Raw genomic sequence first — 230,686 nt, 5'->3', positions numbered from 1 at the left:
GACAAACCCATGTAGCTAATGTTCACCACCCCGTAGATCTTACTCAATACCCACTGAATACCCATGATGATTTTGAGTGCTCCCCGTACAAAAGGAACAAAGTAGCCACTGACGCTGGCCCAACTTTGGATGAGACCGTCGTAGGACTCGTTATCGTAAAGCATATTATAAATCACCTGGTTGACATTGTACGCATAGCTACCAACCTTCATTGTCCGTTGAGAAAAATGACCAAACTCATGGGCCAGCACCCCCCGGAGTTCATCAAGTGTTAATGTATTTATCAGTGCCAGGCCAATCTGGAGGTTCTTCTTCACTGGAAAAAACATACTCCAGAAACTAGAATCGTAAAACACCGATGCGTTTACCTCTCCAGAGAGATACACTTTTTTGGGAAAGCTGGTGCCCACTTGATCGACAATTTGCTGGATCATGTTGAAAAGCTCTGGCTCGTCAGCTTTAGTGATTTCTGTCAAATGGGACCGGTCCGCCTTGTGAGATTTGGTTATGAATTTAACCATGAAAATCAGCACCAGAATCCCAAGACTGGCGAGGCCTGCGCCAAGAAGAATAGTAATGAGCCTGGGGTAGGTGATAATGAGCATGATGCCGCCATACACACAAAGGGCAGTCAACCCCAGGGCCAGAATAACCATTACCACGTAGGTGAAAATAAACAAGATGATAGATAAGACTGCCCTGGTAGCCTGGCTTTTAAATTCGCTAGACAGTGTGACGGTGTTTTGAATCATGGTGAAAGTTGGCTTTGAATTTAGGGGGAGAAAATAGGTATAGAGCTGGTATTTTCAAAGCTAAATCTTTTAGCGTAGCGAACAATTGAGGACGCATTGAAGCATGTAGGTAAAATCACTCCAAATTTGAATGAGTAGAGTCGAGGATCATACAGGAGTAATATTCTATATTCCGATATAGAATATACCAGCACCATACCGTTTTTTCCTTACTCAAGGGCGACATCCAAAGGTTGGGAGGTGGTATTTCTGCTGGCTACTATTTGTTCGTAGTAAAAGGGTTCACATCCGGCAAGGCTATCTTTTTCGAGCAGATATCCGAAGGAAACCTCGAACAGCGATGAACTGAGTCTTTCAGCTGGTGCAGTGAAAATAAAGTCACCTTCTTTTTTATCATACGAGTAAACTTGGTTGTTGGCAATCATAATCATCGCCTTTACCAGGCTATCAGAGTGCTGTAGTACGTCGTAGGCCATGATAAAACTCCCGTCGTCCAGAAAGATAGGGCCCCTATAGAAGCTGTGTTTGGCATTATCTTCAAAGACAAAACAATTAGAGTTTTTATCTTCCGGGCTGGGGTCTTCCATTGGCCCGGACCATGAAATAGTCTCGCCCTGTCGGCTATGCAAATCCATCCAATAGGGATCCGCATTGAACAGGCTGAAGCCCCTAAAAAAGCTACTGGCCATATCATAGTAGCCTGCTGTTTTTGCTGTATCGCCGTCGTGATCCAGCGTAAGCTTGTATCGGAAGTCGTTGTTCTGCGTCCAGAGGTGGTGATGGGTTTCATTGGAACTGCTGTCGTACGCTACGAACCGGTAGGCCGGGAAGCCATTTATTGACTCTAATGTTGCTACCCTTATTACAAGTGAGTCGCCGTCGTAATAGTTTTTTTTAAGAGTGTCAATATTAAGGCTATCTATTCCAAAAGGCTGTTGAAATAGGCTAATTGCCAAGGATACATCGTATTTATCCAACTGGAAGATTCTGTAGGCAACGTTGGCACTATTGATTCCCCCGAAAAAATGAGGTAAAGAAGGGAAGAAAATTTTGGCGCCAGCATAGTAGTCAATAGTGATGCCACTGTCTCCTGCGTAAGCTTGCAACATAGAATCAATTTTGTATTCCCACCGTGCCTGCCAGTCAGAAATAAGATTGTGACCACCTTCGGTATCGTAATCGTCCTGCATGGCGTTTTTTTCGGAGCGAAGGGCAGACAACTTTAACTTGTAATCATGTTCCGATTGCTCGGGGTTTTTGGCGATGTAGTCATTTAGCATACGTGAATGCACTTCGGAAATATTGAAATGGTATTGTTCATGAAGGAGCAGGTCGTTGGAATTTTTATTTCTTTCTGCCACCCATGAATACAGGTTGTTCATGGCGGCGTAGGCGTGCCAGCTTTGTTTGGCTGAATCGTACTCGAGGTATATTTCGCTGGAAATACCCGCAGCCCAGCCTGTAAAAGGCTTCGCCCAGCCATGAAAATGCTCCCAGCCCACCTGGGTCCAACGTGTATAAGTGGCAATTGTATTGAATTGACTCTCATGAAGGTGCATGAAAACCAACGTGAATATCGAAAAGGCGACAATTCCGAGTTTAACTTTTACAAGATGTGCCATTTGAAAGATCTAGAAATACTTTTGACCAAACCCACGCATGTTTCGAAAAAGAATGCCAGCCACGCCATTGCGAAGACGACTCCAAAAAAGCTGGCCGCTCCCTTTGGAAAGACGCCTGAGGTTTCTCCAGTTAATAAGCCATGCAAGTCTTCAAGGATCGTAAAGAAGAAGCTCAGGATTGTGTCGCTAAATACTCTTCCGATGAAATTGTTGGAAAAACCGTGATCAAGTCTGTAAAGCAGGTGGGAGAAAAGTACCGCCACAAGCACAAAAATGGATTGTAGCTTGCCAGAATTGTCCGACATGAAATCCTCATTGGCATACCATTCAACTATTTCTGTCAGAGAAAGAAGAAATAGTGCCGCTACTAGAGGATTGATCAGGTCGTTGACTTTGAACGACCTCATGTATAATCTTAAATTGAAGCACAAGTACAGCCAGTCAAAATCACTTATGCGCTCCCTACGCCTCACCACTTCCTGTTGGCTCAAAAGCGGCCTGACACCTCCATCACGCTCATTGAGAATGCGAATGGCTGCATTTACAGCCTCTGCCCTGTATTTGTCTTTGTTTCGAATAAGTTGCTTGAGCTGTTGGCTGGACTTTTCCTTAAGTTTTGAAACGTAGATATCCTCCATACGCATTTTGATTTATTGAAGAACACAATAAATCAAAAGTTTTTAAACAAAAATGACTTAAATGGCATTAAACGGCTTGTGAGAGAAGTTTTTATACTGCATCTGCGGCGCCTACTCTTTTTCGAACTTTTGTGGCGTTGTCATCATGTCGTCCAAAACAAGGCTGGTGGCGCTACGGCGAATGCTCAGATAAAAGCCCTGAAGGGGGCCGGACGGAGTGGAATACCCATGCGAAGGGTGCCAGCCCTTCGCACCAAACCGAAGCACCATCACCCCAAAACCCCACCTGCCATTCTTTGCACTACTTTCTTCCTTAAAAACCAACCCCTATTTGCAAATAAAAAATAAGTACGTATTTTGATATCTGATTATATTATTTCAGCCTATTACCTATTTTTAGCCAGATGGAGTCATTTTTGCAAGGGGTTTCATGTAAATCATTTTTTAAAATAGCGGAATACCATCTATTAATTTCATCTCCGCTGGCATGATATCGAAGATAGATAGCCCTGCATTTTACTTGATTTTATGGATGCTTCTGCTGGCAATTGTGCCTCAAAGCCATGCCCAGCAGCCTTCTGTTCCTCCACAGGAGGGTGACACCCTCGACAATATCACCATATCGGAGGCCGAAGCCCGTAACATCATGAAGGGCCTTTTTGACCTGCCCCGGCTCACCCACTCCCTGGCACTGGGCCGCATTGCCAAAGACGAGCGCCTCACGGCCTTTACTGATGGCTTCATGCAGCGCAACAATATCCAGGTGCTCACCATCGGCTATATCGACAGCGATGAGTTCTGGCCCCGTATTTTCCGCCAGCAGCGCCTCGGCAAAATCAACAAGGCCGACAACGACAACCTGCTGGCCGCCAAAATCATCTTTGTGCCAGTAGCCACCGAAGGGCCGCCCACTGGCTATACCACCCGGCTGGAGCTCACGGGCAAAACATCCCAGGTCTACGAGCTGCTCAGTATCAGCCAGGCCGAAGTAGATTCCATTGCTGCCTCCACCAGCCAACAGCAACTGGGTTCCACCACCTTCTCCACACCCAACGAGGCGAAGGAAACAGTGGTGAGTGCACTGATAGCAGCGCTGCAGCGGGTGGAACTCAAAGCCTCTCCGCAGGATGCCCTGGCCCTGGTTACCTTTCAGGCAGCGCCAGCAGATGATGACGGCCTGCCAACCTACGGCTTCGACCAAATGGTGTACGAACAGCTGGCAGCTGATTACCCCACGGCAACGATTGCCGGTCAAACGGTGCGTACCGCCTGGAAGTCGCTGAAAAGCAATGCACCCGATAAGGTGACAGCCGTTGCCGCAGGCGACGTCACACCTGTCTTCCAAATGGACGGCGTAACCATCACCGCCACCCCAGGCAATGCCAATACCTACAAAGTGTCCCTGATGGGCGCAAGCGACGGCACCGCCAGCGAAGTGCTGGCCCTCACCTCGGCCGACAACGGGCTAACCATGGGCTTGCTCAACACCATCAGCTACGATGAAGAGCACACAAGTGTAAAGATTGTGCCGGTAAATGGGGCTGGTGGTGGTATTACACAAGCTGTCCTACGGGATGCATTGAACGAGATCTATGCCTCAGCCATTGCCACCTGGGATGTGGAGGTGCTTCCCGGCGTGCAGCTTGGCATGGCTTGGGATGAAGACGGCGACGGCAAGCTGAACGACGGGGAAACCGGCATGCTCTCCAACTACACTGGCGAGATGAATGCCCTGATCGCTGAGTTTCGGAAAAACCACGACAGGCAAAAGGACGCCTATTATATTTTCCTGGTAGATAAACCCAAAACACCAAATAAGCTGGGCTACATGCCCCGCAAGAAGCAGTGGGGATTCGTGTTTGCTGGCAACCACAACAACACCGAAGCCCTCATCAAAACCATTGCCCACGAGCTGGGCCACGGCGTGTTCCACCTCGAGCACACCTTCAGCGAGAAGGGCCTGCCCCAAAACCAGACCACCAATCTGATGGACTACACCCCCACTGGCACTACCCTCTATAAATACCAGTGGGACTACGTGCACGATCCGGTGAATGTGGTGACGTTGTTTGATGATGATGAGGAGGGAGCTTTGGTTGATGATTTTGAGTCACCCAACTGTTTAGTTTTGTTAGATGATTCGAACTACCTAATTGGGATAAAGCAACTCACTTTGTCATATAAGTTAAACAAATGGGAGCAAGCAATCAACTCCAATAGCCTGAATCCTAGCAACTTCAATATTGTGTTGTTTGTAATGCGAAATGGCCAAGTGGTGTATGCAACAAGTCAGCCTCTCAGCGCAAAAGGTGCTATAAATTGGCACGGCCTTGTTTTTCAGGGGGATTCAATCTTAACGAGTAAGAATAAAGATCAGTACAAGTTGTTTCTAGGGATTGCGCAACAAAACAGAATAAGCGAAACCTACAAACATTGGGTAATAGATTTCGGAGCAAGGCCCATGAGTACTGTACTCAAGTCTCCTTCCGACGTAAATGGTTTTATAACTTTTGTAGACCTGATACGAGAAATCCCTTTCGAAGTGGAAACAGCTTGGGAAGATTGGAAGGAAGTGTCTGATGATGTAAAGAAGTTAACCGACGGGTATGGGGATTATAAGAAAGTAGAAGGTTTGCTACGGAGCGAATCGGATGGGATTGGAGAGGTTTTTTCGGAAATAGAAAACCCTTTACAATTTTTGTATGACAACTCCGAGGAGGTGGAATTCCTCGGCAACAACATTCGAGTTCACTGGACATTTGCAAAAAAGCTTAGGTCAATTGAAAAAAACATAGCAGACATTAAATCCAGTGGCCGCTATGTCAGCGGAGATATCTATGGGATAGGGATAAGACCTCAATATGGGGCAAATAAAAATACTGTAAGCAATCACAGTTACGGACTAGTTGTAGATATAAAATCAAATCACAACCACTACATTAAAAATGACCAGACTGAGTTATTATTTTTAATAAAGCACATAACTAATTTAGATCTTTTTGATAGAAATGCACGCTCCCCAAAAACTATAAATGAGGCAAGCGTGCTTTTCAAACAGTCGACAGAGGGGTTTAGGTTTGATAGCTTAGAAAATATATATTCTCGAGTAGATGGCTACTTAGGGATATCAAATTCGTATAAAATACAGAACTTAGTTGAAAGGAATCCATTTGAGGATTTCATGAAAATAAAAGCTAGAGTTGACCTTGGCATAATTGACAAAACTGAAATCAGCAATTATTATGTATTACTAGAAGGTTTGGAAAAAATCATCTATTCTGAAACCGGAATGCCAGATTTTGGCTACTTGCTGTTTGATGAGATCGCTCAACAAGAATTTGCTGAGTTTTCGGAAAGGGTACATTTTTTGAAGGATCATTTATCTCCTATGGAGAGCAGCTTTGCAGATGAAACAATTACTTCGGTATTTTCATCGATTGACAATATTAGGATGCCAGTTGTCGCATCGATGTTAGAGGATTATGAAGAATTTAGAGAGGGAATCGTAATGAATTTTGTTCCAAACGGTGACCTTTCAAACTCAGTTTTTAAAACATTTGCTGGTCAACTAAAATCGAAGGCTGCCGATAAAGACTTTATTAAATATATTTTTGTTAACGGCTTTTGCGAAGTTCCGGTGGAATTGATTGAGTCATTCATTTCAGAGGAAGATGTCCAATGGGGTGGATTGTGGGATTCGGCTAATGTTGACTACATGCATTTCGAGATAAAAAAGGATGCAGTTTCAAAGTATCTCAATCAAAAAAAGGTAGACTAGATGACTAAAAAACAGATTGTATATTTATTTCTTGTCTTTCTAAAATTACCTCTTGATGCAAATGCGCAAGAAAGACCGAAAAACCTCCGAGATTCACTTCTTCAGCAATTTACAATCGAGGAATTAAAGAAGATGAGTACTGATGAAATGTGGGAAGAGGTTAGGAGAATAAGAGGGCTTCCTCCAAAAGAAACCTCAGAAGTAGGTGCTTCAAAATTAGATGAAAATGGAGTTCCTGTAATTAGGGACTTCCCAAGGCTAAATTTAGTGCCCCAAATAGAAAAGATAGTTCAGGAAATTGACCAGGAAAAAAACAGCTACTCTCAGGAGATTTACCCTAATAGCTGGGTGGACATTATTAGCACTAACTTCCAACAGTTTTACCAGGATTGGCGGAAGAGAGAAATAAAGGAAGAGTTTAAAAATCTTCTGAGCATAAATAACGATACAACTATTTATAGTAATATTTCTAAGAGGGTGTACTATTTTAGTGAGCAAGGTGACCTAAGATTAATCTCTATTGTATATGGTTTCAATATTAACACTGGTGGTAAATGGGACTGGGAGGACAAGGTTCCCTACCAATATGACGAAAGGCACTACTACGTTTGGAATGACTCATTGATTTATTTTAAGCAAATTGAGGCAAAGCAATACTACGATACTGAGCCATCTATGTATAACTTGGTGACAATTGACACAGCAGATGTCCACGTCACTAGGAGAATTTCCTATTTCTACAGAAACCAAGGCTTTGATTTGTATTTTAATAGAGGGCAGTTCAAAAGGTGGAATTGGAGGGATGAATTAGCTGAGTTGCCCACCGACTATAAGGAAGTTGGCAATAGTTATCAAGCTATAGTATTCCGTAATTTACTCCACGAACGGGAGGAATATTTGAGGAAGGAAAACGAGTACCTTCATCCTGTCCCAACATCTTTTCTTAAGCCATATATAGTTAATCCTAATTAGAAGGAATGATTTTCGCCAATCCGAGTAACTTGCTGATTAAACAAGATATCGATCAAAGTGTCCTTAAAATAAGCAGCAGAGTCAAGTGATATGACTTCTACAAATAGCGATTAAGGTTAGAACGAAAATCCTCTTCACTCTTTGTTAACTTCACCTATCGTAAGGCAGGTGCATTTGAAACCTGGCACACCAACAAAACATGGTCATGAAGTTTTTTAATGTCTCAATTATCTCTACCTAAAACAAGTAAAGAAATAGACGATATGAGGCTGTGTTTTTTAGTTGTAATAATTTCTTTATTGCTTTCATTCCGCTCCTTTGGCCAGCAATCCAGCCCTATGAGTTTGAGAGATTCCTTGCTCATGTATTATTCAGATACCGAAATCAAGGCGATGTCAACATATGAAAGATACAATGCTGTTAGAAAGATGAGAGGGCTTGAGCCAGTGCCAACTCCTAAGTCTAGCGCTGAAGAACTTTACGAACAGTTGGGCATAACAAAAATAGAGTCTATTAATATCGACTCAGCAATCTCTGTTATTAAAATGAGGGTAAATGATGTAAATCAACGGAAAAACAACTACATACAAAAGGTCTTTCCGAATACTCATGTCGACGTGTTTGATGGATTTTTTGGAGGGTTTTATACAAATATACTAAGCCGAAAGCCAGCACATGAAAATTTTAGTACGTATTCATTTGATGATTCGTGGGGCGGAAAAGATGTTCGAACCTTTAGCAATAATACACGACGAATTTACTATTTCGACGATGCGGAGAACTTAAAACTCATAACTGTTGAGTATGGCTATAATATCAACAAAGGGCCAAAAGAAGAATCTTATGAGCTTCAAAACTTAACTTACGAGATTAAGTCTTTCTATGTTTGGAACGACACGCTGCAATTTGTAGAGCAGATTTCAGCCCACCAGCCCACACCTCTTGACCTAAGTTATACCCAACCCAACATTAGCAAAGAAGAAATGTCCAGATCTCCAGTGTCAAGTCAGTTGGAATCCTATTATTATGTTAAAAATAACTGCGTCCGCCACGAGTTGAAATCCGGAGAATTGAGCAAAGATGAATGGGCCACAGAATTAAAACAGCTACCCACGACAATTACTCAAAGATGTGATCCAAAGAATGTTTTAGTATTTAACAACTATATGCTTGAACTAAAAGAGCAAAAACTTAATGACTATTTGAAACCTGTTGAATCTTCCTTTCTGCAGCCTTATATTGTTGATGGTGGAAGTAACTAGCCCCCTCTTTGCCACAGGTTTAACGGCAGTGTATTCCGGCCGGGCAGGTTTTTGGAGTTCTTTTTGAAGCCTGCTTCCTTCCATGATTTCGCTTCAGCTAACCTCAACAAAAGCGGCGATGCAATCATCAGTCTCATACACCCCGTTTCTGCTATCGCTCAAACGAGGGCGTTCCTTTGATGGGCAGCTTGGGTTTATCAATCGCCATTATTCTATATGCCGTGCCTACGGCACTTGCACTGCTTTACTACCCAGCTTTTGGCGTTACCGCCATATCGTCCCTACCGGGACTGGAGATGTCGTTGCGGCTAGCCACCGTCAAGCACTATCCCTGAAAGGGCCCGGACAGAGCGTCATATCCATGCGACGGGTTTGCACCCTTTGCACCAAAGCAGCAATGCCCACCCCATCACCACACCAGTTTGTTACAAATGACATCTCAAGGTTCCATCTATTAGTGGTAAATTGAACCTCTCAAACACCCTCAATAATTGAAGATGAATCGAAGAACATTTGTTAAGTCCGCCGGTGTGTTGTCGGCAGCAACGCTGGTGCCACTCACTGGCTCTTCGAAAGCGAAGAAGCCAAAATACAAAATGGGCTTGCAGCTCTTTACCATCAGAGATGCCATGGCCAAAGACCCTGTTGCCACCCTAAAGCAGGTGAAGGCTCTCGGCTATGAGGATACGGAGATCTTCGGATACGACGGTGCCAAGGGCACCTACTACGGCATGAAGGCCGCCGACTTTAAAAAGCTTTTGAACGACTTGCAACTCACCGCCACCAGCGGCCACTACGATTTTTCTTCCTATTTCAATCAGCCCATGGACAAGCTGCTCAGCTACCTCGATCAATGCATTGAGGGCGCCAAAGCCATCGATGCCAAATACATTACCTGGCCCTGGCTGACACCGGAGTACCGCACACCAGACAATTTCAAAGCGCTGGCCGACAAGCTCAACCAAATGGGCGAGCGGGCGCAGGCAGCAGGCCACGGCTTTGCCTACCACAACCACGATTTCGAGTTTACTTCTCACAACGGCACCACTGGCTACGACATCATCCTTGGTGAAACCGATCCTACTCTCGTTAAATTACAAATGGACATGTATTGGGTAGTGCGTTCTTCCAACTCAACTCCCGCTGAACTGATTGCTGCCAACCCCGGGCGCTACGTGATGTGGCACATCAAAGACATGGACAAGGTGACCCAGGACTACTCCGAGCTGGGCAACGGCTCCATCGACTACATCAAAATGTTGTCGACCATCGACACGGATGCGCTGGAGTATTACTACCTGGAGCAGGGCGGCAACTTTGCCACTAGCTCCATGCAGAGCATTACCGACAGCGCTAAGTATTTCAAGAAACATTTGCGGAAATACCTGTAATTCTCCCCGTGTGATTTACTCCCCTTGCGGCGTCCTCCAGGAACTCTATGGGAGTCCATTACGATAAACCCTTTCAGCGTCCTCTTCGAGAGACACCAAAAGGATAATCAAAATAGTAGTCGGTGCGCCCTTTAGAAGGGTTTGGGGTGAAAATCACCTCCCCCTGGGGTCTCCGCCAGGGACCCTGAGGGAGGTGCGGTTGGTGCTGAGCCACATTAACTATTATGAGGCCCTTCTTCAAGCAGTAGGCTACCAATGATAAACCCTTTCAGCGTCCTCTTCGAGAGACACCAAAAGGATAATCAATCCTGTTTCACCTCCCCTTGGGGTCTCCGCCAGGGACCCTGAGGGAGGTGCGATTGGTGTTGAGCCACATTAACTATATGAGGCCCTTCTTCAAGCAGTAGGCTACCAGCTGCGTGGTATTTCTGCAATGAGATTTGTTGAGCACGTTTCGCTTATGCGTGCTGACCGTGGTGTCGGCAATAAAAAGTTTTGAGGCGATTTCTTTTACCGTCAATCCTTCACCAAGCAACCGAACGATCTCGAGCTCTCTTTTGGTAAAAACAGGCTTTGCTGAACGCAAGGCCAAAGTCTCTCTTTCAAAAACGTCAATACCCAGGTAAGAGGGCTCCCCGTTGAGGCCGATGAGCGACAGCCGGTAATTGTTGGTGGACGTGATGTGAGAGATATCGGTGTGCACGCCCATCACCTTCAATAGCGCCCCATCTGTGGTGGTGGCCAGAGTAATGGTTTGCATATTGAACAGCTTGTAAGTACCGTCTTTTACCCTTTCTCTGAAGCAATAGCTGACTTTGTAGTTCACCATTTTCTCAGGGGCAACTTTGTTTTTGAGGAAATGCGCCACATAATCCTCGCACTTCAAAAGAAAATCTAAATCGTCAGGGTGCACAATGTTTACCAGGTCGCTTATGGGCTTACCTGTTACGTCTATACCCAGAATGGCTGGGAGGGTGCTGCTGGCCTTTTCGAAAGTGAGCGTAGGTGAATCTAAAATATAATAGTAAAAAGGCCCGGGGCAGAAAAAGGAAGCGACGAGTTCTTCTACAGGTACTTTTTGCAGGGATGCTGACTCTTTAGCCAGGTAATTGTCGTGCGACTGAAAAATCTGATGAAGTATCTGGTTTTTGTCCATTCGTTTTGCTCATTCTCAAGGGCTCAACCAGAACCCTGCTCCTTTGTCAGCATTGTTCAATACCCGGATCAACGCAATGGTAACCTCGCCTCAGGGATCAGGAGCCAGAATGTTGGCACTACTTCACCTCAAACTCATCCGCCTCTTTGTAAAACGGATACCTGTTTCTGAAAGCAGCCATTTCCTCGTAGTTGAGAGTTGCCTCCAGTATGCAGGACTTTCCTTCGTTGAAGACCAACTCATCACCTTTATGATTGTATGCAGCCGAATGTCCGAGGTACTCTGCATCTACACCGTCCACCCCGATACGGTTGACCCCTATACAGTAGGACAAGTTTTCAATGGCCCTGGCCTGAAGTAGCGTGTCCCATGCATTGGTTCTCGGTGCTGGCCAGTTGGCCATGTACACCAGCAGGTCAAATGCTGCTGTATCGCCGTCCCATTTGTTGCGGGCCCACACAGGGAAGCGCAGGTCGTAGCAGATCATAGGGCATATTTTCCAGCCCTTCCATTCAAAAATCAGCCGTTCTGTGCCTGGGGTGAATCCATCGGCTTCGCCAGCGAGGGCAAACAGGTGGCGCTTGTCGTACTGATGGTGGGTACCATCGGGCAGCATGGCTATACAGCGATTGTAGTATTGGCCCTTTTCGGTCACTATGTAGCTGCCAAGTATTGCTGCCTGGGTTTGCGCCGCCTGCTGCCTCATCCAGCGGAAGGTCTTGCTGTTCATAGGCTCAGCCAGCTCTTTGGCTTTCATGCTGAAGCCGGTGGTGAACATCTCAGGCAGCACAATAATGTCTGGCTTGCTTTTGACCTTCCATATTGTTTCTTCAAACATGTGGAGGTTGGCTTCAATGCTTTCCCAGTGAAGATCGGCTTGTATAAGGGCTACTTTAAGATCCTGCATAGTTTTTCGGCTCCTTGAATGATGGTTTCGTCCTGCTTGGCAAAGCAGAACCGCAATACTTTGTGGTCGGTTCGGTTGTGATAAAACACTGACACCGGTATGCTGGCCACTTTCATTTCTTTGGTCATGCGTATGGCCAGGGCGTAGTCATTCTCTTTCGTTATTTCTTCATACGACACCACCTGAAAATAGGTGCCGTGGCTGGCCAGTGGTTTCCAGTCGGTGCCCTTGATGCAATCGAGAAACAGGTCTCGCTTTTTCTGAAACATGGGGCCAATGCCCGAGTAATGATCGCCCGAGCTCAGGTAAGCGGCAATGCCAGCCTGCATAGGCGTGCTAACACTGAACGTGAGGAACTGATGCACCTTTTTCATTTCTACCATCAGCTCCGGGTGGGTAACCATGTAGCCTATTTTCCAGCCCGTCACATGAAAGGTTTTTCCGAAGGAGAACACCGCAATGGCCCAGGGTTTCAGGTTGGGGCGTGAAAGCAGGCTGTGGTGTTTTTTCCCCTCAAAAATGATGTGCTCGTAGGCCTCATCACCCAGGATATAAATGCCGTGCTTATGAGCCAAACGCTCCAAATGTTCCAGGTCATTCTCAGCCAAAATAGCGCCGCTGGGGTTGTGCGGTGTGTTCACCACAATCATGCGGGTGCGTGGCGTAATGCTGTCTTCCACCTGATCCCACGGGATGCCATAATCAGGAAAATTGAGCGGAATGGGTACCATAGTGCCGCCGGCCAGGGCAATGCAGGGTTGGTACGAATCGTAAGCCGGCTCAAACACGATCACCTCGTCGCCTTCCTTTACCAGGGTAAGGATGGCACACACGATCGACTCGGTAGCACCGGCCGTTACCATCACTTCGGTTGCCGGGTTGGGTGTCCAGCCGAAGGTATGCTGCACTTTTTCTGAAATGGCTTTCAACAGCGGCGGGTAGCCAGGCATGGGAGCGTACTGATTCAGACCGGCCTTCATGGCCTTCATCACTTCCTCTGCCAGCTCTTCCGAAATAGGGAAATCCGGAAATCCTTGCGAAAGGTTAACGGCCCCCTCATCCAGCGCCAGCTTCGACATCACTGTGAAAATACTGGTACCTACGTCTGGCAGCTTCGAGGAAATGGGCGTCATGCAGTTATCTTTTCACAGGAATTTTTAAACGGTAGTCAGCAGACACTTTGCCCCTGCTGATATTCACAAGTTTGTTCTTGATGATCCTCTTTTTGAACGCAGTGAGGTGGTCAGTAAACAGCACGCCTTCAATGTGGTCATATTCATGCTGAATGATGCGGGCCTTCATGCCTTCGTACGTCTCGGTGAACTCTTTCCAGTGCTCGTCGTAGTAGTTCACTGTGATGCTGTTCGGCCGTTGCACATCATCTCTCACACCAGGGATGCTCAGGCAGCCTTCCTCCATCACGATGGGCTTACCATCCCTTTCCACAATCTTCGCATTGATGAACACCTTCCTGAAACCTGAAACCTCAGGTTCTTCAAGCGGCGATCCGTCCACCACAAACAGCCTGATAGACATGCCAATTTGCGGGGCCGCCAACCCAATGCCACTGGCGCTCCGCATGGTTTCAAACATATCCAATACTAGCTGCTTTACATCGGATCCCTTTTCTATATCAGCCGCCCTCTTCCTCAAAACGGGATCACCGTATACTACTATAGGGTAAATCATAATCTATTACTCTCCATGTACGACTGCAGTATAATCACTGCACTTATTTTATCTACGTTTCCTTTTACTCTCCTGTCTTTTTTCTTCATACCCCCGGCAATCATGGTGTCCATGGCCATTTTGGAGGTGAAGCGCTCATCAATCAAATGAACGGGCATTTCCGCAAACTCTTTTTTGAGCTGCACCAGAAATCTGTTTACCAGCAGGGTTCCGTTGGTATCTGTATTGTCAAGCTTTTTTGGCATCCCCACTACAAAAGCGTCCACAGTTTCCTTTTGCAAATATTGCTTTAAAAAGGCGATAAGTTCATGCGACCGAACCATTTCGAGTGACGTGGCAATCAATTGTAAGGGGTCGGTGACGGCTATACCAGTTCTTTTGCCTCCGTAGTCAATGGCAAGAATACGCCCCATGTGCTAGTTCCAGCGGATTTTTCTGTTGATCAGCTCCTGCACACTCTTTTCGAGCATCAAAGCTTTAGGGAAAAGCACTTCATCCTCGATAGAAGCATGCTGTATCAACTCTTTGTCAAATGCCTTGAATTCCTCATAAATAACCTTCAGGTGAAGGTCATTGTTCGGGTTATGCTGGTAATCACCAGTTATTTCTCTGATGCCTTTCAATTCATCTTCCGTATGGTCGTGATCGAGCGCCGCCTCCTGAATAGAGTACGACTCCAGCATGTAGAACAACTTACTTGAAGGCATAGTGCCCTGCTGCACTTTATACAATGAATTCACATAGGCAAAAAGCGTGTCTTCTTCCTCGTACACGTGGTGTATGAAGTCTTCCAGAAACAGGGGAAAAACAAACTTGAGGTCATCGGCCAATGTTTTGCTCACGGCAGATCGCTGATCCAACCCATTGATAAGGCGGGCCAGGTAGGGCAGTTTTTGCTTGATGAATATGTGGTGCGAATGCTTCAGATACTCAATGATCAGATCAACCGGGTAGGTGGAAATGGTGTTTTTGTCAAACTGACTTTGCGGTTTGTAGCGCTCCATATTGCGAAGCACCTTATCCAAAGGAAGGTTCTTTTCTTCGCAAAGAGCCTCTAAAGTATGCCCGGAGTATTTGTAGAAAGCCACTCCAAAGTAGTCGAGCACTTTAGCGAACACGAAGTTCTCGTCGATGATAGAATTAATGGTTCTTTGGGCAAGCTTCACGCTACTGATTCTGATTAAGAAGCAAATATACACATTATGGTTGATGGTGTAAACGCTGAATATTAAAAACTTACCATTGCCATTGACCAACTAATCGCATAAATTTCAAGGCTATTAATAACCGAACGCTATTAAGTTGCGTTTGAACCTAAACTGTTATTAGTACACAATGTATGTGTTATTGAGTATTGACCGGAAAGAAAATAGAAGTCTCGATCAAAGAAAAAATTATGAATAACTCAAAGTGGGCCATCCGTTTGCCAATCATTATTACCTCAGCTGTCGCCATTGGTGTACTTCTGGGAGCTAACTTCACCACCAGCGACACTCCGTCGGGCGATATGAACAAGAGCCTGTTCAAGTTCAGAGAAGTGCTGGGTTATATCGACAGAAATTATGTGGACGATGTAGACTCAGAAGAACTGGTGGAGACCGCCATTGTGAAGATGCTGGAGAAACTGGATCCACACACGGTATACATTCCTAAAGAAGAGGCTGTGCTTGCTCAATCGCAACTACAGGGCAACTTCGAAGGCATTGGTATCGAATTCAATATTTTCAAAGACACGCTGTATGTTGTTACCCCACTCAGCGGCGGCCCATCTGAAAAAGTTGGACTCCAGGCCGGTGATAAAATTGTGAAGGTAGACGGGGAAAACATTGCAGGCATAGGCCTGAACAACAGAAAAGTGTTTGAAAAGCTGCGTGGGCCAAAAGGATCGGAAGCGAAATTGCAGATCATCAGAGACTCCAAGAAAGCACCGCTTGACTTCACGATCATCAGAGATAAAATACCTCAGTCATCGGTGGACGTGTCATACATGGTGAATAAAGAGGTAGGTTATGTGAAGGTGAGTCGCTTCACTGCTACTACCTACGATGAGTTTTATGCGGCCATGGAAAAATTGATTGACCAGGGCATGAAGAAGCTGGTGCTTGACCTGACAGGAAACCCTGGCGGCTATCTGGACAAGGCGGTGAACATGGCCGACGAGTTGCTGGCCGATGATGATATGATCGTGTATACCAAAGGAAAAGAAACCCGCTACAACGACGAATACAGGGCTGTGAGAAAAGGGATTTTTGAGAAGGGGCCGGTAGTAGTAATGATTGACCAGGGAAGTGCTTCGGCCTCAGAAATTGTGGCCGGTGCGCTGCAAGACAATGACCGGGCACTTATTGTGGGCCGGAGGTCGTTTGGCAAAGGCCTGGTGCAAATGCCGATCAACCTGAGCGACGGCGCTGAATTGCGACTAACCATCTCGAGATACTATACGCCAAGCGGGCGCTCTATTCAGAAGCCCTATGACGGAAAAGACGCCGCCTATTCGCATGACCTGGCCGACAGGTACGAAAACGGCGAGCTTTTTGTGGCCGACAGCATTCATGTGAACGACACACTGGAGTACGCCACAGGTAAGGGAAGAAAAGTGTATGGCGGCGGTGGCATAGTGCCCGACTTCTTTGTGGCCATAGATACTACGGAAACGTCGAGTTACCTGACCAAGATGTACACCAGCAACTCGCTGAGGGAGTATACATTCAAATACTATGAGGCCAATAAGCAGAAGTTTGAGAAAATGGGCTTTGACGAGTTTTTCAACGACTTTAACGTGACCGACAAAATGCTGGAAGACCTCAACAAGGTGGCAAAAGAAAATGGTGTGAAGTATAACGCTGTGGATTTTGCCAAGTCGAAGGAGCTTGTGCGTATTCACATGAAGGCGCAGATAGCCCGAAGCAACTGGGGAGAAGAAGGCTTCTTCCCCGTCTTCAACCAGGCCGACGAGATTTTCATCAAAGCACTTACACTCTTTGACCAGGCCGAGCAGTTGGCAGAAAGGAATTAAAGGATAGAAGGTTAGAAATTCCGGACAACGGATTCCGAATTCAAAAGGCTGAATCTGACAAGTGTCGGTTCAGCTTTTTTATTATGCTCTGGAAATTATCTATTAGATGGCTTCGGTTTAAAGGTATTTTAATTTGAGTAGCGCCCTTCTGGGAGGGAGGGCGAAAAATGGCGGCAGGCTGAGGGTAGTTGGGCTGTGCGTTAATTTTTCGATGATTTTTGGTTACTTTTCATCCCGGCGGGGAACCGCAAGGAAAAGTAACAGCCCGTCCGGCTTTGAGGACATATTTACCTGTTAGCAGATTCTGGCATAATTTTTTAGCGGCGTCTAGACACGTCCCAATCTAAAAGCGCTTTTGCTCTTTAAAGCCTTTATCATTATGTAAATTTGACTATTAACCCTACATGAGATGGCTTACTATTATAAACTGGGCGAAATACCCCCCAAACGACACACCCAATTCCGCCAACCCGATGGCAGCCTCTACAAAGAAGAGCTGGTAAGCTCCAAAGGCTTTTCGGGCATTTACTCTAACCTTTACCATATCAACGCCCCCACCCGGGTAAAGTCTGTCGGCAAACCTGTCCGGTACGGGTCAAAAATTGCCGAGGACAATCCGCTGCTGCAAACCCATTTAAAAACAACCGGCGTCGGCACTACTGGCGGCGACTGGCTGGAGGCCCGCAAAGTGCTGCTCAAGAACAAAGACGTGTCGATGGCCCTTTGCAACCCCAGCAGCCGAAGCATGGACTATTTTTACAAAAATGCCGAAGCCGATGAGGTCATTTTCATTCACGATGGCAGCGGCTGGCTGTTGTCTCAGTTTGGCAAGCTCAGGATCAAGTCGGGCGACTATGTAGTCATTCCCCGCACCACCATTTATAAGCTTCAATGGGACGAAGGGCCCCTGAGAACACTCGTCATCGAGTCGGCTGGGCCAGTCGAAACCGTGAAGCGTTACCGCAATGAGCTGGGGCAGCTCTTAGAGCATTCGCCCTACTGCGAAAGGGACATCAGGCCACCATCGGAGCCAGCCACCGATTCAGCAAAAGGGGAGTTTCTGATGAAGATCAAAAAGGGCGGCTATCTGCACCAGTATGTGTACGACTACAGCCCTTTTGACGTGGTGGGCTGGGACGGCTTCCTGTATCCCTATGCCCTTAGCATTCATGATTTTGAGCCGATCACCGGGCGCATCCACCAGCCGCCGCCAGTGCACCAGACCTTCCAGGCGCATGGCTTTGTTATCTGCAGCTTCGTTCCCCGCCTGTTCGACTATCACCCGCTATCAATTCCCGCTCCCTACAACCACAGTAATATAGATTCCGATGAAGTGCTGTACTATGTGGAAGGCAATTTCATGAGTCGCAAAGGAATTGAAAGAGGTTCGTTTACGCTACACCCCGGCGGCTTGCCACATGGGCCACACCCAGGCACGGTAGAAAAAAGTATTGGTGCTAAAGAAACAGAAGAGTTGGCCGTAATGCTCGACACTTTCGGGCCGCTGTACTTAACGGAGGAGGCACTGGAGTTCGTCGATCCTAACTACCCGATGAGCTGGACGGAGTAAAGAAGCCGAAAAACCGGAGCCGGGCGTCGGTACGGCGGGGATGGCGTTTGCGTGGGTGCCGTCAGCCGCCCGAAAAAGGTCGGATCCGGGAGATGATAGGCGTTGGTACAGCCAGCAGGTCAGCAGCGTTGGAGCCGTCAGCCGCCGGGATCCGATTCGGGTCTCCGGTTAACAGTATTGCGAAAAGACAGCAGCTGGAAGCCCTCTCCTCTGCTGACTTTCTCGCCCGGCACTTTCGTACTCACCCACTCGTCATTACCTTTGACCTCAAACAATTTGTGAATGGACAACAACTTCATCGAATTTCTTTATAGCCGTTTTCTTCTATCGAGCGGAGTAAGCACCGACACCCGCACCGTGGCTGAAGGCAATCTATTCTTTGCACTGAAAGGCCCCAACTTCAATGCCAATGCCTACGCAGCAGAAGCGCTGGCGAAGGGGGCGAGCTACGCCGTAATCGACGATGTGGCATACAAAAAGGGAGACAAATACATCCTGGCTGAGGATGGCCTAAAGGCTTTACAAGACCTCGCCACTTTCCACCGCAGCAGGTTCCACAGAAAGGTGCTTGGGCTCACCGGCTCCAACGGCAAAACCACCACCAAAGAGCTGATCAATGCCGTGCTCAGCAAGCAATACATCACCCACGCCACCACCGGCAACCTCAACAACCATATCGGCGTGCCGTTAACCGTGCTGGGCATCCACCCGCAGGTAGAGGTCGCCATCATCGAAATGGGCGCCAATAAGATAGGCGATATCCGTGAGCTTTGCGACATCGCCGATCCCAACCATGCCCTGATCACCAATATCGGTAAGGCACATCTGGAGGGCTTTGGTAGTATCGAAGGGGTGCTCCGGGGGAAAAGTGAGTTGTTTGACCATATCCGGAAAAACGAAGGCACCGTCTTCATCAACAGCCGCCAGCCCATGCTGCAAAACATGGCGAAGCGGTTTGAGTCTGCCGTTACCTTCCCCCAACCTGGCGACACATACGAAGTGAAGTTCATCGAAGCCAACCCGTTCGTAGTTTTTCAGGTAGGTGACAGGGCACCAGTTACCAGCCAGTTGATTGGCAGCTACAACTTCGACAATATTGCCGCCGCCATGGCTGTGGGGCAGTACTTTGAAGTGCCGCTGGAAAAGGCCGAGGCCGCCATTGCAGGCTACCAGCCAAAAAACAATCGCTCTCAGTTGCTCAAAGTCGGCAGCAACGATATCATCCTCGACGCCTACAACGCCAATCCCGATTCTATGAAGGTGGCCATAGAGAACCTCAAGACCATGAAGGTCGACAACAAAGTGGCCATCCTGGGCGATATGCTGGAATTGGGAACCGACTCAGACAAGGAGCATGCCGCTATCGGTAAAGCAGCTTGTGAGGCAGGCTTCCATCAGGTGATTTTCTGCGGGCCTAAAATGAAACAGGCGAAAGAATCGTGTCCTTCTGCGCTGCATTTTGAAACGAGAGATGCACTACTGGATCATGTGAAGACATCGGGCTTCTCTAGCTGCACAATTTTGATCAAAGCCAGCAGAGGAATAGGGTTGGAGAAAGTGGTGAATGCTTTGGAATAAAGAATTCAACTTTGCTTCTCCAGCTCCCCTCTTTTCACCCTGCCAAAGTAATCGTTGGCAGCAGCCTTCACCTTAGGCGCCAGCAAAATGGCCCCGACCATCGTAGGGATGGCCATTAGTCCAAACATCACATTGATGAAGTCGACCACCATAGTGAGCGTGGTGATGGATCCCACGATAATGATGGACACATACCAATAGTTAAAGTAGTGGGCGTATTTGGCTCCAGCCAGAAAGCTGACACATTTGGTGCCATAGTAGCTGTAAGAGAACAGGGTCGTAAACCCGAATATCAGCACGCAGAGGAATAACAGGAATGGCCCTACCGTTGGCATGGCCGCCTCAAATGCTTTGCCTGTCAGGGTAATGCCGTTTGTGTCGGTGGTTTGCCACACGTTGGTAGCGAGAATGGCAAAACCCGTCAGCGTGCAAACCAGCAAAGTATCAATGGCCGGCCCCATCATGGCGACCAACCCTTCTCTCACCGGCTCCTTGGTTTTAGAGGCGCCGTGCATCAACGGAGCGGTACCAATACCCGCCTCATTGGAGAAAGAAGCTCTCTTCGCTCCCTCTATGATCAGCGCCCCAATGGCTCCTCCCATGGCGGCTTTGGCGGTAAATGCATCACTCAGAATCATGCTGAAAATGTGTGGAATATCAAGGAAGTGAATGCCCAAGATGTATAGCACACACGCCATGTACAGCACCACCATGAACGGTACCATGCGGCTGGCCACCAGGCCAATTCTCTTGATACCACCAAAGATAACCAGACATGTAAGCAGCGTAATAACCAAGCCCATTACCAAATTGGAGGTGAAAGAACCTGCCCAACCAAATCCAGCCGGAATAAGAAGTACGTCATTTGTAACTTGAATGACCTGATTGGCTTGAAAAATAGGTGTGGCTCCAAAAAAACAGAATACGCTGAAGAACACGGCCAACGGCTTCCACTTCTTGCCAAGACCTTCTGTAATCACATACATCGGGCCGCCCTGCACATCGCCGTTGGTGTCTTTTCCCCGGTACATCACGGCCAGTGTGCAGGTGAAAAACTTGGTGGCCATTCCAAAGAACGCACTTACCCACATCCAGAAGATAACGCCCGGCCCACCCATTACAATGGCAATGGCCACGCCACTTACATTACCCATTCCGATAGTAGCCGCCAAGGCACCGGAAAGCGCCTGAAAATGGCTGACATCACCCGGAGCATCCGGATCGTCGTATTTGCCCCTCAAGACATCGAGGGCGTGTTTAAAATAACTGAAAGGCGCAAAGCCTGAATAGAACATGAAGAAAATGCCGCCACCCATGACAAGCACCAGCAAAGGCACTCCCCACACGAAGTTGGCCGCAGCCGAAATGAAACTTTCTATTTTGTCCACAGATCAAATATTGTCTTCGTCAATGATAGGTTTGAGTACAGCCCACACATTGTCCGCCAACATCTTGTGTCCTTCCGGCGTGGGATGGATACCATCCGGAAGATTCAACTCTGGAATTCCCCCCACCCCCTCCAAAATGAAAGGAATAAGTGCAGTGTTGTGATTTTCGGCAAGCATTGGGAAGATGTCCTTGAACCTGTCGGTGTACTCCTGCCCCATATTAGGTGGAATCTGCATACCAGCCACAATAATTTTTACCTGCGGGTTCGATTGCTTTACTTTTTCAATGATTTCTGAAAGATTCTTCTCGGTTTCATCCAGGCTAATGCCTCTGAGTCCGTCGTTGCCCCCCAGCTCCAATGCAAAAATATCGACAGGAGTTTTCAGCACCCAATCAATCCTGGAAAGCCCACCGGCACTGGTTTCGCCACTCAGACCTGCATTGATGACATTATAATCGTAGCCAAGCGAGTCGAGCCGCTCCTGAATGATGGCCGGAAAAGCCTCGGATATGTCAAGCCCGTAACCTGCGGTAATGCTGTTGCCATAGAAAAGAATGACTTTTCGTTTGTCTTCAGCAGGTTCGCTGGCAACATCCGCTTCACTTACCTTCTCTTTTGAAGTCGTTTGTTTACTGCTATCGATGCTGTCACAGGCAAATACCCCAACAAGCAGCAGCACTCCCAAAATACTTTTTATCATAAGCACCTTCTTTTGTGTTACAAGTATACTAATTCATGAACGAAATATGCCCGAATGCCTTTAAGTTGATGAACGGCGAAAATGCCTTCAGGGTCAAGGCATTTAAGGCAGGGCTTTCCTGGAAACAGCATTTAAGTACCTGTTTTTAAACCAGTTTGTGCTGAAATTCCGCCGATAACATTATGCAATAAGAAAATCTTGGTTAACTTAACCTAACATTTACATTTGCAACGAACATGCAAGTGACAATGCGGTTTTTTGAATTTAATTGTTAGCCAAACTACCTATGGAAACGGTGAAAGTTCTCATTGTTGAGGACAAGTCTGTGGTCGCAGAAGACTTGAAATTGTGTCTTCAGGACTACGGATATGTGACACTGGGCATTTGCAGCAACGGGCACGATGCCATAACGATGGCCGACGAACTGTCGCCGGATATTTTATTGATGGACATCAACATCAATGGATCAATCGATGGTGTGGAAACAGTGCGGCAGATTACTTCCAAAAATACAATGCCGGTTATTTATCTAACAGCCTATAGTGATTCAGTTACTGTGGATCGGGCCAAAGCCACTCACCCAGCGGCCTACCTCGTCAAACCTTTCGATCCGATTGACCTGAAGATTGCGATTGACATTGCCATAGAGAACTTCCAGGAATACCGAAACGGCGAAGAAGTGTCAGGCGTGCCCCATTCTATACCCATCATAAACGACTCTTTTTTTATTAAGCAAGGGGAGTCTTATCACAAAGTACCATTTAGCAACATATTATATGTTGAAGCTGATGGAAGCTATACCAAAATCCACACCACGCAGGGCACTATGACTTTGTCGATGAATATGAAAGGTGTTTTGTCGAACCTTCCGCCTATTTTCTTGAAGGTGCATAGGTCATTCATTGTAAACCTTCGCATGGTTGACAAGTTTGACAGGAATAATCTGTATGTGGGAGAAGTCGCCATACCTGTAAGCAATTCTAATAAAGATATTTTGACTGAAAAGTTTTTGAAAATCTCCTAGGCCATTCTGAACTTAATTTCGACTTCGGCACCCCCTCCTGCTCCATTGGAAAATTGCACCGTACCACCCAACTCAGCAACCAGCATCTTCATGAGGTTAAGCCCAAAGTGAGCCCGACTCCTCACGAACCCGAGATCAAAACCAGGCCCATTGTCTGATATTTTTATCAGCACCTCATTACTCACCCTGGCACCTTCACATTTTACTATAAGCTTTTTTCCAGACTGATAAGCGTGCTTAAAGATATTTGAGAAAATTTCATTGACAATCAACCCAAACGTAACTGCCGTGTCCACATCTAATTCTATCTCTTCACAAAAGTTCACCCGATCCACCTCAGATTCACCCAAATGATGAACCCTCAACAGATGGTCAAAAATATCCTCAGCATACTGCTTTAGCTCGACCGACTCATGATTGCCCTGCTGATATAACCGCTGATGTAGCAACGACATTGACTGCACTCTGTTCTGCCCCTCAAAAATTGCCTTTCTCGCATTAACATCTTCAATACCCCTTTGCTGAAGCCTGAGAAGGCTGGAAATAATTTGGAGGTTGTTCTTTACTCTGTGATGGATTTCTCCAATAAGAATTTCCCTTTCTCTGGCCTTTTTCTCCAGTCTTTTGTTTTGCTCCCCAATCTGATTTTTTTGATCCTCGACATTTGACTTAAGAGACCTTATCCTGCCCAGGCGGTTACTTACAAAAACAAGAAGAATCAAAATCGTCAATAAACCCCCGCTTAGAAGGGTAATCAACTGCCTCTGAAGGCCAAGCACACTTGCATCAAGGCTGGATATTCTGTTCAGTTGATCGATCTCTTTTTGTTTCTCTTCAGTCTCATACTCTATTTGAAGCTTGGCAATTTCTCTGTGGGCAAGCGCATCGTTGATTAGCTGGTTGAGCCTGGTCGATTCCTCAAGAAAAAAAAGCGCCTTTTCAAATTGGCCGCTTCCGGAATGCGCTTGAAACAAAAGGTGGGCGGCATCACGTTTAAGTTTTTTTATCTCCAACTGTGAGGCCAGCTCATACGCATAGTTCGCCTTTTCGACCGCCATCACTCCGTTACTAGCCTCCAAATAAATTTCCCCAAGCTCGATATTCAATCTTATCAATGACAATCGATGCCCTAAGCTGTCGTTGAGGTTGACAGAAGCATTTAAATACTCAATCGCTTTGTCGAAGTCTCCACCACTCCTTTCTATTTTGGCAAGCTCAGAGAAAGTATAATCCAGTTGAATCAAGTATCCATTTTTAAGATAGATTTCATGCGACTTCAAAAAATAGTCTCTTGCTTCATCCTTATTACCAAAATCAGAGGCCACCTTTGCCAGCTTTCGGTAGCAGTCGGCCAGGAGCAGAGACTCTCCCAATTCTTTGTAGATGATTTCCGACTTGAGAAAGTACTCCCTGGCTTTCTCATTTTCTGTCAGAAGGTCGTACAGGTTGGCGATCTCAAAAAGTTTTGACACAAGGGTCAGTGAAGGTAGGCCCTGATCAACCCCTTTTAGCTCATGAAGCCTCTTCTGCAAAAGCCTTCGTTTGACAAAGCTTGCTTCACCTCCAGGCTCCTGATCATACCGTTTGCTCGATTGCTCGTAGATATTGCGAAAGTTGAGATCCAGTTTCATTGCCTCAACAAAATATTGCTCAGATTGCAGGTAATCTCCCCTCGAATCGAAAATAAGACCCAGGTTATTCAAAATACGTGAAAGGTTGACCGTGTCCTTTGATTTCCGAAACGCTTGCTCCGATTTATTCAGGTATTCGATTGCCCTGGGGTAATCTGCTGTGTAGTAGTAGACAAGTCCAATTTTATTGTACACCTCCCCGTACTCAGCTTCCATGTTATTTCTTTCGAAGATGTTCATGGCTTTTGCGTGGTAAAAAAGAGCACTGTCATATCTGCCATGGGCCCAGTAGGCGATTGCCTTGTTTTGATAAGCTTTTGCTTCCCCTTTTTCATAAGCCAATTTGAGGCTTAGCTCCAGCGCTTGCTCAGCATAGCTCATTGCCATGTCGAAATTACTTAGGTGCCTGTAGGCCGAAATGGAATTGTATACCCTCACTCGCAAAGTATCGTCCAAATCTTTTTTCAATATTCTATTGAGGCTATCTATTTGTGACAAAAAAGGCTGGCACCTCAGTTCTTGCAAAAAGAAGAAAGAAAAAAAGAACACCACAAAAGAGACCTGCTTACATGTCATGACCTCCAAAGACTTTATGGTAATATTTCATTCACAAAAAAAACAAGATGACTCAAGCACCAAATCTTATCACCTGCAAAGATTCCCAAATCGCTGTTTTAATTTCAGCATAATTTACAAGGCTTAACTGACTGTAAATAAAGCGATAACAGTTCACGTAAGTACCCTATTTTTTTGACAAAAACAATTTAGGCAAACCTGATCGCCTGTGACCACAGTCTTTTCTACCACTCAAAAACACCAATATGAAAAGGTCATTTTTTTCGATGTTGTCACTTGCTGCTCAACGACGTCTTCGGACTTTTGACCATGACGGCAAAATGCGGCTTTTAACGCTGCTTGTTTTACTCGCTCCTAATTCTTTCGCCGTTGCGCAATTCTCAGGATCCGGGACTGGAACCGAGTTGGGCGTGTAGAGGATAGCAAATCTGTTAGGAGCTTTATTGGTAATAACTTTGACTTTGAAGGGATGTCAGGAGGATATGTGGGCAATTGAAACTCATCGGTGGCTGTTTCTGCGCCTTCAGAAACAGGGGCGGTCACCATCAGTCGACATGAGCTTCGTCAATTCGTATTGTGACAGTCAATCCTTTTGTCGCCCCGCCTGCAAATGTAGCCTCACCACCCAGCTCAGTGGCAAGCATTTCAACAAGTTTCAGACCAAACCCACCTTCTTCGAAGTCTACCTTTTCAGGGAAACCGGGGCCATTGTCTGTAATTCGGATGGTCAATCCATTTTCTCTTTTTATTTCCGAGTGAAGTCTCAGCACATCCACAAAAGGATAGGCATGTTTAAAAATATTCGAATACACCTCATTGGCCATCAACCCTATCGTAACCGCAGTGTCTATTTCGAGGCTGACATTATCAGCTTCAAAGCTGCAGTCCATCTTTTGCTTGTCCAAATTGTAGACCTTTGCCAGATGCTTGCATACGTCCGATACATAGTCGGCGATAGGGATTTTACCATACGACCCGTGCTGGTATAGTCGCTGGTGAAGTAGAGACATAGCCTGCACCCTGTTTTGGCCTGCAAAAAGAGCCTCTTTGGCAACAACATTTTTCACTTTCCGCTGCTGAAGTCTCAGCATGCTGGAAACAACCTGCAGGTTGTTTTTTACCCGGTGGTGAATTTCTCCAATTAAAAGCTCACGCTCTCTGCCTCTTTTTTCGAGCTTAAAGTTTTGCGCTTCGATAAACGCATTCTTTTCTTCTATCCCCGATTTAAGCTCTCTGATTTTGATCAGTCTATTTCTCATCACAACGAGGATAACCGCAAAGGCAGCAAAACCTCCTCCCATAAGCATCAACAACTGCTTCTGCAAAACCACGACGTTGCTTTGCAGCTGGGACACCTCATTTAGTTGATCAATTGCCTTCTGCTTTTCTTCACTCTCGTACTGTATTTGTAGCTCGGCTATTTCCCGGTGGGTAAGCTCATCCCCAAATTTCTGCTTTAGAGAGGTGCTTTCCTCCAGATAACTCAAAGCAGTGCCCATCAGTCCGATTGCCTTGTAGCACTCATAAAGCTGCCTTGCACTCGTCTCCACCCTGGTAAGTGACCCAATTTCCCTTGCTATTTCATAGCCTGACTGGGCATAAGATAGTGCCTCCTGCTTCCTGCCTTGCTCCAATAGTGTCCCTGCCAGTGCTACCTTAGTCTTTGACAAAGCTGCCCTGTGGCCAAGGCTATCGTCGAGGGTAATTAGTCTTTTATAATGAAGAATGGCGTCCTCAATATTGCCCAGCTTATAATTTGTTTCCCCAAGCTGCGCCACAACCGCAGCTAGTCTTATGTAATTTCCCTGACTAATATAAATTGATTCCGATTGACGAAAAACTTCCAGAGCAGACCCGAAGTCGGCGAGCTCGACATAACATTCCGCCTGGTCACGGAGGCAGTGCGCCAACAACACCTGCTCATCCAGCTCAGCGTATATTTCTGAGGCTCTTCTGTAATAGCTCAGGGCTGAGTTGTACTCCTTCAAAACAAAGTAAATTTCCGCAGCCTCAACGCAAAGATTAGCAAGCTGCTCGGCGCTTCCGCTCTCGCCCACCCGCTCAATTCTCTCCAACCTTTGTTCCAGAATCGGCCTGTTAATGAACTCATTCTCATGTATCATTCCCTTGCCATAGGTGCGGTTTTGCTGATCACGCAACTGTCTAAAGCTCTGGCTCAGCTGCAGACTTTCGATAATGTAATGAGTGGAAGTTGCATAGTCACCTTTGGAATCATGCACAAGGCCCATATTGTTCAGTACTCTGGCCAGATTGGCGGTATCATTTCTCGCCCTGTAATCCTCAATTGACCTACTCAGGTAGCCAATTGCTTTGTCATATTCGGCGATATAGAAGTATACAAGACCAATTTTGTTGTAGGCCTCCGCCAGCTCATTCGTCATTCCACCGGTGCGAAACATCTCAATAGACTTCTTATGATTCTCGAGTGACTGATCATACCTGCCATTGGCCCATGAGGTTAAAGCAATATTCTGATACCCTTTGCTTGTTCCATACCCATAATCAATTTCTTCCGCTCTTCGTATGGCCAGATTGGCATAGCGAATGGCCTCCCTAAAGTTTCTCCCGTGGAGTTCGTTCGAAATTCTATTGAGTGTGTTTACATAGGCTGTGTCGGGAATTTCCCGGGAAAGTACATACTGAAGACTATCGATCTTTTTTTTAAATGGCTGGCTATAGCTAACCACCGCATGAAGCAACAGTAACATCGAAATCAGTAAAATGTTTGCACCCAGCTTTTTCATTCACAAAAGACTTTGAGCGATTCAGAAAGTAAACCTTGCTGCTCGCAAATATTTCCAGTCTGGCACCTTTTTGCCGCTTAACTTATTGACAATTAGTTCCCTTGAAGCATGCTGTCAACTTGCTATCGAAGTACTTTTTATTTTTTGACAAAAACAATTTGGTCTTAGAAGATGCCTACTACGTCGGGATTCAAATGGTTCAGGCTTGCACCTTACTTAATTACTTTGATGAAACGATACCTACATTTTTTGCGCTCAGGCATAACCCATAAATCGCCAGTTGGCACCAGCACATGCCTCAGGCTGTTTACGGCATTGGTTTTCTGCCTGTCACTTCAGCCTTCTTTTTCTCATGCACAATTCTCAGGCCTGGGAGCGGGAACAGAGGGCGAGCCATATCAAATTACTACGGCGACGCATTTGAATGAAATCAGAAACGATCTCAACGCCCACTATGTACTCCTCAATGATATCGATCTCACGTTCGACACGAGTGACCCAAGCGGACAGTTTTGGAACGGAGGGCTCGGGTGGGAGCCTATTGGAACAGTCGACGATCAATTTACAGGGGTAATAGACGGAAATGGGTTCAGCATTATTGGGTTACATATAAATAGACCAGCGGGAAATTTCGTTGCCTTCCTGGGCTATGTGGCCTCGCCGGCCGAAATAAGCAACCTGGGAATAGCAGCTACAGAAATTACAGGCTTTTTCTACACCGGGAGTCTTCTGGCGTTTGGTAACGGGGCCACCGTGTCGAACTGCTTTGCAACCGGATCCGTGACCGGAACTGATTTTACCGGTGGGCTTTCAGGAGGACTGACCTCAAATTTGACTGAGTGTTATACAAACGTGAGTGTTGTGGCCACAGGAGGCAGTACCGGGGGGTTCTCAGGTATCGCAACAGGTGCTACTATTGACAACTGCTACGCCACTGGCAACGTGAATGGCAACAACCACGTAGGCGGCTTTACCGGCTACGTGTTTACTTCGGGCGGTGAGGGAGGAGGCTCAATCACCAACTGTTTTTCATCGGGGCTGGTCACAGGCAACAGCAATGCAGGCGGGTTTGCTGGCTTTGCAGAAGGTGATGACGTTACTTCTGTCTATTGGAATACCACTTCAAGCGGCCAGGCCACCTCTGCGGTTGGCAGCGGACTGAACCTGGGCGACATGAGAACCGAGGCGTCTTTTTCCGGTTGGGATTTTACAAGCATCTGGAGCATCAATGAAAACAGCTCCTTCCCTTTTTTGACCAACAACGAACAAAGCCCGGCCCCGGGGCATATCATTACCATGACAAGCGGAACGATTACCGCCTGTGGCATGGATTTTACCGACTCTGGTGGCTTCGGAGCCAGCCATGCTTCGTCCGAAGATTATACACTCACCTTTGAGCCGGAGAATGAAAATGAAAAGGTAAAAGTGTCGTTTTCCGCCTTCAAGCTTGAAACCGACTACGATGAGCTGGAGGTGTTTGATGGCCCGTCCACTTCGTCGCCCCTCATTGTTACACTGTCGGGGTTGGCCATCCCTGCCGATATTATAGCCAGCTCATCCGGCGGAGAGCTCACATTCAGGTTTACGTCGGATGGCTCCTTCGAATTTGATGGCTGGGAGGCGTTTGTTACCTGTGCTACAGTTCCACCTGACAAGCCAGCCCCGGTTACCTTCACGTCCATCGCCAGCACTTCATTAGTTGTCAACTGGGCGGCCCCCGACGACAATGGTATTGAAATTACCAGCTACACGCTAGCCCAAAAAGAAGGCGCCGCCGGAAGCTACTCCGATGTGTACACCGGCACTGACCTAACCTTCACTGCCACCGGCCTCACAAAGGGGGAAACATACTACTACCAGGTAAAGGCTACTAATGCGGCAGGAGACTCCGAGTTTTCGGATGCTGCTCAGGTAGTACCGGTAAGCATTATCACTATGGCTAATGGAACAGCCTCTGGCTGCGATGCCATATTTCTCGATCCCGGCGGAGCCGGCAACTACACCAGCAGCCTGGACATTGTGCTGACGGTAGAGCCCGAATTACCCAATACAAGAGCCTCCATTTCATTCTCCTCTTTTCAGCTTGAAAACAACTACGACTACCTGTACATTTACGACGGCTCCTCCACCACCTCCCCACTCCTGGCAACGCTTACCGGCAGTTCCATTCCCGCCGACTATGCAGCTTCAGGCGTCGATGGTACACTTACCTTTCGCTTCACATCGGACGGAAGCGCTGAGTATGCCGGCTGGGAGGCGCAAATAACATGCCTCGCCGCCACAGCACCATCTCAACCGGCCGGGGTTACCTTCGAAAACACATCCTCAAGTTCAACGACTGCTAAATGGACGGCGCCAGCAAATGGCGGCTCACCCATTACGGGCTATATGCTCCAGATGAAACAAGGAGTGGGTGGGGAATACACTACGGTATACACAGGTGAAAACCTCGCCTATACTGCCACTGGCCTCCAGGCGGGGGAGTCATACTATTTTAAGGTTGTAGCCACAAATACCATTGGCGACTCACCTGCAAGCGTTGAGACATCAGTTACCCCGCCTGCGACTGTGCCGGGCTCACCGCTGAGTGTGGAAGCAACTTCAGCCTCAGCCAGCGCAGTTGATGTCACGTGGGAAGCACCCGAGGAAACTGGCGGCTTTCCTATTTTAGGGTACAGAGTAATACGAAGGGTAAAGGGCACATCTGTATTTGAATTTGAAGACGTGGGGCTTGTTACCAACCATACTATTTCCGGGCTCTCAGCAGGTGTAACCTACGAGGTACAAGTAATGGCCAGGAATCAACTGGGGCTCTCAACGTACGGCATCCTCGTGGAAGTAGATGTCCTAAAGCTGGCTCAAACCATCACCTTTGAAGACGTTCCGGCTCAAACCTTCCTTGGTGAAAAAGTTTCTATGTTGACGTATGTCAGCAGCAGCTCCGGACTGCACGTTACTACGCAAATCGTGTCGGGGCCAGCCACGATTGACGCCGGAATAGTCAGCTTTACAGGCGCCGGTGAAGTGGTGGTAAAAGCCACCCAGGCAGGATCCAGCACGTATGCTGCAGCGGAGCCGGTGCAAAAGACGATAGTCGTTCAAAAAGCTTCTCAAAGCATCCAGACACAAAACCTCATCGCCACGTTCGGTGACGATCCATTGGAGGTATCGGCCTCGGCCACCTCCGGGCTGGCCGTTTCCCTCTCGCTTGCGTCAGGGCCGGGAGCGCTGGAAGGAAATACGTTGACCATTACCGGAGCAGGGTCGATAGTCATTCACGCTAACCAGGCAGGCAGTGACAACTACCTGCCTGCCGATCAGGCTACCATAACCACAACCGTAGCCAAGGGAGTACAGCTGCTCAGCGCTGTCGGTGCATCTGGTGCGGGATCCAACGGCACTCTTATCTATTCTCCTGCCGGCTTCCCTCTGGAGGCGACCTCCAATACCAACAACGCCATTTCATTTTCAGTGGTCGCCGGAAGCGGGCAAATAGACGGTCAAACCTTTATTCCGTTGCAGGCCGGTTCTTTCACCATAGCCGCCAGCCAGGAGGAAACCGACAACTGGACTGCAGCAAGCAAGACATTTGAGCTTTTTGTGCAAAAAGCCCAGCAAGAAATTATCGCTGACCAGGTTGCCGACAAGCTGAAGAGCGAAACACCCTTTACCCTCAACGCCACCTCGTCCGTAGAAGCTGAGGTAACCGCCAACTCCGGCACTGGCAAAACATCCTTCGAAGGCCTGACGGCGACCATCGACCCAGGTGCAGCTGCAGGGGTGGAGGTAATAAGCTTAACCGGTGCCGAAACTACCTTCTACGAGAGCAAGACCATCGACGTGGTATTTTGTATAATCGCCGATACTCCCACCATAGCGGCTGCCAAAAATAGCAGCGGGGGTTTTCTCCTCTCAAGCGATAACCTGGTAGACAGTCACCAGTGGCATTTAAACAGCGAGAGTGTCGGACTAACGGGCCCGGGAGAGACCTTCGCCATTGAACAAGCTGGAAACTACCATGCGTTGGCGCTGGCAACGAATGGGTGCCCTTCGAGTGGCTCATCCAATGTGCTTGAAATTGTGCTCGAAGAAGTGACGGGAATTGGATCAGCTGATCTGACAAACCTCCTGCTATATCCCAACCCTGCTCAGCAAACCGCTTCACTCTCAATGGACAACGCCTTTAATGGAACTGTAGCCGTTACCCTGCGATCCATCGCAGGTTCAGTACACGACAGACTGACTTTTGAAAAAACCAGCGGCAAATGGCAGGCTTCTCTGGACATAAGCCGGTTACCTTCTGGCATTTTCTTCATAGTAATACAACAGGGTGATGCGCTTATCACTAAAAAAATGATAAAACAATAGACTTAATCTATAACAACAAAGATTACACTTCGGTGTAGTTGGCTAACACGGGATCGAATAGAGCCGACAGGATTGTCGGCTTTATTTTTTTATGATTCCATAATTATAGAGACAGCAACATATCCCAGTTCTGTTTTTCTCACCAAGAGATGGGATTTACCCGCTTTCATTTCATAATTACCTCAAAATCACTATATTAATAGTCTTTTCAAATTTCTTAAATGTTTAAAAAGGTCTTCCGAAATGACTTTCAGTACCTGGATTTTCTTCGGCTTTTTATTAAACATTCTACAGAGTGGGGGCCAGCCGTTGGTACGACTACCCCAGCATCAACGGACGTTGGATTCAGAAGTGACGAGTCAGCTACTTGTATTCGAAGACACAAGTCGGTATCTCAGTGTCGATGATTTACTCACCCAGTCAAATCAATATCAATTCACTGATCTTGGTGAAAGGCTCTACCAGCCAAAAAAAACAAGCAACTATTGGTCAAAACTTCAAATTAAGGGAGCCTCTGTGCCACATGACAGTCTGGCTCTGTGCATCGGAGACATCAAATCGCCAGATTTTCTTGAAGCGTATGTGATAAGGCAGAATAAAGTGGACTACAAGGTAATTGGCGGAGTATTGACTCCCTACTCACTGCTCAGCGTAAAGACCAGATATGCTTCTGTAATTCCACTTTCAATCGATTCATCTGAACAAGTAACCGTGTTTTTGCGAATACAGAGTACGTCAGGCAGGGATATCAATCTTTGCACAAAACTGCAAGCCTACGAAAAGATAATGGCAAGCCACAACACCTGGCTATACTTTCAGCTCTTCTATCAGGGTGCGCTCATGACTCTGGTGCTTTACAATTTGATTGTTTTTTTAATTACAAGAGACAAAACCTACTTTCTCTATTCAGTGTATTTATTTTTGACAAGCTGGCTGTATTTCAGCGTACTTGGACTGGCGGATATCACGCTCTTTAGGGAAACTCCCTCAAAAACAATTCACTTTGGCATTTTCAGCCATGACTTGAATTTTATTTTCTACTTCCTTTTCACGCAATCGTTTCTTAACGCTAAGGTACTTTTTCCAACCATTTACAAGTGGATCAATAGGCTTGTCTTTATAAACATTGCTTTTCTGTGTGGCGACCTGATTAGTCTCAGCCTGTTCGACAACTATACGTTTATCAGCTTTTCTGCGGCCACTCTCTTTTTGATTGAACTTACGATCGGTTTTGTAATTGTGACAAAGGTGATCAAATCCCAGGTGACTGCTGCCTATTACTATTCTGCTGGAATCAGTATTCTAATTGTCGGTTCAATTATTGGCCTGACACTCTTCTTCAGTGGGAATAAGCTTGGCATGATAGTCCCCCAGGTAGCATCACTTATTGAGTTCATGTCTTTTTCAATTGCCCTGGCGTTCTTGTCCAATCAAAATGAGCGAGAAAAGCGACTCGCCAAGGAGGAAGTAATTGAAAAGTTAAAAGAAAATGAGCGGCTCCAGCAAAGGTATGCCTACGACCTGGAACTACAGGTGATCACCAGAACAGAAGAGATTAACCAACAAAAAGAAGTGATTCTTGCCAAGAATATTCTCCTGGAAAAGAACAACAAAGAGAAGGAAATTATGCTCGCTGAAATACACCATCGTGTGAAAAATAATCTTCAGTTTATTTCCAGTATGCTCAATATGCAAGCGAGAAGGTTGATTGACAGAACGGCAAGAATATCAGTTCGGGAGGGTCGGGACAGGGTAAAAGCAATGGCACTTGTGCATCAGAAACTTTATGAAGAAGAAACATTTGACGCAGTTCTGATGAAAAACTACATAAATACGCTGGTAAGAAATATACTAAGCTCCTATAGCGACGAGTACCTACCTTTAAATACCAGTTTGACCGTAAATGACGTCAAGATGGACTTTGAAAGGGCGGTATTGATAGGCTTGATAATAAATGAACTGGTGAGCAATGCGATAAAATACGCCTTTGTCAACAGCCCCAATCCGGTGCTCAGAATAAGCATGAAGCAAAAAAATGGACACATCGTGCTGGACATAGCGGACAACGGCAGGGGGCTGCCTGCGGGCTTTGAACTAGACAAAAACTCAAGCTTTGGACTAAAACTTGTGCGGTCGTGTGTAGCCGACCTTGACGCAACCTTTACCATAAAAAGTGCTCAAGGCGCTCGATTTGTTGTTCGTATACCTTACCCGGAAAATTATGAATAACCTCAGAATACTTGTAGTAGAAGACAAAGACATGGTGGCGCAGGATATAAAAGAAACGCTGAAAGAAATAGGCTATGGGCATGTTGACACGGCCAATACCGGAGAAATGGCGATCAGGATGTTTGAAGCCTCCAACTATGGGTTAGTCCTCATGGATATTAACCTCAAAGGGGGTCTTGATGGAATTTCAACATCAGAAAAAATCCACAAGGTCAGGGCAGTGCCTGTGATCTATCTAACAGCGTATTCGGACAAAGCCACCGTTTCACGAGCTGTTAAGACAGCCCCTGCTGGCTACCTGGTCAAGCCCTTTGACTCCAAAGACATTGAGATAGCCATTGAGCTGGCTGTTGCGAATAACGTCAACGTCTTTCCTTTGAATGAAACTGGCTCCAGAACAAAACTTCTGAAAACCGGCAACTCGAACAAAAACATTTTGAACGAAGAAATAATATACGCCAGGGCAGCAGGGAGTTACACAGATTTGTTCACAGCTAGCGGTCGGCACACACTTTCAATGAACCTCAGTAGTTTCATGAAAAAGACTGTGGCCAAAAATTTTATAAGAGTTCATCGATCATACTCCATCAATATCAATTTCGTAAAGGGGATGAAATCCAACAGGTTGATCGTCGGGAACCTTGAGATTCCGATTGGGAGAAGCCACAGGAGGTCGTTGAAAGAGTTTCTGGACACGAATTAAGTAGCTAAAACACAACCGGTAGCTTAGGGGTGCTTTGCATAACTTCGTTATTCGCCAGGGTATGTTATGTTCGTTGGCAAACAATAACAGTCACTCGCAAAAATATTTTGGACGACTGAATTTTATAAGCAATGATTACTCGCATAATTAACAGCTACTTGCACATGAGTAATTTTTTCAAACGAGCCGCCCTACTTAATTTAGTCATTTTATTGCACTATGCAGCCACGGGCCTGGAACCAGTACCTACTACCGATAAGTTGGCGCTAAACAGCTATCGGGTTGACCTTTTAAAAATCTCCGCTTTTGCAGCAATGCGTGCTTTCGCCGGAGGTGACGGTTCGCCAGAGGATCCCTACCAGGTATCAACACCTGCGCAGCTTGACGAAGTTAGAAATGATCTAGCCGCCAACTACATACTCCTCAATGACATCGACTTGACTTTTGATACCAGCGACCCAAGTGGGTTGTTTTGGAACGATGGCGAAGGGTGGGATCCTATTGCGGACGAAATTAACGGGTTTACTGGCGCTCTCGATGGCGATGATTTTACCATCTCCGGATTATTTATCAATCGCCCCACCTCAAACTATGTTGGAGTTTTCGCTTCAACAGGAGATGGAGGTGAAATAAAAAATCTGCACGTCCTGAGTGTTAGCATCGTTGGGCAAGACCACGTCGGGGCACTAGTCGGGGCATCCGGCGGTCTTATCAGCTACTGCACCTCTAGTGGCAGCATACAAGGAGCTGCCCAATATGGCGGAGGTATTGCAGGTACAAATTATAGCACGATTATCAGCAGTTCCTCCGAAGTAGACCTCACAGGGACTACAACCCTGGGAGGGCTCGCTGGCCTGAACTTTGGCACCGTTTCCAAATGCTTTGCAACCGGAAATATCGAAGCCAGCGGTGAATATTCTGGCGGCTTGATTGGCTGGAATGCTGGCACAAGCAGTATCGTCAACAGCTTTGCAACAGGTAATGTTGCCGGTAGCATTAAAGTTGGAGGGCTAGTCGGATCAAATCAATCAACTATTGACTACGGCTATGCCACCGGATCTGTCACTGGAACCCAGGCAGTTGGAGGTCTGTTAGGTCACAACAACAATGGAAGCACATCAGACTGCTATGCCACCGGCCAAGTCACCGGTGACTCCGAAACCGGCGGGTTCGTTGGTGATTGGCTTAGTGGCACAATGGGTCCTTGCTTTTGGAACAGCGAAACAAGCGGGCAGGAGGCCGGGGGTTTTTTTAGCGAAGGTCTCACCAGCTCACAAATGCGGCAGCAATCGTCTTTCGAAGAGACTATCCCATGGGACTTTACCAACGACTGGGACATTAACGAAGGCACCAGCTTTCCCTGGCTGAGAGCTAATATTCAGGATCCGCCTCCAGGCGAGGTTAAGCCGCCTTCTACCCCCGAACCTGTCACCTTTGGCGAAGCCACCAGCAGTTCCGTGATAATCAACTGGACGGTGCCAAACAACAACGGCGCTGAAATTTCGGCCTACACACTTACTCAAAAAGAGGGCGCTGCTGGCAGCTACTCCGATGTGTACACAGGCCCCAACCTTACCCACAACGCTGCCGAACTCACGCCGGGAGAAACATACCATTACAAGGTAAAAGCCACCAATGTCGCAGGCGACTCAGAGTTTTCAGATGAATCAAGCATCCTGATTGTGGATGTACCTGCTAAACCAGCACCTGTGACATTTGGCTCTAAAACACCTTCGTCGGTTGTTGTAAACTGGACTGCCCCGGCAAACAATGGCTCGGTAATAACCGGCTATGTTCTGGAGCAAAAGACAGGTAGTAGTGGTGATTTTTCGGTCATTTTTTCCGCCAATTCCCTATCTCATGCCGTTACTGGTCTTACCACCAGCGAAGTCGTTTACTTCAGAGTAAAGGCCACCAACGCCATAGGTGAATCTGTATTCTCTAACGAAGCCGAGCTGGTTCTTCCGCCTGGCATTGTGTCCTTTTCTCCTACTTCAGGCCCTATCGGCACTCGGGTAACTATCACAGGGCTTAATTTCAGCGCTACGGCTGACAACAATGCTGTGACGTTTAATGAAGCGACAGCCGGGGTATCTCAAAGCACCACGACCACCATCGTGGCCTTCGTTCTCTCCTCGGGGAGCACCGGATTCATCGGCGTGACAGTAAACGGACAAACAGCTGAAAGCACAAGTAGCTTCACGGTTGTTCCAGTCCCCTCTATTTCATCTTTTGAACCATCTACAGGACCAGTTGGGGCTAGTGTGACAGTTTCAGGATCGAATTTTGGCGATGACATTTCTAAAACCCACGTGTTCTTTGGAAATGTGAAGGGAGAAGTTACTACCGTTAGTGCCAATGAACTAACGGTGAAAGTTCCGGCGGGAGCAACATATGATCCCATTTCCGTAACGGTAAATGGCTTGACGGCCCAGTCTTCCATCGCTTTCAGCACTTCCTTTAGCGGTGAAGGAGTCCTCAATTTGAACTCCTTTGATAATGTTACATTTGATGCGAACTCATCGTCTCATCAAGCTAAAATCGCAGATTTAGACAACGACGGTTGGCCGGATGTGGTTTTACTTAACAAGGACAATTCGTCTATTTCTATCTACCGCAACAACTCTTCAGCTAATGAAAACGGCGAAGTCACATTTGATCCTGAATTAGCTCTTTCAGGGTTTAGCGGCCCAACAGACATGACCATCGGGGATCTCGACGGGGATGGCAGGTTGGATATGGTGGTTACAAATTATATAAGTCATACTTTCTCCGTTGTAAAGAATTTAAGCAGTCCAGGAACGCTGGGGCAATCTAGTTTCACGTCGTTCACCATTTCTTCAGTCGCCGCTTCATTAAATAAACCATCCGGAGTTGCTGTTGGAGACCTAAACGGAGATGGCAAACCCGAAATCATCGTTGGTGGAGAGGAAAATGCAAAGCTTGCTGTGTTCAGAAACAGAAGTACTTTCAATCAGCTTAATGCACAGTCCTTTGAATTCGTGCATGGCTCGACTGCCAGCCTCCCTTATCATATAGCAGTTGCCGATATTGACCAAGATGGATTGGCCGACATACTGGTATCAAATTCATCGTCTGGTATTTCTGTACTAAGAAACCTGGGCACGGCTGGTGAGGTCACATCTGTCTTGCTGGCCGACAAAATTGATCTCGCAATCGGAAATGTCGAGGACATTGAAATTGCCGACGTGGATGGTGATGGCAAGCCTGACATAGTAACTACGGAAAAAGTATTTCGAAATTCCAGTACACCTGGCAATGTTACCTTCGCAGCAGGAGTTATTTTGAACACCGGTCAGACCAATCGAAAGCGAATTGACACAGGGGATCTTGATGGTGACGGAAGTCCTGAGATTATCATTGGTTCAAACTACATCGCAGTGGTGAAAAACCTAACTGAGCCGGGGGTGATCATCGAAAACTCATTTGAATACTTCAACCTGAGTTTAGGAAACCAAAGCTTGACAACCGGGCTGTTCCTCGGAGACCTCAATCGTGATGGCAAATCGGACATGGTGATTTCATCGGCTGGCAAAATCCTCGTGGCAATAAACCTTCTCCAGGATCCACCGTCAATCACATCGGTTACTCCGACCGCAGCGGAGATCGGGGCTGAAGTTGTTATTCAAGGGGCCAATTTCAGCAGTAGCCCAGACAAGAACCTGGTAACGTTCAATGGCAAACAAGCTACTGTGGTCACTGCCAACTCAACCAGCTTAACAGCCGTTGTACCGGAGCTGGCCAGCTCTGGTACAATATCGGTTACATATGCCGGGCAAACTGCCACAGGGACAGTTGACTTTGTGGTACTCAGGCCTCCTGTAATTACTTCTCTTTCGCCGACCACTGGAATTGTTGGCACGGCTGTCACCATCAACGGAGATAACTTCAGTGGCACCCGGTCAGAAAATCTTGTTACGTTCAATGGAATGGAAGCCACGGTTGAAACGAGTTCGGCCAAGTCAATTTTAGTGATTGTGCCTGCTGGAGCCACAACAGGCCCTGTCACCGTAAAGGTAGGGGTTTTGACCGCTACCAGTGAGACCAATTTCGTAGTTATCCCGCCTCCAATCATCACCTCAGTTAACCCGTCCACCGGGCGCTATGCAACAGAAGTCACGATTACGGGGGCTAATTTTGGCTCCGCAACCTCCGACAATGCGGTAACATTCAATGGTGAACCTGCCTTGGTCTCGTCCAGCTCCTCTTCGGTAATAATGGCATTAGTGCCCTACCCAGCTACAAGCGGGCCTGTAAAAGTAAAAGTACATGATCAAATAGCCACCTCTGCCAATGACTTTATCATCATCCCCCCTCCTAAAATAACTTCTGTTTCGCCAGGGGTGGGACGGGTAGGAACTTCCGTTACCATTGGCGGTACCAATTTCAGCGCTGTAGCGACGGAGAATGTGGTGACCTTCAACGAAACTCCTGCGACAGTGATATCAAGCACTGAGAATGAAATAGTAACGAGCGTCCCAGAGGGTGCCTCAACTGGCCCGGTGAAGGTCACCATTGGTGGCTACCATACAGCCACCGAGTTTGCATTTAACTTCTCGGTTCTTCCCCCCCGGGCAACGCAAACAATAGTGTTCGATGCCATCGACGATATTGTATTTGGGAATGCCGCTATTTCTTTAAATGCAGTGGCTAGCTCTGGCTTGTCTGTTGTCTACGCTGTTTCAGGCCCAGCCACCCTTGATGGCGTCGAACTCAGCTTCTCCGCTCCCGGTCTGGTGACGGTCACAGCCAGCCAGCCGGGCAACGAAGATTTTCTAGAGGCATCTTCAGTTACCCAAACCTTTTGTCTGCTTCCGCCTGCCGTAGTTATAAACCCTGCTCTACAGAACGTTCCTCCTTTGCTGGTGGCGGGCACAGATTTCCAGGGAGCCACTTACAAATGGTTCCTGAATGGAGAGTTCCTTAAGGACGACGACGCCTCACTGGAAGTAGATGTAGATGGAGGCTATCAAGTGCAGGTCGTCGCCGATGGCTGCGAGGGCGAATTGTCAAATAAACTCGACGTAATGCTTGCCCCGGAGGTGGAAACAGGCATCAAATTGACCGCATTCGGCACTTTGGTAATATACCCTAACCCTGCCAGTTACTCGGTTTCGCTTTCGATGGACAACCCCTCTCAAATAGAGACAATAGTTACTCTTCAATCGGTTACAGGTGCCATTTACGGCAGACAAACTTTCGAAAAATCCACAAAAAAATGGGAGACATCCCTGGACATCAGCCGGTTACCGTCCGGCTTATTCTTCATAATAATTCAGCAGGGTGATGCGCAGGATATTAAAAGAATGATAAAACAATAGACTCAGTCCATAGCAACAAGGACCACACTCCGGTTAGTTGGCTAACACGGGATCGAATAGAGCCGACAGGATTGTCGGCTTTATTTTTTGCCCCACTGGTATAATACACGGAACAACACCCCTCCTTTTCCGTTGTTAAAGCAAATCATCTGTTGAAATTATTTTAGCTTTGGCTATTATGTCATCTATTCTTAAAGTAACCAACCTCTCCAAGTCTTATTCAAGCGCCACAGGCTCACTCACCGTTCTCGATGATGTTTCCTTCGATCTGGCAAAAGGCGAAACATTCTCCATCGTCGGCCCTTCAGGTAGTGGCAAAACAACGCTGCTCGGTCTTTGCGCCGGTCTCGACAGAGCCTCGTCAGGCAGCGTTGAGGTGTGTGGTATCAAGCTCGATGCACTGGATGAAGATGACCGGGCAAGGGTACGCAACCAACACGTCGGTTTTATCTTCCAAAACTTTCAACTACTCCCCACGCTCACAGCATTGGAAAATGTGATGGTGCCGCTTGAGTTGAGAGGTGAAAAAGGCGTAGCAGCCAAAAGCATTGAGCTACTCGAAAGAGTTGGGCTCGGCAGCAGGCTTCACCATTACCCTACTCAGCTATCGGGTGGCGAACAGCAGCGGGTGGCGTTGGCCAGAGCCTTCTCCAACGACCCTGAAATCCTCTTTGCCGATGAACCCACTGGCAACCTGGATGAAGAAACGGGTATCAAGGTGGAGGAGCTTCTCTTCCAAATTAACAAGGAGCAAGGCACTACCCTGGTGCTGGTTACCCACAACATGGAACTGGCTAGAAAAACCGGCCGCATCCTCCGGCTGAAAGGGGGAAAAGTAATTGAACTCACCGAATCGGCACTGGCAGCGCAAGCGTAATGGATAGCAAAATCAGCATCAACCGACCTGAGTACAGCAAAAGTTGGCTTTGGAAAATGGCGTGGAGAGACAGCCGAAGAAGCCGCTCCCGGCTTTTTCTTTTCACCTCTTCTATCATCCTTGGCATCACCGCCCTGGTAGCTATCAATTCTTTCAAAGCTTCTCTTTTCTCTGCCATCAACGGCCAGGCGAAGGGGCTATTAGGGGCGGATTTGGTCGTGAGATCGAGCCAGCCATTTACAGAAGACTACCAGCCCCTGCTAGACTCTATTGGCACCGAGCGTTCCAGCGAATGCTACTTTGCCTCCATGATCTACTTCCCCAGGAGCCAGGGCACAAGGCTGGTGCAAGTGCGGGCTTTGGAGGGTGATTTCCCCTACTATGGAGCCATCGAAACCGATCCGGTGGAAGCCTCAAGGTCTTTCCGGGGCAAGAAGCAGGCCTTAGTTGACCAAACACTTATGCTGCAATTCGGCGTAGAAGTGGGAGACGAAGTAAAAGTGGGTACCGAGTCGTTTGAGATCGTCGGTCGGTTGCAAAAAATTCCCGGGCAAACAGGAATTACCACCAGCGTCGCTCCGGTGGTGTATATCCCTTACGAATACGTGGAGCAAACTGGTCTGCTGCAAAAAGGCAGCCGCATCAACTACATGGAGTACTTCAGGTTCGAAGACGAAGCCTACGTAAAAACCGTCGAAGAAACGTATGAAAAAAGGTTTGACCAATTAGGTTGGAGATACGATACCGTTGAAGAACAGAAGGAAGATACAGGCCGGGCATTCAAAGACCTGACGGGCTTTCTGAACCTGGTGGCCTTTGTTGCGCTATTACTAGGCTGCATTGGTGTTGCAAGTGCCGTCCACATTTATATAAAAGAAAAAATTACATCCGTAGCGGTGATTCGCTGCCTCGGCGGCACGTCTATCCAGGCCTTTTTTATTTTCCTTATCCAAATTGCATCAATCGGCTTGCTGGGTGGTATCATTGGAAGCGTGCTGGGATCAGTCCTGCAAATGTACCTGCCAGGTGTGCTCAAAGACTTCCTTCCAGTCACTGTCGATTTTGCCCTTTCGTGGTCAGCCATTCTGCAGGGCATTGCGCTGGGTTTGTCAATCTCTGTGCTATTTGCGCTTCCTCCGCTTCTTCGCATCCGAAAGGTAGCTCCTCTGCAGGCAATAAGGGCGGGAATTGATGGAGCTGTTCCTGATTCTACTCGTGGCATCTACCCTGTTTATGCGGCAATCCTTGCTTTCATTCTTGGCTTTGCGTGGTGGCAGATAGGCTCTATTCTCGATGCCTTGTCGTTCACAGGAGGCCTGATCGCAGCTTTTCTTTTGCTTGCCGGAGTTGCCAAACTGATCACCTGGTCAGTGAAAAAGTTTTTTCCTATCACCTGGAGCTATGTGTGGCGGCAAGGCCTGGCCAATCTTTTCCGGCCTCAGAACCAAACTATGATCTTGATTATTACAGTTGGCCTTGGCACAGCCCTCATCTCTACGCTTTACCTTGTTCAGCAATCTCTCATCAGTCAGGTAAGCATCACCGGTGCTGGCGACCGGCCCAATATGGTGCTTTTCGATATACAGTCTGATCAGAAAGAGGCCATCAAAACGATGACCCTTGACTACGAGCTCCCGGTTATACAAGACGTGCCCGTGGTGACCATGCGGCTGGAAGAACTAAAAGGTTATACTAAAAAAGAAGCAGAAGCGGACACCACGTTGGGCCTGCCTGACTGGGCCTACAATCGGGAGTATAGAATCACTTATCGAGATTCACTCATCGACTCAGAAGAGATCATTGCGGGCAAATGGCTTGGCAAAATAGAGAACCCCAACGACACCATTTTTATATCCATGAGCGACGGCTACGCCGAAAACCTTGGAGTGAAAGTGGGTGATGAAATGTTGTTCAACGTGCAGGGCGCTCTCATCAAAACCTACGTGGGAAGCCTGCGGCGCATTGACTGGAACAGGGTGCAAACCAATTTCCTGGTCATTTTCCCTGAGGGAGTGCTGGAAAAAGCACCTCAGTTTCATGTACTGATCACAAGAGTTGAAAACAACGAGCTTTCAGCCAGGTTTCAGCAGGCAGTGGTAAGGAATTACCCCAACGTTTCCATCATCGATCTTCAGCTGATCCTGTCAACACTCGACGATATTTTGGGAAAGGTGTCTTTCGTTATTCAGTTCATGGCACTTTTGAGTATTTCAACTGGCATTTTGGTTCTAATTGCCTCTGTTGTCATTAGTAAGTTCCAGCGAATACAGGAGGGTGTTCTTCTCCGAACGCTGGGTGCAAGCCGAAGACAGGTGCTAACAATAGCAGGCCTTGAATACTTGTTTCTGGGGGTTTTTGCCTCCTGTTCCGGCATATTATTGTCATTGGCCGGATCCTGGGCCCTGTCCTACTTCGTCTTCGAGTCTACTTTCAGCCCTGTGTGGTTGCCTCTTCTTGCAATAATTGGAGGCATTACAACGCTTACAGTAGCTATAGGGGTAACTAACAGCCGAGAAGTAGTGAACAACCCTCCACTGGAAGTTTTAAGACGTGAAATCTAATTTGACCCGAGTATGAATCGTTTTTTGGTAATCGTAGCATTGATATTGTGTGCAGCCAGCTCGGCAACGGCCCAAAAAAAAACCAAATGGTCAGCCGATCAGAAAGAGGTGCTCTCAGTAGTTTTCAACATGTTTGAAGGCATGAGGAGGGCTGACACCACCGGCTACCACAAAATGTTTACACCCAATGCACAGCTTCATACCGTAATGGACAGAGAGGCTGGAAAAGAAAGTCTCAGGTCAGATGATATGACCAAATTTTTTGAGGCCATGGCTAAACCCAGGGAAATCATGTACGATGAACCACTTTGGGATATCAGGGTAGAAATAGATGGCAGGCTGGCCCAGGTTTGGACTAAGTACGCCTTCTTCGCTGGCGACAAATTTTCCCATTGTGGAGTCGACGCTTTTCTTCTATTCAAAGACAAAGATGGCAACTGGAAGATTTTCGAGCTGGTGGACACAAGGCACTTTGGCGAGGAGAATTGCAACCTTCCGAAGAAGCTTCTGAGAGCACTTTCAGACCTGTAACATTTATCAAAATCGTTTTTTTTGCAAAAAAGAACCCTGCTGAAAGATTCAACAGGGTCCCTGAAATTGATAAGCACAAAACAGAAAAGTTATGTCCAGATGACAGTATTCTCTGTTGCGTACCAAGTTTGCAAATTTTCTTCGTATTTCCCTTCTAAAACATTTCTTTTTATGCTCATTTTGGGCGTCAATATGCCATTTTCCATTGTCCAGGGCTCCTTCATCACAATCACCTTCCTCACTCTTTCGTAGTCTACCAAATCCTTGTTCACCATGTTCATGGTATCCGCAAGCGATTTTTCTATTTCAGCTCTATTCTTTTTAAGCGCCTTGTCTGAAATCACCACCAATGCCACTGGCTGCGGGAGCCCCCTGCCCAAAACACATATTTGTTCTATGAATCCATTGAGCGAGTAACCCCATTCAATAGGCCCCGGCACTATGTATTCGCCTTTGGCTGTTTTAAAAGTGTCTTTCACCCGACCCGTAATTTTCAGGAAACCATCACTGTCAATCTCTCCCATGTCACCTGTATGCAGCCAACCATTTTTAAGCACCGAAGCTGTCATTGCAGGTTCTTTATAGTATCCCTGCATCAACCATGGAGCCTTCATAAGAATCTCACCAGTTTCAGCCTCTATTTTGAGTTCAGAACCACGATAAGGCAGGCCAACAGTACCCATTTTAACATTGTCAGGGTGCATCAGCGTGCAGGCACCAACGTTTTCCGTCATACCGTACAGCTCAAGCAACTGAATGTCCAGCGCATTGTACCACTTGTGGAGTGACGGTGGACAGGGAGCGGCGGCAGTAAGGCAATACTCTGCCTCATTGAGACCAAGGCCCGTCCGAATTTTCTTTTTCACAATTCCTGAAATAATTGGCAGCTTCAATAGAAAATCCAGCCTCGACTGTGGCATTTTTTCCCAAACGCCCATTTGAAATTTGGTCCAGATACGAGGCACGGCAAAAAACATGGTAGGCTGTGCATTTGAAAGGTTCTGCATGAACGTATCCAACGATTCAGCAAATGAAATAACTCCGCCACAATGGAGGGCACCCAACTCAATAATCATTCGCTCTGCCACATGGCACAATGGAAGGTAGGAGAAATAACGATGACGCTTATCTCCAAAATTTATCACATACTTTGCGGCAGCGGCAGTGAACTTCAGTTGCTTGTGGTTATACATGACACCTTTCGGCGAACCGGTCGTTCCCGATGTGTAAATAATGGTGCACAAATCCAGCTCATCCGGAATATTGCTTTCTGTCAAAGGATCATTCTTTGCAATAATGTCCTGCCACTTGTCGTAGTCGTCTACATGGCTTTCAGGTAAAGTCAGGCAAGGCAGTGTTTCAGGAATACCCTTCTTCATACTGTCCCACTCATCTACTTTTCCAACAAAAAGCAGCTTCACTTCGCTGTGTTCCAGCACCTGGTTCAGCTGCTCGCCTACCAGATTTGGGTATAGGGGAACTGAGATATAACCGCCCATCATGATCGCCAGGTCGGCAATAATCCAGTGGGAGCAGTTTTTGGAAATCAACCCAACATGGTCTCCCTTTACAAGGCCCCGGCTCTTTAAATAAGAAGTCATTCTGCGGGCTTCGGCCCCCACTTGTTTCCAGGTGTATTCGATCCATTGATCCCCATTGGGTTGTCGTAAAAAAACACGATCAGGTGTCTCTTTTTCCCAATGAAAAAACCATTCTACGAGTGATCTTGGATCATACTTAGACCTGATGTTTTCAGGAATTTCAATTGCTTCAGTCGAGATCATACGGATGTTGTTTCCTGAATTTATGAAAATTGATCTAAAACTTGGAGAATTTTCCATGAAAGTAAGTCCCAAGTAATTTCCCGGCTACGGATTCACAGGCTATAGCCGGTTTGCTGGTCAGCTAAAACTACAAGTTTAACAACAAAGCTGTACACTCCTGAAAGAAAAGTGTTACAAAAACGGACACAGACAGTTCGCTATAAATATTCAAATAACTGATTACCAAGTATTTGCAATTTTTGGCATAGCAATTGGCTAACATGTTACAGGTCAACAACTCAAAATAATCAGGACATCAAATTTTAAATGAAATGTTACGGCAAATGTTACTCAGTAAAAATGTGTGGGCTAGTCTGGCAATTATGCTAGGCCTAACAATACTGTGGGAGGCTAGCCAGGATCAACCATCAGCTAGTGCCATGCACAACTTAAACCATCAAGTTGCCAAAAGATAATGACGAAATGGCGGTCGTTAAAGCGACCTAAAAAAGAAAAACTCAAAAATAAATTCTGACTAAGGACTAATCAATCTCTAAACAACCGGGCAGACTACTGTCCGGTTTGTTTTTTGTAGCCAAACATAAAAAATAACAAGGTTAATAGACCCGAAAGTGTTTATTTTGAGGCAAAATCCTAGCACACAGGATACATGTACATTAGAGATATCTCACATTATATTCCCAGCCAGCGAGTTACTAATCAATACTTCGCCGATCTAAACGGCCTTACAAACGAGTGGATCGTTGAAAGGACTGGCATTTCTGAAAGGCGAAAGGCCGGTGTGGAAGAAAACACGGCAACAATGGCTCTTGAGGCCGTCAAAGCGCTCGAAAAACAAATAGATTTTCCTCTTCAGCAAGTCGATCTGATCGTAGGCGCTTCTTACACTCCTTACGACACCATCGTTACACTTGCCCACAAGACACAGCATTACCTCAATGCAACGAATGCAGCAGTGGTCTACATTTCATCTGCCTGCTCTTCGTTCCTCAACGCCATGGAGATTGTGGAGGGTTATATGGCAATGGGAAAGTCAAAAAATGCGCTTGTTGTCCTTTCCGAGCATAACACGGCCTACCACAACGAACATGACCACAAAGCCGGCCATCTTTGGGGTGATGGTGCCAGTGCCTTGCTGGTGACCAAAGACAAGCCAACTACTCCAAGTTTGGCTGTAAAAGAAATTTTCACCAGAGGTGCCGCCCATGTGGGAAGGGGCCTGGAGGGAGTTACTTTGAGACCTCTCCATGGTGGTATTGAAATGCCCTATGGAAAAGACGTGTTTCTAAACGCCTGTTCTTATATGGCATCGGCCACCAGAGACATCATTGAAAGAAATAACTACACACTTGATGATCTTTCTTACCTGATACCTCACCAGGCCAACCACAGGATAACAAAGAATGTGGCGGAAAACCTGAAGCTATCACCTGAGAAAGCGATTTCAAATGTACAGTACCTGGGCAACACCGGGTGCGCAGGTGCTGCGATTGGCATATCCGAGCACTGGCAGGAGTTCAAAAACGAAGACAAAATAGTGGTAACCGTTTTTGGTGGTGGCTATAGCTACGGAGCCATGCTTCTCGTGAAAGAGTAGCGGTACGTAAAACCATTTTTAATTGTTGCACTGTACATCACCGGCCTATGGCTGTATCATTTTCGGACAGTCTGCCAAGGAAGCATTTCCAACGATACCCACAAACACTTGTATTTCAGCACCTTACAAAAGTTGGCACGTCGTTTGGCTATTAACAGGTGTCTGCAATCAGGCAGGCAAAAAGGTCAAGAACTCAAAATAGAAAATAACAATACGCAAAGTGGATGCTGAACGACAACAACGGAAAAATCTACTCTGCCTCGAATCTCAAGGTTAAAATATACTCCTGAGTCCTGGGGTTTTAAGTGGTTACTTAACACCCAAATACTGGAAAAAGGATATAGTTTTTAGTTTACGGTTGGTTGATGGAAAAGGGAGGGCACAAGCCCTTCTTTTTTTTATTCCACTGCCTCAAGCATTTCCTCTTCCACTTCGCTATCGACATAAACCTCCTCTTTTCTTGGACGCCCCTTAAAGGTGGTGTCTGGCTTAAATCCATTTTTATAGCGTCGCTTCCTGATCTTCCAAACCTTATAGTTGTCTTTGTTTCCGTTTTCAAACTGGAAAGCCATATGTTCAGAAGAACTTACCCATTCCAGGTTGGTCGAGTCATTATTGCGTGGGTTATTGTCAAGATGAATAATCATATTGTATTCATCCGGAAGAACATTGATACAATAAGCCTTTGCAACTTCCTTGTGCGGATAAACAGTTCTCCTCTTCCCGTCATCATTGAGAAGGTCCAGGAAAAAGCACTTGCACGATTTGTTCCACCTTTGCTTCATCACCTTGCCCTTCACCTTCATCATCGTTTGGCTTCCCCTGTGAAAAGTCTCACGGTCTTTGCTTCTGATACGACCCCTATTGGATACTTCGTAGTTCGAAAATTCATCAATGGGCTTCCACACCTCTTCTATACGTTCAATTCTTTGAATGCTCATAGCGTGTGTTAGTAAAATCTTAAACTAATGTTGTCTATTTTATAAATACTTCAATAACGACGGTCAATTACCCCCGTTTGAAGAGAATATTTCAAATATAGCATTTTGTTGGTAGGAGAAAATCAAAATGGGGAGAGGGCAAAAAAATATTTTTGCTGTCAACAAAAATTAATACGTACATAGATGTTATATAAAATAACAGGCCATGATAAAAAATACTATATGGAGGACAAAGAAAATATATTCATAAAAGATTACATAAAAATTTACACATATCGGCTCTATATAAAAATATAAAATTTGTAGCGCAAACGATTGCAAAATTTGTTGATCGGGCAGACATGGTGGCAACACCGGTCAAAACAATCAGCCAGTCGGCGCTGAACGCAAAACTCACTCCCAAGTGAAAAACCCTTTCATATGAGCACTACTTAAAATAGCTCCTAATGAAGAAATATGGAAACAATTTTTCCTATTGATGATTTTACCACTCAATACTGGCTCAGTAATTTCTTCCTTAAAAAAATAGTTATAATTTACCTAGCGCATTGGAGACCCTACATATATACCTACTAAGCACCCTACTATGAGCACGACCAAAGGCCAGGAAGCAAAAGCTGTAAAAGCATTAAAGAGAATTAGCAAAAAGGAAATGAAAGACACCCTTCTTGTGGAGATAGCCTGGGAGGTTCTTAATCAGGTGGGTGGCATATATACAGTAATACGCTCCAAGGTGCCGGCCACGATGCCCAAATGGGGGGACAACTACTGCCTGCTGGGCCCCTACTTTAAACACCAGGTATCAGCTGAATTCGACCCAATTGACGATTTCTCTGATCCTTTTGGTAAAGCCGTTCTTAAAATGCGGGAAAAGGGATTTGAAGTACACTATGGACATTGGCTTGTGACAGGGCGCCCAAAAGCTGTTCTATTTAACCTTGGCAGCATTTGGAACAAGCTTGGTGAAATCAAATACTTACTGTGGGAACACCATGGCATCACCACGCCTGCCGAGGATCACCTGATTGACCAGGTGGTTGCCTTTGGAGAGTGTGTTAAAATCTTCCTGGAAGAACTGTCGCTGGGTGCCGCCAAAAAGAAAAAAATCATAGCGCACTTTCACGAATGGATGGCTGCGTCATGCATTCCGGACATCAGAAGGCAGAAGATGCCAATATCAACGGTGTTTACAACTCACGCCACCTTACTGGGCCGCTACCTTGCCATGAACAGTGCCGACTTCTACCAGCACCTCCCATTCATGGACTGGTCCAAGGAGGCAACCAATTTCAACGTCGAGGCCATTGCCAATCTGGAGAGAGCCGCCGCTCACGGAGCACAGGTGTTCACCACGGTTTCTGACGTGACAGCCCAGGAGTGTAAGTACCTGCTTGGCAGAACGCCTGATGTGATCCTACCAAACGGCATCAACAATCAACGGTTTGAGGCACTGCACGAATTCCAGAACCTTCACCGGGAGTACAAAGAAAAAATACACCAGTTTGCTATGGCTCACTTCTTCAAGAGCTACACTTTTGACCTGGACAATACACTGTATTTCTTTACATCAGGGCGGTATGAATACAAAAACAAAGGGTTCGACCTGGCACTTGAGGCGCTGGCTCGCCTCAACTGGAGGCTGAAAAATGAAGGCAGCGAAATGACGGTTGTGATGTTCTTTATTACCAAACAACCGTTCCATAGCATCAATCCGGATATTCTGCACAGCCGGGCTGTGCTCGAAGAGTTGCGCCAAACAACAGATGCTATCAAGAAACAGGTAGGTGAAAGATTGTTCTACTCAGCCGCCTCCAGCAGCGACCACCGTCTACCCATGCTCAACGACTTTGTTGATGATTATTGGAGATTGCGCTACAGAAGACTTCTGCAAAGCTGGAAGACGGATCAATTACCACCGGTGGTCACTCACAACCTGGTAGACGATGGCGGCGACGATATCCTTAACTTCCTTAGAACATCCAGCCTTCTCAATCACGAGGATGACAGAGTGAAAATTGTGTATCACCCCGACTTTGTAAACTCCACCAACCCGCTGTTTGGCATGGAGTATGGCCAGTTTGTCCGTGGCTGCCACATGGGTGTTTTTCCAAGCTACTACGAGCCCTGGGGCTACACTCCGCTTGAATGTATTGCCAGTGGGGTGCCTGCCATCACAAGCGACCTGGCTGGGTTTGGCGACTACGTATTGCACAATATGAAAGACCACGCCAGCAACGGAATCTATGTAGTAAACCGTCAAAAACGAAACTACAACCAGTCGGCCGACCAACTTGCTTACCAAATGTACAAGTTCATCAATATGAACCGGAGGGAAAGAATCACCTTGCGAAACAAGGTAGAGAGCACGTCGGTGTATTTTGACTGGACTACCCTAACGAAGTATTATGATCAAGCCTATCAGTTGGCGCTTGACAGGTTGAAGGCTTGACAATAAAAAAGCGTCCTCAAATGAGGGCGCTTTTCCTATCTATTAATGATAATATAAACTTTAACCGATTGAAATTCTCTTAAACGAAGTGACAGTCAATCCCTTTTGAACACTATCAAGGTATTGAGCAATCGTTTTGGAGTTGTCTTTCACAAAAGCCTGGCTAAGCAATGTGCTTTCTTTGAAGAACTTGTTCAGCTTGCCAAGAGCAATTTTCTCTACCATTTCCTCTGGCTTACCCTCCTGACGAGCGATGTCTTTTCCAATCTCGATTTCCTTCTCAATAACGGCTTTGTCAACGCTGTTTTGATCCACTGCAATTGGGTTCATGGCTGCAATCTGCATACCCACGTCACGACCAGCGTCAATCACATCGGCGCTGTTCCCGCCTTTTAGGGCTACCAAAACGCCAAGTTTGCTGCCTGCGTGGATATAAGAAACTACTGTTTCGGCTTCCATCACTTCGTAAGCAGAAATTTCAAGCTTCTCACCAATCTTACCAACAAGCTCGATGATCTTCTCGTCGACTGTAAGATCGCCAGCCTTAAGTGCCTTCAAATCTTCTACCGAAGCTGGAGACTTAGCAAATGCAAGGTCGATTATCGTATTGCCAAGCTTAACGAACTCTTCGTTTTTAGCAACAAAATCTGTTTCGCAAGTGAGGGAGATGAGAACTGCTTTTGTATTGCTGTCGTTAGTGCGCACAAAAACGGATCCTTCTGTAGTTTCACGATCAGAGCGGGAAGCAGAAACCTTCTGTCCCTTTTTCCGCAAAATCTCTATTGCTTTTTCGAAGTCACCATCCGATTCTGTAAGTGCTTTCTTACAATCCATCATGCCGGCGCCGGTCATTTGCCGTAACTTGTTTACGTCTTGTGCAGTGATTGCCATTGTTATTTATCCTTTAATGTTTTTTGAAATGCTTTAAACAAAAATTGAACACCGAAGAATCTCCGATGTTCAATTTTTAAAATCTATCCGTTGCCGGATACACTATTTATAAATTAATCTTTTGATTCTTCTACTGCCTCTACTTCATCTACCCGACGCTTCTCATCTTCGTCTTCTTTAGACTTTGCATCGTCTTTTTCTCTCTTGCGCTCGTTGAGACCTTCCTCAATTACTTCAGAGATGTAAGATAAAATTAGTTTCACAGACTTGTAAGCATCATCGTTACCTGGGATAGGGAAATCAACCTCGTTAGGGTTTGAGTTCGTATCCACGATAGCAAACACAGGGATGTTCAGCTTTTGAGCTTCCTTCACCGCTATGTGCTCACGCTTGATATCCACGATGAAAAGAGCTGCAGGAAGACGAGTAAGGTCAGCGATACCGCCAAGTACTCTTTCCAGTTTCTCCTTTTCACGAGTCACCATCAAACGCTCTCTCTTGGCAAGTCCGGTGAAGCTTTCTTCCTTCATCAACTTGTCAATACCCTGCATTTTCTTCAATGACTTGCGGATAGTAGCAAAGTTTGTAAGCATACCGCCCAACCAGCGCTCAGTAGCATAAGGCATCTTCAGCCTTCTTGCTTCATCAGCCACCAGGTCTTTGGCCTGCTTCTTCGTAGCCACGAACATCACCTTACGGCCTGAACGTACTACTTGCTTGAGTGCTTTAGACGCTTCTTCGAGGCACACAAGCGTTTTGTTAAGATCGATAATATGGATTCCATTCTTCTCCATGAAAATGTATGGAGCCATTTGGGGATCCCACTTTCTCGTTAAGTGTCCGAAATGAACACCAGCGTCTAGTAAGTCCTTGTATTCTAGATTAGCCATTAATTATATATAAAGTATATGAAATACTGATTAACGCTTACTGAACTGGAATCTTCTACGAGCCTTAGCACGGCCGTATTTCTTACGTTCAACCATACGAGGGTCTCTGGTAAGGAAGCCTTCCTTTTTCAATGCCGGACGGAACTCCTCGCTGATTTCGCAAAGCGCCCTGGAAATGGCCAAACGAATCGCTTCAGCCTGACCTTTGATCCCACCGCCGTCAACATTGATTTTGATATCATACTTGCCCGACTCGCTGGTAAGTTCAAGAGGCTGCTGAACAATCAGACGAAGAATTTCTGAAGGGAAGTATTCTTCAAGGCTTCTTTCGTTTACGTTGAAAGTACCTTTTCCGCTCTGAAGATATAGTCTCGCTACGGAGGTCTTTCTTCTGCCTATGGTATTGATTACGTCCATTAACTAAATACTAATATGTTACCTTGATTTCTTTTGGTTGTTGTGCAGCATGAGGGTGCTCAGTGCCTGCATAAACATAAAGGTTACGGAATTGCTCTCTGCCCAAGCTATTCTTTGGAAGCATTCCTCTTACTGCCATCTCCACAAGTCTTCTTGGGTCTTTTTCCAACACCATTCTAGGTGAAGCAAAACGCTGACCACCAGGATAACCTGTGTGACGGATGTATGTTTTGTTGTTCATTTTCTTACCAGTAAGGCGAACCTTCTCGGCATTCAAAATGATCACGTTATCTCCACAGTCCGCATTCGGAGTGTAGCTAGCTTTTGTCTTCCCACGAAGAATATTAGCCACCCGGCTTGAAAAACGACCAAGAATCTGATCAGTAGCATCAATCACTACCCAGTTCTTCTCAATTTTCGCCTTGCTTAGAGACTGTGTTTTGTAGCTTATCGTATCCATTTATCGAAACAGCTTTAATTTCTTTATTGTGTACAGAATATACCTTGCCCTCAAAAAGGGACACAAAGATAGAAGTATAAAAATTGAATTACAATAATGCCCTGAAAATATTTAAGTTAGCTCCGACCGCTTGCCAAAATCAACTTCCGCCGGATCAGCTATTCTTCTCCAACTGCTTGATCAGTACCTCAAAATCCTTTGGGTAAGGAGCCACAGCCCCTACTTTCTTACCATCAAGGTCTTTGAAGGCCAACTCATGGGCATGCAACGCATAGCGCTTGATCAACGGTTGCTCTTCTTCAAACTTGCCAATGTTAAACTTGCGCTTAAGGCTGGACAAGTAAAGCCACTTACCACCGTATAGCTCGTCGCCGGCAATAGGCGCCCCCGCATAAGCGCAATGCACTCTCACCTGGTGCATACGGCCCGTCAGCGGCTTGCAGCTCAACAGGGTGTGATTGGAAAACGCTTTTACAGAATTCAGTATAGTCTCCGATGCCTTTCCTTTCCGGCTAGGCTTTACCTCACCCTTTCCGGTTGTAAGCAAGGGAACAGCCACTTTGTGATCCTCAAACTTGTGGATGCCATCCGTCAGCGCATGGTATATTTTATACACCTTCCTTTTTTCAAACTGAATTGCCAGGCTCCTGTAAGCCTCCGGATTTTTAGCGATGGCAATCACTCCCGATGTGTTTTTGTCGAGCCGATGCGCTACCTGAGCATCGGCTACATAGCCCCTGGCCAAATCGAGTATGTTTCGCTCGCTCTGTCTGTCCATGAGGGTAGAAAGAAAAGGAGGCTTGTTTATCAGCAGGTAGTTCTCATTTTCAAACAAAATCCAGTCCTCAAATTTTTCTTTCTTCATGAAGCAAAACTAATTCCGACCACAAAGCTATCACACAAAAAGCAAAAAGCCTTCAATGGTTAAATTAAGGTTGCCAATAGATGATATTTATCCTTCCTTGTTGAAAAGAACCCAATATGAAAAGATCAACCTTCCTGTTTCTTACCGCATTGCTCTGCCAGCAGGCTTTCGGCCAGCAAAATGAGTTTTTAACAAAAGTGGAAGCAGCCTATGACGACTTCGCTGAGAAAAGCATCTCAGTAAGGCGGTTCAAACACGGCGACGTGGAGCCACTTCTTTTGAACCTCAAAACAAAACAAGGCTTCTCTGTTACCAAAGCAGGTGAGAGCATAGAGGGGCGGAGCATTTATTTGGTGAAAGCCGGTACAGGCCCGGTAAAGGTGCTGCTTTGGTCGCAAATGCACGGCGACGAAACAACTGCCACCAGGGTGCTGCTCGATATGTTCAACTTCCTTTCTGATAAAAGCCAGTTTGCCAAAGAAAAGGAAGCCCTTTTAAAAGGCGTCACTTTGTACTTCATTCCCATGCTGAATCCCGACGGAGCGGAGCAGTTTCAAAGAAGAAATGCCCTGGGTATTGACATCAACAGAGATGCTGTAAGGCTACAGTCGCCGGAAGCACAGTTATTGAAGCATGTCAGAGACAGCCTGAATCCTGATTTCGGTTTCAACCTGCACGACCAGAATTCGGCAACCAGTGCTGGCAGCACCGGAAAGCCAGCGTCTCTGTCTTTTTTGGCACCCGCCTATAACGAAGCAAAAGACATTAATGAATCAAGAAAGGCCGCCCTGCAAGTCGTGGTCAAACTTAACAACCTGGTGCAAAACTACATGCCCGGCCACACCGCCAGGTACGACGACACCTTTGAGCCGAGGGCGTTTGGTGACAACATTCAGAAGTGGGGAACCGGCACAATACTAATCGAATGCGGTGCCTACGCTGACGACCCTGAAAAGCAAGTAATCAGAAAGGTGCATTTTCTTGCTCTGTTGGGCACTCTGCAAAGCATAGCTGATGGGAGTTATAAAAAGCTTGATAGCAACGACTATTTCAAAATACCTGAAAATGGAAGGTACTATGTAGATCTGCTGGTTAAAAATGGGCAGCTAGCGCTTGAAAACAGCTGGTACACTATGGACTTGGCAATAAGACTCAGGGAGAACACCCGTGAAGACCTTAGAACCTATGACGTGGCAGGTTATATTGAAGACTTTGGCGACATGTCGGTCTATTTTGGCTACGACGAAATTGATGCGACCGGAATGACGATCGTGCCAGGGAAAGTTTACCCGGACATTTTCGAAACAATGGAGGCCATTCCAGCAGACAAAATCAACAACTGGCTACAGGAAGGGTACACTTATGTGAAGGTGAGAAAGCTGGTTGGGAGATATGTTGACTTGCCGATCAATATTATCGGCGCTTACCAAACACCTGATGGAAGCATCTCATTCGGTGATCCTGCCACATTTATCATCACCAAAGATGGAAGGGTTATGTTCACTGTGGTGAATGGAATGGTTTATAATCCGGCTACAAGCAACAAAGGAGTTAAGAACGGAGTGGTGGTCAGGTAAAACATCCTCTGTCGAGCCCTTGCGTAATTGATGGAAGGCCATGCAGCCTCATGCACTCCATTGAATAATTTAAATTTATTTCATAAATATTATGAAGATTTCATAATATTTCGCAACGAGCACTAATCTCCTCTCTACTCACATAGCCTTTCCATTAAGAATCACTATTTTTGGAAGCCCTAATTTACACCCAGTCGGCTCAAGCCAACCAAAGGCTATGCCGACATAAAAATTATAGCTTTATGACAGACGTGCTGGAACAGGTAAGGATTGAACTTGGCAAGCCTTACGAAGACCTGACCTTTTTGCTGGAAGCCCTTAAGGATTCGCTATCCGAAAACGGAGAAGAAGCCATTGCTTCCAAGATTCCCTGGATCAACAAAATAAATTTTAGCAATACTGATCAACTCACTGAAAAGGAGATTCAGCTATACTCTCTGGTTTTTCAAATAGTAAACATGGTTGAGGTGAATGCCGCTGTGCAGAGTCGCAGACATTTGGAAGACCAGTCTCTACCAAGCATCAGTGGTTTGTGGGCCAAAAATTTGCAGTCGCTCAAAGAAGCTGGGGTCAGTCCAAAAGACATTGCCAGTAAACTTGCCGAAATTTCAATAGAGCCCGTGCTCACAGCGCATCCCACAGAGGCCAAACGGGCGTCGGTGCTTGAGCACCACAGGGAGCTTTACCTCCTCATTGTGCAGCGAGAAAACCAGATGTACACGAAAAAGGAGAAGGACAATATCAGACATAATATCAAGCTGGTATTGTATCGCCTTTGGAAAACAGGAGAGATTTATGTTGAGAAACCAGACGTAGCCTCGGAATTAAGGAATATACTTCACTATCTCGTAAATGTGTTTCCTGACGTGATACCAGTGCTTGACCGTCGAATGATACAAGCGTGGGACGACGCAGGGTTCGATAGATCTATTCTCCTCAATAGCACTAGTTTTCCAAAGATCAGCTTTGGTGACTGGGTGGGTGGAGACAGAGACGGCCACCCGTTGGTAACGGCTCAGGTGACCGCCGAAACGCTGCAAACCTTAAGACTCAATGCCATCGTGGTAGTTCGCCGCCGGTTGCTTATGCTCGTAAAGCACCTTAGTCTGGCCTGCGATATTGATAAAGTGTACCCCCCACTAAGAGAGAGGGCTTACCACCTTATGCATGAGTTGGGTGAGAAAGGAATTGAAGCTTTGCAACGCAATAAAGGTGAAGCATTTCGCCAATTCGTCAATATTCTGATGGCTCGCCTGCCCATTGACACTAAAAGAGGGCATGCCACTGAGCTACAAGACTTCAAAGGCGCCTATGCGGGTTCAAAAGAGCTCATAGACGATCTCACCATTTTAAAAGACGCCTTGATAGACTATGGTGCCAAATCTATTGCCTTTGATGAGGTGATAGGGGCCATTAGGATCGTAGAAACGTTTGGTCTACACCTGGCCCGCCTCGACATTCGGCAAAACAGCGCATTTCACGACAAGGCTATTTCTCAGCTGATGGACGCCGCCGGGCTGAAAGGAGCAGAGTACCTACAGTGGAACGAAGAAGAGAGACTGGCGTTTCTCAACAAAGAGCTAGCCTCCAACCGGCCGTTTGCCAACAAGAATATTCCGTTGGGTGAAAACGCCCAGGCGGTGGTGGACTGCCTCAAGGTGGTGGAGCAACATATTTCAAAGTACGGTGCAGAAGGCATTGGTTCACTCATTGTCAGCATGACCAGGAGTGTTTCCGATTTGCTAGCCGTTTATCTGCTGGCGAGAGAAGCAGGACTAACAACCCAGTCGGAAGAAGGGCTCGTTTGTATTTTGCCTGTGGTTCCATTGCTTGAAACGATCGAAGACCTTGAAAACGGTGGCCAAATTTTACAAGGCTTTTTGGAGCATCCTTTCACCAAAAGAAGCATTAAATACATAAAAACTAAGAATCAGGCCAGCTCGCTCTTCCAGCAAGTAATGGTAGGATATAGCGACAGCAACAAAGATGGTGGCATCATGGCCAGCCAGTGGAACCTGTACAAAGCACAGTCTCGGCTGAGCCAAATTGGACGTGATCTGGGTGTGAAAATTGTTTTCTTCCACGGCAAAGGCGGATCTATCAGCCGGGGCGCTGGCCCGACGCACTATTTCGTTAACGCCCTTCCTCATTCTTCCCTGCAGGGTGCTATCCGATTGACGGAGCAAGGCGAAACCATAGCGCAAAAATACGCCAATAAGGTAAACGCCGAATACAACCTGGAACTGCTGGTTGCAAGCACTGCGGCCAGAACTATTTTGGACGGAGTGACTGAAAGAAAGTATCACCCAATGGCTGAAATTCTTGAAAAGCTTGCCAACGAAAGCAAAGGCTACTACGAGAACTTAATGCATGAAGAAGGCTTCATACAGTTTTTTAGGGAAGCTACCCCCATCGATGCTATTGAATCTAGTAAAATTGGCTCACGACCTGCGAGAAGGTCCGGTGCCAAATCGCTTGAGGATTTGAGAGCCATTCCGTGGGTATTTAGCTGGAGCCAGTCGAGGTACAATATGACTAGCTGGTTCGGCGTTGGTTCTACCCTGCAGAATTTGAGAGATAATCAGCCCGAAATCTATGCGGAGTTCAAGAAGGCTATCAAGTTTGATCCCCTCATCCGTTATGTTTTCACCAACATCGACACCAGCCTTGCTTCCACCGATGAATTGATCATGAAGGAGTATGCTTCGCTGGTAACTGATGACAAAGTGAGAGACAAATTCCTCAACATCTTTATTTCAGAGTTAAAGAAAACAAGTGAAGCACTTGAAGGCCTTTTGGGAAGACCAATGAAGGAAAGGCGTAGAAACCACTACTACTCCAGTCTTTTGAGAGCTTCGCTAATGGACAACCTTCACAAAACACAGGTGAGCTTGCTTAAAAAGTGGCGCAAAGAGAAAGAGGAAGGATCAGACAAGACGGAGGTAACCCTCACTCACTTGCTCATTACCATCAATGCCATAGCAAGCGCCATGCGAAATACCGGTTGATGAATGATTTGAAATGCGCCTGAAAAGTGTCATATTTCTTAATATTTCGCTTTCAGGCTATGAATCATCTTAAACTCTCTATACTTGTCTCAGCATTTATCGCCACGACGCTGTCTGGTTGCTATATGCAAAACGCTCCAGTCCATTTGGGGCAAAAGATAAGCGGCGTGTCTTTGGTGGCCGGCAGAGAGGTAAGTCCGGAGGAAGAGCTTGAGCACTTAGACAGCGTGGGTGCCAAATGGGTAGCCATTATTCCTTTTGCTTTTGCTCCCGGTCATTCTTCAGAGCTGCACTTCAATCATTCCCGTCAGTGGGGAGGGGAAACGGCCAATGGCGTTGGCCAACAGATTGTGGCTGCCCATAGCAAAGGCCTGAAGGTAATGGTAAAGCCGCATGTGTGGGTGCGGGGAGACGGCTGGGCAGGTGATTTCGTGCTGGAAACAGAGGAAGAATGGGCGGCATGGGAAGAAAACTACCTGAGCTACATCATGACCTACCTGAAAGTGGCCGACTCCTTGAATGCGGAGATTTTTTGCATTGGCACTGAATTCAATCAGGCCATCATACACCGCCCTGATTTTTGGGTGAAACTTGCTACCACATGCCGGGCGAACTTCAAGGGTAAACTAACGTATGCTGCCAACTGGGACAATTATATGGAGGTGAGCTGCTGGGAACAGGTGGACTACATCGGCATTGATGCATACTTCCCTATTAGCGACGAAAAAACGCCTTCAGTAAAACAGCTAAAGAAAAATTGGGCAGAGCCGAAAAAGTCGCTGGAAAAACTTTCACAAAAATTTAACCGCCCCATTCTGTTCACTGAATATGGCTACCGTAGCGCAGACTATGCAGCAGCTAAGCATTGGGAATTGAACGAGAAAGAACAGCCACTAAACCTGCAGGCCCAAAGCAATACGTATGAAGCGCTCTTCCAGTCTTTCTGGGACGAGCCATGGTTTTCTGGTGGGTTTCTTTGGAAATGGTATCCTGATCATCCTAAGGCTGGCGGAATGGAGAACAACGACTACACGCCACAAAACAAGCCGACAGAAGTTGTGATCAAAAAGTGGTACACCAGAGAAGCTAATATCCCTCAGGCAGGAAATTAGTCCAGTGCTTTCGCTTTGGGGCTCGCCATGGCCAACACCTTGAACATCCACTTGGCCAACGGCTTGTTTCCCTTTCGCTTCGTAAGATCCAAAAACCAACCATATTTCTTCATGATCGGGATTTTGTGAGTTTCCACCAACTCTATCAGGGCCCCGTCAGGGTCTTCCACATAGGCGAACCGGCCTCCGGCTTCTCCCATGGCAAAAGTTCCTTTGCTGTCAATGGTAAATTTGTGGCCAGCTTTGTTCAGCACGTTCTGAAGAGGCTCCATATCCAGCACGTCGAAGCAAAGGTGAATGAATCCGCAGTCGCCCCAATATCTGGTATCGTCAAAAATTCTTTTTCCTGCTTTGTCTTTCCGTTCAACAAGCTCAAGCTCTATCCCGCCCAGCAGCTGACTAAATGCCCCAACTTGACCGGGAATTTTGCTTAACACCAGTCGTCGGACGGCCGGTGAGTCAGCATCGACGAACTTATCCCCATTGGCCTCTTCATCGAATACTACGCCTGAAGTGCCAAGCAAAGTCTGGTAAAATGGCAGCGATTTGTCCACTGACGAAACCCCAACAACGGCTCCGAAAATACCCCCGGTTAGGTTACCATTCTCCCCGAACCAGCCTTCTGAAATCTCAACAACCTGGAATATATTGCCCATCGGATCCTTTACCCACGCATACCCTCTTCCTTTAGCGTCGGTCAGAATCTCTGACACCTCCGCTTTGGCACTTTGAGCCAGTGCTACAAACGATTTAATGTTTCGGGTTTTGATCTTTAGGGCAAAAAGGCCCAGGTCGCCATACACCGGGTTAAAAGAGCAACTGCCGGGCGTTCTGCTTGTAAACTGCCAAATTTCCGCACCGCCACCGCCTGCCATGTTCAAGGCCAGCACGGCCCTTCTGGAATGCACCTCTCCGCCGGTGTAGGGCGTCATAAGTGCCGCTTCAGCCCTATCGTCGAAGATGGCAACAGACAGCCCAAACATTTTACTATACCAGGGCCAGTATTTATCGATATCCGGCACACCTATGCCTGCTTGCTGAACTCCAGTGATGTAACTTTCCATAGAACCTATTGATCAGTCTTGAGTAGTTTTTTATAAAGGCTTGTCAGCCTATGCTGAGAAGAGCCCCAAAAATACATGCTAAAAACTAAAAAGTTAGCAAATTGAACCCGAAGGTAGCTATTGGCGTCATATTTTCTTGCTGACACTACTATCTCCCTGGGTATGATCCGGAAGCTGCTTCTTTTCTTTATCCGTTCTATGATGTCATAGTCCTCCATGATCAGATAGTCCTCCTGAAAGCCGCCCAAATTCCAAAAAAGCTCTTTTGTGATAAAAAGCGTTTGATCACCGCCCCGACACCAAAGAAATGGGAACCTCGTGAAAAAAGCATTGATTCTAAGCGATGCCTTGTTCGAGTTAAAGCGATAGCGATAACAGCCGCTTTCGTAATCCAGAGAGAGTGATTCAGAAATATCGGCAACATAATCCGGCTCAACAACAACATCGGCGTGCACAAAGTAGAGCACATCGCCGCTGGCTTTTTCAGCGCCCAGATTCATTTGCACTGATCGCCGTCTTGTGGCAGTTTTAACCACAACCGCCCCGGCAGCCGCCGCTAATCGGGCAGTGGCATCATCGCTCCCTCCATCCACAACGATTATTTCCCTACTTCTGTCATCACCGTGCCGTTTCAGGCTTTCAATCAGACGAACGATATTCTGCTCTTCATTATAGGTTGGAATGATTACACTGATTGTCATTGATGGGTTAGGTTGTTCAGGTCTGCTTGTCCATTTGAAACTTGCCTAGTCGGTATTTGTTCACGCCGCTTGAATGCTATTTCCGTCCAGCAGGTGTCCTCAGACTTGCGGCAGTATAGCTGCTTCAAAAGCATCACCCAAAATTTAGCTAATTATTTTTTCGTAGCGGCAGTTACTACTCGTCCTCGTCTGGTGAGTCGTCACGGAGTACTTCAATTTCCTCCACGTCGCTCTTACGGAGTTTAAAAAAGAAAGTGGAGCCTTTGCCTACTGTGCTGGTAACGCTGACTTTGCTGCCATGGGCTTCGATAATGTGCTTGACGATGGCAAGCCCCAGACCAGTCCCCCCCTTCTCTTTCGACCGGCTCTTCTCCACCCTATAGAAGCGTTCAAAAACCCTCTTCAAGTCTTCAGGGGGTATTCCACGCCCGGTGTCTTTGACGAATACCGTTACATCATGCTTTCCCTCTTCAAAATCGATCTCCACCATACCTTCATCCTTGGTATACTTGATACCATTCGAAATGAGGTTAGTCAGCACCTGATAGATTCTCTGAAAATCAGCGTGAACATAAATCGGGGCCTTCCCCAACTTCGTATAACTAAGCTTGATGTTTTTCTTCTCTGCTTTGTCTTCAAACTGTTCGAATATTTCCTCGGTAAGCTCCCGAACGTCAAAGTCCTCAAAGTGCATTTTTATTTCACCGGTCTCCATTTGGGAGATGGTTAACAGGTCGTGCACCAGAATATCCAGGCCATCCAGGCTCTTGGCGGCCTTCTTCAGGAACTTGATTCGAACAGACTTGTCTTCTACCGCCCCATCCAAAAGTGTGTGCACAAATCCCTGAGCGGCAAAAATGGGTGTCTTCAGCTCGTGGGAAACATCAGCAAGAAACTCCCTTCTGAAAGCCTCCATCTTTTTCAACTCGTCAATTTCCCTCTGCTTGATTTTTGCGTAGGAATAAATCTCTTCGTTGATTCTATTAAGTGGACTAAAGGGATTCGAAGAGGGATCATCTACTTCCGTGAAATCTTTTTTCCTTATGTTTTCAAATGCTTCGTTAATGCCATTGATTTCCTTAAAAAAAAGAAATTCGAGCACGAGGCTAATCAAGAGATAGGAGGATGAAAACGAAAGCCCAAATGCCACAAAAAGGGCTGTGACGGTTACCTGAGGCACCAGGTACAAAAAAGCGGTAGTAATAACGGATATAGAAACAGATAGCAGCAGCGCAAGAGCCCGGGAGTTAAGCAACATAAAAGCCTAGTTAGCCTCAAACTTATATCCAACGCCTTTTACGGTAGATATATATCCTTCTCCTATTTTCTCTCTGACTTTTCTGATATGCACATCTACTGTGCGTGCCAACACATAAACGTCGGTGCCCCAAATGTTCTGCAACAGATCATCCCGGCTAAATACTTTTCCGGGGTTTTGGGCGAGAAAGTACAGCAGCTCAAATTCCTTTTTTGGGAGGTTGATCTTATCCTCTCCAATTGTAGCAGTGTAGCTTGTCCGATCAATACTCAAATCACCGGCCGATACCTGATTGTTGTCCTTCTTCTTTTTAGAATCTCTTCTGAACAAGGCGTTTATCCTGCTCATTAAAGCCCTCGGCTTTATCGGCTTTGTAATATAATCGTCGGCTCCGATATCAAAAGCTGCTACCTCCGAGTACTCTTCAGACCGTGCCGTTAGGAAAATAACGAATGAGTTATTGAGCTCTGGTATTTCTCTTAGCTGCCTGCATGTCTCCACACCATCCTGATGAGGCATCATTATGTCCAGCAGAATGAGGTCAGGATGGTAGGTTTTGGCAATTTCAACAGCCTTTCTACCATCGAGTGACGTCTTTACGTCATAACCTTCTTTGGCCAGATTGTACTTTAGCAGCTCTAATATGTCAGCTTCATCGTCTACTACCAGTACCTTTTGCGATTGCTTATTTCCCATTGTTCAAAGGGGATTACGATAATTTAAAACCAGGTCTTAGTGCTGTTTTTCTATAACTCAACTGAAAAATACCAGCTACGAATACTAAAGACGGGTTAAAAGTAGACAATAAAGAACTGAATGTAAAAGCGGTAACAATTTGTTAATACTACTCTTCAACGACCGCCAGCTTAGACTTAATATTCTTTGCGTCGGTGATATCAATATCAACCGAACCCACTAAAAACATCTTAGCTCTCACTTTTAATGGAATCTTGTTGGCGTCGTCAGACATCCATAGCAAGATTGCATCTTCCCCCTCGAAAATACTGTTTTCGGGCATGACCGGGGCGAATACCAAGGTTTTGATCTTGCCGAGTTTAGTCTTCAGCACTTCACGCCTTACAAACCTGATTTTCATATCGAAAAGCTCTTTGTCGAAAAAGGCTTTTACATGAAGAGTATCGTTAGGCTGAGTTTTTGAAAAATCAAGCGTCCGGATGTAGTAGTAACCGCTTACCAGATCCTGAATATTGGACGGTATGTCATACATTTTTGTGTCCTTGGGCTTAAAGGTATGCTTGTCCAGCGTGGTCACCTTGGCCTTTTCATTCTGGTGATCAAAATCAACCACTTCGTATTTTCTGTACCTTCCTTCCTGAATATTCCTGTAAAACTGATGGGGCACAAGTGAGGCGGTGTCATAGTAAGTGCCCCAGTTGTCCTTTACACTGTACAAGAAATCGGCCAGGCCTGTAGTCTTTCCGTAGACATCGATGCGGTAGCAAGGCCTCCCGTTGCGCCTTTCGATATCCGGCAGAATGCTCATGGTAGCTTCACCGGCGGTCAGCATGCCAATGTGCAGCCTGTACTCCAAAAGCTCACCCTTTTTGAAACTTCGGTTACTAAGGGTTCTAAATGCACGATCACCAGCGTACTGACCGAACGCTGAAAAAATTCCTGCGAGTGCTATTAACCCACCTATTTTTGTCAGTATATTTTTCATAACGAAGGATATACTCCTTTTAAATAAGTCACATATGCCCTAAGGTCACCCCCAAACCTCTCTTGCAATTCGTTTTCGAAACTGGTCATCTTCCCACGGTACCTCAGGTATGACATAAAGAAGGTATTGTTGGGCAACCTGTTCTCAGCTTTCCACTGAAACGGCTTTCTTTCTTCGAAGCGCAGGGTGTCCAGGTTTTTCATAATGTCATAAATCATGTCCTTTTTTTGCTCACTTTTCATGGCAACAGACATTGATTCGTCCATAGTTTTATATAAGCTATCCAATTTTCGTGCCCCATTCAAATAGTGGCGGTAGATCTTTTCGTAATCGACCTCTGAATTTACATACGATGTAAGTTCAGCTGAGTTTTGCCCAAACCGGTTCTTTAAGAACTGAATGGCACCCACTCTTCCCACAAAGCTGGCCAGGTTCTCATTAAACTCCACACTGTCTTTAACGTAAAGCGTGCCGTGTGTAAGCTCATGGATGATCAATTCAGCCAAATCACCCTCAGACCTCTCCAGCATTTTACTCAAAATTGGATCCTTAAACCAGCCGAGTGTGGACCAACCGCTTACCATGCCGATATGCGTGTCGTAGCCAGCTGAGTCCAGCCTCTCCCTTTCAAGCTTCGCCTTTTCCAGGTCAAAATACCCCTTGTAGGGAAACGACCCCAGAAACGGAAACTTCCAGCGATAAGGCACCAGGGCGAATGGCTCTGCAGCAGTTACGTTCCAGAGTAAATTTTCGCCCTTCTGATTATACATCGTCGTGTAGTTGTCAGAAGGGGAAATACCCAGAGAGTCGACGGCAAAAGACCTTATCTGCTGAATGAGCCTTAGCTTGGCCTTTAAAGAATCCGGGAAGTCGGGCGACTCTAGAAATTCCCCAATCGGTTGAGCTTCCCACAAGATCTCAAACTGCCCTTTGCCCTGCATCCACCCATAGCTGATCAAATCTCTATAATAGACCAATGCCGCTACCAAAAGCAGAGCGATCGTTAAAACAATCTTTTTCTTCACGATTCCAATTTAGCTCTTCAACACCTAACGACGAAAAATATTGTATAGGAAGCAAATCGCCCAACCATTTAGAGTGTCAAGCGTATAATACCTTGTAAAACATAGTACTAATCATTACCTTGTCTATATGAAGTCTCCTGAACAATTTCAAAGGCACAATAAGATCATCGGAAAAATTCTGATTGTCGTATCACTTCTGCACCTGGTGTTCTCAGCTTTTATGTACAACGCTGTCTATTTTTTCGATAGCTGGGAAATATTTAGTGATATCCATATAGGTGGGCTTACGCTCAGGCATCCTGCTGCCCTTATGTATGCCTTCCCGTTTTTCTATGTTGGGCTGGCCCTTATTGAGTTTGTGTTGGCTGCCGGCATTCTGGCTAACCAGAAATGGGCACAAAAAGCGTCGATGGCTCCTGCCGTTTTCTACTTCTTCAATTTTCCGCTGGGCACAGCATTTTGTATTTATATCTTCCTCACTTTCTGGGAAACACCCACAGCCGCTGAGATGGAAGTCAGTCAAAAGGCGGAAGAGAATAGCTGAAGGCTATTGTTGTGTGACAGGGTAAATCTGCCCCTGATAGCGTTGGTATTTGAGGCGAATCATAGTAAATTCACAGCCCCAATACTCAAATTTTTAATCACACATCATGAGCGATAAAACTGAAAAACTGAAGGCGCTGGCGCTGACCATCGACAAACTTGAAAAAACTTACGGCAAAGGCACCATCATGAAGCTGAGCGATGAGCGAGTGGTTGATATCCCGGCCATTTCTACGGGCTCTTTAGGGCTTGACATTGCTCTTGGTGTTGGTGGAATTCCAAGAGGCCGGGTAATTGAAATTTACGGACCGGAATCATCAGGTAAAACCACCCTTTCGATGCACTGCATTGCGGAGGCACAAAAAAAGGGAGGTCTTGCTGCTTTCATTGATGCAGAGCATGCCTTTGACAAATCCTATGCAGAAAAGCTTGGTATAGACACCGAGAACCTACTCATCTCTCAGCCAGATAATGGAGAGCAGGCACTGGAAATTACGGAGCACCTGATCCGTTCAGGCGCTATTGACATCATTGTGATTGACTCCGTAGCTGCCCTTGTACCCAAAGGAGAACTTGAGGGAGAAATGGGTGACAGCAAAATGGGCTTGCAAGCCAGGCTGATGTCGCAGGCATTGAGAAAGCTGACAGGTACTATCAACAAAACAGGCTGTTCCTGCATATTCATCAACCAGTTGAGAGAGAAAATAGGCGTGATGTTCGGAAATCCTGAAACGACCACTGGTGGTAATGCGCTAAAGTTTTACGCTTCGGTTAGGCTTGACATTCGTCGTGTGGGTCAAATAAAAGAAGGTGCAGACAATGTGACTGGCAACCGCACCCGGGTGAAGGTGGTAAAGAACAAAGTGGCGCCGCCATTCAAAATTGTTGAGTTCGACATCATGTACGGCAAGGGCATCTCCAAAGTGGGCGAGATCATCGACATTGGCGTTGACCTGGACATTGTGAAAAAGTCAGGCTCGTGGTTCTCGTACCAGGAAACCAAGCTGGGCCAGGGAAGAGATTCAGTAAAGGAATTGCTGCTTGACAACCCTGAACTGATGGAAGAAATAGAAAAGAAAATCAAAGAAAAAATAGCTGGTGTTGCTGCTCCGGCTCCTGTAGTGGCAGAAAAAGAATAGACAAACAAAAAGCCTTTAGTTTTTCGACCCTCAACGGGCTTAAAACTAAAGGCTTACTTTTTTTAACAGAATACCGGTCTACTTGGCGTAGGCAATTGATCTCATCTCACGAATTACAGTCACCTTTATCTGTCCCGGGTACTGCATATCTCTCTCGATCTTCTGGCTAATCTCAAACGACATGTCCCCAGCTCTCTGGTCAGACACCGAATCAGCGTCCACAATCACCCTGAGCTCACGACCAGCCTGAATGGCGTAGCACTTGTTCACACCGTCAAACTCCAGCGCCAAAGCTTCCAGCTCCTTCAGTCGGCGGATATACGACTCCATCACCTCACGGCGGGCACCCGGCCTTGAACCTGAAATAGCGTCACATGCCTGAATGATAGGTGAAATCATCGCTGTCATTTCCACTTCATCGTGGTGAGCGCCAATGGCGTTGCACACATCAGGATGCTCTTTGTATTTTTTGGCCAACTCCATACCCAAAATAGCATGTGGCTGCTCTGGCTCCTCGGGCCACACCTTGCCAATATCATGCAGAAGACCTGCTCTCTTAGCCATCTTGGCATTGAGCCCAAGCTCGGCCGCAAGCGTAGCGCAGAGCTTCGCAACCTCTCTTGAGTGCTGCAGCAGGTTTTGTCCGTAAGATGAACGGAACCTCATCCGGCCAACCATTTTGATCAATTCAGGGTGCACCCCATGAATGCCCAACTCAATCACAGTTTTCTCACCAATTTCTACAATTTCGTCGTCGATGTTCTTGGCAGTTTTGGCTACAATCTCTTCAATACGGGCCGGATGAATCCTGCCGTCCTGCACCAGGCGGTGCAAAGACAATCTGGCTACTTCACGGCGCACTGGATCAAAGCCCGAGATGATGATGGCTTCTGGTGTATCGTCAACAATGATCTCCACTCCTGTGGCTGCTTCCAATGCCCGGATGTTTCTACCCTCTCGGCCAATGATCTTGCCTTTGATGTCGTCACTTTCAATATTGAAAATAGAAACACAGTTTTCTATGGCATGCTCCGTAGCAGTCCGCTGAATTGTCTGGAGAACGATCTTCTTTGCCTCCTTGGTAGCAGTCAGCTTCGACTCTTCAATAATCTCTTTAATATGAGACGACGCCTTGGAACGAGCTTCGTCTTTCAGCGTTTCCACCAGCTGCTCTCTTGCTTCGTCGGCAGTGAGGCTTGAAATTTTTTCGAGGATCTCCACTTGCTGCTGTCTGATTTTATCCAGCTCTTCCTTCCTCTTTTTCATTATCTCCATTTGTGCGTTCAGATTCTCCTTGACAGAGTCCAACTCCGCCTCGGTTCTCTTGTTCTGCTCAAACTGCTTCGACAGCGCCTGCTCTCTTTGCTTGATCTTGTTTTCGTTGGAGATGATGATGGCCTTTTTCTTATTAGACTCCTCCTCAAATTCCTCCCTTAGCTTCAGGAATCTTTCTTTGGCTTCAAGAATTTTATTCTTCTTGATGTTCTCAGCTTCAATCTCAGCTTCCTTTACAAGTAGCTTACTCTTTTCTGCAATGTCCGATTCCTTAGACGCATAGGATTTCTTAAGAGCCATTCTCCCCACGAGAAAGCCAGCCACAATCCCCACAAAGGCAAATAGGATGATATATACGGTTGTGTCCATAACATTTAATATAAGGTGTATACTATTACTAGTTAGCACCAGCAGAAATTGCTACAGAAGCACAGTGTAAAAAATGATATGCAGGTTTATAAGGCCTGGGTGATCAGATGATTTAGGTGAGTAATCTTTTCTAGTGTTACCTGATCATTGTCTACAACAGTCTCGTCGACTTTCAGTTTTTCAATAAGCAAGTCGAAGGACACCATTGCCAGCAAGTCTTGTGGATCGTCGATGCCAAATTGTTCCTTATACGACTTCATCCTTTCATTCAATTGCTTGCCTGCCTGACGTACCATGCCCTCTTCATGAGCCGATACCTTCATTGGGTATTCTCTGTTGCCTATTTTTATCCGTATCGAAAGCTGTTCCCCCATCACTTATCCTTACAGGTTATTGACTCAAATGAGCAATGCACCTATCTATCTCCTTAATATATTCATTTAATACTTGTTTGAGTTCTGTCGAGTCGTCTCCGCTCAATGCCAAACTATCAGCAATCTTACTAATTTTAAATTTATTTTGGAAGTCGCTTATCTGATGTTCCTTCGAACTCAAAACACTACGGAGCTCGTCATTCTCCGTTTTCGTATGATCTAACTCCTTTTTCAGGTTTTTATATTCATTTAAAAGAAGAGAAATCTTTCTTTCCAATGAGTTTAATTCCGAGTTGAGTTGGTTTGAGTTCATAGTAATCACTTCCTTATTATTGCGCCAAGCTGACTTTCAAAAGCAGCTATCAACGCATTCATTGTTTTGTCAATTTGCTTGTCCTTCAGCGTTTCCTTCTCATCCTGAAGAGTGAAACTGATGGCGTAAGACTTTTTGCCGGCCTCCAGTTTATCTCCCTCATACACGCTAAAAACATTCAACCCTTTAATAAGCCGACGCTCCGCTTGCCTCGCTACTCTCTCCACCTGCGAAAAACTCACTGACTTATCCAGCACTATTGACAAGTCACGACGCACTTCCGGAAACTTGGGCACCTCAGTATAATCAATTGTGCCTTTGTACCACTTCAGCAATTGCTTCCAGTCGATGTCAGCATAAAAAACCGGCTGTCTCACCTCTGCCAGCTTTAGCGCCTTCTTGTTTACCTGCCCAATGCTTGCAAACACTTTCCCATTCAACAAAAAATCAAGACCCGACTCAAATGTCTTGTCTGAGGTGGGTTGAGTCTCGTATCCTGAGATGTTCAATTTATTTAAAATTTGCTGCAAAGCAGCGGACAAATCGTAGAATTCTATCGCCTTGGTTGGCTGTCTCCAGGTTTCCTCATGAGAGGCACCTGTTGCAAACAATGCAAGCCTATTTTGCTCCCGGTATTTTCCACTGTCCTTCTTATGATAGGTCTTTCCAAACTCAAAAAACTTCAAGTTGGCTTGGCGGTGGTTGTTGTTGTAAGCCACAACCTCCAGCCCACTGAAAAGCATCGATTGGCGCATGACACCCAGTTCCTCACTCAGGCGATTTAGGATAACGACATTCTGCTCTTCCTCGTACAATCCTGACTTGATGCCGTACTCAGCATTGGTCAGAGAGTTTGTAATAATCTCATAGTAAGATCTTGCGGCCAGGAACTCCGAAATTTTAAGCTGAAGCTTGTTGTCATCCACCGCCGGAAACTCAGACAAAGTTGCGGCACCAATAGTCGCCGATAATTCAATATTATCGATGCCATATACTCTTAACACCTCTTCGACGACGTCAATTTCTCGCTGCACGTCGACACGGTAAGGCGGCACAACAGCTGTGAAGTCATCGCTGGTTAAGTCTTCTACACCAATCTGCAGATTTTTAAGAATGGCCAGAATGGCCTCCCTTCCAATATCCTTGCCTATAAGCATATTGACTCTGGCAAAGCGAACTTTGAACCTGAAGTCAGCAATGGGCTGAGGGTAAATATCTACTATATCGGAGCTAATGCTTCCTCCTGCCACTTCTTTAATAAGGAGCGCAGCATGTTTCAAAGCATTTACAGCTCCATTCGGATCAATACCCCGTTCGAACCTGAAAGAGGCATCGGTTTTCAGACCATGCAAGATGGCAGTTCTTCTCACGTAGTCAGGAGAGAAGTAGGCAGACTCAAGAAAAATACTAGTCGTGGTATCGGAAACCCCAGAATGTGTGCCGCCGAAAACGCCTGCTATACACATCCCTTCCTCTGCATCGCAGATCATCAGATCGTTAGCTGAGAGTTTTCTTTCCTTTTCATCCAATGTGGTAAACTTAGTCCCCTCAGGAAGAGTCTTGACAACCACTTTCCCTCCTTTAATTTTCGCCGCATCGAAAGCATGCAAAGGCTGTCCTACACCGTGACAGATATAATTGGTGGCGTCAACGATGTTATTGATGGGAGTGAGCCCTATGGCCTCCAGGCGTGCTTTGAGCCATGATGGCGACGGCCCAACTGTTAAACCGGTTAATGTAACACCAGCATACCTTGGACAGGCCTCAGTATTCTCGACAGAGACATCTATTGAAAGCGACTTATTGTCTGCTTTGAATGTGTCAATAGTGGGGAATTTCAAAAGCCTTCCGTAAAAAGCTGCCAGATCTCTGGCTGTGCCGTAGTGCGAAGTGGCATCGGCCCTGTTGGGTGTCAGGCCAATTTCAAACACGTAATCTGTGGTTGGCTTAAAGTAATCTGCAGCCGGAGTACCATTAGGTAGCTGCGTATCCAGCACAATCACGCCACCGTGGTCGCTGCTCAGGCCTATTTCGTCCTCTGCGCAGATCATCCCGTTCGATTCTTCGCCTCTTATTTTTGCTTTCTTGATTTGAAAAGGCTCACCTGCCTTAGGGTGTATGGTGGTGCCGTTGGTGGCTACCACAACCCTTTGTCCTTTTGCTACATTGGGAGCACCGCAGACAATGCCTAACAGTTCGGGCCCACCCACATCAACTTTGGTCAGTTTCAGCTTGTCAGCATTGGGGTGGGGTTCGCATGCCACCACTTCGCCCAGCACCAGGCCATTCATACTTCCGGGAATCTCCTCATGAAATTCCAACCCTTCCACTTCCAGCCCCAGCCCGGTAAGCACCTTTGAGACCTCCTCGGGCTTCTCTGTCAGATCAATATATTCCTTCAGCCAATTATATGAAATCTTCATTCCTTGCTTCTGTTCTTCCTTATTTAACTCGTTTCAAAAAAAACGAAGGGGTAAAATTAACCAAATAGCGTCAAGTAGTAGGCGAGCTAGTAGTTTTTTTCGCCTGCCTCTATAGCGATGTCCAAAACATTCTCTTTCAAAGGAAGGGGGCATGAATAACTGCTGTTGTACTCACAGTATGGATTGTAGGCCAAATTGAAATCCAGCAGAATTTGCCTGGCATTTTTTACCGACACGTCGAGGTAGCGACCCCCGCCATACGTTGACTCTCCACTGGTAGCGTCGGCAAAAGCCAGGAAGGTCACATTTTGCATGCCTGGCCCCGCTTGCCTCAGCAAGGTCAACTTTTTCCGCTGACCTTTGATCTCAAACTCAACGAAAGCAAATTTTTGGTATTGCTGAGTTTTCCCGTCGCTGGTGCCCAACGTTACCAGCTCTTTCGTCTCCAGTTGATTGACATTAGCCATGACTTTGTAGGATGGGTCAGCAGGAAAATATTTTAGCTCGGTAAACTCTTTCCCTTTGAATGGAGAGTCGGACGAACTCCGCATAAATTCGTTCTTCTCCTGACGCTCCTTTTCAATAGAAGCTATGTATTCTTCGGGTGATTCGTCGCCGGAGTTGGCTAAAAAAATAGCGACACCAACAACCACTGCAAGAATACTGATAATCAACTTAGGACCTTTCATCTTATCTATAATGTTGCTTCGTCTGCAAAACTATAATATCCCTCGTCACAAAAAATCAAATGGTCAAGTACATGTATCTGAAGCAGCTCACCGGCGGCCTTCATAGACTTGGTGAGCCTGATATCTTCCTGACTTGGTCTGGAGTTTCCTGACGGGTGATTATGTGCCAGAATTATGCCCGTGCAGCCAGGCAACTCCAGTGCCTTTTTATAGATAACCCTGGGATCGGCTACGGTGCCATTGATCCCGCCCAAACTCACTTGTTGCACGGAAATTAATTTGCCTCCACGGCCCAGGAAAATAACCCAAAACTCCTCATGGGCGAGGTCAAGCAAATAAGGTCTCATGAGAATATAGGCCTCTTTACTGGTGATAACTACAGGCTTTACTTCGGTGGCTTGCTCCTTTCTTCGCCGACCCAATTCAAGTGCGCTCATGATAGTAATGGCTCTGGCTTCACCAATACCTTCAAAAATGGTGAAATCGGCCATGCTAAACTTGCCCAGCGCATTCAGGTCGTTGTTTGCCTTCTGGAGGATCATTTTAGCGAGGTCGACGGCAGAGTGTTTTTTTGTGCCGGAGTTGATGAGAATGGCAAGCAGTTCGGCATCTGACAAAACCGATTTGCCTTTCAATATGAGTTTTTCTCTCGGCCGGTCATCTTCCGACCAGCTTTTTATTGAAAGCCGTTGCACGTAGTTACCTTCTGACATACTTGATTGATTTGCTTCTTAAGGTAACCAAAAACAATAAATCAACCACCAATAAAAACGAAAAGCCCCTTCAAATTGAAGAGGCTCTTTAAATCTTCTGCTAAATCGGCGCTTAGTCTAGGGCATTAACCAGCTTAGCCAATTTTGACTTTTTGTTAGAAGCATTATTTTTATGAATAATGTTTCTCTTAGCAAGCTTGTCGATCATGCCTGCTACTTTTTTGTAAAGCTCAGTGGCTTCTGCTTTATCAGTCGCTCCAACAAGCTTTTTGATAAAGGTACGAGTCGTTTTGTGCTGATAACGATTTCTCAACCTTTTTGCTTCTGTAGAACGAATTCTTTTTAACGAGGATTTATGATTAGCCATACTATTTTAGTACTTGCGGTAAACAGTTCATTTTTAGAGAGCGCAAAGATAAAAGTATTGTTTGAATTTACAAAACCCTCTCGGAATATAATCTCCAGTTAAGCAACTGAAAGCCTATGCGCCCCAACAGTAAAGTGATAACATGCTCAGCTTCATTTAAAGCTACTTGGCTATTAGTCGTTTTAGGGACGTTAATCGCAAATATATCATTTTCGAACCCGGGCAGCAGCCGATGGGGATTTTTTGCTCACCAAAAAATAAACCACCTGGCCGTTTACACATTACCTCCGGAGTTAGGGGTTTTCTTTAAATACCATATTCAATATGTGGAGGAAAATGCTGTTAACCCTGACAGACGCAGGTATGCGATTCCGGAAGAAGCCGCCAGGCACTATATAGATATCGACATTTATGGAGACAGCGCCGTTTACAAGATGCCGAGGTATTGGAATGAGGCCGTTGAAAAATATAGTGAAGACACGCTCCATGCATACGGCATCGTTCCCTGGCACATTGCAACGATGAAGAACTTCCTGACAAAAGCTTTTCGGGAAAAAGACATTGATCGCATTCTTCGCTATGCTACAGACATAGGCCACTATATAGGCGACGCCAACGTGCCTCTGCACACTACGGAGAACTATAACGGCCAGCTCACCAATCAATATGGCATACATGGCTTCTGGGAATCGAGGCTACCAGAACTCTTCTTTGAGGATTACGATTTTTTTGTTGGCAAAGCCGAATACATAAAAAATCCCCAGATGGAGGCATGGAAGGCGGTTACCAATGCGCACTTAGCCCTCGATTCGGTGCTGCGGTTTGAGAAGCAGCTAAATGCTCAATTTGCGGAAGACAAAAAATATACGTTTGAAGAAAGGGGCGGCAGTATGACTCAAACCTATTCACGTGAATATGCGGCAGCTTTTCACCAAATGCTGGGAGCACAAGTCGAAAACAGAATGCGGGCCTCGATAAAGATGGTTGGTGATTTTTGGTTTACGTGTTGGGTAGATGCCGGTCAACCTGATATGTATGAACTTGTCAAAATACAGCTCACCGAAAGGCAAAAGAAGGAGCTTGACGCTGAATTGGAGGCCTGGAGAGTAAGGAAAGTGAGTGCTAGAGAACATGAAGATGGCGGCAATTGAAGAAGGTTTCTGTCCTAAAATAATTCATCTCCCACATTGACAACATGAACAGTTAACCACTTGTCGGCCAAACGACAAGTAATTCATTGCCGATCCTATTCCTTTATAAAAAATTGCACTATGAAGAGATTATATATTGCTTTAATTATCTCGTCTGCTTTGGTAAATCAGCTCTCAGCTCAGGTAGCAGACAATAATATCGATATTGGGCTAGGCATCGGGGGCTCAGAAGGAAGCTTGAGTACTTCGTATGTACACAATTGGCAGCTAGGTAAGAAAAAAAAGTGGTCTCTGGGAGTGGGGGGCAGGCTAACGAACTACCTTGGCAAAAACCAATACTATTTGACAGCACCGGCTTCAATCACATCAGGAGAGACAGGGCCACAGGTATTCTTTATCGAAAACATTATCGAAAATATCGACTCTGTTCAGTTTGCATCCGCTCAAGCGAATTCCCTAAACGCATCCTTTAACGTCGGCTATCAGGTTCATCCAAAGGTCTTTGTTGGATTTAACATCGACCTTTTTGGTGTTTCCTTTGGTGCGAAACAGGATGGTAGGTATTTCGAAGGAAACTCCGGCAATACCACTTCGGGAAAGCCCACATCGCTAAATGTGCTGCTTATTTCTGACAATGATATAGGAAGCCTGAACTCGGAACTGTTTGCCAGATACAGCCTGAATGCTACCTGGGGAATAAAGGCTGGTTTCCAGTTCCTTTTTACTGAATACTCCACGGACACGGAAGTTCAACAATCGCCTGAGCCAAATGATCGGTTCAGAAACAAATCGGCTATGTTCACGGCTGGAGTTACATACTTTATTACCAAAAAGTAATTTAAATGAAAACATTCAAATACTTAAGACCTTTAGCACTGCTTGTATTGTTCGCTTGTGGTGGGGAAGAAGAGACTCCCACTGAGCCGATTGAGGACGATTTCAATCCATCTGAAGCTGCGATTGTTTTAAAAGAGGGATCATTTGTTGATGTGGTTCACAAAGTGTCGGGTAGTGCAAAAATTTACTCAAGCAACGGCACAAGAACTTTAGTGCTTGATCCCTTTAGCACTGAGAATGGGCCCGATTTGTACGTCTATTTAACCAATGATGCAAAAGCTACAAAATTTGTTAGTCTGGGAAAACTCAAGTCTACCACTGGCAAACAATCATATGAAATTGAAGAAGCTGTTGTGCTCGACGACTTTTCTTACGTCATCATTTGGTGTCAGGACTTCTCCGTAAATTTTGGTCATGCTGAATTAAAATAAAAATGTCGGTACTAAAAACTGTGTTAGCATTTCTCGCTGTAGCGCTGTCACTTTCGGTTTTTGGACAAGGTTACGTTCCGGCATCAAACGGAACTGCCATCACCTTTTCCATAAAGAACTTTGGCATCAATGTGGAGGGCGCCATGAACGAAATAGCTGGTCAAATTACATTTGACCCAACCAATTTAACGAAATCAATGTTCGACGTGACACTTCAAACGAGCTCTCTCAATACGGGTATTGACCTGAGAGACTCGCACCTGAAGAAAGAAGAGTACTTCGATGTTGAAAATTACCCTTCTATTCGATTCATTTCATCAACTATCGTCAAACTAAGCGATAGTGGCTACCGTGTGACCGGTCTGCTCAAGATCAAAGAGACAGAGAAGGAAGTCATTTTCCCATTTACTGTTCAAAAGTCGACAAAGAACGGCGATACTGTTATTGTCTTCTCAGGTAGCTTCGCCATAAACCGCAGAGACTTTGGGGTTGGGGGGAGAAGCTTTAGCATGGCCGACGAGGTTCAAATCGACTTGAAAGTGAATACCATGCCATCGGGTAGTTAAAACTGTATGATCAGGTGTTTCGCCGCCATTATTCTTAATATTTCGATCTGCTTTATATCAGATGCCCAGGAGGTTATCGAAAGCATCGAAATCAAAGGAATTAAAAGAACGGAGGAGCAATATCTAAGGCAGTTCATCTACTCCCGGCAAGGCGAAACCTATGACTCCTTAAAGGTTGAAAACGACAGACAACGACTTGCTAATCTTCCTACAATCGGTGAGGTGAGTGTTACATACATACTGGAAACCGGGGCGTATCGGCTAACCTTTACTTGCAGCGAACTTCTTAGTGTGGAACCAATTTTTGGTTTAGGTAAGTCCTATAAAAACTTTTGGTGCAGAGTAGGTGTGCAAGACTCAAACATTAGCGGCAAGGGGCATGAGCTCATTGCCTACTACCAGTACTACGATAGACACTCCGCAGTGCTGAAGTATCGTTTGAATAGAATCCATGGTACTCCCTGGAGTTTTACAAGCAGCCTGACAAAGTGGTCCACCATTGAGCCAATTACAATCGATGGATCTGATGGCACATATGACTATGACAATTTGAATTTGGGCATCTCTTCGATTAGGCACTTTTCGTTTCAACAGAGCCTTGAAGTGGGGGTTTCAGGGCTGGATGAAAAGTATATGGAAAGGGATGATAATGGAAACAAAAAAGCCCTGATGTTTCGCAGAGCTGGTCTACAGGCAAAAGCAGCCTTCACAAGCAATTACCTCAACTACAACCTCTTCTATATAAAAGGATGGTTTAATCAACTAAATGTCCAGACCATCGACCGATTTGCCAGCACAGAAAGGTTTGACCTATTTTTTAACGACCTAAAGTTCTTTTCAAAGCCTTACAAAAGTGCCAACATAGCCGTGAGGCTAAGGATAGGGCTGTCCACCAACGTGAACCGCCCTTTCGCTCCGTTCGTGCTCGACAATTTCGTAAATATCAGGGGCGTGGGTAACAGGGTAGACCGAGGGACAGGCTCGGTGGTACTAAACGCAGAATTCCGACAGACCATCTTCGATGGCAACAAGATAGCAGGCCAGGGGGTAGTGTTTACAGATCTGGGGACATGGCGCCTGCCCGGTGGCAATTTCAAGGATTTTACTATGAGTAAAAACATGAAGAGTTTCAGCGGAGCTGGCCTGCGACTAATTTACAAGCATGGATTTGATACAGTGTTGAGAATTGATTACGGTCATGACTTTAGAGAAAGTGGTGACTTTGTGTTTGGGATAGGTCAATACTTTTGATCACTCTTCCATCCTCCTCTTGAGTCTGACAGGATTTCTGGCTTTTCGCATCCTCATATTAATGACTTCTACAACCAGGGCGAAGAACACCGCAAAGTAGATGTACCCTTTCGGCACGTGGTAATGCCAGCCTTCGATGAATAACATAAATCCGATTAAGATGAGGAAGGAAAGTGCCAGTACTTCCAGTGTGGGGTGATTATGAATAAAGTTGCTGATAGACCCAGCGAACACCATCATTACTCCCATGGAAATAACAACGGCTATGATCATCAGCAACAAGTGCTCAGTAAGTCCAACGGCTGTGAGGATCGAATCGAAAGAGAAAATCATATCCAGCAACACAATTTGGACAATAACGTTGAGCAAACTAGCTGACTTGGATGTCTTCTCTGAGTCCTCTCCCTCCATTTTTTGGTGCACTTCCATCACGGACTTAAACACGAGAAACATCCCGCCAGCCATCAGCACTAAGTCTCGGCCGCTCAGGTCGGCACCGAAAAGCGAAAAAAGTGGGTTCGTAAGCCTTGTGATGTAGTTGATGCCAAATAGCAGACCGATTCGCATCACCAGCGCCAGACTAAGCCCAACGGTTCTGGCTCTCTTTTGCTGAAGTTCAGGCAGCCCTTTTGAGACAATGGAAATAAAGAGGATATTATCTATCCCTAGAACAATCTCAAGAAAAGTGAGGGTAAGAAGGGCAATCCACGAAGATAGTTGAAGGAAAATATCAAAGCTCATAAGAAATAACTGGTTTCTATCTACTACAAAAGTAATAAGCAGATCAGTGAAGCTCCGATATTTTCCAACTAATTAAGTCAATGTTTCAATAATCCAAAACCTTAAACAACCGGTGCCCAGCCCTTCTGGTATTCTCTGCTCCAGTTTTTAAGTGCTTCTTTGTCATTCAAAATCTGCCCTTTAGCAGGATCAATGTTCAGGGTTCTTCCTGTTTCCTGAGAAATATTTCCAAAATGACAAAGCTGAGTGCTAATGGAAGCATCAGCAATTGGGGCGTTCAGCGTTTTACCTTCACGAATGGCATCGGCAAAATTATTGAAGTGATACACATCCAAAATGCCTTCGCCCATTGTGTTGGTCGTAGCACTTTCAGCGCCTTCCTTCACTTCTTTCACCAGCTTGCCTGACATGTCAAATAGCTGGTAGGAGTTTCTATCGAGCAAAATCGTTCCTTCTGTGCCATGGATCGTTACTCCTCGGCCTCTGTTGTAAACGTCAAACCCATTACAGCTTCTTCCTTCCCATGTGATCATTTTACCACCTTCAAACTCGTAGTTGACCATCTGAGTATCATAGTATTCCCAATCATCCTGAAACGCATAGCGCCCGCCTGAAGAGGAAACTTTTGTTGGATAATCGACACCCAGTGCCCAGCGGCTTATGTCTATTTCGTGCGTGCCGTTATTGTGCAGCTCGCCGGTGCCCCAGTGCTTGAACCAATGCCAGTTATAGTGCACTACGTTGTCCTTGTATTCCTTCCGGGGTGCTGGTCCTTGCCAAAGCTCCCAGTCCAGCCACTCTGGCACGGGTGCAGATTTACCCACACCTATCGACTTCCTGTTGTTGGCATACCACGCTTTACAAGCATAGGCTTTGCCGATAATTCCATTTCTGATGTCACTTATCGCTTCCTTTGATGCGGATCCAGAGCGCTGCTGGTTGCCCATTTGCATCACAATTTTATTTTTCTTTTGGGACGCAACGAGCATGCCCGTTTCGTTCGGATTGTGACTGCAAGGCTTTTCTATGTAGACATGCTTGCCTGCATTAGCACCCATAATTCCCATCGGTGCATGCCAGTGCTCAGGCGTGGCAATCGTGATGGCATCGATGTCTTTGTTTTCCAGTAGCTTACGAAAATCCTTTTCCGTTTTGGCCTTTTTGCCCATCGCCTTTTCAATATGAGCGCCGGCTGAGTCAAACACTCTGGAGTCAACATCGCATAAGTAACCCAGGCTGGCATTGTTCACTTTCGAAATGGCTGAAATATGAGCCCTGCCTCTGCTGTTGGCTCCCACCACAGCAAAGTTCACACGATCATTAGCTCCAAGAATGGAACCATAACTTCTGGCTGACATGGCAAATGAAAGGCCGACGGTCCCCAAAGCTGTTTTCTTGATGAATTCTCTTCTTTCGTTATTAGTAGGCATCGCTTTGAAATTTTATAATTCTCTGATTCTAATATTCTTATAACTCACTTCGTTTCCGTGATCTTGAAGCAGGATGTGACCGACTGGCCACCTGCCAAACTCCGGCCACTTGCTGTACTTGCTGTAAGCGACCAGGGCTCTAAACATTTGCGAGAAGCGCTCGTATTCCACCACCTTGGTGCCGTTCAGCCAGTGTTCCACATGGCCATCCTTTGAAACTACTTTTGCGGTATTCCAGGTGCCCACACCATTGAACGGCACTGGCTGCCCTGGATCAGACAAATTCTCTGCTGTAATCAAATCGTACAATGACGATAATGTACGGTTTCCGTTCACACCCATTTTAGCATCGGGATGCAGCTCGTCGTCAAGCACCTGAAACTCGCAGCCAATAGCCGAACCTGAGCCTTTGTTCATTTCAGGGTCCACAAAATACTTGATGCCGCTGTTGGCTCCGGGAGTAATTTTGAATTCAAGTTGCAACTCGAAATTTCCATACGTTTTGTCAGTAACAATGTCGCCGGGGCCAGCTGCTTCGGCACCGTCGGTTGCCAATATCGTCAGCACGCCGTCTTTCATTTGCCAGCCCTTGGCAGGAAACTTATCAAGCTTGGCTCCTCTCCATCCTTCAGTGGTTTTCCCATCCCAGAGAAGTTTCCACCCATCGCTGACTTCCTGATCGGTCAGTTTGACGGTTTGATTTTGGGCACATGACTGCGTAAAGCCAAAAATTATTAATACAAAGAGTGTTGTTAGTGTCGTGTTTTTCATTTTATAACCGATTGAATCTATGAAGGTAGTAAAATATAAGGCTACGGAGAATACCGCTCATCCTTTCCCGTTGTTCGCAATAAAAAAAGCTGCGAAAAAACTCGCAGCTTCAAAATAACTCTTGAAAAAACATTATCCAATTCTCACCCGCTACTTAGTCATTTTTCTGTATTTGATTCTGGTAGGGATAATATCACCCCCAAGGCGAGCTTTTCTGTTTTCCTCGTAGTCAGTGTAGTTGCCTTCAAACCAATAAACCTGACTATCTCCTTCAAATGCCAGTATGTGCGTGCAAATTCTATCCAGGAACCACCTGTCGTGAGAAATAATGACAGCGCAGCCAGCAAAATCTTCAAGTGCATCTTCAAGCGCTCGTAGGGTATTGACGTCCAGGTCGTTGGTAGGCTCATCGAGCAGCAGCAAGTTGGCTCCCATTTTTAGCGTTAATGCCAGATGTACCCGGTTTCTTTCACCACCGGAAAGTATGCCAACCTTTTTCTCCTGATCGTTGCCTGCAAAATTGAACTTGCTTACGTAGGCCCTTGAATTAAGCTGCTTACCACCCAACTCCATCAATTCATTTCCTTCGGAAATTGTCTGCCATACCGTTTTGTTAGGATCAAGGTTATCGTGCTCCTGATCGACGTAGCCAGTTACCACTGTGGAGCCCACTTCAAATGACCCGGCGTCGGGCTGAACCTTCCCGGTTATTAATTTGAAGAGTGTCGTTTTACCGGCACCGTTAGGCCCAATAATGCCGACGATGCCAGCCGGCGGCAATGCGAACGACAGGTTCTCGAAAAGCAGCTTGTCGCCAAAGGCCTTGGAAAGCCCGTTTGCCTCGATGACTTTATTCCCCAGCCTTGGCCCATTGGGAATAAAAAGATCCAGCTTGGCTTCTTTTTCTTTGACTTCCTCTCCGGCCATTTTATCGTAGGCATTCAAACGAGCCTTTCCTTTCGCCTGCCGAGCCTTAGGCGACATCCTGATCCATTCCAACTCACGCTGTAAAGTCTTCTGACGCTTCGATTCTGTCTTTTCCTCCTTGGCCATTCTCTGCTGCTTTTGCTCCAACCAGGACGAATAATTGCCTTTCCACGGTATGCCTTCGCCACGATCAAGCTCCAGTATCCATCCTGCTACATTATCAAGGAAATAACGATCATGGGTTACAGCGATGACCGTGCCTTTGTAGTTTTGCAAATGCTGCTCCAGCCAATGCACCGATTCAGCATCAAGGTGGTTGGTAGGCTCATCCAGCAACAGCACATCCGGCTCCTTCAAAAGCAGCCGACACAACGCTACTCTTCTTTTTTCCCCACCAGAAAGGTTCTTGATTAGTGCGTCGCCCGGAGGTGTTCGCAAGGCATCCATGGCAATCTCTAGTTTGCTGTCCAGCTCCCAGGCATTCACATGGTCGAGTTTCTCCTGCACCTCTCCCTGGCGCTGGATAAGCTTATCCATTGCATCGGGGTTGTCAAGCACCTCAGGGTCAGCAAATTTTTCATTGATCTGTTCAAACTCCTTCAGCAAATCCACAATCTCCTGAGCCCCTTCTTCCACAATATCTTTCACCGTTTTATTCGGATCAAACTGCGGCTCCTGTTCCAGCATTCCCACGGTATATCCCGGCGAGAAAACTACCTCGCCCTGAAACTCCTTATCTATGCCTGCTACAATTTTAAGCAACGAAGACTTTCCTGAGCCGTTCAAACCAAGGACACCTATCTTTGCGCCGTAGAAAAATGAAAGGTAAATGTTCTTTAAAACCTGTTTTTTCGGGGGGTGAATTTTGTTCACACCCGCCATTGAAAAGATTATTTTTTCTGCACTCATCGTATAGGGTATTATTGATTCAAAGATGGTAAAAATTATTACCAATGATTCATCTTTGATTTATATTAGTTATTTTGCACCAAATGCTCATTTATCCGCAACATTATAATTATTTAGGAACTTGGAAAGACGAGACATACCCTTTGGGTATATAGCAGACGAAAAAGTTTACCTGTCGGCCTACATGGAATTTTCTGACAGGCAAATTGGCGAAGTAAAAGAAAGTGAAGAGAAAACCATCCAATACTTTTTGGATCGCTTTCAACACCTCGTACAGAAGATTGATGAGCTCGAAAAAGCCATCAACGAAAGCGAAAATAAGGGCTCGTACCTTATGAAGCTCCTTCACATGAAGGAATCCCTTGGCAACTACGATGGACTGGGAGACTACCACCCGCTCTTTGAAAGGCTTACAGTGCTGGAAGAAGATTTGAATGTAGCCATTGCCAAAAACAGGGAAAGAAATAGCGAAATAAAAACAGCATTACTGGAGGAATTGGATCAGGCGCTGGCCGAAAGCGATTGGCGGGAAGCCACTGATAAAGTGCTTGACGTGAAGGATCGCTGGATCAAAACAGGAAATGCCAAAAAGGAAATAAACGCTGAACTGGATTTAAGTTTTCAAACGAAACTTACTGACTTTTTTGACAGAAAGCAGGTTTATTTTGAAGACAGAAGAAAAGCATTTGATGTTCGCATTCAAAAGTGCGAAGACTATATCAACGAATTGAAATCGTTGAAACCGAAGAAAGCCGAGCCAGGCACTATTGACCGGGTTCGTGAGATTCAAAGGGAGTGGAGAAACGTGGGTGAGCTGCCAGCCAGAGAAAAGCGTAGACTAGACAAAGATTTGCGCTATCACACCAACTATTTCTTCCGCAGACCAGACGCACCTAGCGGAAGCTTCCAAAGCAGAGGTGGCTTTCAGGGGCGGAGCGGGCCTCCGGCAAGAACAATGTACGGCGGTGGTGGCAGGCCCCAGGACGGAGCCCGACCAGCCTATAGCGCCCGGCCCAATGTGATGCCATCTCCAGAGGAGCTTGAGAGTAATTTGGTAAGAAAAGTTGCTCTTATTCAAGAGGCGGAAACCCTGGCTGACTTAGGCACCCGTGAAAGTGTAGACGAGCTTAGAAAACTGCAGCAGATATGGAAGGGCATTGGCATGGTGCCAAAAGAAAGAGCCAAAGAAGTAACAGAGCACTTCCTGATTCTCTGTGATCGGGGCCAGGAGAGAATCTTCCTCGAAAACCTGGCGGCCAACAAAGACCCTGAATACACCAAGAAGAACAATCGGGAGAAGACACGATTCAAGATGAAGCTTATTCGTGACCTTCTGGTAAGAGACGAGCAGGATTTGCAGACCTATCAGGAAAATCTTGACAGGCTCAATGCCACCAAACAGGCATTCGACAAGATGCTTCACAATAAATACCTCAACCAGAAGCGCAAAGTGATCGTGAAAAGGCAGCTGTTACAAGAGCTAAAAGTATCGCTGGATCAAATTTGAAGCTTTTTGAAACTTTTATTGGATAATTTTGTATTTATCCATAAAATGAAGCCATCAGCGCTGTGATTGGGCATGCCTATTTTGCCCGTTTGCAGCGATTCAGAGCCGATTTAACTTATTGTGTATGAGAAATTTAATAAAGGCCTTTGATTACAAAAACTGATGACTAATTTTGCGCACTATTTGAAAAACAGAACAAAATTGGAGGTATAGATCATGTATTGGACACTTGAACTGGCTTCGTATCTTGAAGACGCCCCATGGCCCGCCACCAAGGACGAATTAATTGACTACTCCATTAGATCAGGAGCACCACTAGAAGTAGTAGAAAACCTGCAAGAGCTAGAAGATGATGGTCAACCGTACGAAAGCATTGAAGAAATATGGCCGGACTACCCGACCAAAGAAGATTTCTTTTTCAACGAAGACGAGTATTAATACCCGTCGTCAATAGGAATAATGGCTAAAATTATGGCCCGATAGCTTATATCGGGCTTTTTTTGTTTTTCAGGAATGCGTCCGCAATCAGCAAATCGGCAGGATGGGTAATTTTTATGTTTTCCTCGTTGCCCTCTATAAGCACTATTGATTCCCCAGCCGACTCCACCACACTGGCATCGTCGGTAAACAGGGCACTTTCGGGCTGCATGTAAGCCTTCTTGATCAAGCCAATGTCGAATGTCTGAGGAGTTTGGACCAATTTGTATTTGGATCGATCACGTGCTGCCGACTTATTACCAGAGCCAGACACCTCACGAATCGACTCCTTCAGTGACAAGGAAACTATCGCATTGCCTTGCTTTGATGCTACTTTAAAACCCTGAGCAATAACCTCGGCCGACACAAATGGACGAACTCCATCGTGAATGGCCACCAGTCCTTTGTCTGGCAAGTGCTCTAAACCATTTCTCACTGATTGAAACCTGGAAGCACCACCCGCCACTGTTTGATGTGCGGGCAAAAAACGATGCTCTTCGCAGAGCTCCTTCCAAAGAGCCATGTTGCTTTGAGGCAACACCAGGATGACGGCAATGGAAGGATCGAAGGAGAAAAACACTTCTATTGTACGCATGAGTATCGGGCGGCCGTTTACCTCCAGAAACTGCTTGGGCAGTGCACTGCCCATTCTGCTTCCGGAGCCCCCAGCTACTATGATCACGTACTTTTCAGGCATAAAAAAGCTCCTGTTTGTTAAACCTTCGAAAGATAACGCCGAAGTTTTGTAAACAGGAGCTTCTTAAAAGAAATCTGCTTCGTTACAGAATCAGCATGGCATCGCCATAGCTGAAGAAACGATATTTTTCTTTGATTGCCACACGGTAAGCTTCCATCACTAGGTCATAGCCTCCGAAAGCGCTCGCCATCATCAACAGGGTTGATTCAGGCATGTGGAAGTTAGAAATCAAAGCATTGCAAATCTTGAATTCGTAGGGAGGGAAAATAAATTTATCCGTCCAGCCTTCATTGGGCTTTAAGCGGTTGCTGGCAGACACCGAAGACTCCAATGATCTCATCACCGTAGTGCCTACTGCCACCACTCTTTTCTTCTCATCGATAGCTTTGTTGACCATGTCCACTGTTGGCTGGCGGACGAAGAAGTTCTCTGAATCCATTTTATGCTTGGTCAGGTCTTCAACATCTACAGGACGGAAAGTGCCCAAGCCGATGTGCAGCGTAATTGGGTTGATTTCAACACCTTTGATCTCCAGGCGTTTCATCAGTTGCTTGGTGAAGTGCAAACCTGCGGTAGGTGCCGCTACAGCCCCAACATTCTCTGCGTAGATAGTTTGGAAACGCTCTCTATCGTCTGGCTCAGCTTTTCTTTTGATGTACTTTGGAAGTGGTGTTTCTCCAAGGGTATCGATCATCTTATAGAAGTCAACTCCTTCGCCATCATAAAGGAACCTGATGGTTCTTCCTCTTGAAGTAGTGTTGTCAATAACCTCTGCGACAAGGTCTCCATCACCAAAGTAGAGCTTGTTGCCCACTCTGATCTTACGTGCAGGATCCACAAGCACATCCCACAAGTGCAACTCTTTGTTGAGCTCTCTTAGAAGAAATACTTCAATTTTAGCACCTGTTTTTTCCTTATTACCGTATAACCTGGCAGGGAAAACCTTTGTGTCGTTAATGATAAAGTTGTCTCCTTCATCGAAGTAGTCAACTATGTCCTTAAAAGTTTTGTGTTCAATTTTTCCTGAATCTCTGTGCAAAACCATTAAACGAGATTCATCTCTGTTTTCAGAGGGATAAAGGGCGACCAGTCCCGCAGGGAGGTCAAATTTAAATTCTGATAATTTCATTTAATATTACGGTATTAAATTGTGAAGGAGGTGGTAGTCCGTCAAATAAAGGATGCAAAGATATAGAAAGTTTCAGTACGATGTAATTATTTGTATTGAATGTCAACTAATAAATAAAAAGCCTTGCTGATCATCCGCTTAACACTCGAAAGCTTCAGGTTTGCCTGGAACGCTCTTAGGTCTAATCTTCTGAGAACGGTTCTTTCCTTATTAGGGGTGACCATTGGCATCTTCGCCATCATTGCCGTGTTCACGATTGTGGACAGCCTTGAACGCAGCGTTAAAGACAGCCTTAACTTTCTTGGATCAGACAATATCAATGTCGAAAAATGGCCCTATGGGTTTGGCGGCGGGCCATATCCCTGGTGGAAGTACATGAATCGGCCGCAGCCTACCTATACTGATTATCAGTTTCTGCTGGAAAATGGTGACAGCTTTGAAGCCATAACTATCTCTGCCCGAAGAGGTGGTGTTACGGCCAAACAAAAAAACAATTCGACCTCCTCCGACCTTATGGGTGTGGCTTTTGACCATAAGGATGTATATGAAATACCTCTTGAAAAAGGCAGGTATTTTACCCGACTGGAAGCCGATGCCGCCCGCAATGTTGCCATTATTGGCGCCCGAATTGCCAAAGATCTTTTTCCCTACGAGGATCCTGTAGGCAAAACAATAGCCATGCGAGGCCTGAAGTACTACGTGATTGGCACGATTAAAGAAGAGGGTGAGGGATTCCTCGGAACACCCAGCAACGACGACAATATCTATGTGCCCTACAAGACTTTTCTAAAACTCTACTACAGCGGTGCCAGAGATGGAATAGGCTCATCAATTACGGCAAAAGGCAAATCTTCAGACATTGGATTGGTCGAGTTGGAGTACGAGCTACGAGGACTCATGCGCCAAAGGCGGGGACTCAAGCCAAAACAGGAAGATGACTTTGCCCTCAACCGCCCCGAAGCGCTGGTGAACTTTATCAGCTCGACTTTTGACGTACTGAGTGTTGCTGGCTGGGTGATAGGCAGTTTCTCCATTCTGGTAGGTGGTTTTGGTATTGCCAATATCATGTTTGTGTCCGTAAAAGAGCGAACGAATATTATTGGTATTCAAAAGTCGCTCGGTGCCAAAAACTACTTTATCCTGTTTCAATTCTTGTTTGAAGCGATCTTCCTCAGCGTGATTGGAGGCGGAACCGGTATCTTCCTGGTCTATCTGATATCCTTTGTGAGCCTGGGAACGCTCGACCTGCAACTTACGGTAGGCAACATTATTCTTGGCCTGGGCGTATCGGCTGTTATTGGTATGGCGTCGGGCATCATACCTGCTGCTACCGCCTCAAGGCTGGATCCTGTTATTGCCATTCGAACACAGTAAAGGCACATACCTCACCTAACAAATTGTTCATAAGCTCTTTGCTGATGTGATCGGTGTGTTATTTTCTTATTTTTTTGCGGATAACTGGCAACTGTTTGGTGCTAAAGCGTGTTGAATATGCTTTGCTCACCAAAACCTGATCTAACTTTATCATGTCGAAGGAAAAAATCATCCTTTTTACCCTTGCCGGAATAAATTTCACTCATATTATGGACTTCATGATCATTATGCCCCTTGGGGATTTGCTCATGAAGGTATTTGAAATCACGCCCCAGCAGTTTAGCCTCATTGTCTCCAGCTATACATTTACAGCGGGCATATTCGGATTTATGGCGGCCTTTGTCATCGATAGATTCGACCGAAGAAAGGCACTCCTGTTTCTTAATGTTGGATTTGTGGTCGGCACCATTGCATGTGCCCTTGCCCCAACTTACGTCGTTCTTCTTTTTGCAAGAAGCCTTACCGGCGCTTTTGGTGGAGTATTGGGGGCATTGATATTGTCGGTGGTGGCCGATGTGACGCCGGATGAACGCAGAGGACAAGGCATGGGGATTGTGATGGCCGCTTTTTCAGTAGCATCGGTGGCAGGAGTGCCTTTTGGTTATTTCCTAGCAGAAAAGTTTAGTTGGCATGCTCCATTCTTGCTTTTGGCCGGCATGGGCACTTTAATCACCGTGGCGATATTCAAATTTATCCCTTCACTCACTGGGCATATGGTAAAAAAATCGGATCGACCCAGCCCCGCCAAGGTACTAACAAATGCCATCTCGCTACCCAACCAAAAGCTGGCACTGCTCTTCATGCTGACACTAATACTGGGACAGTTCTCCATTATTCCGTTTATCGCACCTTATATGATCCGAAATGTGGGTTTTGAGGGCGACCAAATAACTTACATCTACCTGGTTGGCGGCGGACTGACCATTTTCACCTCCCCTTTCATAGGCAGACTTGCCGATAAATTCGGAAAAAAGACTGTCTTCATTGTTTGTGCCAGTGCCGCTATTATTCCCGTCTTTCTGATTACGCATATGCCTCCGGTGCCAGTAGCAGCGGCTTTGGTGGTAACCGGGCTTTTCTTTGTTCTCGGTGGAGGCCGAATGATCCCCGCTATGGCAATGATTACCTCTTCGGTAAAACCGCAGAACAGGGGGAGCTTCATGAGCATTAGCTCATCGGTACAGCAGCTGGCGGCCGGGCTGGCCTCACTGATTGCCGGTGTGATTGTTATTGACAACGGCGGAAGCCTGGCCAGGTACAACTGGGTCGGGTATTTTGCCATTGCCGTTACTGTGGTTTGTATTTTCCTTGGATCCAGAATTAAGTCTGTCGAGCAACTGGCGGCTGACGATGCTGTTGTAGCAAAAGAAAAAAAGGCCTTTGCTGAAGCCTGATAAGGAAATACATTAGTTCCAAAATCAAAAGCTTTCCGTTCCACTTTGGAACGGAAGGCTTTTTTGTTAGTCAGGCTCCGAAGCGTTACTTAAATTTCGGATGCTTCAAGCCAGGGAAGTTCTTGTCGAAAAACTCGCCGTAATCCTTGATGATCTGAGGCATCTCCTTCCTTAGCCACAAAATGCCGATTAGGTTTGGGATGGTCATCAGGGCAATAGTGATGCCTGATAACGTCCAGATGATAGTGGTATCGGTAAAAGAAGCAAAGAAAAAGGCAATGGTATAAATAATGTGATATGGCATCACTGACTTAGGCCCAAGCAGGAAGGTCATGGCTCTGTCGCCATAATATGACCAGGAAATAGCCGTGCTAAAAGCAAAAAGCAGCAGCCCGATAGCGACAATATACTGTCCGGCATCTCCAAAGAAACTCCTGGTAAAGGCGATGGTAGTAAGGGGAGCACTGTGCACCAGCGACTTTCCTTCGACAAGAATGTCACCAGCCGGATCTACCAAATTACCGTTTTGCACTTTGACAGACCCGGTGAAGGGGCTGCCCGCTTTTGAAATCTTTACATCTTCGGCTATCGAGCGTGCATGAATGATTGACAGGTTGTTGGTCACCGAGCCATCCTGCACATTCAAGTCGCCATTATATAAAGCAACGGCGCTTTTGTTAGTAAGGTGTCCGAAGAGTTTCTCCTGGTCCTGCGGATTATTTTCGTCATAAGTTCTGTCCAGTACAAACATATCAGTGCTTTGAAAAACATTCTGATGCTTTTCATTCCAAACGCCGCTTGAGAGTAGCACCAGGCCAGTTACAGTACAGATTATTATTGTATCAATAAATGGCTCCAGAATAGCCACCATACCTTCTGAAAGAGGCTCGTTGGCTTTAGCTGAAGCGTGAGCAATAGGTGCTGAACCCTGACCAGCTTCATTGGAAAACAAGCCTCTGTTCACACCTCTGTTGAAAGCATAAGCCAACGTGGCACCTAAAAAGCCGCCTGTGGCAGCAGAGCCAGTAAACACATCAGCAAAAATGGAAACGAAGGAAGGAATGATATTCCCAGCGTTGTAGAAAATAACAGCAAAAGCACCAATGAAGTAAATGATTGCCATGGCTGGTACCAGCTTAGAAGTAACGGCAGCAATTCTTTTGATCCCGCCGATAATGACCATTCCAAGGAAAATAGACAGCACAAGACCTGTGATCCAATGCTCGATGCCGAACGTGGCAAACACAGAGTTGGAAATACTATTGATTTGAGGCAAGCTACCAGTACCAAATGAAGACAATACAGTGGCTATGGCAAAAAGAGTAGCCACCCAACCCAGGCTCACTTTTTTGCCAAACAGTATAAAATTGGCATTCTTCATATAATACATGGGGCCACCTGCTTGTGAACCGTCGGCAACAGTTTCCCTGTATTTGTGAGAGAGTGTTACCTCCACAAATTTGGTGGTCATGCCCAGGGCAGCAGTCATCAACATCCAGAATAGTGCCGCAGGGCCCCCCAGGTGAATGGCCAAAGCCACACCAGCTATATTACCGGTGCCTACTGTGCCTGATAGCGCTGTGGACAATGCCTGAAAATGGGACGTGTCGCCAGGAAGGTCAGATTTGTCGTATTTACCTGACACCACCCGCAGTGCGTGGCGGAAGAAGCGTATCTGAGGAAACTTGAGGTAAATGGTAAAGAAGAGGCCGGTTCCAAGCAGGAAGTAAACAAACCAATCGGCACTGCCGATAAAGCTGTCGATAAGAACCAGAAAATCGTTGATTTGCTGCATCATACGGGATAGGTTAATAGTAGAATTGTTGGGAATGAGTTTTGTACAATCGACAAAAATAAGAATAATAGCTTCTGGTGAAAGGAGCATTATATAAAAAGCCTGTTTGACCGTACTTCAAGAAGCTAAAGACCGTTAATTTACTCTGTGACAGAAATAGCAATGAAAATAGATGATTGGCTAACCGTTCTTGAACAGGAACAGTTGGAAGCCACAAAACTCGGCTTGCCTGCTGGCAGCATTCCGTCGTTTCGAACCTATCCGCTGTTTCAAATCAAACGCTCTGACCCCAATGTCTTTTTTCCGGCTCTGATCGCAGGTAAGCTGCAGCAGTGGAAGCACCTCATGACGTCTTCCCAAACAGAACGGGCTGATAAGATTATCGCCGGAATTGTCGACACCTTTCCGCTCTACAAAAGCCGCCGAGGCCGGATGCACTACAACTTCTGGCCAACCAATCCCGACATCCCTTTTCCAAATGGGAAAGTGCTGCATCGGTTCGATTTTTTTCGCTTACCCGACGATATTGATGACACAGCCCTGGTTTATTCGGCACTGTCATCAAACAAGCTAACCATACTTAGCCTGCAGCAGGACATTGACGAGCATTTTCTCCGACATTATCCTAAGCAGCCCCGGGTTTATGCCGCCTGGCTGGGCGACAAAATGCCATGGGTGGTGGATGCGTGTGCCATGATTAACCTGTTGAGCCTATTTCAGCATCATAAGCTCTTACCGACGGCGTTCACGGGAACTTCAGAGGCCTATTTAAAAGACATCATTCTGACCAAAAGGTATATAAAAACACCCTATGAGGTGGCACCCTACTACCCAGATAGCGCCGTCATTGCCTATCACCTCGCCAAATGGCTTAGTGGGGATCGAGAGAAATTGGAGCCCCTGATCGCAGGTTTCGTGTCTGATGTTGAAGCGCTTTTAGCGACGGAAAGGAACGACTTCAAAGCTATGATCTATGCCATTAGCTTGTTAAAACTTGGCGTGAAACCCTTGCGAGAAATCGAGTTATACAGGTTGGAGCGAGTCAGCTATCCATGGTTCTATGGCTCGATGCTTTCGGCGGTAAAGCCGAGTTGGCTCCAAAAAATGGGCCGTTTCAGGCTTTTCCACATTGCCCATTCCTGCCCGGCATGGAATCACACACTTTGGGTAGAATACACGTTGCTAAAAAAAATGATGTAAAAGTGAAACATTGTATCGTAATATTACGATTAATATACGTGTCGGTCAGTCCGACTTATTTTTTACCACTAACCATCGTAATAATACGATTAATAATGAAAACACAAGAACTACTGTCATTGCTTAGGTCAGCAAAAGGAAACAACCTTGAGTTTGAGTATGCCCTTGGCCAATTTGTTCCGGCCACTTTTCACATCACCGAGGTGAAAAACCAAAAAATTACATCCGTCGATTGTGGAGGAAGAAAACTGGCGTTCAACCAAACGGTTGTGCAGCTTTACGTAAATGATCTGGAGGCTATAAGAAAACCCTGGACCACCGACAAAGCACTTTCCATATTAGATTTGGTCGACAAGAAAGATCCGATGGACAAAGAGGCCGAAGTGTTTTTCGAATGGGGACACGGAGAGCTTAGAACGTCGGTCTATAGTGTGGAACAAATTGAAAATGATGAGAACACGCTAAGCATCAAGTTATTTGCTCAGCCTACAGTTTGCAAACCAAGTCTGGAACTTGCTTCGTCGGCAGCGGCGTGCTGTAACTGATTTTGCTTAGCTTGGCTGACAGGTACTGCCAGCGCCAACTGAGAGGTGTACCTGGTACTAAAAATTGCTTCAAATGAAAACTGAGATAGCTGAAATGGTACCCGCCGACTGGCCAGAGGTAGAATGCATCTACCTGGAGGGTATTGAAACGGGGCTGGCGACATTTGAAACCCAAAGCCCCGGCTGGGAAAATTGGGATGCCGGACATCTGCAAAACTGTCGGCTGGTTGCCAAAGTAAATGGGCAAGTCGTTGGCTGGGCAGCGCTAAGTCCAGTCTCGAAGCGACAGGCTTATAAAGGAGTAGCTGAGGTGAGTATCTATATTAAAAATGATTTCAAGGGAAAAGGCCTTGGGAAAGCGCTGTTTCAGGAACTGATCGTTGCAGCGGAGTCGGAGGGCTTCTGGACTTTGCAGTCTTCGGTTTTCAGAGAGAATGTGGCCACCATTGCCCTTCACAAAAGCATGGGTTTCCGGGAATATGGCTACCGGGAAAAAATTGCGCAGCTTGAGGGGATATGGAGAGATACTGTGCTATTAGAAAGACGGAGTAAGACGGTGGTATAATGCAGTTGTTTAAAGGTGGTGCCACCAGCTGACGCTGTGGGCACCACCGCTAATACCCGTACTTCTCTTTCCACAGAGTCCGCAGCTGCTTTCTCATTTCTTCCTCACGGGCGTTCTTCCCGGGGTCGTATAGTTTCGTGCCTTTGATTTCTTCGGGTAAAAACTCCATCTCGGCAAAGTTGCCCTTGTGGCTATGAGCATATTGGTAGTCCTTGCCATAATTGAGGTCTTTCATCAGCTTGGTAGGCGCATTGCGAATGGCCAGAGGAACAGAAAGGTCTCCCGTTTGATTCACAAGGGAAATGGCGCTGTTGATGGCCTCGTAGCTGGCGTTGCTTTTTGGCGAACAGGCCAGGTAAGTAGCACATTGAGAAAGGATAATACGGGACTCGGGGTAGCCTATCATGGTCACCGCCTGAAAAGCAGAAGTGGCTAGCAGCAGCGCATTGGGGTTCGCATTGCCAATGTCCTCTGAAGCCAGAATAAGCATGCGCCTGGCGATGAACTTCACATCCTCACCTCCTTCAATCATACGAGCCAAATAATAAACCGCCGCATTTGGGTCACTTCCCCGGATGGATTTAATAAAGGCAGAAATAATATCGTAGTGCTGCTCGCCCGACTTGTCGTAAATGCTGATCCGCTGCTGGGCGGTGCTGGTCACCATCTCGTCGGTAATCTCCAAAGGGTCGTCGGCGTACTGGTCAGTGACCAGTTCAAACAAATTCAGAAGTTTCCTGGCATCACCGCCGGACAGCCGGAACAAAGCCGCCTTCTCCTTCAGCTTGATCTTCCTGTCCTTCAATTTTTCGTCCGCCTTCATGGCATTGGCCAGCAGGTTCTCAAGGTCTTTTACCTCAAGAGCCTTCAGGGTATACACCTGGCAGCGACTAAGCAGGGCCGAGTTAATTTCAAAGCTCGGGTTTTCCGTTGTGGCACCAATGAGTGTGATTTTACCTTTCTCCACAGCCCCCAATAGCGCATCCTGCTGCGATTTATTGAAACGATGAATCTCGTCAATGAACAATACCGTGCGGATGCCTGGCCTGGCTTTCTGAATCACCTCCCGCACATCTTTCACTCCGGCGCTCACCGCACTAAGCGTTTCGAACGGCACCTTCAGCGTATTGGCAATGATATTGGCCATGGTGGTTTTCCCAACGCCGGGAGGCCCCCAAAAGATCATTGACGGTATTTGCCCAGAAAGGATCACCTTCCTCAAAATACCTTTCTCTCCTACCAGGTGCTCCTGCCCGATCAGCTGATCGAGGGTGGTGGGGCGCATGCGTTCGGCGAGGGGAAAAGTGTTTTGGAACATGTTGGTGCTTTGGCGTTTTACCGGGGAAACAAAGTAAACAATTTTGAGTCAAAGAGCCGGAAGAATACGGCATATTTAGAATGAAAAAGCACCTCTGTAGCTCTGTTTGATTAACTTCTCGCAGAGACGCAGAGGCGCAAAGACATACCAGATCCAGACTTAGTTGAGTAGCATCGCCGACTTCACCAAATTGATGAATTCTATGCGGTAGCCATTTTTATCCTGGCCTTTAGCTTCAGTAGCCAGCGACACTACCTGGTCGTAAGTAATATCACCTTTGAACTCAGAGTTTCTTAGCATCATGCCAAAACCAGCAACAGCAGCTGACCATCTGTAATTCTCCGACGCTTTGGCCGCTGGCTTGTCCATAATGGTGTTGACCAAAAGCTTGCTGGTGTCTCCATCAGGTTGCTTGTAGCGGAGCTTCACAGTCATCAGCTCATCGGTTTTGGCAGCATCAGGCACCACAGTGTTCTGCTGATACTTCAAAGGATCAACAGGCAGAAAGCTACTGTTGACTCCCACCGGTATGATTTCATACAGCGCCGTTACGGTATGGCCTGAGCCTAATTCCCCGGCGTCCTTCTTGTCGTCATTAAAATCTTCTTTGTTCAACAACCTGTTTTCATAGCCAATTAACCTATAGGCTTGTACTTTGGCTGGATTGAACTCCACCTGTATTTTCACATCTTTAGCAATGGTGAACAGCGTACCACCAAATTCGTTGACCAATACTTTCTTCGCTTCAAGAATGTTATCGATATAGGCATAATTGCCATTTCCCTTGTCGGCCAGGATCTCCATTTTTGAGTCTTTGTAGTTACCCATGCCGAAGCCAAGAACCGTTAGGAAGATGCCATCATTTCTTTTCTGCTCAATCAATCTTTCCATGCTGGCATCGCTCGACTCCCCAACATTGAAGTCGCCGTCCGTAGCGAGAATCACACGGTTGTTCCCACCTTCGACAAGATTTTCAAGAGCCGTTTTGTAAGCCAAATGTATTCCAGCGCCTCCTGCGGTGGAGCCGCCAGCCTGTAGTTTATCAAAAGCTTCCATAATGGTTTGCTTATCGCTTCCACTTGTGGGAGGCAACACTAGTCCAGCCGCACCAGCATACACCACAATAGCAACCTTATCGACCGGACGTAATTGTTCCGTCAAAAGTTTGAAGGACGACTTCAACAAGGGCAACTTGTTGGGGTCGCTCATGGAGCCTGACACGTCAATCAGAAATACCAGGTTGCTTGGAGGTAGATTGTCGGTTGGTATGACTTTGCCTTGCAAGCCGATGTGCACCAGATAGTGCTTTGGATTCCACGGAGCATAAGACAATTCGGTGTTGATAGAAAAAGGATCGTTGCCTTCAGGCTGTGGGTAATCATAATCAAAGTAGTTGATCATTTCCTCAATGCGGACGGCGTCTACCGGAGGCTTTTGGCCCTGGCTCAGAAACCGGCGCATGTTGGAGTAAGAAGCTGCATCTACATCGATAGAAAAAGTAGAAAGCGGTTCGTTCAGCGGTTGATGGAAAACGTTCTCGTGGATGGTAGCATAGCCTTCCGTATTGTGAATAACAGGTGCTGGCTCCATTTGATAAGCAGTACTGTAAGCCGCTCCCATGGCCATCGACTTCTTCATGCTTCTTTCCATTGGTTGGCTCACAACCATATCAAAGACAATCTCTTCTTCGTCGGCCAGCTCTTTTCGTTCCGGTTTCGGTGCAACGGCAGGCTTCCAGCTGGGGTCAGCTTTCATCCTCACCTCCAGCAACTTTCTTCCGACCACGGCTACCTCCTTATTAAAAAAACCTGGTTTGGTAAAAATGAGCACATCGTTCTCAGTAGGTACAAAAATTCCGAATTCACCTTTCTGATTGGTGACAGTGGTCTTGCCGGTTGTTTTGACTGCTACATTTACATCAATCAGCGGCTTGCCATCTTTCTCATTCAGCACCGTACCATTGATCTTTATGGATGCCGGGCTATAAGCAGTAAATGAAGATAGCACCAGGGCTATCAGTACGAGGGGTTTTGCTATATTTTTCATTGTCATCATTGTTTGATTTTGATAACAGGATGCAAGACCAGTTCAAATTCCATAAATTGGGCACAACTATTTTTGATTTGTCCGTTATGTCACCAATTGACTGACCGTTTATAAAAGCAACATCTGTTTGGAATTACTCGATAGATTTTCTGATGAGGCCCTGTGGCAGGGGTTCGTGACTGAAAAAGACAGGCAGGTGCTGGCAGTACTGTATGACCGCTATCTCGCTCTTGTGTATGGCGTTTGCCTCAAATACATGGGTGACAAAGAGGAGGCCAAAGATGCTGCCATGGAGGTTTTTGAGAAGCTCTACGAAACCAGCCCTTCCCAAAAAATAGAAAAATTCCGAAGCTGGCTTTTTGTCGTCGCTAAAAATCATTGCCTGATGAAGCTTCGCTCCAAAAAAGGCATCCAGGAAAAAAATGTGCAGCTATTTATGGAATCGACCGAAGTTGTGCATCCTTTAGATGAAGAAGAAACTGATCTCACACCGCAACTACAGCAATGCCTTGAGCAACTGAAGACGGAACAGAAAGGATGTGTGGAGATGTTCTATTTCAGCAAAAAGACGTATGAAGAGATCGCTTTGAAAAAAAGCATAGATGTGAAACAAGTGAAAAGCCATATTCAAAACGGAAAAAGGAACTTGAAGCTCTGTATTGAGAGTAAAAAATGAGCAAGCCCAAAAACGATATTGATCCATCAAAAAGCCAGGAAGAAAAAGACCTTCTGCGCTATCTCAATGAAGAGATGAGTAGCAAGGAAAAGTACGCCTTTGAAAGAAAGGCAGAAAATGACCCTTTCCTTTATGAGGCGATGGAAGGCCTGCAGGACATGGACGTGAAGCATCTGGCCAAAGACCTGGCTGACATGAAAAAGAAGCTGGCCCGGTCTGAAAATGCTTCTTTTTACAGCTTCTCCAACGTTTGGAAAATAGCAGCCGTGGTTACGCTGCTGTTGGTGGCAGGCTTCTCCGTCTGGAGACTGACAATGTCTCCTGGATTGGAGGAAAATGCATCCGCCGGGACGTTAGCTGCGGATTCATCGGTGGCCATCAACGACCCTGCGCCAATTGAGATGGACGAAACCGAAGAACAGGCCGATTCGGCAAAGTCAACAGCCGACAATACCTCCTCTCAACAGAATCTGGTAGCCGAAAGTCAGCCGGTTGAAACAACGAAGCCGATAGCTGATGAAGCAAAGGCTAGTGCACAGACCAGCGGCCCCCTGATAGCTGTTGCTGACGAAGAAGAAATTAATGATGAAATAGCGGTTGCTGAAGAAACGCCTGACCTTACTCTAGCAGACGATATAGAATTTGCTCAGGCAGAAGAAAGCAGTCAGGGTGCTGGTTTGGCATTGCAGGAGACGGAAAAAAAAGATATTGCTACTGAGACGGTGCCACAAGAAGTGGCTGCTCCCAAATTATCTGAGCTCAATGCCATTACAGCGGCTGATGCGAGTAGTGGTGCAGCAAAGGCAAAAAAGGAAGCCGATCAAGCCAGTCAGCCGGTTGCCAGGTCAGCAAGAATTGCCACCACCCAAGTCGCCACACCTTTAGCAGGATTAGAAGCTTTCAGAAAATATGTGACCGACAACCAGCTAAAAACAGCTGACATGGTAACCGGAGAAGTGGGGCTAAGCTTTACATTAAACGTTCAGGGCATTCCGCAGAATATTAACGTAACAAAGCCGCTTTGCCAGGCCTGCGATCAGGAGGCTATTCGGTTGTTGCAAAATGGAGGAGCGTGGAAATACAATGACGGCGTGACCGGTTCACCATTGACTACCACAACTATTCAAATCAGCAACTAGCCTGAATTGGCATGTAGGCGTTATAGTGCCTACCTTCGTGCCTTAATCCCCAGCCATGAAAGCAAACCCCTGGTGGGTTCATCCTGCACTTTTGATTACGGGCTTACTCTACGGTGCCAACTACAGCGTTGCCAAATCGGTTATGCCCGAACCGGTATCTCCTTTTGCTTTCATTCTTGTACGTGTGTTGTTTGCAACGGCAGTCTTTTGGCTCATCCATCCGCTATTCACGAGCGAAAAAATAGAGAGCCGCAAAGATTTTGTCAGGCTTGTCGCTTGCGGCTTTTTTGGAGCTGCCATTAATATGCTCATGTTTTTCCAGGGCCTCAGCATGACTTCTCCTGTCAACGGTGCTTTAATTATGACCCTCACTCCCGTAGTGGTTGTCACCATGTCTTACTTTTTGCTGAAAGAGAGGATCACCAGAAGAAAGGCACTTGGACTTTTCTTTGGCTTATGCGGAGCGGTTTTTCTGGTGGGCCTTCATGAGTTTTCCTTCAGCAACAGCTTTCTTTTGGGAGACCTTTTGGTGATTGGCAACGCTATTTCTTATGCTATCTACCTGGTTTTGGTCAAGCGACTGATGGCACGATACCACCCCTTAACGGTAGTGAAGTGGACATTTCTTTTTGGATTGATCTTCGTCGCTCCCTTTTCCATCCACGAAGCAGTTGCCATCCCATTTGGTGACTTAAGCGGTGCCCAATGGCTCAGTATCGGCTATGTACTGCTCGGAACTACCGTCATTGCCTACATTGCCAATGTGTCAGCCCTGAAGTATGTGAATTCGTCGGTAGTAGGCTATTACATATTTCTCCAGCCCCTTTTTGCCACGCTTATTGAAGTGGTATCAGGAAGGGAACTACCGACCATGGGCAAGGTGATTTCTGCCGCACTGATTTTCCTTGGTGTGTATCTGGTTAGTGTAAAAAGAGGCAATTAAAACACGCTTTTTAACTTTCCGATAGCTTGATCAAAATAGCTAATCATGTCGTCATTGATGTCCAGGTGGGTCACCAGCCTTACCTCATGCTTTCCGAAAGGCACCGCTAAAATGCCTGCTTTTTTCAGTTTGGCTACCATGTCTGTCGCCAGGATCTTTTTGTCCAACTCAAAAATGACAATATTGGTATCCACTGGCAAAAGTCCGGTCACATAAGGAAGCGTGGCCACCTGCTCTCCTAATGTCTTTGCCTTTTTGTGATCAATTTTCAGTCTTTCGACATGGTTGTCGAGCGCATAGATGCAGGCAGCCGCCAAAAACCCTGCCTGTCGCATACCGCCGCCAAATACCTTGCGCACCCGTTTTGCCTTTTTGATGTCCTCATGGCTACCCACCAAAGCAGAGCCTACCGGAGCGCCAAGTCCCTTGGAAAAACAAACAGAGACAGTATCAAACAGATTGCCAACGTCCTTCGGTTTATCGCCCGTTTCCGCCAATGCATTGAAAATTCGGGCACCGTCCAGGTGCATTTTCAAGCCTTTCGTCCTGGCAGCCTCGCTCACGGCTTTCGTCTGAGCCAGCGTGTAATAAGCACCTCCCCCTTTGTTCATTGTGTTCTCGAGTGACACCAGCCGGGTTAATGGCAGATGGATATCATCCGGATTATTGATGTTTTCGAGAACGTGCTCTGGTGAAAGCCTGCCCCGGTCGCCGTCAACCAGTCTTGCCGAAATATGCGAATTGCTGGCGATACCTCCACCCTCATAGAGGTAAATATGAGAGCGTTTGTCGCAGATAACTTCGTCCTGTAGCTGGGTGTGGATGCGGAGGGCAATCTGGTTGGTCATGGTCCCGGAAGGACAGTAAATAGCAGCCTCTTTCCCAAACATGCTGGCTATTTTTGCTTCCAGTTTTTTTATGGTTGGATCCTCGTCGAAAACGTCGTCGCCAACTTCAGAGGTCATCATGGCTTCGAGCATGCCTGGTGTCGGCTTTGTTACTGTATCACTTCTGAAATCTACTGTCATCATGCAGGCAAGATATTAAAATGTGTGAAAAAGTGACACGTGAAGACACGAAGCCACGGCGAGGGAAAAAGTGGCTGGTGAAGACACCAGGCCACAACGAATGCGCTGACCACTACTTCAAATTTTTATCAAAGTAAACTTTGGCAGCTTCAAAAGTTCGGAACCAACTATCATACCGCAGGAAGCCGTGCACCTCGTCGGGAAATATGAGCAGATCAACGTTCACTCCTTTTTCTCTAAGTGTCTCGGCAAGGTCAGTGGTTTGCTGAAAGAGCACATTGCGGTCGTCGTCGCCGTGCACCAGCAGCACCGGAGCCGTCCATTTCGAGAGGTCAGAAACGGGAGAAGACGCATAGGCTTTGTCCATCAGCTCTTCATTAATACCCCACCAACCACCCGGGGGGCCAAATTCCCTTGCCCGAAAAGCCCAATCGTGCACGCCATGAAGGTCAACACCTGCTTTGAAAAGCTCCGGATTTCTTGCAAGGCCCATAGCAGTGAGGTAGCCGCCGTAGGAGCCTCCCCACAGGCCAATTTTGGCTGGGTCTATTTCCGCCCTTCCTTGCAGGTATTTGCCTCCCGCTACAATGTCCTGGTATTCTGCGGCTCCCCTTGGGCCTTGGTTTTCAGCTCTGCGGAAGTCCTTGCCGTAGCCAATTCCATCCCGATAATTCACCGACATCACCACATAGCCCTGGCTGGCCAGGTACTGGTTGAAAGCATAGGCGTTTGAATAATAGCTTGAATAGTGGAAGGTCAGCAGCATTTGTCTGATGGGGCCGCCGTGCATGAAAATAATAGCGGGATGCTTCTCACCCTTTTTGTGCGTGGCAGGCGTAAATAGTTGTGCGTGAATTTCAACGCCATCGGGGGATTTGTAAATGACCTGCTCTGGCTTGACCAGCGACTTAGCGGGAAAGGCCGGGGGAGCCGTCGAGGAAATTTGTTTAACGGTCGAAGCGCCAGACGCCAGAAAACCGACAGTCTTATCAAAGTTATACCCCATGTATTGCATCGCCAGCCCCTTCCCAGATGCCAACGGCACCGGTGTTATTTCGCTTCCCTCTCCCTTTGTCAGTGCTTTCGGGGCTCCACCTTTCACTTCCACGCTGTACAGGTGTCTTCTGTCGATGTCGCCACAATTGGAAGAAAAGTACAGGGTGCTGCCATCGGGCGACACATTGCTGTCCTCTGCCTCACAAGCTCCGGGCGTTAAGTCTACAAGTCCAGATCCGTCCGGATTCATGCTGTAAATATGCATCCAGCCCTTGTGCTCTGAATAAAAGAATAACCTGTTCGTTTTTGTCCATCGTAATGGAGCCGCCGGGTACGATTGGGCAAAGCCACCATCATCAGAAGGCGAACTCCATACTTCTTTAGCTGCTCTGGTAGCAGCATCAGCCACCAGAATTGAAAATGACTCTCCACCAGTAATGTTGACGAGTTCATCTCTCTTCAAGCCCTTGTACCTGATAAAGGCTACCTGCCTGCCATCGGGCGACCAAACTGGGAGCATATCTCTACCCACTGACGGGGCCATCCAACGGACTTCTCCTTTTTCTGCATTGAAAATACCTATGAAATTGTGGTCACCTCTCGAGCTTGTAAAAAGCACTTCCATCCCATCAGGTGACCATGCCTGCCCGCCATTGCTACCACGGGCCTGAAATAGAAGCCTCTCACTATCGGATTCGGGGATGCCGTATTCATTGACAGCTATTTGGAAAATACCTACTCGGTTAGAAAAGAGAATGGTATTGTCGGTTGGGTGAGGCACTGGAGCGTAGCCATTGGCCAGCCTGATCGCATCACCGCCTTCAGTAGAAATAAGCCAGATGATTTGCTCGGCGCCTTCGGGGTTGCTATCGGGGTTGGCTATTTCGCCGTTGCGGTTGGGCGCACTGCCCCGCACGTAGAGCAACCACTGGTCATTCATAAAAAAGGTAAGTGAAGATATCTCCTGGCCATCGTCCTTACCATAGCTGGTAAGCTGAACCGAAGGCCCATCAGGCCCTTTTGCAAAGTAGATATTTCTTACCCCCCTTTTGTTTTCGACCCAGGCCATCGCATCGGTTGCCTTGCCAGCTACCAGCTCAGTGGCAAAGGGGTAAGACATCACCTCCTCAAGGCTGAACTGCGCAAGTGCGGGCAGGGAAAGGATAGGAAGCAGGATAACCAGCAAAAACTGGCGGAAACGATTGATCATTTTGTGGTTGGTTAGTCGTAGGTAATTTACCCAAATGAATCGTTCCCGCCAACTGGTTTAAGTGAACCGGCTGCTATTCACTTTCCACGATCAGAAACTCCACCCTTCGGTTGAGCTGCCGGCCATCAGCGGTGTTGTTATCAGCAGTTGGTTTGGTGAGCCCGTAGCCTTTGAATGCCAGTCGCCCAGCGTCGATACCCTGTTTGACTAGATAATCATAAACGGCCTTTGCCCTGTTGGCGCTCAACTTCATGTTGTAGTCAGCGCTGCCCGTGTTGTCGGTGTGCCCCGATATCTCGATACGCAGTCCCGATTGGTCGGTCAGCAGCTTGACAAACCGGTTGAGCTCAGGAGTAGCCTCCTTCTTGAATGTGAACTTATCGACGTCAAAAAAGATGTTGTTAAGCCGCACCACCTGGCCCTTTTCAATTGGCACCAAATAAAGATCCTTATTGATTTCCCGATACTCCTTCAGGTTGACAAGATCCAGATTTTCGCTCACCGAAATAAACCCATCGGATTGACCCAAAAAGCCATAATTTTCACCCGAAGGTAAAATAATGCTGTAGCTACCATCTATTGCATCGCTATTGGCAACGCCTGCCTGTTTACCGGAACTCAGCACTTCATAGTTGATGCTGGCTCCCAGTGGCTCGTTTGTTTTGGCATTGAGTACCCGGCCCCGCACTACCACCACGGGTTTTGGCCTCAGTGATTCAGGAAGTCTCACCCGATACAAATCGCTCTTTCCATAGGAATCGTTGCCGTAAGAGGAGAAGTATGCGTAGTCGCCCGATGCGGTAAAAGAATAGTATGCGTCAAATTGGGGAGAGTTAATGTGTGGCCCCAGGTTTTGTGGCTCTGTCCAGTTGAGCCAGGTGTCGTCGAGGCGTCGGGTAACGAACATGTCGGAGCCGCCGTAGCCGGGCCACCCTGACGTAGAATAGTAAAGAGAAACACCGTCGGCAGCCATATAGGGAAAAATCTCGGATGCCGCTGTGTTTACAGTTGGCCCTATATTCATGGGTGCCGTCCAGGTTCCGTTTTCCCTTTTAAAGCTTACGTGGATGTCTTTGGAGCCGATGGAGTTGTCTCGCTGCAAAGTCATCAAAAGGGTTTGCCCGTCGGCCACGAGAAAATACTCTCCAAACTTATTGTGGTTGTAGAAGCTGTCGATATCGACTTTCACAGGAAAGCCCCACTTTTCACCTTCCTTGTGTGTGATCGAAACACCTGTGCCCATCGTTCCGTCGGCATTGTAGGTATTGAGCAGCAAAGCAGTTTGGTCATCAGGCAAAATAGACTCCAGACCGCTGTTGCTGGCATTGTTGAGCGGCCGCCCAATGTTCACAGCCGTGTCAAGACTACCATCTTCGTTGATATTCGCAAACCAAATATCCTGGGTAGCCGGATCATCGAGATTCTCGGGGTGGCCTTCCCTTGTGAAGTATAATACCTTGCCATCCGGCGAAATAATGGGATTAAGTTCATCGGTCGGTGTATTCACACTTGTTGAGAGATGTTCTATCTGCAACGCCTTGTCCGCATCGGGAGACAGGTTAATCCCCGCTCGAACCGGTACCTCCGAGTCACTAATGGCAATTGCGTCGAGCTCGTTAAAGGCGGGCACCGAAGCTGTACGCAATTCGACCTTTACCGCAGCCACCTTGTAGGTCGTTTTTGGGAACACGTGCGACAACAGCCGACCCGTCTCGCTTAGCGGTGCGGTTGAGTCGTTTTGGTAAATAACCGATTCGTTGTCCGCCTCATCATAGAGCAGGATTCTGCTCACAGCACCTGGATTAAAGATTTCGACTACGGCTACCTGGCTGATTTGCATAGGCTTGTCGAAGCCAACTTTGATCCACTCGCCTTCAGGACTGTTTTCCTTTCCGGGCGTCCAGCCGCATGGTGTCGCTCCAAATACCGGATACCTGCTTGGCTTACCCAGAATCTCTTTAGCGAGATATTGTCCCTTGTAATTGTTGTTGATGTACTCGCTGGAAAAACCAACCACGGAAGAAGCCCACTGTACCTGCTGGGCTTTTAATGTAAACATGCCTGCACACAACAACGTAGCTGTGGCAGCCCACTTTCTAAAACTTGTAGCAATCATAAATGTACCTGTGTTTTGTTAACAAAACAGCGGCTAAACAGGTACGCATCCGGGGGCCAAACAAGGCCCTCTTTAAGGCCGAAAATTATAGATTAATTTTGGATACTTCTCAATAGTCATTCAATTTCTTGTAATTCTTCAGGCCACTGAAGTATCCACTCAGAATGCCGGAATGGCTCCCATCCTACGCTTCCCAGGTCAACTTCCGGGGCAATCAAAGGGTGGGAAGGATGGCCATTGAGACTTACCACACAGTCGACAAATACGGCAACCTCTTCCCACCCCTTATTTTCGTATTCCTTTTTGAGATGATGAGCAAACTGCCAGATGATGTCTGGGTGGCTGCTGGCCATCCTGCCTTTAAGCGACCCCAGGTATTGTGACGGACGAACTTTCTCTACTTCTCCAGTTTTCTTGTTGGTGACCCGGAAAACAGCACTACCGCTTTTCGTCCGAAGCATCATATGCCACGATAACTTATGGCCTTCATCAGTCCAATGGACGTTGCCCTCAAACAAATGATGCCTCAAAGGCAGCAACAGCTGTATGAGGAAATAGCCCAAAAAGAAGAAGTAGCCCAGGTTGTTTGGCGAATACGCTTTTGCTGGCAAAGTAATTCCCCATTTCCACCTTCCCAGTAGTTTTTTTCTGAGGTCGGCTCCTTCGAAAAAGAAGAACAATGTGCCTAGCATGAGGTAGGGGAAGATACCTATTTGAAAAACAAATGAATTAAAGAGGTGAAAAGCTATCGACAAGGTGACACCTACCCAGCGAGTCCTCTTGATTAATAACAACCAAATAATAGCTCCGTCAAAAACGATGCCCCCATAGGCAAGTACATAGTGAACCCACTTATACTGCAACACACCACCCACCAGCCAATAGTGAGACTTGCCCTTCATCCAAATTTCCATCGGCCTTGTTTCCAGCCAGTCGGGGTAAACTTTGGCGATACTGGCAAACGTATAAACGATCAGCAACTGAAGCACAAAAAAGGAGATACACCACCTGGGACAAGACGTTGATCGCCTGTCAGGGTGGTAATGGGCATCAAGAGACAAATCATCGGCTGCAGGCATCAGCGCCATAGCGTAGGCCATCAGCATAAAAAGGTAGTGATGATTGTTATAGTGGGCCTTGTGGGAGAAGTAAATGTATGTCCAGGTCAGGGCAAATGCCCAGGCTGAAAACCTGTACCGCCAACCAAGCATGATCATGATGCCAAGCACACAAACAAAAGCAAAAACCAGGTACATCCCAATGCCTGGCAGCGGCTGCATCCAGCCTAGTCCCTGATAGGTGAAAACAACAACTGCTTCAGTATAAATTTCGGAGATTTGGCCGAGCAAGAAAAAGCTTGCCCCCTCCATAAACACGAGAAAGCCAAAAACCACCCGGAACAACACAAGGGGTGTATTGTCAACTGGTTGCGATAAGTACTGTCGATTAAGCGTCAGAGAGGAAAACACATCAAAAAAGTTTGTGTAAAGAAATGAATCTCTGGCATAAAAAAAAGGGCCCTAAAGACCCTCTTTTTCAAACCAACCTAAACCTATCTACTAAAAACAACTATGCGTTGTTATTTCTTATTCATTTAAAAGCGTTTACGTTTCAATTGACCATTGTGTTGCCCCCAGCAGTGAAATTTTGATCTATTTCTTTCGCCAATTTCTTGGATGTCGCCAATTTCTCAAGCTGCAGCTTTGCTTCAACCCTCATAGCGTCATCTTTTTGGCCAACGGCCGCTCCCGTCAGTGCCCTTTCCCCTGCCACAAATCCTGACCCATTCAAAGACGACAGGAGCGAGACGACTGCCACAATTACTCCCAGTAGGAGAATCTTTGTTGTATTTGCGTTCTTCGATTTCATAGTCTCTTTGTTCAATAGTCATGAAAATAAGTCAACACTTGTGCCAAAAATTTCAACCTACTAATAATCAACTAGTTAAATATTTTCTTCAACAAAAAAGTGTACACATATGAACAATAACCTGCCGATAGATGAACGAAACTGACCTGGCTTCAGCATCTGAAGCGCTACTAATTCGTACAAATGGGCTGATGTTATATTTTCAATCCTCATTTTCCTAATTTTGAAGCTTTATACAACCCAAGCAATGAGTCAGTCACTTGAAGAAATTCGCAGCCTGGTAGAAAAAGAAGTTCAGGCCATTCATAATATCCCGGTAGATGAGTCGATACTGAACGCCATCGATGCGCTGTACGATCAGATACATATTAATAAAGGCAAGATCGTCATTAGCGGCATTGGCAAAGCCGGTCAGATAGGGCAGAACATCGCCACAACTTTTTGCTCAACGGGCTCCCCTGCTGTGTTCCTTCATCCATCGGAAGCGCAACATGGCGACCTGGGAGTTTTGCAGCCGAACGACATCCTGCTTGTGATTTCCAACTCGGGCAAAACTGAAGAAATTCTCAAGTTGCTGGAGCTGGCAGACAACCTGTATCCAAAAATCAAGACTATTTGCATCACCGGCCATCCGGAAAACGAACTGGGAAGAACAGCCAACATTTGCCTGAGCACCGGGCAACCGAAAGAAATTTGCCCCCTCGACCTGACGCCAACCACTAGCACCACTGTGATGTCGGTTTTGGGCGACTTGCTGGTGGTAATGTTAATGAAAAAGATCAACTTTGATAAGGCTGGCTACGCCAAAAGGCACCATAGCGGCTACCTCGGACAAAAAAGCAGAATGCGATGAGTAAACTATTCCTGATAGCCGGCCCTTGTGTGGTCGAGAACGAGAAAACACCTTTTGAAATCGGCAGAAAAGTAAAGGGTATCTGCGACGAGCTGGGTATCGATTACATTTTCAAAGCCAGCTTCAAAAAAGCCAACCGCACCAAGCTCAACAGCTTCACCGGCATTGAAAAAGAAGAGGCCATGGCTATTATTCAGGCTGTGGGAAAAGAACTTGGCGTGCCTACCATTACCGACGTGCATGAGAGCTATGAACCTGCCATTGCCGCCAAGTACGTGGACTACCTGCAAATCCCCGCCTTCCTATGTCGGCAAACCGATTTGCTGCTGGCTGCCGGTGAAACAGGCAAAGGCGTGAATATCAAGAAGGGACAGTTCATGTCGCCTGAAGCCATGAAGTTCTCATTAGAGAAAGTACTGTCCACGGGCAACAAAAATGTGTGGCTTTGTGAGCGTGGGTTCTCGTTTGGCTACGAAGGGCTGGTGGTGGATGCCACAGCTATTGCGAGGTTAAAAAAACATGGCGTGCCCGTGGTGATGGATTGCACCCACTCGGTGCAGCAGCCCAACAAAGCCGATGGTATCACAGGCGGCAATCCAGAAATGATTGAAACCATGGCACTTTCTGCCATTGCCACAGGTGCTGATGGACTGTTTATAGAAACGCACCCCGACCCAGCCAATGCGTTAAGCGACGGACAGACTATGCTGCCGATTGAAAAGCTTGAGGGGATATTGAGGAAGGTAATGAAGGTGAGGAAAGCACTGGAGGGGTAAGCACCAAACGGCAAATCGCAAAATCAAATAAGCTCCAAGGTCAAATATTAAAAAGAGAACTAAGAGAACTAGGTTAGATCAAGACTCTCAACCATTGCCTTGAGCTCATTTGGCTTGAGGTCACTTTTCTCACTCTTGTCATAGATCGTCAGCAAATAGACACCTCCAGCCTCTGTGTAGAAGTAGGTAATTACTCTAGCCCCACCCCTCTTTCCTTTGCCTTTGCTACCAATCCCGAGCCTAATCTTAAAACAATTATTTCGTATGGGAGTACCCGAATCGGGAGTTTGCAGAATCTCAGTTATTAGCTGACTAAACTCCTGCTTAAGAGACGGAAATTTTTTTACGAGACGTTTTAACTCCTTTTCAAATCGATGGGTGGGTATGATGCTATAGCTCATCCAACAGTTCTTGAGCTGTTTTGAGCTGAATTTTTCCTTGCTTATGTAAACGCACCTCCTCTGCAGCCTCCTTCAGGTTCTCCCAAAGCTCAGCTGAAGCCAGGGACATAGGCTTTGCATTCTTCACGAACGACAGGCTTTTCAGTACCTTCATCCCAAAAACGGCCTCTTTGTCAGGAATATCAACCAAAACTTTCATAGTTTTCAATTTTTTGCTTCTTCTTTCAGCCTCTAAGTGAACACGGATAAATTTAAGAAAATTCAGATAGTATTTAAGCTGGCGCAAAATAATGGCTCCGCAAGCCGACTGTGGCAGCAGCGAAAATCAGCATCAAGATTCCCTTTTAGCGGGCTTCTATCCCTTGAATTTGATCAACTTGTGTATGTTTTCACTTTTGTTTTTTGATCTTAGGCCTTTGAATACATAACCTTGATTTTTAATGCCTCCTAAATATAACATCAAGCTCCTCATTCTCGACGTTGACGGCACACTTACCGACGGCGGTATTTACATTATGGAAGACGGCAGTCAGTTCAAAAAATTTAACTCCCGTGACGGTATGGGCATACGGCTGCTACAGAAAGCGGGCATTGAGGTAGGCATTATCAGCAATGGGAAGACCACCTCTATGGTAAAAGCACGTGCCGACATGCTGGGAATGACCAGGGTTTATGTAGGCGAAGCAAAGAAAATGGATGTGCTGGAAGCGTGGATGAAGGAAATGGACATAGGCCTTGACCAGGTGGGCATGGTGGGCGACGACATCAACGATTTGCCTGTCATGGAAAAAGCAGGACTCTCGGCCTGCCCGGCTGATGCAGTGAAGGCAGTAAAGGAAAAAGCTGATATCGTGCTTCAGTTCAAAGGGGGCGAAGGATGCGTGCGTGAATTAATCGACAACTACTTGCTGGCCGATTGAAAATGGGGTTAAACCGGCCTATTTAGGTTTGGCAAAGCGATTATTAATCCTATTTTTGTGCAAAAATCTTACGACAGAATGAGCGTTCTAGTAAATAAAAATTCCAAAGTCATCGTGCAAGGCTTCACAGGCACTGAGGGTAGTTTTCATGCCCAGCAGATGATTGAATATGGAACCAACGTAGTAGGAGGTGTTACTCCAGGTAAAGGAGGTCAGAAGCATCTTGACAAACCCATTTTCAATAGTGTAGAAGAGGCTGTGCAAACGACGGGAGCTGACGTTTCTATCATTTTTGTGCCACCAGCTTTTGCCGCTGACGCTATCATGGAAGCAGCTGACGCTGGCATCAAGGTAATTGTGGCAATCACAGAAGGCATTCCTGTAAAGGACATGATGACTGCCAAAAATTATATCAAGAATAAAAAAGTAACACTAATTGGCCCTAACTGCCCTGGCGTCATCACTCCTGGCGAAGCGAAAGTAGGCATCATGCCTGGTTTCGTGTTCAAAAAAGGAAGAGTGGGCGTAGTGTCTAAGTCAGGTACATTGACTTACGAAGCAGCTGACCAGATCGTGAAAGCAGGTCTTGGTATTTCTACAGCAATTGGCATTGGCGGTGACCCCATCATTGGCACTCCTACCAAAGAGGCTGTTGAATTACTGATGAACGACCCCGAAACTGACGCTATCGTAATGATTGGTGAAATTGGTGGCAACTATGAGGCACTTGCTTCTGAATATATCAAGAGCACTGGCAACAAAAAGCCTGTTGTTGGCTTTATCGCTGGCCAAACAGCCCCTCCGGGCCGTAGAATGGGTCACGCTGGTGCGATCATTGGTGGCGCTGACGATACTGCAGCAGCCAAAATGAAGATCATGGAAGCTTGCGGCATTCACGTGGTGCAGTCTCCTGCTGACATAGGAGAGACACTGGCCAAAGTGCTTAAGAAATAAGTAATACATTATAACAAGCAAACCTAAACCAAAGAACAGAGCCGCCCTGCAATGCAAGGCGGCTTCTGTTTTTCTGGAGTCTCAAAAGCTGCTACCTTAGATTCTACTCTTTGCAAGACTTGTTTGCAAGAGCCTGCGACGAGCAAGGGTTCCAAATACGTGAACTTGTAATATATTTCCGGATTAAAATGCTTTGTACTACCGGGGATTTCCCTTACCTAAATCGAAAAGGCCGCTTTGAAAAACTATTACAAGATCCTTGGAATCAACCCAAATGCATCAATTGAAGATGTCAAATCTGCGTATCGCTCTAAGGCAAAACTAAATCATCCCGATATGCATCTTAAAAATAAAGATCTTTACAACTCGATCTTTATTGAGATACAGGAAGCATATGATGTGCTATCTGATGTGTCAAAAAGAGAATCTTATGATTCTGAGTTCAAAAATACCTATCATTCCACCGTGGTTGACTCCGCAACAGTAAAAGAGTCTATCTTCAGGCCCACAGAGACGCCAAAAATCGTTCTCGTGAATAGCTCCATTCCGTTTTTAAAACATCAGATAGAAGTTTCTTCAAGGCACGTAAAATATAATGACAATGAAATTCCCTTGGAAAATATACACTCTATTCGAGTCGGCTATAGCATCAGCGGCCTTTATCAAGATGATTTCTACTTCATAATATTGCTGAAAACTATCAACGAAAAAACAACCGTAATTCACTTTAACTCATTATTTCAATCTGTTCAATATCGGCATGATAAGTTTCAAAATGTAATGACCTTAGTGGGGCACTATTTAATCCCTAAGTTACTGTCATATCACATCACCCAACTTGATAATTCAAAAACACTAACTGTATCAACAAAATTGGCTTTGACCCGGATGGGAGTAATAATAAAGTCCAAATACTTCGTCCCTTGGAACAGAGTTTTAATTGACGAGAAAAATTTATCAGGACCATTCTACCACAAGACTCAAGTAATCTTCATTAGTGATAAGAGTAATAAGAAATTGGCGACCAAGGTCAGTCCGATAACACATTGGAACGCCCTACTAATTCCATTGATCGCTAGATACTACCAAAACAATTTATAGATTATTTTTTTACTAGTTTTTTTTATTTAATTGAAAAGAAATAATTTTTTCAATTAAGAAACTAAAATTAATAAAAATGGAAACAGTATTAAGAGTCAATGAAGGTCTTTTGGGGGTTTTTAAAAATGGTGAAGCAATTGCAGCTACAGCATCCATATTGGATGAAAGCTATCTCGAGATTCTACCTAAGAAAGGCGAAGGAGTTGTCGCTAGGTTTGCTGATGATGACTATGATGCAGTAGTTCTTGAAAAAAGGTCAGTTGAAAGAAATGCGAACTCAACTACAGTCAACTATACTATCAAGAAGTACAGCAATTAGAGTTCTGAAGGCTTACGTTAAGGTATTTTGACCTTATTCAGGTCAACATCTATTTCGGTGGCAAGATATTTTCCCTCTGTAAATCGAGGCAGTACTTTTAGGACGCTCTGAGTTCCTTAGATCGAGCCAAAACAATGAGCCGCCCTGTAGTGCAAGGCGGCTTCTGTTTTTTTCCACTTGTTTGGTTTAGAACTTCAGCGTATAGACAATGTTAGGCAACATGGCCAGCTGATAGGATTTCACAATGTTGCCAGTGCCAGCCACATAGTATTCATTCACCAATGCCTGGTTGTTGGTGACATTGGTAACGTCAATTTTAAACTCGCTGGTCGTCTTCTTTCTGTTCTTTCTGGTGCCAATGGCCAGGTTGACGAAAAATACGTCATCGCCCTTTACTGAAAACGGATTGGCATCATCCCTCACCTCTGTGCCGAGCTCCCTGGAGGCTTCAAGGTCGATGGGGCTATACCTTTGCCCGCCAATAAGCGCCGCCTTGGCGTTGACAAAGAGTACTCTGTTCTTGTCGGTACTCCCCACTTTAAATTCTTTTCCCCCTATCACATTCACGATATAATTTCCATCAAAAGCGGACGCCCTCTCAACGCCATCTTGCGCTGTGTAAAGTGACTTGTACAACGATACAGTTGACATGTAATAGAAGCCACGGTTCAGGTATTGCTCCAGCGTAAGCTCTACGCCATAGTTTCTCCCGGTTCCTTCATTTACCAACGATTCATTAACAAAAGCTCCAGAGCTGTTGATCATGGAGAAGCTGCTTGAAGGATCTTTCTCCACCGGCACATCATATAGCTGCTGGTAATAGGCTTCCAGCTTCAGATGAGTGCTTTGATTGAGCACCTGATTGAAACCCACAACATAGTGCGCCGCTTTGGTTGTTCTCAGGTTCTTGTTGGGCTGCAAAAGCGAGCCATCCTCCTGAGTTTGTTTAGCCAGGTAGGCAGAAACCGGCTCCAATCGGCTATGAAGGCCAAAGCCTGTAGTAAAAGCCTGCTTGCTGTTGAGGTCGTACTTCAAGCCGACTCTTGGCTCCACAGATTGCGTATTGTTCAAAGCAAACAGGAAGTAGTGAACACCACTGGTCATCGTCCAGGCTTCACTGAAGCGCAATTTCCAGCTACCAAATGCCTGAAGTGTTCCTGTATTCCCTTTATCATCCAGCCACGTATCCATGGTCTTGCTTTCATAATTGTAAAGGTCAACTTTGGCATTGTAACCAAGCCTTGAGTAGATAATGCCCGTTTCAAACTTATTTTTTGCATTCAGTTTGTAGTTCAAAGTGCTGGCTACTCTGACACTATTTTTATTGAGATCAATATCTTCCACATCTCTGAAGCCCGTGTTTTCATTCATGTCGTAATTCGAAGTTTGGCCCGACAACGACAATGCAACAGAGTTTCTGACAAAGACATTGTCGTTGACAAAGTAGGTGTGATTAACACCGGCTACTCCCAGCCGAGCGCCAAAGTCTCCTTTGGAGAGTATGATGTCCTCATCCTCCTCATCGGTTTCCCTTTGGCTGATATTGCTAATACCTCCCAGGCCAAACATGGTCACGTAGTGCTTCTTCCCTATTGGCAAAGCAATATTGAAAGACCCATCCTGATACTTGGGCACGCCGTTGAAGTCAAGAATACCGGCATCTGACAGTAGCTGCAGCGAGGAATAACGATAATTGGCTATGTAGGAACCATTGTAGCCCTGCTTGAAAGGCCCTTCAGCTGTAAAGTCCACGCCGAAGACACCGAGAGAGGTAGTATACTCCCTCTGTTCGTTATTCCCCTTTTTGAATTTGATATCAAAGACCCCTGAAAGCGCATTGCCATATTCAGGCGAAAAGGCTCCGGTGAAAAAATCTGAGTTGTCGAGCATGTTGCTGTTCAAAGCATTCACCGGACCGCCAGTGGCCCCTTCGTTCGCAAAGTGATTGGGATTGGGTATTTCCACGCCCTCCAGCTTCCACAAAATTCCTTTGGAAGAATTTCCTCTTACCACAATGTCATTGTTGCCCTGCGCATCGCCGTTCACACCAGCAAAAGCCGATACCATTCTGGCGGGATCATTAATGGCACCTGCGTAACGCTGTGTTTCCTCCACCGAAAATGAGCGGGCACTCACAAGCGCCATCTCATTCAGTACTTCAGATTTGTCCTTTTTGGCAGTGACAACCACTTCATCCAGCTTGTCAATCGACTCAACCAGGTCAATACTGAGAAGTACTTCTTTGGCGGAGTTGACCTGAATGTTTGGTATTACCCTGTCTTCATAGCCAATGTAAGTCACAAAAAGGGAAGCCCTGCCAACCGGCACATTTGTAATCCTGAAGTTGCCATCCAGGTCGGTCACAGCGCCAAGTATTGGATCGGTGCCAACTATCTGGACGGTGGCGCCAATCAAAGGGCTCTTAGCATCCTGGTCTAGAATCTGTCCTCTAACGGTTTGTGTCATTTGCTGAGAAAATGACAAAGAAGTAGCGAGCAGGAGGAGTGCTCCTGATAATAAAAAAGTCTTCATGAGTGTTTTTGTGTGGTTTATTGGAAAAAGGAGGGGGAGGTATTAAAACCTCACCCCAACATGATAGCCTACCCAGGCCTTCACGTTTGTGCCCGAAAAAGTCTGGTCATAAAATCCATTCTCACCGAGGCCGAGGCCAAAGCTGCCATCAGCATTAACTGAACGGGAAGTGGATATATTCAATATCGGGCCAGCGTTCACTGATAAGGTTTTGAATATTTTGTAACCTACGTTGACTGACAGTTTGGTCACCTGGTTGAGGTCGTCCTGAAAATCATCCACTCTGTTTACCCCAAAGGAGGCAAGCTCAACACTTGTTACAAACTTGTCTTTGATCGGCTTGAACTGTGTACCGAAACCTGCACCTACCGCCCACAGAGGATTGTCTCCTGTTTGAATGCCGATTTCAAGTACGCTGTAAAACTTGTCGGTACCCGACCTGAACGCTGCATTGATATCGGTGATGTCGTTGTAGCTCAGGGCAACCTCGTGCTTACCAGTCCTAACAATGTTCAGAAAGCCTATTGTTGCACCCTTTTCTACTGTGTCGGCAATGTTGATGATACCAAATTGGAAGCCTCGCAGCGTTTTGGTGTAGTTGGCAAAACCAGATGCCTGCACACCATTCACTTCTTTTGCATGGTTATAAAATCCGCTGAGCTGAGCACCTTTCAGAGAATCGTTGGCATAGTTTACAAAACCTGAACCCTGCACGCCCTTTACGCTTTTTGCATAGTTGACAAAGCCTGAGCCCTGCGCTCCGACAACGTCACCCAGTGCAAAGTTCACAAAGCCGGTTCCCTGCACCCCGGTAATATCGCCGTGAGCATAGTTCACAAAGCCAGACCCCTGGCCACCGGTCACATCTCCATGGGCATAGTTTACAAAACCTGAACCCTGCACCCCAGTCAAGTCTTTGCTCATATTGACAAAGCCAGCCATTTGGGCTCCTGTTACCCGCTGTTTGACGCCGTTTACAAAACCGGCTCCCTGGAAGCCTGTAACGTTTCCTCCTACAAGGTTTACAAACCCTGAAAGCTGCAGGTACTTAACGTCAGACCTGTCGACGTTAACAAATCCACCAAGCTCAACACCGTTGACACCGTAATTGTATCCGGCAAATATGTTCAACGAAACATTGTTGAGTGATTGACCATAGGGTTTGAAGTTGGTACCCAACACCGGAACAAACGACACCTGGAGTGCCTGCTCGCTAATAATTTCTTCAGCTGCATCGCTTTTTTGATCTTCGTTTGAAGACTCTTGTGCTTTGCCCGCAAAGGTTACTAAACCAAGGAGCATCATCGATAAAAAAAATTTTGAGTTCATGACTTTAATTCTTTAGAGTTCTATTTAATTTCTCTTTCCCCTATGGAAATTAAAGTCGCTACTACCCCCACGGGTAGATGAAAAAAATCAGAAAAATATTTTTAAGAGTACTATTATGTGGCCAAAAAGGCTAAAAAAGGCGCAAAGCGGCAGTATATCCTACCCAAACCTTAGAGTTGGAAGTTGCGCCAGAAGATTTGAAAAGTGGTCGTCCGCCAAATTTTGTGGAAAGATCCAGCGCCTCACTGTCGGAAGAGTAATTAAAGAAATGAACAACAGGGCCAGCATTGATCGAAGCCCACTTCAACAACCTGAATCCAAAATTGACCTGGAAGCGGTAGTCACTAGGGGCGTCTTCAATCCAGGTATCCATTGGTTGCACAGTGTTTGTTGACAGCTCAAAGTCTGTATAGATTTTCTCGGTCCAATCCACCTCTGTTCCTACGCCTATTCCCATTGACCAAATGGTGTTCTCCTGTGGAACAACGCCAAACGTTAACAAGGTGTAGAAATGCTTCGTGCCGGACCGGAAGGAAAAATTCAGATCAGTGATGTCGTTGGCGCTCACGTCAAAGGAGTGAAACCCTTCTTTCACAAGGTTCACGACTCCTATCGTAGCTCCTTTTTCAACCCTTTTTGCAATATTTAAAATGCCAATCTGTAGCCCTTTCACTGTTCCAGCCATATTGATAAGACCGGAAGCCTGAACACCATTAACGGCGGTGGCCATATTCAAGAAGCCAGCCCCTTGAATTCCTCTCACCCTTCCTGCCATGTTCACAAAGCCTGTTCCCTGAACACCGTTCATGTCGAGCAGCGTAAAGTTAGTGAACCCTGAGAGCTGTGCGCCATTGATGTTGTTGGCCACATTCACAAAGCCGGTACCCTGCAGGCCGGTATACCTCGTGCCAGCGTGATTGACAAACCCTGAAAGCTGCGTTCCGGTGCCTCCGCTAGGTGTCAAATTGACGAAGCCAGATAACTGGGCACCATCCACCTGGCCACCAACAATATTGCCAAAGCCACCTGCTTGAAAGCCCTTGACATCCATCCTGTCAACGTTGAAAAATCCTCCCAGCTCAACACCACTAACCGAATGATTGTAGCCAGCAAACATATTGAGAGAAACATTGTTGCCAATTTTTCCACCCATGACGCCATTGGTACCTATCACCGGCAAAAACGACACCTGTAACCAACGCTGCTCGACCATGTCGACGTTGCGAATATGCTGCTTCGCTTTTCTGTTGACCAAAAACCTGACAATGTTCAAAGAATCAATGAAACGTCGGAGTGTTCTGTCTCTGGCTTCTTCCGTCGCTTCCAGTGGCTGTAGTTCAATCTTAACCGGCGCTATCTGCTGATTAACAATCCTGATTACCGTGTCTTTATAGTTCTCTTTGCTGATGGCGAAAGCCGTCACGCCGTCCTGAAAAAAGGTGGACAGTTTGTAAGAACCATCCTCACCGGAAAGGGTCGATGATAAGTTATTTACGTCGTAAACACTCGTATTGGCAAGGCTCCTGCCCGTGCGGGCATCTACAACTTCGCCTACAAACTCGATATTGGACTTGTGCGATTGCCTATCTGCCACCGGCTGAATAATAATGTAGCTGCCCCGTACTTTGTAATCAAAGCTCTTTCCAATCGTCTTTTTTAAAACTTCCTCAAGTGATGTCTCCTGAAAGCTGGCAGTAACGTTTTTATTTGGAAGCAGGTCCGGATTATAGGAAAATCTGCAGTCGGCCTGATTCGATATTTCAGTAAGCGCCTGCCCAATCGGAAGATCAGTGAAGTTTAGTGACAGCCGTTGGTCAAGCAGGTTTTGACACCAGGCCCTACCAACAACCGCTACAAAAAAAAATGTTAAAAAAATCAGTTTTCCGGACATCCCGCTCCCTTTAAAAGAATGACGTTTCCACTTTTACTAACCTTCAGGTCGAGCGTAAGCGCAATCACATCAAGGATATTGTTCAAAGAGTCATTTTCAAAGTTTACGGATAGGCGACAGTTAGCCATTTGCTCATTTTCGAGCTCAATGTCTACAAAATACGCCTCTTCAATAGCATCGATCACGTCTGGGAGAGAATGGCCAGCAAAGGAAAGCCGACGGGTTCTCCAAAACTGATCCACTCCGGTTGAAGTAGACCCACCGGTAGAGGCCAAAAGTCCCGACTTGGCTGTGTACGTAGCTTTCTCCCCCGGGGTTAGAATAACTTCCTGCGTACCCACGGAAAAAGACACTCTTCCGGTAGCCACAAAGACAGAAACCGTGTCCTCCATTACCGAACTCTTAACGTTGAACGAGGTGCCAAGCACCATGATGATAGCAGGCCCGGCATGAATAACAAAAGGCTTATCAGTATCGGGCGCCACTTCAAAAAAAGCTTCTCCTTTCAAGCTCACCTGCCGAAGATTGGCAGCAAACTCCTTGGGGTATTGAATAATACTTTCTTCATTCAGGGTGATATGGGAACCATCCTGAAGGTCGACGTTTATTATCTCCGACGCTGAAGCTACTTCCATCATCTGAACGTCAGTAAAATAAATACGCAAGAAGTAAGTAATCCCGCCCAAAAGAACCAGAGAAGCTGCGATTCGCATGATCCAGGGATTTCGGCCTTCCGATTTCTTCTGTTTGCCGACAGCGTTATTCTTTGCCGTCTTCACATTGACCCAGGCAGTGTCTACATCAAACGGGGTAGACACGTGCGCTTCGTCGAGCATCACTGCGCCCAGGTCTTCCCAAAGCATTTTCTGCTGAACAAAAGCCACTTCATTTGCCGGAGAACCGGAAATCCATATCATCACAGCTGCTGATTCTTCATCAGACGTTTCGCCCGCAAAATACTTTGCCAGCAACTCGTTAGTGATCATATGTGGACTCTGCCTATTCATCTCTTCATTTGTTCGACAACAAGATTACCATTTACCCCCATGTAAAAACAGAAACAATAATACCGCAGGCAGATATTCCCCCAATTCCTCACGCATAATCTTCAGCGCCTTCCCCATTTGATTCTCGACAGTCTTCAACGATAAGTTCAGTTCGTCAGCAATTTCCTTATATCTTTTGCCCTCAAACCGGTTTAACTCAAATATCTCCCGGCACTTTTCCGGGATTTTGTCCATGGCAATGGCAATCTTTTCTTTGAGCTCCTCTAATTCCAGAAAGTCGGTGGACTCTCCAACCGGTGCCACGTATCTTGTTCTGTCAGCATACTTCTGCTCTACCTTCTGGTGCTTGATATAATTGAGGCAGGCATTCCTGACGGCCCCAAAAAGGTAGGACTTTATCGACGTTTTGATTTTCAACAGATCTGTTTTGATCCACATATCGCTGAAAAGCTCCTGCACAATTTCCTCCGCTATTTCCGTGTCTTTGACATATTTGAGGGCAAAGGAAGCCAGCCCTGAATAATATTCACGGAAAATCCCTTCAAAGACTTTTTCGTCAGCGATGTTGACAATATGGGCAGTATGTTCTATCTGATCTGACAGTTTCTGCGTGATTTCCTGCAATAATAGTGAGTTTTATATCAAAAACAGGTTGCCTCCACGGTTAAGAAACCAAAAACAGCCACCGCAAAAAAAGAAAAGCCGGGAACGCCCCGGCTTTACAAAGTTCAACCTTTTGCAAGACTATTCTTCGTGCAAAATATCAACAGGGTTGCTGAAGGCTGTTTTTACCGACTGATAGCTTACTGTGAGAATGGCCAAAATCAGAGCGCTCAGGCCAGCGTAGGCAAATACCTGCCAGTTGATGTTGGTTCTGTACTGGTAGTTTTGTAGCCATACATTGGCCGCCCACCACCCAAGTGGCACGGAGATAGCGAAGGCAATAATAACAAGCCGGGCGAAATCCTTACCCATTAATACCACCAGTTGGCTGACCGAGGCCCCCAATACCTTGCGAATGCCAATTTCCTTGTTGCGCACTTCTGCCATATAGGAAGCCAGGCCTAGTAGGCCCATACACGCTATGAGAATGGCCAAGCCAGTGAACACTGAAAAGAGTTGACCCAAGCGCTGCTCAAATTCGAAAGCGCTGAAAAACATGGCATCAGTGAACTGGTAGCTAAATGGTAAGCCAGGTGCAAATTCGTCCCACTGCAATGTCAAGAAGCTTAGAAAGTCTTTTACGTCTGCAGCTTGGTTATTTTCCGGCTTCAGTCTGACTGACAGAAAGTGCGTTTCCTGATGTGTAATAGGTGCGCCATAAGGGAACACCGCCAATGGTTGGATCGGGCTGTCGAGCGTCCAATAGTTAAAATCTTTAATCACGCCAATGACATTGAAGCGGGTACCCCAGTAAACCAGCTTTTTGCCTATCACAGTCTCGTCGTTGTTCCAGCCAAGGGCCTTTACTGCATTTTGATTCAGTACAACGCTCGTACGGTCGGCCTGGAATCCTTCTTCAAAAATTCGGCCGTACAGCACTTCAACACCCAGGGTCTGCAAGTAATTATTACTCACGTTCATGTAGTTTATCGGCTGCTCATTCTCGGGGTCATCCTCGGTAGTGAAGCTGTCACCATCCCATATATTGGGAGGAACCGACGTAGACATGCCCACCGAAGCAACCGAAGGATTGTTGCTAAGTACTTCTCTGAACGACACCCTCTTTACCGAGTCCATTCTTTGCACCTGCGGCACAATGATCAGGTTGTTCTTGTCAAAACCAATGTCTCTGTTTTGCAAATACGTAATCTGATCATATACAATAAAGGAGAGCACTACCAATGTAATGGAAATGGCAAATTGAAATACCACCAAGCCTCCACGAAGCAGTTGGCCACCCTTGCCCACCTTGTTTTGCTTTCTAAGTGCCTGAATAGGGCTGAAACGAGCCATGTAAAACGCCGGATAAGCGCCGGCAAGAAGAGCGGTGGAAAAAATAATTATCAGAAGGAAGATGATTTTCATCCCGCTATCAAAAAGACCAAAGGTAGACAGCTGTATTCCCGCCAGACTGTTGAAGTAAGGAAGGCTAAGCTCAACAAGACCTATTGCGAGAGCGGACGAAAATATTACCAGGATAAAAGACTCGGCCAGGAACTGGAAAAGCAGATGCTCTTTCAATGCGCCCATCATTTTTCGCACACCCACTTCTTTTGATCTGCTGACTGATCTTGCGGTGGCCATGTTCATGTAGTTAACACTGGCCAGCACAAGCACCATAATGGCTATTGCTGACAGCACATACACATAGAGGATATTGCTTGTTGGCCCAAGCCTGTTGGGCGAGCTTACCGAATGCAGCCATATATCAGACAAAGGCACTAGGTATAAATGCCACGGACTGCCACCAGAGGTAATGGTTTCATACGCCTGGCCTGCTCTCTTGCTGGGCAGGTCAAAAATACCTTCCCGGACCGACTCTGGATTTGCGCCTTCCTTTAGCAAGGCATAGGTGACAAACCCAGACCAAAACCAGGTCGTTTTTCGGGCAGCGACTTCCGGGAATGATGACATAGAGGCAAGTACATTAAAGCTGAAATGGCTATTTGGAGGCACGTCCTCTATTACACCAGTGACTTTGAACAGCCCCTCTGTTCTACCGTCTGCTATTTTCAGGATTTGCCCAATAGCGTCAACGTTTCCAAAATATTTCAACGCCGATGATCGGGTGATGACCACCGAAAATGGTTCATTAAGGGCCGTTTCGGAGTCTCCATCAATCATTTGAAAAGTGAATAGCTGTAAGAAGGTGGAGTCCACCGCACCCACTCCGTTGTCCTCATAGGCGACAGCATTTTGCTGAGAAGGCACACTTACGAGCTTATCACCCACGGTGTACACCCTAGAGGTTTCCTCTACGCCGGGAATGTCTGTGCGGATGGCGTCGGAAACGCCCGGCCCCGTAGAACCAAAAGTCGGATATGCATCGCCCCAAATAAATGTCTGATCGATCCTGTAAAGTCGATCACCCTTTTCATGGAATCCATCGTAGCTGAACTGGTAGTCGATGTAAAGAGAAATAACCATAAAAACAGCCAGCCCTACACCCAACCCAAACACATTGAGAATGGAGTAAAAGCGCTGCTTGAGCAGGTTCCTGATGGCGACGGTTAGAATGTTCTTTAGCATATCCTTTAATTTTTGTCTACCCAGGCAAGACAACCATTGTACCAAACTATAATCTACTGTTTTTCAGCTAATTAAGGAAAAATGACTCGCTTTCTGAATTCCAGTATCAAACAGAGGTGTCTGATATCGGACGGTGTAAAAAGAAAATCCCACCGAGGGGCGGGATCTTCCAGCATTAGTAACCTATGGCTTTTCAGCTTGGGTAAAGCTCTTCTTATATGTCAATCACATTGTGAAAACTGAGGTCTTTCAGTGAACTCAAGCTTTCATAGTTACTTTTATAATACTCTTCCTGGTCGCTTCCGGAGTATTGTGGTCATTTACGAAGTATGAAATAATATTGGATTTAGCTGTGCCCGAAATTTAGGTAGTTATTTGCCCGAGCACCACCATGTTCTCCAATGTTGGTGACTCCAGCCCTCCTTTGGGCTCAAGGGTGATGGCAAATGCTACAGCTCCTTTAATGTTCTTCATCTTTACAAGGCTATCGGGGTTAGCAAAATCAATTACTCCCATGTCTACTGGCTTACCCTCCACAATGGCCCAAAGCTGATAATCCTGCTGGTCACCTGGCGTGCCTAAGTTGCCAAGGTCGAGGTAGACCTCTTCGGAGGTGGTATTCCAATAAACAAACAATTGAAGGTTGGAGCCTTCTTTTGTGGCATTCAATTGAATTCTCTTGGTACTTTCGTCTGTGGCAAGGGCCAGCATTTGCTCGTTTTGGTCAAGCGAGTTCTTCACCTGGTTAAGTTCCTGCGCCATCATGCTGTTCTGGGCAACCAGCGCTTCATACTCTCCACTAACACTGCTATATCTTTGGAAAAAGAAAAGAGCTGTGCCAAATGACAATAGGGCGAAAGTTACCGAAGCAGCCATCATCCAGTTATTCTTCGTCTCGCTGGCTGGTTGGAGATGTATCTGCTTCCCTTTCCCTACCAGGGTAGACTCGGGAAGAGCGTCAAAAAGTTTCTGCTTAACCGGCACAGGTGGTGCAATTCCCAGCTCCTGATCCATCAACTCCATTGCATGCTCAACAGCCTCAAGTTCAGCCTTCACCTCAGGGTGCTCAGCGCACATACGCTCAACCTCAGCCTTCTCAGGTGCAGAGAGCGTGCCCAGAACGTAAAGTTCCAGTAACCCTGATTCGATGAATTCTTTACTTGTCAACGTTCAATAGTTTTCTTAACAATATCATTCCAGCCCTTAACCTGGTTTTCACCGTGCCAAGAGGAATATTGAATTTCTCTTCAATTTCCGATTGAGTGTATCCCTGAAAGTACATCAAGTCCACAATCTCTGCCTGATCCGGTTTTAGCTTGCTGAGCAATTCCCTCACTCCAATCCCGTCCACCTTCATTTCTTCCATTGGCAAGGCTGCCTCTGCATATACGAAGGACTCCACCGAATCAGTTTTACCTGACTGCGAAAATTCTTTTGATCGTGTTTTGTCGATGGCCAGGTTTCGGGCAATATTGACCATCCAGGTATACAGCTTTCCTTTAGAGGAATCGTATTTTTCTGAGCGCTCCCAATACCGCAAAAAGGCATCGTTAAGCACCTCGGAGGCTACTTCTTCACTTCGGACAATTCGAAAAACGACACCATAAATAGCCTTTGAGTACCTGTCGTACAGGTACTCAAAAGCCAGCTTGTCCTTTTCCTGAACACGGCGGACTAACTCTTCTTCTGGGATGATATAAACGGTTCTTCCGCTCAACTACCGCTTTTTACAAATGAATTACCTCGTCGTAAGCCGCTGCTGCTGCTTCCATCACCGCTTCCGACATGGTCGGGTGAGGGTGTACCGATTTGATAATTTCATGGCCGGTGGTTTCAAGCTTTCTCGCTGTAACAATTTCAGCGATCATTTCCGTCACGTTAGCACCGATCATATGTGCACCAAGCAGTTCGCCGTATTTGGCATCAAAAATTAGTTTCACAAATCCGTCGGCGGCTCCGGCGGCTTTGGCTTTGCCGGACGCCGAGAATGGAAACTTACCAACTTTAAGCTCATACCCGGCTTCCTTGGCAGCCTTTTCGGTGTAGCCTACAGAAGCCACTTCTGGTGAGCAGTAGGTACAGCCAGGAATATTGTTATAATTTAACGGCTCGGGATGATGACCGGCAATTTTCTCTACGCAAATAATGCCTTCGGCAGAAGCAACGTGCGCCAGCGCCTGGCCTTTTACAATGTCGCCGATGGCGTAAATGCCCGGGATATTGGTTTTGTAGTAGTCATCTACCAACACCTTGCCCCTGTCGGTTGCAACACCCACATCTTCGAGACCAATTCCCTCCAAGTTTGTAGAAATACCCACGGCAGACAGTACCACATCGCACTCAAGGTTTTCTTCGCCTTTCTGCGTTTTCACAGTCACTTTGCATTTCTTGCCTTTGGTGTCGACCTTGGTTACTTCCGAGTTGGTCATGATGGTCATGCCGGCTTTCTTAAAGATTCTTTCCAGCTGCTTAGAAACTTCTTCATCTTCCAGTGGCACAATATTGGGGAGAAACTCTACGACGGTGACGTCCACCCCAATTGACTTGTAGAAGTACGCAAATTCTACGCCGATGGCTCCTGAGCCCACCACCACCATGCTCTGTGGTTTTTTGTCGAGCGTCATGGCCTTTCTGTAGCCGATAATTTTTTCATTATCGATGGGCAATGCTGGCAATTCACGTGAACGGCCTCCGGTTGCCACTATGATATGATCAGCCTGGTAGTCAGTCTTCTTACCGTCTTTGGCAGTTACTTCAACTGTCTTGTTTTTCTTTAGCTTGCCGAATCCTTCGATGTGATCGATTTTATTTTTTTTGAAAAGGAACTGGATGCCTTTGCTCATGCCGTTGGCTACATCCCGGCTTCTCTTCACCATGCCATCAAAATCAGCCTCGGCTCCTTTTACTGAGATGCCGTAGTCTTTGGCATGATTAATATATTCAAATACCTGGGCACTTTTGAGTAAGGCTTTGGTGGGAATACAGCCCCAGTTAAGGCAAATTCCGCCTAGCTCGTCACGCTCTACCACACCTACTTTCATTCCCAGTTGAGAAGCCCTGATAGCGGCCACATAGCCTCCGGGTCCACTCCCAATAACAATCAAATCGTATTTCGTAGCCATTTGAATATGTTTATGTCAATTTAAAATATAGTCTGGCGGCAAATTTAAACCGTTTGGCTGGAGAAAAAAATCTTTCATGGAACCATACAAAAGTTATTACCAAACGGCGAAATTGGATTCTCACAATTGGATTCATTCCACCTTTCGGCATTATTTCCAGTCCGGAGAAGTCCGTACAAAAGAATGATAGCTACCGGGAGGATAAGCCATTTTTTCCTCTTTATCTGCATTCTCTCAACTCCTTGGAACACAACAACTGAGTACACAGGAAAAATCCCAGCAAGGAACCTTTCTACGTCACTAGCAACTGGTTTGCCCAGAATTACAAAGCCAAGAACGTAAACAACAGGAATGGTTGATAATTGCCTGAGAAATGTTAACCTTGGTGAAATGGGCTCGCTGGAAAAGAATATGCTAACGACGAACAACAGGCCGAAAAGCCCTGATACAACTAACACATATTGGCTTAATGTACCTGGCAAAAACCACACACCAACAGCTCTTGAATATTCGAGAATGTTACCAGGAATATTTTGAAAATATCCAGCAGCTAGAAAGTCACCTCCCTCTCTGATAAAACCATAGATGTTCCAAATGAAGAAGCCGACCAGGGAAATCAGCAAAGCACCAACAACCTTTATTCGATCCACAAAAGAATTCTCCTCCAAAAAGAGTTCCAGAAAAATGCCTGAAACTATGAATATCCCGGCATTTCGCTGGGCACAAAGAAGGAGCGATAACCCAATAAGGGCGTAAAAAAAGCTTCTCCTTTTGGTCTGACGGTAGAAATACAACGTAACAATGGTCAACTGAATCAGCAGCAAAAAAAGTGGCTCACTCCACAAAAAGGAGTGCACCAGAAGCAACGGGGTCGACAGAAAAATGTAAAAACAGGCAAGAACCTTGTAGCCAATATTGTCAAGTGCTACATCAATCAGTTTCCAGGTCAAAATGAGTGTGACCGCATAACAAGCAATATTAAAAACCTTGCTGAAGAACAGGTTCCCATTCCAAAGAGAAAGAATTGCTGGAAACAAAGGTGGCTGTGCAACATACTTAGCGCCAAGCTGCGTTTCCATTGGACGCCCCTCTCCAATCGCCCTCGCCGCCGATAAATAGTTATGTGAATCGTAAGTAAGACCAAGGCCGCACCAAACAGCGTAAACGAGGGTGCAGCATGCCAATATACCAACCAAAAATGGAATGATCCATGTGTATTTATTATCAATTTGGTCTAGATACTTAGTCAACTTTTTATTTCTTTGATGCATTATCCAGAAATATACAGACAATGAAACTATTGGAAGGAAAAGTCGCCCTTATTACCGGCGCTTCAAAAGGTATTGGTAAATCTATTGCAATGGCATTTGCTGAGCAAGGTGCTACTGTAGCTTTTACTTATCTGTCAAGTGTAGAAAAAGGCCAGGCGCTCGAAAAAGAGCTGTCGGCAAAAGGTGTAACGGCCAAAGGTTACAGATCGGATGCCAGCAATTTTCAGGCTGCCGAAGAGCTTATCAATGCAGTAGTAGCTGATTTTGGAAGACTCGACGTGCTGGTAAACAACGCCGGCATCACGTCTGACACACTGTTGATGAGAATGAGTGAGGAGCAGTGGGATAAGGTGATTCAGGTGAACCTGAAGTCTTGTTTCAATACTGTGAAAGCTGCCACCAAGCCTTTTCTGAAGCAAAAGAGCGGTAGCATCATCAACATGACTTCCGTAGTTGGTCTTAAGGGAAATGCTGGCCAGGCTAACTATGCGGCATCAAAAGCTGGTATCATTGGCTTCACCAAGTCAGTAGCCCTGGAGTTTGGCTCCCGCAATATCAGATCCAATGCCATAGCTCCAGGTTTTATAGAAACTGAAATGACTGATGTGCTTGACGAAAAAATAGTTCAGTCGTGGAGGGATGCGATTCCTTTGAAAAGAGGCGGTCAACCTGAAGATGTGGCCAATGCCTGCATCTTTCTTGCGTCCGACATGTCAACCTACATCACAGGCCAGGTGATCCAGGTCGATGGTGGTCTGCTGACCTAAAACCTTTGAATCGGTAATCAGCTTTGAAGCCCCGCCGGTCATTCATCGCCGATTACCGGTTAACATAACCCAGCGTGCCGCTCACCAAATTTACAGTAACTTCCAACACCCTTTTGCGGTGCACTTCGTTATCATTGATGTGTCTTAAAGAGCCAAATGACAGAAAACAATAATTTACTGTTCGAACATTCTCCCTGGTGGATTTTGGCGTGCTGTGCTTTGGGTTTGCTATATGCTTTTTTGCTGTACCAGAAAAAATCAACCTGGTCAACACTGACAAACCGCATCCTCTTCAGCATTCGTTTTCTGCTGGTAAGCTTCCTGGCCATTCTGTTGCTCAGCCCTTTTCTCAGGCTCGTACTTAATCAGGTAGAAGAACCCATTTTCGTCCTTGCTCTCGATAATTCCACTTCGGTTGCCAGCGGTTTAGACTCTACTCAGCTTTTGGCCGTGTCCAGACAAGTGGATCAGCTGGCTGCCGCACTGGCTGCTAAAGACATTACGGTAGAGAGAAGGAACCTCAACAACGAAGACCTTTCAAAGTTCGTAGGCACACCTTTTGACCAGAAAACAACCGACCTTTCAACGCTCCTCAGAGACTGGCAAACCGAATTCGAAGGAAGAGCGTTTGCAGGTGCACTGATAGTATCTGATGGCATCTACAACAAGGGCATGGCTCCCCAGTATCTCAACTTTACCGGCAAAGTTTATACGCTTGGCGTTGGAGACACAATTCCTGTAAAGGATCTCATTTTGAACAATGTTCAGTTCAACAAAATCGCTTATCAGGGAAACCTTTTCCCAGTGCGGGCAGAGGTAATTAATCAAGGCATTGAAGCAGCAGAGTTAGAAGTCTCCGTTTTAAAAGACGGGAAAATAATCAGCACGCAAAAAATTAAAGGCGGCGGTGGTGAGCTTCTCAACGCCGACTTTCAGGTGCCCGCCGAGCAGAAAGGCCTTCAGCACTACGTGGTGCAGGTATCAAACCACCCAGAGGAGACAATACTTTCCAACAACCAGCAAGACATATACATCGACATTGTAGAAGGGAAAGAAAAAATCCTCATCGCTTCCGGCGCTCCCCACCCCGACATCAAGGCCCTTAAGGCTGCTATATCGAAAAATGAAAATTACGAGGTAAAAACGTACGTGCCAATGGTGGACAAAGAGCTGCCTACCGATGTATTTGACCTCGTTATCCTTATCTCTCCGTTTGAAAGACAACGAAGACTGGCTGCTTTGCTGGAGAGAGTGAAGAATGAAAACATGAGTGCCTGGTATGTGCTGGGCAGCACTACTTTGTGGGCAGAAGCCAACAATCAAAATACCCTCTTCAAGGTGGAGAGAACGAGAAATGAATCAGACCAGGTCAGGCCAGCATACAATGATGCCTTTCAGCTTTTCACGTTCGAAAGTGAGTGGAAAGGGATAGTCAATTCTTACTACACCCCAGTCACGGTTCCATACGGTGACTATCAAATAAGTGGTGGCGTTGCCGTGGCTTTGTTTCAGAAAGTAGGCGCTATTACCACACCCTGGCCCATGTGGTTTTTCTCACAAAACCAGCTACCCAAGCAAGCGGTGACTTTAGGTGAAGGCCTTTGGCAATGGCGCATGCAGGAGTACTCGAGAACTGACAATTATGTAGCATTTGATAATCTCGTGCTGAAAACGGTACAATACCTGAGCTCTAAAGAAGACAAAAGGAAGTTTCGGGTGTACACGACAAAAACTGAATTTTTCGACAACGAGCAGATCATTTTTCAAACTGAAACCTATAACGACGTCTTCGAGCCCATATACGGCACAGAGGTGGAGCTAAAACTCACCTATGCCGATGGAAGCGTAACCAACTACAACTATACTACTGCCCCGGGAAACACCCGGTTCCGACTCAATGGATTGAAAGACGGTATTTACAAGTTTGAAGCCAGTGCGATAGTCAATGGAAACAGAGAGCTCGCTTCAGGTCAGTTTACTATAAGAAAACTCGACCTTGAAAACCTGCAGCTGACCGCCAATTTTAATGTTTTGAGAGAGTTGTCAGCAAGCACAGGCGGTAAGTTTTATGCAGCTAATCAGGTTGACGCCATGATTGCCGACCTGACCGCACTGCAACCAAAAGGCAGGATTTACAGCTCAGAAAACTACCTTCCGATTATTCATATGTGGTGGATCTTCACTATCCTCCTGGTGCTGCTGTCAGCAGAGTGGTTTACCAGAAAATATTCGGGTAGCTACTAAAGCGAAACCTCCATCATTGATTTGAACAAAGACTACAAAAGTTTGCTGCGTACTAGTAGTACAAACGGATTTACCGACCAAGTCGCCAGGGACAGCCGGGCCTGGACAGCCGGGCCTGTCTTCATAAACTTTTGTAGTCTGATAGTAGCGGAAATGGCTGACCAGAAAATATTCAGGCCGCCATTAAAAAGAAAAGCCAGAAGTGAGACCTCTGGCTTAGCTAATTCTATTTGAGTATTTACTTCAGTTACTCTTTCTTTTCTTTCTTCACTTTCTTCTTTTTCAGCGAAATAACCAACTGCTCGGCGTCGGTCACGTGATCGGCAAGGATAACGTCCCCCTCCTCAATTTCACCTCTAAGAATTTCTTCAGCCACAGGATCTTCCAGGTATTTCTGAATAGCCCGGTTCAGCGGTCTTGCACCATATTGTGGATCATAGCCCTTGTCCGACAAGAAATCCTTTGCCTTTTCCGTCAGCTCCACCTGATAGCCAAGGTCTGTAATTCTCTTGAACAGCTTACCAAGTGTGATGTCAATGATCTTATGAATATGCTCCCTTTCAAGGCTATTGAAGATAATGATATCGTCTAACCTGTTAAGGAATTCAGGGCTGAACGTTTTCTTCAAAGCATTCTGGATGGTCGACTTCATCACCTCATCCATGCTGTTTTGTCTCGACTGAGTGGCAAAACCAATGCCCGCTCCGAAATCCTTCAAGTCACGTACACCAATATTGGATGTCATGATGATGATGGTGTTTCTGAAATCGACTCTTCTGCCAAGGCCATCAGTAAGAATACCGTCGTCGAGCACTTGCAACAGGATGTTGAACACATCAGGGTGTGCTTTCTCAATCTCGTCAAGTAGCACCACTGCATAAGGCTTGCGACGCACTTTTTCAGTCAGTTGGCCACCTTCTTCATAGCCAACATATCCCGGAGGCGCACCCACAAGTCTCGATACAGAGAATTTCTCCATGTATTCACTCATGTCGATGCGCACCAGCGAATCGTCTTTATCGAAAAGGTAAGTAGAAAGCACTTTTGCCAGTTCGGTTTTTCCAACACCTGTAGGACCAAGGAAAACAAAAGAACCGATTGGCTTCTTAGGATCCTTCAACCCAACCCTCGTACGCTGAATAGACCTTACGAGCTTCTTGATAGCCTCTTCCTGACCAATTACTTTGCCGGCCAGCTCTTCACCCATTTTCAGCAGTTTGTTGCCTTCTTTCTGAGCTACCCTGCTGGCAGGAATGCCGGTCATCATGGCAATTACTTCAGCCACGCTTTCCTCGTCAACTGCATAACGCTTCGACTTTGTCTCTTCTTCCCAGCGAGTCTTGGCATTTTCCAGCTCCTCTATCAGTTTCTTCTCCTTATCTCTCAGCTGAGCTGCCTCCTCGTACTTCTGGCTTTTCACCACCCTGTTCTTCTCCTTCTTCACATCTTCTATCCGCTCTTCCAGCTGCACGATGTCTTCAGGAACATGGATATTGTTAATGTGAACACGGGCACCAGCCTCATCCATCACGTCAATGGCCTTGTCGGGCAGGAACCTGTCGCTGATATACCTGTCAGACAACATCACACAAGAAGCAATTGCTTCAGGTGTATAATTCACATGGTGGTGCGACTCGTACTTGTCTTTGATGTTGTTCAAAATCTGCATGGTTTCTTCCACCGTAGTGGCATCCACCATCACAACCTGAAAACGACGGGCAAGCGCACCATCTTTCTCAATATACTGACGGTACTCATCAAGTGTAGTGGCTCCTATGCATTGTATTTCGCCCCTGGCCAAAGCTGGTTTGAACATGTTGGAAGCATCAAGTGACCCTGATGCACCACCCGCACCTACTATGGTATGCAGCTCATCTATGAAAAGAATCACGTCAGGTGATTTCTCTATCTCATTCATCACCGCCTTCATTCGCTCTTCGAACTGCCCACGGTACTTTGTGCCAGCCACCAGTGAAGCAAGGTCAAGCGTCACTACTCTTTTATTAAAGAGCACTCTAGACACTTTCTTCTGAACGATTCTCAGCGCAAGGCCTTCAGCAATGGCTGTTTTACCAACGCCGGGCTCACCAATGAGAATGGGGTTGTTCTTTTTACGGCGGCTAAGGATTTGTGCCACCCTTTCGATTTCTTTCTCACGGCCCACAATTGGGTCGAGCTTGTCATCCTCGGCCATTTTGGTCAAATCTCTGCCAAAATTATCGAGTACGGGCGTTCTTGATTTCTCCCCGCCTTTTGCCGCACCAGCTTCTCCTCTTCCGGCAGATCCACTTCCGCTGCTGCCAAATATTCTTGAAGAGGAATCGTCGTCAGTATCATCAGTGTCTGACGACGCCAACGGATTTTCTGTTTGATATTCCAATAGCTCTTTCACGACTTCGTATGTTACGTCAAATTTCTCAAGAATTTGAGTCGCTATATTGTCTTCATCTCTCAGGATGGAAAGCAATAAGTGCTCAGTGCCGATCAACTGGCTCTTAAATATTTTGGCTTCCAAATAGGTGATTTTAAGCACTTTCTCTGACTGCCTGGTCAAGGGTATATTGGCGAGGTTTTTCACATTGCTGGTGGCAGTGCCTTTAGTTGCCTGCTCCAGCGCAGTGCGCAGTTCCTCCAAAGAAACGCCAAGCTTCTTCAGCAAGCCTACAGCTACACCTTCGCCTTCCCTAATCATTCCCAACAACAAATGTTCAGTGCCTATATAGTCATGCCCGAGACGGAGCGCCTCTTCCCGGCTTAGAGAAATTACCTCCTTGACTCTATTAGAAAATTTTGCTTCCATAAAATGGTATATCCTGTATTAGAGTAAAAATAATTTTTTAGTAGCGCAATTACTACTAATTGATGGCCGATTTGAATCTATTTAACAACGCCCTTCTCCCAAATGTTCAGTTCACAATTTACTAAGCTAATAAGGCCACTTTACTGAGGACTTCTTAATAATATGCAATGCATTAGGGCCTTCGCAAAAGATTAAATCGAGAATGGAGAGGTTAGGGACAAATTCGCTGCCAAAGTTTTGCCGGTACACAGCAGGCACGAAATGATCACTTTCCCCATTAGTGCTCTTAGGGCTAATTTTCGACCTCAAATCGGTAAAATCAAAATCTTTTGCCAATAAATATTTTTCTGAGCGTGAAAATTTATCTGACAGTCCGGCGCATTTCAGACATAATGACAGCAACTTTTCATTAAACTCAAGCAACTTGTCTGTCGGGCGCAGAATCGCCTTTTGAAAATCTTCACCAAAAAATTCGAAGAAAGGTGACTTGCCATAAGCGGAAAGGATGCCCTTCCAGAAAGGCCTTTGCCATGGAATGGTGTTGTCAATCAATACCTCATGAAAGGGGATTTTGGGAGCTGTGTGTCGCACAGGCACTGTTAGCGCCAGAGGGCCGTTGGCTCCAAGGATGATGCACCTGTTTCTGTAAGACTGCTTGATGTAATTTTCATGCACATCGAAAATCACCTTGTCGAAGCTTTCCCAAACAGCGAAGTATTCAATGCACGGCAATAGCGGAAACTCGGAAACCACAATTTTTTCTGTGCCCACTATAAGAATTGGTTAAAGTCTCCAAGCCCCTCTCTGATCACCTCAAACTCGTCGTCGACACAATTCACTATGGTACTGGGCACATTGTTGCCATAGCCGCCGTCAATCACTGCATCTACCAGGTCTTCATACTTTTCAAAAATGAGACCCGGATCGGTTGAATATTCAACAACCTCATCCTCATCGTGAATGGAGGTGGTGATAATGGGATTGCCCAGCACATTTACTATTTCCCTGGGAATATTGTGGTTCGGCACCCTGATACCGACAGTTTTTTTATTGGCATGCAAAATTTTTGGCACACGGCTGCTGGCTTCTAAAATAAATGTAAAAGGCCCCGGGAGCGCTTTCTTCATCACTTTAAAAACCGGCGTGCTCAGGTGGCGTGTGTATTCCGATATGTGACTAAGGTCGTAGCAAATGAAAGATAGGTTGGCATTCTTCATTTTCAGTCCCTTAATACGCAAAATTTTCTCAATGGCCTTCTGATTGAAAATATCACAACCCATTCCGTACACTGTGTCGGTCGGGTAAATGATAACGCCTCCGTTTCTCAATATCTCCACCACCTGATCGATCTTCCGCATATCGGGATTATCAGGATGTATTCTTATCAACTCTGCACTCATATGGTTAGCTCTTTGCCTCCTTTAGAAACATTTTCCGACCCCAAAAGAATCTTTTTGCATCAAAAAATTCCAAATCCTGTTAAATACACTAAACTTTGAAGCCGCTAAGTTAACTGAAGTTAAACAGGTATGACAAAACGCAACGTATTGGTTGGGGCAATTGTGGTATTTTCCACCCTGGTATCATCTTTTGCTTTTTACGCTTATCAGGTGCTTTTCACTCCCAATTTTTTGACTGAAACAGAAGGGGATAAGCCGTTCATTATTGAGAAAGCTGCTACTTTCAAGGATGTGCAAAACTCACTGTACGACAATGGTTATGTGACCGATCTGGTTTCCTTCAGCTTCCTTGCCAAGCTGATGAACTACCATGATGCCGTGAAGCCGGGATATTATATCATCCGAAAAGACATGAGCAATATCGATGCCATCAGGATGCTTCGGGCGGGGCTGCAACAACCTGTTGACATCACCTTTAGCAATGTGCGCCTCATGAGTGAGTTGCCTGAGAAGCTGAGCAAAAACCTGATGATGTCGGAAGAGGAGCTCAAGGCTTTGTTGCTTAGCGATTCAGTGGCTGCGGCCTATGGGTTCACCCAGCAGACGTTCATCAGCATGTTTATACCGAACACCTACGAAGTGTATTGGACCATTACGGGAAAGGCATTTCTGGACAGGATGCACAATGAGTACACCAAATTCTGGAGCGCAGAAAGGAAAGAAAAAGCCGATGCGCTGGGGATGACGCCCGTGCAGGTATCCACGCTGGCCGCTATTGTGCAGGCCGAATCCATTAAGGGCGAGGAAAGTGCTACCATTGCCGGGCTGTACCTGAACCGTTTAAAGAACGGTATGCCCTTGCAAGCCGACCCTACGCTCAAATTCGCCCTTGGCGACTTCGCCATCCAGCGGCTGCTTCTCAAGGACCTCGAAATAGATTCGCCCTACAACACCTACCGGAATGCTGGCTTGCCTCCGGGCCCTATCAACATGCCAACCATACAGAATATTGACGCCGTGCTGAACTACGAAAAGCATAAGTACCTGTACATGTGTGCCAGAGAAGATTTTTCGGGTTATCATGCGTTTGCCACCAACCTGATTGATCACAACAAGAATGCAAAACGTTTTCAGGACGCTTTGAACAAAGCCAAAATATTCCGCTAAATATGTATACCCACGAAACCCAGCTGAGAGTGCGCTACGCAGAAACAGACCAGATGGGCTATGCTTACTATGGCAACTATGCTGCCTATTATGAAGTGGCGAGGGTTGAATGCATCAGGTCGCTGGGATTCTCCTACAAAAAACTGGAAGAAATGGGCGTGATGCTGCCTGTGCTGGAGTTGCACACCCGCTACCTGCTGCCTGCCCGCTACGACGAGCTACTGACCATTAAGGTAGTGATCCCCAAAAAGCCGACGCTGAAAATTCTTTTTCAATACGAGATATTGAATGAGGCTGGTAAGCTGATCAACCAGGGAGAAACTACACTGGTGTTTATCAACATGGAAACCAACAGGCCAATGCGGATGCCGGAGGTGATGGGGAAGCTGCTGGAGCCGTTTTTTGGTGAGAAATGAATTTTAAGGAGTGAGTGGTAAATGGTAAGTAGTAAATAGTGGGATACTGCGCCGTTTCTGACAAATAGAAAGGCCACCGCCCATAGAAAGTGACACCTTTTTACCATTTACTACTTACCGCTTACTTTTTTCTTCCTGCCTATTGGCATATATCACCCAAACCACTACATTTGCAATCCGTTTGAAGAACGACCAAGTAAAGGAGTGGCAGACTTGTCTGTAGATCCCTTGAAACCTCAGACGGAATTTTAATTAGAGGAGTGGCAGAGCGGTCGAATGCGGCGGTCTTGAAAACCGTTGAACTGCGAGGTTCCGGGGGTTCGAATCCCTCCTCCTCTGCAACCTATCCAACCCAGTGCGAAAGCGCTGGGTTTTTTGTTTTTCAGCAAGCCGAACTTGTTCGTGCGAAGCTGAGAAAACAAAAAAACCAATTCGACGGAGGAGAATTAGGTTGGATAGGTTGACACGCCCCCTATCAGGGATCACGATAGTAATCCCTCATCAGTAACACCTGATTTTTCATTCCAAGGAATCAGAGCCAGAACGAAAGGGCACTGTATTTTTGAAGCGACCTCCTCACTCCTCCGATACCCGCTTTAACCGGGCTTGATAGGCCTGCCAATAATTTCGTTTGGTGCTCTCACTCAAAAACGAGGCGGCAACTAATTTTTCTACCTTGTCGGATCCCGACTTCAATAAGTTAAATATATCGTTTGTCTGTTTTTCCGATATGCCGACCTGTTCAGCCAAAGCGAAGAACTGCTGAAGGGTAGTGCCCTGACCCAACTTTCCAGGCAGCAGTCCGCCCTCCAGCGCAAAATCTTTATCGTCTATATGTATTCTGCTGTTCAGCAGATCGTAAGCCGGGCTCAGGCGATAGTCACCCAACGGAGTCTCCAGTAGTGAAAAGTTTTTAAAGTGGGCGTCTCCATTGGAAAACAGATAGTTAAAAACCAGTAGCCTGAACAATTTAGGTGCCTCCAGTTTGTAGGCAGGCACATAGTGCTTCATAAGCTGAAAAAGATCCAGGTAGCTACCCAAGTACTTGTAATGCTCGCCATGGGTTTGCGGCGTTCTTTCAGCCAGCGAAGCAAAATCTTCCTGGGCTCTCTTGCTTCCATCTTCCTTGACATCAAACCGTCTCGTAATATAGGCTGGCGATCCATCCTTAAAGAAAATAAGAGCATTCTCAGCTGTTTCAATGCCATATACTTGTCGGGCTATTTGCATCGTCAGGTGCTCATTGGCGGGCATTTGGTCAGCTTTCTTTCCCACCGACGGAATAGGCTTCAGGATGTAAGTCCCCCTTTCACCTTCATTGACCAATCGGAGTTTGTTCTTTTCCAGCAGTGCCGAAAATTTCTCCTGAACACCCGAGATGGATATTCGCTTTGTATTTTCCTGGAATAATTCATCCGCTTCAGGGTTGTCCGACGGAGACTCGTAGGGCAGCACATGATAAACCTTTTTGCCACAAAAAACTCTCTTCAAACAGGTTCTGCTATAGGTATCAAAACCAGCTGCCAGCGTTCCCGGGCAATATTTTATTTCCGGCAAACTCATGGCTGGCTTTCCACCTTAACAACCCTGATTGCCCCTATGGCATCTGTTTTTGCAGTTGCCATGAGGATTCCAAAATGATCATCAGCATCAAGCTTCATATGATGGCAAACTACTTGCTTATTGGAGCCTTCAGGCAACATGTTGAAGAAGAAGGGGAAAAGATAGCTGGAATGATGTTCCTGTTGTAATTTGGGTAAAGTCGGACTGATAGATGGTTTACTACTATCCGCCATCCAACCATCAAGGTACCGGAAAACAAAAGTTCCGTCATCCTGTTGCATGAGCACACCAGCTACTTGGTCCTTAAATAATATATTGGCCGCTCTCATTTGCTATCCAGGGTATTCTTCACTTGCAAGCGAACCTCCATTCCCAGAACATCGGCCAGTTTTTGAAGCGTTTGAAGGGTAGGGTTCCCCTTTCCAGTTTCAAATTGCTTGATGGTACGCAACCCCACACCGGAAATTTCTGCGAGCGTTTCCTGGGTAACCAGCATCATCTCTCTACGATCTTTAACGATCTTATGTATCTCCATAAAGTGCATCATACTGCTCTTTTCAACACAAAAGTATGCTTTTCTCTTGAAAAAGCAAATAAAAGAGCCGTATAATGCACTATTGAGTGTTTCGGCGGTTAGAAAACTGAAAATCTCACCCTGGATGTGCCTGTTCAAGCCCGCAGTGGCACGTGAAGACACGAGGCCGCAACCAGGATTATTTTGGTGAGTGTCTCCACTCACCAATCCCCTTACTCCCCTCCTTCAAAAACGTCATTCCCTTCATTACCCCCAGCCATTATATACGCCAGCAGGTCTTTCAACTCTTCCTCATTCAGCCTGTTCACCAGCCCGGGGAACATCAGCGAAATATAAGAGTACTTTGTGCTCACTACTTCACTCTTGGGAATAGTGCGGGTTACTTCCGGGGCAAATGGGTTCTGGAAAATGGTGTAAGCGTCATCAGTTTCATTGGTCAGGCGCCCGACAATGGAGCTGCCGTCTTTCATGGTGAACACAGTAGACGCATACTGATCAGACACCACCTTGTTGGGGTCGATGATCGCTTCCAGCATATCTTTCTTTGAAAACCTTGTACCAAGCTGAGTCAGGTCAGGGCCAATGCCTCCACCGTCGCCTTGCATAGAATGACAGGAAATGCAGCGAGTGGCGGCGTACATGTTTTTGCCTTGAACAAAGTTTCTAGCGCTTGAATCTCCCTCAATCAATGGCAGCGCTGCTTCAACAGTCCAGTTTCTACCCGGGCCCTTTGGTGACGGTGCATTGTTGGCCAGGTCATTGCCTGAGTTGGTCAACAGCTCGCCTCCGGAAAGCTTGTCGTAATAAGCCAGTTTGTCTTTTGCCACATGCGTCAGCGCAGCTTGCCTGGCTTTGTTCACAAAACCAACATAGCTCACACCACCTTTAAAGCCGAATGCCTTGTTGAACCATTCGAAGTACTTCTGCTGAGTGTCCGGCGTCCAGCCGGTTTTTGCTTCGCTCAACACCGTAGCCAGATAAGTTTGCTGTGCTGGCGGCACCTTAGAAAGCATGCTAGCGATGTCCATACCATATTGAGGGTTTCTCAAAATCAAGTCGGAGGAAGCACTGGCTGTTTTTTCTATCGGGTCATCCTTGGCATTTTCGAGCAGAGCGAGTGTTTTCTCAGTTCCTTTTGGGTCATCCAGGTACACCAAAAGCTTACTAAGCCCCCTGTTCAGCTTATTGGAGTTGGCTGGATAAGCCTCATTCAAATAGGCCGCCACTTGCGCTTTCACTCCGCCTGTTGGTGCACCCATTCTCAGCATCACCAGTTCCATGGCTCGCAAAAGATCGATTTGCTGCATTTCACTGAGTGCCTTATAATCTACCGATGCCAGTGCTGTTAATGCTGCATCTTTCTGGTTGTTATTGCCGTGTCTGGAAAGGGCAATCATCGACTGAGTCAGTGCTACAGGCTGCTTTTCTGCCAGCGCTTTGGCCTGCCATTCACGAACAGGCTGGTGCTCTACAGCCATTCTTGCTGCATAGCGAACGAATCGATCTTCATGGCTAAGATAAGGCCACCCAAAGTCAACCGCCCCGACCTGAGGCGCTCCATGGTAGGCTTCCAGCTGCTTTCTTATGGCAGCGGGTTCGGTGGCTGCTGCAACAGCCGGAGCTGCTACCGACTCGTCGCCTATGTAGGTTACCCTGTAAAGATCCGACTCCAACCGACGACCTCCTGTGAGAAAATACAATGAGCCGTCAGGGCCAAAAATGCCGTCTGTGAGCGGTAGCGGAACGCCGGACAGAAATTCCTGTGGCTCGGCGCTATAAGAAGCCCCTTCAGGGCTTAGAAAAATAGCGTAGATGATACCGAAGCTCCAGTCGGAAGCAAATAGTGCTTTTTGGTATTTGGCAGGAAACTTTGAATTTTTTCCATGGATAAGATTGGTCGGCGAGCCCTGACCAATATTGATCACTGGCGACAAATTGTCCGGATAGTCGGGCGACCACTTGCTGTTGCCCGTGCGCCAGCCATACTCACTGCCGCTGGTTACGTGGCATATGCGGGTAGGGCGGTACCACGGCATGCCAAAGTCCCACTCCATGTCCGAATCGTAGGTGAAAAGCTCGCCCTGCTCATTGAAAGCAATGTCATACGGATTCCGATAGCCGGCACTGACCAGCTCCCATGTGGTCCCTTCGGGGTTTATTTTAGCGATCCAGCCGCCCGGCGCCATCCGGTCGTTGGCGTGACCTCGTGGATCCTTGATCAATGGAAACAAATTATCCTCCTGCCACACTTTCGGGTATCTGTAAGCATCCATTTCAGGCACGTCGGTATGGTTACCCGCAACTACATAAATAGATTTTCCATCGGGTGCCAGCACAACGCTGTGAGGCCCGTGCTCGCCTGCTCCGTGCAAAGCCTTAATTAATGTGATCGATTCAAACTGGTCGTCTCCATCCAAATCCTGTAGCCTGTAGAGGCCGCTTGTTTTTTCGAACTCCTCATTGCCCCAGTGGTTGACCATCACATACAAACTATTGAAAGCATAGAGCAGCCCCTGGGCGTAGCCCATACCTATTTTGAAAGCAGAAGTATCATTTAAGGCCGGTTTAAGATCACCTACTTTCAGCCGCTCTATCCTGAGCGAGTCCCCCGACTCTTTGGCTGGAATTTCCAGCCTGTAGAGCCAGCCATACTGGTCGGAGGTGATCATGCGCCCCTTGTCGTCGAACGTCATAGCCACCCACGAGCCGTTTTCGTTCTCGGACGGGCTGTACAAATGCTCAGCCTCAAAACCGGGCAGCAGCTTCAGCTTGGCAACTTTGGGATGAACAGGCTTTGTTTCGGCTTCTTTCTTTTCCTCGCAAGCTGAGAAAAGACTTACAAAAAGAGCAACAGACAATCCTGCTAGTATTCTCTGGGAAATGGTGAACTTCATGCAGTTTAATGTTAGGTGTTTAGGATAAGAACTAAATCTAAAAAATACTTTCAGATTGAACACCAGTTATTTGCTTAAAGGCAATAAACAGAGCAAAGAAAAATCAAGCTTTGCAGAGATAGATGTGAAATTGGAGCAAGAACCGACCAAATCCATCGATTACCTTTTGGTAAACTTTCTATTCCAGTGCTAATTTCCTTTTCCCTTTCTGTAATAAACCCAGTAGCTTCATTACTAATATTTTAAATTCAATCAGTCAACCCAAACTACTATAAGCCTTGAACATTCTTGTTACAGAACACATCCACAAGAGCTTTGGCGATTTCAAAGCGCTGGATGATGTAAGCATCACCATTCCCGAAAACACCATCTTCGGACTGCTTGGCCCAAATGGTGCCGGCAAAACCACCCTTATTCGCATCATCACGCAAATCCTTATGGCCGACCAGGGCAAGGTCATGTTTCATGGTCGGCCGCTGGAGCTGGAAGATGTGCATCGCATTGGCTACCTGCCAGAAGAGCGGGGTCTCTACAAAAAAATGAAAGTGGGTGAGCAACTGCTTTACCTGGCACAGCTCAAGGGAATGAGCAAAGCCGAGGCCTCCAAAAAGATAAAAGCCTGGATGGAGAAATTCGACATCATCAGCTGGTGGGGCAAAAACGTGGAAGACCTTTCCAAAGGCATGGCGCAAAAAGTGCAGTTTATTGCCACCGTGTTACATGAGCCATCTTTAATAATTCTCGATGAACCTTTCTCCGGCTTCGACCCTGTGAACGCCAACCTGATCAGAGATGAAATCCTTGAAATGAAGAAAAAGGGCATCACCATTATTTTTTCTACCCACCGCATGGAATCTGTGGAAGAGCTTTGCGACCACATTGCACTCATTAATAAATCGAAGAAAATACTCGAGGGGCCAAAGAAAGACATCAAGGAAACCTACAAGTCCAACACGTTCAATGTGCTCCACCATGGCAAAGTAAATGGGCTGCCCGCAGACTTTGACACTTTAAGTACTGAGGAAGTGGAAGGAGCCATTCACTCGACCATACAGATCAAATCGGCTCTCGGGCCTAACGACTTACTCAAGGCACTCATCAGCCAGGTGGAAGTGCATGAGTTTGTTGAAAAAATACCCAGCATGAACGAAATTTTTATCCAAAAAGTACAGGAGGGCGGCCATGAATAAGATATCACTCATTATAGCGAGAGAATACATCACCAGAGTGCGCAAGAAGTCATTTCTTGTTATGACCATCGTAGGCCCACTGCTTTTTGCCTTGCTTATCATCGTGCCCACCTGGCTTGCTACCAGAGACGGTGATGAAAAGGTCATTGAGGTCGTTGATGAATCGGGCTTATTTGAGAGTGTGCTTACCGACACAGACGAGATCAAATATTCATTTGTCAAAGAAAACCCCGATGAACTCAAACAGTCGCTGGAGGGCAGCGAATATTACGGATTCCTGTACATTCCTAATATCGACATCGACAACCCACAAGGCATTCAGTTCTATTCCACATCGAAACCAAGTTTAAGTGTCATTGGCGATTTGGAATGGGGCATCAGGCAAAAAATTGAAAATATTAAGCTGGAAAAATCAGGTCTCGACAAACAAGTGCTCGACAACCTGAAGGCAAACGTCGACATTGCCACCATCAGCATCACCGACCAGGGCGAGCAGGAAAGCAGTTCTATTGCCGCTACCGGCATTGGTTACATTTCCTCATTGCTTATTTACTTCTTCATTTTCTTTTTTGGTGCCCAAATCATGCGTGGCATTATCGAGGAAAAAACCAGCCGTATCATTGAAGTAATTATCAGCTCTGTGAAGCCTTTCCAACTCATGATGGGGAAAATAATCGGAGTTGGCGCCGTTGGGCTTACACAGTTTTTGCTCTGGACACTCCTTACTTTTACTATTACTACGGTGCTCAGCAGTGTGTTTGGTTTCGAACCACAGGCTGCAAATAGCATGGTGAACGCCCAGCCTGGCGTGGCAGAAGTGCAGGCAGCAGCTGCTGATCAAAATGAGTTCGCTAAAATCATGGGTGCCATCGGATCCATCAACATCCCGCAGGTGCTCTTCTTTTTTCTAATTTATTTCCTTGGCGGATACCTCCTTTATGGGTCGCTGTTCGCAGCCGTAGGTTCTGCCGTCGATTCGGAGGTCGACTCTCAGCAATTTATGCTCCCGGTTACACTGCCGCTCATTCTTTCCATTGTTTCTCTGGGAGCAGTTTTGAATGAGCCGGACGGGTCTTTGGCCTTCTGGATGTCCATGATCCCGCTGACCTCTCCTGTCGTTATGATGATGCGGATACCCTTTGGCGTGCCCATTTGGCAACTCCTGCTTTCGGTTACTCTGCTAGCGGGTGGTTTCATGTTCACCGTCTGGCTTGCTGCCCGAATTTACAGGGTGGGCATTCTCATGCATGGCACCAAAGTGAATTACAAAGTGCTGGCCAAATGGTTTATGATGAAAAATTAGCGAGACAATATCTGCTCAAATTTCCCGTATCTTAGCTTTCACTTATAGCCAAAGATATTCGGAATGCAGTATCCCCTGAAAGAAGCCACTACCCTCGAGTTTTATAAGGATAACTCCAACTTCAAATGGGTAGTGGTTTTAATTGCCATCCTGATCAGCATCGGGTCTATCTACTACACCAACATAGTGGTTGAGAGCCTTAAGGAAAGAGAAAAAAGGCTTATCGACCTTTTTGCCAACACCCTGGAGTATACCGCCAATGAAGACGGTGAAGCCAACCTCACCTTCATTTTTGACGAGATCATTGTAGCCAACAACTCAATCCCGGTAATTATAGCAGACGAATTCGGCATCCCCTCGCAGTCGAAAAATGTTAAAAAAGCCGACGAAGCAAAAACGGAACGGGAACGGATAAGAATTCTGGCAGAAACACTGAAGGACATGGAGAAAGACCATGAGCCCATTGTGGTTACGCTGCGTAACAAAAACAAAAACTACGAAATAACAGGCTACAACTATATTTACTACCAAAACTCAGACCTTCTCAAGCAGCTCACCTATTACCCTTACATACAGCTGTCAGTTATTTTCCTCTTCGGGCTCATCGCCTACATTGCCTTCAACTCGTCCCGCTCCGCCGAGCAAAACAGGGTGTGGGTGGGGCTGGCCAAAGAAACGGCCCATCAGCTGGGCACGCCACTCTCCTCGCTCATGGCATGGGTGGAATATTTCAAAACAGACGACCGCTTCAAAGATTCGGATATCATTCCTGAGCTCAACAAAGACATCGAAAGGCTGGAAATGATCACGTCCAGGTTTTCAAATATTGGTTCGGTACCTCAGCTCAACGAAGAAAACCTCTACGACGCCTTAGAGGAAACCATCAATTATCTGCAAAAAAGAGTGTCCACCCGGGTAAAGTTTATTCTCAGCGCTTTCCCCAACAAAGACATCAAAGCCGACATCAATAAGCCCCTGTTTGCCTGGGTGGTGGAAAACCTTTGTAAAAACGCCGTGGATGCCATGAGTGGCACTGGCACCATCGAAATCAAAATCCTGAAAGCCAACGAAGGCAAAGTAATGGTCGACATCAGCGACACGGGAAAAGGAATCCCTAAATCAAAAATCGGTTCTGTGTTCCAGCCAGGATACACCTCCAAGAAAAGAGGCTGGGGACTTGGACTAACATTGGTAAAGCGAATTATTGAAAATTATCACACAGGAAAGATTTTTGTTAAATCATCTGAGCTGGACAAAGGAACCACGTTTCGCATCGTTTTGAAAGTTTAGTTGAGAAAGGCAAAATCGCCTCTCGAAGCCTCATTCTAAGTGGTTCACGTATAAGCTGAAAAGAATTCAAATTCTTTGGAATCAAGATGGAAATCAAACTTGGCTTTAAAGGATTATTGGTTTAATTTTGCACTTCGAAATTCAAAGTGACATAATTCTTATAACACTCACAAAATAATGGCGAACACCGGAAGAATAACCCAGGTAATTGGACCCGTCGTTGACGTTAGTTTTGAAGGCGAAGGCTCCAAACTGCCCGAAATCCTTGATGCCCTTAAGGTTACCAAAGAAAATGGCCAGGTAGTAATCCTGGAAGTACAGCAACACCTGGGCGAAGACAGGGTTCGTACTATTGCCATGGACAGTACAGATGGTTTGAGCAGAGGGATAGTAGTAACAGATACTGGCGCTCCTATTTCTATGCCCATCGGCGATGATATCAAGGGTCGTTTGTTCAATGTAGTTGGTGAAGCCATTGACGGCATCAGCCAGCCTGAAGGCAAAAAGAGGCTTCCTATTCACCGTTCTGCTCCAAGGTTCGAAGACCTTTCAACTTCTACAGAAGTGCTTTTCACAGGAATCAAAGTAATCGACCTTATCGAGCCTTACTCAAAAGGAGGTAAAATTGGTTTGTTCGGTGGTGCCGGTGTGGGTAAAACAGTATTGATCCAGGAGCTGATCAACAACATTGCCAAGGCCTATGCAGGTCTGTCGGTGTTTGCTGGTGTTGGTGAAAGAACACGTGAAGGAAATGACCTTTTGCGTGAAATGATTGAATCTGGTATTGTAAACTATGGCGACGACTTCCTTCATTCCATGGAAAAAGGTGGTTGGGATCTTAGCAAAGTAGATAAAAAGAAATTACTTGAGTCGAAGGCGACTTTCGTGTTTGGCCAAATGAACGAGCCTCCTGGAGCCCGTGCAAGAGTGGCTTTGTCAGGTCTTACCCTGGCTGAGTACTACCGTGACGGTGATGGAACAGGCAAAGGAAAAGACATTCTTTTCTTTATCGACAATATCTTCCGTTTCACCCAGGCTGGTTCTGAGGTGTCTGCCCTTCTTGGTCGTATGCCTTCTGCGGTAGGTTACCAGCCTACACTGGCTACCGAAATGGGAGCTATGCAGGAGAGAATTACTTCTACAAAAAATGGTTCTATCACATCGGTGCAGGCTGTTTACGTACCTGCGGATGACTTGACTGACCCTGCTCCGGCAACTACCTTCTCTCACCTTGATGCCACCACGGTACTTTCAAGAAAGATTTCTGAGCTGGGTATTTATCCTGCCGTGGATCCTTTGGATTCTACGTCAAGAATTCTTTCAGCTGACATCGTGGGCGAAGAGCACTACAGATGTGCGCAAAACGTGAAAGAAATTCTTCAGCGCTACAAAGAACTTCAGGATATCATCGCCATCCTTGGTATGGATGAGCTTTCTGACGAAGATAAGCAGGCTGTATCAAGAGCTCGCCGTGTGCAGCGTTTCCTTTCCCAGCCTTTCCACGTAGCCGAGCAGTTTACAGGTATCCCTGGCCAGCTTGTTGACATCAAGGACACTATTAAAGGTTTCAATATGATTATGGCTGGTGACGTCGATCACCTTCCTGAATCAGCGTTCAACCTGAAAGGAACTATTGAGCAGGCTATCGAAGCTGGCGAGAAAATGTTGGCTGAAGCTGCTAAAGCATAATCTGAAACCGTAGAACATGTATTTGGAAATTATCACACCCGATCGTAAAGTGTTTGAAGGAGAAGTTGATGCTGCTACTTTTCCCGGCAGCGACGGCTCTTTTCAGGTGCTGAACAATCACGCACCTATTATCAGCTCTTTGGCGAAGGGAGATTTAATATACAAAACCAAAGAAGGATCAAAAATCCTTCTTGTTGATGGTGGCGTGGTGGAGGTAAGGAACAATCATGTGATTGTTCTTGCAGAATCCGTGGAATAGATCATCATAGCAAATAATAAAAGCCCCTGATAGCCCTTGTTGTCAGGGGCTTTTTTCATTTTAGCCGATCTCAGACACCCTTGTTGTGGGCGGAGTTACCATTTTCCAGGCATTCAAACTTAGTGTTAACTATTTAGACTACTTTTATCAACACATTACACTTACCTACTTGCTCATGAAAAGAATTTTGTTTCTACTGGCTCTTGGGCCTTTTCTACTCGCCGGCTGCACCTCCAACCAGCCAGCTACCCCCTGGCAAATTGGCCCCTTTGTCAAACAGGATGCTGCCAACCCCATCTTAACTGCGCTCGATAGCACAGCTTTTTTCTGTCCAGTGAGAATGGACAGCGTGTACTGGGAGGCGAAAGACGTATTCAACCCAACGGCACTGGTAAGAAATGGAAAAGTGCATTTGCTATACAGAGCAGAAGACAAGGTTGGAAAATACGCCGGCACCTCCCGCATTGGATTGGCCGTCAGCGATGATGGTATTCACTTCGAAAGGATGCCAGCCCCCATTTTCTACCCCGAAAATGACGAGCAAAGCAAATATGAGTGGGAAGGTGGCTGCGAAGACCCAAGGATTGTTGAAAGCGAAGACGGCACCTACTTTATGACCTACACGGCCTATGACGGGGAAATAGCACGGCTGCTGGTGGCTTCTTCTAAAGACCTGGTGAGCTGGACAAAATATGGCCCCGTCTTTCAATCAGCCGAAAATGGAAAGTTCCTTGACCTTTGGTCGAAATCAGGGGCTATCGTTACAAAAAGAGACGGAGATAAATTTGTTGCTACCAAAATCAACGGCAAGTACTGGATGTACTGGGGCGACACCAACATCTACCTGGCCTGGTCCGACGACCTCATCAACTGGACGCCGGTAACAGATGAGGCGGCTGGAGTAACCGACTACAAACTGAAACCCATATTTGGCCCCCGGCCGGGCAAGTTTGACAGCGACCTGGTAGAGCCGGGCCCACAGGCTTTCGTCACCGAACAGGGTATTCTCCTCATCTACAACAGCAGAAATTATGGAGAAAACCGGACGGCTGATTTGGCAGACGGCACCTACTCCGCAGGACAAATACTTTTTGACATCAACGACCCATCTAAAGTGGTAAGCCGCTCCGACGATTACTTTATGACACCCGATAAAGACTATGAAATCACCGGCCAGGTAAACAATGTGTGTTTTCTGGAAGGGTTAGTGAATTTCAAAGGCAAATGGTACTTATATTACGGAACCGCTGACTCAAAAATTGCCGTAGCGGTAAGTGAATAAAAATCTAATAGAACCGACGATGAAAAGACTAGCACTATCACTGGCTATTGCTGCTTTCAGCACTGCTGCATTTGCCCAAAACAAACTCACCAAAGAAGAAAAAAAGGACGGCTATATGCTCCTTTTTAATGGAAAAGACCTCTCTGGCTGGGTTGGCAATAAGCAAGATTATGTGGCGGAAAATGGCACAATTGCAGTGAAAACAGATGCGGGTGGAAGCGGTAATCTTTATACTGAAAAGGAGTACGCTGATTTCATCTTTCGTTTCGAGTTCAAGCTCACCCCTGATGCCAACAACGGCCTGGGCATCCGCACCCCACTGGAAGGCGATGCTGCTTATGTGGGTATGGAGCTGCAGATATTAGACAACACTGCCGAAATGTACTCCAAACTCCAGCCCTATCAATACCATGGCTCTGTTTATGGGGTTATCCCGGCTAAGCGTGGTTTTTTAAAGCCTGTTGGCCAGTGGAACTACGAAGAAGTTGAAGTGAAGGGCAACAAAGTGAAGGTGACGCTTAATGGCGAAGTAATTGTGGATGGCGACATCGCCGAAGCCAGCAAGGACGGCACCATGGATCATAAAGAGCATCCAGGTCTGAAAAATAAGAAAGGTTACATAGGCTTTTTAGGCCACGGCTCGGAGTTGTATTTCAGGAACATCAGGATTAAGGAGCTTGATTAAAAAGCTTGCCACTAATCAAATCTCAGGACAATAGAACCTCCGCCGGGATATTAAATTCCTTGTGAAATAGCTTAGCCAATTCCAGGGTTAAAGGCTTTCGTTTGTTCAAAAGTGAGGAAACATGCCCTTTGCTGCCATACTTTCCCACCAAATCTTTATTCCTGAGGCCGAGCTCTGACATTTTTAACCTGATAGCATCTATGGGGTCAGGTAATGGGACTGGAAAGTGTTCATCTTCAAACTGCTTAATAAGGAGCAAAGCAACTTCCACCTTTTTGCCAGCTGGGGAATCTGGAGCCACCTTTCCGTCAAACATTTCATCCACCCATTCAAGATAGGCTTCATATTCAGCTTCGCTTTTTATCACCGCCAATTCCATCCTATTTCCTTTTAAATTGCACAGTTGCTACGTCTATTTTGTCATACTCAGTATGAGTGCCAAACCACTTGACCTGTTCAAGGTGAAGAACTATATTAACTTAAATCTGACATCAAGCTTTCTATCTGCCGACTTCTTGATCCAATATCGCACGTATAGATTTGCCCAAATGAAAAGTTTCGAAATCAAAGCCCGAAGAGGTAAAACTATACCCACGGTTTGATATAAGCTTCTTTGCTTCCTTTCCTGGCACCCACCAAAACAACTCCTTTTCCAAAACAGCATTAATTAGTGAATCCATTTTTCTCTTCAACCCGTCATAGTCAGCCATAGCAATGTCAACAAGTTCAACTTTCCTCCTAAACTCTTGATGCACCTCTTGCAAATACCCACTCTTCTCAACACTAATTCTGTTTAACCGGATTGAGCTTATTATCGATTTTAAGAACGTATTGAAATATTCAGCTGAGATAACAGAAACATTACTTCTCAAGAATTTAGTATATTCAATTTTTGACAGTTTTGTGCCATCTACCTGTGTCCAGTGGCCCAAGAGTTCTTCCATCAAATACAGATTTTCTATCTCCCAAAAGTTGAAAAAGTACTGGTTTGGTTTTCCAGACGGAATATACATACCATCCATCCCAGTTAGAATATCAATGAACTTCTCCAGTTCTAACTCTCCCCTTATATAAGCTTTCAAGCGGGACTTGAACCATATGTCTCCATCTTGAATCCCTATCGCCCCTACTTTGGAAACCCTCAATATTTCCTCGAAAACACCTGTAAATGAGTCGCTTTGGTCAACATTTCCACTGCTTCCGATCGGAATTACATTTGGGCGGTTTTCGGGATCAAAAAACTTAACAAGAAATTCTTTGTGATTCAAACCTTCCTTACCTTGGTTTTCAATAAAGATATTGACCCGTTTAGAGAGCATCAGAGGCGAGAAGGCTACTCCGTTGTTAACTAGGGAGTTTATTAAATCAACGTCTCTCTTTGAATTACTTACCTTTCTTTGCTGATCAAACGTTATAAGGTTTGCCAGCTGTGCCTTCTTAGTCACAAGCTTTTCAATCAAAGGTGTGGAGTGTGTTGCTATTACTATTATACTTTCTGGATGTGTCAAAGATAGTTCGAACAAATAATCTGCCAGAGTTTGTGTCATGTCATCATGCAAGTGAATTTCTGGTTCATCGAAGCACACCACGTCAGGGCCTACTTCTTTTGCGGAGGTGAGTGCGAAGATGAGATTTAGAAGCACCGACTCACCAGTACTAATATCTTCAGACTTTATGTAATTATTGTCATCCATCAATGACATAGAAATTCGTCCAGACCTCGTTATCTCTTGATGATTGATCGTAATTCTTTTGTTTGTTTTATGTAAAAAGCGACCCAACTTGCTATTAACCGAATCTTCAAGTTCTTTTATTCGTGACTTGAATTCATTTCCCCCAAAAAGCTCCAGCATCCTGTTTCTTATAAATTCTGACATCGAATGGACTGGTTCTTCCATCAACGAGTGAGCCTTGTTGTCGTGCTCAGCAGAAAAGAAATTGGACATGATATTTCCTGACATTTCTATCTTGTCTCTCGCTAGATTACTTCTTACCAGTTGGTGCTTTAACTGACTTGACGTCGCCGATATTTTAAAACTTTGCCTGAGACTTTCTGGAAAATTTATTAGGTTATTCACCACGTCTTTTTTTTCTTGTTTTGTGAACGAAAGCTCTACTTGACCATGCTTTCCTCTCATACAATACTCGACAATGCTCTTAGAATGGATATTTTTCGTAGTGTTATCATTGTAGTTTCTCAAAAAATTTTCGCAAAATTCAATAAGAAATGAGGACTCAACCCGTCCTGCCAGATCTCCGTTACCTGTGCAAATCGTCTGAATCAGAGAAAGTAAATTGGTTTTTCCACAGCCATTCCGCCCTACAAGCAAGTTGATTCCAGGTCTCAATGTCAAAGGTTCCTCATCCTTGAGTCGAATTCCTGAGTACCCTACCAGCTTAGAAATAACTAAATTTTGACTATTCATTGGAGATTGGGATCATTAAAAAGAAAAACTACGCCTGAAGACAGCTCTCCTGTCGTTTCAAATTAAAGGGTAATTATAATGAATCGCAGATATAAATACATCTACAACCCAAATCCAACTCAATTGCTATTAAATGAAATTTTGGTCACCCATTAAGAAAGTTCACCCTGTATTTCTGGAGATTGCATTTTGGCATAGAGACTTTGCCCGTACCTAAAGAAGCAAAAGATCCAAGAGGGGCGCATTGAACCAGTTTTGCTTTTTTATTTAACCACACACCAATCATTCAATCCCCAGGAACACAGACTGATCCATATAAACGCTGTGTATCAAAGCCTCAACCTTCCTAAACGCAAAAAAGCCATCATTCCTGATGGCTTTTTTACTTCCGCTCCTCCTCTTGGGCTCGAACCAAGGACCCTCTGATTAACAGTCAGATGCTCTAACCAGCTGAGCTAAGGAGGAATTTTCTGGTTCCAATTAACTTACCAAAAGAGAGGCTCGTCAAATGGGAATGCAATATTAGCAGGTTCATTTTAATTGTGCAAAAACAGCGGCCATATTTTCCGTATTCACTCATATAATTTTTTGTGCCAACAATCTGCTATTTTAGCTAGCGGAACACAATGCCTGTTAAAAAACGTTAACGTAGCATCACAGACGATCCTATTTCGTTACACTAGTGTTAACTGACTAAAAAAACCGAGTTATGAATAAAAGACAGATTTATGTAGCGATGCTATTCTCCTCTCTTTTGAGTGCGATGATAGCTATAGGCGGGTATCAACTGCTAAACAATCAGAATGATGAGTTTTCGTCATTCGAAGACCGTCAGAATGTAAGGTTCTCCAATTTCCTCGACACAACCAGTGTGGTGGTGCCGGAAGGACTTAATTTTGTATACGCTGCCAAAGCAGCTACACCAGGTGTGGTGCACATCAGGTCAAAATACACCTCTACACCCACTGCCAGCAACAATCAATTTGACCAATACTTCCAGGACTTCTTTGGTAACAGGGGGCAAAGACCTCCATCCGGTGCCAGCGGCTCAGGTGTGATCATAGCCGACAATGGCTACATCGTAACCAACAACCACGTGGTGGAAAATGCCTCAGAGGTGGAAGTGCTTATGAATGATAACAGAACTTTTGATGCGAAAGTGGTGGGCACTGACCCAACAACTGACCTTGCGCTATTGAAAATTGAAGGTAAAAACCTTCCATTCGTAAAGTTTGGAAGCTCCGAGCATATCAATGTTGGCGAATGGGTACTGGCCATTGGCAATCCCTTCGAGTTCAGGTCAACTGTAACGGCTGGTATTGTGAGCGCCACCGGCAGAAACATCAATATACTTCGTGACCCCAGCAATAGAAACCTGCAAATCGAGTCGTTCATACAGACAGATGCTGCTGTTAACCCAGGTAATAGTGGCGGCGCATTGGTCAACCTTCGGGGAGAGCTTGTAGGTATCAACACAGCGATTGCTACCCACACCGGTTCCTATTCAGGCTATTCCTTTGCTGTGCCTACCACACTTGTGAAAAAAGTGATGGATGACTTAAAAGAATTTGGAGTAGTTCAGAGAGCTCTTTTGGGAGTTAATATCGTGGATGTAAATTCTGCGCTCGCTGAGGCAAGAGGACTCAATGTGTTGAAGGGAATTTCTATTGAAAATGTTAACCCCAACAGTGGCGCTGCCGACGCCGGCCTTGAAAAAGGTGATGTGATTATCGCCATTGATGGGAAGACAGTGGACAACGTTGCCAAGCTACAGGAAAAAATAGCCGTTAAAAGGCCTGGCGACAAAGTGGAAGTTGGTTACATAAGAGATGGTAAAGAAAACTCTGTGATGGTAACGCTGAAAAGCACTTCCGATTCCATTGAGGTTGTGGAAGCCAGAAGCTCTTTCTCAATAGAAGGAAGTAACTTTACAGATGTGAGCAGGGAAGAAATGCAAACCCTAAAAATCGATGGCGGTGCGAAAGCCACCGAAGTGAACGACGGTAAATGGAAGGAAGCCGGTGTTCGTGCTGGTTTCATCATCACCAATATCGACAAAACCACCATCAGAAATATTCAGGATTTGGCAAGAGTGATGGCCAACAAAAGAGGTGGAACACTGATTGAAGGTGTTTATCCCGATGGAACGGAGGCTTTCTACGGCATAGGCTGGTAGTGACTGAGACATTTTTCATTTAAACAAAAAAGGGTTCATGTCGCATGAACCCTTTTTTGTTTAACACATACTCCAGAGTTTTTACTTCAACCAACTACTAAGCATCCAGATGGTCTTTTCCTGTTTGGCCAGCAAGTCGGATATGAGAGAGTTAGTGCCTTCATCATTCGCTTCGGCACTCTGATCCAGAATAGGCCTTTCCAAATTCACAAGCTCGATATACTGCTCAAGAATGCTCTCAACAGCAGTTCTTGCCTCGCTTACTTCAGTCACCTCTCTGATTTTGCTCTCCTTCAGATACTGACTGATAGAGTGCAAAGGCACACCGCCAATTGTGAGAATTCTTTCAGCAATTGCGTCTACGTCTTCTGCGGCCGCTGTGTAGTATTCTTCAAATTTTTCATGCAGCCCAAAGAACTTCTCTCCTTTGATGTTCCAGTGAAAGCCCCGCAGGTTTTGGTAAAACACCTGATAGCTGGCAAGCAAACTGTTCAAAGCCTTTACTTCACTCGCAGCAACATCTTCATCTATTCCTATGTAATTCATGATACTGTTGGTTTAAATTGTTATCCTTTTACAGTTAGATAACATTCAAAACCACGCAATAGATCACTCAAACTGATTGTTATTGTCGATCTGACTATAGGTATTGTCTATGGAGATTAGCACGAAAGCGAATTAACAAAATGAAGTGCTTGCAGTAGCTTCTTCAAGCTTTCCTGAACTTAATTTTGTAGTCCTGGATTGCTTTTTCAACGATTTCTATTGCCACTTTTTTATCCATAAAGTCGTGCACCACTACAGTTTTGTGTTCCAACTTTTTGTAGTCTTCGAAAAAATTCTGGATTTCATTTTTGAAGTGATCGGGCAACTCACTGATGTCATTGTAATGGTTCCAGCTCATATCGTGCTGAGCAACGGCAATGATTTTATCATCCGCCTCGCCCTGGTCGAGCATGCGCATCACACCAATTACTTTGGCAGGCACTATGCAAAGAGGAACCACTTCGATTTGCGACAACACCAGGATATCCAATGGATCCTTGTCATCACAATAGGTTTGAGGGATAAACCCGTAGTTCGCTGGATAGTAAACTGAAGAATAAAGCACCCTGTCGAGCATCAGTAAACCGCTGTCCTTGTCCAGCTCGTATTTGGCTCGGCTGTTTTTTGGTATCTCAATGATCCCATTAATGATTTCGGGTGCCTTTTCGCCAAGACTTACGTGGTGCCAGGGATTAAATCTATCCATAGTTATTGATTGATGTGTAAGTAAAGGTAAGCATCTGTCAGCAGAATTCGCAACTACTCAAACCGGCAAACAGTGAGCATGCACACTTGAGCTGTAAACTCAAAATCAAATGGCGGCAAATTGGTTTTTTCACTTTTTCCTTACAAAAGTGAAACATATCATCGTCGATTCAGTATATTACTTACAATACTGAATAAAATATGGAAAATCTAAAGTTGGGCAATTTTGAAGAAATCGTGCTGTTGCTTGTTGGCGTGTTGTACAATGGCGCCTACTCCGTTGCCATTGTAGAAGAGTATAAAAAACAAACCGGCAAGAGCATCAATATCAGCGCCATCCACACGGTATTGTACCGACTGGAGGAGAAGGGCTTCCTGGAATCGAAACTAGGCGAGGCAGGTGACTTTAGAGGAGGCAAGCGCAAGAGACTGTTTTATCTCACACCATACGCACGAAAGGCTCTGGAAGAAATTGCTTCACTCCGGGAGCAACTGCGCAGTCAAATTCCAGCCATTTCCATACAATAGTTTCCCAGGCCATGAGTCACGAAAAAAATTTCCCGCCACCACTAGCTCTAAAGTTTTTCCGCTGGTACTGCCGCAAAGACAGGCTGGAGGAGCTGGAGGGCGACCTGGAGGAAAGCTTTTATGCCATGCTGCATGCTGGCAAAGCGCCCGGGCTGGTCAAGCTGATCTATTGGTGGAACGTGATCAGGTGTTTTCGAAGCTATGCATTTAAACGTTCGGCCACCTATCGTTCAACAAATACCTATGCCATGCTAACCAACTACCTGAAGGTCATCCGCCGAAACTTCTCCAAACAAAGAGCCTACGCCCTGCTTAATATCGGCGGTTTGGCGATTGGCTTTGCCGCCTTTATCCTAATTGCGATCTACCTGCATTTTGAAACAGGTTTTGAAAACTTCCACACAAAGTCGGATCAGATCTACAGGCTTACCGTCCACTACACATCACCCAGCGGCTACGACACCCACTTCGCCAGAGTAGATACCGACTGGATCAACGGAATTCCCGAAGAAATTCCTGAAGCAGAGAAGCTCATCCGCTTTCAGAACCACGAGCCTAAATTTGTGCGAATTGGAGAAGAAAAATTCAGGCAGGACAATGCCTTTGTTACAGACAAAGATGTCTTTGAGGTGTTCAACTTTCCTCTTGCAAAAGGTGACACGAAAACGGCCCTGGCTGAGCCGCTTTCCATTGTGATATCAGAAGCCGTTGCCGAAAAGTATTTTGGAAATGAAGACCCGATGGGCAAAGAAATATTCATCACTGGCTATTGGTCTACTGACGAAACCGTCTATAAGATTACGGGCGTGATGAAAAACCTGGCGTCCAATACCCACCTCCCCGTTGATATGTTGATTTCCTTTCGGAACGAAGCCGAAAGGTCATGGTGGGCCTATACCTACGTATTGTTTCAGGAGGGTACCAACATGGTGTCTGTTCAGGAAAAGCTGGAAGCAATGGCTATAAAGATAAACGGAGACCAGGCGCTCCAGGGCACAGAGTTTGTCTTTCAGCCTTTGAGCGACATCCACCTCCATTCAAATCTGGCCCGGGAAATAAAGCCCAACGGTTCTATTTCCTATGTTAAAATATTCTTGCTGGTCGCCATACTTATATTGGCGTTGGCTGTGATCAATTTCATGAACCTGACCAGTGCCATGTCCATTGCCCGGTCAAAGGAAATTGGCGTCCGAAAGATACTTGGCGCCGAAAGTCAGCAGATAGTTTTTTACTCATTGACCGAATCTGTGCTATTCAGCATGGCGGCAGCAGGGCTTGGTTTGATCCTGGCCTTTTTGGTTTTACCTGTTTTCAGCGAACTAACAGGCACCGAAAACCTTTTATCCCCTTTGGCGCTCGTTGCTGTTTTGCTCGGCGTAGCGGTAATTACCGGGCTACTTGGCGGTTTCTATCCGGCTTTTGTGCTTTCTTCTTTCAAGCCTGTGAACATTATCAAAACCAGCAAAGCCTTTTCGATCGATAAAAAAACAGGACGGTTTAGTATAAAAAGAGTACTCATTAGCCTGCAGTTTGGCATATCCATTCTGCTTATCGCCAGCGCCATGATAGCCCGTCAGCAGTTCGTTTTTCTGAACGAGAAAAACCTTGGCATGGAAAAAGATCAGGTAATTGCCCTGCCTGGCGTGCCTGATACCGTAAAAGACAAATTCAAATTGTTCAAAGACAAGCTGGAGGGACAACCTGGCATCAAAGGAGTCAGCGCATGTCTTGAAGTGCCTTCCAGAGAAATACGGGATGGAGGAACAGTGACTGCGGAAGGCATTCAAGAAAACGTCGATGATGCCCCGTCGATGGATATTCAGGTAATCGATCACGATTTTATCGACGTAATGGGAATGGAGCTGCTGGCAGGCGAGCCGTTGCCAAAAAGCCTTGCCTACGAACCACTTCCTCAGCTAACCGGCGCCAACAACGATGTTGAAGAATACCTGCTCAGCAAAAGAAGGGCCTACCTCCTCAACGAAACTGCCATGCACGCTATTGGTTGGCAAAGTCCCGAAGAGGCTATTGGCAAAAATGTGGACTGGAACCAGGGCACCTATAAGCTTGCGAAGGGGCCCGTTGTAGGGGTAGTGAGGGACTTTCATCAGGAAACCCTGAAGAACAAAGTGGATCCTATCATCATGGTTTTTGAACCTTTATGGCTGCGCACGTTTTTGGTAAAACTTGAAACCAATGATGTAGCTTCAACGATGTCCGTGATAGAAGGCGCCTGGAATGAGCTTTTTCCAAAGTACCCTTTCGAGTACCAGTTTCTTGATGAGCTTTATGAGAACCTCTATAAAAATGAAAGGCAACAGCTTCAATTACTCTATCTGTTAAGCGGGCTGGCTATTACTATCGCCTTTATTGGGTTGTTTGGGTTAATTGCTTACTCGCTGAAAACAAGAGTAAAAGAGTTGGCCATCAGGAAGGTGATGGGAGCCAATTTCACCTCGCTTATCCGACTAATTGGCAAAGAATACCTGCTGGTGATGCTTGCTGGCGCAGCGCTGGCCATTCCATTGAGCTATTTCTGGGTAAGTAAATGGCTGGAGAACTTCGCCTATAGGATTGATATATCTGTGATGAGTTATTTGATTACTTTGGCGGGCATCTGCCTGTTGCTTATGGCCACAGTGGCCCTGCAAACTATCAAAACTACTGGCAACAATCCGGCAGATACATTAAGAGAAGAGTAAAAAATGGACGGGAAATTGGGCAACCTCCACCAACCGAAGAACCTATCCACCTTTTCGTCAAAGGCTGCCCGGGCAACCGTAGCGACTGCCTTTATTTCCCTAGAAGCTTACTGAAGAGGTAAAAAAAGACCGGCCTTCTGCCGGTCTAATCAACCTACCAACCAATGTTCCTGCATTAGTTATTCACTTCAGGCTTATAGTTTTTGTACGCTGGGCCTTTGAGTCCCTTTGTGTTTTTTCCTTTTAATTCATCAAGCCTAACCACTTCAAACTCTGACTTGTCAATATCCCAGTGCTTTTGGTTTTTCGCCTCTGGCCCCTTGGGTGTAGGAGTTTCTCCTCTTACCAGCAATGTGCTGCTGCCTTTATACTTTTCAGTCGGGCTGGCATTTTTGTACGCCGGTCCTTTCAAAGACTTGCTTTGTGCATTGGCACTGAAACAAATAGCCAGGCCAAGAATAAGGGTTGTTGCTGCTGCCTTTAACATAATTAGGGTGCGTTTAATGTTCATACAAATAAACGCAACAACGGCACCCCCGGCCTTCGCAAAAAATGGGTAATTGGATATGTGGAAAATACGTAATGATATGTGGAAAATACGTAACGCTAAATGAGCTTGCGCCGGTAAGCCGCATTTATCATCTCAGAAGCGTTGGCGGCACCCAGCTTTTTCATGATACGTGACCGGTGCGTTTCTACAGTTCGAACACTGATAAATAATTTGTCTGCAATTTCTTTGGTGATCTTTCCCTCGGCCACCATTTTTACAATCTCAATTTCCCTTTCTGAAAGAATAGGTGAGGGGCTTCCCGGCCCCGACATATCCTCCAGCAAAAGCTCCGATATCTTATTTTTAAAGTGCCGCTTTCCGAGGTATACCCCACGTATAGCTTCCCGCAATTCGTTTTCACTAGTGTCTTTGAGCAAGTATCCCGACGCTCCTTTTTTGAGGCTCTCCTTTACGTACTGGAGTTCCTCATGCATAGTTAGCATGATGCATTTTGTGTCAGGATATTTTTCCCTCACCAAAGGCAGAATATCGAGCCCCGATTTGTCCGGTAAAGAAATATCCAGCAGAATGATGTCCGCCCTGGTGGTTGCCAGCTGGTTCAGGAGTGCCTCGCCAGTTTCGGCCTCACCAACAATTTCAACGCTCTCTTGCGCCAGCAGCAAAGCCCTGAGGCCATTCCGAAATAGCTGGTGATCATCGGCAATAATAATTCTAATAGTACTCATGATATCGGAATTTCTATCTCTATGCCTGTTCCTGTTTCTTCTGATTCTATATAAAAAACACCGCCCATTAATCTTACCCTCTCCTCAATATTTCTGAGCCCCAGGCCGGTGAATCCATCTTTCTGCCCAACTTCAAAGCCTATGCCATTGTCCTTAATATACAATGCCAGATGATCATCGAAAACAGTGATTGAAAGTTGAATTTCGTCACACTGGGCATGCTTGATGGCATTGTTGATGGCCTCCTGCACCACCCTGTAAATATATACTTGCTTATCCTTCTCAAGTTTATAGTTGGAGTTCTCCAGCTCATTAAAAAATAAAACTTTGATCTGAGTACTGTCTTCAATGTCTGAAATAAGCTGTTCAAGAGCCTCGCTTAGTCCAAAATCCCGAAGCACAGCCGGCATCAGGTTCCTTGCCAGGCTTCGGGTCTCCGAAATAGTTCTTTCTATCAAGTCTCTTATGTCAGCACTTTCATCCATAACACCGCTCTTCTCCATTCTTAGCTTCAAAGTAGTAAGCAACGCCCCGAGCCCATCGTGCAAATCTCTGGAAATCCTCTCCCGATCTTTTTCCTGGGCTTCGATCAGTATCCTTTTGGAGTTGAGCTCCAACGCATTCTTTTCGTTGTTCAATGTAACCAGCTGATCCCGCATTTGAAGAATGGCGTTCCCCAACTCATCGTGGCTGCTCAGCATTACATAGGTCGACTCCATCTTGCCTTCACCAATATCGGAGGCAAATGATGCAATCTGCTTCAGAGAATGAATAAGCTTGTCCATCGACTGTGTGATCTGCTGCATTTCAAGCACAGGGCCAGATGGTCTGATGTCGGAAGGTAAGGTTCCCAGCGACAGTTGGTCAGCCACTCTTCGAAGTTGCACAATGGGGTTCGACAGAATTTTACCGAGAAAAACAGAAATGGCTAACGACACCGCCATCAAAATCCCGACAACTATGACCATCTTCTCTCTAATCGAATAGATAGGCCTCATGAGCTCGTCGAGGTCAATTTCTGTTAAGAGGGCCATTTTTATCCCATAAAAATCAACGGGCCGAAAAGCTCCCATCACGCCCACATCCCGGTAGTCTGTGTAGATTGTGACGTCTTCTTTGCCGCCAATGGCCGACAGCACACCGTGGCTGGGGCTCGATATGTTAGTAGGGTATTCCTGAGGGTGGAAGAGAGAGGCCGACATGAGGCGGTGTCGCTCATTAACTACGTACGACTCGCCGGTTACACCAAGCCCGGTACGCTCCAGCAGAATATCCTGGATGTCCTGCAAGCCAAAAACCAGGCGGACTTGCCTTTTCTCACTCGTGAAAAGAAAATTGTAATAGGTGGAGTCTACGTCGAGGCTGGCTACAAACCGAACCTGATTGGTGTCAAATTCGTGCAAAAGCTCAATCCGTTTTATTTCGGATATCGACTGTAGGTTTTCCACCAGGTCGGCCTCATTTACGCCATGAAGGTCGGCGTTGGATAAAATGTGATCCGCCTCTTGCTTCTTGTCTCGCAGGTGAAGCTCTATGAGCCGCCTTTTAAGAATATTAACGGCGTTTAGTTTGTCTTTTGCTCTTAAAACAAGCTCCTCTTCAAGGCTCGAATAGGTAATATTGAACACCACCAGAATAAAAATGGTGCTGAAGACAAAGAGGCAAAGGGTGAGCCATATGTTGAGCTTTAGCTTCAAGGCAGACTTGACTATTCTTGATAAGTCGCCAAGATGCAACCTTTATTTAATAATGGAAAGAGAGATTTTACACAGTGCGAGGCTTTGACTCCACTCATTTTACCTCTAAGGCATATTGCATTTCCTCCTGTTCCACCAGGCAGTTCTCCCTTGGAATAGCCACCCTGAAGGCTGTACCCTTGCCAAGCGTGCTAAACACCTTGATCGTGCCCCCCATTCTCTCCACTTGCGTTTTTACCAGGAATAATCCCATCCCTTTTCCTTCAACATGGTTGTGAAAGCGCTTATAAAGCTTGAATAGTTTACCCTCAATTTGTTTCGTATTCATGCCCAAACCATTGTCCTTCACCCACAAAACCAAGTCAGTTTCAGTCGTATATGAGGTGACCTCGAGTTCGAGAGGCCGTCTGGGATGCCTGTACTTTAGTGCATTCGTCGTAAGATTGTGAACAATTGAGTGAGCATATCCTCTGATCACTTCTAACTGAATAGATTCATCGGCTTGCACACTGATCTTTGCCCCAGACTCCTCAATTTGAAGTATGAAAGACGAAAGTACCTGCTGAATCAGGTCTTTTAAGATAAACTTTTGCTTCACCTGAGTAGAGGACTCTTTTACCTGAAGAATATCGTTCAGATCGATGAGGATTGTATCCAGTTGTTGTGCAGATTCAGTAAGATGCTTTAGTATCTTCAGGTTGTATTGGTTGAAAGCCTGCGACTTATCAAATATTTGGGTCAGTCCGAGAATGTTGACAACCGGAGCTCTCAGATTGTGAGAAACAATTTGAGTAAACTCCTGCAACTCCTTGTTGCGGCTAATGAGCTCGCTGGTTAGGCCCTGCGCCTCATTCTGAGCCTGTTTTCTTTCACTTATATCTTTTACTATAGCGACGAAATAATGTTGGTTGTTATTGCTCAAATCCCCGACCGGCGACACCGCCAAATTGATCCAAAATGACTCTCCATTCTTTTTGTAGGAAACCAAATCCTCCTGGATATAGCTTTCGCTGGTAATAGCATCAAACACTTTTGCCAATTTCCCGCTATCGGACTTTGGGCCCCTTAGCAAACTGATAGGATTCCTCTGCTCCACCTCTTCCGGACTAAATCCAGTCATTTTAGAGAATGCGTCATTGGAGTAGACAACCTTGTACATTGCATCATTTTTTTCGCAAGGCTTGTTAATAATCAACACCGCTTCAGCAATGTTTTTAACAGCTGCCTCCAATATCACACGCTGATTGTCGTGCTTCTTCCGTTCGGTAATATCTGTTTCGATTGAAATAAATCGCTCAAGATTACCCATAGCGTCAAAAATCGGAGTGATTTCAAGCGCCACCCAAATTTTTTCACCATTCTTTTTGTAGTAGACAACCTCTTCTCTAATGATTTGCCTGCCAGCAAGTTTCTCCTCAATCCTCTCCGCAACCGCACTATCCGTATCGGGCCCACTAACAGCATCCGCAGGGGATTTACCTGCTATTTCAGCAAGGGTAAATCCCGTCATCTTTTCATATGCTTCATTCACCCATGCCACCCTCGCATTGGCATCCGTTATAACTACCCCGTTATGTGTTTTACTAGCCACCAAAGAGAGCTTTTGAAGCTCAGATTCGACCAGTTTTCGGTGAGTAATATCAGTGTGAGTGCCCAGGGCTCTAACGGCTCTGCCATCACTATCCCGTTCCATCACCTTGCCCCTATTGTGTATCCATATCCAACGGCCATCCTTATGTTGCATCCGGTATTCCATATCAATCATTTCAATTTCGCCTTTGATGTGTTTTTTCATCAAATCCAGCGCTTCATCCCGATCATCTGGATGGAACAAATTCTGCCAGGCGACTTGAGATCCATCGGATTCTTTTGGAGGGTAACCTAGCATTCCTTTTAACTGATCGTTGTATTGAGCCTTCCAGGTCTTTACATCAAGATCCCAGATACCCAGTTTGGCTCCATCCACCACCATCCGTAATTTTTCGTTGCTTTCCCGGAGCTTCTTTTCCTGAACTACTTTCCAGGTTATATCCCGGCTTACACAAGTTACTCCTTCAATTCTACCACTCTTTGGACTTTTTAAAGGTTGAAATGAATTTTCGTAGCTAGCAATGCCAATAGCCACTGATATCGTATCCTGGAAAGTAAAAGTAATCCCTCTTAGTGCTTTATTATACAGCTCCTTCCATTTACTGTTATCTTCTGCCATGTCTATGGCCAGCACATCATCTCCAAGGCGACAATCGTGCCCGGAAAAAAGCTTTATGGAAGATCGAAATGCCTCATTGAAGAAAAGTAATTTGTACTCTGTATTAACTGCCCAAACCATCTCAGGGCTGTTGTTCATTATATTCCAAGCATAGCTATCACGCTGGTGTTTGGTATATGACGCTTTAGTGATGTGCACGTACCCATAAATAGCGATCATTGCCCCTGTCAATAGCAGAAGTGAAGCTTGTGTGTGCGTTAGTATATATGCAGAAACGAGAAAATCGTTGACCGACACCAACGCCAAGGCAATAAAAACAAACGCCAGAAGCGACTTCATGGGGAGGTAAGCTCCCCTCAGCAAAACTTTTATTTTTTCCATAGCAAACAACTCATAATCCTTTCGTCATTTTGAAGGATTGCAACAATAAATAATTAATAATGTTGTGAGTAATGGAAGAGAGTGATGATACAAAGATCACTATTACAACGAATCAATTGCTATGGCCGATATGTGATTTCGACCAAGTGAGGACAGCGGGGGACATAGACGCCAAATCTTTAGACAACCGAAATTGAGTGCGGGCAAAGAAAGTAAAATACTATACTTTCTTGAAGCTTATGATGAACTCCGTTCCTTTGCCTGCTTCACTTTTGATTTCCATAGAGCCTTCGTTGCTCGCAATGAATTGCTTGACCAGTAAAATACCCAGCCCGGTACCCGGCTCATTGCTGGTTCCGGGCTCGGTCAGCCTTTTGCTTACTTTATTTTGGATAGCTCTCAGCTTTTCTTCGGTCATGCCAACACCATTGTCCGCTATATGTATCGAAGTCATTGAGCTGTTTTGCGAATAATGAATCCTCACTTCACCACCTTCTCTTGTGAATTTGATAGCGTTGCTCAGTAAGTTTTGCACAATGATTTTCAGTTGGGAAACATCCGCCCGCAAGAAAATATTGGCTTGTGGTTGGTGAACCAGGCTTATATTTTTCTCCCCGGCCTGAAAACCATAAACAGCCACTAAATCCTGCACAACAGCAGTGGCATTAACTTCCTCAATAGTTGTTTGAATGCCAGAAAACTGCGCTCCTGCCCAAGTGAGCAGGTTATTGAGCATGTCAGCTACATTATCAACTCGTTTACCGAGCTCGTCAAATAATGCGTAGTCCTTGAATGCTGTTCCGAACTTTCCCTTCATCAATTCTATCGTTGACTGCATCGAAGCTATCGGACTTCGCATGTCATGGCTTATAATAGAAAGTATCAGTGAATTAGTACTATTCAATGCTTCAAGCCTTTCATTTTGCTTTTCTATCTGCTCCTTTTTCCTGGCAATGTCCTCATTTTGCTCCGTGAGTTTTACGTTGAGCCTGCTCTTTATCTTGCTATTTCTAGATAAGAGATAGGCAACGGCAATTGTGAATACCAGCACCACGGCAAAAATAATACTAGCCAGAAAGGTAACCCGAAGCTCTTTTTCCTGAACCTTGTTCTCCTGAGCCAGTTTTTGATTCTCTGCTTCATGGTACTTGACCATCAATAAGTTTATTTCTTTCTCTTTCGCTTCGCTAAGAATTGAGTCACTTAACTGCTTGTATTTTTTATGTGTTTCGAAGGCGTTTTCAAAATCACCGCTTTCAGCATAAGCCTCTGCCAGCACCCCGTAGGCTCTTTCCATGTCCCACATTGCCCCAACTCTCTCTGCATAGTCCAGAGCGTAACGTCCATGATTGATAGCTGTTACGGGTTCGTCAAGGCTAATATAGGCCTCGGCCATACCGGCGTGCGCAAAGGTGCTCTCCCAGTTGCTTTGATAATAATCCGCATTAAGCACTTTTTTGTACTGCTCGATGGCATCCCGGTACCTACCCTCGTGAAAAAAAGTAAGCGCCAGGCGATTGTTTACCATGAGCTTGATTCTTTCATTTTTGTAAACATTGCAAACCCTGATAGAAGCATCGAGATAGTGGTAGGCGCTGTCAAACTGTCGCAACTCGTCGAAAGCGAGGCCAAGGTTAAAATAATTATTCGCCAGGAGGGAGGAGTCAGTGCTGTTTTTACTGTACCAAATTGACTGCCGCTGATACTCAATCGTTCTGATCAAATCGTCCTTGCCGAGATACACCAAACTGATACCATTCAGACTTAGCGCCATCCCCTTTCCGTTGCCAATCTGCCGATGCAACACCAGAGCACTCGAGTGAGCATCGAGCGACAAATCGTAAACACCTCTAATGTAGTAGCAAATTCCCTTCTTGGTGAGGCTATTGGCGAGCCCACGTGTAAAATCCAATTCTCTTGAATACTCCTCAGCCAAACTAGAATAGTAAAGCGCACTGTCAGTGTTGTCGTACTGATAAGCTGTGGCAATGTCAATTAGAAGGTTAACGGTGGTGGTGTCCGGGTCGGTCGTTTTCCTTAATTCCCAATCACTGAGAAGTGAGTCGAGGCTTGATTGCCCGGAAGAAAAATAGGGCGCAAAAAGTATAAAAGTCAGAACCAAACATCTCGGAATCATCATCTTGGAGAACAACAATTAGCAAACAAAAAACACCATAGCCTATGCATAATTATTTAAAAAAAAGGGTAATTCAAACTAAGTGCTAACCCTCCTTATGCACCTGGCTATATGTTCAAGAATTTGGCTTTTATAAAATACGCCATTGCTTGTTAACCAGTTGGCACAATTGCTACTCGAAAAAGATAAAATGAATAAACTGAAAATCTATTTACTTCTTGCTAACGAACTCCACGTTGCCGAGAGCAACGTCTACATTGAACTCCATTAAGTCCAGGGCATCGGGATGATAGCTGGAGCTGGTGTACACATTTTTTCTGATCTGTGTAAACTCGGCAGGCATTTTAACACTGCAAAGAGGCGAGTTGTGCAGATAAATTATCACCGGAACATTTTCCTTCGGCATAATCATCTCCAATCTGCCCGCACCTACGCTTGCCCTTATTTTTGACGACTGCTGACTTTTATCACTAAAGTCAAGTACGGCCGTACCAAATCCTACCTCAGCCACAATTACTTTTGAGTTGGTAAGGTTGATATGATTGGCTATCAGCGAACCCAAGTCAACCTTCACAAAAAAAGTGTCCATTGCTACCAGGTTTCCCTTGCCATCGGCATAATCAACTATGACGTCAGCACTTCCGGTGTTTATCTTAAGTTTCTCTACAGGAATGCCAGAAAGATCCACATCCGCATTGCCGATGCCATAAGCTAGCTGAAGAGAATACACTTTGTCCTCTGTAAGGAGAATCTTCCAGTAGTTCTTGTCGTCTTTCTTGCTGTCTCCAAAAATACTGGAGGTCAGGCTTTTACTTATTGTGGAGGATTGATAGTTCTCAAGGTCAAGGTTGACATGCTTGACGCTGTTCTTTATGTAGGTTTTGAAGGAAGGATTGATGGTCTCGAAGTCTGGATTGCCATAAATATTGACTGGCTGGGCTGCTTTCACAGGCCGGATATAGCAAGAGCCAGAAGTTGCACTCAAGCAAAAATCCACCTTTTGAAAGGCAGAGTCGTTGCTCACAGAGTAAAACTTTTTTAACTGACTAAAGGACGAAAAACTTGCTAAAAGACTAAAACTTAATAAAACCAATCTCCGCATAGTGCCTATCAACGATATACAGCACAGAGAGTTGCGAATGTTGAAAGAAAATAATAAAAAATGCAGTTCCTTTCGACGAAACTGCATTCCGATATAACTTTTAAAAGAATTCTTTCATTTTATCGAAGAACCCTTTTTCCGATTTGCCTGGATTAGGGCTGAAATTGTCAGATTCTCTGAATCTTTCGAGTATTTCCCTTTCCTCTTTGTCGAGTGTTTTGGGTGTCCAAACATTGACGTGGATCAGCTGGTCACCCCGGCCATAGCCGTTCAGGTCAGGAATACCTTTGCTTCTCAGCCTGAGTAGTTTACCGCTCTGGGTGCCTGGCTCAATTTTTATTTTTACGTTGCCATCGATGGTTGGCACTTCCAGCGAAGTACCGAGGGCAGCGTCGGCGAAGTTGAGGTACAAATCAAATATGACGTTGTTGCCATCTCTTTTCAGCAAATCATCTTCAATCTCTTCCACCACAATCAGCAAGTCGCCGGGCGTTCCGCCACCAGGAGCAACGTTACCTTTGCCCGACATTGACAATTGGATACCATCAGAAACACCAGCCGGTATTTTGATGCTGATCACTTCTTCCTGAGGCTGCAAGCCTGAGCTATCTACGCCGGGTGGCCGTTTGTCAACTCTTTGGCCAGAGCCACCACAAGCGCTACAAGTGCTGCTGGATACCATTTGGCCAAGCATGGTGTTAACTACCTTCCTCACCTGACCAGCGCCGCCGCAGGTAGAGCAGGTAGCGTACGTAACGCCTGGAGCAGTTACCAGCCTTGTCACTTTTATTTTCTTTTCAACTCCGTTTGCTATTTCTACCAGGGTAAGCTTCAGCTTGATGCGAAGATTAGACCCCTTTCGACCACCGCCACGACCGGAGCGTCCGCCTCCAAAAAAGCTTTCAAAAGGGCTGCCGCCACCACCACCGAAAATATCGCCGAACTGGTCAAAAATGTCGTCCATTGACATGCCACCGCCACTGAAGCCGCCACCCGGGGCACCACCAACACCCTGATGACCATAACGATCATACCGCTGGCGTTTCTCAGCATTGCTTAGGACTTCATAAGCTTCGGCTGCCTCTTTGAATTTTTCCTCAGCCGTAGGGTCATTGGGGTTTTTGTCAGGGTGAAATTTGATGGCTATTTTTCTATAGGCCTTCTTTATTTCCTCCTGTGGTGCGCCCTTTTCTACTCCTAAGATTTCGTAAAAGTCTCTTTTCGCCATAGTCAATTATGCCCCTGTTACCACTTTTGCAAACCTGATGACCTTGTCACCCAAAACGTATCCCTTCTCCACGACATCTATCACCTTTCCCTTCAACGACTCGTCGGGTGCAGGAAACTGAGTCACCGCTTCGTGTAATTCGGGGTCGAACTCGTGGCCGGTGTCAACTTCCATGGCCTTCAGCCCTTTTTGGTCAAGCACCTTGATTAGTTTGTTGTAAATAAGATCAATACCTTCTTTTACTGAAGCCTCAACCTCTTCACTATCTATTGATTTTTTTGCCCTTTCAAAGTCGTCTACCACAGGAATAAGTACGGCCAATACGTCCTCACCAGCCGTTTTTATAAGTTCCACCCTTTCTTTGGCTGTTCTTCTTCTATAGTTATCAAACTCAGAATAAAGCCTCAGGTATTTATCTTTCGACTCTTCCAATTCTCTCTTCAGTGCAGTCATTTCGTCTTCAGCAGCATCTGACCCATTGTCAGTACTCTCCTCAGAGGCATTGGCATTTTCGCTCTCCAAAACCTGCTCTTCTACACTATTCTCAATAGTTTCTTTGTTCTCTTCCACGTTTTTTTTTGCCATTTCAAGAAACATTAATTCCTGCCAGCAAGAGTCAATTACTTTGCCAAACCCCTTCTGACTGACAAGATGACACTAGCTGTTAATGGTTTGCCAAATCTTATCCTTCAGTTCCTGTATGCCTTGTTGGGTTACGCTTGAAATAAATATGGCTTCTACATCGTCGGGCAGCTCTGCTTTCATCTCCGTCATGAGCTCCTCATCGAGCATATCCGACTTCGTGATCGCCAGGAGACGTTGCTTATCCAGTAGTTCCGGGTTGAACTTTTTGAGCTCGTTGAGAAGGATGTAGTATTCTTTTTTGATATCTGAAGCATCGGCAGGGAGCATAAACAAGAGAATAGAATTTCGCTCGATATGTCGCAGAAAGCGCACCCCGAGGCCTTTTCCCTCAGCTGCACCTTCGATGATGCCCGGTATGTCGGCTACCACAAACGACTTAAAGTCCCGGTAGGGCACAACACCCAAATTGGGCGTGAGGGTGGTAAAAGGATAGTCGGCTATTTCGGGCCTTGCTGCTGAAATAACGGAAAGAAGTGTCGACTTTCCGGCATTTGGAAACCCCACAAGGCCTACATCGGCTAAAAGTTTCAACTCCAGGATTACCCAACCCTCCTCACCTGGCGTACCTGGCTGGGCATAGGTAGGCACTTGATTTGTGGGCGATTTAAAATGGTCGTTGCCCAGTCCTCCGAGGCCACCCTTTTTTAAGATGACTTTTTGACCATCCTCAACAATTTCGAGCAGCTTCTTCCCTGTTTCGGCATCCCGGGCAACCGTGCCCAATGGGACATCCAGAATAATGTCTTTACCCTGAGCACCCGTGCATTTGTCACCTGCGCCAGCCACACCGTTTTCTGCAATGATGTGCTTTCGGTATTTGAGGTGCAACAAAGTCCACAGTTGAGAATTTCCTTTTAGAATAATGTGGCCACCCCGGCCACCATCACCGCCGTCGGGCCCTCCTTTATCAATAAATTTTTCCTGATGAAAGTGAACTGAACCAGCTCCGCCGTTGCCCGACTTGCAGCTAATTTTTACGTAATCAATGAAGTTATTGTCAGCCATATAATAAATGAGGACGCTTTTCGCCATGGAAAAGCATCCCCCTCCTTATTTCTTTGCTCTTAGAAAGAGTCTATTACGCTGCAAATGTCGTGAAATATCTCTTCTATTTCACCAACTCCCTCTATTTGATGGTATTTACTTTGCGACTTGTAGTAATTAGCTACCGGCATCGTCTCATCCTGATAAACTTTTATCCGGGTGGTTATTTTGGCTTCGTCCTGGTCATCCGCTCTACCAGAAGTCTTGCCCCTTTCTTTGATCCTAACCCTTAACTCAGCTTCAGGAACATTGAGTGCTATCATTCCTTTGATAGGTTCGCCCATACCATTGAGCAGCTTGTCCAGCGCCTCGGCCTGATTAACCGTGCGGGGAAAGCCATCGAAAATAACCCCCGACGACCCATCGGTAGACTTCAGCTTGTCATCTACCATGCCAATCACCACCTCATCAGGAACCAGTTTGCCCTCATCCATGTATTTCTGAGCTAGCTTTCCAAGCTCAGTGCCTTCAGTCAGGTGCTTGCGAAATAAGTCACCAGTTGATATATGCGTCAGGTGATATTTGCTAATTAGCTTTTCACTCTGGGTTCCTTTACCGGCACCCGGAGGGCCAAACAAAACAATATTCAGCATTACATTAGGTTTCGTTTCTTTTACAAAGGGTCAAAAATCCGAAATACTTATCAAAAAAAGAATTACAAACTTCAGTCTTTAATTTTATAGATGTCTGGCAGTTGCCTGCCTAGCTCGTCATAGTCAAGTCCGTAGCCCACAACAAACTTATCAGGAATGCTGAAACCAACGTAATCAAGTTGATATTTGTTCTTAAAAACATCAGGTTTTACCAGTAGCGTGCAGACTTTAACTGATGCTGGCGACTGCTCCCAAACCATTTCCAAAAGCTTGCTCATTGTGCGCCCTGTGTCTATAATATCCTCTACAATCAACACTTCTCTGTCTTTCAACTCATGCATGAGCCCTATCAGGGTTTGCACTTCACCGGTTGAGGCCGTCCCTCTGTAAGACTTCAGCTTTACAAAGGAAACCTCGGCATCGACCTTGAGCAAACGAATAAGATCGCCGGCAAAAATGAAGGCACCGTTCAGCACGGCAAGCATCACAAGGCTTTTCCCGGCATAATCCGTGTCAATTTGCTCAGCAAGCTCGTTGAGTCTATTGCTAATCTGGCTGCGATCTATGTATGGCTCAAATTCCTTGCTGTTTATCATCATACCTCTTTAGTTTTTTAAGGCAAATAGCTGTTTGAAATACACAATCATTTGCCTTGCAACCCAACTCGACTACAATTCAGCCATCAATACTTCATACAGACTAATCATAGCAGAGATGTCGTCTTTGTGCACGGTTTCGTTCGGTGAGTGTACGTTACTTTCAGGAGCCCCCACAAAACACCAGTCGATAGGATAGGGAGAAATTTGCACGTCCCGACCATCGGAAGAGCCGCTCCCCTCCACTTCTAGCTGAAAAGGCACACCTGAAGCCTGAGCAATGGCAATGATTCGATCCACATACGACTTTCGTGGAATATTTTTATCTCTCATTGACACTGCAACGCCTTTACCATGATGCACTCCGTCAGTTACCCATGTGATGTCGGAAACCAGTGCCTGTTTTATCTGCCAGCGCTCGTACAAGTATTTAGTGAGGTATTGCACCGAACCACCTCCGTGTTCCTCCCATGCGCTGAAGACTATCACTCCGTGTTCAAGTGTTTCCGCTACTTTCAAGGCATTATAAACGCCCAAACGGTTATCAAGATAACAAGTGGTTACCATGTCGTCGTGTTGTCGAAAGTTGCACTTATAGGTAAGCCCTGTGCCTCTATCAATGGCTCGACCAAATTCATAAAAGGCACGGCCTTCTTCATTTAACACAAGCTTGCATTCGATTGGCCCAAGGCTGTCTTCCCCTACCAGCAACGTACCCGTATCGGCATCTGGCCCGCCAATAGGCACCAGTTGATTGTCGTACCGGACAGTAAACCCAATGGAGTCCATGTGCGCAAAAATTGCCGTCCTGGGATTGCCAAAGGCCAGGATGAGGCAATCCTGAAACTCCGGCCCCTGAATAATCTCAGGCCTCACTTTCCATGTCTTTTGCTGCTTGTTTATATAAGACAGCAAGAACTCCTTCATAGGAGCTTCATCGCCTGAAGGCGCATACACGGCACAGAGGTCTTTCAATAGCTTCATGGATTTTCCAGTTTTCTTAAATGTCAACCCTGGAGAATCAACCCCATGGTCATCGGATGCTTTTTAATGGCGGTTAAATTTATGAAATTGAAACATCTCAAAAGCATTGCCATGAAGATTCATATTTTAAATCAGCAAACCTCAATAGCCAACCAGTTTTTATGTGAATTGAGGGACACGTCGGTACAGACGGACAGGCTTCGTTTCCGTGCCAATTTGGAGAGGCTGGGAGAGCTGATGGCCTACGAGTTTTCGAAAACGCTGATGACAAAAAAATGTGAAGTAGCTACTCCTCTGGGGACTTCGCAAGCAGAAGTACCTGTAAATGACTTAGTAATGGTGACAGTGCTAAGAGCAGGCATTCCCTTCTATCAGGGGTTTCTGAACATTTTCGACAAGGCAGAATCTGGCTTTATCGGCGCCTACAGGGAGGAGGGCTCTGCAAAAGATTTAATGATAACACTTAATTATTCTGCTTTACCCAACCTTGACAACAAACAACTCGTATTAATTGATCCTATGCTGGCTACCGGGAAATCGCTAGTGAAGGCTTTCAACCAATGCCTGAAATATGGCCACCCGAAAGCCGTTCATATCATGTCGGTGATAAGCGCTCCTGAAGGTATCAGCTATCTGAAAGAATCAATCGATCACCCGGGAAGTATATGGACCTGGGCAAAAGACAGCCATTTAAATGAAATGGCCTATATCGTGCCAGGCCTTGGCGATGCCGGCGACTTATCTTTTGGAATCAAAGAATGATTCGTTGACGATTTGTGTTGATTTGGAAAGTGATAACTCCAACTTTTTAATATTGCTTTCACCCTGTATATATGCAGATCAATTTCGTAGCCGAACTCCTGAAATACCTGGGCGTTTATGTTCTTAGCATGTTTAAGTTCATTGTCGGCCCCACTATTGGTATTTCTTCAGGGCTAAATATTTTTGTCACCTTCGGGCTTTCAGTAGCGGGTATGATGACCATGGTTTACCTGGTCACCTACTTTGGCGAGCAGGTGAGGTTCCTCACCAGCCGCTTTTTCAAACCGAAGCCCAACGAAAAAAAATTCACAAAAAAGAAACGGCTTTTCGTGACCCTCTGGAAAAAATATGGTGTCTACGGAGTGTCCTTCTTTTCCCCACTATTCATCACACCGATAGGTGGTGCGCTGATACTCAATACGCTCGGTGTGAAAAAGGAACAGATCATTGGGCCGATGTGGGTGAGTGCCATTTTTTGGGGCATTATTCTCACCCTTTTTGTAAAATACGCCAAAGACCTCATTATTTGGCTCTACTAACTTATCCAAGCTTATTCCCTTAACTTCATCCTTAGCAATCGACTTTCGGAAGTAATGTAAACCACCTTGTCGTCGCCTGCAAAAGCTATATTGGCTGTTGGTGCTCCGGTGATTATTGTGCCCAGATGCTTTCCGGAAGGACTTAGAACAACTACTCCACCCGGGCCAGTGGCAAAAATGTTTCCTTTAGAATCTACCTTCATCCCATCGGGATTTCCGGGTGTTATTTTCGTCAATTCAGTAGCATCAAAGAAGACTTTCCCTTCTCCAACAGAGCCATCTTCATTGACCGGAAAAGACATCCAAATTGACCTTTCGGGGTCAGAATTGGCTACATACAATGTCTTCTCGTCAGGCGACAAGGCTATGCCATTGGGCTTGGACATTTTATCCGTGACAAGTTCGATTTCTCCACTTTTCTTTAGCCGGTAAACGCCGTTGAATGGAATCTCTTTGATAGGGCTGGCGTCCAGGCCTGTAAGACCATACGGGGGATCCGTAAAGTAAATATCTCCCCAGCTGCTCAAAATAAGGTCATTTGGGCTATTCAGGCGCTTGCCCTCGAACCTATCAACCAACGTAACAAATTTGGAGGCAGGCGCATCTATGGGCGCATCCATCCTGGCCACCCTTCTGTCGCCGTGCTGGCACAACAATAGCCTGCCCTGGTCGTCCAAAATAAGGCCGTTGGCTCCAGGCTCCCTTTCTTCCTTTCCTGCTTCCGCAGTGTAGCCCGAAGGCTTCAGGAATACGCTAACACCCTCACCTTCCTTCCATTTGTAAGCCACATTGTTAGGCACGTCAGTAAAAAGCACCATCTGCTGCGATGGCACCCACACTGGCCCCTCTGCCCAGGTGTAGCCCTCTCCCAGTATTTCGAGTTTTGCGTCTTTATCAATTAGTTTGTCAATAGCAGGATCCAGCCGCTCCACTACCTGTGGTTTCGATGCTTCTTCATTGCTAGTTTCTTCAGTCTGCGATTTCGGCGACCCACAGCCGCTCATCACAATGGCAATAGCCACACTATAGTAAATAGGTTTCATACGAGTAGGTATATTAAAAGTAGTTTCAACAATATTTGAGTAGTTAATTTCCGAATATTTTGATTGGGAAGTGGGTGCAAAACGTAAATTTTCGCTTTCGTAAAAAAACTTTTCACATTCGTCGGCGTTTGCTCTATTTTTCTCATGTATTAATTACCCAGAGGATGTTTGGCATATTCAAAAGAAAAAAAGAATCCCCCAGGAAAGAGAAAAAGCTTGAACTAGTTGATCTGGAGCAGCAGCCCCTTGCCGTTGGCGACAAAGTGGAATCCCTTAGGTATGATCTTGGCATAAGCATATTGATCCAGGAAGAAGATGGGCTCTACTACCAGTCAGAAGCGAGCGGAACCAAGGTCCACTGGACTAAAATGATCGATGCTTCTACAGAATTTCAAAAGGTGAAGAAGATTATTGTTGACAAGTAAGGGCTGAAAAAGGACAGTCCACCCGAACAAAGGTGAACAATCTCCGGTCTAAAAGTGTCCGGTTTCGTTACAGCCCAGACCTTCCTTGTTCCATCTATTAACTTGTTTATCAAACAGTTACCTTGTTTGGCATTTGAATTGCAAGCCTTTTGGCATGCGGTCGAAAACTCAAATAAAGGGAGCTATATTCAAAGTCGCTTCTCTGCCTGCTTTTAAAAACATTGTTATCATTCTGGGGATAGCCGTAGCCCTTCTCGTAGGCTTCTTCACTTTACACGCTCAGCCCAATGCAATGGGTGAGTTTGCTATTGATCCGAAGACAGTAAGCTCCAACGTCAGGGTTGTGGTCTCGGATTTTCTTGACGTTGAAACTACGCCTGAAGTGATTATTTATGACAGGAACCTTGACCTTATTTTATCTGCCAATCTGACGTCAATTTCTGATTATGAAAAGGAGCACCTCAGTAGATTGCTGAAAGTATGTGATCTTATGTTTTCGAGCGATAATACAACCATTTATCAATTGGATAAATAATTGCGTTCGCCTATATTCCATAAACCTTATTTAACATGACTCAAAGACTAACAAGATCAAGAGATAAAATGCTGGGCGGTGTTTGCGCAGGAATTGCCGACTACTTTGGGTGGGATCCTACCATGGTTCGCCTTGGTTATGTTGTCCTGTCTCTACTCAGCGCCGCCTTTCCAGGCATACTTGTATACATCATCATGTGGATAGTAGTGCCAGAAAGTTAATTCAGCTTTGCATGGGTGGTCATCCACCTTTCCGGAATTTCACCTTTGGTAGCCGTTTCATAATCTTTGTAGCTACACGGCACAATGCTATTTCTGCTGTACTTGGCTTTTCCTCCCGGATATGGCACTTCCATCCACCACTTTTCCGACGACTGGCTCTTGAAAAAGGTAATGGTTGAGGGCTGGTTGTTCATCGACACCACGTATTTGGTGTAGTCTTTCTCCCTAAAGTGTCTGTCGTCTTTTCTATGATAATACCCCTCTATAAAGTACCAGATCATCGTAGCTGTAACCATGGCGGTTGAGCTACGGATGTCGTCCTTCAGCAGGTTGTAGCCATAGAAGCCAGCAGAACTGAGCTTCTCGCTGTTGCCCGCATACCAGCAAATTTGGCAAGCCTCCTCACCAGTAAGGCCGAAAACCTGTGCATGTTGCCCGCCTGGTGCATAAATAGAGCTCAGTGCCGATATGTCGAAGCTCAGCATGTCAGCCTGCCGGATAGACGGTTCCATTTCGTCAATACTTTCTCTCAAGACCCCGAGGCGTACAGCTTCAAAATAAAATTTCTCGACAATGTTCAGCGCCTGCTGGTCAACCAGGTAGGTTTGGAAAGCAAGGTGAGTATAGTTAAAAAGGTAGTTAGGCTGATGAACAAGGATTCTATGTAGTCGACGATCAGCGTCTGAGGCCTTTTTATCGTCCTCTAAATCGAATGAACTGTCAACGCCAAGCACCGAGATCATCTTGTCGAAAGCCTCATATGCCATGTACTGGCCATAGTCGATATCATGTGAGCCCCCGACAATAATTGGCAGAATATCCTTTTCCAGCAGCGATTGCACCACCTCTTTCAGTCTTAGAACGGTGTCTTCGGCGGTCGGCCCGTTTCGCAAATTGCCGAGATCAACGATGTTATTCTTACCAAGCCCTTTGCTCAGCCCATAAAGCTTTTTTCGAATTGCATCTGCCGATTGATCAATGCCTTCACCACTGTTTTCGCCTCTGTGCTCTTTGATCCCAACAATTGCTATGTCAGTGTTCTTCAGGTCGGGCATCTTGTTGGAGAATATCCTGATGCTCTTTAGAAATGCAGACTTCGGCAATGCTTTGGTGACATCTGAAGAAACCGGGTCGAAAAAAAGCTTGAAGTCCATTTGCTCGCTTGAGATTGAATCATAAAAAAAGGGAAAAATTTTCATTTTTCCCTTTTACAGTGTCTTGATTCAGAGATTATCCTCCGAAGTCATCAAATCGAATATTTTCATCCGGGATACCAAAATCCTCTCCCATTTTCTGAACTGCGGAGTTCATCATAGGAGGTCCGCAGAAGTAAAGCTCTATCTCTTCAGGAGACTCGTGCTTGCTGAGATATTGGTCAATTACAGCCTGGTGCACAAAGCCCAGGAATCCGTCTCCCTCTTTGTCGTTTACATCTTTCTTCACTTTCCAGTTATCCTCGGGCAATGGCTCCGAAAGCACTACAAAGAATTTGAAGTTAGAAAAAGCCTTTTCTAGCTGATAAAAGTGGTCAAGGTAAAATAGTTCTCTTTTCGAACGGCCACCATACCAAAAAGTGACGGTTCTGCCGGTTTTCAACGTTTTGAAAAGCTGATAAAGGTGTGATCTCATTGGTGCCATACCAGCGCCTCCACCTACGTACAGCATTTCTGCGTCAGAAGGATTAATGAAGAACTCTCCATAAGGGCCTGAAATTGTTACCTTGTCGCCCGGCTTTCTTGAAAAGATGTACGAAGAAGCTAAGCCCGGATTAACTTTCATCCAGCCATTATTTGCTCTGTCCCATGGAGGTGTAGCGATCCTCACGTTTAGCATGATTTCTCTGCCCTCAGCTGGATAAGACGCCATAGAGTAGGCTCTTTCAGCAGATTCAGGGTTAACCATTTTCAAATCCCAAAGACCAAATTTATCCCACTCCTTCTGAAATTTCATTGGATCATCGTGCTCCTTAGGGTGGGCAGTAATGTCCATGTCTTTGAAATCAACCGTACATTTTGGCACCTCAATCTGAATATAACCACCGGCCTGGTAGTCCATATCCTCTGGAATCTCAACAACAAATTCTTTGATAAATGAAGCCACGTTGTAGTTTCTAACAACAGTTGCCTCCCATTTCTTGATACCGAAAATCTCTTCAGGTATCTCTATTCTCATGTCTTGCTTCACCTTCACCTGGCAGCCAAGCCTCACGTGCTCCTTTTGCTCGCTTCTGCTCAGGTGACCAACTTCTGTGGGAAGAACGTCGCCTCCACCATCCAGCACCTTACATTTACACATGGCACAAGTACCACCTCCACCACAAGCTGAGGGAAGAAATATTTTTTGGCCAGACAATGTCGACAGTAGGCTTGTGCCAGCTGCTGCTATAAGGGGGTTCTTCTCGTCCCCGTTAACAATGATCCGCACGTCGCCTTGTTGAACCAGCTTGGCCTGAGCCACCAGAAGAATTGCCACCAACAAAAGAATGATGACGGTAAAGGCTACAATAGAAGTTAGAACAATAGATGTCATTGACTATGAAAGATTTTTGGTTCTTACTTAACAGACACAAATATATCTATAACACGGGTTTTCCATTAACCAAACACTGAAAATTTGAATATAATTAGCAAGTGCTATGGTTTAACCCTGCGTGCCCGGTTTAGTTATCAGCTTTTATAAATTAATTATTGATGAGCTTCAAGAGATTGGTAAGTTTTGTCTTCAGGTTCCTTCTATCGACAATAAAGTCCAGAAAACCGTGATCAAGCACAAACTCAGCACTTTGAAAGCCCTTAGGAAGATCTTTTCCAATCGTTTCACGGATGACCCTTGGCCCGGCAAAACCAATTAATGCTCCAGGCTCTGCTATATTAAAGTCCCCAAGCATCGCAAATGAAGCTGTTACACCGCCGGTAGTTGGATCCGTTAATAATGAGATATAGGGTATTTTTGCTTCGGACAAGAGCGCCAATTTTGCCGATGTTTTAGCCATCTGCATCAGCGAGAAGCCTGCCTCCATCATTCTGGCACCCCCTGATTTGGAAATCATAAGGAATGGAATCTTATGCTTAAGGCTATGATCGATTGCCCTGGCGATTTTCTCCCCCACGACCGAACCCATTGAGCCGCCAATAAAGGTGAAATCCATGCAGGCAATTACTATTTCGGAGCCGTTCATTTTGCCCACTGCCGATCTCACAGCATCATTCAGCCCAGTCTTCTTAATAGAGGCCTCAATGCGCTTTGGATAGGGGGCCGAGTCAGTGAACTTGAGCGGGTCAGCCGACTTCATGTTGGCATCGAGCTCCTGAAACTTATTGTTGTCAAAAAGTATTTCGAAATACTCTTTTGATCCAATACGCACGTGAAAGTCGTCGTCGGGGCAAACGTAAGCGTTATTTTTCAGCTCCCGGATATGGATGATATTACCACTTGGCGTCTTGTACCATAGTCCGTCAGGTGCCTCTCTCTTCTCGTCCGTCGGTGTTAATATTCCCTTGTCCTGTCTCTTAAACCACGCCATACTGTTTCCAATTGTTGGACTGCAAAGATATTAGATATTCTTTAAAAGTAACGACGAATTAAGCAGATGCTAAGTTCCCGCATGCAATGAATAACCCACCATTGCTGATTCAAATTTGCGACTCCCACTAGCCCCTAAAACTTAATACTTACTCCAAAGTAGGGCGAGAAATACTGCGTGGCCTTATAGGAGCCGTCCGCTGTTGGCGCAAAGGCCCAGTAGTAATCAACGCCTGCCGCCAAAAACCTATTGAGGTGATAAATGAAGCGAACCTTGGCCAGGGATCTTTCGTCAAGCTTAAATGCGTCTTTCAGAGTGGACAGATTGCCTTTCACATAGCTTCCGTGAATCGACACTTTGTCGCCGAGCCTGTCAACATCGGCATTTAACCTCACCACCGCCGGAGCCGTTTCAGAAACATCGTCGGGCAACAAAATGCTGCCACCAAGCTGCACCTTCTGTAGTATGTGCCCTGTCAGGCTCCCGTAGATTCCGCTCATTTTCTCCGCATTAGCTAACGAAAGCAGGCGTGCATCCTTGTTCAGTTCATAGGAGGCATCGAAGAACTGGGGGAGATAATTAGCGGTATAGTTAAGGCGTTCAATTCTCATGTCAGTGCTGAGAAGGTCAGCGATGAAATTGAAACGAAAATTGATTCCACCGCTGATTCCGTGGCCATCTGTAAATTCCCTTGTATCACCCTGTGAGGCATATATTGTAGCAATTGAGTCTGTCAGGGCAGTGGTGCCAACGTTTAGCTTAGAATAGTTGAAGAATGCGTCAATCTGAATAAAAGGAACCCTCAGCAGATTGATACCTGCATCAAGGCCAAAAGCACCCACACCGTCAGCGGTAAATTGATTCACCACAAAAGTGCTGTCGCTGGTTGGCCGCTGGGTCTGGTCTTTGTCTTTGATAACAGTGGCTCCAATTTCCAGTGTTCTAACTATCGGGATAATCGTCCAGGCCATGGGGCGCACGTAGGGCCTTACAGCCAGCAGATTGAGCGAGGCGGGGTCAAAGTCGCTGTACATCCCTTCCAGCCCAAACAGGCCCTTGAAATTCAGGTCGTAGTGAAGCCCAAGCTTCCTCTTTTCGTAACTAGTAGTGTTAGTATAGTTGTTAACCAACCCTCCAAAACCAATCATGGTATTATTCAGCTCACCAACTCGGACATAGACCGGGTCTCTTTTTTGCGAACCATACCTGATGTATCTGATCAACCTGGCAGCACCAACACCGCCTTCAAAAATCTCCGTCCGTATCGCCTGGCTCTCCAGCCCGTACAGTACAGGCACATTGAGGCCCAGACCTATTTTCCAAATTTTGAATTCCGGAGCGAGTACCAAGCCTACAAAATTCTCATCTCCAATCTTTGTGTAGGTCAGCCCTCCGGTGAAAGAACCTCCGGATTCACTGTCGGGCGGCCCAGCCCTGAAATCTTCAGGAACTGGTGCAACTTCCCTTTTTTCCCGTTCTTCCTTCGGCTCCTTTATCTTTTTTTCTTCTTCTGGCTCACTCTCAAATTTTTCCTCCTCAATGGGCGCCTGCAGACTGTCTGTTGCTGGAATTGTATCAGCCTGGTAAGTAGTAACTGGTGTTATTGAGTCAAGAGGCTGTGTTGGCAGCGTGAGTGTGTCGACCACGGGTACTGGTGCAGTGAGGGTATCGGCTGCCACCGTTGGCTGATCAACCTTCTCAGCTTTCTTGTCTTTTTTCTTTTTCTTCTTTTTTGTGTTCTCCCACAAATAGGAATAATCGGCAAAAGGATCTTCGGCTTCCTGTTCCTGGGCAACTACAGGAGCTGCCACAGATAGAAAAAACGAAGCTACAAGCAGGTAGAATAATATTCTCTTATTCATAAAAGCTAAATTATCATAAAAATAATACTATTTCCAAATCGTCAAGTGATCGAAGTCTTACTTGCCATCAGAAAAAAACAAAAGCGCTTCAATTGAAGCGCTTTTCACTATAAAATCAAAATATTGTCAGCAGTCTATTTTACCTCCTCATAATCTACGTACTCCCCACCTATCTTCCCTGACGATGATTTCCGTTTTTTCACCTCGTCTTCAGGGATATAGTCCACTTTTATTTCCTCGTGGCGGGCGTTGGTCGTTGTTCTGCTCCTATACTGTTGCTGCTGGCGCTGCTGATATTGTCTCCCCGATCCAAAATAAAGGGCCCTCATGATGAAGCCGCCTACTTTATAGAAGACGTAAAAGAATATTAAGAGTATGAGAATGAATTTAAACATCTGCTTTAAATTTTAAGTCTTACTGTTTAACGACTCAAATAAAGATTTCGTTCTGAATAAATCTTTAAGAAGTAGTCATCCATCAGATCGTCAATAAAATATATAGCTTCGCCCGTCGATTTCATTTCCGGGCCAAGCTCCTTATTCACATTGGGGAACTTGTTGAAAGAAAATACGGGAACCTTGATTGCATATCCCTGTTTTTTCGGAGAAAATTTGAAATCCTTCACTTTCTTCTCCCCTAACATCACCTTTGTGGCATAGTTCACATAAGGTTCATCGTAGGCTTTGCATATAAACGGCACAGTACGTGATGCCCTTGGGTTTGCCTCAATAATATACACCTGGTCATCTTTTATTGCAAACTGAATGTTGATAAGACCAACCGTTTTCAGCGCCAAAGCAATGGTTTTGGTGTGCTGCTCAATCTGCCGAATAATGAAGTCTCCCAGGTTGTAAGGAGGAAGCACAGCATAGGAATCGCCAGAGTGAATTCCCGCCGGCTCGATATGCTGCATGATACCAATAATGTAAACGTCTTCTCCATCGCAAATAGCATCCGCCTCCGCTTCAATAGCACCGTCAAGGAAGTGATCGAGAAGTACCTTGTTACCCGGAATGTCTTTAAGAAGATCTATTACATGTGACTCAAGCTCCTGCTCATTGATCACAATTTTCATGCTTTGACCTCCCAAAACGTAGGATGGACGCACCAGCAAAGGAAAACCAAGCTTCTTCGACAGCTCAATGGCCTGGTCGGCATCTTCTATCACACCAAACTCAGGATACGGAATGTTGTTCTCCTTTAGCAGGGAAGAAAAGCTACCTCTATCCTCCGCAAGGTCAAGAGACTTATAGTCGGTTCCGATAATCTTGATGCCATATCTTTCGAGCTTTTCTGCGAGCTTAAGTGCTGTCTGCCCACCTAACTGCACAATAACACCCTCCGGCTGCTCATGCAAAATGATGTCGTAGATATGCTCCCAGAAAACTGGCTCGAAGTACAGCTTGTCGGCAATATCAAAGTCAGTAGAAACCGTCTCTGGATTGCAATTGATCATGATGGTTTCGTAGCCGCATTCCTTAGCTGCCAACACACCGTGCACGCAAGAGTAATCAAACTCGATTCCCTGACCGATTCGGTTGGGCCCAGAGCCCAGGATCACAACTTTCTTCCTGTCACTTCTTACCGACTCATTCTCGTCATCAAAAGTGCTATAATAGTAAGGTGTTTTCGCTTCAAACTCCGCAGCGCAGGTATCCACAAGTTTGTAAACCCTTTTTATTCCCAATGCGTGACGCTTGGTGTGCACTTCGCTTTCCAGGCAACCCAAAAGATGGGCGATTTGTCGGTCGGCGTAACCTTTGGTTTTGGCTATTCGAAGAATTTCCGCCGGAATGGTCTCTATCGTAAACGATTCGATTTCATTCTCTAATTTTAGGAGCTCCTCAATCTGGTCGAGGAACCACATATCAATTTTGCTGAGCTTGTGAATGGTCTTCAGCGGAATGCCCAGCTTAATGGCATCATATACATGGAAAAGCCTGTTCCAGCTTGGATGACGGAGGCTCTCCAGGATTTGCTCCTGATTAGTGACTTCCTTGCCATCGGCACCCAGGCCGTTTCGTTTTATCTCAAGTGACTGGCAAGCCTTTTGAAGCGCCTCCTGAAAGTTACGGCCGATGCCCATTACTTCACCGACCGACTTCATCTGAAGACCGAGACGACGGTCAGCGCCTTTGAATTTATCGAAGTTCCAGCGTGGAATCTTTACAATGACATAGTCGAGCGCCGGCTCAAAAAATGCTGATGTACTGCCAGTAATTTGGTTTTTTAGCTCATCAAGGTTATAGCCAATCGCCAGTTTAGCCGCTATTTTGGCAATTGGATAGCCAGTAGCCTTTGAGGCAAGTGCCGAGGAACGAGACACCCTTGGGTTGATCTCAATGCCCACGATCATGTCGTCTTCAGGATTAACAGCAAACTGCACGTTGCATCCTCCGGCAAACATACCAATGCCATTCATCATTCTGATGGCCAGGTCACGCATGTGCTGGTAAATAGTGTCAGGTAAGGTCATGGCTGGCGCCACAGTAATTGAGTCGCCAGTATGCACACCCATAGGATCAAAGTTCTCAATCGAGCAGATAATAATTACGTTGCCAAGATTGTCACGAAGCAATTCGACTTCATATTCCTTCCAACCCAGAATACTTTGTTCCACCAGTACCTCGTGAATAGGCGAGGCGTGTAGACCATTGTTCAGTGCCTGATCAAACTCTTCCGGCTTCTCAACAAACCCACCACCAGATCCACCAAGTGTGTAAGACGGGCGGATAACCAAGGGGAAGCCAATTTCCTGTGCTATTTCCTTTCCCTGAAGGAATGACGTAGCCGTTGCCCCTTTACACACGTTTACCTTTAGCTCGTGCATCTTCAGCCGGAATTTCTCCCGGTCTTCGGTGGTCTCGATGGCGGCAATGTCCACACCTATGATCCTGACTCCATATTTTTCCCAAAGCCCCGCCTTTTCACAATCGATGGCCAGGTTGAGAGCAGTTTGACCACCCATTGTGGGCAGCACCGCATCAATTTTGTGCTTTTCAAGTATCTGTTTGATGTATTTCTTCTCCAGCGGCAACAGGTACACGTGATCAGCGGTGACCTTGTCGGTCATGATTGTGGCTGGATTCGAGTTAATCAGTATAACTTCTATTCCTTCTTCACGAAGTGACCTCGATGCTTGCGAACCGGCATAGTCGAATTCACAGGCCTGTCCGATGACGATAGGGCCGCTTCCAATGATTAGAATTGATTTGATACTGGGGTCTTTAGGCATCTTTAGAATGTATCGTTAAAAGGAGGGTTAGCAATTCACAAATCCCGGCAAAGTTATATGCCACCGCCCGATTATCAAAAGAGATTTCGGAAAGATGGGCAAGAAAAATGAAGATGAATGACAGGCAGGGCTTGTCGGCTCAAAGAATATCACAGATTGAGTGGTTACCAATTAAAAAGCCACCCTGTGAGAGTGGCTTTTTAAGTGCAATCAATCTGTTTTTTACATGTGAATTGGCCGGTTATCCGTTGCTGCCAAACACGCTTCTTTCACGGCCTCCATGTAAGTGGGGTGTGCGTGCGACATGCGTGACACATCCTCGGCAGAAGCCCTGAATTCCATGGCTGTGACGCCAGCGGCAATCATATCAGCCGCTCTGGCACCAATAATATGGATGCCCAGTATCTCGTCAGTTTGTTTGTCGGCCAATACTTTCACTAGTCCATCTGTATCTCCCGAAGCCCTTGCTCTGCCAAGCGCCTTGAACGGAAACTTTCCGACCTTATATTCTTTTTTCTGATCTTTAAGCTGCTCCTCGGTGTAGCCCACAGCGGCCACTTCCGGCCAGGTGTATACAACACCGGGGATCAGGTTGTAATTAATGTGAGGCTTCTGTCCCATTATGGTTTCAGCTACAAACACACCCTCTTCCTCGGCCTTGTGAGCAAGCATAGCACCCTTGATGACGTCGCCAATAGCCCAAATATTGTCCACGTTGGTTCTCAGGTGACCGTCCACTTCAACCAGTCCTCTGTCGGTTACTTTCACCCCAGCTTTGTCCAGGCCAAGTCCTTCAGTGTAGGCCTTTCTACCAATTGACACCAGGCAGTAGTCCCCCTTGATATCTACCTTTTCACCTTTCGGAGTCTCGGCTGTTATGGTCACTTCCTTGCCCTTAGCCTCCACCGCAGTCACTTTATGAGACAGGTAAAACTCCATGCCAAGTCCCTTCAGCGACTTTTGAAGCTCCTTGCCCATGGTTGAATCCATCGTCGGGATGATGCTATCGAGGAATTCCACAACTGACACCTTGGCCCCCAATCTTGCATACACTGAGCCCAGCTCCATACCTATAACGCCACCACCAATCACAATCATGTGCTTGGGCACTTCGGTCAGTTCGAGAGCCTCGGTGCTGGTGATGATCCTTTTCTTATCGATTTTAATAAAAGGAAGACTTGCTGGCTTGGAGCCGGTAGCAATGATTACTTTCTCGGTGGTAATCTTCTTTTCTTCTTTTCCTGAAACTTTGATGGTGTTCTTATCTATAAAGGAACCCATGCCATGAAAAACATCGATCTTGTTCTTTTTCATCAGAAAGTTGATACCGTCGGTGTTTTGCTTCACCACGTCCGTTTTCCTGGCTATCATTTGCTTCAAATTCACTTTCGGCTGAGGAATGTCAATCCCATGCTCCTTAAATGTGTGTGCTGCATTGTGAAAGTGCTCGCTTGAATCGAGGAGCGCCTTTGAGGGGATGCATCCGACGTTGAGACAGGTGCCTCCCAGGCTATCATATTTCTCAATAATCGCCGTTTTTAAACCCAACTGTGCGCACCTGATGGCTGCTACGTATCCGCCGGGTCCTGAACCAATTACTGTTACCTGATAATCCATGTTGTTTGTTTTAATTAAAAAATAGTAACGGGTTTTACACTCCCAGAAGAAGCCTGCTAGGATCTTCGAGCAGTTGCTTCACACGTACAAGGAAGCTGACAGACTCACGACCATCAATGATGCGGTGATCGTAAGAGAGGGCCACGTACATGATCGGTCTGACCACTACCTGGCCGTTTTCCACAACAGCCCTTTCTACGATATTGTGCATACCCAGAATAGCTGCCTGGGGCGCATTAATAATAGGTGTAGAAAGCATGGAGCCAAAAATGCCTCCATTGGTAATGGTGAATGTACCGCCTTGCATTTCGTCTATGCTCAACTTTCCGTCTCTGGCTTTCAATGCCAGTCTCACTATTTCCTTTTCTATTTGATCGAAGCTAAGTGCTTCGGCATTTCTTATTACCGGCACAACAAGACCTTTTGGCGTGGATACCGCTATCGAAACGTCGGCATAATCGTTATACACGATTTCTTCCCCGTCGATCTGCGCATTTACGGCAGGCCACTCTTTCAAGGCCATTGTAATTGCCTTGGTAAAGAATGACATAAAGCCCAGGCCAACTTCGTACTTTTCCTTGAAGCTGTCTTTGTATTTCTTTCTCAATTCCATTACCGGGCCCATGTTCACCTCGTTGAAAGTAGTGAGCATGGCTGTCTCATTCTTTACAGAAACCAACCTTCTTGAAATAGTCTTGCGAAGAGAGGACATTTTCTCTCGTCTCTGCCCCCTTGAAACACCGCCACCGATTTGAGGTGCGGCATAGGATGGAGTTGCTGGCTTGCCAGCATCAGATTTTGGAGCTGCCGACTTTTCAGCTTTCATGGCATCTTCTTTCGTGATACGTCCGTCAACTCCGGTTGCTTTCACATCAGAGGCAGAAAGTCCTTTCTCTGCCATAAGCTTTGCTGCTGCCGGAGATGCATGCCCAGCTGCATAAGGTGAACTGCCTGATGTTGCAGGAGCAGCAGCCGGGGCAGGGCTTTCGTCCTCCTCTTTGGCAACCGCACCTTCCATTACTTCAATTTTGCATATTAAAGCACCTATCTCAAGTGTTTCTCCCTCCTTGGCGATGACCTGAAGCTTGCCTGTAGCTTCGGCAGTGAGTTCAAAAGTGGCTTTGTCAGATTCAATTTCAGCGATTACTTCATCCAGCTGCACAATTTCGCCGTCCTTTTTGACCCAGGAAGATATGGTCACCTCATTGATAGACTCGCCAACCGTGGGGACATGCATTTCGATTGTCTCGCCAGTCGATGTCGCCTCTTTAGCCGGCGCTGACTTTTCTTCCTTTTTCTCTTCTTTTGCAGGAGCTGCACTATCGGTGTCAATACTGCATATAACAGCACCAATCTCAACAGTTTCTCCCTCTTTGACCAAAATCTTTATTTTTCCGGCTGACTCAGCGTTTAGCTCGAAAGTGGCTTTGTCAGATTCCAGCTCACACAGAAGTTCGTCCCTCTCCACAATGTCACCATCATTCTTTAACCACTTGGCAATGGTTACTTCGGTTATTGATTCCCCTACTGTAGGGATTTTAACTTCAAGGCTCATTATTTATTAGGGTTTAATTATGCAAATGCTTTTTGTACAATCTCTTCCTGCTCTTTGTTGTGCAGTTTGTAGTAGCCAGTGGCAGGAGAGGCTGCTGCTTTTCTTGAAACCAATTCCATTCTTACTTCAGGGAACATCCTTAGCAAGAAGGTCCAGGCACCCATATTTTCGGGTTCCTCCTGGGCCCATACGAGTTTGGCTCCTTTGTATTTATTGATTTCTGCGAGGATTTTCTTTCTCGGGAAAGGATGAAGCTGCTCCACACGAACAAGCGCAACGTCTTTTCTATTACTTTTCTGACGTTCGTCCAGTAGGTCAAAATAAATCTTGCCAGTGCACAGGATAAGCTTTTTCACGTCCTTCGCTTTCACTTCAGTGTCGCCAATTACCTCCTGGAAACCACCTTCAGTCAAGTCGCTGATTGGCGACATTACAAGTGGGTGACGGAACAGCGATTTTGGTGACATTAATACGGCAGGCATTCGGAATGGCATTACCAACTGGCGACGCAGCATATGGAAGAAATTGGCAGGTGTAGTCAGGTTGCAGAAAAACATGTTGTTGCCAGAGCACATCTGAAGGAATCGCTCAGGGCGAGCATTGGAGTGCTCTGGCCCCTGACCTTCGTAGCCGTGAGGTAATAACAACACAAGGCCGTTCATTCGCTGCCATTTGGTATACGATGGCACGATGAACTGATCAGTCATCACTTGCGCACCGTTGGCAAAATCACCAAACTGCGCTTCCCAAATAACCAGCGCATTTGGGTTGGCCATGGCATAACCAAACTCAAAGCCCAGCACACCAAATTCAGAAAGCAGAGAGTTGAAGATTCTGAATTTCTCCTGGCCTTCTTCAATATGATCTAAACTATTATGGGGCTTGTTAGTGACACTGTCACGCAACACTGAGTGCCTGTGAGAAAACGTGCCCCTTTGCACATCCTGGCCAGTCATTCTGACAATCTTTTTCTCAAGAAGCAGCGATCCATAAGCCAGTAGTTCAGCAGTAGCCCAGTTGACGGACTTCTCTTCGAAAATCATCTCGGTACGCTGCTTCAGCACTTTGTCAATTTGCTTCAATGGCTTGAAGCCCTTTGGAATAGTTGTGAGCGCCTTGCCTACTTTATCGATTACTTTCTGATCAACAGAAGTTTTAGGCGGGTTTTCAAAATCATCTGGCTTTGAAATTCTTAGCTCCTGCCACTCCTTCTCCATTGGGGAGTATTGATAAGGGAGCGGCTTTTGCTTCACCATGTTGAGCCTGTCCTGCAAAAGGTCTCTGAATTCAGAATCCATTTTGTCGGCTAGCTGGGCATCCACATCGCCTCTTTCTATCAGGTGCTTGTTATATACTTCCCTTGGGTTCGGGTGCTTCGATATAATATTATAAAGCGATGGCTGGGTGAATTTCGGCTCATCACTTTCGTTGTGCCCATGACGACGGTAGCACACCATATCAATAAACACGTCTCTCTGGAATTTCTGTCTGAACTCCACAGCCAGGTTAACGCAGAAAATAACTGCCTCAGGCTGATCACCATTTACGTGAAGCACGGGCGAGTCAATTACTTTAGCCACATCCGTACAGTAGATACTGGATCTGGCGTCGTCGAAGTCTGTTGTAAAGCCTACCTGGTTATTGATAACAAAGTGAATAGTACCACCTGTGGTATAACCATCCAGCTTACTCATTTGAACCACTTCGTATACTATGCCCTGGCCAGCTACCGCCGCATCTCCATGAATAAGAATCGGAAGCACTTTGGTCGCATCGTTTTTGAATTCCCGGTCGACCTTTGCTCTCAGAAACCCTTCCACTAACGGATCAACCGCCTCGAGGTGAGATGGGTTGGGTGCCAGCCTGAGATCGACGGTGTTTCCTGATGGCGTTACTATCTGGCTGGAGTAACCCATATGGTATTTTACATCGCCATCGCCCATTGTCTGGTCGGTGGCGGCATTCCCCTCAAACTCATTGAATATCTGCTCATAGGTTTTGCCCATGATATTGGCCAGCACATTCAGCCTACCCCGGTGAGCCATGCCTATCATCACTTCCTGTACACCCAGTTCAGCTCCTTTATTAATTATTGCGTCAAGTGCTGCTATTGTTGTTTCGCCACCCTCCAGAGAGAATCTCTTTTGACCTACATATTTAGTGTGAAGGAAATTCTCGAAAACAACCGCCTCGTTCAGCTTCCTTAGTATCCTTTTTTTCTCGTCAATAGAAGGGTTAAAATTCAAGGCGTCGAACTCAACCTTCTTTTTGTACCACTCCAAAATATCCGGCTCCCTGATATACATATATTCGAAGCCGACGGCCCCTTCGTAAATCTGCTTAAGCGACTCAACAATTTTCCTAAGCGTCGCTTTCCCAATACCAATCGTCGCCCCCGACTGAAACTCAACATCAAGATCCGCTTCCGACAACCCGAAGTCACTAAGGTCAAGTAAGGCCTTCCGATCCTTCCTTTCCCTTACCGGATTGGTTTTAGATTTAAGGTGGCCACGTGTTCTGTAGGCATGAATAAGATTACTAACAGCGATCTCTTTGTCCGACACGCCTCCAGAGGTAGTGGCGGCTTGACCATTTTCTCCATACTTCGATTGAGAAAACTCAAATCCCTCAAAAAATTTCTGCCAGGTAATGTCTACTGACTCAGGGTCTTGTTTGTAACTTTGGTATAGTTCATCGATGTAAGACGAGTGTGCGTTGGCGATATAGGAATATTTATCCATGTTCTTGGGTGACGTTTAATTAGGTAAAGGTATATAATACATTAAACGTATTAAAACTGTATATTCGTTTTAACAAATATACCTGCTATTTTGATTTAAAGGCTCATTTTTCTAGTCCAACCAACGGGCAGTTAAAGTCATCCGCACATTTCACTGCCGAACCAGTTATCAATTTGCTGTAGATGAGTTGCTTTTACAAAAAAATCACTAACTTTGCGATCCAATTTTCCGGACGGGTTCCGGAAGAGATTAAATAAAACGAACAAAAAATGGCAGTTAAAATCAGGTTAACACGTCGAGGACGTAAAAAACTTGCAATGTTTGATGTGGTTGTGGCCAACAGTACTTCGCCACGTGATGGTAAGTTCATCGAGAAATTGGGAACGTACAATCCAAATACCAATCCGGCAACAATTGTTTTGAATGATGAAAAGGCCTTTGACTGGGTGATGAAAGGTGCACAACCTTCTGACACCGTTAGAGCCATGCTTTCTTACAGAGGCATTCTTTTGAAAAAACACCTTCAAATCGGTGTGAACAAAGGAGCCATTACTCAGGAACAAGCTGATGCTAAGTTCGAAGAGTGGAAGAACCAACAAGACTCTAAAGTAACAGGTAAAGTTGAGTCTCTTGCTAAGAAGAAAGAAGACGAAAGAAAATCACGCCTTGCTGCTGAAACGAAAGTGAGCCAGGCAAGAGCTGAAGCTATTCGTAAGAAGGCTGAGGTTGCTGCTGCACCAGAGGCCAGCGAAGAAGCTGCTGTAGAAGAAACAGCGGTTGCGGAAGAAGCGCCTGCGGCTGAGGTAGCTGAGACAGCACCAGTAGTAGAGGAAACCCCGGTCGTTGAGGAAACTCCTGCTGCTGAGGCTCCAGTTGCGGAAGCACCTGCTGTTGAAGAGGCTCCGGTTGCGGAAGCACCTGCTGCAGAGGAAGCTCCTAAGGCGGAAGCTCCAGCGGAAGAGGCCCCTAAGGCTGACGCTCCGGAAGCGGAAGAGAAAAAAGAAGAGTAGTCCTTATGCATTTGGATGATTGCTTTCAGCTTGGGGTAATCACCAAAACCCATGGCACAAAGGGCGATGTTCAGGTTTGGATCGATTCGGACAACCCTGGGCATTACAAAAATCTGGAATCAGTTCTGTTGTTGATCAACAACGAGCTGGTTCCTTTTTTTTTAGAGCATTGGTCACTCAATGGCAAAAAGGCCATTGCCCGCTTCGATGAAGTGAGGTCTTTGGATGCGGCTGATAAGCTTGCCGGCACAGAGGTGTACCTGCCAGAAAGCAGCCTGCCGGAGCTTTCGGACGGACAATACTTCTTCCACAATTTGGTAGGGCTAGAGGCTGTTGAAGATGGCAAAGTATTAGGCACCATATCAAACATCCTTAACTTTCCTGGGCACGACGTGCTGTCCATTGATTGTCAGGGCAAGGAAGTGCTTGTGCCAATTAGCGACGATATTATTAAAGCGGTGGATTTAAAGGCCAAGTCAGTTACCCTACAGCTTCCACCCGGTTTGCTTGATATATATTTAGACTCTTAGTCAGTCATGGTAAGATTCGATATTATTTCCTGTGTGCCTGATCTGCTCAAAAGTCCATTTGAGCACAGCATTCTCAAAAGAGCCATCGACAAAGGCCTGACAGAAGTAAACGTACACAACCTGAGAGACTACGCCGTTAACAAACATAAAACTGTTGACGACTACGCCTACGGGGGGGGAGCGGGCATGGTGCTGCAAATAGAACCCATCGACCGATGTATCCAGGCCCTCAAGTCCGAACGTACGTACGACGACATTATATATATGAGTCCTGATGGGGAGCTGCTGACCCAAAGGCTGGCCAACGGACTGGCTATGAAAGGAAACATGATTTTGCTCTGCGGGCATTATAAAGGAGTGGACGAAAGAGTACGTCAGCACCTGGTTACCAGAGAAATCAGTGTTGGTGATTTTGTGCTGTCAGGAGGAGAATTGGCCGCTGCCATTGTGTGCGACGCTGTAATCAGGCTGATTCCTGGTGTGCTAAACGACGAAACCTCTGCACTTACCGACTCCTTTCAGGATGACCTCATCGCTCCGCCGGTTTACAGCAGGCCCGCCGACTACAAAGGCATGAAAGTGCCGGATGTATTGCTATCTGGAAATGATGCCCTTATCGACGACTGGAGACACGAGCAGTCACTACAACGAACAAGAGAGAGAAGGCCAAACTTATTGTAGCCCTCGCCAACAACACATTATCCCATATTAATACAGACAATCTTTTATTTTTTTGATTATTTAGAGGTCTCGATTTTTTATGGAAAACAAAAATATACGGATCAAAGATATCGCCCGCCTTGCCGGGGTGTCTGTGGGCACTGTGGACAGGGTGCTGCATAAGCGAGGCAAAGTATCCGATAAGGCGCTTGAGAAAGTTCATGCCATCCTTGATCAAATTGACTACAAGCCCAACCTCATTGCCAGAAGCCTTGGTCTCAACAGGACGTTCAGAGTGGCGGCTGTGCTGCCCGACCCCAAGCTTGACGCTTTCTGGGTGCAGTCGCATGAAGGCCTGCAACAAAGCGAGCAGGAATGGCAGCAGCAAGGCCTTGTTATTGACTACTACTTTTACGACCTCCACAATAAAGAATCTTACAATCAAGCATTTGAAAAGGCCATTGCTTCAAACCCTGACGGTGCTGTAGTGGCACCACTATTCTACAAAGAGGCTCTGCCGTTTTTTGAAAAATTTCATAAAAATGAGGTGCCTTATATATTGTTCAACACTCACATTGAACACCCGCATCCATTGTCCTTCATAGGGCAAGACCTGTATCAAAGCGGGCGGCTGGCCGCTGAATTGATTTCCCCCGGACTGGCCAGTGGCAAAAAACTGGCGATCTTACATATTCATGAGGATCTGCCAAATTCTGCCCACCTTTTGGACAAGGAAAAAGGCTTCCGGGAATATGTAGCTTCGATGTCCGGATTGAGTGTGGAGGTAAACACTATCAACCTTGAGGCCCCGGAGAACGCCTCCTTCGAAACGGATCTTAGGAAGCTCTTTAGCGATCCACAGTTACACGGGGTTTACATAAGCACCTCCAAAGCCTATCAGGTAGTGGAGTTTATGAAAGCAACCGGCAAAAATGGCTGTAGAATTGTTGGCTATGATTTACTGGAAAAAAACCTCCAGTTTCTGAAAGAGGGGTATATCAACTTCCTGATTAATCAAAACCCAAGCAAGCAAGCCGCCTTATCGATCAGTCACCTCATCAATCACCTGGTGTTTAAGACAACTCCACCCAAGGAGGCCCTTTTACCCCTGGAAATCATCACCAAGGAGAATATTGACAGCTATAAGCCAGCACTTGCGGCACAATAACTGCCAAAAGAGAGATTTTTATTTGATTGTATTATTTGTGTTTAAAAACATAGTCGTATATTTGCAGTCCGTTTCAGAATACGGCTTAAATAGACAGTCATGAGCGAGTTGATAAAACTAGTTGAAGCAGAGTACCAGGAGAAGAGAAATTCACTGCCAGCATTTAAGGCAGGTGATACTATAAATGTACACGTGAAGATCACGGAAGGTAACAAAGAGCGTATCCAGCAGTTTCAGGGTACCGTTATCCAACGTAAGAATATCAGCACGAATGGAGAAACCTTTACCGTAAGAAAAGTATCCTCAGGTATTGGTGTGGAAAGAATTTTCCCGATTATGTCTCCAAGCGTTGAGAAAGTTGAATTGGTTCGTCAGGGATCAGTTCGCAGAGCCCGTCTTTACTACCTTCGTGGTAGAAAAGGAAAAGCCGCAAGGATCAAAGAAAAAATGTCCTAAGGGATTAAATAAAATAGCTGAAAAGCCAACTCTCGGGTTGGCTTTTTTCGTTTACTTGCTATTAGTTTTATGCTATGGAAATTCGTTTTCACAAATATCAGGGCACAGGTAACGACTTCATTCTCATCGATGACAGAAAACTCCAATTTCCTGATGACCTGACCGTTATAGAAACCCTTTGCCATCGCAGGTTTGGCATCGGCGCAGACGGACTCATTCTCATACGCAAGCATCCCGACTACGACTTTGAAATGGTCTACTACAATTCCGACGGCACGCAGAGCATGTGCGGGAACGGTAGCAGGTGCGCAGTGCACTTTGCAAAGTCTCTTGGCATGACTGGCGACAAAACTACTTTCCTTTCTACCGATGGACCTCATGAAGCGACCATCAAAGGAGACATTGTTTCTGTGCAGCTTTATGACGTTGACAGCGTTGAAGAACTTACTGACGGTGTTTTCATCAATACGGGATCCCCACACCATATTGCTTTCCTTGAAGATGTTAAAAACTTCCCTGTTGTGCCGGAAGGAAAAGCTATTCGCTACAGCGAGGCCTATGCCCCAAAGGGTACCAATGTAAACTTCGTAGAGTTGGAGGATGGCAATGCTATTTTTGTGAGGACTTATGAAAGAGGGGTGGAAGACGAAACGCTGTCGTGCGGCACGGGAGTTACAGCATGTTCGCTCGCCGCATCACTCAAAGGATATAAAAGCCCGGTAATAGTTCACACCCTGGGTGGAACCCTCGAGGTCAGTTTTGCGGTTAAGGAGGGTGGCTTTAAAGATATTTTCCTGAAGGGCCCAGCCACGCCCGTTTACTCAGGCCTCATTGATGTGTAAATCTGTCAAGAAACACCTTGGCAATTAGTATCGAATTAGGAAAAAGCGGTTAATTTTAAGGTTTTAAAAAACGACGAAATGTTGAATATATTCACCAAAGGGGTAGCCAAACTTTTTGGAACAAAATCAGAGCGAGATATCAAGGAAGTCCTTCCGCTTGTTGAGCAAATCAAAAAAGAATTTGAGAAACTAAAGAGTATTTCTGACGATGAGCTGAGAGACAAAACCAGTCAGTTCAAAGCGTTCATCAAAGAGGGGAACGCCACTATCCAGAAGGAAATTGACGATTTGCATCAGAGGATAATCGACGAACCAGATTTGGATATTGACCAGAAAGATGACGTATTCAAAAGAATAGATCAACTCGAAAAAGATAAGAACAAGAAAATTGAAGATTCGCTGCTTAAACTGCTACCGGAAGCTTTTGCCGTAGTGAAGGAAACTTCCAGGCGACTTGCTGAGAACAAGAAGCTGGTGGTTAAAGCAACTCTTCTGGACAAGCAGATGGCTGCTACCAAGCCACACATAAAAATCACAGGAGACACCGCCGAGTGGTCTAATAAATGGCTCGCCGCAGGCACTGAGGTAGAGTGGAACATGGTTCACTACGATGTGCAGCTAATTGGCGGTGTTGTGCTGCACTCAGGTAAGATTGCCGAAATGACTACTGGTGAAGGAAAAACCCTTGTGGCTACTCTACCTGCCTATTTGAACGCTCTTGCTGGTAAAGGCGTCCATATTGTTACTGTAAACGACTACCTGGCCAAGCGTGACTCAGAGTGGAACGCTCCCTTGTTCCAGTTTCATGGGCTAACGGTTGACTGTGTCGACAGGCACCAACCCAACTCACAGGAGAGAAGAAACGCTTATCTCGCCGATATTACCTATGGTACCAACAACGAATTTGGCTTTGACTACCTGCGGGACAACATGGCCAGAAGCCCGGAGGAACTGGTGCAGCGGGAACACCACTATGCTATGGTGGATGAGGTTGACTCTGTACTTGTGGATGAGGCCAGAACACCCCTTATCATTTCAGGGCCTATTCCAAAAGGAGACGAGCATGAGTTTTACGAACTGAAGCCCAGAATATTTAAGCTGGTTGAATCTCAACGCAAGCTATGTGCACAGTTTCTGAATGACGCCAAAAAGCAAATTGCTGAGGGCAACGAGACAGATGGCGGCTTGTCACTGTTCAGAGCTCACAGAGGGCTTCCCAAATACAAGCCTTTGATCAAATACCTCAGTGAAACAGGCATAAGAAATGTTCTTCAAAAAACGGAGAATATCTACCTGGCTGACAATCAACGGATGATGCCGGAGGCGGATGAGCCTTTGCTTTTTACCATTGAGGAAAAAAATAACTCTATCGAGCTGACTGAGAAGGGTGTCGATATGATTACCGGCGATGGTGAAGATCCCAATTTCTTCATTATGCCTGATATTGGGATGGAAATTGCAAAGCTTGAGGGTGACACCTCTCTCGCTGAAATCGATATCCTGAAAAAGAAAGAGTCGGTCATCAAAGACTACCAAATCAAAGCGCAGCGGATTCACACCGTCAATCAGTTGCTGAAAGCATATACGCTTTTTGAAAAAGACACCGAGTATGTAGTGATTGATGGCAAAGTGAAGATTGTCGACGAGCAAACCGGCCGCATGATGGAAGGGCGCCGCTATTCAGACGGTCTTCACCAGGCAATTGAAGCGAAAGAAAGCGTGACCGTGGAAGATGCAACGCAGACTTATGCAACCATCACCCTACAGAACTACTTCAGAATGTACCACAAGCTGGCCGGTATGACTGGTACGGCCGAAACCGAAGCTGGTGAACTTTGGGAGATCTACAAACTTGATGTGGTTGTCATTCCAACTAACAGACCGATTGTTAGGAAAGACATGGAAGACAAGGTCTACAAGACCATGCGTGAGAAGTTCAATGCTGTTATCGATGAAATTGTTGCGCTTACTGAGGCAGGCCGGCCAGTGCTTGTGGGTACTACTTCTGTAGAAATTTCGGAAGTACTAAGCCGCATGCTCAATATCCGCAAAATCAAGCACAACGTGCTTAACGCCAAGCAACACCAGCGAGAGGCGGAAATTGTAGCAGAAGCAGGACATCCATCTACAGTAACCATCGCTACCAACATGGCCGGGCGGGGTACGGACATAAAACTGACCGAAGAGTCGAAAAAAGCTGGAGGCTTGGCCATTGTAGGAACTGAAAGGCATGAATCGAGAAGGGTCGACAGGCAGTTGAGAGGTCGATCAGGCCGACAAGGTGACCCAGGGTCTTCGCAGTTCTTTGTGTCGCTTGAAGACAACCTGATGCGGTTGTTCGGCTCAGACAGGATTGCCAAGTGGATGGACAGAATGGGATTGGAAGAAGGTGAAGTAATCCAGCATTCGATGATTACCAAGTCGATTGAAAGAGCTCAAAAGAAGGTAGAAGAGAACAACTTCGCCATGCGTAAGCGCCTCCTGGAATATGACGATGTCATGAACTCTCAACGAGAGGTGATCTACACCCGAAGAAAGAATGCCTTGTTTGGTGAAAGACTACAGCTCGACATCCTCAACATGATGTACGACACATCTGAGGACTTGGCTATATCGGCTACTGCTTCTCAAGACTATGATGGCTTTAGACTGAATGCGCTTAGCACTTTCGGTCTGGACATGCGTATCAGCCAGGAAGAATTCGCCGGTATCAAAAGTGATGCACTTGCAGCAAGACTTTACGACGAAGTGTTAGCGCATTATACAGCCCGAAAAAACACAATCAGAGAAAAAGCGCTTCCGGTTCTTAAGCATACCCTTGACAACAAAGGGGCCACAGTTGTAGATATTCTGGTGCCGTTTACTGACGGGAAAAAGCAACTTGGTATTGTGGTGAACTTAAAGAAAGCGGTGGATACCGAAGGTAAGGAGATGGTAGCCGCTATGGAGAAAATGATCACCCTGGCGCTGATCGATCAAACCTGGAAGGAACATCTTCGTGAGATGGACGATTTGAAACAGTCTGTTCAAAATGCTGTATACGAACAAAAAGACCCACTTTTGATCTACAAATTTGAAGCGTTCGAATTGTTCAAAGTATTCCTTGCCAAGGTAAATGAGGAAACGATGTCGTTCCTTATCAAGGCCGATATACCAAGCCAGGATCCAAATCAGGTAAGAGAAGCTCGACAAACCCGCACGAAAAGCGACTACAAAGAGAGTAAGGAAGAGTCACGTTCTTTGCTGGAAGGAAAAGAAGGTCAACCAGTTGGTTCAAGGCCAGCCGTTACCCGGCCCGAGCCAATGAAGTCGCAGAAAGTAGCTGGTAGAAACGACCGGGTGACTGTGCAGTACACAGACGGAACTTTAAAAGAAGGGGTGAAATACAAAACTGTGGAGCAAGACGTCAACAACAACAAATGCGTTGTGATCAATATTGAAGACTAACCAGCTATGAATAGAGTCGTTTCTTTAGCACTTGGAGTTTTTATCCTGTATGGGTGTTCAAAAAAGGTGGTTCCTTCTTCTGGCACCACTGACTCTTATTCTGAAGACTTGTCTATTTTACACCCGGTTATAACCACTGACGAAAGCCTGCTTAAACCTGCAGAAACAAGCAAATCGACGACTTCTTCAGAGCCACTGAAGACGCAATACGACATCACCCAGGAACTCGATAGCGTCGTAATGTTTATAGCCGAAAAAAACCTCCAAAAAAGGGTTGTAGATGGCTTTACTGTTCAGGTATACTCCGGCCCAAACAGAGACCAGGCGAATAATGCAAGAGCACAGCTTCGGTCTATCGGATTGGACATTCCTTCCCAGGTTGTTTACGTCCAGCCCAACTTTAAGGTAAAACTAGGAAAGTTTTATTCTAGACTAGAGGCTAATCAGGTATATGCGCAGGTTCGGGAGGTATTCCCCAACGCACTCCTCCTTCCCGAAAAAATACCCGTAGAATAAATGGATCTAAAAGACAGAATCAAAACGCTGAGTAATCAGTTTTCGGAGGAGATTATCGGCGTACGAAGACACCTGCACGCTAACCCAGAGCTGTCCTTTGAGGAGTACAACACAGCAAACTACATCAGAGAATTCCTTGGAAAGCTTCCCATAGATCAGACGGACGAAATGGCCACTACTGGCACGGTGGCTATCATTAAAGGAAATAACCCTGACAAGAAAGTTGTTGCATTAAGGGCCGACATTGACGCTTTGCCTATTTTTGAACAGAATACTGTGCCCTACAAATCGACAAACGAGGGTGTTATGCATGCCTGCGGCCACGATGTTCATACCTCCTCACTTCTCGGTGTTGCCAAAATCCTCTGTGCGCTGAAGAATGAATTTGAGGGAACCGTTAAGCTCATTTTTCAACCTGGAGAAGAAAAACTACCGGGAGGCGCCAGCTTAATGATCAAAGAGGGAGTTCTGACTAATCCTTCCCCAAACAGTCTTTTCGGCCAACATGTGATGCCGCTGTTACCTGCGGGCACGGTAGGGTTTCGGCCTGGCATGTACATGGCCAGCGCTGACGAAATATATGTGACCGTGACAGGGCAAGGAGGCCATGCGGCCATGCCTGAAACTTTGGTAGATCCTATAGTAGTGACTGCTTACATTATTACAGCATTGCAGCAGGTGGTTAGTAGAATGGCCAGCCCAAAGATACCTTCCGTGCTTTCGTTTGGCGATATTGAAGGGAAGGGAGCGACAAACGTAATTCCTTCTGAGGTCAAGCTAAAGGGCACATTTAGAACCCTCAACGAAGAGTGGAGAATGGAAGCCCATGCGAAGATGAAAAAGATGGCTGAAGGAATAGCAGAGTCAATGGGTGCCACCTGCGACTTTAACATCATGAAGGGATACCCCTTTCTTGCCAATGATGAGCAACTAACCAATCGCTCTAAATCATGGGCAGAAGAATTTTTGGGGAAAGACAAAGTTGTAGACCTTGATATTTGGATGGCTGCCGAAGATTTTGCCTTCTACTCTCATCACGTAGATTCATGCTTCTATCGACTAGGCACCAGAAATGACGCTAAGGGCATCACCTCGGGAGTTCATACCCCCACGTTCGATATTGATGAAAGTGCTTTGGAGCTTGGCGTGGGGCTTATGACCTGGCTGGCTTTGAAAGAGCTGACTATTTAAAGTTACCAGCCTATCAGGTCAAAAAACTCTTTCCTCATGTCGTCGTTGATCGACAAGGCGAGAAAAATGGAAATGACCAATCCAATACCGGCATACAGAGCATCCTTGCCTATCAGCTTCATGCTCTTTCTTATTCCCTTTCTGCGGCTGGACTTGTTTTTCTTCATGTAGTTGATCGCCAACTCACGGCCTCCCAAAAGCCCTATAAAGACCCAGGTGGTACTTATCGGAATCGTATTAACTACCTTCAGGTAGTAGAGGAGGCATGCATAAACCAGGTCGACTATTGTGGCGGCCCTCACATCAGTAATGTCTGCCTTCTCTTCCACAATCGACTGTATCTTGTCCCCTTTGAGGTAGAACAGCACACCTAGGCCAAGAAATATAAATGACGCAAATGCAACAAACTCCACAGTGTTTAACGCCCTTGGCAATACAACCGCTATGTTTGCAGCATCCTGCATGATCCAAACCGACCACAATGCCCCGCTGGTAAGCCATTGCAGCGGTGCCCACCAGTGTGCCGGTTTTTTCTTAGCATATTTATCAAATAGCTGTGCGGTTAGGGTCCAAACAATGATGGCGATGACGAAAGCCAGTGCATAGCCCACAAGACTTTTTGATAAAATACCTCCGATGGAGCTAGCTTTGGTAGAGAAGGCACTCAACAGTAGGATTGAAGTTGATACCGGCATTCGAAGTCTTGTAAGAACCAATAGGATTACCGGAGCGGCAACCTGAAGAAAACTGAAGGAAGTAGGTGCTACCTCAAGGCCTTTTGTATTCAACCGCTGATACGATACATCTCCACCATAAGTGATCCAGCTATAAGTAACTGTAACAAGGAAAATCAGTCCCATGAAAAGCCACAAGTGATACCACTTCCTATGGGAGTTTGAAGAAATAAAAGTGCCAATGGTTTGAATACTATCATTGGCAATGGCAGAATAGCCAGCCAAAGCAAACGCAACCCACATAGCCACCTCCTGATAGGGATACACCATGCCGCAGACAAACGTGATGGCAAGCAAAAAATAAAGATAGTTTCTCTCCTTTTTTGACACGCTAAACAATTTAAAAGCCCCTTTGCCTAGCTTTTGTGTAGTGATACTATCAGACGGTTTGGAAGACATCGCAGGTGTACGCTTAATTTGAAAGTTCCGGCAAAGCTAAATATAGTTTTTGTTACCACTGTTAAGAAAGTGTTAAGGCTTTTATTTTGTCGTCTTTGCATATTACTTAACCTTATGAGCCATTGACGGTGAAAGCTCCCTGGCTAGAAAGATACCTCAACCTGCGCACGATACATCATTGAGCCGTCCCCTCCTTCAATTTCTATCCTTGTCAAGTCTGACTGTATTTTAAGAGAATGACCAACGATATATTTTGAGACACCAAAAGTATATTGATGAATACCTGCTCGCAATGTTTCGACGGCTGGCAGCACTTCCGTAAACCTAAGGGCCAATTCGAAATTATTTTTGAGTAAGTATCCTGCTTGAATATTAAGGCCAGTGCCAGTATAATAAGTTCCGTCTGAAACGACGGGCCCGTTCGGTGCTTGCTTATTAACATACTCCGACATCACCGACCATCCTCTGTACTTAAAATGCATATCCACAAACACAGCCTGCAGAATCCTGTTTTCACTTAATACTCTACCCAACTGGCCTCTTTCCCTATTAGTGTTGTCGTTATAGTCGTAGACAATTCCAACCATCAGCTTTGGAGTCGATTCTCTTTTGAGGTCGGCTCCAACATAGTCGCCATTGCTCCTGAATCGCCCGAGGGGAAGCCACTCAAATCTGGCCGTATAGTCGTATCCACCTTGATTCTCCTCGGAAATATTCCTGCCCTCTCCTATGGAAACCGCAGTTATTAAACCAAATGTCTCCCCATCATAGCGAACCTGAACTCCCCGGTCTCTGTCAAGGTTGTATCTTGAGTTAAGAAAACTTCGGTCAACAAACTGTAACGATTGAGATGAAATTACCCGTTCCACGTTTCCGGGAAGTTTCGTTTGGCCAACCCACAGGCTCCAGTTTCCATGGAAGTTGTATTTTATCACGGCATCAAGGATTTGCAGTGGCGCATAATTCGATTCAGAAACAATGTCCTGATTGCCAATGTCGCTACCACTCAAGCCCAACTCAATCTTGTATTGTATTTTTGGGTTATGCACAAACCCGTCAAACTTCAACCTTGCTCTCCTTATCAATAGGTTGTCTTTGTATTTGTCGAGCTCCATGTCGTATACTCCCTCATACAAAGTCTGAAACCTGGTGCTAAACTTCATCGAAAATGAAGAGTCTCTGGCAAATACTGAGATTCCGCTTCCGAATTTGCTTTCGGTAATGTCCTGTGCTTTGACAATACCTGGTAAAATGAACGATAGGGTTAAAAAGAAGGCTATTACAATGTTGATCACTCTCTGCATGAATCTTAGGTCGGTTGCTCTCGTAGGGAAGAGCTACAATGTTAAGAAATTGATAACTATATATTAACAAACCCTCGGTTACTTAACAATTTAGAAACATAATTAATATTATCTTAACACAAGCAGGGCTACTGTTTTGGCTAACCAGATTATATGGTAAGTATGGTTAATGGCCAAAAAAAGGCACATTTTCCCTCAAATTTATGATCTCAAACCGGGCATTCACTGCCTTTAATAACGTGCAACTGGCCTTCACAATAGGCAAATCAGCTTGCTTCCCCAGTTCAAGCGTTTGAGCACAAGGTGAATTAACAATAGTTTCATGTCGCTAACGGATTGAACAATTAGTTTTTGATAACTTTGCGGCTTGCTTCTTCTGGCAACAACTCTTCAATTGGATGACCGTCAAGAAAGTTTTAAACATAGACGAGGGAAAGCAGACTTCTGCGAAAAACCTGTACCGTAATATCGGGTACGTCCTCATCACTGTTTTTATTTTTCTCCTTTCCATCAATATGATGGGGCAGGCCTTCAACCAGCTCACTGAAACTGCTGCCCAATCCATCCTGTCTGCCACTTCCGACCCGTTTGTTGGTTTGTTTATTGGCCTTCTGATCACGGCGCTTATACAAAGCAGCTCGTCAAGCACCACCATGATTGTGGCGGCCGTTGCTGTTGGCTCAATCTCATTTGAGGATGCCGTCCCCATTATTATGGGTGCCAATATTGGCACCACTATCACGTCATCAATTGTATCGCTTGGTTATATCACCAAGAGAAATGAGTTCAGAAAAGCCATTGCGGCTGGGGCAGTGCACGACATTTTCAACATCCTCACTACCATCATTCTTTTTCCACTAGAGCTAAAATACCACCTGCTGTCCCGCCTCTCTCGTGAAATAGCCTCTTCACTTAGTGGTGGAGATTTATTTTCGAAAAGCGGACCGATATTTAATATCAACACATTATTGTTTGATCCCATCAGCCACTGGGTAAGTCTTTGGATATCACACCCCATAGTTCTTCTCATTGTTTCATTTCTGGTACTGATAGGCTGCATCAAGCTGCTGTCGAATATCATCTACAAAAGACTGATCGGTCAGTCCAAGGTGAATTTTGAGAACATTGTTTTTAATAACCCCTTTAAGGCCTTTGGATGGGGAACCCTCCTCACGGCTGGCATTCAGTCGAGTTCCATCACTACTTCCCTTATTGTTCCTTTGGCAGCTACCCGCAAAATCTCCGTACAAAAAGCCTTCAACTTCATCCTGGGAGCCAATGTTGGAACAACGATTACTGCCATTATTGCAGCGCTGTTCAAGTCGGAAGAAGCCATAGCCGTGGCAATTGCCCACCTGTTGTTCAATTTAATCGGTGTCCTAATATTCCTGCCCTTCCCTGTTATTCGAAGGATTCCTGTTAAAATGGCTGAACTCCTTGGTAAATTTACGCTGAGGTACCGCATCGTGGGTTTTGCCTATATACTACTCACATTCTTTATCATCCCCTACAGCCTAATTCTGGCTCATAGGTCATTTACACACACAACTTCTCCTCCTGTCGAGCTAATTGATAAAAAGCCTGTCGAGGAACCTTAACCGTTTGATCAAAGTTTCATACCTTGAACGCTTAGTCCAAAGGAGGTATTTTTGTCAAAGTTTTGGAAAATAGATGAATTGATAGATTCCGTCACCGAGTATGTGCGGATAAAAATAGAGCTCGTCAAACTAAATATGATCGAAGAGCTCTCTGGAATTCTCGCTCAGCTGATAGCACTGTTTCTGATTCTCACGGTTTTTATGTTCTTCCTGTTTTTTGGAAGCATTACGCTGAGTACTTTTTTAAACTATCTTTGGAACAGCGCCTACCTTGGGTATGGCGCAGTTACGTGCTTCTATCTTCTTGCATTGCTTTTTTTCGTGTATCTGCTCCAATCCGGCAAGCTGAAAGATGCTGTTGAAAATCAGATTACCAAAGCAGTGAAAGAGAGGGAGGCCCTTACAGAAAAACCAATTGAAGAAGATGAGTAAAGCGGATATTACCAGGCGGAAGGAACAACTTCAGGAAATGGAGCGAAAGGCAAAAAAGAAACTCCAATCCGGAACCGATTCAGTTGAGCAAAATGTCTCCCGGGCACTAAAAACCGGATTGATTATTGGCGGCGTCCTTTTTGCCGGCTACCAGGTAGCCAGACTTATCACATCCTCTTCCAGGAAAGAGGATCTTAAAAAAAAAGCCCTGACCAGCCTGTAGAACCGGCCGAAAAACCAGAGAAATCATTTTTTAAAATGACACTCAACAAAAGCATGGCGGCTCTTTGGGGAGTTTTTCTTCAATTTGGCTTAAATTATATTCAAAAAAGAATACTGACGAATGAACCACCTACTGAGTCAACTGACACAGAAGAGTAACGAAGGCAAACGTTCCCTGGGCATATTGATTGACCCTGACAAGGTGTCGGACAACAGCGCTTGCCTTAGGGTCATCAACATGTGTGTTGAAAATAAGGTTGACTATATTCTTGTGGGTGGCAGCCTTATGACCAAGAATAATTTTAGCCAGATCATTCAGCTCATCAAAGCAAATTCAAGTATTCCGGTGATCATTTTTCCAGGCAACTACTATCAAATAGACTCCAATGCCGATGCCATTCTTTTTCTTTCTTTGATCTCAGGAAGAAACCCGGAGTATCTGATAGGCCAGCATGTGATAGCTGCACCCATTTTAAAAAGAACGCACCTGGAGGTAATACCAGTCGGATACATGCTTGTAAACAGCGGCCATGCCACTGCTGCGAGCTATATCAGCAACACCACACCCATTCCTACCGACAAGGTAAGCATCGCTGTTTCCACTGCAATGGCTGGCGAAATGCTCGGCTTACAAACAATTTATATGGATGCTGGGAGTGGAGCAGAGGCACCTATTCCCCCTAAGATAATTACTGCCGTTAAGAAAAATATTAATGTGCCGCTGATTGTGGGTGGAGGAATCAGCTCTGTTCATTTGGCCATACAAGCCCTTCAGGCCGGAGCCGATATGCTTATCCTGGGAAACAGCGTGGAGGAAAATCCTAATCTACTGATTGAGGTATCGGAGCGAATTCATCACCTCAATCAAAAGCCTTTAAACATTAATTAAAGACTCCCTCCTTCTCATTTTACCAGCAGGTATTCCAAACATCATTTTGAAGCGACGACAAAAATAAGCCGTGTCTTTGTATCCCACGTCCTTGCCGATTTCCCTGATGCTTTTCTTTGAGGTTCGCAAAAGATTAACGGCCTTCTCCATTCGTTGGTACTCAATGTAGTCCTGCGGATTGATGCCGGTCAACATTTTGAAGTACTGCCCCACATAGTCCTCCGACACATTGGCGACATTGGCCAGAATCTTGTTGGAAAGATCATCACCAAGATTGTCCTTTATATAGGCGAAAATATCTATAAGGCGTGGATCTTTGAAGTAATTGCTATTGGTAGCCAGCTGCTCCACATACAGGTTGTGCTGAATGATATACCTGATAGCTTGCACAACCAATCTGTCCGTTTCAAGCTTCACAATTCTATCTCTACCAAGCTTTCCGGAAAAGTGTTCAACAACGATGTCCTGAATCAATGAGCCCATCATTCCGTCTTTCATTACAAACGGCGGTATGTCAAGCGATGCAAAAAAGTTGACAGTGTCGAATACCTTTGCTTCGAAAGTGATATAGCTAAAGTTATCCCTCGTTTCTTCCTCCTGGCTATAGCCCTTCACACTCTCCAGGTACTTCTCTTTGTTGTTCAAAAAGTCGTCGTTGGACAAGCTGATCGCCTTTCCTGAACCATAAGTGATAGACGCCATTTTGCCGCCGGGCACAAAAAGTACCTCACCGGCCTTCACCTCTTCTTTGTCCTTACCAAACTTCAAAACCCCCTTGTGAACCAAAAAAATGGTGTTTTCAACGTCGTAAAAATTCTCTACCGTAACAGACTGAATTACATTGGTGTGGCGTGCCTTAATAAATCTGATACTAAGAGATTCAATAATTTTATTATACTCTTCCATGAATCATACAATTTGCGAGAGCGGGTGGCAATAGAAAAAATTAACAATGAATTTGTATAAAACTAATACAAATATGATTTAATAACAAAATACCTAGCTCAAATATGAATTAAAAAGGAACTCATTTTTTGAGCAACCCTCTGGAAATTACAATTTTCTGAATTTCTGACGTCCCTTCGTAAATCTGCGTGATTTTTGCGTCCCTCATGAGCCGCTCAACATGGTACTCTTTTACGTAACCGTAACCGCCATGAATCTGCACTGCCTCCACCGTCGTCTTCATAGCTACATCGGAAGCAAAAAGTTTAGCCATGGCACTTGCCTGACTAAAATCAGCCTTCTGATCCTTTAATTGCGCTGCCCTGAGACAGAGCAGTCTGGCTGCCTCAATTTCAGTAGCCATATCAGCGAGTTTGAACTGGATGGCCTGGTGCTCAGCGATGCTTTTTCCAAAAGCCTTACGTTCTTTCGCATAGGCAATTGACAGCTCCATGGCCCCGGATGCAATTCCCAGCGCCTGGGAAGCTATGCCAATTCTACCACCATTAAGCGTACTCATGGCAAACGAAAAGCCAAATCCATCGTCGCCTATCCTGTTTGCCTTTGGCACTTTCACATCCTGAAACATCAATGAGTGGGTATCGGATCCCCTAATGCCAAGCTTGTTTTCTTTTTTGCCGACAACAAAGCCTTCCATCCCCTTCTCCACTATCAAAGCGTTGATTCCTTTGTGGGCCTTGGAAGCATCGGTTTGCGCCATTACAATATAGACGGACGCACTGTTGCCATTCGTGATCCAGTTCTTTGTCCCGTTGAGCAGGTAGTAGTCACCCTTGTCCTCAGCCGTGGTTCGTTGCGAGGTGGCGTCCGACCCAGCTTCCGGCTCTGAAAGGCAAAACGCCCCAATTATTTCACCTTTGGCTAACCTGGTAAGGTATTTCTGCTTTTGTTCTTCATTGCCATATTTTTCGAGCCCCCAGCACACCAGTGAGTTATTCACTGACATACAAACAGAAGCTGAGGCATCTATTTTCGATATTTCCTCCATGGCCAGCACATAGGACACAGAGTCCATACCGCTCCCGCCATATTTTGGATCCACCATCATACCCATGAACCCAAGCTCACCCATCATCTTGACTTGCTCAGCCGGAAATTTTTGATGCTCATCTCTTTCAATTACTCCGGGAAGCAATTCGTTCTGCGCAAAATCTCTTGCGGCATCTCTTACTGCCAGCTGCTCTTCAGTTAAGTCAAATTTCATCATGAGTTATGTGCGGGTTATTGTATGAGCTAAAAATAAACAAAAAAGGACTTGAGCCATGCCCAAGTCCCCATCATTTCATTAAAATATTTACTAGTCTCTGCTCATGCCCAGGTAGGACAGAATAAAGTAGAACAGCGTAACCAGTGCCGACAGCGCAGCCACCACGTAAGTCATAGCAGCCCATTTCAAAGCATCTTTGGCCATTTCGTGCTCTTTCGAAGTCACAATACCTTTGCGGTCAATCCACGCCAGCGCCCTGCTGCTTGCATCAAACTCAACTGGCAGAGTAACGAAAGCAAACAGAGTAAATACAAAGTAACACCCGATGATAATCAGGAGCCCTGTTTCCGCAAACCCTTTCATAAAAAAAGCACCAAACAGCATTGCCATAAACATGATGTTCATTACCCTGGCGGTAACGTTCTGCACTGGCACCATGGCCGATCTGAACTCAAGGAAGCTATATGCAGTGGCATGCTGCACAGCATGACCGCATTCGTGCGCAGCCACGGCGGCGGCGGCGGCGGATCTGCCATGGTAAACTTCAGGGCTCAGGTTGACCGTTTTATTGGCCGGATTGTAATGATCCGTCAACTGGCCCTCTACCGACACCACTTTCACGTCATATATACCATGATCTGCCAGCATTTTTTCGGCAATTTCACGGCCACTAAGGTTAGAGGCTAACCCAACCTGGGAGTACTTTTTGAATTTATTTTTCAGCTTGTTACTCACCGACCAGCTGATAATCATAAACACAACACCAATCAGAAGAAGCATCATAAGTTTTTATCGTTTAGCTTAATTTTATTCACAAATGTAGTAGTAGAATACCCATCTATCAATGGGAGTGGAACAACTTTTCCACCGTGTTTCAAAACAAAATCGGCACCTACAATAGTTTCAACAGTGTAGTCACCGCCTTTCACTAAAATATCTGGTTGAAGGGCTTCGATCAGCTCTTTCGGCGTGTCTTCGTCAAAGAAAACGACAAGATCCACAAAACCAAGCGCAGCCATAACCCTGGCTCTCGAGGCTTCATTAACAATCGGCCGTTCCGGCCCTTTCAGTCGCTGAACCGACGCATCAGTGTTCAGCGCCACTACCAGCTTGTCGCCAAGTTGCCTCGCCCTTTCAAGATAGTCGACATGACCAAGGTGCAGGATGTCGAAACATCCATTGGTAAACACCACTGAAAGCCCTTCGGCATGCCAACTAGATACTTGGCTACTTGCCGCCTTCCGATCCTTGATTTTCGACGCTGTTTTCAATTTGGTTCTTTACTGGTAAAAGCACTGCCACAAGAATCGATACGCCTCCCAACACCAGGATGGTTACGACCTGTGACGTATGAAGCAGTGTAGCAAAAAATACGCCTGTTTGCTCTCCGATGCCATACCACAGTAAAATTCCTGCCACAAAGGCATGATATGTGCCAATTCCTCCCTGAACTGGCATGGCCATGCCAATTCCGCCCATCGCTAGCAGCACCAAGCCTGCCTTTAAGTCAAGCCATGCTGTCTCCTCCATAGAAAAGATGATTACATAAGACATGAAAAAGTAACTCAACCACATGGCCACCGTACTGAGAACAAAAAGAGTTGGCGACTTGAGTTTAGTTATGCTGCCTATGCCGTGGCCCAGGTTGACGAGGAATTCCTTGAGCTTTGCGAAGGCCGGCATTTTTTGAAACCTTTTGATCATAAAATAGATAAGAACAACCACTGTAGCAATAATCACCACCGTAATGATTAGCTGCGTGGCCGAAAGCCCTGCCCATAGTCTGCTGAACATATCGCCAAGCAACGACGATATTTTACCAAACTCGACTAGCATAGCGCCTGCCAGCACCGATAAGAGGGAGATTAGATCAACCCCTCTCTCTGTAACCACAGTGCCTATGGAGGTAGACATGGGGATGTTGTCTGTCCTTCTGAGGATAGCACATCGGCTAACCTCCCCCATCCTGGGAAACGCCATGTTGGCCAAATAACCTACCATGACTGCTAAAAATAGCCTGAAAGTACTAACCGATACATCAAGAGACTTGAACAGCAGGTTCCATCTGTAGGCCCTAATCCAATAACCAAAAAAAGATATGCCAATAGACAGGTACACCCAGCCGTATTCTACCTTGTTAAGCCGTGACATGAAGTCGTCCAGGTCGATGTCCTTAAAAAGCCACCAAAGGAGAGCAAAGGCAAGGGCGAGGGTTAAAACGTATCGGACAACACTGGTGATAGTTTTTCTCAACTGATTAGTTCGTTATTGTCGTCAGGGAAAATGAGTGTCGGCTTAAAAGCTTTAGCCTCTTCAAAATCCAGGTGACAGTAGGAAATGATTATTACGACGTCGCCTACCTGCGCCTTTCGGGCTGCCGGCCCATTGAGGCAAATCTCCCCACTTCCGGCATCTCCCTTGATCACATAGGTTTCAAGGCGTTCGCCATTGTTAACATTCACGATCTGCACCTTCTCATTCTCAATAAGGTTGGCAGCCTTCATCAGGTCTTCATCAATTGTAATGCTGCCCACATAGTGAAGCTCTGCCTGAGTAATTCGAACTCTGTGAATTTTTGACTTAAGAATTTCAATCTGCATTTTCTTATTCAGTTTCTTCCTGAAGGAAGATATTATCAATCAATCGAACGCCCCCCACATACCCTGCAATGAACAAGGAAACAGGTATACTCGTCTCAACACTTTGTACAGGCTCTAAAGTTTCACGGTTCGCTATTTCAAAGTATTCCAGTCTTGCTTCCGGCAGGCGATCAAATGCTTGCCTGACGGAAGCAACTGCTCCTTCTACACTCTCTCCCGCAAGAAGTTTTTCTCTCGCCATATACAGGCTTTTGCTGAAAATCACCGCCAACGATCGTTCCTTCTCACTCAAACGTTGATTTCTTGAAGACATAGCCAACCCATCTGGCTCTCTCACTGTCGGTACAGAAATAATTTCTGAGAAGAAGTGTAAATCTCTGACCAACTGCTTAATAATAAGCACCTGCTGCCAATCCTTCCTGCCGAAAAAGGCCTTTTGTGCCGGTACCACGTGCAGCAGCTTCGAAACGACAAGGGCAACACCCTCAAAATGACCCGGGCGATAGCGCCCCTCCATAGATTTTTGCAGGCGGGGGAAAGTTATTTTCACCTCAGGAGTCCCCGGGTACATATCACTATCTCCCGGCGCAAAAACGATGTCACATCCCGACTGCCTCAGCTTCTCTGCATCACTATCAAATGACTTTGGGTATTTCTTGAAGTCCTCTTCGTTGTTGAACTGTGTTCGATTTACAAAGATGCTAACCACAACAAAATCACAGGACAACTTTGCTTGTCTGACCAGCTCCATGTGCCCATCGTGCAAGGCCCCCATCGTAGGAACAAACCCTATGTTTTTCCCCTCCACAGTCAGAGAAAGTATCTTTTTTCGACATTCTACAGGGGACGTTACTATCTCCACAGCACTGATTATGAGTGAGCTAAAGGGCAGCAAAACTAAGTTATAAAAGGGAATATGTATGGAAAGCACGTTATTTTTTTGTACTTTTGTGGCTCGTTTTGTTCCGTCAAATATAAATCAATACTCTTATGGCAAAACTTCGCATTCTATACGTAGCCAGCGAAATCAATCCCTTTCTTCAAACAACTCAAGTAGCAGAATTCGTGAGAAGACTGCCGCAAGCGATGCAGGAAAGAGGCATGGAAATCAGGATTCTTGTTCCACGTTTTGGGTTGATCAACGAGCGAAAAAACAGACTGCATGAAGTAGTAAGATTGTCCGGCATTAACATCGCCGTGGGAGATGAGGAGAAGCCTCTTGTTATTAAGGTTGCTTCTATCCCGAACGCTAAATTACAGGTATACTTCATCGATAATGAAGATTACTTCCACAGAAAGTCTGTGTTTCACGACAAAGAAGATAAATTCTATAGCGATAATGATGAAAGAGCTATTTTCTTCTGCAAGGGTGTGCTCGAAACGGTTAAGAAATTGGGTTGGGCACCAGACATTATCCACTGCAACGACTGGATGACAAGCCTGATTCCGTTGTATGTAAAAACAACTTACAAGAACGATCCCATCTTTCAGACGGCTAAGTGTGTCTTGACAATATACGACAACGCTTTCTCTTTCAAGTTTGGGGACAACCTGCTTGAAAAGGTGAAAATGATTGACATCGAGGACAGCATGTTGAATCCACTTAAGTCTGCAGATTACGAAGGTTTTATTAAGATGGGTATTGAATATTCGGACGCTGTCATCAGAGCAGAAGAAGAAGAAAGCGAAAGCCTGAATAATTTAACCAACGAATTATCCAAAGAAAAGAAATTCAACGTTATCGAAAATGACGAAAACTTTTTAGACAGACACTACAATCTATATAATGAACTTGCAGGGTAGGACTGCATCAGGGTTGCTCTTTGGAGCAGCCCTAATGCTTTTTGGGTGTGAAAGCCCAAGTGAAGTAGGGTTGGAGCTTAATCCAAACGAAAATAATGTAGGTGTTTATGAGGAGGTTTTTACTCTTCCATCTTCTGTTATTCTTTTTGACAGTATAAATACAACCAACGACTCAAGGCTGCTCGTTGGAAGGTTTAAAGATCCATTCTTTGGAGACATTACCGCTAAGTCCTTTTCGCAGGTAACGAGAAACGGCGAGCTTATTGCCATCAACGACAAGGGCGTTCTTGACTCAATCATGTTTGATTTTGAGTTGAGTTATATTTATGGCGAATACGGTAGCACGTTTCAGACCATTAACGTTTATCAGCTATCGGACACACTGTATTCCGGGGTTAGCTACTATTCGGATGACTCAACAAAGTACCTGTCACGTACGCCGGCTGCGTCCAAAAAATTCTTTTATTCGCCGACAAAAGACACAGTAATAAGGATAAAGGCGACTCCGGCATGGGCCAGCAACTTCTTTAGTATTGTTAGAAATGGAACAACAGTTTCTGAGCTGGAAAATGAGATAAAAGGCTTTGCTCTGATCCCGGGGGCAGACAATACACTCATTTTTGGTTTCCACCCCGAAAACTCTAAAGTAAATGTTCATTATCATGTACCTGACGGCGCTGATTCACTGGTTTATTCGCTGAACTTTGGCGCTACGGTACGATACAACGGCGTTACCGCAGACAGAGCAGGCACCGAGCTGGGAGCCCTGGTAGAGCAGAGTGACGAGTTTATTCCTCCATCAGGTCACATGTATCTTCAGGGAGGAACAGGTATTTATACCAAGCTTTCACTCAGACCGTTCAGAAAGTTTGTGGATTCTCTGGGCAATATTATCGTCAACCGTGCTGAGATAAGGCTCGGGGCTATTGATGAATTGACTTCGGTCGACTATCGAATCATGCCTCCAAATAGCTTTATGTATATATTTGCTGATAGTACAAATAAAATAATTGGGGCAAATATTGGCCTGTCCACCAGGATCCCCAATCATGTTGTTCTGAGCGATGTCAGCTATGGCAATCCCAGTTCTCCTCGCCCCCTGTTCCCACTGTACGACTCGGCCTCCCGGGCGTATAGCAGTACGCCGACTTTTTTCTTTCAGGCGTTGCGTGATAGCATATTTAATACAAACGACCTGATCATTTACCCTGGCGCCAATGATGTTACAAGCTTGAACAGATTCGTCGTGCCCAAAGACAGCATCCAGTTAAAAATTTACTATACAAGATTACAATAAGCTATGTGTGGAATTGTTGCCTACAAGGGAAAAGAGCAAGCATTACCAATTCTCATCAAAGGCCTCAAAAGACTTGAATACAGAGGTTACGACAGTGCTGGAGTTGCATTATACGACAATTCCATCTCTGACATTAAGATATATAAGAAGCAAGGCAAGGTCAAAGAGCTTGAAAACCTCATTGACGGTAAAAGCCCCAAATCTGGCGTTGGCATAGGCCATACACGTTGGGCTACTCACGGTGAGCCCAGCGACATCAATGCCCACCCCCACAAGTCGTACAATGACAGGCTTTCACTGGTGCATAACGGCATTATTGAAAATTACGCTGCAATAAAAACCGAGCTGCAAAAAAAGGGTTACACATTTGAGAGCCAAACCGACACAGAGGTGCTGGCGTCTTTTATTGACTATATTATTACGTCAGAAGATTGCTCTCTTGAGGAAGGCGTAAGGCTTGCCCTGACCAGAGTGGTAGGGGCATACGCTATTGTAGTAATCGCCAAAGATAATCCTGACACCTTAATTGCTGCCAGAAAAGGAAGCCCGCTTGTTATCGGCATTAAAGAGGATGATGGCTCTTTCTTCCTCGCCTCCGATGCGACGCCGATCGTAGAATACACCAAGAAGGTGGTGTATTTGAAAGATGAAGAAATGGCGGTTATCACTGGCAATCAGATGACCATCAAAAGTCTTGAGGATGTAGAGCAATACCCTCAGGTACATGAACTTGACCTCAATCTTGAAGCCATCGAAAAAGGTGGCTATGAGCATTTCATGCTTAAGGAAATATTTGAACAGCCTAATAGCATCGCTGACTGTATGAGAGGTCGTTTAAAGGCCGACGAAGGCAAACTGGTGCTCGGAGGCATTCATGAGTATGCCAATGCACTCACTAACGCCCAAAGGATAGTGATTGTGGCTTGCGGCACTTCGTGGCATGCGGGGTTGGTGGCAGAGTACATTATTGAAGATTTTTGCCGCATTCCGGTAGAGGTCGAATATGCTTCTGAGTTCCGTTACAGGAACCCGATCATTAACGAAGGCGATATTGTCATTGCTATTTCGCAGTCTGGCGAAACGGCCGATACACTTGCTGCTCTTGAGCTGGCCAAATCTAAAGGTGCCATTATTCTTGGAGTAGTTAATGCGGTAGGTTCATCCATTTCGAGAATAACTCATGAAGGAGCCTATTTGCATGCCGGCCCTGAGATTGGTGTTGCCAGTACCAAAGCCTTTACAGCCCAGCTGACTGTCCTTATTATGATGGCATTGCGGATCGCTCATCGCAAAGGCACGATTACTGAAAGCAAATACCATGAATTGCTTGTGGAGCTTGAAAGCATACCGGCGAAAATCAAAAAGGTGCTGGATGTTAACGATCAAATCAAAGAAATATCGGCGCTTTTCAAAGACGCCAGGAACTTCATCTATTTGGGTCGTGGCTACAATTTCCCTGTAGCACTTGAGGGGGCACTTAAATTGAAAGAAATTTCCTATATCCATGCAGAAGGGTACCCGGCAGCAGAAATGAAGCATGGCCCTATTGCGTTGATTGACGAAGAAATGCCGGTCGTATTTATTGCCACCAGGGATTCTTCTTATGAGAAAGTTGTTTCCAACATACAGGAAGTGAAAGCACGCAAGGGAAAAGTGATCGCCATTGTTACCCAAGGAGAAGAAACCATCAAAGAGATAGCAGATTTTGTCATTGAAGTGCCTCACACTTCTGAAGCGCTGATGCCATTGGTATCTGTTATTCCACTGCAGTTGCTTTCGTACCACATTGCTGTGATGAGGGGATGCAATGTCGACCAACCACGAAACCTTGCCAAGTCAGTAACTGTTGAATAAGCATGAAAAAGATCGTCTACACTAAAAATGCCCCCGCCCCTATTGGGCCTTACAGTCAGGCTGTACGATACGGCAATCTTGTGCTGGTATCAGGTCAAGTGGCTATCAACCCCGCTACGGGTCAGTTTGAGTCGGGTGATATTAAATCACAGACAAAATTGGTGATGGAAAACCTAAAGGCCATCCTTTTGGAGGAAGGCCTTTCATTTGCAGAGGTGCTAAAGTGTTCCATCTTTATCAAAGACATGAACGACTTTCCCGTGATCAATGAGATTTACGGAGGCTATTTCAAGAGTGAGCCCCCGGCACGTGAAACCGTTGAGGTGGCCAGGCTGCCCAAAGACGCCCTGGTTGAGATTTCCCTGATTGCCGGCATTGATGCATGAGGTTAGCCCCTTTTGAAAGAGACACTATTGTTTCATCGGCCAAAGCCGCCAGCATCATCGCTCTTTTAAAAACGGAGACCAAATCCGAGGCAAGCGCCGGAAAAGACTTTGCATTTACCGGCCTTGTCTACGAAAAATCATTCCGGGTTTCGGTCAACGTAGCCAAGCCTCAAAATTTCATTCCATTGGCAGAGGGTGTTGTCGATCAGACTTCGACAGGCTCGCTGATTCAGGTAAAGTATCGCCTTTTCCCCAGCACCCGTTTCTTTCTGGTTTTCTGGTGCCTGTTGACTTTTCTACTCACACTTATTTTCCTGGGGCCAGCCAAAAATTACCTCTACGGTTGTCTTTCTTTGGCAGGCTGCATTGCCAATTATCTGATAGCATTGGCTAACTTTGACGTCCATTTGAAACAAACACAAAAAGCACTTTACCAAGTACTTGATAAGTTAACATGAACAATTCAGAAGTTAGGGTTCGTTTCGCTCCAAGCCCCACCGGAGCCCTCCACATCGGAGGCGTTAGAACCGCTCTTTATAACTACCTCTTCGCCAGAAAAAACAGCGGCACGATGCTTTTGCGCATAGAAGACACCGACCAGTCGAGGTTTGTGCCAGGCGCCGAAGCATATATTTTAGAATCGCTAAAGTGGGTGGGTATAGAGATAGACGAAGGCCCATTAACCGGAGGCCCCCACGCCCCCTACAGGCAATCTGAAAGGAAAGACATCTATGCGCAGTATGCCCAGCAGCTAATCGACGAAGGAAAGGCCTACTACGCCTTCGACACCTCGGAGGAGCTCGACGCTATGCGGGAAAAGCTGAAAGCTGCCAAGGTAGCCAACCAGCAGTACAACGCCGTGACCCGCAACACCATGCAGAACTCCCTTACACTTCCAGAGGCTGAGGTAAAAGCAAGGCTTGCCAACGGTGATCCGTATGTAGTTCGTTTGATGGTGCCTCGCAAAGAAGACATAAGGTTTCATGACCTCATAAGAGGTTGGGTGGTTGTGCATTCATCTGTGCTGGATGATAAAATATTGCTGAAGTCGGACGGCATGCCCACTTACCACCTGGCCAATATCGTCGACGATCATCTCATGAAGATTACTCATGTCATCAGAGGAGAAGAATGGCTGCCGTCGGCACCACTGCATGTGCTGATGTACAGGTACTTTGGCTGGGAGGACACCATGCCTCAGTTTGCTCACCTGCCTTTGCTGCTGAAACCAGACGGCAACGGTAAACTAAGCAAGAGAGACGCCGACAAAGCTGGCTTCCCGATTTTTCCACTCAACTGGGCAGACCCTGTTTCTGGGGAGCTCTCCCAAGGGTTCAGGGAAAAAGGCTATCTGCCTGAAACAATGATCAACTTTTTGGCTTTGCTAGGCTGGAGCCCTGGTACCGAAAAGGAAATATTCAGCATGGAAGAACTTATCCAGGAGTTCTCCATTGAGCGCATAAGTAAGGCCGGAGCTAAATTCGACATCGACAAGGCCAACTGGTTCAACCAGCATTATATAAAAAACAAATCTGCAGAGGAGTTGGCTGTTTATTTGGAAAAAGACCTGGAAAAAGCCGGTTTAAAAGCTTCCTCAGAAAACACAATCAGGATTTGCGAAGTGCTAAGGGAGAGAGTCTCTTTTCCACAGGAACTATGGGAACAGGGCAGGTTCTTTTTTGAAGCCCCAACCACTTACGACCAGCAGGTTGTTGAAAAGAAGTGGAACTCAGATGTGGCAGCTTTACTTCAGGATTTATCAAAGGGTATTTCCCAACTTGAAGACACCGTTAGCGCCACAACCGCTCATGACACGATAGAAAATTTCTTTGCTACCAAAGGGTTGAAAATGGGCAAATATATGCAACCCCTAAGGCTGTCAATTACCGGGCAAGGCGGCGGGCCGGACCTTATGGCCATCATAGAAATACTTGGCGCCAAAGAAACTGCTAAACGAATTGACTCGGCTATCGTTATATTAGGAGGACAAAGCACACAAGCATGAGCAAGAAAGAAACCGAAAAAAAGAAACCTAAAGTAGCCAAAGACCTGAACGGCTTCGAAATAAGCATTGATACGTTTGGCGAGATTTCTTCTAACCTCCAGATTGATAAGATCAACGAGTTTCTCAACAAAAACGTAGATGACAAGAAACTGCGTGACAGAGAAGACATTGAAGAAATAAAAAAGAAAACAAGCAAAGACGAAGACTAGCCATGGCGATACGATCACACGAAATTGATTACAAGATTTTTGGTGAAAGCATTCAAACCGTTGAAGTAGAGCTCGACCCACGAGAGACTGTCATCGCAGAGGCTGGAGCCATGTTGTACATGGAAGACGGCATCATCTTCGAAACCAAAATGGGAGATGGTTCCGAGCCCGACCAGGGCTTTTTGGGTAAATTGCTTTCGGCCGGTGCCCGGGCGCTGACTGGTGAGTCTGTCTTTATGACCCATTTTACCAATCATGGTGCTGGCAAAAAGAAAGTAGCTTTTTCTGCGCCCTACCCCGGCACCATCATCCCCATTGACCTGGCTACTCAACAAGGCAACCAGCTAATTGTACAGAAGGATGGGTTCCTGTGCGCCGCACTTGGCACCAAAGTATCCATCACTTTCAACAAGAAAATTGGCTCTGGACTTGTTGGTGGTGAGGGCTTCATTCTTCAAAAACTCCAGGGAGACGGGAAGGCATTTGTCCACGCAGGCGGTACGGTGATAGAAAAGCAACTCAATAACGAAACGCTAAGGATTGATACTGGCTGCGTTGTGGCCTTCGAACATACACTGGACTTTGATGTGCAGAGCTCAGGAGGACTAAAGTCGATGCTTTTCGGCGGAGAAGGCCTTTTTCTGGCCACTCTAAAAGGCACCGGAAAAGTTTGGCTGCAGTCGATGCCAATCAGAAAACTAATTCAGGTATTGGCTCCCTACGGTAAAAACAGCGGCAAGGAGAGTAGCTCTATTCTTGGAAGCATCCTTGAATCATAGGTCTAGAATAACTTTGGAAACACAGCAGGGACTCTGGAACGGTACTCTTCATAGTCTCTGCCATATTTTTTTATAAGTTTCTTCTCTTCCAGCCAAATCCCAATCGGCAAGTAGGCGAAAATCCACACGACAGTTACCAAATTGATCATTTTAGGAATGTAAAGCAGAAAGCCCAGGCAAAGCAATATTGTGCCCGAGTAAATCGGGTGCCTGACCCTTTCAAGAATACCTCCCGATTTAAACTCAACGTCCTCCACCTCTTTTTTCAAACCAAGAAAAGCACCTAGAGAAAATTGACGAAAGGAAAGCCTGATGATAATGACACCATATGCCGCCAGTGAAAAAGCAAAAAAGTCAGTAACGGGTGTCTTGCCAAATACGAATGGAGAGTCGACGGTAGCCATGTAAAGCACAATAGCCAACAGCAACAGCAGGGCGACAGTATTGTAAAACAACCGAAACCATTGCCTGTTAAACCTGCGTTTTACAAAATCCGCTGCCAGAAAGCTGTGAAGGGAAAAGTAAAGCACCCAGAACAGGCTTACCAAAATTAATCCTTCCATATGATTATGCTTGTCTTTGCATCTTAGTAATATTGGGGCAAGAATACAACTCCCAATTCAATGATGAAATAGCCATAAGGAATTCCGCACCTTACGAACATGCATAAAGTCGTTGAAAAAGCAATGTTCATTTTCAAAAGGATCTTGGCTATTCCATGTGGCCGTTGAAAAACAAATCTCATACACATGAAAACAAAGGTAGGCATAATCAAAGAGGGAAAAGTTCCCATAGACAAAAGAGTCCCCATTACTCCCGATCAGGCACTTGAAATACAGGCGAAGTTCCCGAATGTAGAAGTCCTTGTGCAAAGAAGCGATGTCCGCTGTTTCGCCGACGCCGCCTACGAGGAAAAAGGCCTGAAAATGGTTGATTCTATGGACATGTGCGACATCATATTTGGGGTCAAAGAAGTGCCTATGGCGCAGCTCATCCCTGGTAAAACCTACTTCTTCTTTTCGCACACTATCAAAAAGCAGGAATACAACAAGCCATTGCTAAAAGCACTGCTGGAAAAGAAAATCAAAATGGTGGACTACGAAACCCTTACTGACGAAAACGGTCAGCGGGTGATCGCCTTTGGTCGGTGGGCAGGGATAGTAGGTGCCTACAACGCTATTTGGACATACGGAAAAAGATATAATCTTTACCATTTAAGGCGGGCGCATGAATGTTTTGACCTTGAAGACTTGAAAACCGAGTTTTCTAAGGTAAAACTGCCCCCAATTAAAATGGTAGTGACGGGTGGTGGCCGGGTAGCCAAAGGAGCAATGGAAGTACTGGTGGGTATGAACATCAGAAAAGTGACACCAGCCGCATTGCTAACACAGTCCTTTGACTTTCCGGTATTTGCACAGCTCAACTCCAGAGACTACAATACACACAATGAAGGCCGTGAATTCAACCGTGGCGAATTCTACTCCCATGCTGAGAACTTTCATTCTGATTTTCTGAAATATGCCAAAGTCGCTGAAATATTAATTGCTGCTGCATTTTGGGAGCCAAAAGCACCAACACTTTTCAAAAGGGAAGATGCTACCAAGAATGATTTTTGCCTGCATGTGATCGCCGATATTACCTGCGACATTGAAGGTTCCATTCCTTCAACAAAAAAGCCGTCGACAATAGATGACCCGGTTTACGACTATGACCCTACTCAAGACGAGATAATGCCCGCATTCAGCGAGGAGGGTAACATATCGATGATGGCAGTCGATAATTTGCCATGCGAATTGCCGAGAGATGCGTCGAATGATTTTGGGAATATGCTGGTCAGTAATGTACTGCCTCACCTGTTCACAAATGATGAGTTCAGAATAATTCAGGACGCCACAATAACTGATGACGGAAAACTAACAAGCCGCTATCAATACCTAAAAGAGTGGGTTGAAGCAAGGTAGTCGGTCAGATTTAGATTTAGCAGGGCACAAAAAAAGAGCGGTTTTAGGCCGCTCTTTCAATTTACAAGTGTTTATTTCTTATCCGTTCATGGAGATCAGGAACTCGGCATTGTTCTGGGTTCCCTTCATTTTGTCGAGAAGGAATTCCATCGCCTCCTGAGAAGTCATGTCGGACATGTATTTTCTCAGTATCCAAACCTTGGATAGCTCGTCTTTTTCCATGAGAAGATCTTCACGACGAGTTCCAGATGCTGGTACATCAATAGCAGGGTACACACGCTTGTTGGACAGCTTGCGATCCAGTTGCAATTCCATGTTACCAGTACCTTTGAATTCTTCGAAGATAACCTCGTCCATTTTAGAGCCTGTCTCAATCAATGCTGTTGCGATAATGGTCAATGAACCACCATGCTCAACATTCCTGGCAGCACCGAAGAATCTCTTAGGCTTGTGCAGTGCGTTGGCATCCACACCGCCTGAAAGTATTTTGCCTGATGAAGGAACTACGGTATTGTAAGCCCTCGCCAAACGAGTGATCGAGTCAAGAAGAATAACAACGTCGTGTCCACATTCCACCATTCTCTTGGCTTTCTCAAGCACGATGCTCGCCACTTTCACGTGACGGTCGGCCTGCTCATCGAAAGTTGATGAAATAACCTCAGCATGCACGCTGCGAGCCATATCGGTTACTTCTTCAGGACGTTCGTCAATGAGAAGAATGATCAGGTAAATCTCAGGATGGTTCTCTGTAATGGCGTTCGCAATTTGCTTTAGAAGCACCGTCTTACCAGTCTTCGGCTGTGCTACGATCATTCCACGCTGCCCTTTTCCAATTGGAGCAAACAAGTCGAGAATTCTAGCTGAGTAATGATCAGGTCTCTTTGGAGAGCTAAGTCTAATTTTTTCTTCAGGGAATAGCGGCGTCAGGTATTCAAAGGAAACCCTGTCCCGTATTTCCTCAGTTGTTTTACCGTTAACGGTTTCAACTCTTAGCAAGGCGAAATACTTTTCTCCTTCTTTTGGAGGCCTGATTTGACCCTTTACAGAATCCCCAGTTTTTAAGCCAAACAGCTTAATCTGCGAAGGTGAAACATAAATATCGTCAGGACTAGCCAGGTAGTTATAGTCAGGAGAGCGAAGGAAGCCATAGCCATCCTGCATGATTTCCAGCACGCCTTCGTTGACTATAATGCCGTCGAACTCTTTGATATTGGTGTTATAATTTCTTTTGGGCTTGAATGGAGCACGTTGCTCTTTTTGATCACCTTTGTCTTCTCTGCCAGGTTGGTCTCCTCTATCCTCACGATTTCTCGTGTCTTCTCTAAGTTCGCCTCTTGAGTCGTTAGATATTTCTTTTTCTACTTTCTTACCTTCTTCAACCACCTCCTTTGCTGAGGAGTCACTGCTGTTGTCATCGTCATCAGTTTCCAGATTGAAAGACTGAAGGAGCTCATCGGCACTGCTTACCTCTCTCTTCTTCGGACGGTCGTCCGATTTGCCTTCAGCAGGCTTTGCTGCGTCCTTTGCTACCACATTCTCCCTGCGAATCTTCGGTTTATTGTTAGGCCTTCTATCGTCCTCCCTTGGCGGACGGGCGGGCTTGGGTTTGTCCTCCGGGGCCGGAGCGGCGGCTACAGGGGTAGCAGCCTTATCTGATTTCTTTATTTTGGAAACTTCCTCTTCTGGCATGACCGCCTGGTGATCGAGGATTTTGTAGACTAATTCTTGTTTTGCAGCTTTTTTGTAGTTGGGAACTCCAAGTTTTTCTGCGATGTCTTTTAATTCTGAAAGAAGACGGACATTAAGGTCGTCAATGCTGTACATAAACTATGAATTGAGATAGTAATATTCTAAATGAAGTGGTTACAAAAAAAAGGTCGAGATTCTATTCCGTTAAAACAAAATTGATAATGAGAAACGGCCTGAGGTTTGTCGGAAAATGACGCCGCAATTATATGCTAAGCATTCATTAATAACAAGTAATTGCTGAAAAAAGACCGCTGGAGACACAAGAGAATTTAAGCGGAACCCAGCCTGAATATTTCTTTGTAAATCTCTTACTTTTGCAAACTTAACTAATTAGGCATAATGTTACAAGTTTCTGAAATACGTGCTAATAAAGAAAAGGTTCTAATCGGGCTCCGAAAAAGAGGTCTGAAAGAGGTAGAGGAAAAGATTGACGAGGTGCTGGCCCTGGACGACAAGCGGAAATCTCTGAAAACAGAGATGGATGTGGCTCTGGCAGAAGCGAACCAACTAGCCAAACAAATTGGGCAGTTGATGCAAAGTGGCCAAAAAGAGGAAGCTGAGAAGATCAAATCACAGACATCAGATCTCAAGGAAACTTCTAAGAAATTAGGTGGTGAGCTGGAATCTACTGAAGAGCTGCTTACAAATAAACTCTATGAGCTTCCCAACGTGCCGCATGAAAGCGTCCCGGAAGGACGAACAGCCGAAGATAATGAAGTAGTGTTTCAGGTAGGCACGTTACCCAAGCTACCGGAAAGTGCCAAGCCGCATTGGGATCTCATTAAGGAGTACGACATCATCGATTTTGACCTTGGCATAAAAATAACCGGAGCTGGCTTCCCTGTTTACAAGAAACAAGGGGCCAGAATTGTGCGTGCTATGATCAACTACTTTATTGATCAGGCATTGGATGCAGGCTACCTCGAAATGAGACCACCAATCGTGGTTAATAAAGAATCGGGCTACGGAACGGGCCAGTTGCCTGACAAAGAGGGGCAAATGTATCATGCCACCGCCGACGACTTGTATCTTATCCCTACAGCAGAAGTGCCCATTACCAACCTTTACCGGGATGTAATTCTGGCTGATGACGAGCTACCTGTGAAGAATGTGGCTTATACGCCCTGCTTCAGGAGAGAAGCTGGAAGCTGGGGAGCGCATGTGCGTGGGCTTAACAGGCTACACCAATTTGACAAAGTGGAGATAGTACAGGTAACTACGCCCGAGGAGTCGTACAAGGCACTTGACGGAATGAAGAACCATGTAGAGCGGCTTATCAAAAACCTTGAGCTTCCTTACCGCATTCTGAAGCTGTGCGGAGGAGATATGGGCTTTACCTCTGCGCTTACCTTCGACTTCGAAGTGTATTCTGCGGCGCAGAAAAAATGGTTGGAGGTGAGCTCTGTATCTAACTTTGAGACCTACCAGGCTAACAGGCTCAAACTAAGGCGTAAGGTGGACAAAAAGACCGAACTGCTTCACACGCTGAACGGAAGTGCCCTGGCCCTGCCAAGGATACTGGCAGCCATGCTGGAAAACAACCAGACCCCCGATGGGATCAAGATTCCGAAGGTGCTGGTTCCCTACACAGGATTCAATATGATCAAGAAATAATTTAACGCATAAGCCTGAAACTAACCTTTCAGGCTTCTTTTATCCCTTTAACCCATTCAACCATGAGAAAATTATTCATTCTTATCGTCTTAGCCGGCTTTGTCAGCTATTGCTCTCAGCCACCAAAAGAAGAGCCTGTTGCCTATCCGAAAACGGACACCGTGGCCCATGTCGATGAATACTTCGGTACTAAGGTGGAAGACCCCTACCGGTGGCTCGAAAATGACACCTCGGCCGCAACTGCGCAATGGGTAGAAGCTGAAAACAAAGTAACCTTTGGCTACCTGAACAATATCGACTTCAAAGACGCAGTGAAAGAAAGGCTTACGAAGCTTTGGGACTATGAAAAAGTGTACGCCCCGTTCAAGCGTGGAGATTACTACTACTTTTATAAGAATGACGGGCTTCAAAATCAGAACGTTCTTTACAGGGTGAAAAACCTTGGCGACGAACCGGAAGAGTTTTTGAACCCTAATACGTTCTCTGCCGACGGAACTGTCTCTCTTGCAGGCTTGAGCTTTTCTAAAGACGGCTCGCTTGCCGGCATGTTGCTGTCTGACGGCGGCTCCGACTGGAGAAAAGGTGTGCTTTTTAATACTGCCACGAAAGAGCTTGTCGGAGATACTTTGAGAGACTTGAAGTTCACCGGCTTTTCATGGAGAGGCAACGAAGGCGTATATTACGGCAGCTATGACAAACCTAAAGATGGGAGCGTGCTGTCGGGTAAGACTCAACACCACAAACTGTACTTCCACAAGCTCGGCGAGCCTCAGGCAAGCGACAAGCTGATTCTGGGTGGGGCCGAATTTCCACGGCGCTACGTAGGAGCTAATCTGACGGAAGATGAGCGTTTCCTGGTTATTTCCGCTTCTGTTAGTACTACTGGCAATGAACTCTACATTCAGGACTTAACGGTTCCCAACAGCCCAATAAAGCCAATTGTTGACAATGTAGACAAAGAGCACTATGTAATCGACAACGACGGAGAGACCCTATTTATCTTCACTAATCTGGACGCACCCAACAACAGGATTGTGAAGACCTCGTTTGCTGATCCAACACCAGCCACATGGGCAGATGTGATTCCCGAAACGAAAAACGTACTCAGTGCGAGCACTGCCGGAAAGAAAATTTTTGCAGAGTACCTGGTAGATGCCAAGTCTGAAATCAAACAATACAACCGAAAGGGTGAGCTGGAAAGAGACGTTGAACTGCCTGGCATTGGAAGCATTTATGGCTTTGGAGGGGAAGAAAGTGACACCGACATCTATTACACGTTTACATCGTTCACCTATCCCAGCTCAATCTTCTCTTATAACATTGCCTCAGGGAAATCCAGCCTGTATCAGCAACCGAAGGTCGACTTCAACCCCGAAGACTACACTACCGAGCAGGTTTTCTATAGCAGCAAGGACGGCACCAAAATCCCTATGTTTATCACCTATAAGAAAGGGGTTGAAAAAAATGGAAAGAACCCCACCTACCTTTACAGCTATGGCGGGTTTAATATCAGCATGACACCTGGCTTCAGTGTTTCCAGGATTGTATGGTTGGAAAACGGCGGCATCTATGCGCAACCCAGCATCCGTGGTGGTGGAGAGTACGGCGAAGAATGGCACCTGGCTGGTACCAAGATGAAAAAGCAAAATGTGTTTGATGACTTTATAGGTGCAGCCGAGTACCTGATCAAAGAAGGCTATACCAGCAGCGACTACCTGGCTATTGCCGGTGGCTCTAACGGCGGGCTTCTGGTGGGTGCTACTATGACACAACGGCCTGAGCTATTTAAGGTGGCACTCCCTGCAGTAGGCGTAATGGACATGCTTCGCTATCACACTTTCACAGCTGGCGCCGGCTGGGCTTACGATTATGGCACCTCAGAGGAGTCAGAGGAGATGTTCAAGTATATTCTGGGTTATTCCCCTGTTCATAATGTGAAAGAAGGTGTAAAATATCCTGCGACCCTGGTTACCACGGCAGATCACGACGACAGGGTGGTGCCTGCTCATTCATTTAAGTTTGCCGCTCAGCTACAAGCCAAGCAGGCTGGCGACAATCCGGTGTTGATTCGAATTGAAACCAGAGCAGGTCATGGGGCCGGAAAGCCAACTTCCAAAATTATAGAAGAAGCCGCTGATCTTTACTCTTTTACCTGGTATAACATGGGTGTTGTGCCTGAAGTAGCAAAAAAAGCAATGTAAATAGCAGCTGGCTTGATGTATTAAATGAAAGGGGCATTTTGGCCCCTTTTTTATTTCATTGAGATGAGGATGTCTATACATTTAAGGTAACAAAGAGAATTATACCGTTTAACCATGGAAGTTAACATACGTGAAGGCATCGCTGAAGACCTACCGCAGGTGCTCAAGCTTGTAAAAGAGCTGGCGGAATACGAGAAGGCGCTTCATGAAGTCAACAACAGCGTTGAACAAATGGCAGCCGATGGTTTTGGCGAGCATCCGGTCTTCGGCTTTTTTGTGGCGGAGAAAGGCGCAACCGTCGTCGGCATTGCCTTGTACTATTACCGCTACTCAACCTGGAAGGGTAAGAGGATTTACCTCGAAGACATCGTCGTCACCCAATCGGAAAGAGGAAGCGGAATTGGTAAACAACTCTTCGACGCCACCATTCAAAAAGGAAAAGATACGAGTTGCACAGGTATGATGTGGCAGGTTCTTGATTGGAATGAACCTGCCATCAATTTTTATAAAAAGTACGACACAAGGTTTGACGACGGATGGCTCAATTGCCATCTCGACTTTTAACCAACTTACTGTGCCTCCACCAGTTCTCCTTCTATCACCGGTGCCTTCATAGTTGGCGCAAAGCTCCATTTGAAATCAAGCATGACATCTTCTCCTTCAAAGGTGCAAATAATCGTCTCGGTGTGCGGACTCTCAATGTACCGCAGTGTTAGTTCCAGCACGTTCTCCTCAGTCCAGGAATAGGCTGCGGCCACTTTGAATGGTGGCAATCCTTTCAACGCATTTTTCGCTCTAGCTACCAAATATGGGCCTGGTCTTTGTGTCTGTGAAAATTTCCACTCCCCCCATCCAATGGGTATAGCGTAGGTGGTGTCCTTGTATTTCATCACCACGTTACTACCTGTCGCTCCAAACTGGAATTGAATACTTTCAATGTTCCTTCCGTTTGAGTCCAGCTCAAAAACTTTTTCGGAAATAGCTCCCTCCAAAGTGGAAGCAAGGCTTGCGGAAGGAATCGTGAGCGCCAGTGAGGCAACCTTTCTTTCAAGCGATGCAACGGCCGCCGCATCAACGGGCAGCTCATCGTCGGACATCGCTGGCAGCAACTGATCCCAAACCATGTTCAAGATTCCCTGCATATCTGATGTTTCAGACATAATGGCAATGACTGCGTCCTGATCTGGCATCACGATGATGTATTGGCCAAAAGCACCGTCGCCCCGAAACGCATTGTTCCGGCACCGCCAAAACTGGTAGCAATATCCCTGCAACCAATCACTTTTTGCTTTTGTCTCTGCTGGTAACTCAGGCGACTGCTGTATTTTGAAAGAGGTTGCTTCAGCTATCCACTCTTCCGAAAGAATTTGCTCGCCGTTCCACTTACCTTTTTGGAGCAAAAGCTGTCCAAATTTAGCCATGTCCTCCGTCTTCAGCCTGAGCCCCCAGCCTCCGGTGTTGTTCCCCACCAGATCAGTCTCCCAGTCGATTCCTTGTATATGCAAAGGATCGAACAGCCTTGGTTTCAAATAGTCGATGACTTTTTGCCCTGTTACTTTAGTGACAATAGCCGACAGCATATAAGTAGCCATCGAATTGTAGAGAAATTTTGTTCCCGGCTTGTTGATGATGGGCGTGTAAAGGAATGACTTTACCCAGAGGCTGTCGCCAGGTATGGTGGCCGACGGGTCTGGATCTTGCCCCACCGACATGGTGAGCAGGTCTTTGACCGTGAGAGCTGCCATGAAGTCGCTCACGCTATCGGTAACATATTCGGGAAAGAATGAGATAACCGAGTCGTTGACAGTTAGCAATTTTTCCGTGACCGCAAAACCAATGGCCGTTGAGGTAAAGCTTTTGCTTGTAGAGTACATGGTGTGAGGCAGCTCTGGCCCATAAGGGCTCCACCAGCTCTCTGCGATCACTTTCCCATGCCGAAGAAACATGAAACTGTGGAATTCGTGCTTGCTGGTGTCAGCTGATTCAAGAAAGGCCTGAATGCTGGAGGAGGGCACACCCTCTGCTTCCGGAACGCCTCGTGGAAGGTCAATGATTTTTTCCTCTACAGGCTTTTCGCAGGAGGCAAGAAAAAGAAAAAACAGGCATGCCCCATAAAGGGCCTTCATATTGAACTGCTTGATCATAACGAAAGTAGTATAGAGTGAATTTAGCTAATAAAACTACTACTACTTCCTTTGATTAGCAATGGGATGGTGCATGGGCAGAACAGCAATTACTACACCTCCTCCATAAGCGTTCGAAAAGCTACGTGTTTGTTTTTATACCTTTCCATATGAGCTTGTACCAGCGCCGGGGCATAGGTTTCGAGGTATTCGTTTACCTGCTTTACAGAAGCTGCAAAAAACTGCACGCTGTATGTGGCACTCCCATCCCCTTCGTCGTGCAATAGCTTGAATATTTTGCTCTCAACAAACTTACCTGTAGCCATTACTTTTGGAATGTGAATTGACTTTATCCAATGCAGCCATTCTTCTTCAACTACTGATTCTATATTAACCGTGACGTTGTATAATACCATAAATTCAGCCCTTCAGCAGGGGTAGACTGTTAAACAAGTTGGCAAATTCTGCACTATTTTCAAACCAAACAAGCAGCGGCAAGTTTACCTTTCTAACTTTGAATAATGAGCAGTAAAAACAAGGCGGCACTGGTAATTGTGGTACTTCATTTGGTTGGCACTATTGGCATGCTGTTACCAGAGTGGGCACCTTTGATGAGGCAACTGACACCTCTCAACCTTTTGATAGTGGCAGCGCTTGTGATCATTTTTCAGCAAAACAAAACCCCTTCCTTCTACGCCTATGCATTGGTGTGTTTTCTGATCGCCTTTTTTAGTGAGGTAGTTGGCGTACAAACCGGCTGGCCATTCGGAAGTTACGAATACGGAGCCACTTTAGGGCCCAAGCTTTTCGGCGTGCCTTTGCTTATCGGCACCAACTGGCTGATACTGGTAGTATGCACAGCTTCTCTTACACGCTCCATCAACAACAAGTGGCTCGCATCACTGGCTGGTGCATTGCTAATGGTGGGATTGGATATATTGCTGGAGCCGGTAGCTATTATGTCGGACTACTGGAGCTGGCAGGGGTCGGGCATTCCAATTCAAAACTATGTTAGCTGGGGAGCACTTGCCTTTGTGCTCCATAGCATACTTTACCATTTTGATTTTGAAAACAAAAATGAGCTAGCCAAATACGTTATTTTGTCTCAGGCATCTTTCTTTGCGCTCGTTGGCTACCTGGGCTAACAAAGTTTTTCAAACATTTTAGTTGAGCATTAAGTTTGTCTCATCATAAACCGATTATAAGATCACGTTTAAATTAGAGTGCGATAACGTTTAAGTAAGTGAGCAACTATTCAATCAAAGACCTCGAGCATTTATCTGGCATCAAAGCCCACACCATCCGGATTTGGGAGCAACGGTACAATTTTATCAAACCCAGCCGCTCCGAAACCAATATAAGGAGCTACGACGATCTCGATTTGAAGCTTATCCTCAATGTTTCGTTGTTGAAAGACAACGGATTCAAGATTTCTCGCATTGCCGACATGAGTTCTCAGGAAATAGCCGAGGAAGTGCTATTGCTGACTGAGAAACACCTGCGTTTTCCAGAGCAAATTCATGCACTCACTTTGGCGATGATTGATATGGACGAAGACAGGTTCGAAAAGATCATGTCGTCTAACATTTTAAAGCTCGGGTTCGAAAAGACGATGCTTAATATCGTCTATCCATTTCTATCTAAAATCGGCGTCCTTTGGCAAACAGGAAGCATCACCCCGGCGCAAGAGCATTTCATTTCTAACCTGATCCGTCAAAAGCTAATTGTTGCAATCGATGGGCAGTATTCATCAGAATATACAAATGCAAAAAAGTACCTCCTTTACCTCCCAGAGGGCGAGCTTCATGAGCTGAGCCTCCTTTTTGCCGACTACGTGATTAGGTCAAGGCACAATAAGAGCATTTACCTCGGCCAGTCGTTGCCTCTCCAGGATCTGGTTTCTGTCTACAACCTGCACAAACCGAAATTTATCCTTTCTATCCTCACATCCGTTCCTGGCATTGATCAGGTGCAGGGCTATGTCAACAAGCTTTCAGGTCTCTTTCCTGAATCGACCATTCTTCTGTCCGGTTATCAGGTAATAGGGCAGGATATTCAAACCCCCGACAATGTGATCATTTTTACCCGGTCGGAGCAGATCACAAGTTTTGTTGAAGAGCACAACGCCGAAGTGCAGTAGTCTCAAAGCCCTAAGTTTCCCCCTTTTCTTATAAAACCTGTATCCACAAGCATCCGCAGATACGAAACCGCCTGCATTGCTTCTGCCGTACCAGGAGTCGTAGACCAGTGCTAACTTCATTTTGTTTAACAAAACAAAAAATAAACTAAACAAAACATTGCAGTTTGTTTAAATATTTGTACTTTTGATTAAACAAAATAACTGACCGATATGACGGCTTTAGAATTCAATTACACTCTTAAAGAAATGTCAGGATCA

The 230,686-nt window shown here is 45.9% G+C and carries 196 protein-coding genes and 2 tRNA genes (2 of these 198 cut by a window edge); 92 read left to right on the top strand and 106 right to left on the bottom strand.

What is annotated here, in order from left to right; translation table 11 throughout:
• The 4 genes from RIF36_RS09515 to RIF36_RS09500 form a co-directional block, all read right to left on the bottom strand.
• Positions 1-752: the 5' end (the start) of a M48 family metalloprotease gene (locus tag RIF36_RS09515; protein ID WP_350120654.1), read on the bottom strand. It extends 1,300 nt beyond the left edge of the window; 752 of the gene's 2,052 nt are visible here — the first part of the coding sequence; the start codon lies at positions 750-752; the stop codon falls past the left edge of the window.
• 209 nt (positions 753-961) lie between these two features.
• Positions 962-2,374 (bottom strand): hypothetical protein, encoded by a 1,413-nt coding sequence (locus RIF36_RS09510; RefSeq protein ID WP_350120657.1) that lies wholly within the window; start codon positions 2,372-2,374, stop codon positions 962-964.
• Positions 2,359-3,012: a hypothetical protein gene (locus RIF36_RS09505; protein WP_350120660.1), complete on the bottom strand. Its 654-nt coding sequence runs from the start codon at positions 3,010-3,012 to the stop codon at positions 2,359-2,361. The genes RIF36_RS09510 and RIF36_RS09505 overlap by 16 nt, the downstream gene beginning before the upstream one ends.
• A 111-nt stretch (positions 3,013-3,123) precedes the next feature.
• Entirely contained in the window at positions 3,124-3,336 is a 213-nt protein-coding gene (locus RIF36_RS09500; protein WP_350120663.1) for a hypothetical protein, read from the bottom strand.
• A 163-nt stretch (positions 3,337-3,499) separates the two neighbouring features.
• On the opposite strand from RIF36_RS09500, the gene RIF36_RS09495 reads away from it, so the two are divergent.
• The 5 genes from RIF36_RS09495 to RIF36_RS09475 all read left to right on the top strand — a co-directional run bounded on the left by RIF36_RS09495 (position 3,500) and on the right by RIF36_RS09475 (position 10,415).
• Entirely contained in the window at positions 3,500-6,790 is a 3,291-nt protein-coding gene (locus RIF36_RS09495) for a hypothetical protein (RefSeq protein ID WP_350120665.1), read from the top strand.
• Positions 6,791-7,762: a hypothetical protein gene (locus RIF36_RS09490; protein WP_350120668.1), complete on the top strand. Its 972-nt coding sequence runs from the start codon at positions 6,791-6,793 to the stop codon at positions 7,760-7,762.
• A 218-nt stretch (positions 7,763-7,980) separates the two neighbouring features.
• Positions 7,981-9,024, top strand: a complete 1,044-nt coding sequence (locus RIF36_RS09485) for a hypothetical protein (protein ID WP_350120671.1) — start codon at positions 7,981-7,983, stop codon at positions 9,022-9,024.
• Positions 9,025-9,203: 179 nt separating this feature from the next.
• Positions 9,204-9,359, top strand: coding sequence for a hypothetical protein (locus tag RIF36_RS09480; protein WP_350120674.1), 156 nt, complete (start codon positions 9,204-9,206; stop codon positions 9,357-9,359).
• Between the two features lie 162 nt (positions 9,360-9,521).
• A complete protein-coding gene (locus tag RIF36_RS09475; protein ID WP_350120677.1) occupies positions 9,522-10,415 on the top strand; it encodes a TIM barrel protein in 894 nt (297 codons plus the stop codon).
• Positions 10,416-10,794: 379 nt separating this feature from the next.
• Here RIF36_RS09475 and RIF36_RS09470 read toward each other — a convergent pair whose 3' ends face one another.
• From RIF36_RS09470 to RIF36_RS09445, 6 genes are all read right to left on the bottom strand, one after another.
• On the bottom strand, positions 10,795-11,571 hold the full coding sequence (locus tag RIF36_RS09470) for a response regulator transcription factor (protein WP_350120680.1): 777 nt from the start codon (positions 11,569-11,571) through the stop codon (positions 10,795-10,797).
• A 118-nt stretch (positions 11,572-11,689) separates the two neighbouring features.
• Positions 11,690-12,478, bottom strand: coding sequence for an amidohydrolase (locus tag RIF36_RS09465; RefSeq protein ID WP_350120683.1), 789 nt, complete (start codon positions 12,476-12,478; stop codon positions 11,690-11,692).
• Positions 12,460-13,611, bottom strand: a complete 1,152-nt coding sequence (locus tag RIF36_RS09460; RefSeq protein ID WP_350120686.1) for a methionine aminotransferase — start codon at positions 13,609-13,611, stop codon at positions 12,460-12,462. The genes RIF36_RS09465 and RIF36_RS09460 overlap by 19 nt, the downstream gene beginning before the upstream one ends.
• Before the next feature lie 4 nt (positions 13,612-13,615).
• Positions 13,616-14,167: a peptide deformylase gene (gene def, locus RIF36_RS09455; RefSeq protein ID WP_350120689.1), complete on the bottom strand. Its 552-nt coding sequence runs from the start codon at positions 14,165-14,167 to the stop codon at positions 13,616-13,618.
• Positions 14,164-14,580 carry a Holliday junction resolvase RuvX gene (gene ruvX / locus RIF36_RS09450; RefSeq protein ID WP_350073654.1) on the bottom strand — a complete coding sequence of 139 codons (417 nt, stop codon included), beginning with the start codon at positions 14,578-14,580 and terminating at the stop codon, positions 14,164-14,166. Before ruvX ends, def begins: the two co-directional genes overlap by 4 nt.
• A gap of 3 nt (positions 14,581-14,583) precedes the next feature.
• On the bottom strand, positions 14,584-15,333 hold the full coding sequence (locus tag RIF36_RS09445; protein WP_350073652.1) for an iron-sulfur cluster repair di-iron protein: 750 nt from the start codon (positions 15,331-15,333) through the stop codon (positions 14,584-14,586).
• 230 nt (positions 15,334-15,563) lie between these two features.
• Here RIF36_RS09445 and RIF36_RS09440 point away from each other — a divergent pair, with 230 nt between their 5' ends.
• The 3 genes from RIF36_RS09440 to RIF36_RS09430 all read left to right on the top strand — a co-directional run bounded on the left by RIF36_RS09440 (position 15,564) and on the right by RIF36_RS09430 (position 20,331).
• On the top strand, positions 15,564-17,183 hold the full coding sequence (locus RIF36_RS09440; protein WP_350120692.1) for a S41 family peptidase: 1,620 nt from the start codon (positions 15,564-15,566) through the stop codon (positions 17,181-17,183).
• 409 nt (positions 17,184-17,592) lie between these two features.
• Positions 17,593-18,753: a homogentisate 1,2-dioxygenase gene (locus RIF36_RS09435; RefSeq protein ID WP_350120695.1), complete on the top strand. Its 1,161-nt coding sequence runs from the start codon at positions 17,593-17,595 to the stop codon at positions 18,751-18,753.
• Between the two features lie 282 nt (positions 18,754-19,035).
• Positions 19,036-20,331 (top strand): UDP-N-acetylmuramoyl-tripeptide--D-alanyl-D-alanine ligase, encoded by a 1,296-nt coding sequence (locus tag RIF36_RS09430; RefSeq protein ID WP_350120698.1) that lies wholly within the window; start codon positions 19,036-19,038, stop codon positions 20,329-20,331.
• A 5-nt stretch (positions 20,332-20,336) separates the two neighbouring features.
• Here RIF36_RS09430 and RIF36_RS09425 read toward each other — a convergent pair whose 3' ends face one another.
• Positions 20,337-21,719 carry an alanine/glycine:cation symporter family protein gene (locus tag RIF36_RS09425; RefSeq protein ID WP_350120701.1) on the bottom strand — a complete coding sequence of 461 codons (1,383 nt, stop codon included), beginning with the start codon at positions 21,717-21,719 and terminating at the stop codon, positions 20,337-20,339.
• A 3-nt stretch (positions 21,720-21,722) separates the two neighbouring features.
• Positions 21,723-22,421, bottom strand: coding sequence for an arylesterase (locus RIF36_RS09420; RefSeq protein WP_350094988.1), 699 nt, complete (start codon positions 22,419-22,421; stop codon positions 21,723-21,725).
• Positions 22,422-22,707: 286 nt separating this feature from the next.
• On the opposite strand from RIF36_RS09420, the gene RIF36_RS09415 reads away from it, so the two are divergent.
• Positions 22,708-23,445, top strand: a complete 738-nt coding sequence (locus RIF36_RS09415) for a LytR/AlgR family response regulator transcription factor (protein WP_350120704.1) — start codon at positions 22,708-22,710, stop codon at positions 23,443-23,445.
• Here RIF36_RS09415 and RIF36_RS09410 read toward each other — a convergent pair.
• A complete protein-coding gene (locus RIF36_RS09410; RefSeq protein ID WP_350120707.1) occupies positions 23,442-25,544 on the bottom strand; it encodes a tetratricopeptide repeat-containing sensor histidine kinase in 2,103 nt (700 codons plus the stop codon). The genes RIF36_RS09415 and RIF36_RS09410 overlap by 4 nt on opposite strands.
• A gap of 653 nt (positions 25,545-26,197) precedes the next feature.
• The gene (locus tag RIF36_RS09405) at positions 26,198-28,417 is read right to left on the bottom strand and encodes a tetratricopeptide repeat-containing sensor histidine kinase (RefSeq protein ID WP_350120710.1); all 2,220 of its coding nucleotides are present in this window, start codon (positions 28,415-28,417) and stop codon (positions 26,198-26,200) included.
• A 228-nt stretch (positions 28,418-28,645) separates the two neighbouring features.
• Between RIF36_RS09405 and RIF36_RS09400 the strand changes: the two genes are divergently transcribed.
• From RIF36_RS09400 to RIF36_RS09370, 7 genes are all read left to right on the top strand, one after another.
• A complete protein-coding gene (locus RIF36_RS09400; protein WP_350120713.1) occupies positions 28,646-32,785 on the top strand; it encodes a fibronectin type III domain-containing protein in 4,140 nt (1,379 codons plus the stop codon).
• Between the two features lie 243 nt (positions 32,786-33,028).
• Complete coding sequence (locus tag RIF36_RS09395) at positions 33,029-35,014, top strand: histidine kinase dimerization/phosphoacceptor domain -containing protein (RefSeq protein WP_350120716.1); 1,986 nt, start codon at positions 33,029-33,031, stop codon at positions 35,012-35,014.
• Positions 35,007-35,717 carry a response regulator gene (locus tag RIF36_RS09390; protein ID WP_350120718.1) on the top strand — a complete coding sequence of 237 codons (711 nt, stop codon included), beginning with the start codon at positions 35,007-35,009 and terminating at the stop codon, positions 35,715-35,717. The genes RIF36_RS09395 and RIF36_RS09390 overlap by 8 nt, the downstream gene beginning before the upstream one ends.
• Before the next feature lie 164 nt (positions 35,718-35,881).
• Positions 35,882-41,059 (top strand): IPT/TIG domain-containing protein, encoded by a 5,178-nt coding sequence (locus RIF36_RS09385; protein WP_350120721.1) that lies wholly within the window; start codon positions 35,882-35,884, stop codon positions 41,057-41,059.
• A 178-nt stretch (positions 41,060-41,237) separates the two neighbouring features.
• Complete coding sequence (locus RIF36_RS09380) at positions 41,238-41,936, top strand: ABC transporter ATP-binding protein (protein ID WP_350073634.1); 699 nt, start codon at positions 41,238-41,240, stop codon at positions 41,934-41,936.
• The gene (locus RIF36_RS09375) at positions 41,936-44,497 is read left to right on the top strand and encodes an ABC transporter permease (RefSeq protein ID WP_350120724.1); all 2,562 of its coding nucleotides are present in this window, start codon (positions 41,936-41,938) and stop codon (positions 44,495-44,497) included. The genes RIF36_RS09380 and RIF36_RS09375 overlap by 1 nt, the downstream gene beginning before the upstream one ends.
• A 12-nt stretch (positions 44,498-44,509) precedes the next feature.
• The gene (locus RIF36_RS09370; RefSeq protein ID WP_350120727.1) at positions 44,510-45,028 is read left to right on the top strand and encodes a Cif family virulence factor; all 519 of its coding nucleotides are present in this window, start codon (positions 44,510-44,512) and stop codon (positions 45,026-45,028) included.
• Positions 45,029-45,117: 89 nt separating this feature from the next.
• Here RIF36_RS09370 and RIF36_RS09365 read toward each other — a convergent pair whose 3' ends face one another.
• Positions 45,118-46,812, bottom strand: a complete 1,695-nt coding sequence (locus RIF36_RS09365) for an AMP-binding protein (RefSeq protein WP_350120729.1) — start codon at positions 46,810-46,812, stop codon at positions 45,118-45,120.
• Between the two features lie 649 nt (positions 46,813-47,461).
• Between RIF36_RS09365 and RIF36_RS09360 the strand changes: the two genes are divergently transcribed.
• On the top strand, positions 47,462-48,409 hold the full coding sequence (locus RIF36_RS09360; RefSeq protein ID WP_151996385.1) for a 3-oxoacyl-ACP synthase III family protein: 948 nt from the start codon (positions 47,462-47,464) through the stop codon (positions 48,407-48,409).
• A 398-nt stretch (positions 48,410-48,807) separates the two neighbouring features.
• On the opposite strand, the gene RIF36_RS09355 is transcribed toward RIF36_RS09360, so the two are convergent.
• Positions 48,808-49,350, bottom strand: coding sequence for an NUMOD4 domain-containing protein (locus RIF36_RS09355; protein WP_350120731.1), 543 nt, complete (start codon positions 49,348-49,350; stop codon positions 48,808-48,810).
• Positions 49,351-49,936: 586 nt separating this feature from the next.
• Between RIF36_RS09355 and RIF36_RS09350 the strand changes: the two genes are divergently transcribed.
• Positions 49,937-51,799, top strand: a complete 1,863-nt coding sequence (locus RIF36_RS09350; RefSeq protein ID WP_350120734.1) for a glycosyltransferase — start codon at positions 49,937-49,939, stop codon at positions 51,797-51,799.
• Positions 51,800-51,859: 60 nt separating this feature from the next.
• Here RIF36_RS09350 and tsf read toward each other — a convergent pair whose 3' ends face one another.
• The 5 genes from tsf to RIF36_RS09325 all read right to left on the bottom strand — a co-directional run bounded on the left by tsf (position 51,860) and on the right by RIF36_RS09325 (position 55,322).
• Entirely contained in the window at positions 51,860-52,690 is an 831-nt protein-coding gene (gene tsf, locus RIF36_RS09345; RefSeq protein WP_317489556.1) for a translation elongation factor Ts, read from the bottom strand.
• A 113-nt stretch (positions 52,691-52,803) separates the two neighbouring features.
• Complete coding sequence (rpsB, locus tag RIF36_RS09340) at positions 52,804-53,580, bottom strand: 30S ribosomal protein S2 (RefSeq protein WP_151996381.1); 777 nt, start codon at positions 53,578-53,580, stop codon at positions 52,804-52,806.
• A gap of 30 nt (positions 53,581-53,610) precedes the next feature.
• Entirely contained in the window at positions 53,611-53,997 is a 387-nt protein-coding gene (rpsI, locus tag RIF36_RS09335; RefSeq protein WP_151996380.1) for a 30S ribosomal protein S9, read from the bottom strand.
• Between the two features lie 10 nt (positions 53,998-54,007).
• Entirely contained in the window at positions 54,008-54,457 is a 450-nt protein-coding gene (gene rplM, locus RIF36_RS09330) for a 50S ribosomal protein L13 (RefSeq protein ID WP_350073619.1), read from the bottom strand.
• A gap of 154 nt (positions 54,458-54,611) precedes the next feature.
• On the bottom strand, positions 54,612-55,322 hold the full coding sequence (locus tag RIF36_RS09325) for an RluA family pseudouridine synthase (protein ID WP_350094958.1): 711 nt from the start codon (positions 55,320-55,322) through the stop codon (positions 54,612-54,614).
• 116 nt (positions 55,323-55,438) lie between these two features.
• Between RIF36_RS09325 and RIF36_RS09320 the strand changes: the two genes are divergently transcribed.
• The 3 genes from RIF36_RS09320 (at position 55,439) to RIF36_RS09310 (ending at position 61,019) form a co-directional block, all read left to right on the top strand.
• The gene (locus tag RIF36_RS09320; protein WP_350120737.1) at positions 55,439-56,899 is read left to right on the top strand and encodes a M14 family metallopeptidase; all 1,461 of its coding nucleotides are present in this window, start codon (positions 55,439-55,441) and stop codon (positions 56,897-56,899) included.
• A 242-nt stretch (positions 56,900-57,141) separates the two neighbouring features.
• Positions 57,142-59,907 (top strand): phosphoenolpyruvate carboxylase, encoded by a 2,766-nt coding sequence (locus RIF36_RS09315; protein ID WP_350120740.1) that lies wholly within the window; start codon positions 57,142-57,144, stop codon positions 59,905-59,907.
• A gap of 59 nt (positions 59,908-59,966) precedes the next feature.
• Positions 59,967-61,019 (top strand): glycoside hydrolase family 113, encoded by a 1,053-nt coding sequence (locus RIF36_RS09310; protein ID WP_350120742.1) that lies wholly within the window; start codon positions 59,967-59,969, stop codon positions 61,017-61,019.
• Here RIF36_RS09310 and RIF36_RS09305 read toward each other — a convergent pair.
• From RIF36_RS09305 to RIF36_RS09280, 6 genes are all read right to left on the bottom strand, one after another.
• A complete protein-coding gene (locus tag RIF36_RS09305) occupies positions 61,016-62,083 on the bottom strand; it encodes a VOC family protein (RefSeq protein WP_350120744.1) in 1,068 nt (355 codons plus the stop codon). The genes RIF36_RS09310 and RIF36_RS09305 overlap by 4 nt on opposite strands.
• Positions 62,084-62,088: 5 nt before the next feature.
• On the bottom strand, positions 62,089-62,784 hold the full coding sequence (locus RIF36_RS09300; protein ID WP_350120747.1) for a TIGR04283 family arsenosugar biosynthesis glycosyltransferase: 696 nt from the start codon (positions 62,782-62,784) through the stop codon (positions 62,089-62,091).
• A 175-nt stretch (positions 62,785-62,959) separates the two neighbouring features.
• Positions 62,960-64,042 (bottom strand): sensor histidine kinase, encoded by a 1,083-nt coding sequence (locus tag RIF36_RS09295; protein ID WP_350120750.1) that lies wholly within the window; start codon positions 64,040-64,042, stop codon positions 62,960-62,962.
• Positions 64,043-64,048: 6 nt separating this feature from the next.
• A complete protein-coding gene (locus tag RIF36_RS09290; RefSeq protein ID WP_151996371.1) occupies positions 64,049-64,738 on the bottom strand; it encodes a response regulator transcription factor in 690 nt (229 codons plus the stop codon).
• Positions 64,739-64,886: 148 nt separating this feature from the next.
• Complete coding sequence (locus tag RIF36_RS09285) at positions 64,887-65,723, bottom strand: DUF3108 domain-containing protein (RefSeq protein ID WP_151996370.1); 837 nt, start codon at positions 65,721-65,723, stop codon at positions 64,887-64,889.
• Complete coding sequence (locus RIF36_RS09280; RefSeq protein WP_350120753.1) at positions 65,720-66,748, bottom strand: aminopeptidase; 1,029 nt, start codon at positions 66,746-66,748, stop codon at positions 65,720-65,722. The genes RIF36_RS09285 and RIF36_RS09280 overlap by 4 nt, the downstream gene beginning before the upstream one ends.
• 127 nt (positions 66,749-66,875) lie before the next feature.
• Between RIF36_RS09280 and RIF36_RS09275 the strand changes: the two genes are divergently transcribed.
• Positions 66,876-67,292 (top strand): hypothetical protein, encoded by a 417-nt coding sequence (locus RIF36_RS09275; protein ID WP_151996369.1) that lies wholly within the window; start codon positions 66,876-66,878, stop codon positions 67,290-67,292.
• A 106-nt stretch (positions 67,293-67,398) separates the two neighbouring features.
• On the top strand, positions 67,399-68,430 hold the full coding sequence (gene recA / locus RIF36_RS09270) for a recombinase RecA (protein WP_350120760.1): 1,032 nt from the start codon (positions 67,399-67,401) through the stop codon (positions 68,428-68,430).
• A 78-nt stretch (positions 68,431-68,508) separates the two neighbouring features.
• Here the strand turns inward: recA and rny are convergent, their stop codons facing one another.
• The 6 genes from rny to rpsT all read right to left on the bottom strand — a co-directional run bounded on the left by rny (position 68,509) and on the right by rpsT (position 74,953).
• Positions 68,509-70,074: a ribonuclease Y gene (gene rny, locus RIF36_RS09265; protein WP_350121296.1), complete on the bottom strand. Its 1,566-nt coding sequence runs from the start codon at positions 70,072-70,074 to the stop codon at positions 68,509-68,511.
• 86 nt (positions 70,075-70,160) lie between these two features.
• A complete protein-coding gene (locus RIF36_RS09260) occupies positions 70,161-70,448 on the bottom strand; it encodes a cell division protein ZapA (protein ID WP_151996366.1) in 288 nt (95 codons plus the stop codon).
• A 318-nt stretch (positions 70,449-70,766) separates the two neighbouring features.
• Entirely contained in the window at positions 70,767-73,184 is a 2,418-nt protein-coding gene (gene pheT, locus RIF36_RS09255; RefSeq protein WP_350121294.1) for a phenylalanine--tRNA ligase subunit beta, read from the bottom strand.
• A gap of 86 nt (positions 73,185-73,270) precedes the next feature.
• On the bottom strand, positions 73,271-73,873 hold the full coding sequence (locus RIF36_RS09250; protein ID WP_350094146.1) for a DUF1684 domain-containing protein: 603 nt from the start codon (positions 73,871-73,873) through the stop codon (positions 73,271-73,273).
• Between the two features lie 5 nt (positions 73,874-73,878).
• Positions 73,879-74,586 (bottom strand): RadC family protein, encoded by a 708-nt coding sequence (radC, locus tag RIF36_RS09245; protein ID WP_350073592.1) that lies wholly within the window; start codon positions 74,584-74,586, stop codon positions 73,879-73,881.
• A 112-nt stretch (positions 74,587-74,698) separates the two neighbouring features.
• On the bottom strand, positions 74,699-74,953 hold the full coding sequence (gene rpsT, locus RIF36_RS09240) for a 30S ribosomal protein S20 (protein WP_350073591.1): 255 nt from the start codon (positions 74,951-74,953) through the stop codon (positions 74,699-74,701).
• Positions 74,954-75,279: 326 nt separating this feature from the next.
• On the opposite strand from rpsT, the gene RIF36_RS09235 reads away from it, so the two are divergent.
• The 5 genes from RIF36_RS09235 to RIF36_RS09215 all read left to right on the top strand — a co-directional run bounded on the left by RIF36_RS09235 (position 75,280) and on the right by RIF36_RS09215 (position 79,189).
• The gene (locus RIF36_RS09235) at positions 75,280-76,104 is read left to right on the top strand and encodes a zinc dependent phospholipase C family protein (RefSeq protein ID WP_350121291.1); all 825 of its coding nucleotides are present in this window, start codon (positions 75,280-75,282) and stop codon (positions 76,102-76,104) included.
• 120 nt (positions 76,105-76,224) lie between these two features.
• Positions 76,225-76,941, top strand: coding sequence for a hypothetical protein (locus RIF36_RS09230; protein ID WP_350121288.1), 717 nt, complete (start codon positions 76,225-76,227; stop codon positions 76,939-76,941).
• Between the two features lie 5 nt (positions 76,942-76,946).
• Positions 76,947-77,372 carry a DM13 domain-containing protein gene (locus RIF36_RS09225; RefSeq protein WP_350121285.1) on the top strand — a complete coding sequence of 142 codons (426 nt, stop codon included), beginning with the start codon at positions 76,947-76,949 and terminating at the stop codon, positions 77,370-77,372.
• 2 nt (positions 77,373-77,374) lie between these two features.
• Positions 77,375-77,938 (top strand): YceI family protein, encoded by a 564-nt coding sequence (locus RIF36_RS09220; RefSeq protein WP_350121282.1) that lies wholly within the window; start codon positions 77,375-77,377, stop codon positions 77,936-77,938.
• A gap of 6 nt (positions 77,939-77,944) precedes the next feature.
• Positions 77,945-79,189 (top strand): POTRA domain-containing protein, encoded by a 1,245-nt coding sequence (locus tag RIF36_RS09215; RefSeq protein WP_350121279.1) that lies wholly within the window; start codon positions 77,945-77,947, stop codon positions 79,187-79,189.
• On the opposite strand, the gene RIF36_RS09210 is transcribed toward RIF36_RS09215, so the two are convergent.
• The 4 genes from RIF36_RS09210 to ettA form a co-directional block, all read right to left on the bottom strand.
• Positions 79,190-79,930, bottom strand: coding sequence for a TerC family protein (locus RIF36_RS09210; protein WP_350121276.1), 741 nt, complete (start codon positions 79,928-79,930; stop codon positions 79,190-79,192).
• A 101-nt stretch (positions 79,931-80,031) separates the two neighbouring features.
• Positions 80,032-81,360: a Gfo/Idh/MocA family protein gene (locus RIF36_RS09205; RefSeq protein WP_350121273.1), complete on the bottom strand. Its 1,329-nt coding sequence runs from the start codon at positions 81,358-81,360 to the stop codon at positions 80,032-80,034.
• Positions 81,361-81,372: 12 nt separating this feature from the next.
• Positions 81,373-82,131, bottom strand: coding sequence for a 3-keto-disaccharide hydrolase (locus RIF36_RS09200; RefSeq protein WP_350118206.1), 759 nt, complete (start codon positions 82,129-82,131; stop codon positions 81,373-81,375).
• Positions 82,132-82,281: 150 nt separating this feature from the next.
• Positions 82,282-83,967 carry an energy-dependent translational throttle protein EttA gene (gene ettA, locus RIF36_RS09195; RefSeq protein ID WP_350121269.1) on the bottom strand — a complete coding sequence of 562 codons (1,686 nt, stop codon included), beginning with the start codon at positions 83,965-83,967 and terminating at the stop codon, positions 82,282-82,284.
• 121 nt (positions 83,968-84,088) lie between these two features.
• Between ettA and RIF36_RS09190 the strand changes: the two genes are divergently transcribed.
• Both RIF36_RS09190 and RIF36_RS09185 read left to right on the top strand, forming a co-directional pair.
• The gene (locus RIF36_RS09190) at positions 84,089-85,474 is read left to right on the top strand and encodes a DUF349 domain-containing protein (protein WP_339784965.1); all 1,386 of its coding nucleotides are present in this window, start codon (positions 84,089-84,091) and stop codon (positions 85,472-85,474) included.
• Between the two features lie 216 nt (positions 85,475-85,690).
• Positions 85,691-85,912 (top strand): DUF2795 domain-containing protein, encoded by a 222-nt coding sequence (locus RIF36_RS09185; protein ID WP_039751840.1) that lies wholly within the window; start codon positions 85,691-85,693, stop codon positions 85,910-85,912.
• 46 nt (positions 85,913-85,958) lie between these two features.
• On the opposite strand, the gene RIF36_RS09180 is transcribed toward RIF36_RS09185, so the two are convergent.
• On the bottom strand, positions 85,959-86,648 hold the full coding sequence (locus RIF36_RS09180) for a 2-C-methyl-D-erythritol 4-phosphate cytidylyltransferase (RefSeq protein ID WP_350121266.1): 690 nt from the start codon (positions 86,646-86,648) through the stop codon (positions 85,959-85,961).
• Positions 86,649-86,730: 82 nt separating this feature from the next.
• Positions 86,731-87,777 carry a tRNA preQ1(34) S-adenosylmethionine ribosyltransferase-isomerase QueA gene (gene queA / locus RIF36_RS09175; RefSeq protein ID WP_151996350.1) on the bottom strand — a complete coding sequence of 349 codons (1,047 nt, stop codon included), beginning with the start codon at positions 87,775-87,777 and terminating at the stop codon, positions 86,731-86,733.
• A gap of 123 nt (positions 87,778-87,900) precedes the next feature.
• Here queA and RIF36_RS09170 point away from each other — a divergent pair, with 123 nt between their 5' ends.
• A complete protein-coding gene (locus RIF36_RS09170; RefSeq protein ID WP_350121264.1) occupies positions 87,901-89,151 on the top strand; it encodes an ABC transporter permease in 1,251 nt (416 codons plus the stop codon).
• 152 nt (positions 89,152-89,303) lie between these two features.
• Positions 89,304-90,545: an MFS transporter gene (locus RIF36_RS09165; RefSeq protein ID WP_350121261.1), complete on the top strand. Its 1,242-nt coding sequence runs from the start codon at positions 89,304-89,306 to the stop codon at positions 90,543-90,545.
• Between the two features lie 85 nt (positions 90,546-90,630).
• Here RIF36_RS09165 and RIF36_RS09160 read toward each other — a convergent pair whose 3' ends face one another.
• Positions 90,631-92,343 carry an alanine/glycine:cation symporter family protein gene (locus RIF36_RS09160; RefSeq protein WP_350121259.1) on the bottom strand — a complete coding sequence of 571 codons (1,713 nt, stop codon included), beginning with the start codon at positions 92,341-92,343 and terminating at the stop codon, positions 90,631-90,633.
• Positions 92,344-92,502: 159 nt separating this feature from the next.
• Here RIF36_RS09160 and RIF36_RS09155 point away from each other — a divergent pair, with 159 nt between their 5' ends.
• From RIF36_RS09155 to RIF36_RS09145, 3 genes are all read left to right on the top strand, one after another.
• Positions 92,503-93,540: a hypothetical protein gene (locus RIF36_RS09155; protein ID WP_350121256.1), complete on the top strand. Its 1,038-nt coding sequence runs from the start codon at positions 92,503-92,505 to the stop codon at positions 93,538-93,540.
• A gap of 95 nt (positions 93,541-93,635) precedes the next feature.
• Complete coding sequence (locus RIF36_RS09150; protein ID WP_350121254.1) at positions 93,636-94,085, top strand: DUF6428 family protein; 450 nt, start codon at positions 93,636-93,638, stop codon at positions 94,083-94,085.
• Positions 94,086-94,158: 73 nt separating this feature from the next.
• A complete protein-coding gene (locus tag RIF36_RS09145) occupies positions 94,159-94,650 on the top strand; it encodes a GNAT family N-acetyltransferase (RefSeq protein ID WP_350121251.1) in 492 nt (163 codons plus the stop codon).
• Positions 94,651-94,699: 49 nt separating this feature from the next.
• On the opposite strand, the gene RIF36_RS09140 is transcribed toward RIF36_RS09145, so the two are convergent.
• The gene (locus RIF36_RS09140; RefSeq protein WP_350121248.1) at positions 94,700-95,968 is read right to left on the bottom strand and encodes a replication-associated recombination protein A; all 1,269 of its coding nucleotides are present in this window, start codon (positions 95,966-95,968) and stop codon (positions 94,700-94,702) included.
• Between the two features lie 159 nt (positions 95,969-96,127).
• Positions 96,128-98,014, bottom strand: a complete 1,887-nt coding sequence (locus RIF36_RS09135; RefSeq protein ID WP_350121245.1) for a vWA domain-containing protein — start codon at positions 98,012-98,014, stop codon at positions 96,128-96,130.
• Positions 98,015-98,141: 127 nt separating this feature from the next.
• Between RIF36_RS09135 and RIF36_RS09130 the strand changes: the two genes are divergently transcribed.
• Genes RIF36_RS09130 through RIF36_RS09120 form a run of 3 tightly spaced genes read left to right on the top strand, consistent with a single transcriptional unit; the run spans position 98,142 to position 100,772 of the window.
• Positions 98,142-98,690, top strand: a complete 549-nt coding sequence (locus tag RIF36_RS09130) for an RNA polymerase sigma factor (RefSeq protein ID WP_350094105.1) — start codon at positions 98,142-98,144, stop codon at positions 98,688-98,690.
• Positions 98,687-99,829 (top strand): energy transducer TonB, encoded by a 1,143-nt coding sequence (locus tag RIF36_RS09125; RefSeq protein ID WP_350121242.1) that lies wholly within the window; start codon positions 98,687-98,689, stop codon positions 99,827-99,829. Before RIF36_RS09130 ends, RIF36_RS09125 begins: the two co-directional genes overlap by 4 nt.
• 55 nt (positions 99,830-99,884) lie before the next feature.
• Positions 99,885-100,772, top strand: a complete 888-nt coding sequence (locus RIF36_RS09120) for a DMT family transporter (protein WP_350149338.1) — start codon at positions 99,885-99,887, stop codon at positions 100,770-100,772.
• Here the strand turns inward: RIF36_RS09120 and RIF36_RS09115 are convergent.
• The 5 genes from RIF36_RS09115 to RIF36_RS09095 form a co-directional block, all read right to left on the bottom strand.
• On the bottom strand, positions 100,769-101,803 hold the full coding sequence (locus RIF36_RS09115) for a threonine aldolase family protein (RefSeq protein ID WP_350121236.1): 1,035 nt from the start codon (positions 101,801-101,803) through the stop codon (positions 100,769-100,771). The two genes, RIF36_RS09120 and RIF36_RS09115, sit on opposite strands and share 4 nt — an antisense overlap.
• Positions 101,804-101,912: 109 nt before the next feature.
• Entirely contained in the window at positions 101,913-104,006 is a 2,094-nt protein-coding gene (locus RIF36_RS09110) for a S9 family peptidase (protein ID WP_350121233.1), read from the bottom strand.
• 73 nt (positions 104,007-104,079) lie between these two features.
• Entirely contained in the window at positions 104,080-106,122 is a 2,043-nt protein-coding gene (locus RIF36_RS09105; RefSeq protein ID WP_350149337.1) for an OmpA family protein, read from the bottom strand.
• A gap of 116 nt (positions 106,123-106,238) precedes the next feature.
• Entirely contained in the window at positions 106,239-107,591 is a 1,353-nt protein-coding gene (locus tag RIF36_RS09100; RefSeq protein WP_350121227.1) for an HTTM domain-containing protein, read from the bottom strand.
• Between the two features lie 142 nt (positions 107,592-107,733).
• Positions 107,734-107,991 carry a hypothetical protein gene (locus RIF36_RS09095; protein WP_151996335.1) on the bottom strand — a complete coding sequence of 86 codons (258 nt, stop codon included), beginning with the start codon at positions 107,989-107,991 and terminating at the stop codon, positions 107,734-107,736.
• A gap of 247 nt (positions 107,992-108,238) precedes the next feature.
• On the opposite strand from RIF36_RS09095, the gene RIF36_RS09090 reads away from it, so the two are divergent.
• Both RIF36_RS09090 and kdsA read left to right on the top strand, forming a co-directional pair.
• Positions 108,239-108,844 (top strand): KpsF/GutQ family sugar-phosphate isomerase, encoded by a 606-nt coding sequence (locus tag RIF36_RS09090; RefSeq protein WP_151996334.1) that lies wholly within the window; start codon positions 108,239-108,241, stop codon positions 108,842-108,844.
• Positions 108,841-109,620, top strand: coding sequence for a 3-deoxy-8-phosphooctulonate synthase (kdsA, locus tag RIF36_RS09085; RefSeq protein WP_350121222.1), 780 nt, complete (start codon positions 108,841-108,843; stop codon positions 109,618-109,620). Before RIF36_RS09090 ends, kdsA begins: the two co-directional genes overlap by 4 nt.
• A 68-nt stretch (positions 109,621-109,688) precedes the next feature.
• Here the strand turns inward: kdsA and RIF36_RS09080 are convergent, their stop codons facing one another.
• Together RIF36_RS09080 and RIF36_RS09075 are read right to left on the bottom strand one after the other, a co-directional pair.
• On the bottom strand, positions 109,689-110,021 hold the full coding sequence (locus RIF36_RS09080; protein WP_350121220.1) for a hypothetical protein: 333 nt from the start codon (positions 110,019-110,021) through the stop codon (positions 109,689-109,691).
• Positions 110,011-110,220, bottom strand: coding sequence for a hypothetical protein (locus RIF36_RS09075; protein WP_350118165.1), 210 nt, complete (start codon positions 110,218-110,220; stop codon positions 110,011-110,013). The genes RIF36_RS09080 and RIF36_RS09075 overlap by 11 nt, the downstream gene beginning before the upstream one ends.
• Positions 110,221-110,461: 241 nt before the next feature.
• On the opposite strand from RIF36_RS09075, the gene RIF36_RS09070 reads away from it, so the two are divergent.
• The 4 genes from RIF36_RS09070 to RIF36_RS09055 all read left to right on the top strand — a co-directional run bounded on the left by RIF36_RS09070 (position 110,462) and on the right by RIF36_RS09055 (position 113,315).
• Complete coding sequence (locus RIF36_RS09070) at positions 110,462-110,941, top strand: KdsC family phosphatase (protein WP_350118163.1); 480 nt, start codon at positions 110,462-110,464, stop codon at positions 110,939-110,941.
• A 78-nt stretch (positions 110,942-111,019) separates the two neighbouring features.
• On the top strand, positions 111,020-111,895 hold the full coding sequence (gene sucD / locus RIF36_RS09065; protein ID WP_151996329.1) for a succinate--CoA ligase subunit alpha: 876 nt from the start codon (positions 111,020-111,022) through the stop codon (positions 111,893-111,895).
• Between the two features lie 237 nt (positions 111,896-112,132).
• Positions 112,133-112,996 carry a J domain-containing protein gene (locus RIF36_RS09060; protein WP_350121215.1) on the top strand — a complete coding sequence of 288 codons (864 nt, stop codon included), beginning with the start codon at positions 112,133-112,135 and terminating at the stop codon, positions 112,994-112,996.
• A gap of 76 nt (positions 112,997-113,072) precedes the next feature.
• The gene (locus RIF36_RS09055) at positions 113,073-113,315 is read left to right on the top strand and encodes a hypothetical protein (protein ID WP_350121212.1); all 243 of its coding nucleotides are present in this window, start codon (positions 113,073-113,075) and stop codon (positions 113,313-113,315) included.
• A 186-nt stretch (positions 113,316-113,501) separates the two neighbouring features.
• On the opposite strand, the gene RIF36_RS09050 is transcribed toward RIF36_RS09055, so the two are convergent.
• The 10 genes from RIF36_RS09050 to RIF36_RS09005 all read right to left on the bottom strand — a co-directional run bounded on the left by RIF36_RS09050 (position 113,502) and on the right by RIF36_RS09005 (position 127,638).
• Positions 113,502-115,847 carry a TonB-dependent receptor gene (locus RIF36_RS09050; RefSeq protein WP_350121209.1) on the bottom strand — a complete coding sequence of 782 codons (2,346 nt, stop codon included), beginning with the start codon at positions 115,845-115,847 and terminating at the stop codon, positions 113,502-113,504.
• A 42-nt stretch (positions 115,848-115,889) separates the two neighbouring features.
• A complete protein-coding gene (locus RIF36_RS09045) occupies positions 115,890-117,176 on the bottom strand; it encodes a hypothetical protein (protein ID WP_350149336.1) in 1,287 nt (428 codons plus the stop codon).
• Positions 117,177-117,306: 130 nt separating this feature from the next.
• Positions 117,307-119,067 carry a DUF4974 domain-containing protein gene (locus RIF36_RS09040; protein WP_350124177.1) on the bottom strand — a complete coding sequence of 587 codons (1,761 nt, stop codon included), beginning with the start codon at positions 119,065-119,067 and terminating at the stop codon, positions 117,307-117,309.
• Complete coding sequence (locus RIF36_RS09035; protein ID WP_350124180.1) at positions 119,052-120,074, bottom strand: FecR family protein; 1,023 nt, start codon at positions 120,072-120,074, stop codon at positions 119,052-119,054. Before RIF36_RS09035 ends, RIF36_RS09040 begins: the two co-directional genes overlap by 16 nt.
• A gap of 24 nt (positions 120,075-120,098) precedes the next feature.
• Positions 120,099-120,698: an RNA polymerase sigma-70 factor gene (locus RIF36_RS09030; protein WP_350124183.1), complete on the bottom strand. Its 600-nt coding sequence runs from the start codon at positions 120,696-120,698 to the stop codon at positions 120,099-120,101.
• Between the two features lie 120 nt (positions 120,699-120,818).
• Entirely contained in the window at positions 120,819-123,266 is a 2,448-nt protein-coding gene (locus tag RIF36_RS09025; RefSeq protein WP_350124186.1) for an ABC transporter permease, read from the bottom strand.
• Positions 123,267-123,629: 363 nt separating this feature from the next.
• Positions 123,630-124,433 (bottom strand): anti-sigma factor, encoded by an 804-nt coding sequence (locus tag RIF36_RS09020; protein ID WP_350124193.1) that lies wholly within the window; start codon positions 124,431-124,433, stop codon positions 123,630-123,632.
• Positions 124,423-124,983: an RNA polymerase sigma factor gene (locus tag RIF36_RS09015; RefSeq protein WP_226940352.1), complete on the bottom strand. Its 561-nt coding sequence runs from the start codon at positions 124,981-124,983 to the stop codon at positions 124,423-124,425. Before RIF36_RS09015 ends, RIF36_RS09020 begins: the two co-directional genes overlap by 11 nt.
• Positions 124,984-124,993: 10 nt before the next feature.
• Positions 124,994-126,388, bottom strand: a complete 1,395-nt coding sequence (gene lpdA / locus RIF36_RS09010) for a dihydrolipoyl dehydrogenase (protein WP_350124196.1) — start codon at positions 126,386-126,388, stop codon at positions 124,994-124,996.
• Positions 126,389-126,462: 74 nt separating this feature from the next.
• Positions 126,463-127,638 carry a hypothetical protein gene (locus RIF36_RS09005; protein WP_350124199.1) on the bottom strand — a complete coding sequence of 392 codons (1,176 nt, stop codon included), beginning with the start codon at positions 127,636-127,638 and terminating at the stop codon, positions 126,463-126,465.
• A gap of 41 nt (positions 127,639-127,679) precedes the next feature.
• Between RIF36_RS09005 and fabG the strand changes: the two genes are divergently transcribed.
• A complete protein-coding gene (fabG, locus tag RIF36_RS09000) occupies positions 127,680-128,426 on the top strand; it encodes a 3-oxoacyl-[acyl-carrier-protein] reductase (protein WP_350097559.1) in 747 nt (248 codons plus the stop codon).
• A gap of 156 nt (positions 128,427-128,582) precedes the next feature.
• Positions 128,583-130,670: a hypothetical protein gene (locus RIF36_RS08995; RefSeq protein WP_350124202.1), complete on the top strand. Its 2,088-nt coding sequence runs from the start codon at positions 128,583-128,585 to the stop codon at positions 130,668-130,670.
• A 247-nt stretch (positions 130,671-130,917) separates the two neighbouring features.
• Here the strand turns inward: RIF36_RS08995 and RIF36_RS08990 are convergent, their stop codons facing one another.
• The 3 genes from RIF36_RS08990 to RIF36_RS08980 all read right to left on the bottom strand — a co-directional run bounded on the left by RIF36_RS08990 (position 130,918) and on the right by RIF36_RS08980 (position 134,870).
• Positions 130,918-133,470, bottom strand: a complete 2,553-nt coding sequence (locus tag RIF36_RS08990) for an ATP-dependent Clp protease ATP-binding subunit (protein WP_350124205.1) — start codon at positions 133,468-133,470, stop codon at positions 130,918-130,920.
• Positions 133,471-133,596: 126 nt separating this feature from the next.
• Positions 133,597-134,241, bottom strand: coding sequence for a WbqC family protein (locus RIF36_RS08985; RefSeq protein WP_350124208.1), 645 nt, complete (start codon positions 134,239-134,241; stop codon positions 133,597-133,599).
• The gene (locus RIF36_RS08980) at positions 134,241-134,870 is read right to left on the bottom strand and encodes an L-threonylcarbamoyladenylate synthase (RefSeq protein WP_151996317.1); all 630 of its coding nucleotides are present in this window, start codon (positions 134,868-134,870) and stop codon (positions 134,241-134,243) included. The genes RIF36_RS08985 and RIF36_RS08980 overlap by 1 nt, the downstream gene beginning before the upstream one ends.
• Before the next feature lie 129 nt (positions 134,871-134,999).
• On the opposite strand from RIF36_RS08980, the gene mltG reads away from it, so the two are divergent.
• From mltG to RIF36_RS08965, 3 genes are all read left to right on the top strand, one after another.
• Entirely contained in the window at positions 135,000-136,037 is a 1,038-nt protein-coding gene (gene mltG, locus RIF36_RS08975; RefSeq protein ID WP_350124211.1) for an endolytic transglycosylase MltG, read from the top strand.
• Positions 136,038-136,039: 2 nt separating this feature from the next.
• A complete protein-coding gene (locus RIF36_RS08970; protein WP_350073502.1) occupies positions 136,040-136,453 on the top strand; it encodes an acyl-CoA thioesterase in 414 nt (137 codons plus the stop codon).
• A 254-nt stretch (positions 136,454-136,707) separates the two neighbouring features.
• Positions 136,708-136,792, top strand: a tRNA-Ser gene (locus RIF36_RS08965).
• Positions 136,793-137,029: 237 nt separating this feature from the next.
• Here the strand turns inward: RIF36_RS08965 and RIF36_RS08960 are convergent.
• The 4 genes from RIF36_RS08960 to RIF36_RS08945 all read right to left on the bottom strand — a co-directional run bounded on the left by RIF36_RS08960 (position 137,030) and on the right by RIF36_RS08945 (position 141,445).
• A complete protein-coding gene (locus RIF36_RS08960) occupies positions 137,030-137,944 on the bottom strand; it encodes a type II toxin-antitoxin system HipA family toxin (protein ID WP_350124214.1) in 915 nt (304 codons plus the stop codon).
• A 68-nt stretch (positions 137,945-138,012) separates the two neighbouring features.
• On the bottom strand, positions 138,013-138,345 hold the full coding sequence (locus tag RIF36_RS08955) for a HipA N-terminal domain-containing protein (RefSeq protein WP_350124217.1): 333 nt from the start codon (positions 138,343-138,345) through the stop codon (positions 138,013-138,015).
• Positions 138,342-138,563, bottom strand: a complete 222-nt coding sequence (locus RIF36_RS08950) for a helix-turn-helix domain-containing protein (RefSeq protein WP_350124220.1) — start codon at positions 138,561-138,563, stop codon at positions 138,342-138,344. The genes RIF36_RS08955 and RIF36_RS08950 overlap by 4 nt, the downstream gene beginning before the upstream one ends.
• Positions 138,564-138,763: 200 nt before the next feature.
• Positions 138,764-141,445: a c-type cytochrome gene (locus RIF36_RS08945; RefSeq protein ID WP_350124223.1), complete on the bottom strand. Its 2,682-nt coding sequence runs from the start codon at positions 141,443-141,445 to the stop codon at positions 138,764-138,766.
• 278 nt (positions 141,446-141,723) lie between these two features.
• Between RIF36_RS08945 and RIF36_RS08940 the strand changes: the two genes are divergently transcribed.
• The 7 genes from RIF36_RS08940 to RIF36_RS08910 all read left to right on the top strand — a co-directional run bounded on the left by RIF36_RS08940 (position 141,724) and on the right by RIF36_RS08910 (position 149,143).
• Positions 141,724-142,635 carry an ABC transporter ATP-binding protein gene (locus RIF36_RS08940; protein WP_350073480.1) on the top strand — a complete coding sequence of 304 codons (912 nt, stop codon included), beginning with the start codon at positions 141,724-141,726 and terminating at the stop codon, positions 142,633-142,635.
• Positions 142,628-143,938: an ABC transporter permease gene (locus tag RIF36_RS08935; protein ID WP_350124226.1), complete on the top strand. Its 1,311-nt coding sequence runs from the start codon at positions 142,628-142,630 to the stop codon at positions 143,936-143,938. Before RIF36_RS08940 ends, RIF36_RS08935 begins: the two co-directional genes overlap by 8 nt.
• Before the next feature lie 63 nt (positions 143,939-144,001).
• Entirely contained in the window at positions 144,002-145,228 is a 1,227-nt protein-coding gene (locus RIF36_RS08930; RefSeq protein WP_339784871.1) for a sensor histidine kinase, read from the top strand.
• 177 nt (positions 145,229-145,405) lie between these two features.
• Positions 145,406-146,917: a F0F1 ATP synthase subunit beta gene (gene atpD, locus RIF36_RS08925; protein WP_151996307.1), complete on the top strand. Its 1,512-nt coding sequence runs from the start codon at positions 145,406-145,408 to the stop codon at positions 146,915-146,917.
• 16 nt (positions 146,918-146,933) lie between these two features.
• Entirely contained in the window at positions 146,934-147,176 is a 243-nt protein-coding gene (gene atpC, locus RIF36_RS08920; RefSeq protein WP_350085308.1) for an ATP synthase F1 subunit epsilon, read from the top strand.
• Between the two features lie 175 nt (positions 147,177-147,351).
• Positions 147,352-148,458, top strand: coding sequence for a glycoside hydrolase family 130 protein (locus tag RIF36_RS08915; protein WP_350124231.1), 1,107 nt, complete (start codon positions 147,352-147,354; stop codon positions 148,456-148,458).
• Positions 148,459-148,477: 19 nt separating this feature from the next.
• Entirely contained in the window at positions 148,478-149,143 is a 666-nt protein-coding gene (locus RIF36_RS08910; RefSeq protein ID WP_350124234.1) for a 3-keto-disaccharide hydrolase, read from the top strand.
• Between the two features lie 22 nt (positions 149,144-149,165).
• Here RIF36_RS08910 and RIF36_RS08905 read toward each other — a convergent pair whose 3' ends face one another.
• The 3 genes from RIF36_RS08905 to RIF36_RS08895 form a co-directional block, all read right to left on the bottom strand.
• Positions 149,166-149,522 carry a helix-turn-helix domain-containing protein gene (locus RIF36_RS08905; RefSeq protein ID WP_350124237.1) on the bottom strand — a complete coding sequence of 119 codons (357 nt, stop codon included), beginning with the start codon at positions 149,520-149,522 and terminating at the stop codon, positions 149,166-149,168.
• A gap of 121 nt (positions 149,523-149,643) precedes the next feature.
• Positions 149,644-151,569 carry an AAA family ATPase gene (locus tag RIF36_RS08900; RefSeq protein ID WP_350124239.1) on the bottom strand — a complete coding sequence of 642 codons (1,926 nt, stop codon included), beginning with the start codon at positions 151,567-151,569 and terminating at the stop codon, positions 149,644-149,646.
• A gap of 391 nt (positions 151,570-151,960) precedes the next feature.
• Positions 151,961-152,034, bottom strand: a tRNA-Asn gene (locus RIF36_RS08895).
• 244 nt (positions 152,035-152,278) lie between these two features.
• Between RIF36_RS08895 and RIF36_RS08890 the strand changes: the two genes are divergently transcribed.
• Entirely contained in the window at positions 152,279-153,745 is a 1,467-nt protein-coding gene (locus RIF36_RS08890; protein WP_350124242.1) for a Do family serine endopeptidase, read from the top strand.
• A gap of 81 nt (positions 153,746-153,826) precedes the next feature.
• On the opposite strand, the gene RIF36_RS08885 is transcribed toward RIF36_RS08890, so the two are convergent.
• Both RIF36_RS08885 and RIF36_RS08880 read right to left on the bottom strand, forming a co-directional pair.
• Positions 153,827-154,291: a Dps family protein gene (locus RIF36_RS08885; RefSeq protein ID WP_350124245.1), complete on the bottom strand. Its 465-nt coding sequence runs from the start codon at positions 154,289-154,291 to the stop codon at positions 153,827-153,829.
• 163 nt (positions 154,292-154,454) lie between these two features.
• Entirely contained in the window at positions 154,455-154,997 is a 543-nt protein-coding gene (locus tag RIF36_RS08880) for an inorganic diphosphatase (protein WP_151996299.1), read from the bottom strand.
• Positions 154,998-155,197: 200 nt separating this feature from the next.
• On the opposite strand from RIF36_RS08880, the gene RIF36_RS08875 reads away from it, so the two are divergent.
• Both RIF36_RS08875 and RIF36_RS08870 read left to right on the top strand, forming a co-directional pair.
• The gene (locus RIF36_RS08875; RefSeq protein WP_151996298.1) at positions 155,198-155,524 is read left to right on the top strand and encodes a PadR family transcriptional regulator; all 327 of its coding nucleotides are present in this window, start codon (positions 155,198-155,200) and stop codon (positions 155,522-155,524) included.
• Between the two features lie 11 nt (positions 155,525-155,535).
• Positions 155,536-158,226 (top strand): ABC transporter permease, encoded by a 2,691-nt coding sequence (locus RIF36_RS08870; protein WP_350124248.1) that lies wholly within the window; start codon positions 155,536-155,538, stop codon positions 158,224-158,226.
• Positions 158,227-158,401: 175 nt separating this feature from the next.
• Here the strand turns inward: RIF36_RS08870 and RIF36_RS08865 are convergent, their stop codons facing one another.
• From RIF36_RS08865 to RIF36_RS08810, 12 genes are all read right to left on the bottom strand, one after another.
• Positions 158,402-158,713 (bottom strand): hypothetical protein, encoded by a 312-nt coding sequence (locus tag RIF36_RS08865; protein ID WP_350073459.1) that lies wholly within the window; start codon positions 158,711-158,713, stop codon positions 158,402-158,404.
• Positions 158,714-158,832: 119 nt separating this feature from the next.
• Entirely contained in the window at positions 158,833-159,462 is a 630-nt protein-coding gene (locus tag RIF36_RS08860; RefSeq protein ID WP_350124251.1) for a response regulator, read from the bottom strand.
• On the bottom strand, positions 159,459-161,159 hold the full coding sequence (locus RIF36_RS08855) for a sensor histidine kinase (RefSeq protein WP_350124254.1): 1,701 nt from the start codon (positions 161,157-161,159) through the stop codon (positions 159,459-159,461). The genes RIF36_RS08860 and RIF36_RS08855 overlap by 4 nt, the downstream gene beginning before the upstream one ends.
• A gap of 94 nt (positions 161,160-161,253) precedes the next feature.
• On the bottom strand, positions 161,254-163,749 hold the full coding sequence (locus RIF36_RS08850) for a PAS domain-containing sensor histidine kinase (RefSeq protein WP_350124257.1): 2,496 nt from the start codon (positions 163,747-163,749) through the stop codon (positions 161,254-161,256).
• A 220-nt stretch (positions 163,750-163,969) separates the two neighbouring features.
• Positions 163,970-165,889, bottom strand: a complete 1,920-nt coding sequence (locus RIF36_RS08845) for a sensor histidine kinase (RefSeq protein WP_350124260.1) — start codon at positions 165,887-165,889, stop codon at positions 163,970-163,972.
• Positions 165,890-166,097: 208 nt separating this feature from the next.
• The gene (locus tag RIF36_RS08840; protein ID WP_350073451.1) at positions 166,098-166,910 is read right to left on the bottom strand and encodes a toast rack family protein; all 813 of its coding nucleotides are present in this window, start codon (positions 166,908-166,910) and stop codon (positions 166,098-166,100) included.
• A 178-nt stretch (positions 166,911-167,088) separates the two neighbouring features.
• Positions 167,089-168,216, bottom strand: a complete 1,128-nt coding sequence (gene dnaJ / locus RIF36_RS08835; protein ID WP_350073448.1) for a molecular chaperone DnaJ — start codon at positions 168,214-168,216, stop codon at positions 167,089-167,091.
• 6 nt (positions 168,217-168,222) lie between these two features.
• Positions 168,223-168,801: a nucleotide exchange factor GrpE gene (locus RIF36_RS08830; RefSeq protein ID WP_151996289.1), complete on the bottom strand. Its 579-nt coding sequence runs from the start codon at positions 168,799-168,801 to the stop codon at positions 168,223-168,225.
• Positions 168,802-168,873: 72 nt separating this feature from the next.
• Positions 168,874-169,866, bottom strand: coding sequence for a GTPase ObgE (gene obgE, locus RIF36_RS08825; RefSeq protein ID WP_317492395.1), 993 nt, complete (start codon positions 169,864-169,866; stop codon positions 168,874-168,876).
• 59 nt (positions 169,867-169,925) lie between these two features.
• Positions 169,926-170,498: an adenylate kinase gene (locus tag RIF36_RS08820; RefSeq protein ID WP_350085416.1), complete on the bottom strand. Its 573-nt coding sequence runs from the start codon at positions 170,496-170,498 to the stop codon at positions 169,926-169,928.
• Between the two features lie 71 nt (positions 170,499-170,569).
• Positions 170,570-171,097, bottom strand: a complete 528-nt coding sequence (hpt, locus tag RIF36_RS08815) for a hypoxanthine phosphoribosyltransferase (RefSeq protein WP_350073444.1) — start codon at positions 171,095-171,097, stop codon at positions 170,570-170,572.
• Positions 171,098-171,166: 69 nt separating this feature from the next.
• Entirely contained in the window at positions 171,167-172,078 is a 912-nt protein-coding gene (locus RIF36_RS08810) for a M20/M25/M40 family metallo-hydrolase (protein ID WP_350124263.1), read from the bottom strand.
• 81 nt (positions 172,079-172,159) lie between these two features.
• On the opposite strand from RIF36_RS08810, the gene upp reads away from it, so the two are divergent.
• The gene (upp, locus tag RIF36_RS08805; protein WP_350073440.1) at positions 172,160-172,840 is read left to right on the top strand and encodes a uracil phosphoribosyltransferase; all 681 of its coding nucleotides are present in this window, start codon (positions 172,160-172,162) and stop codon (positions 172,838-172,840) included.
• A gap of 71 nt (positions 172,841-172,911) precedes the next feature.
• Positions 172,912-173,379 (top strand): hypothetical protein, encoded by a 468-nt coding sequence (locus tag RIF36_RS08800; protein WP_350073438.1) that lies wholly within the window; start codon positions 172,912-172,914, stop codon positions 173,377-173,379.
• A gap of 11 nt (positions 173,380-173,390) precedes the next feature.
• Here RIF36_RS08800 and RIF36_RS08795 read toward each other — a convergent pair whose 3' ends face one another.
• Positions 173,391-174,422: an SMP-30/gluconolactonase/LRE family protein gene (locus RIF36_RS08795; protein WP_350124269.1), complete on the bottom strand. Its 1,032-nt coding sequence runs from the start codon at positions 174,420-174,422 to the stop codon at positions 173,391-173,393.
• A gap of 164 nt (positions 174,423-174,586) precedes the next feature.
• Here RIF36_RS08795 and RIF36_RS08790 point away from each other — a divergent pair, with 164 nt between their 5' ends.
• The 3 genes from RIF36_RS08790 to RIF36_RS08780 all read left to right on the top strand — a co-directional run bounded on the left by RIF36_RS08790 (position 174,587) and on the right by RIF36_RS08780 (position 175,603).
• Positions 174,587-174,847: a hypothetical protein gene (locus RIF36_RS08790; protein ID WP_350073434.1), complete on the top strand. Its 261-nt coding sequence runs from the start codon at positions 174,587-174,589 to the stop codon at positions 174,845-174,847.
• Positions 174,848-175,001: 154 nt separating this feature from the next.
• Entirely contained in the window at positions 175,002-175,382 is a 381-nt protein-coding gene (locus RIF36_RS08785; RefSeq protein ID WP_350124272.1) for a hypothetical protein, read from the top strand.
• 35 nt (positions 175,383-175,417) lie between these two features.
• The gene (locus tag RIF36_RS08780; RefSeq protein ID WP_151996282.1) at positions 175,418-175,603 is read left to right on the top strand and encodes a PspC domain-containing protein; all 186 of its coding nucleotides are present in this window, start codon (positions 175,418-175,420) and stop codon (positions 175,601-175,603) included.
• Here the strand turns inward: RIF36_RS08780 and RIF36_RS08775 are convergent.
• The 9 genes from RIF36_RS08775 to RIF36_RS08735 all read right to left on the bottom strand — a co-directional run bounded on the left by RIF36_RS08775 (position 175,600) and on the right by RIF36_RS08735 (position 190,136).
• Positions 175,600-176,802: a formimidoylglutamase gene (locus RIF36_RS08775; protein ID WP_350124276.1), complete on the bottom strand. Its 1,203-nt coding sequence runs from the start codon at positions 176,800-176,802 to the stop codon at positions 175,600-175,602. The two genes, RIF36_RS08780 and RIF36_RS08775, sit on opposite strands and share 4 nt — an antisense overlap.
• Before the next feature lie 31 nt (positions 176,803-176,833).
• The gene (gene nqrF / locus RIF36_RS08770; RefSeq protein ID WP_350118082.1) at positions 176,834-178,132 is read right to left on the bottom strand and encodes an NADH:ubiquinone reductase (Na(+)-transporting) subunit F; all 1,299 of its coding nucleotides are present in this window, start codon (positions 178,130-178,132) and stop codon (positions 176,834-176,836) included.
• 151 nt (positions 178,133-178,283) lie between these two features.
• On the bottom strand, positions 178,284-179,126 hold the full coding sequence (gene accD, locus RIF36_RS08765; RefSeq protein WP_151996280.1) for an acetyl-CoA carboxylase, carboxyltransferase subunit beta: 843 nt from the start codon (positions 179,124-179,126) through the stop codon (positions 178,284-178,286).
• 134 nt (positions 179,127-179,260) lie between these two features.
• Positions 179,261-180,988: a hypothetical protein gene (locus RIF36_RS08760; protein WP_350124279.1), complete on the bottom strand. Its 1,728-nt coding sequence runs from the start codon at positions 180,986-180,988 to the stop codon at positions 179,261-179,263.
• A gap of 134 nt (positions 180,989-181,122) precedes the next feature.
• Positions 181,123-181,383 (bottom strand): DUF4834 family protein, encoded by a 261-nt coding sequence (locus tag RIF36_RS08755; protein WP_151996278.1) that lies wholly within the window; start codon positions 181,381-181,383, stop codon positions 181,123-181,125.
• Positions 181,384-181,409: 26 nt separating this feature from the next.
• Positions 181,410-184,223, bottom strand: coding sequence for a carbamoyl-phosphate synthase large subunit (carB, locus tag RIF36_RS08750; protein ID WP_350092585.1), 2,814 nt, complete (start codon positions 184,221-184,223; stop codon positions 181,410-181,412).
• A 222-nt stretch (positions 184,224-184,445) separates the two neighbouring features.
• Positions 184,446-185,840: a dihydrolipoyl dehydrogenase gene (lpdA, locus tag RIF36_RS08745; RefSeq protein ID WP_350124282.1), complete on the bottom strand. Its 1,395-nt coding sequence runs from the start codon at positions 185,838-185,840 to the stop codon at positions 184,446-184,448.
• Between the two features lie 34 nt (positions 185,841-185,874).
• Positions 185,875-187,395 (bottom strand): 2-oxoglutarate dehydrogenase complex dihydrolipoyllysine-residue succinyltransferase, encoded by a 1,521-nt coding sequence (gene odhB / locus RIF36_RS08740; protein WP_350124285.1) that lies wholly within the window; start codon positions 187,393-187,395, stop codon positions 185,875-185,877.
• A gap of 17 nt (positions 187,396-187,412) precedes the next feature.
• Positions 187,413-190,136, bottom strand: coding sequence for a 2-oxoglutarate dehydrogenase E1 component (locus RIF36_RS08735; protein ID WP_151996274.1), 2,724 nt, complete (start codon positions 190,134-190,136; stop codon positions 187,413-187,415).
• A 269-nt stretch (positions 190,137-190,405) separates the two neighbouring features.
• Between RIF36_RS08735 and RIF36_RS08730 the strand changes: the two genes are divergently transcribed.
• The 9 genes from RIF36_RS08730 to RIF36_RS08690 all read left to right on the top strand — a co-directional run bounded on the left by RIF36_RS08730 (position 190,406) and on the right by RIF36_RS08690 (position 199,956).
• Positions 190,406-191,146 carry a 30S ribosomal protein S16 gene (locus tag RIF36_RS08730; RefSeq protein WP_350124288.1) on the top strand — a complete coding sequence of 247 codons (741 nt, stop codon included), beginning with the start codon at positions 190,406-190,408 and terminating at the stop codon, positions 191,144-191,146.
• A gap of 5 nt (positions 191,147-191,151) precedes the next feature.
• Positions 191,152-191,676, top strand: coding sequence for a ribosome maturation factor RimM (rimM, locus tag RIF36_RS08725; protein WP_350124291.1), 525 nt, complete (start codon positions 191,152-191,154; stop codon positions 191,674-191,676).
• Between the two features lie 6 nt (positions 191,677-191,682).
• On the top strand, positions 191,683-192,357 hold the full coding sequence (gene trmD, locus RIF36_RS08720) for a tRNA (guanosine(37)-N1)-methyltransferase TrmD (RefSeq protein ID WP_350073411.1): 675 nt from the start codon (positions 191,683-191,685) through the stop codon (positions 192,355-192,357).
• Positions 192,358-192,436: 79 nt separating this feature from the next.
• Positions 192,437-193,504, top strand: a complete 1,068-nt coding sequence (locus RIF36_RS08715; RefSeq protein WP_350124294.1) for a LacI family DNA-binding transcriptional regulator — start codon at positions 192,437-192,439, stop codon at positions 193,502-193,504.
• A 99-nt stretch (positions 193,505-193,603) separates the two neighbouring features.
• Positions 193,604-193,960, top strand: a complete 357-nt coding sequence (gene rplS / locus RIF36_RS08710) for a 50S ribosomal protein L19 (protein WP_151996269.1) — start codon at positions 193,604-193,606, stop codon at positions 193,958-193,960.
• 74 nt (positions 193,961-194,034) lie between these two features.
• A complete protein-coding gene (dapF, locus tag RIF36_RS08705; protein WP_350073407.1) occupies positions 194,035-194,802 on the top strand; it encodes a diaminopimelate epimerase in 768 nt (255 codons plus the stop codon).
• A 78-nt stretch (positions 194,803-194,880) separates the two neighbouring features.
• Positions 194,881-198,249: a preprotein translocase subunit SecA gene (gene secA / locus RIF36_RS08700; RefSeq protein ID WP_350073405.1), complete on the top strand. Its 3,369-nt coding sequence runs from the start codon at positions 194,881-194,883 to the stop codon at positions 198,247-198,249.
• A gap of 6 nt (positions 198,250-198,255) precedes the next feature.
• On the top strand, positions 198,256-198,765 hold the full coding sequence (locus tag RIF36_RS08695) for an SPOR domain-containing protein (RefSeq protein ID WP_350124297.1): 510 nt from the start codon (positions 198,256-198,258) through the stop codon (positions 198,763-198,765).
• A complete protein-coding gene (locus RIF36_RS08690; RefSeq protein WP_350124300.1) occupies positions 198,766-199,956 on the top strand; it encodes a M20 metallopeptidase family protein in 1,191 nt (396 codons plus the stop codon).
• A 2-nt stretch (positions 199,957-199,958) separates the two neighbouring features.
• Here RIF36_RS08690 and RIF36_RS08685 read toward each other — a convergent pair whose 3' ends face one another.
• Both RIF36_RS08685 and RIF36_RS08680 read right to left on the bottom strand, forming a co-directional pair.
• Entirely contained in the window at positions 199,959-201,089 is a 1,131-nt protein-coding gene (locus RIF36_RS08685) for a hypothetical protein (protein ID WP_350073399.1), read from the bottom strand.
• A 143-nt stretch (positions 201,090-201,232) separates the two neighbouring features.
• Positions 201,233-202,393 carry a porin gene (locus RIF36_RS08680; RefSeq protein WP_350073397.1) on the bottom strand — a complete coding sequence of 387 codons (1,161 nt, stop codon included), beginning with the start codon at positions 202,391-202,393 and terminating at the stop codon, positions 201,233-201,235.
• A gap of 398 nt (positions 202,394-202,791) precedes the next feature.
• Between RIF36_RS08680 and RIF36_RS08675 the strand changes: the two genes are divergently transcribed.
• The 4 genes from RIF36_RS08675 (at position 202,792) to RIF36_RS08660 (ending at position 205,534) form a co-directional block, all read left to right on the top strand.
• Complete coding sequence (locus tag RIF36_RS08675; protein WP_236583009.1) at positions 202,792-203,991, top strand: Na/Pi symporter; 1,200 nt, start codon at positions 202,792-202,794, stop codon at positions 203,989-203,991.
• A 51-nt stretch (positions 203,992-204,042) separates the two neighbouring features.
• Positions 204,043-204,423 (top strand): phage holin family protein, encoded by a 381-nt coding sequence (locus RIF36_RS08670; RefSeq protein ID WP_151996262.1) that lies wholly within the window; start codon positions 204,043-204,045, stop codon positions 204,421-204,423.
• Positions 204,416-204,646, top strand: a complete 231-nt coding sequence (locus tag RIF36_RS08665; protein WP_350073393.1) for a hypothetical protein — start codon at positions 204,416-204,418, stop codon at positions 204,644-204,646. Before RIF36_RS08670 ends, RIF36_RS08665 begins: the two co-directional genes overlap by 8 nt.
• A gap of 120 nt (positions 204,647-204,766) precedes the next feature.
• On the top strand, positions 204,767-205,534 hold the full coding sequence (locus RIF36_RS08660) for a phosphoglycerol geranylgeranyltransferase (RefSeq protein ID WP_350124303.1): 768 nt from the start codon (positions 204,767-204,769) through the stop codon (positions 205,532-205,534).
• Here RIF36_RS08660 and RIF36_RS08655 read toward each other — a convergent pair.
• The 7 genes from RIF36_RS08655 to panC form a co-directional block, all read right to left on the bottom strand.
• On the bottom strand, positions 205,520-206,440 hold the full coding sequence (locus RIF36_RS08655; RefSeq protein ID WP_350073391.1) for a helix-turn-helix domain-containing protein: 921 nt from the start codon (positions 206,438-206,440) through the stop codon (positions 205,520-205,522). The two genes, RIF36_RS08660 and RIF36_RS08655, sit on opposite strands and share 15 nt — an antisense overlap.
• Positions 206,441-206,561: 121 nt before the next feature.
• Positions 206,562-207,704 carry an acyl-CoA dehydrogenase gene (locus tag RIF36_RS08650; RefSeq protein ID WP_350124700.1) on the bottom strand — a complete coding sequence of 381 codons (1,143 nt, stop codon included), beginning with the start codon at positions 207,702-207,704 and terminating at the stop codon, positions 206,562-206,564.
• A gap of 93 nt (positions 207,705-207,797) precedes the next feature.
• A complete protein-coding gene (locus RIF36_RS08645) occupies positions 207,798-208,487 on the bottom strand; it encodes a zinc metallopeptidase (protein ID WP_317492393.1) in 690 nt (229 codons plus the stop codon).
• Entirely contained in the window at positions 208,487-208,978 is a 492-nt protein-coding gene (gene rfaE2 / locus RIF36_RS08640) for a D-glycero-beta-D-manno-heptose 1-phosphate adenylyltransferase (protein WP_350124305.1), read from the bottom strand. The genes RIF36_RS08645 and rfaE2 overlap by 1 nt, the downstream gene beginning before the upstream one ends.
• Complete coding sequence (locus RIF36_RS08635; protein ID WP_350124308.1) at positions 208,935-209,960, bottom strand: lysylphosphatidylglycerol synthase transmembrane domain-containing protein; 1,026 nt, start codon at positions 209,958-209,960, stop codon at positions 208,935-208,937. The genes rfaE2 and RIF36_RS08635 overlap by 44 nt, the downstream gene beginning before the upstream one ends.
• The gene (gene panD, locus RIF36_RS08630) at positions 209,957-210,307 is read right to left on the bottom strand and encodes an aspartate 1-decarboxylase (protein ID WP_350124311.1); all 351 of its coding nucleotides are present in this window, start codon (positions 210,305-210,307) and stop codon (positions 209,957-209,959) included. Before panD ends, RIF36_RS08635 begins: the two co-directional genes overlap by 4 nt.
• Positions 210,308-210,311: 4 nt before the next feature.
• Positions 210,312-211,169 carry a pantoate--beta-alanine ligase gene (gene panC, locus RIF36_RS08625; RefSeq protein ID WP_350124314.1) on the bottom strand — a complete coding sequence of 286 codons (858 nt, stop codon included), beginning with the start codon at positions 211,167-211,169 and terminating at the stop codon, positions 210,312-210,314.
• A 128-nt stretch (positions 211,170-211,297) separates the two neighbouring features.
• Here panC and RIF36_RS08620 point away from each other — a divergent pair, with 128 nt between their 5' ends.
• The 8 genes from RIF36_RS08620 to RIF36_RS08585 are packed head-to-tail and all read left to right on the top strand — an operon-like array spanning position 211,298 to position 218,640.
• Complete coding sequence (locus RIF36_RS08620; RefSeq protein ID WP_151996255.1) at positions 211,298-212,110, top strand: glycogen/starch synthase; 813 nt, start codon at positions 211,298-211,300, stop codon at positions 212,108-212,110.
• A complete protein-coding gene (locus RIF36_RS08615) occupies positions 212,094-213,407 on the top strand; it encodes a DUF4270 family protein (protein WP_350124317.1) in 1,314 nt (437 codons plus the stop codon). Before RIF36_RS08620 ends, RIF36_RS08615 begins: the two co-directional genes overlap by 17 nt.
• A gap of 3 nt (positions 213,408-213,410) precedes the next feature.
• Positions 213,411-215,261: a glutamine--fructose-6-phosphate transaminase (isomerizing) gene (gene glmS, locus RIF36_RS08610; protein WP_350124320.1), complete on the top strand. Its 1,851-nt coding sequence runs from the start codon at positions 213,411-213,413 to the stop codon at positions 215,259-215,261.
• A gap of 2 nt (positions 215,262-215,263) precedes the next feature.
• Entirely contained in the window at positions 215,264-215,647 is a 384-nt protein-coding gene (locus tag RIF36_RS08605; protein ID WP_151996252.1) for a RidA family protein, read from the top strand.
• Positions 215,644-216,105 carry a hypothetical protein gene (locus tag RIF36_RS08600; protein ID WP_350124323.1) on the top strand — a complete coding sequence of 154 codons (462 nt, stop codon included), beginning with the start codon at positions 215,644-215,646 and terminating at the stop codon, positions 216,103-216,105. Before RIF36_RS08605 ends, RIF36_RS08600 begins: the two co-directional genes overlap by 4 nt.
• The gene (gene gltX, locus RIF36_RS08595; protein ID WP_350124326.1) at positions 216,102-217,652 is read left to right on the top strand and encodes a glutamate--tRNA ligase; all 1,551 of its coding nucleotides are present in this window, start codon (positions 216,102-216,104) and stop codon (positions 217,650-217,652) included. Before RIF36_RS08600 ends, gltX begins: the two co-directional genes overlap by 4 nt.
• Entirely contained in the window at positions 217,649-217,861 is a 213-nt protein-coding gene (locus tag RIF36_RS08590) for a hypothetical protein (protein ID WP_350124329.1), read from the top strand. Before gltX ends, RIF36_RS08590 begins: the two co-directional genes overlap by 4 nt.
• An 8-nt stretch (positions 217,862-217,869) precedes the next feature.
• Positions 217,870-218,640: a TIGR00266 family protein gene (locus RIF36_RS08585; RefSeq protein WP_350124703.1), complete on the top strand. Its 771-nt coding sequence runs from the start codon at positions 217,870-217,872 to the stop codon at positions 218,638-218,640.
• Positions 218,641-218,642: 2 nt separating this feature from the next.
• Here RIF36_RS08585 and RIF36_RS08580 read toward each other — a convergent pair whose 3' ends face one another.
• The gene (locus RIF36_RS08580) at positions 218,643-219,203 is read right to left on the bottom strand and encodes a methyltransferase family protein (RefSeq protein ID WP_350124332.1); all 561 of its coding nucleotides are present in this window, start codon (positions 219,201-219,203) and stop codon (positions 218,643-218,645) included.
• Between the two features lie 186 nt (positions 219,204-219,389).
• On the opposite strand from RIF36_RS08580, the gene RIF36_RS08575 reads away from it, so the two are divergent.
• On the top strand, positions 219,390-220,601 hold the full coding sequence (locus RIF36_RS08575; protein WP_350124335.1) for an NAD(P)-dependent oxidoreductase: 1,212 nt from the start codon (positions 219,390-219,392) through the stop codon (positions 220,599-220,601).
• A 78-nt stretch (positions 220,602-220,679) separates the two neighbouring features.
• Here RIF36_RS08575 and rho read toward each other — a convergent pair whose 3' ends face one another.
• Complete coding sequence (rho, locus tag RIF36_RS08570; RefSeq protein WP_350118402.1) at positions 220,680-222,425, bottom strand: transcription termination factor Rho; 1,746 nt, start codon at positions 222,423-222,425, stop codon at positions 220,680-220,682.
• 264 nt (positions 222,426-222,689) lie between these two features.
• Here rho and serS point away from each other — a divergent pair, with 264 nt between their 5' ends.
• The 3 genes from serS to RIF36_RS08555 all read left to right on the top strand — a co-directional run bounded on the left by serS (position 222,690) and on the right by RIF36_RS08555 (position 226,729).
• Complete coding sequence (serS, locus tag RIF36_RS08565) at positions 222,690-223,964, top strand: serine--tRNA ligase (protein WP_350124339.1); 1,275 nt, start codon at positions 222,690-222,692, stop codon at positions 223,962-223,964.
• 62 nt (positions 223,965-224,026) lie between these two features.
• Positions 224,027-226,165, top strand: coding sequence for a prolyl oligopeptidase family serine peptidase (locus RIF36_RS08560; protein ID WP_350124342.1), 2,139 nt, complete (start codon positions 224,027-224,029; stop codon positions 226,163-226,165).
• Positions 226,166-226,279: 114 nt separating this feature from the next.
• Positions 226,280-226,729, top strand: a complete 450-nt coding sequence (locus RIF36_RS08555) for a GNAT family N-acetyltransferase (protein ID WP_350124345.1) — start codon at positions 226,280-226,282, stop codon at positions 226,727-226,729.
• Between the two features lie 5 nt (positions 226,730-226,734).
• Here RIF36_RS08555 and RIF36_RS08550 read toward each other — a convergent pair whose 3' ends face one another.
• The gene (locus RIF36_RS08550) at positions 226,735-228,309 is read right to left on the bottom strand and encodes a serine hydrolase domain-containing protein (protein WP_350124348.1); all 1,575 of its coding nucleotides are present in this window, start codon (positions 228,307-228,309) and stop codon (positions 226,735-226,737) included.
• Between the two features lie 92 nt (positions 228,310-228,401).
• Entirely contained in the window at positions 228,402-228,704 is a 303-nt protein-coding gene (locus RIF36_RS08545; protein ID WP_350097393.1) for a DUF4286 family protein, read from the bottom strand.
• A gap of 105 nt (positions 228,705-228,809) precedes the next feature.
• Here RIF36_RS08545 and RIF36_RS08540 point away from each other — a divergent pair, with 105 nt between their 5' ends.
• From RIF36_RS08540 to RIF36_RS08530, 3 genes are all read left to right on the top strand, one after another.
• Positions 228,810-229,433, top strand: coding sequence for a carotenoid biosynthesis protein (locus RIF36_RS08540; RefSeq protein ID WP_350124351.1), 624 nt, complete (start codon positions 228,810-228,812; stop codon positions 229,431-229,433).
• 98 nt (positions 229,434-229,531) lie between these two features.
• Entirely contained in the window at positions 229,532-230,428 is an 897-nt protein-coding gene (locus RIF36_RS08535; RefSeq protein ID WP_350124354.1) for a MerR family transcriptional regulator, read from the top strand.
• A gap of 210 nt (positions 230,429-230,638) precedes the next feature.
• Positions 230,639-230,686: the 5' end (the start) of an RNA polymerase sigma factor gene (locus RIF36_RS08530; protein WP_350124357.1), read on the top strand. It continues 465 nt past the right edge of the window; the window shows 48 of its 513 coding nt (coding positions 1-48); the start codon lies at positions 230,639-230,641; its stop codon lies beyond the right edge, outside the window.

This window comes from Imperialibacter sp. (assembly GCF_040222815.1).
Lineage (GTDB): Bacteria > Bacteroidota > Bacteroidia > Cytophagales > Cyclobacteriaceae > Imperialibacter.
This window is presented reverse-complemented; position numbering and strand designations above follow the sequence as displayed.

Bases quoted from the DNA above. Each gene is read 5' to 3' on its own strand.
- RIF36_RS08820 (WP_350085416.1), bottom strand. From the start codon at position 170,498: ATGCTGAATATTGTTTTGTTTGGCCCTCCGGGTGCCGGTAAAGGAACC.
- tsf (WP_317489556.1), bottom strand. From the start codon at position 52,690: ATGGCAATCACTGCACAAGACGTAAACAAGTTACGGCAAATGACCGGC.
- RIF36_RS09090 (WP_151996334.1), top strand. From the start codon at position 108,239: ATGAGTCAGTCACTTGAAGAAATTCGCAGCCTGGTAGAAAAAGAAGTT.
- RIF36_RS09420 (WP_350094988.1), bottom strand. From the start codon at position 22,421: ATGATAAAAAGTATTTTGGGAGTGCTGCTGCTTGTTGGGGTATTTGCC.
- lpdA (WP_350124282.1), bottom strand. From the start codon at position 185,840: ATGGATTATCAGGTAACAGTAATTGGTTCAGGACCCGGCGGATACGTA.
- RIF36_RS09275 (WP_151996369.1), top strand. From the start codon at position 66,876: ATGAAGTCTCCTGAACAATTTCAAAGGCACAATAAGATCATCGGAAAA.
- RIF36_RS09490 (WP_350120668.1), top strand. From the start codon at position 6,791: ATGACTAAAAAACAGATTGTATATTTATTTCTTGTCTTTCTAAAATTA.
- RIF36_RS08880 (WP_151996299.1), bottom strand. From the start codon at position 154,997: ATGGATAGATTTAATCCCTGGCACCACGTAAGTCTTGGCGAAAAGGCA.
- RIF36_RS08755 (WP_151996278.1), bottom strand. From the start codon at position 181,383: ATGTTTAAATTCATTCTCATACTCTTAATATTCTTTTACGTCTTCTAT.
- RIF36_RS08980 (WP_151996317.1), bottom strand. From the start codon at position 134,870: ATGAGTGCAGAGTTGATAAGAATACATCCTGATAATCCCGATATGCGG.
- RIF36_RS08800 (WP_350073438.1), top strand. From the start codon at position 172,912: ATGCAGATCAATTTCGTAGCCGAACTCCTGAAATACCTGGGCGTTTAT.
- RIF36_RS09220 (WP_350121282.1), top strand. From the start codon at position 77,375: ATGTCGGTACTAAAAACTGTGTTAGCATTTCTCGCTGTAGCGCTGTCA.
- fabG (WP_350097559.1), top strand. From the start codon at position 127,680: ATGAAACTATTGGAAGGAAAAGTCGCCCTTATTACCGGCGCTTCAAAA.
- RIF36_RS09350 (WP_350120734.1), top strand. From the start codon at position 49,937: ATGAGCACGACCAAAGGCCAGGAAGCAAAAGCTGTAAAAGCATTAAAG.
- RIF36_RS09470 (WP_350120680.1), bottom strand. From the start codon at position 11,571: ATGGACAAAAACCAGATACTTCATCAGATTTTTCAGTCGCACGACAAT.
- RIF36_RS08950 (WP_350124220.1), bottom strand. From the start codon at position 138,563: ATGATGCACTTTATGGAGATACATAAGATCGTTAAAGATCGTAGAGAG.
- rho (WP_350118402.1), bottom strand. From the start codon at position 222,425: ATGTACAGCATTGACGACCTTAATGTCCGTCTTCTTTCAGAATTAAAA.
- RIF36_RS08780 (WP_151996282.1), top strand. From the start codon at position 175,418: ATGACTCAAAGACTAACAAGATCAAGAGATAAAATGCTGGGCGGTGTT.
- RIF36_RS08870 (WP_350124248.1), top strand. From the start codon at position 155,536: ATGAGTCACGAAAAAAATTTCCCGCCACCACTAGCTCTAAAGTTTTTC.
- RIF36_RS09460 (WP_350120686.1), bottom strand. From the start codon at position 13,611: ATGACGCCCATTTCCTCGAAGCTGCCAGACGTAGGTACCAGTATTTTC.
- RIF36_RS08930 (WP_339784871.1), top strand. From the start codon at position 144,002: ATGCAGTATCCCCTGAAAGAAGCCACTACCCTCGAGTTTTATAAGGAT.
- RIF36_RS09305 (WP_350120744.1), bottom strand. From the start codon at position 62,083: ATGGAAAGTTACATCACTGGAGTTCAGCAAGCAGGCATAGGTGTGCCG.
- def (WP_350120689.1), bottom strand. From the start codon at position 14,167: ATGATTTACCCTATAGTAGTATACGGTGATCCCGTTTTGAGGAAGAGG.
- serS (WP_350124339.1), top strand. From the start codon at position 222,690: ATGTTACAAGTTTCTGAAATACGTGCTAATAAAGAAAAGGTTCTAATC.
- RIF36_RS09480 (WP_350120674.1), top strand. From the start codon at position 9,204: ATGGGCAGCTTGGGTTTATCAATCGCCATTATTCTATATGCCGTGCCT.
- RIF36_RS08860 (WP_350124251.1), bottom strand. From the start codon at position 159,462: ATGAGTACTATTAGAATTATTATTGCCGATGATCACCAGCTATTTCGG.
- atpD (WP_151996307.1), top strand. From the start codon at position 145,406: ATGGCGAACACCGGAAGAATAACCCAGGTAATTGGACCCGTCGTTGAC.
- RIF36_RS08845 (WP_350124260.1), bottom strand. From the start codon at position 165,889: ATGATGATTCCGAGATGTTTGGTTCTGACTTTTATACTTTTTGCGCCC.
- odhB (WP_350124285.1), bottom strand. From the start codon at position 187,395: ATGAGCCTTGAAGTTAAAATCCCTACAGTAGGGGAATCAATAACCGAA.
- RIF36_RS08995 (WP_350124202.1), top strand. From the start codon at position 128,583: ATGACAGAAAACAATAATTTACTGTTCGAACATTCTCCCTGGTGGATT.
- RIF36_RS09370 (WP_350120727.1), top strand. From the start codon at position 44,510: ATGAATCGTTTTTTGGTAATCGTAGCATTGATATTGTGTGCAGCCAGC.
- RIF36_RS08645 (WP_317492393.1), bottom strand. From the start codon at position 208,487: ATGCTTCTTCTGATTGGTGTTGTGTTTATGATTATCAGCTGGTCGGTG.
- RIF36_RS08665 (WP_350073393.1), top strand. From the start codon at position 204,416: ATGAGTAAAGCGGATATTACCAGGCGGAAGGAACAACTTCAGGAAATG.
- RIF36_RS08905 (WP_350124237.1), bottom strand. From the start codon at position 149,522: ATGGAATTGGCGGTGATAAAAAGCGAAGCTGAATATGAAGCCTATCTT.
- RIF36_RS09205 (WP_350121273.1), bottom strand. From the start codon at position 81,360: ATGCCTACTAATAACGAAAGAAGAGAATTCATCAAGAAAACAGCTTTG.
- RIF36_RS08730 (WP_350124288.1), top strand. From the start codon at position 190,406: ATGGCAGTTAAAATCAGGTTAACACGTCGAGGACGTAAAAAACTTGCA.
- RIF36_RS08775 (WP_350124276.1), bottom strand. From the start codon at position 176,802: ATGAAAATTTTTCCCTTTTTTTATGATTCAATCTCAAGCGAGCAAATG.
- RIF36_RS09025 (WP_350124186.1), bottom strand. From the start codon at position 123,266: ATGCTAAAGAACATTCTAACCGTCGCCATCAGGAACCTGCTCAAGCAG.
- kdsA (WP_350121222.1), top strand. From the start codon at position 108,841: ATGAGTAAACTATTCCTGATAGCCGGCCCTTGTGTGGTCGAGAACGAG.
- recA (WP_350120760.1), top strand. From the start codon at position 67,399: ATGAGCGATAAAACTGAAAAACTGAAGGCGCTGGCGCTGACCATCGAC.
- RIF36_RS09155 (WP_350121256.1), top strand. From the start codon at position 92,503: ATGAAAATAGATGATTGGCTAACCGTTCTTGAACAGGAACAGTTGGAA.
- RIF36_RS08615 (WP_350124317.1), top strand. From the start codon at position 212,094: ATGAACTTGCAGGGTAGGACTGCATCAGGGTTGCTCTTTGGAGCAGCC.
- RIF36_RS08900 (WP_350124239.1), bottom strand. From the start codon at position 151,569: ATGAATAGTCAAAATTTAGTTATTTCTAAGCTGGTAGGGTACTCAGGA.
- RIF36_RS09045 (WP_350149336.1), bottom strand. From the start codon at position 117,176: ATGAACTCAAAATTTTTTTTATCGATGATGCTCCTTGGTTTAGTAACC.
- RIF36_RS09040 (WP_350124177.1), bottom strand. From the start codon at position 119,067: ATGTCCGGAAAACTGATTTTTTTAACATTTTTTTTTGTAGCGGTTGTT.
- RIF36_RS09050 (WP_350121209.1), bottom strand. From the start codon at position 115,847: ATGAAGACTTTTTTATTATCAGGAGCACTCCTCCTGCTCGCTACTTCT.
- atpC (WP_350085308.1), top strand. From the start codon at position 146,934: ATGTATTTGGAAATTATCACACCCGATCGTAAAGTGTTTGAAGGAGAA.
- secA (WP_350073405.1), top strand. From the start codon at position 194,881: ATGTTGAATATATTCACCAAAGGGGTAGCCAAACTTTTTGGAACAAAA.
- RIF36_RS09110 (WP_350121233.1), bottom strand. From the start codon at position 104,006: ATGATCAATCGTTTCCGCCAGTTTTTGCTGGTTATCCTGCTTCCTATC.
- RIF36_RS08990 (WP_350124205.1), bottom strand. From the start codon at position 133,470: ATGGAAGCAAAATTTTCTAATAGAGTCAAGGAGGTAATTTCTCTAAGC.
- RIF36_RS09210 (WP_350121276.1), bottom strand. From the start codon at position 79,930: ATGAGCTTTGATATTTTCCTTCAACTATCTTCGTGGATTGCCCTTCTT.
- RIF36_RS08830 (WP_151996289.1), bottom strand. From the start codon at position 168,801: ATGGCAAAAAAAAACGTGGAAGAGAACAAAGAAACTATTGAGAATAGT.
- RIF36_RS08735 (WP_151996274.1), bottom strand. From the start codon at position 190,136: ATGGATAAATATTCCTATATCGCCAACGCACACTCGTCTTACATCGAT.
- obgE (WP_317492395.1), bottom strand. From the start codon at position 169,866: ATGGCTGACAATAACTTCATTGATTACGTAAAAATTAGCTGCAAGTCG.
- panD (WP_350124311.1), bottom strand. From the start codon at position 210,307: ATGCAGATTGAAATTCTTAAGTCAAAAATTCACAGAGTTCGAATTACT.
- RIF36_RS09325 (WP_350094958.1), bottom strand. From the start codon at position 55,322: ATGAAGAAAGAAAAATTTGAGGACTGGATTTTGTTTGAAAATGAGAAC.
- RIF36_RS09365 (WP_350120729.1), bottom strand. From the start codon at position 46,812: ATGATCTCGACTGAAGCAATTGAAATTCCTGAAAACATCAGGTCTAAG.
- RIF36_RS09070 (WP_350118163.1), top strand. From the start codon at position 110,462: ATGCCTCCTAAATATAACATCAAGCTCCTCATTCTCGACGTTGACGGC.
- RIF36_RS08915 (WP_350124231.1), top strand. From the start codon at position 147,352: ATGAAAAGAATTTTGTTTCTACTGGCTCTTGGGCCTTTTCTACTCGCC.
- RIF36_RS08680 (WP_350073397.1), bottom strand. From the start codon at position 202,393: ATGCAGAGAGTGATCAACATTGTAATAGCCTTCTTTTTAACCCTATCG.
- RIF36_RS08695 (WP_350124297.1), top strand. From the start codon at position 198,256: ATGAATAGAGTCGTTTCTTTAGCACTTGGAGTTTTTATCCTGTATGGG.
- RIF36_RS08575 (WP_350124335.1), top strand. From the start codon at position 219,390: ATGAAAACAAAGGTAGGCATAATCAAAGAGGGAAAAGTTCCCATAGAC.
- RIF36_RS09380 (WP_350073634.1), top strand. From the start codon at position 41,238: ATGTCATCTATTCTTAAAGTAACCAACCTCTCCAAGTCTTATTCAAGC.
- dnaJ (WP_350073448.1), bottom strand. From the start codon at position 168,216: ATGGCGAAAAGAGACTTTTACGAAATCTTAGGAGTAGAAAAGGGCGCA.
- RIF36_RS09360 (WP_151996385.1), top strand. From the start codon at position 47,462: ATGTACATTAGAGATATCTCACATTATATTCCCAGCCAGCGAGTTACT.
- RIF36_RS09355 (WP_350120731.1), bottom strand. From the start codon at position 49,350: ATGAGCATTCAAAGAATTGAACGTATAGAAGAGGTGTGGAAGCCCATT.
- RIF36_RS08580 (WP_350124332.1), bottom strand. From the start codon at position 219,203: ATGGAAGGATTAATTTTGGTAAGCCTGTTCTGGGTGCTTTACTTTTCC.
- RIF36_RS09160 (WP_350121259.1), bottom strand. From the start codon at position 92,343: ATGATGCAGCAAATCAACGATTTTCTGGTTCTTATCGACAGCTTTATC.
- RIF36_RS09385 (WP_350120721.1), top strand. From the start codon at position 35,882: ATGAGTAATTTTTTCAAACGAGCCGCCCTACTTAATTTAGTCATTTTA.
- RIF36_RS09260 (WP_151996366.1), bottom strand. From the start codon at position 70,448: ATGGGGGAACAGCTTTCGATACGGATAAAAATAGGCAACAGAGAATAC.
- RIF36_RS09310 (WP_350120742.1), top strand. From the start codon at position 59,967: ATGAATCATCTTAAACTCTCTATACTTGTCTCAGCATTTATCGCCACG.
- gltX (WP_350124326.1), top strand. From the start codon at position 216,102: ATGAACAATTCAGAAGTTAGGGTTCGTTTCGCTCCAAGCCCCACCGGA.
- RIF36_RS08675 (WP_236583009.1), top strand. From the start codon at position 202,792: ATGACCGTCAAGAAAGTTTTAAACATAGACGAGGGAAAGCAGACTTCT.
- queA (WP_151996350.1), bottom strand. From the start codon at position 87,777: ATGAAATTATCAGAATTTAAATTTGACCTCCCTGCGGGACTGGTCGCC.
- RIF36_RS09485 (WP_350120671.1), top strand. From the start codon at position 7,981: ATGTCTCAATTATCTCTACCTAAAACAAGTAAAGAAATAGACGATATG.
- RIF36_RS09035 (WP_350124180.1), bottom strand. From the start codon at position 120,074: ATGAATAGGCAGAGTCCACATATGATCACTAACGAGTTGCTGGCAAAG.
- radC (WP_350073592.1), bottom strand. From the start codon at position 74,586: ATGTCAGAAGGTAACTACGTGCAACGGCTTTCAATAAAAAGCTGGTCG.
- RIF36_RS09475 (WP_350120677.1), top strand. From the start codon at position 9,522: ATGAATCGAAGAACATTTGTTAAGTCCGCCGGTGTGTTGTCGGCAGCA.
- RIF36_RS09230 (WP_350121288.1), top strand. From the start codon at position 76,225: ATGAAGAGATTATATATTGCTTTAATTATCTCGTCTGCTTTGGTAAAT.
- RIF36_RS08790 (WP_350073434.1), top strand. From the start codon at position 174,587: ATGTTTGGCATATTCAAAAGAAAAAAAGAATCCCCCAGGAAAGAGAAA.
- RIF36_RS09180 (WP_350121266.1), bottom strand. From the start codon at position 86,648: ATGCCTGAAAAGTACGTGATCATAGTAGCTGGGGGCTCCGGAAGCAGA.
- RIF36_RS09075 (WP_350118165.1), bottom strand. From the start codon at position 110,220: ATGAAAGTTTTGGTTGATATTCCTGACAAAGAGGCCGTTTTTGGGATG.
- glmS (WP_350124320.1), top strand. From the start codon at position 213,411: ATGTGTGGAATTGTTGCCTACAAGGGAAAAGAGCAAGCATTACCAATT.
- ruvX (WP_350073654.1), bottom strand. From the start codon at position 14,580: ATGGGGCGTATTCTTGCCATTGACTACGGAGGCAAAAGAACTGGTATA.
- rimM (WP_350124291.1), top strand. From the start codon at position 191,152: ATGCATTTGGATGATTGCTTTCAGCTTGGGGTAATCACCAAAACCCAT.
- RIF36_RS08620 (WP_151996255.1), top strand. From the start codon at position 211,298: ATGGCAAAACTTCGCATTCTATACGTAGCCAGCGAAATCAATCCCTTT.
- RIF36_RS08650 (WP_350124700.1), bottom strand. From the start codon at position 207,704: ATGAAATTTGACTTAACTGAAGAGCAGCTGGCAGTAAGAGATGCCGCA.
- rpsI (WP_151996380.1), bottom strand. From the start codon at position 53,997: ATGGACGTAATCAATACCATAGGCAGAAGAAAGACCTCCGTAGCGAGA.
- RIF36_RS08685 (WP_350073399.1), bottom strand. From the start codon at position 201,089: ATGTCTTCCAAACCGTCTGATAGTATCACTACACAAAAGCTAGGCAAA.
- RIF36_RS09215 (WP_350121279.1), top strand. From the start codon at position 77,945: ATGATCAGGTGTTTCGCCGCCATTATTCTTAATATTTCGATCTGCTTT.
- RIF36_RS08540 (WP_350124351.1), top strand. From the start codon at position 228,810: ATGAGCAGTAAAAACAAGGCGGCACTGGTAATTGTGGTACTTCATTTG.
- rpsT (WP_350073591.1), bottom strand. From the start codon at position 74,953: ATGGCTAATCATAAATCCTCGTTAAAAAGAATTCGTTCTACAGAAGCA.
- RIF36_RS08865 (WP_350073459.1), bottom strand. From the start codon at position 158,713: ATGTTAAAGGCAGCAGCAACAACCCTTATTCTTGGCCTGGCTATTTGT.
- RIF36_RS09395 (WP_350120716.1), top strand. From the start codon at position 33,029: ATGACTTTCAGTACCTGGATTTTCTTCGGCTTTTTATTAAACATTCTA.
- RIF36_RS08910 (WP_350124234.1), top strand. From the start codon at position 148,478: ATGAAAAGACTAGCACTATCACTGGCTATTGCTGCTTTCAGCACTGCT.
- RIF36_RS08810 (WP_350124263.1), bottom strand. From the start codon at position 172,078: ATGAAGCTATTGAAAGACCTCTGTGCCGTGTATGCGCCTTCAGGCGAT.
- pheT (WP_350121294.1), bottom strand. From the start codon at position 73,184: ATGAAGATTTCATATAATTGGCTGAAGGAATATATTGATCTGACAGAG.
- RIF36_RS08555 (WP_350124345.1), top strand. From the start codon at position 226,280: ATGGAAGTTAACATACGTGAAGGCATCGCTGAAGACCTACCGCAGGTG.
- RIF36_RS08690 (WP_350124300.1), top strand. From the start codon at position 198,766: ATGGATCTAAAAGACAGAATCAAAACGCTGAGTAATCAGTTTTCGGAG.
- dapF (WP_350073407.1), top strand. From the start codon at position 194,035: ATGGAAATTCGTTTTCACAAATATCAGGGCACAGGTAACGACTTCATT.
- RIF36_RS08970 (WP_350073502.1), top strand. From the start codon at position 136,040: ATGTATACCCACGAAACCCAGCTGAGAGTGCGCTACGCAGAAACAGAC.
- RIF36_RS09125 (WP_350121242.1), top strand. From the start codon at position 98,687: ATGAGCAAGCCCAAAAACGATATTGATCCATCAAAAAGCCAGGAAGAA.
- RIF36_RS09375 (WP_350120724.1), top strand. From the start codon at position 41,936: ATGGATAGCAAAATCAGCATCAACCGACCTGAGTACAGCAAAAGTTGG.
- RIF36_RS09415 (WP_350120704.1), top strand. From the start codon at position 22,708: ATGGAAACGGTGAAAGTTCTCATTGTTGAGGACAAGTCTGTGGTCGCA.
- RIF36_RS08590 (WP_350124329.1), top strand. From the start codon at position 217,649: ATGAGCAAGAAAGAAACCGAAAAAAAGAAACCTAAAGTAGCCAAAGAC.
- RIF36_RS09185 (WP_039751840.1), top strand. From the start codon at position 85,691: ATGTATTGGACACTTGAACTGGCTTCGTATCTTGAAGACGCCCCATGG.
- RIF36_RS08560 (WP_350124342.1), top strand. From the start codon at position 224,027: ATGAGAAAATTATTCATTCTTATCGTCTTAGCCGGCTTTGTCAGCTAT.
- rplM (WP_350073619.1), bottom strand. From the start codon at position 54,457: ATGGATACGATAAGCTACAAAACACAGTCTCTAAGCAAGGCGAAAATT.
- RIF36_RS08850 (WP_350124257.1), bottom strand. From the start codon at position 163,749: ATGGAAAAAATAAAAGTTTTGCTGAGGGGAGCTTACCTCCCCATGAAG.
- RIF36_RS09390 (WP_350120718.1), top strand. From the start codon at position 35,007: ATGAATAACCTCAGAATACTTGTAGTAGAAGACAAAGACATGGTGGCG.
- lpdA (WP_350124196.1), bottom strand. From the start codon at position 126,388: ATGGCTACGAAATACGATTTGATTGTTATTGGGAGTGGACCCGGAGGC.
- RIF36_RS09435 (WP_350120695.1), top strand. From the start codon at position 17,593: ATGGCTTACTATTATAAACTGGGCGAAATACCCCCCAAACGACACACC.
- RIF36_RS09400 (WP_350120713.1), top strand. From the start codon at position 28,646: ATGAAACGATACCTACATTTTTTGCGCTCAGGCATAACCCATAAATCG.
- mltG (WP_350124211.1), top strand. From the start codon at position 135,000: ATGACAAAACGCAACGTATTGGTTGGGGCAATTGTGGTATTTTCCACC.
- RIF36_RS09510 (WP_350120657.1), bottom strand. From the start codon at position 2,374: ATGGCACATCTTGTAAAAGTTAAACTCGGAATTGTCGCCTTTTCGATA.
- sucD (WP_151996329.1), top strand. From the start codon at position 111,020: ATGAGCGTTCTAGTAAATAAAAATTCCAAAGTCATCGTGCAAGGCTTC.
- RIF36_RS09165 (WP_350121261.1), top strand. From the start codon at position 89,304: ATGTCGAAGGAAAAAATCATCCTTTTTACCCTTGCCGGAATAAATTTC.
- trmD (WP_350073411.1), top strand. From the start codon at position 191,683: ATGGTAAGATTCGATATTATTTCCTGTGTGCCTGATCTGCTCAAAAGT.
- RIF36_RS09225 (WP_350121285.1), top strand. From the start codon at position 76,947: ATGAAAACATTCAAATACTTAAGACCTTTAGCACTGCTTGTATTGTTC.
- RIF36_RS09150 (WP_350121254.1), top strand. From the start codon at position 93,636: ATGAAAACACAAGAACTACTGTCATTGCTTAGGTCAGCAAAAGGAAAC.
- RIF36_RS08935 (WP_350124226.1), top strand. From the start codon at position 142,628: ATGAATAAGATATCACTCATTATAGCGAGAGAATACATCACCAGAGTG.
- RIF36_RS09250 (WP_350094146.1), bottom strand. From the start codon at position 73,873: ATGAAAGGTCCTAAGTTGATTATCAGTATTCTTGCAGTGGTTGTTGGT.
- rpsB (WP_151996381.1), bottom strand. From the start codon at position 53,580: ATGGCTAATCTAGAATACAAGGACTTACTAGACGCTGGTGTTCATTTC.
- RIF36_RS08875 (WP_151996298.1), top strand. From the start codon at position 155,198: ATGGAAAATCTAAAGTTGGGCAATTTTGAAGAAATCGTGCTGTTGCTT.
- RIF36_RS08760 (WP_350124279.1), bottom strand. From the start codon at position 180,988: ATGAATAAGAGAATATTATTCTACCTGCTTGTAGCTTCGTTTTTTCTA.
- RIF36_RS09295 (WP_350120750.1), bottom strand. From the start codon at position 64,042: ATGTTGCTTAACTCCCGGGCTCTTGCGCTGCTGCTATCTGTTTCTATA.
- RIF36_RS09105 (WP_350149337.1), bottom strand. From the start codon at position 106,122: ATGATTGCTACAAGTTTTAGAAAGTGGGCTGCCACAGCTACGTTGTTG.
- RIF36_RS09145 (WP_350121251.1), top strand. From the start codon at position 94,159: ATGAAAACTGAGATAGCTGAAATGGTACCCGCCGACTGGCCAGAGGTA.
- RIF36_RS09140 (WP_350121248.1), bottom strand. From the start codon at position 95,968: ATGTTCCAAAACACTTTTCCCCTCGCCGAACGCATGCGCCCCACCACC.
- RIF36_RS09430 (WP_350120698.1), top strand. From the start codon at position 19,036: ATGGACAACAACTTCATCGAATTTCTTTATAGCCGTTTTCTTCTATCG.
- rplS (WP_151996269.1), top strand. From the start codon at position 193,604: ATGAGCGAGTTGATAAAACTAGTTGAAGCAGAGTACCAGGAGAAGAGA.
- RIF36_RS08890 (WP_350124242.1), top strand. From the start codon at position 152,279: ATGAATAAAAGACAGATTTATGTAGCGATGCTATTCTCCTCTCTTTTG.
- RIF36_RS09285 (WP_151996370.1), bottom strand. From the start codon at position 65,723: ATGAAAAATATACTGACAAAAATAGGTGGGTTAATAGCACTCGCAGGA.
- hpt (WP_350073444.1), bottom strand. From the start codon at position 171,097: ATGATGATAAACAGCAAGGAATTTGAGCCATACATAGATCGCAGCCAG.
- rny (WP_350121296.1), bottom strand. From the start codon at position 70,074: ATGGACACAACCGTATATATCATCCTATTTGCCTTTGTGGGGATTGTG.
- RIF36_RS08955 (WP_350124217.1), bottom strand. From the start codon at position 138,345: ATGAGAGCGGCCAATATATTATTTAAGGACCAAGTAGCTGGTGTGCTC.
- RIF36_RS09290 (WP_151996371.1), bottom strand. From the start codon at position 64,738: ATGGGAAATAAGCAATCGCAAAAGGTACTGGTAGTAGACGATGAAGCT.
- RIF36_RS09135 (WP_350121245.1), bottom strand. From the start codon at position 98,014: ATGAAAAATATAGCAAAACCCCTCGTACTGATAGCCCTGGTGCTATCT.
- upp (WP_350073440.1), top strand. From the start codon at position 172,160: ATGAAATTGAAACATCTCAAAAGCATTGCCATGAAGATTCATATTTTA.
- accD (WP_151996280.1), bottom strand. From the start codon at position 179,126: ATGGCGTGGTTTAAGAGACAGGACAAGGGAATATTAACACCGACGGAC.
- ettA (WP_350121269.1), bottom strand. From the start codon at position 83,967: ATGAGTGCAGAAAAAATAATCTTTTCAATGGCGGGTGTGAACAAAATT.
- RIF36_RS09495 (WP_350120665.1), top strand. From the start codon at position 3,500: ATGATATCGAAGATAGATAGCCCTGCATTTTACTTGATTTTATGGATG.
- RIF36_RS08545 (WP_350097393.1), bottom strand. From the start codon at position 228,704: ATGGTATTATACAACGTCACGGTTAATATAGAATCAGTAGTTGAAGAA.
- RIF36_RS09440 (WP_350120692.1), top strand. From the start codon at position 15,564: ATGAATAACTCAAAGTGGGCCATCCGTTTGCCAATCATTATTACCTCA.
- RIF36_RS08550 (WP_350124348.1), bottom strand. From the start codon at position 228,309: ATGATCAAGCAGTTCAATATGAAGGCCCTTTATGGGGCATGCCTGTTT.
- RIF36_RS08795 (WP_350124269.1), bottom strand. From the start codon at position 174,422: ATGAAACCTATTTACTATAGTGTGGCTATTGCCATTGTGATGAGCGGC.
- RIF36_RS08885 (WP_350124245.1), bottom strand. From the start codon at position 154,291: ATGAATTACATAGGAATAGATGAAGATGTTGCTGCGAGTGAAGTAAAG.
- RIF36_RS09300 (WP_350120747.1), bottom strand. From the start codon at position 62,784: ATGACAATCAGTGTAATCATTCCAACCTATAATGAAGAGCAGAATATC.
- RIF36_RS08605 (WP_151996252.1), top strand. From the start codon at position 215,264: ATGAAAAAGATCGTCTACACTAAAAATGCCCCCGCCCCTATTGGGCCT.
- RIF36_RS09095 (WP_151996335.1), bottom strand. From the start codon at position 107,991: ATGAAATCGAAGAACGCAAATACAACAAAGATTCTCCTACTGGGAGTA.
- RIF36_RS09505 (WP_350120660.1), bottom strand. From the start codon at position 3,012: ATGGAGGATATCTACGTTTCAAAACTTAAGGAAAAGTCCAGCCAACAG.
- RIF36_RS08715 (WP_350124294.1), top strand. From the start codon at position 192,437: ATGGAAAACAAAAATATACGGATCAAAGATATCGCCCGCCTTGCCGGG.
- RIF36_RS09315 (WP_350120740.1), top strand. From the start codon at position 57,142: ATGACAGACGTGCTGGAACAGGTAAGGATTGAACTTGGCAAGCCTTAC.
- RIF36_RS09115 (WP_350121236.1), bottom strand. From the start codon at position 101,803: ATGATGACAGTAGATTTCAGAAGTGATACAGTAACAAAGCCGACACCA.
- RIF36_RS08785 (WP_350124272.1), top strand. From the start codon at position 175,002: ATGCGGTCGAAAACTCAAATAAAGGGAGCTATATTCAAAGTCGCTTCT.
- RIF36_RS09320 (WP_350120737.1), top strand. From the start codon at position 55,439: ATGAAAAGATCAACCTTCCTGTTTCTTACCGCATTGCTCTGCCAGCAG.
- RIF36_RS09465 (WP_350120683.1), bottom strand. From the start codon at position 12,478: ATGCAGGATCTTAAAGTAGCCCTTATACAAGCCGATCTTCACTGGGAA.
- RIF36_RS09200 (WP_350118206.1), bottom strand. From the start codon at position 82,131: ATGAAAAACACGACACTAACAACACTCTTTGTATTAATAATTTTTGGC.
- RIF36_RS08945 (WP_350124223.1), bottom strand. From the start codon at position 141,445: ATGAAGTTCACCATTTCCCAGAGAATACTAGCAGGATTGTCTGTTGCT.
- RIF36_RS09080 (WP_350121220.1), bottom strand. From the start codon at position 110,021: ATGAGCTATAGCATCATACCCACCCATCGATTTGAAAAGGAGTTAAAA.
- RIF36_RS09405 (WP_350120710.1), bottom strand. From the start codon at position 28,417: ATGAAAAAGCTGGGTGCAAACATTTTACTGATTTCGATGTTACTGTTG.
- RIF36_RS08600 (WP_350124323.1), top strand. From the start codon at position 215,644: ATGAGGTTAGCCCCTTTTGAAAGAGACACTATTGTTTCATCGGCCAAA.
- RIF36_RS08660 (WP_350124303.1), top strand. From the start codon at position 204,767: ATGAACCACCTACTGAGTCAACTGACACAGAAGAGTAACGAAGGCAAA.
- nqrF (WP_350118082.1), bottom strand. From the start codon at position 178,132: ATGACATCTATTGTTCTAACTTCTATTGTAGCCTTTACCGTCATCATT.
- RIF36_RS09120 (WP_350149338.1), top strand. From the start codon at position 99,885: ATGAAAGCAAACCCCTGGTGGGTTCATCCTGCACTTTTGATTACGGGC.
- RIF36_RS09055 (WP_350121212.1), top strand. From the start codon at position 113,073: ATGGAAACAGTATTAAGAGTCAATGAAGGTCTTTTGGGGGTTTTTAAA.
- RIF36_RS08655 (WP_350073391.1), bottom strand. From the start codon at position 206,440: ATGGAAGAGTATAATAAAATTATTGAATCTCTTAGTATCAGATTTATT.
- carB (WP_350092585.1), bottom strand. From the start codon at position 184,223: ATGCCTAAAGACCCCAGTATCAAATCAATTCTAATCATTGGAAGCGGC.